At 63.1% G+C, this 230,686-nt stretch carries 201 protein-coding genes and 6 tRNA genes (1 of these 207 cut by a window edge); 60 read left to right on the top strand and 147 right to left on the bottom strand.

Annotated features, from left to right (window positions below):
• From ACRQEG_RS00005 to ACRQEG_RS00020, 4 genes are all read right to left on the bottom strand, one after another.
• Positions 1–1,471 (bottom strand): hypothetical protein (locus tag ACRQEG_RS00005; protein WP_435723349.1); only part of this gene is annotated, 1,471 nt, incomplete at its 3' end.
• 39 nt (positions 1,472–1,510) lie between these two features.
• Positions 1,511–1,930: a hypothetical protein gene (locus tag ACRQEG_RS00010; protein WP_087070575.1), complete on the bottom strand. Its 420-nt coding sequence runs from the start codon at positions 1,928–1,930 to the stop codon at positions 1,511–1,513.
• Positions 1,931–3,631 carry a sodium:solute symporter family protein gene (locus tag ACRQEG_RS00015; protein ID WP_087070574.1) on the bottom strand — a complete coding sequence of 567 codons (1,701 nt, stop codon included), beginning with the start codon at positions 3,629–3,631 and terminating at the stop codon, positions 1,931–1,933.
• Between the two features lie 3 nt (positions 3,632–3,634).
• A complete protein-coding gene (locus ACRQEG_RS00020) occupies positions 3,635–4,654 on the bottom strand; it encodes a Gfo/Idh/MocA family protein (RefSeq protein WP_087070573.1) in 1,020 nt (339 codons plus the stop codon).
• Positions 4,655–4,795: 141 nt separating this feature from the next.
• On the opposite strand from ACRQEG_RS00020, the gene ACRQEG_RS00025 reads away from it, so the two are divergent.
• The 6 genes from ACRQEG_RS00025 (at position 4,796) to ACRQEG_RS00050 (ending at position 10,809) form a co-directional block, all read left to right on the top strand.
• Complete coding sequence (locus ACRQEG_RS00025; protein ID WP_026428239.1) at positions 4,796–5,164, top strand: GntR family transcriptional regulator; 369 nt, start codon at positions 4,796–4,798, stop codon at positions 5,162–5,164.
• Positions 5,161–6,042 carry an ATP-binding cassette domain-containing protein gene (locus ACRQEG_RS00030; protein ID WP_087070571.1) on the top strand — a complete coding sequence of 294 codons (882 nt, stop codon included), beginning with the start codon at positions 5,161–5,163 and terminating at the stop codon, positions 6,040–6,042. Before ACRQEG_RS00025 ends, ACRQEG_RS00030 begins: the two co-directional genes overlap by 4 nt.
• Positions 6,035–6,940 carry a hypothetical protein gene (locus tag ACRQEG_RS00035; protein WP_087070570.1) on the top strand — a complete coding sequence of 302 codons (906 nt, stop codon included), beginning with the start codon at positions 6,035–6,037 and terminating at the stop codon, positions 6,938–6,940. The genes ACRQEG_RS00030 and ACRQEG_RS00035 overlap by 8 nt, the downstream gene beginning before the upstream one ends.
• A 101-nt stretch (positions 6,941–7,041) precedes the next feature.
• Positions 7,042–8,181: an alanine dehydrogenase gene (gene ald / locus ACRQEG_RS00040; RefSeq protein WP_087070569.1), complete on the top strand. Its 1,140-nt coding sequence runs from the start codon at positions 7,042–7,044 to the stop codon at positions 8,179–8,181.
• A 4-nt stretch (positions 8,182–8,185) separates the two neighbouring features.
• A complete protein-coding gene (locus ACRQEG_RS00045) occupies positions 8,186–10,381 on the top strand; it encodes an NAD(+) synthase (RefSeq protein WP_087070568.1) in 2,196 nt (731 codons plus the stop codon).
• On the top strand, positions 10,378–10,809 hold the full coding sequence (locus ACRQEG_RS00050) for a GNAT family N-acetyltransferase (protein WP_087070567.1): 432 nt from the start codon (positions 10,378–10,380) through the stop codon (positions 10,807–10,809). The genes ACRQEG_RS00045 and ACRQEG_RS00050 overlap by 4 nt, the downstream gene beginning before the upstream one ends.
• Positions 10,810–10,870: 61 nt before the next feature.
• Here ACRQEG_RS00050 and ACRQEG_RS00055 read toward each other — a convergent pair whose 3' ends face one another.
• From ACRQEG_RS00055 to ACRQEG_RS00070, 4 genes are all read right to left on the bottom strand, one after another.
• Positions 10,871–11,986: a GuaB3 family IMP dehydrogenase-related protein gene (locus ACRQEG_RS00055; RefSeq protein WP_087070566.1), complete on the bottom strand. Its 1,116-nt coding sequence runs from the start codon at positions 11,984–11,986 to the stop codon at positions 10,871–10,873.
• Positions 11,987–12,133: 147 nt separating this feature from the next.
• Positions 12,134–13,387, bottom strand: a complete 1,254-nt coding sequence (locus ACRQEG_RS00060) for a lipid II:glycine glycyltransferase FemX (protein ID WP_087070565.1) — start codon at positions 13,385–13,387, stop codon at positions 12,134–12,136.
• Positions 13,388–13,510: 123 nt separating this feature from the next.
• Entirely contained in the window at positions 13,511–14,167 is a 657-nt protein-coding gene (locus ACRQEG_RS00065) for a response regulator (protein WP_087070564.1), read from the bottom strand.
• Positions 14,168–14,203: 36 nt separating this feature from the next.
• The gene (locus ACRQEG_RS00070; RefSeq protein WP_159455010.1) at positions 14,204–15,079 is read right to left on the bottom strand and encodes a sensor histidine kinase; all 876 of its coding nucleotides are present in this window, start codon (positions 15,077–15,079) and stop codon (positions 14,204–14,206) included.
• Positions 15,080–15,220: 141 nt separating this feature from the next.
• Here ACRQEG_RS00070 and ACRQEG_RS00075 point away from each other — a divergent pair, with 141 nt between their 5' ends.
• Both ACRQEG_RS00075 and ACRQEG_RS00080 read left to right on the top strand, forming a co-directional pair.
• Positions 15,221–15,970, top strand: coding sequence for an ABC transporter ATP-binding protein (locus tag ACRQEG_RS00075; protein WP_159455009.1), 750 nt, complete (start codon positions 15,221–15,223; stop codon positions 15,968–15,970).
• Between the two features lie 94 nt (positions 15,971–16,064).
• Positions 16,065–16,727: a hypothetical protein gene (locus ACRQEG_RS00080; protein ID WP_143231863.1), complete on the top strand. Its 663-nt coding sequence runs from the start codon at positions 16,065–16,067 to the stop codon at positions 16,725–16,727.
• Between the two features lie 470 nt (positions 16,728–17,197).
• On the opposite strand, the gene ACRQEG_RS00085 is transcribed toward ACRQEG_RS00080, so the two are convergent.
• Positions 17,198–17,494, bottom strand: coding sequence for a hypothetical protein (locus tag ACRQEG_RS00085; protein WP_087070560.1), 297 nt, complete (start codon positions 17,492–17,494; stop codon positions 17,198–17,200).
• Between the two features lie 126 nt (positions 17,495–17,620).
• On the opposite strand from ACRQEG_RS00085, the gene ACRQEG_RS00090 reads away from it, so the two are divergent.
• Positions 17,621–18,307: an exonuclease domain-containing protein gene (locus ACRQEG_RS00090; RefSeq protein WP_087071180.1), complete on the top strand. Its 687-nt coding sequence runs from the start codon at positions 17,621–17,623 to the stop codon at positions 18,305–18,307.
• 221 nt (positions 18,308–18,528) lie between these two features.
• Here ACRQEG_RS00090 and guaB read toward each other — a convergent pair whose 3' ends face one another.
• The 3 genes from guaB to glmS form a co-directional block, all read right to left on the bottom strand.
• The gene (gene guaB / locus ACRQEG_RS00095) at positions 18,529–20,037 is read right to left on the bottom strand and encodes an IMP dehydrogenase (protein WP_026428247.1); all 1,509 of its coding nucleotides are present in this window, start codon (positions 20,035–20,037) and stop codon (positions 18,529–18,531) included.
• A 274-nt stretch (positions 20,038–20,311) separates the two neighbouring features.
• Positions 20,312–22,987, bottom strand: coding sequence for a 5'-nucleotidase C-terminal domain-containing protein (locus tag ACRQEG_RS00100; protein ID WP_087070559.1), 2,676 nt, complete (start codon positions 22,985–22,987; stop codon positions 20,312–20,314).
• A 104-nt stretch (positions 22,988–23,091) separates the two neighbouring features.
• Entirely contained in the window at positions 23,092–25,158 is a 2,067-nt protein-coding gene (glmS, locus tag ACRQEG_RS00105; RefSeq protein ID WP_234984478.1) for a glutamine--fructose-6-phosphate transaminase (isomerizing), read from the bottom strand.
• Between the two features lie 353 nt (positions 25,159–25,511).
• Between glmS and ACRQEG_RS00110 the strand changes: the two genes are divergently transcribed.
• Positions 25,512–28,493, top strand: coding sequence for a LamG-like jellyroll fold domain-containing protein (locus tag ACRQEG_RS00110; RefSeq protein ID WP_159455008.1), 2,982 nt, complete (start codon positions 25,512–25,514; stop codon positions 28,491–28,493).
• A 513-nt stretch (positions 28,494–29,006) separates the two neighbouring features.
• Here the strand turns inward: ACRQEG_RS00110 and ACRQEG_RS00115 are convergent.
• The 4 genes from ACRQEG_RS00115 to ACRQEG_RS00130 all read right to left on the bottom strand — a co-directional run bounded on the left by ACRQEG_RS00115 (position 29,007) and on the right by ACRQEG_RS00130 (position 31,711).
• Complete coding sequence (locus ACRQEG_RS00115) at positions 29,007–29,711, bottom strand: hypothetical protein (RefSeq protein WP_143231862.1); 705 nt, start codon at positions 29,709–29,711, stop codon at positions 29,007–29,009.
• A 10-nt stretch (positions 29,712–29,721) separates the two neighbouring features.
• Positions 29,722–29,856, bottom strand: a complete 135-nt coding sequence (locus tag ACRQEG_RS00120; RefSeq protein WP_257960031.1) for a hypothetical protein — start codon at positions 29,854–29,856, stop codon at positions 29,722–29,724.
• Between the two features lie 463 nt (positions 29,857–30,319).
• Complete coding sequence (gene groES / locus ACRQEG_RS00125; protein WP_016443059.1) at positions 30,320–30,616, bottom strand: co-chaperone GroES; 297 nt, start codon at positions 30,614–30,616, stop codon at positions 30,320–30,322.
• Between the two features lie 264 nt (positions 30,617–30,880).
• Complete coding sequence (locus tag ACRQEG_RS00130) at positions 30,881–31,711, bottom strand: aldo/keto reductase (RefSeq protein ID WP_087070555.1); 831 nt, start codon at positions 31,709–31,711, stop codon at positions 30,881–30,883.
• Between the two features lie 92 nt (positions 31,712–31,803).
• Between ACRQEG_RS00130 and ACRQEG_RS00135 the strand changes: the two genes are divergently transcribed.
• Positions 31,804–33,045, top strand: coding sequence for a class I SAM-dependent methyltransferase (locus ACRQEG_RS00135; RefSeq protein ID WP_087070554.1), 1,242 nt, complete (start codon positions 31,804–31,806; stop codon positions 33,043–33,045).
• A gap of 3 nt (positions 33,046–33,048) precedes the next feature.
• Here the strand turns inward: ACRQEG_RS00135 and tsaD are convergent, their stop codons facing one another.
• Genes tsaD through ACRQEG_RS00150 form a run of 3 tightly spaced genes read right to left on the bottom strand, consistent with a single transcriptional unit; the run spans position 33,049 to position 36,335 of the window.
• Complete coding sequence (gene tsaD, locus ACRQEG_RS00140) at positions 33,049–34,089, bottom strand: tRNA (adenosine(37)-N6)-threonylcarbamoyltransferase complex transferase subunit TsaD (protein WP_087071178.1); 1,041 nt, start codon at positions 34,087–34,089, stop codon at positions 33,049–33,051.
• Between the two features lie 18 nt (positions 34,090–34,107).
• The gene (locus ACRQEG_RS00145; RefSeq protein WP_087070553.1) at positions 34,108–35,334 is read right to left on the bottom strand and encodes an AMP-binding protein; all 1,227 of its coding nucleotides are present in this window, start codon (positions 35,332–35,334) and stop codon (positions 34,108–34,110) included.
• 23 nt (positions 35,335–35,357) lie between these two features.
• Positions 35,358–36,335, bottom strand: coding sequence for a 1,4-dihydroxy-2-naphthoyl-CoA synthase (locus tag ACRQEG_RS00150; RefSeq protein ID WP_087070552.1), 978 nt, complete (start codon positions 36,333–36,335; stop codon positions 35,358–35,360).
• 118 nt (positions 36,336–36,453) lie between these two features.
• On the opposite strand from ACRQEG_RS00150, the gene ACRQEG_RS00155 reads away from it, so the two are divergent.
• Positions 36,454–37,443, top strand: coding sequence for an o-succinylbenzoate synthase (locus ACRQEG_RS00155; RefSeq protein WP_101595421.1), 990 nt, complete (start codon positions 36,454–36,456; stop codon positions 37,441–37,443).
• Positions 37,440–39,227 (top strand): 2-succinyl-5-enolpyruvyl-6-hydroxy-3-cyclohexene-1-carboxylic-acid synthase, encoded by a 1,788-nt coding sequence (gene menD / locus ACRQEG_RS00160; protein WP_244899289.1) that lies wholly within the window; start codon positions 37,440–37,442, stop codon positions 39,225–39,227. The genes ACRQEG_RS00155 and menD overlap by 4 nt, the downstream gene beginning before the upstream one ends.
• A gap of 59 nt (positions 39,228–39,286) precedes the next feature.
• Here the strand turns inward: menD and ACRQEG_RS00165 are convergent, their stop codons facing one another.
• The 7 genes from ACRQEG_RS00165 to ACRQEG_RS00195 form a co-directional block, all read right to left on the bottom strand.
• Positions 39,287–40,645, bottom strand: coding sequence for an isochorismate synthase (locus ACRQEG_RS00165; RefSeq protein WP_087070550.1), 1,359 nt, complete (start codon positions 40,643–40,645; stop codon positions 39,287–39,289).
• 68 nt (positions 40,646–40,713) lie between these two features.
• A complete protein-coding gene (locus ACRQEG_RS00170; RefSeq protein ID WP_087070549.1) occupies positions 40,714–41,331 on the bottom strand; it encodes a GNAT family N-acetyltransferase in 618 nt (205 codons plus the stop codon).
• Positions 41,332–41,350: 19 nt separating this feature from the next.
• A complete protein-coding gene (tsaB, locus tag ACRQEG_RS00175) occupies positions 41,351–42,067 on the bottom strand; it encodes a tRNA (adenosine(37)-N6)-threonylcarbamoyltransferase complex dimerization subunit type 1 TsaB (protein ID WP_087070548.1) in 717 nt (238 codons plus the stop codon).
• The gene (gene tsaE, locus ACRQEG_RS00180; protein ID WP_257960033.1) at positions 42,064–42,591 is read right to left on the bottom strand and encodes a tRNA (adenosine(37)-N6)-threonylcarbamoyltransferase complex ATPase subunit type 1 TsaE; all 528 of its coding nucleotides are present in this window, start codon (positions 42,589–42,591) and stop codon (positions 42,064–42,066) included. Before tsaE ends, tsaB begins: the two co-directional genes overlap by 4 nt.
• Before the next feature lie 50 nt (positions 42,592–42,641).
• The gene (gene alr, locus ACRQEG_RS00185) at positions 42,642–43,691 is read right to left on the bottom strand and encodes an alanine racemase (protein ID WP_435733744.1); all 1,050 of its coding nucleotides are present in this window, start codon (positions 43,689–43,691) and stop codon (positions 42,642–42,644) included.
• Between the two features lie 38 nt (positions 43,692–43,729).
• Positions 43,730–43,891: an alanine racemase gene (locus ACRQEG_RS00190; protein ID WP_435706545.1), complete on the bottom strand. Its 162-nt coding sequence runs from the start codon at positions 43,889–43,891 to the stop codon at positions 43,730–43,732.
• A gap of 130 nt (positions 43,892–44,021) precedes the next feature.
• Entirely contained in the window at positions 44,022–45,692 is a 1,671-nt protein-coding gene (locus ACRQEG_RS00195) for a bifunctional ADP-dependent NAD(P)H-hydrate dehydratase/NAD(P)H-hydrate epimerase (protein WP_101595392.1), read from the bottom strand.
• Positions 45,693–45,823: 131 nt separating this feature from the next.
• Here ACRQEG_RS00195 and coaA point away from each other — a divergent pair, with 131 nt between their 5' ends.
• Positions 45,824–46,864 (top strand): type I pantothenate kinase, encoded by a 1,041-nt coding sequence (gene coaA / locus ACRQEG_RS00200; protein ID WP_101595389.1) that lies wholly within the window; start codon positions 45,824–45,826, stop codon positions 46,862–46,864.
• Between the two features lie 111 nt (positions 46,865–46,975).
• Here coaA and glmM read toward each other — a convergent pair whose 3' ends face one another.
• The 5 genes from glmM to truA all read right to left on the bottom strand — a co-directional run bounded on the left by glmM (position 46,976) and on the right by truA (position 52,617).
• On the bottom strand, positions 46,976–48,322 hold the full coding sequence (gene glmM / locus ACRQEG_RS00205; protein WP_087070546.1) for a phosphoglucosamine mutase: 1,347 nt from the start codon (positions 48,320–48,322) through the stop codon (positions 46,976–46,978).
• Between the two features lie 380 nt (positions 48,323–48,702).
• On the bottom strand, positions 48,703–49,191 hold the full coding sequence (rpsI, locus tag ACRQEG_RS00210; protein WP_016443070.1) for a 30S ribosomal protein S9: 489 nt from the start codon (positions 49,189–49,191) through the stop codon (positions 48,703–48,705).
• Positions 49,192–49,235: 44 nt separating this feature from the next.
• Positions 49,236–49,679, bottom strand: a complete 444-nt coding sequence (gene rplM, locus ACRQEG_RS00215) for a 50S ribosomal protein L13 (RefSeq protein WP_087070545.1) — start codon at positions 49,677–49,679, stop codon at positions 49,236–49,238.
• A gap of 364 nt (positions 49,680–50,043) precedes the next feature.
• Positions 50,044–51,621 carry an LssY C-terminal domain-containing protein gene (locus ACRQEG_RS00220; RefSeq protein ID WP_219619184.1) on the bottom strand — a complete coding sequence of 526 codons (1,578 nt, stop codon included), beginning with the start codon at positions 51,619–51,621 and terminating at the stop codon, positions 50,044–50,046.
• Positions 51,622–51,741: 120 nt separating this feature from the next.
• On the bottom strand, positions 51,742–52,617 hold the full coding sequence (gene truA, locus ACRQEG_RS00225; RefSeq protein WP_101595385.1) for a tRNA pseudouridine(38-40) synthase TruA: 876 nt from the start codon (positions 52,615–52,617) through the stop codon (positions 51,742–51,744).
• A gap of 139 nt (positions 52,618–52,756) precedes the next feature.
• Between truA and ACRQEG_RS00230 the strand changes: the two genes are divergently transcribed.
• A complete protein-coding gene (locus ACRQEG_RS00230; protein WP_180948666.1) occupies positions 52,757–53,608 on the top strand; it encodes an ROK family protein in 852 nt (283 codons plus the stop codon).
• Positions 53,609–53,779: 171 nt separating this feature from the next.
• Here the strand turns inward: ACRQEG_RS00230 and rplQ are convergent, their stop codons facing one another.
• The 30 genes from rplQ to rpsJ all read right to left on the bottom strand — a co-directional run bounded on the left by rplQ (position 53,780) and on the right by rpsJ (position 69,896).
• Entirely contained in the window at positions 53,780–54,367 is a 588-nt protein-coding gene (rplQ, locus tag ACRQEG_RS00235; RefSeq protein ID WP_087070544.1) for a 50S ribosomal protein L17, read from the bottom strand.
• Between the two features lie 29 nt (positions 54,368–54,396).
• Positions 54,397–55,398: a DNA-directed RNA polymerase subunit alpha gene (locus ACRQEG_RS00240; protein WP_087070543.1), complete on the bottom strand. Its 1,002-nt coding sequence runs from the start codon at positions 55,396–55,398 to the stop codon at positions 54,397–54,399.
• A gap of 190 nt (positions 55,399–55,588) precedes the next feature.
• On the bottom strand, positions 55,589–55,999 hold the full coding sequence (gene rpsK, locus ACRQEG_RS00245; protein WP_016443077.1) for a 30S ribosomal protein S11: 411 nt from the start codon (positions 55,997–55,999) through the stop codon (positions 55,589–55,591).
• Between the two features lie 29 nt (positions 56,000–56,028).
• Positions 56,029–56,403 (bottom strand): 30S ribosomal protein S13, encoded by a 375-nt coding sequence (gene rpsM, locus ACRQEG_RS00250; RefSeq protein ID WP_026428270.1) that lies wholly within the window; start codon positions 56,401–56,403, stop codon positions 56,029–56,031.
• A gap of 126 nt (positions 56,404–56,529) precedes the next feature.
• Positions 56,530–56,646 (bottom strand): 50S ribosomal protein L36, encoded by a 117-nt coding sequence (gene rpmJ / locus ACRQEG_RS00255; protein WP_016443079.1) that lies wholly within the window; start codon positions 56,644–56,646, stop codon positions 56,530–56,532.
• Between the two features lie 19 nt (positions 56,647–56,665).
• Positions 56,666–56,887 (bottom strand): translation initiation factor IF-1, encoded by a 222-nt coding sequence (gene infA, locus ACRQEG_RS00260; RefSeq protein ID WP_016443080.1) that lies wholly within the window; start codon positions 56,885–56,887, stop codon positions 56,666–56,668.
• Between the two features lie 270 nt (positions 56,888–57,157).
• Positions 57,158–57,982 carry a type I methionyl aminopeptidase gene (map, locus tag ACRQEG_RS00265; RefSeq protein WP_087070542.1) on the bottom strand — a complete coding sequence of 275 codons (825 nt, stop codon included), beginning with the start codon at positions 57,980–57,982 and terminating at the stop codon, positions 57,158–57,160.
• Positions 57,983–57,990: 8 nt separating this feature from the next.
• Positions 57,991–58,566, bottom strand: a complete 576-nt coding sequence (locus ACRQEG_RS00270; RefSeq protein ID WP_026428272.1) for an adenylate kinase — start codon at positions 58,564–58,566, stop codon at positions 57,991–57,993.
• A 71-nt stretch (positions 58,567–58,637) separates the two neighbouring features.
• A complete protein-coding gene (gene secY / locus ACRQEG_RS00275) occupies positions 58,638–59,933 on the bottom strand; it encodes a preprotein translocase subunit SecY (protein WP_026428273.1) in 1,296 nt (431 codons plus the stop codon).
• 300 nt (positions 59,934–60,233) lie between these two features.
• Positions 60,234–60,710: a 50S ribosomal protein L15 gene (gene rplO, locus ACRQEG_RS00280; RefSeq protein ID WP_087070541.1), complete on the bottom strand. Its 477-nt coding sequence runs from the start codon at positions 60,708–60,710 to the stop codon at positions 60,234–60,236.
• The gene (gene rpmD / locus ACRQEG_RS00285) at positions 60,710–60,892 is read right to left on the bottom strand and encodes a 50S ribosomal protein L30 (protein WP_026428275.1); all 183 of its coding nucleotides are present in this window, start codon (positions 60,890–60,892) and stop codon (positions 60,710–60,712) included. Before rpmD ends, rplO begins: the two co-directional genes overlap by 1 nt.
• On the bottom strand, positions 60,892–61,596 hold the full coding sequence (gene rpsE, locus ACRQEG_RS00290; RefSeq protein ID WP_026428276.1) for a 30S ribosomal protein S5: 705 nt from the start codon (positions 61,594–61,596) through the stop codon (positions 60,892–60,894). The genes rpmD and rpsE overlap by 1 nt, the downstream gene beginning before the upstream one ends.
• A 23-nt stretch (positions 61,597–61,619) precedes the next feature.
• Positions 61,620–61,991, bottom strand: a complete 372-nt coding sequence (rplR, locus tag ACRQEG_RS00295) for a 50S ribosomal protein L18 (protein WP_016443087.1) — start codon at positions 61,989–61,991, stop codon at positions 61,620–61,622.
• Entirely contained in the window at positions 61,991–62,527 is a 537-nt protein-coding gene (gene rplF / locus ACRQEG_RS00300; protein WP_026428277.1) for a 50S ribosomal protein L6, read from the bottom strand. Before rplF ends, rplR begins: the two co-directional genes overlap by 1 nt.
• 18 nt (positions 62,528–62,545) lie before the next feature.
• A complete protein-coding gene (gene rpsH / locus ACRQEG_RS00305) occupies positions 62,546–62,944 on the bottom strand; it encodes a 30S ribosomal protein S8 (protein ID WP_026428278.1) in 399 nt (132 codons plus the stop codon).
• 54 nt (positions 62,945–62,998) lie between these two features.
• Positions 62,999–63,184: a type Z 30S ribosomal protein S14 gene (locus tag ACRQEG_RS00310; protein ID WP_016443090.1), complete on the bottom strand. Its 186-nt coding sequence runs from the start codon at positions 63,182–63,184 to the stop codon at positions 62,999–63,001.
• 2 nt (positions 63,185–63,186) lie between these two features.
• A complete protein-coding gene (gene rplE, locus ACRQEG_RS00315) occupies positions 63,187–63,738 on the bottom strand; it encodes a 50S ribosomal protein L5 (protein ID WP_016443091.1) in 552 nt (183 codons plus the stop codon).
• Complete coding sequence (rplX, locus tag ACRQEG_RS00320; protein ID WP_016443092.1) at positions 63,735–64,076, bottom strand: 50S ribosomal protein L24; 342 nt, start codon at positions 64,074–64,076, stop codon at positions 63,735–63,737. Before rplX ends, rplE begins: the two co-directional genes overlap by 4 nt.
• Positions 64,076–64,444, bottom strand: coding sequence for a 50S ribosomal protein L14 (gene rplN, locus ACRQEG_RS00325; RefSeq protein ID WP_016443093.1), 369 nt, complete (start codon positions 64,442–64,444; stop codon positions 64,076–64,078). The genes rplX and rplN overlap by 1 nt, the downstream gene beginning before the upstream one ends.
• A gap of 157 nt (positions 64,445–64,601) precedes the next feature.
• Positions 64,602–64,877: a 30S ribosomal protein S17 gene (rpsQ, locus tag ACRQEG_RS00330; RefSeq protein ID WP_026428279.1), complete on the bottom strand. Its 276-nt coding sequence runs from the start codon at positions 64,875–64,877 to the stop codon at positions 64,602–64,604.
• A gap of 11 nt (positions 64,878–64,888) precedes the next feature.
• Positions 64,889–65,116 (bottom strand): 50S ribosomal protein L29, encoded by a 228-nt coding sequence (gene rpmC / locus ACRQEG_RS00335; RefSeq protein WP_016443095.1) that lies wholly within the window; start codon positions 65,114–65,116, stop codon positions 64,889–64,891.
• Entirely contained in the window at positions 65,116–65,532 is a 417-nt protein-coding gene (gene rplP, locus ACRQEG_RS00340; RefSeq protein ID WP_016443096.1) for a 50S ribosomal protein L16, read from the bottom strand. Before rplP ends, rpmC begins: the two co-directional genes overlap by 1 nt.
• Before the next feature lie 3 nt (positions 65,533–65,535).
• On the bottom strand, positions 65,536–66,369 hold the full coding sequence (gene rpsC / locus ACRQEG_RS00345) for a 30S ribosomal protein S3 (RefSeq protein WP_026428280.1): 834 nt from the start codon (positions 66,367–66,369) through the stop codon (positions 65,536–65,538).
• Positions 66,369–66,749 (bottom strand): 50S ribosomal protein L22, encoded by a 381-nt coding sequence (rplV, locus tag ACRQEG_RS00350; RefSeq protein ID WP_016443098.1) that lies wholly within the window; start codon positions 66,747–66,749, stop codon positions 66,369–66,371. The genes rpsC and rplV overlap by 1 nt, the downstream gene beginning before the upstream one ends.
• Positions 66,750–66,783: 34 nt before the next feature.
• Positions 66,784–67,065 (bottom strand): 30S ribosomal protein S19, encoded by a 282-nt coding sequence (gene rpsS / locus ACRQEG_RS00355; RefSeq protein ID WP_026428282.1) that lies wholly within the window; start codon positions 67,063–67,065, stop codon positions 66,784–66,786.
• Between the two features lie 14 nt (positions 67,066–67,079).
• A complete protein-coding gene (rplB, locus tag ACRQEG_RS00360; protein WP_026428283.1) occupies positions 67,080–67,916 on the bottom strand; it encodes a 50S ribosomal protein L2 in 837 nt (278 codons plus the stop codon).
• Between the two features lie 33 nt (positions 67,917–67,949).
• Complete coding sequence (gene rplW, locus ACRQEG_RS00365) at positions 67,950–68,261, bottom strand: 50S ribosomal protein L23 (protein WP_016443101.1); 312 nt, start codon at positions 68,259–68,261, stop codon at positions 67,950–67,952.
• On the bottom strand, positions 68,261–68,908 hold the full coding sequence (rplD, locus tag ACRQEG_RS00370; RefSeq protein ID WP_087070539.1) for a 50S ribosomal protein L4: 648 nt from the start codon (positions 68,906–68,908) through the stop codon (positions 68,261–68,263). The genes rplW and rplD overlap by 1 nt, the downstream gene beginning before the upstream one ends.
• A 2-nt stretch (positions 68,909–68,910) precedes the next feature.
• The gene (gene rplC / locus ACRQEG_RS00375) at positions 68,911–69,576 is read right to left on the bottom strand and encodes a 50S ribosomal protein L3 (protein WP_016443103.1); all 666 of its coding nucleotides are present in this window, start codon (positions 69,574–69,576) and stop codon (positions 68,911–68,913) included.
• A gap of 11 nt (positions 69,577–69,587) precedes the next feature.
• Positions 69,588–69,896, bottom strand: a complete 309-nt coding sequence (rpsJ, locus tag ACRQEG_RS00380; protein ID WP_016443104.1) for a 30S ribosomal protein S10 — start codon at positions 69,894–69,896, stop codon at positions 69,588–69,590.
• Between the two features lie 510 nt (positions 69,897–70,406).
• Between rpsJ and ACRQEG_RS00385 the strand changes: the two genes are divergently transcribed.
• The gene (locus tag ACRQEG_RS00385; protein ID WP_087070538.1) at positions 70,407–71,831 is read left to right on the top strand and encodes an aldehyde dehydrogenase family protein; all 1,425 of its coding nucleotides are present in this window, start codon (positions 70,407–70,409) and stop codon (positions 71,829–71,831) included.
• Between the two features lie 2 nt (positions 71,832–71,833).
• A complete protein-coding gene (locus ACRQEG_RS00390; RefSeq protein WP_087070537.1) occupies positions 71,834–72,934 on the top strand; it encodes a zinc-binding dehydrogenase in 1,101 nt (366 codons plus the stop codon).
• 23 nt (positions 72,935–72,957) lie between these two features.
• Here the strand turns inward: ACRQEG_RS00390 and ACRQEG_RS00395 are convergent, their stop codons facing one another.
• The 16 genes from ACRQEG_RS00395 to ACRQEG_RS00470 all read right to left on the bottom strand — a co-directional run bounded on the left by ACRQEG_RS00395 (position 72,958) and on the right by ACRQEG_RS00470 (position 93,689).
• Positions 72,958–73,671: an HAD family hydrolase gene (locus ACRQEG_RS00395; protein ID WP_159455007.1), complete on the bottom strand. Its 714-nt coding sequence runs from the start codon at positions 73,669–73,671 to the stop codon at positions 72,958–72,960.
• Positions 73,672–73,927: 256 nt separating this feature from the next.
• On the bottom strand, positions 73,928–75,118 hold the full coding sequence (tuf, locus tag ACRQEG_RS00400; protein WP_087070535.1) for an elongation factor Tu: 1,191 nt from the start codon (positions 75,116–75,118) through the stop codon (positions 73,928–73,930).
• A gap of 104 nt (positions 75,119–75,222) precedes the next feature.
• Entirely contained in the window at positions 75,223–77,349 is a 2,127-nt protein-coding gene (gene fusA / locus ACRQEG_RS00405; RefSeq protein WP_026428289.1) for an elongation factor G, read from the bottom strand.
• A gap of 42 nt (positions 77,350–77,391) precedes the next feature.
• The gene (gene rpsG, locus ACRQEG_RS00410) at positions 77,392–77,862 is read right to left on the bottom strand and encodes a 30S ribosomal protein S7 (RefSeq protein ID WP_016443110.1); all 471 of its coding nucleotides are present in this window, start codon (positions 77,860–77,862) and stop codon (positions 77,392–77,394) included.
• Complete coding sequence (gene rpsL / locus ACRQEG_RS00415; protein ID WP_016443111.1) at positions 77,862–78,236, bottom strand: 30S ribosomal protein S12; 375 nt, start codon at positions 78,234–78,236, stop codon at positions 77,862–77,864. The genes rpsG and rpsL overlap by 1 nt, the downstream gene beginning before the upstream one ends.
• 302 nt (positions 78,237–78,538) lie before the next feature.
• Complete coding sequence (locus tag ACRQEG_RS00420; RefSeq protein ID WP_087070534.1) at positions 78,539–82,426, bottom strand: DNA-directed RNA polymerase subunit beta'; 3,888 nt, start codon at positions 82,424–82,426, stop codon at positions 78,539–78,541.
• A 45-nt stretch (positions 82,427–82,471) separates the two neighbouring features.
• Positions 82,472–85,969 carry a DNA-directed RNA polymerase subunit beta gene (gene rpoB / locus ACRQEG_RS00425; RefSeq protein WP_026428291.1) on the bottom strand — a complete coding sequence of 1,166 codons (3,498 nt, stop codon included), beginning with the start codon at positions 85,967–85,969 and terminating at the stop codon, positions 82,472–82,474.
• 437 nt (positions 85,970–86,406) lie between these two features.
• Positions 86,407–87,495, bottom strand: a complete 1,089-nt coding sequence (locus ACRQEG_RS00430) for a GNAT family N-acetyltransferase (RefSeq protein WP_159455006.1) — start codon at positions 87,493–87,495, stop codon at positions 86,407–86,409.
• Between the two features lie 428 nt (positions 87,496–87,923).
• Positions 87,924–88,313 carry a 50S ribosomal protein L7/L12 gene (gene rplL, locus ACRQEG_RS00435; protein ID WP_026428293.1) on the bottom strand — a complete coding sequence of 130 codons (390 nt, stop codon included), beginning with the start codon at positions 88,311–88,313 and terminating at the stop codon, positions 87,924–87,926.
• Between the two features lie 182 nt (positions 88,314–88,495).
• Entirely contained in the window at positions 88,496–89,017 is a 522-nt protein-coding gene (gene rplJ / locus ACRQEG_RS00440) for a 50S ribosomal protein L10 (protein WP_026428294.1), read from the bottom strand.
• Positions 89,018–89,372: 355 nt separating this feature from the next.
• Positions 89,373–90,704, bottom strand: coding sequence for a glycosyltransferase family 39 protein (locus tag ACRQEG_RS00445; RefSeq protein ID WP_087070532.1), 1,332 nt, complete (start codon positions 90,702–90,704; stop codon positions 89,373–89,375).
• 174 nt (positions 90,705–90,878) lie between these two features.
• Positions 90,879–91,580: a 50S ribosomal protein L1 gene (gene rplA, locus ACRQEG_RS00450; protein WP_087070531.1), complete on the bottom strand. Its 702-nt coding sequence runs from the start codon at positions 91,578–91,580 to the stop codon at positions 90,879–90,881.
• Between the two features lie 175 nt (positions 91,581–91,755).
• Positions 91,756–92,190 carry a 50S ribosomal protein L11 gene (rplK, locus tag ACRQEG_RS00455; RefSeq protein ID WP_016443119.1) on the bottom strand — a complete coding sequence of 145 codons (435 nt, stop codon included), beginning with the start codon at positions 92,188–92,190 and terminating at the stop codon, positions 91,756–91,758.
• A 237-nt stretch (positions 92,191–92,427) separates the two neighbouring features.
• A complete protein-coding gene (nusG, locus tag ACRQEG_RS00460) occupies positions 92,428–93,279 on the bottom strand; it encodes a transcription termination/antitermination protein NusG (RefSeq protein ID WP_087070530.1) in 852 nt (283 codons plus the stop codon).
• Positions 93,280–93,321: 42 nt separating this feature from the next.
• On the bottom strand, positions 93,322–93,561 hold the full coding sequence (gene secE, locus ACRQEG_RS00465; RefSeq protein WP_016443121.1) for a preprotein translocase subunit SecE: 240 nt from the start codon (positions 93,559–93,561) through the stop codon (positions 93,322–93,324).
• Between the two features lie 55 nt (positions 93,562–93,616).
• A tRNA-Trp gene (locus ACRQEG_RS00470) sits at positions 93,617–93,689 on the bottom strand.
• 195 nt (positions 93,690–93,884) lie between these two features.
• Here ACRQEG_RS00470 and ACRQEG_RS00475 point away from each other — a divergent pair.
• Entirely contained in the window at positions 93,885–95,099 is a 1,215-nt protein-coding gene (locus ACRQEG_RS00475; protein WP_159455005.1) for a pyridoxal phosphate-dependent aminotransferase, read from the top strand.
• Between the two features lie 136 nt (positions 95,100–95,235).
• Here ACRQEG_RS00475 and phoA read toward each other — a convergent pair whose 3' ends face one another.
• Together phoA and ACRQEG_RS00485 are read right to left on the bottom strand one after the other, a co-directional pair.
• Entirely contained in the window at positions 95,236–99,012 is a 3,777-nt protein-coding gene (gene phoA / locus ACRQEG_RS00480; protein WP_087070528.1) for an alkaline phosphatase, read from the bottom strand.
• Between the two features lie 195 nt (positions 99,013–99,207).
• Positions 99,208–100,542, bottom strand: coding sequence for a phosphotransferase (locus ACRQEG_RS00485; RefSeq protein WP_234984476.1), 1,335 nt, complete (start codon positions 100,540–100,542; stop codon positions 99,208–99,210).
• 126 nt (positions 100,543–100,668) lie between these two features.
• Between ACRQEG_RS00485 and ACRQEG_RS00490 the strand changes: the two genes are divergently transcribed.
• Entirely contained in the window at positions 100,669–101,688 is a 1,020-nt protein-coding gene (locus ACRQEG_RS00490) for an adenosine deaminase (protein ID WP_087070527.1), read from the top strand.
• Here ACRQEG_RS00490 and ACRQEG_RS00495 read toward each other — a convergent pair.
• The 13 genes from ACRQEG_RS00495 to ACRQEG_RS00555 form a co-directional block, all read right to left on the bottom strand.
• Entirely contained in the window at positions 101,685–102,851 is a 1,167-nt protein-coding gene (locus ACRQEG_RS00495) for a UDP-N-acetylmuramate dehydrogenase (protein ID WP_087070526.1), read from the bottom strand. The genes ACRQEG_RS00490 and ACRQEG_RS00495 overlap by 4 nt on opposite strands.
• A 176-nt stretch (positions 102,852–103,027) precedes the next feature.
• Positions 103,028–103,198 carry a 50S ribosomal protein L33 gene (gene rpmG, locus ACRQEG_RS00500; protein ID WP_016443127.1) on the bottom strand — a complete coding sequence of 57 codons (171 nt, stop codon included), beginning with the start codon at positions 103,196–103,198 and terminating at the stop codon, positions 103,028–103,030.
• Positions 103,199–103,237: 39 nt separating this feature from the next.
• Positions 103,238–103,311: transfer RNA gene (locus ACRQEG_RS00505), tRNA-Met, on the bottom strand.
• A 27-nt stretch (positions 103,312–103,338) separates the two neighbouring features.
• Positions 103,339–103,411, bottom strand: a tRNA-Thr gene (locus ACRQEG_RS00510).
• Between the two features lie 97 nt (positions 103,412–103,508).
• Positions 103,509–103,590: transfer RNA gene (locus ACRQEG_RS00515), tRNA-Tyr, on the bottom strand.
• A gap of 306 nt (positions 103,591–103,896) precedes the next feature.
• Positions 103,897–104,946 (bottom strand): lipoate-protein ligase small subunit, encoded by a 1,050-nt coding sequence (gene lplB, locus ACRQEG_RS00520; RefSeq protein ID WP_087070525.1) that lies wholly within the window; start codon positions 104,944–104,946, stop codon positions 103,897–103,899.
• Positions 104,947–104,991: 45 nt separating this feature from the next.
• On the bottom strand, positions 104,992–106,413 hold the full coding sequence (locus tag ACRQEG_RS00525) for an FAD-dependent oxidoreductase (RefSeq protein WP_087070524.1): 1,422 nt from the start codon (positions 106,411–106,413) through the stop codon (positions 104,992–104,994).
• 493 nt (positions 106,414–106,906) lie between these two features.
• Entirely contained in the window at positions 106,907–107,560 is a 654-nt protein-coding gene (hpf, locus tag ACRQEG_RS00530) for a ribosome hibernation-promoting factor, HPF/YfiA family (protein WP_087070522.1), read from the bottom strand.
• Between the two features lie 186 nt (positions 107,561–107,746).
• Entirely contained in the window at positions 107,747–108,697 is a 951-nt protein-coding gene (locus ACRQEG_RS00535; protein WP_145989742.1) for a ComF family protein, read from the bottom strand.
• A gap of 169 nt (positions 108,698–108,866) precedes the next feature.
• The gene (locus ACRQEG_RS00540; RefSeq protein WP_101595366.1) at positions 108,867–110,588 is read right to left on the bottom strand and encodes an LpqB family beta-propeller domain-containing protein; all 1,722 of its coding nucleotides are present in this window, start codon (positions 110,586–110,588) and stop codon (positions 108,867–108,869) included.
• Positions 110,585–112,477, bottom strand: coding sequence for an MtrAB system histidine kinase MtrB (gene mtrB, locus ACRQEG_RS00545; RefSeq protein ID WP_257960158.1), 1,893 nt, complete (start codon positions 112,475–112,477; stop codon positions 110,585–110,587). The genes ACRQEG_RS00540 and mtrB overlap by 4 nt, the downstream gene beginning before the upstream one ends.
• A complete protein-coding gene (gene mtrA, locus ACRQEG_RS00550; RefSeq protein ID WP_026428307.1) occupies positions 112,474–113,157 on the bottom strand; it encodes an MtrAB system response regulator MtrA in 684 nt (227 codons plus the stop codon). Before mtrA ends, mtrB begins: the two co-directional genes overlap by 4 nt.
• A gap of 149 nt (positions 113,158–113,306) precedes the next feature.
• Positions 113,307–113,696: a DUF3499 domain-containing protein gene (locus tag ACRQEG_RS00555; protein ID WP_087070520.1), complete on the bottom strand. Its 390-nt coding sequence runs from the start codon at positions 113,694–113,696 to the stop codon at positions 113,307–113,309.
• A 36-nt stretch (positions 113,697–113,732) separates the two neighbouring features.
• Here ACRQEG_RS00555 and ACRQEG_RS00560 point away from each other — a divergent pair, with 36 nt between their 5' ends.
• A complete protein-coding gene (locus tag ACRQEG_RS00560; RefSeq protein WP_244899287.1) occupies positions 113,733–114,170 on the top strand; it encodes a metallopeptidase family protein in 438 nt (145 codons plus the stop codon).
• A gap of 116 nt (positions 114,171–114,286) precedes the next feature.
• Here the strand turns inward: ACRQEG_RS00560 and ACRQEG_RS00565 are convergent, their stop codons facing one another.
• The 3 genes from ACRQEG_RS00565 to ACRQEG_RS00575 are packed head-to-tail and all read right to left on the bottom strand — an operon-like array spanning position 114,287 to position 119,064.
• Positions 114,287–115,666 (bottom strand): DUF5719 family protein, encoded by a 1,380-nt coding sequence (locus tag ACRQEG_RS00565; RefSeq protein WP_435732828.1) that lies wholly within the window; start codon positions 115,664–115,666, stop codon positions 114,287–114,289.
• Entirely contained in the window at positions 115,666–118,677 is a 3,012-nt protein-coding gene (locus tag ACRQEG_RS00570) for a glycosyltransferase (RefSeq protein ID WP_435733745.1), read from the bottom strand. Before ACRQEG_RS00570 ends, ACRQEG_RS00565 begins: the two co-directional genes overlap by 1 nt.
• A 36-nt stretch (positions 118,678–118,713) precedes the next feature.
• Positions 118,714–119,064, bottom strand: a complete 351-nt coding sequence (locus ACRQEG_RS00575; protein ID WP_016443139.1) for a WhiB family transcriptional regulator — start codon at positions 119,062–119,064, stop codon at positions 118,714–118,716.
• 241 nt (positions 119,065–119,305) lie between these two features.
• On the opposite strand from ACRQEG_RS00575, the gene rfbA reads away from it, so the two are divergent.
• Positions 119,306–120,196 carry a glucose-1-phosphate thymidylyltransferase RfbA gene (gene rfbA, locus ACRQEG_RS00580; RefSeq protein WP_016443140.1) on the top strand — a complete coding sequence of 297 codons (891 nt, stop codon included), beginning with the start codon at positions 119,306–119,308 and terminating at the stop codon, positions 120,194–120,196.
• A gap of 173 nt (positions 120,197–120,369) precedes the next feature.
• Here the strand turns inward: rfbA and rfbD are convergent, their stop codons facing one another.
• Complete coding sequence (gene rfbD, locus ACRQEG_RS00585) at positions 120,370–121,227, bottom strand: dTDP-4-dehydrorhamnose reductase (protein WP_320757790.1); 858 nt, start codon at positions 121,225–121,227, stop codon at positions 120,370–120,372.
• Positions 121,228–121,264: 37 nt separating this feature from the next.
• Entirely contained in the window at positions 121,265–122,959 is a 1,695-nt protein-coding gene (locus tag ACRQEG_RS00590; protein ID WP_320757789.1) for a DUF2142 domain-containing protein, read from the bottom strand.
• 166 nt (positions 122,960–123,125) lie between these two features.
• Here ACRQEG_RS00590 and ACRQEG_RS00595 point away from each other — a divergent pair, with 166 nt between their 5' ends.
• From ACRQEG_RS00595 to ACRQEG_RS00610, 4 genes are read left to right on the top strand one after another with little or no spacing between them, the layout of a single operon-like run.
• Complete coding sequence (locus ACRQEG_RS00595; protein WP_016443143.1) at positions 123,126–123,743, top strand: dTDP-4-dehydrorhamnose 3,5-epimerase family protein; 618 nt, start codon at positions 123,126–123,128, stop codon at positions 123,741–123,743.
• Positions 123,744–123,745: 2 nt separating this feature from the next.
• Positions 123,746–124,678 carry a glycosyltransferase family 2 protein gene (locus ACRQEG_RS00600; protein WP_320757788.1) on the top strand — a complete coding sequence of 311 codons (933 nt, stop codon included), beginning with the start codon at positions 123,746–123,748 and terminating at the stop codon, positions 124,676–124,678.
• Entirely contained in the window at positions 124,675–126,177 is a 1,503-nt protein-coding gene (locus ACRQEG_RS00605) for a DUF2142 domain-containing protein (protein ID WP_320757787.1), read from the top strand. The genes ACRQEG_RS00600 and ACRQEG_RS00605 overlap by 4 nt, the downstream gene beginning before the upstream one ends.
• A gap of 57 nt (positions 126,178–126,234) precedes the next feature.
• Complete coding sequence (locus tag ACRQEG_RS00610; protein WP_320757786.1) at positions 126,235–127,869, top strand: glycosyltransferase family protein; 1,635 nt, start codon at positions 126,235–126,237, stop codon at positions 127,867–127,869.
• Here the strand turns inward: ACRQEG_RS00610 and ACRQEG_RS00615 are convergent.
• The 3 genes from ACRQEG_RS00615 to ACRQEG_RS00625 are packed head-to-tail and all read right to left on the bottom strand — an operon-like array spanning position 127,783 to position 130,966.
• On the bottom strand, positions 127,783–128,706 hold the full coding sequence (locus tag ACRQEG_RS00615; RefSeq protein ID WP_435733746.1) for a lysylphosphatidylglycerol synthase domain-containing protein: 924 nt from the start codon (positions 128,704–128,706) through the stop codon (positions 127,783–127,785). The two genes, ACRQEG_RS00610 and ACRQEG_RS00615, sit on opposite strands and share 87 nt — an antisense overlap.
• Positions 128,703–129,905 (bottom strand): glycosyltransferase family 4 protein, encoded by a 1,203-nt coding sequence (locus ACRQEG_RS00620; RefSeq protein WP_320757784.1) that lies wholly within the window; start codon positions 129,903–129,905, stop codon positions 128,703–128,705. The genes ACRQEG_RS00615 and ACRQEG_RS00620 overlap by 4 nt, the downstream gene beginning before the upstream one ends.
• Entirely contained in the window at positions 129,902–130,966 is a 1,065-nt protein-coding gene (locus ACRQEG_RS00625) for a glycosyltransferase family 2 protein (protein WP_435733747.1), read from the bottom strand. Before ACRQEG_RS00625 ends, ACRQEG_RS00620 begins: the two co-directional genes overlap by 4 nt.
• 216 nt (positions 130,967–131,182) lie before the next feature.
• Here ACRQEG_RS00625 and ACRQEG_RS00630 point away from each other — a divergent pair, with 216 nt between their 5' ends.
• Entirely contained in the window at positions 131,183–133,234 is a 2,052-nt protein-coding gene (locus ACRQEG_RS00630) for a glycosyltransferase (protein WP_320757782.1), read from the top strand.
• A gap of 52 nt (positions 133,235–133,286) precedes the next feature.
• Here the strand turns inward: ACRQEG_RS00630 and ACRQEG_RS00635 are convergent, their stop codons facing one another.
• Genes ACRQEG_RS00635 through ACRQEG_RS00645 form a run of 3 tightly spaced genes read right to left on the bottom strand, consistent with a single transcriptional unit; the run spans position 133,287 to position 137,372 of the window.
• The gene (locus ACRQEG_RS00635; RefSeq protein ID WP_320757781.1) at positions 133,287–135,125 is read right to left on the bottom strand and encodes a glycosyltransferase family protein; all 1,839 of its coding nucleotides are present in this window, start codon (positions 135,123–135,125) and stop codon (positions 133,287–133,289) included.
• A 45-nt stretch (positions 135,126–135,170) separates the two neighbouring features.
• Positions 135,171–136,421: an ABC transporter ATP-binding protein gene (locus tag ACRQEG_RS00640; protein WP_320757780.1), complete on the bottom strand. Its 1,251-nt coding sequence runs from the start codon at positions 136,419–136,421 to the stop codon at positions 135,171–135,173.
• Positions 136,422–136,445: 24 nt separating this feature from the next.
• Positions 136,446–137,372, bottom strand: coding sequence for an ABC transporter permease (locus tag ACRQEG_RS00645; protein WP_320757779.1), 927 nt, complete (start codon positions 137,370–137,372; stop codon positions 136,446–136,448).
• Positions 137,373–137,600: 228 nt separating this feature from the next.
• Between ACRQEG_RS00645 and ACRQEG_RS00650 the strand changes: the two genes are divergently transcribed.
• Both ACRQEG_RS00650 and ACRQEG_RS00655 read left to right on the top strand, forming a co-directional pair.
• Positions 137,601–139,124 (top strand): hypothetical protein, encoded by a 1,524-nt coding sequence (locus ACRQEG_RS00650; protein ID WP_320757778.1) that lies wholly within the window; start codon positions 137,601–137,603, stop codon positions 139,122–139,124.
• Complete coding sequence (locus ACRQEG_RS00655; RefSeq protein WP_320757777.1) at positions 139,121–141,568, top strand: glycosyltransferase; 2,448 nt, start codon at positions 139,121–139,123, stop codon at positions 141,566–141,568. Before ACRQEG_RS00650 ends, ACRQEG_RS00655 begins: the two co-directional genes overlap by 4 nt.
• A 124-nt stretch (positions 141,569–141,692) precedes the next feature.
• Here the strand turns inward: ACRQEG_RS00655 and ACRQEG_RS00660 are convergent, their stop codons facing one another.
• On the bottom strand, positions 141,693–143,111 hold the full coding sequence (locus tag ACRQEG_RS00660; protein WP_320757776.1) for a glycosyltransferase family 39 protein: 1,419 nt from the start codon (positions 143,109–143,111) through the stop codon (positions 141,693–141,695).
• Between the two features lie 126 nt (positions 143,112–143,237).
• Between ACRQEG_RS00660 and ACRQEG_RS00665 the strand changes: the two genes are divergently transcribed.
• From ACRQEG_RS00665 to ACRQEG_RS00680, 4 genes are all read left to right on the top strand, one after another.
• On the top strand, positions 143,238–143,993 hold the full coding sequence (locus ACRQEG_RS00665) for a glycosyltransferase family 2 protein (protein WP_320757775.1): 756 nt from the start codon (positions 143,238–143,240) through the stop codon (positions 143,991–143,993).
• Complete coding sequence (locus ACRQEG_RS00670) at positions 143,968–144,342, top strand: DUF2304 domain-containing protein (protein ID WP_231366720.1); 375 nt, start codon at positions 143,968–143,970, stop codon at positions 144,340–144,342. The genes ACRQEG_RS00665 and ACRQEG_RS00670 overlap by 26 nt, the downstream gene beginning before the upstream one ends.
• A 33-nt stretch (positions 144,343–144,375) precedes the next feature.
• The gene (locus ACRQEG_RS00675; RefSeq protein WP_016443159.1) at positions 144,376–145,443 is read left to right on the top strand and encodes an NAD-dependent epimerase/dehydratase family protein; all 1,068 of its coding nucleotides are present in this window, start codon (positions 144,376–144,378) and stop codon (positions 145,441–145,443) included.
• Positions 145,444–145,530: 87 nt separating this feature from the next.
• A complete protein-coding gene (locus tag ACRQEG_RS00680) occupies positions 145,531–146,610 on the top strand; it encodes an acyltransferase family protein (protein ID WP_320757774.1) in 1,080 nt (359 codons plus the stop codon).
• A gap of 61 nt (positions 146,611–146,671) precedes the next feature.
• Here ACRQEG_RS00680 and ACRQEG_RS00685 read toward each other — a convergent pair whose 3' ends face one another.
• Positions 146,672–147,559 (bottom strand): glycosyltransferase family 2 protein, encoded by an 888-nt coding sequence (locus ACRQEG_RS00685; protein WP_320757773.1) that lies wholly within the window; start codon positions 147,557–147,559, stop codon positions 146,672–146,674.
• A gap of 121 nt (positions 147,560–147,680) precedes the next feature.
• Here ACRQEG_RS00685 and ACRQEG_RS00690 point away from each other — a divergent pair, with 121 nt between their 5' ends.
• Together ACRQEG_RS00690 and ACRQEG_RS00695 are read left to right on the top strand one after the other, a co-directional pair.
• Positions 147,681–148,982 carry an MATE family efflux transporter gene (locus ACRQEG_RS00690; RefSeq protein WP_320757772.1) on the top strand — a complete coding sequence of 434 codons (1,302 nt, stop codon included), beginning with the start codon at positions 147,681–147,683 and terminating at the stop codon, positions 148,980–148,982.
• A gap of 116 nt (positions 148,983–149,098) precedes the next feature.
• The gene (locus ACRQEG_RS00695; RefSeq protein WP_320757771.1) at positions 149,099–150,088 is read left to right on the top strand and encodes a glycosyltransferase family 2 protein; all 990 of its coding nucleotides are present in this window, start codon (positions 149,099–149,101) and stop codon (positions 150,086–150,088) included.
• Between the two features lie 41 nt (positions 150,089–150,129).
• Here ACRQEG_RS00695 and ACRQEG_RS00700 read toward each other — a convergent pair whose 3' ends face one another.
• Positions 150,130–150,825 (bottom strand): hypothetical protein, encoded by a 696-nt coding sequence (locus ACRQEG_RS00700; RefSeq protein WP_320757770.1) that lies wholly within the window; start codon positions 150,823–150,825, stop codon positions 150,130–150,132.
• Positions 150,826–150,930: 105 nt separating this feature from the next.
• Complete coding sequence (locus tag ACRQEG_RS00705; RefSeq protein WP_320757769.1) at positions 150,931–152,199, bottom strand: gamma-glutamylcyclotransferase family protein; 1,269 nt, start codon at positions 152,197–152,199, stop codon at positions 150,931–150,933.
• Between the two features lie 217 nt (positions 152,200–152,416).
• On the opposite strand from ACRQEG_RS00705, the gene rfbB reads away from it, so the two are divergent.
• Together rfbB and ACRQEG_RS00715 are read left to right on the top strand one after the other, a co-directional pair.
• Complete coding sequence (rfbB, locus tag ACRQEG_RS00710) at positions 152,417–153,409, top strand: dTDP-glucose 4,6-dehydratase (protein ID WP_016443166.1); 993 nt, start codon at positions 152,417–152,419, stop codon at positions 153,407–153,409.
• 227 nt (positions 153,410–153,636) lie between these two features.
• Positions 153,637–154,803, top strand: a complete 1,167-nt coding sequence (locus tag ACRQEG_RS00715; RefSeq protein WP_320757768.1) for a nucleotide sugar dehydrogenase — start codon at positions 153,637–153,639, stop codon at positions 154,801–154,803.
• Between the two features lie 118 nt (positions 154,804–154,921).
• Here the strand turns inward: ACRQEG_RS00715 and ACRQEG_RS00720 are convergent, their stop codons facing one another.
• Positions 154,922–157,267 (bottom strand): N-acetylmuramoyl-L-alanine amidase, encoded by a 2,346-nt coding sequence (locus tag ACRQEG_RS00720; RefSeq protein WP_435730791.1) that lies wholly within the window; start codon positions 157,265–157,267, stop codon positions 154,922–154,924.
• Positions 157,268–157,483: 216 nt separating this feature from the next.
• Positions 157,484–158,341: a glycosyltransferase family 2 protein gene (locus tag ACRQEG_RS00725; protein ID WP_284891024.1), complete on the bottom strand. Its 858-nt coding sequence runs from the start codon at positions 158,339–158,341 to the stop codon at positions 157,484–157,486.
• Positions 158,342–158,450: 109 nt separating this feature from the next.
• Between ACRQEG_RS00725 and ACRQEG_RS00730 the strand changes: the two genes are divergently transcribed.
• Genes ACRQEG_RS00730 through ACRQEG_RS00740 form a run of 3 tightly spaced genes read left to right on the top strand, consistent with a single transcriptional unit; the run spans position 158,451 to position 161,691 of the window.
• Complete coding sequence (locus ACRQEG_RS00730; protein ID WP_284891025.1) at positions 158,451–159,812, top strand: LCP family protein; 1,362 nt, start codon at positions 158,451–158,453, stop codon at positions 159,810–159,812.
• 2 nt (positions 159,813–159,814) lie between these two features.
• Positions 159,815–161,152, top strand: a complete 1,338-nt coding sequence (locus ACRQEG_RS00735; RefSeq protein ID WP_284891026.1) for an LCP family protein — start codon at positions 159,815–159,817, stop codon at positions 161,150–161,152.
• Positions 161,153–161,172: 20 nt separating this feature from the next.
• Positions 161,173–161,691 (top strand): GtrA family protein, encoded by a 519-nt coding sequence (locus ACRQEG_RS00740; protein WP_016443172.1) that lies wholly within the window; start codon positions 161,173–161,175, stop codon positions 161,689–161,691.
• Positions 161,692–161,748: 57 nt separating this feature from the next.
• Here ACRQEG_RS00740 and ACRQEG_RS00745 read toward each other — a convergent pair whose 3' ends face one another.
• The 3 genes from ACRQEG_RS00745 to ACRQEG_RS00755 all read right to left on the bottom strand — a co-directional run bounded on the left by ACRQEG_RS00745 (position 161,749) and on the right by ACRQEG_RS00755 (position 165,083).
• Positions 161,749–162,822: a sensor histidine kinase gene (locus tag ACRQEG_RS00745; protein WP_016443173.1), complete on the bottom strand. Its 1,074-nt coding sequence runs from the start codon at positions 162,820–162,822 to the stop codon at positions 161,749–161,751.
• Between the two features lie 9 nt (positions 162,823–162,831).
• Positions 162,832–163,503 (bottom strand): response regulator transcription factor, encoded by a 672-nt coding sequence (locus ACRQEG_RS00750; RefSeq protein WP_284891027.1) that lies wholly within the window; start codon positions 163,501–163,503, stop codon positions 162,832–162,834.
• A 113-nt stretch (positions 163,504–163,616) separates the two neighbouring features.
• Positions 163,617–165,083: an adenylate/guanylate cyclase domain-containing protein gene (locus ACRQEG_RS00755; protein ID WP_320757766.1), complete on the bottom strand. Its 1,467-nt coding sequence runs from the start codon at positions 165,081–165,083 to the stop codon at positions 163,617–163,619.
• 198 nt (positions 165,084–165,281) lie between these two features.
• Between ACRQEG_RS00755 and ACRQEG_RS00760 the strand changes: the two genes are divergently transcribed.
• Positions 165,282–166,958 (top strand): DUF885 domain-containing protein, encoded by a 1,677-nt coding sequence (locus tag ACRQEG_RS00760; protein ID WP_320757765.1) that lies wholly within the window; start codon positions 165,282–165,284, stop codon positions 166,956–166,958.
• Between the two features lie 19 nt (positions 166,959–166,977).
• On the top strand, positions 166,978–168,252 hold the full coding sequence (locus ACRQEG_RS00765; RefSeq protein ID WP_435733748.1) for a Maf family nucleotide pyrophosphatase: 1,275 nt from the start codon (positions 166,978–166,980) through the stop codon (positions 168,250–168,252).
• Here ACRQEG_RS00765 and fdxA read toward each other — a convergent pair.
• From fdxA to typA, 4 genes are read right to left on the bottom strand one after another with little or no spacing between them, the layout of a single operon-like run.
• Positions 168,249–168,578: a ferredoxin gene (gene fdxA / locus ACRQEG_RS00770; protein WP_026428348.1), complete on the bottom strand. Its 330-nt coding sequence runs from the start codon at positions 168,576–168,578 to the stop codon at positions 168,249–168,251. The genes ACRQEG_RS00765 and fdxA overlap by 4 nt on opposite strands.
• 51 nt (positions 168,579–168,629) lie before the next feature.
• Positions 168,630–170,492 carry a VanW family protein gene (locus ACRQEG_RS00775; protein WP_284903833.1) on the bottom strand — a complete coding sequence of 621 codons (1,863 nt, stop codon included), beginning with the start codon at positions 170,490–170,492 and terminating at the stop codon, positions 168,630–168,632.
• Positions 170,468–170,965: a hypothetical protein gene (locus tag ACRQEG_RS00780; RefSeq protein ID WP_284903831.1), complete on the bottom strand. Its 498-nt coding sequence runs from the start codon at positions 170,963–170,965 to the stop codon at positions 170,468–170,470. The genes ACRQEG_RS00775 and ACRQEG_RS00780 overlap by 25 nt, the downstream gene beginning before the upstream one ends.
• A gap of 23 nt (positions 170,966–170,988) precedes the next feature.
• Positions 170,989–172,911 carry a translational GTPase TypA gene (gene typA, locus ACRQEG_RS00785; protein ID WP_284903828.1) on the bottom strand — a complete coding sequence of 641 codons (1,923 nt, stop codon included), beginning with the start codon at positions 172,909–172,911 and terminating at the stop codon, positions 170,989–170,991.
• A gap of 171 nt (positions 172,912–173,082) precedes the next feature.
• Here typA and ACRQEG_RS00790 point away from each other — a divergent pair, with 171 nt between their 5' ends.
• Positions 173,083–173,661, top strand: a complete 579-nt coding sequence (locus tag ACRQEG_RS00790) for a PH domain-containing protein (RefSeq protein ID WP_320756867.1) — start codon at positions 173,083–173,085, stop codon at positions 173,659–173,661.
• Complete coding sequence (locus ACRQEG_RS00795) at positions 173,658–174,359, top strand: hypothetical protein (protein WP_435733749.1); 702 nt, start codon at positions 173,658–173,660, stop codon at positions 174,357–174,359. Before ACRQEG_RS00790 ends, ACRQEG_RS00795 begins: the two co-directional genes overlap by 4 nt.
• Before the next feature lie 19 nt (positions 174,360–174,378).
• On the opposite strand, the gene ACRQEG_RS00800 is transcribed toward ACRQEG_RS00795, so the two are convergent.
• From ACRQEG_RS00800 to ACRQEG_RS00830, 7 genes are all read right to left on the bottom strand, one after another.
• Positions 174,379–176,196, bottom strand: a complete 1,818-nt coding sequence (locus ACRQEG_RS00800) for an ABC transporter ATP-binding protein (RefSeq protein ID WP_284903821.1) — start codon at positions 176,194–176,196, stop codon at positions 174,379–174,381.
• Positions 176,197–177,348, bottom strand: coding sequence for an ABC transporter permease (locus ACRQEG_RS00805; RefSeq protein WP_284901476.1), 1,152 nt, complete (start codon positions 177,346–177,348; stop codon positions 176,197–176,199).
• A gap of 51 nt (positions 177,349–177,399) precedes the next feature.
• A complete protein-coding gene (locus ACRQEG_RS00810; RefSeq protein ID WP_284903820.1) occupies positions 177,400–178,926 on the bottom strand; it encodes an ABC transporter permease in 1,527 nt (508 codons plus the stop codon).
• 207 nt (positions 178,927–179,133) lie between these two features.
• Entirely contained in the window at positions 179,134–180,918 is a 1,785-nt protein-coding gene (locus ACRQEG_RS00815; protein WP_284903819.1) for an ABC transporter substrate-binding protein, read from the bottom strand.
• A gap of 490 nt (positions 180,919–181,408) precedes the next feature.
• Positions 181,409–183,103 (bottom strand): class I adenylate-forming enzyme family protein, encoded by a 1,695-nt coding sequence (locus ACRQEG_RS00820; RefSeq protein ID WP_284903818.1) that lies wholly within the window; start codon positions 183,101–183,103, stop codon positions 181,409–181,411.
• Positions 183,096–184,646, bottom strand: a complete 1,551-nt coding sequence (locus ACRQEG_RS00825; protein ID WP_320756868.1) for a M18 family aminopeptidase — start codon at positions 184,644–184,646, stop codon at positions 183,096–183,098. Before ACRQEG_RS00825 ends, ACRQEG_RS00820 begins: the two co-directional genes overlap by 8 nt.
• Before the next feature lie 17 nt (positions 184,647–184,663).
• Positions 184,664–184,906, bottom strand: a complete 243-nt coding sequence (locus ACRQEG_RS00830) for a hypothetical protein (RefSeq protein ID WP_284889342.1) — start codon at positions 184,904–184,906, stop codon at positions 184,664–184,666.
• A gap of 123 nt (positions 184,907–185,029) precedes the next feature.
• On the opposite strand from ACRQEG_RS00830, the gene ACRQEG_RS00835 reads away from it, so the two are divergent.
• The 3 genes from ACRQEG_RS00835 to ACRQEG_RS00845 all read left to right on the top strand — a co-directional run bounded on the left by ACRQEG_RS00835 (position 185,030) and on the right by ACRQEG_RS00845 (position 189,506).
• Complete coding sequence (locus tag ACRQEG_RS00835; RefSeq protein ID WP_435733750.1) at positions 185,030–187,066, top strand: potassium transporter Kup; 2,037 nt, start codon at positions 185,030–185,032, stop codon at positions 187,064–187,066.
• Positions 187,067–187,179: 113 nt separating this feature from the next.
• Positions 187,180–188,433: an alpha/beta fold hydrolase gene (locus ACRQEG_RS00840; protein WP_284903814.1), complete on the top strand. Its 1,254-nt coding sequence runs from the start codon at positions 187,180–187,182 to the stop codon at positions 188,431–188,433.
• A gap of 203 nt (positions 188,434–188,636) precedes the next feature.
• Positions 188,637–189,506, top strand: a complete 870-nt coding sequence (locus ACRQEG_RS00845) for a DNA-methyltransferase (protein WP_284903811.1) — start codon at positions 188,637–188,639, stop codon at positions 189,504–189,506.
• A 61-nt stretch (positions 189,507–189,567) separates the two neighbouring features.
• Here ACRQEG_RS00845 and ACRQEG_RS00850 read toward each other — a convergent pair whose 3' ends face one another.
• Positions 189,568–190,836 carry an amidohydrolase gene (locus ACRQEG_RS00850; RefSeq protein WP_435711025.1) on the bottom strand — a complete coding sequence of 423 codons (1,269 nt, stop codon included), beginning with the start codon at positions 190,834–190,836 and terminating at the stop codon, positions 189,568–189,570.
• A gap of 214 nt (positions 190,837–191,050) precedes the next feature.
• On the opposite strand from ACRQEG_RS00850, the gene ACRQEG_RS00855 reads away from it, so the two are divergent.
• Positions 191,051–191,662: an HAD-IA family hydrolase gene (locus ACRQEG_RS00855; RefSeq protein ID WP_284903807.1), complete on the top strand. Its 612-nt coding sequence runs from the start codon at positions 191,051–191,053 to the stop codon at positions 191,660–191,662.
• A gap of 4 nt (positions 191,663–191,666) precedes the next feature.
• Here ACRQEG_RS00855 and ACRQEG_RS00860 read toward each other — a convergent pair whose 3' ends face one another.
• The 6 genes from ACRQEG_RS00860 to ACRQEG_RS00885 form a co-directional block, all read right to left on the bottom strand.
• The gene (locus ACRQEG_RS00860; RefSeq protein ID WP_284903805.1) at positions 191,667–192,200 is read right to left on the bottom strand and encodes a methylated-DNA--[protein]-cysteine S-methyltransferase; all 534 of its coding nucleotides are present in this window, start codon (positions 192,198–192,200) and stop codon (positions 191,667–191,669) included.
• 30 nt (positions 192,201–192,230) lie between these two features.
• On the bottom strand, positions 192,231–192,782 hold the full coding sequence (locus tag ACRQEG_RS00865) for an NADPH-dependent FMN reductase (RefSeq protein ID WP_284903803.1): 552 nt from the start codon (positions 192,780–192,782) through the stop codon (positions 192,231–192,233).
• 51 nt (positions 192,783–192,833) lie between these two features.
• The gene (locus ACRQEG_RS00870; protein ID WP_284903801.1) at positions 192,834–193,538 is read right to left on the bottom strand and encodes a GNAT family N-acetyltransferase; all 705 of its coding nucleotides are present in this window, start codon (positions 193,536–193,538) and stop codon (positions 192,834–192,836) included.
• A gap of 52 nt (positions 193,539–193,590) precedes the next feature.
• Positions 193,591–194,133: a GNAT family N-acetyltransferase gene (locus tag ACRQEG_RS00875; protein ID WP_284903800.1), complete on the bottom strand. Its 543-nt coding sequence runs from the start codon at positions 194,131–194,133 to the stop codon at positions 193,591–193,593.
• Positions 194,134–194,146: 13 nt separating this feature from the next.
• Positions 194,147–195,226: a redox-regulated ATPase YchF gene (gene ychF, locus ACRQEG_RS00880; RefSeq protein WP_284903799.1), complete on the bottom strand. Its 1,080-nt coding sequence runs from the start codon at positions 195,224–195,226 to the stop codon at positions 194,147–194,149.
• A 132-nt stretch (positions 195,227–195,358) separates the two neighbouring features.
• Positions 195,359–196,168, bottom strand: a complete 810-nt coding sequence (locus tag ACRQEG_RS00885) for an SDR family oxidoreductase (protein WP_087070460.1) — start codon at positions 196,166–196,168, stop codon at positions 195,359–195,361.
• Positions 196,169–196,362: 194 nt separating this feature from the next.
• Between ACRQEG_RS00885 and ACRQEG_RS00890 the strand changes: the two genes are divergently transcribed.
• The 4 genes from ACRQEG_RS00890 to ACRQEG_RS00905 are packed head-to-tail and all read left to right on the top strand — an operon-like array spanning position 196,363 to position 200,811.
• Positions 196,363–197,619, top strand: coding sequence for a DNA recombination protein RmuC (locus tag ACRQEG_RS00890; RefSeq protein WP_284903798.1), 1,257 nt, complete (start codon positions 196,363–196,365; stop codon positions 197,617–197,619).
• Positions 197,620–197,652: 33 nt separating this feature from the next.
• Positions 197,653–198,906 carry an exodeoxyribonuclease VII large subunit gene (xseA, locus tag ACRQEG_RS00895; protein WP_284903796.1) on the top strand — a complete coding sequence of 418 codons (1,254 nt, stop codon included), beginning with the start codon at positions 197,653–197,655 and terminating at the stop codon, positions 198,904–198,906.
• Positions 198,896–199,747, top strand: coding sequence for an exodeoxyribonuclease VII small subunit (locus ACRQEG_RS00900; protein WP_284903793.1), 852 nt, complete (start codon positions 198,896–198,898; stop codon positions 199,745–199,747). Before xseA ends, ACRQEG_RS00900 begins: the two co-directional genes overlap by 11 nt.
• Positions 199,744–200,811 (top strand): carbohydrate kinase family protein, encoded by a 1,068-nt coding sequence (locus ACRQEG_RS00905; RefSeq protein ID WP_284903792.1) that lies wholly within the window; start codon positions 199,744–199,746, stop codon positions 200,809–200,811. The genes ACRQEG_RS00900 and ACRQEG_RS00905 overlap by 4 nt, the downstream gene beginning before the upstream one ends.
• Before the next feature lie 52 nt (positions 200,812–200,863).
• Here ACRQEG_RS00905 and ACRQEG_RS00910 read toward each other — a convergent pair whose 3' ends face one another.
• Entirely contained in the window at positions 200,864–201,619 is a 756-nt protein-coding gene (locus tag ACRQEG_RS00910) for an isoprenyl transferase (RefSeq protein ID WP_284903791.1), read from the bottom strand.
• Between the two features lie 289 nt (positions 201,620–201,908).
• Between ACRQEG_RS00910 and trhA the strand changes: the two genes are divergently transcribed.
• Both trhA and ACRQEG_RS00920 read left to right on the top strand, forming a co-directional pair.
• Positions 201,909–202,718 (top strand): PAQR family membrane homeostasis protein TrhA, encoded by an 810-nt coding sequence (trhA, locus tag ACRQEG_RS00915; RefSeq protein WP_284903790.1) that lies wholly within the window; start codon positions 201,909–201,911, stop codon positions 202,716–202,718.
• A 175-nt stretch (positions 202,719–202,893) separates the two neighbouring features.
• Positions 202,894–203,928: a PPK2 family polyphosphate kinase gene (locus tag ACRQEG_RS00920; protein WP_284903789.1), complete on the top strand. Its 1,035-nt coding sequence runs from the start codon at positions 202,894–202,896 to the stop codon at positions 203,926–203,928.
• A 38-nt stretch (positions 203,929–203,966) separates the two neighbouring features.
• Here the strand turns inward: ACRQEG_RS00920 and mca are convergent, their stop codons facing one another.
• Complete coding sequence (gene mca, locus ACRQEG_RS00925) at positions 203,967–204,872, bottom strand: mycothiol conjugate amidase Mca (protein ID WP_284903788.1); 906 nt, start codon at positions 204,870–204,872, stop codon at positions 203,967–203,969.
• Positions 204,873–205,321: 449 nt separating this feature from the next.
• Between mca and ACRQEG_RS00930 the strand changes: the two genes are divergently transcribed.
• Positions 205,322–205,807 carry a GreA/GreB family elongation factor gene (locus tag ACRQEG_RS00930; RefSeq protein WP_016443212.1) on the top strand — a complete coding sequence of 162 codons (486 nt, stop codon included), beginning with the start codon at positions 205,322–205,324 and terminating at the stop codon, positions 205,805–205,807.
• A gap of 45 nt (positions 205,808–205,852) precedes the next feature.
• Positions 205,853–206,494, top strand: coding sequence for a peptide-methionine (S)-S-oxide reductase MsrA (gene msrA / locus ACRQEG_RS00935; RefSeq protein ID WP_087070453.1), 642 nt, complete (start codon positions 205,853–205,855; stop codon positions 206,492–206,494).
• 224 nt (positions 206,495–206,718) lie between these two features.
• Here msrA and ACRQEG_RS00940 read toward each other — a convergent pair whose 3' ends face one another.
• Both ACRQEG_RS00940 and ACRQEG_RS00945 read right to left on the bottom strand, forming a co-directional pair.
• A complete protein-coding gene (locus ACRQEG_RS00940; RefSeq protein ID WP_234984467.1) occupies positions 206,719–207,666 on the bottom strand; it encodes a Bax inhibitor-1/YccA family protein in 948 nt (315 codons plus the stop codon).
• Positions 207,667–207,867: 201 nt separating this feature from the next.
• A tRNA-Leu gene (locus tag ACRQEG_RS00945) sits at positions 207,868–207,941 on the bottom strand.
• A 181-nt stretch (positions 207,942–208,122) separates the two neighbouring features.
• Between ACRQEG_RS00945 and nhaA the strand changes: the two genes are divergently transcribed.
• On the top strand, positions 208,123–209,487 hold the full coding sequence (nhaA, locus tag ACRQEG_RS00950; RefSeq protein WP_087070451.1) for a Na+/H+ antiporter NhaA: 1,365 nt from the start codon (positions 208,123–208,125) through the stop codon (positions 209,485–209,487).
• Here nhaA and ACRQEG_RS00955 read toward each other — a convergent pair.
• The 9 genes from ACRQEG_RS00955 to ACRQEG_RS00995 form a co-directional block, all read right to left on the bottom strand.
• Positions 209,484–210,506: a Ppx/GppA phosphatase family protein gene (locus ACRQEG_RS00955; protein WP_087070450.1), complete on the bottom strand. Its 1,023-nt coding sequence runs from the start codon at positions 210,504–210,506 to the stop codon at positions 209,484–209,486. The two genes, nhaA and ACRQEG_RS00955, sit on opposite strands and share 4 nt — an antisense overlap.
• Before the next feature lie 19 nt (positions 210,507–210,525).
• Positions 210,526–211,119: a DUF501 domain-containing protein gene (locus tag ACRQEG_RS00960; RefSeq protein WP_101595773.1), complete on the bottom strand. Its 594-nt coding sequence runs from the start codon at positions 211,117–211,119 to the stop codon at positions 210,526–210,528.
• Between the two features lie 2 nt (positions 211,120–211,121).
• Positions 211,122–212,333, bottom strand: coding sequence for an FtsB family cell division protein (locus ACRQEG_RS00965; RefSeq protein WP_284893172.1), 1,212 nt, complete (start codon positions 212,331–212,333; stop codon positions 211,122–211,124).
• A gap of 881 nt (positions 212,334–213,214) precedes the next feature.
• The gene (eno, locus tag ACRQEG_RS00970) at positions 213,215–214,495 is read right to left on the bottom strand and encodes a phosphopyruvate hydratase (protein ID WP_016443220.1); all 1,281 of its coding nucleotides are present in this window, start codon (positions 214,493–214,495) and stop codon (positions 213,215–213,217) included.
• A 219-nt stretch (positions 214,496–214,714) separates the two neighbouring features.
• Positions 214,715–215,059 (bottom strand): hypothetical protein, encoded by a 345-nt coding sequence (locus ACRQEG_RS00975; protein WP_435717751.1) that lies wholly within the window; start codon positions 215,057–215,059, stop codon positions 214,715–214,717.
• 142 nt (positions 215,060–215,201) lie between these two features.
• Positions 215,202–216,806, bottom strand: coding sequence for an LPXTG cell wall anchor domain-containing protein (locus ACRQEG_RS00980; protein WP_284903768.1), 1,605 nt, complete (start codon positions 216,804–216,806; stop codon positions 215,202–215,204).
• Positions 216,807–217,184: 378 nt separating this feature from the next.
• The gene (mfd, locus tag ACRQEG_RS00985) at positions 217,185–220,991 is read right to left on the bottom strand and encodes a transcription-repair coupling factor (protein ID WP_284903767.1); all 3,807 of its coding nucleotides are present in this window, start codon (positions 220,989–220,991) and stop codon (positions 217,185–217,187) included.
• Positions 220,992–221,150: 159 nt separating this feature from the next.
• The gene (pth, locus tag ACRQEG_RS00990; protein ID WP_087070446.1) at positions 221,151–221,738 is read right to left on the bottom strand and encodes an aminoacyl-tRNA hydrolase; all 588 of its coding nucleotides are present in this window, start codon (positions 221,736–221,738) and stop codon (positions 221,151–221,153) included.
• A 162-nt stretch (positions 221,739–221,900) separates the two neighbouring features.
• Positions 221,901–222,542 (bottom strand): 50S ribosomal protein L25/general stress protein Ctc, encoded by a 642-nt coding sequence (locus tag ACRQEG_RS00995; protein ID WP_087070445.1) that lies wholly within the window; start codon positions 222,540–222,542, stop codon positions 221,901–221,903.
• A 992-nt stretch (positions 222,543–223,534) separates the two neighbouring features.
• Between ACRQEG_RS00995 and ACRQEG_RS01000 the strand changes: the two genes are divergently transcribed.
• Positions 223,535–224,275, top strand: a complete 741-nt coding sequence (locus ACRQEG_RS01000; protein WP_284903766.1) for a putative endonuclease domain-containing protein — start codon at positions 223,535–223,537, stop codon at positions 224,273–224,275.
• A gap of 62 nt (positions 224,276–224,337) precedes the next feature.
• Here the strand turns inward: ACRQEG_RS01000 and ACRQEG_RS01005 are convergent, their stop codons facing one another.
• The 4 genes from ACRQEG_RS01005 to ACRQEG_RS01020 form a co-directional block, all read right to left on the bottom strand.
• Positions 224,338–225,099, bottom strand: a complete 762-nt coding sequence (locus ACRQEG_RS01005; RefSeq protein ID WP_284903763.1) for a sulfite exporter TauE/SafE family protein — start codon at positions 225,097–225,099, stop codon at positions 224,338–224,340.
• 11 nt (positions 225,100–225,110) lie between these two features.
• Positions 225,111–226,094 (bottom strand): ribose-phosphate diphosphokinase, encoded by a 984-nt coding sequence (locus tag ACRQEG_RS01010; protein WP_016443229.1) that lies wholly within the window; start codon positions 226,092–226,094, stop codon positions 225,111–225,113.
• A gap of 109 nt (positions 226,095–226,203) precedes the next feature.
• The gene (locus tag ACRQEG_RS01015) at positions 226,204–227,316 is read right to left on the bottom strand and encodes an NTP transferase domain-containing protein (protein ID WP_435733751.1); all 1,113 of its coding nucleotides are present in this window, start codon (positions 227,314–227,316) and stop codon (positions 226,204–226,206) included.
• A 68-nt stretch (positions 227,317–227,384) separates the two neighbouring features.
• A tRNA-Gln gene (locus tag ACRQEG_RS01020) sits at positions 227,385–227,455 on the bottom strand.
• Between the two features lie 70 nt (positions 227,456–227,525).
• On the opposite strand from ACRQEG_RS01020, the gene ACRQEG_RS01025 reads away from it, so the two are divergent.
• The 3 genes from ACRQEG_RS01025 to ACRQEG_RS01035 all read left to right on the top strand — a co-directional run.
• Positions 227,526–228,314: a TetR/AcrR family transcriptional regulator gene (locus ACRQEG_RS01025; RefSeq protein ID WP_284903761.1), complete on the top strand. Its 789-nt coding sequence runs from the start codon at positions 227,526–227,528 to the stop codon at positions 228,312–228,314.
• A gap of 267 nt (positions 228,315–228,581) precedes the next feature.
• A complete protein-coding gene (locus ACRQEG_RS01030) occupies positions 228,582–229,610 on the top strand; it encodes an ABC transporter ATP-binding protein (RefSeq protein WP_284903759.1) in 1,029 nt (342 codons plus the stop codon).
• Positions 229,610–230,686, top strand: the 5' portion of a protein-coding gene (locus ACRQEG_RS01035) for an ABC transporter permease (protein ID WP_435706367.1). The gene runs 114 nt beyond the window's last position; only the first 1,077 of its 1,191 coding nucleotides appear in the window; its start codon is at positions 229,610–229,612; its stop codon lies off the right edge, out of view. Before ACRQEG_RS01030 ends, ACRQEG_RS01035 begins: the two co-directional genes overlap by 1 nt.

The raw sequence follows: 230,686 nt of genomic DNA on the forward strand, positions 1-230,686 counted from the left end.
GCGCTATCGCGCCGGCCGGAGCCGCCACCTCAGCTACCGAGGTGCTGCCAGCACCCGCCGCATCACCAAAGCCCGAGGCAGCTCCAGCACAAGCCGCCGTACCGGGCAGCGAACCGATCACGCCCACGAAGGTTACTCCCGCGCGCGCGTAGGTTTCCAGGGAAATAGCCCCGAAACGCCCGCTGACCACGTGTTCGGCGCTGACTTCGCGCACGTCGGTGAGGATGGGCCAGCCGCGCCGGCCGGCGATCTCCCCGCCCAGCGCGCGTTCGCTTGGCTCATTGGGAACCAGCACAATATCCCCGGGCTGGGCATCCACGAGCTCCGTGAGCGCGGCGCTCAGGGCCTCGGCCGGCGCATCACTCGGGTGCGTGATGACCTGCACGCTGGTGGCATCCGGGAACGCGGGCAGCTGCGCGCTGTCTCCCGCTTCTCCTTCGGGAACGAGGGCGATCACGTGAACCGCGTCGTAGCGACGCAGGGCCGGAAGGAAAGGCGAAATAGTCGCGCCGGCGCTAATAATCCACACCGCGTGTTCCGGAGCCGAACCGGTGGAGGAAGAAGCTTCCGCGCCCGAAGTACCAGCGGCGTGAGGGGCGGCGTCGTCGCCAGAAATAACGGGGGCGCCGGTGCTCGCGTTGCTAGCGATTCCGGTGGCAGCGATTCCGCCGGCAGCGTCGCCAGAAATACCCGTGGAACCGGCGTTCGGCAGCAGGCCGCGCCGATCCAAGATCCCGACGAGTTCAGCCACGGCGCCGGGGCCGTCGAGGATTTGGTGGAGGCGGCGCTGGACGGGCGGAACCGCGCGCGCGATGGGGTCGAGGGTGCGCCCTTCCATATCGCCGAGGTCGGCGGCGGTGAGGAGCTGGGCGGGTTTCTTGGCGGCGTCGAGGATATCTTTCATGGCCGGGACTTTGACGGCCGCGGCGTCGGAGGTGACCGCGATGACCACAGGGCCGGCCACGCGCACCTCGCGGCGCTGCCCGCCGGTGTGCTGGGTAAGGAGGAGTTCCTCCCCTGCGGTGCGAATCGCGGAAACATCCTGGAAAGACGGCCAGCCCAGCGCCCCGGCGATCACACCGGAGACCATTTTCGAGCCTTCGTCGGTGGAACCCGGGCCGGTGATAAGCGCTGTGATGGTGCCGTCGCGCTGCACTACCCGCGCCAGGGCTTCGCCCACCGCGGTGGAATTCCAGCTGGTGGTGGCATCATCACTCACCACGAGCAGGCGGTCCGGGCCTTTGGACAGCGCGTTTTTGCGCAGCGCCGGGGTGCCGATGGAGTCGGGGCCCAGGGTGATACCCACAACCTCGGTGCCCAGGGAGTCGCCGAGTTCCCGCGCTGCCCGCATGGCAACGGCGTCGTCGTCGCTAATGGAGAGGCGCGCGCCGCTCCAATCCACCACACCGGAATCCAGTACGTGCGCTGAACGTGGATCGCCGGCAATTTTGTAGGCAACCGCAATGGTCATAAGTGTCCCCTGACGTAGGCGTTAGGCTTGCACATAATCTTAGCTCTCCCGCGGCGCGGTGGGCTGCGCATCCTCATCGGGCAGGCGCGAGCCGAGCGCTTCGGAGAGCACCTGCGGGGCGGCGGCGCTGCGGCCGGCAAAGAAGAGCGCCACGATCATCATGGCCAGGCCGGTCCACAGGTTGAGGTTGATGCCCGCGGCTTTGGCCAGGTCCTCCTCGGTCACGAAGAAGAGCCCGTAGCCGGCCAGCATCGTTCCGAAAACCCCGAACATGATGGCGATCCAGGTGCGCAGGTCGAAAAGCGAGAGCCGCCCGAGGCGCGCCTCGGGGAGGTGCGGCGCCGGCGCCGAAGCGGACTCGCCGCCCGCTGCACCCGCGTGGCCCGATTGCACGGGCGCCGAAGCTGGCGCGGCGCTCCGCCGAGCTGCGTCGTCGTTCATAGATTCGTATCCCTTCATTTACAGCACCACATTGAGGACCGTGCACACCGCGAGCACCGCGATGCCCAGCGGCACCGGTTCTTCCCACCAGTGCAGTTTTTCGCCGGTGAGGGCGCGTTCGCGGGCTTCGGCCACCCGGGCTTCGTGCAGTTTCGGGGCCGGCTGGGCGCCCTTAATATCCATCTTGACGCGCCCCCACACCAAGCCGTCGAGTTCCTCGATGGGCTTGGGGCGCGTGACCTTCGTGACGAGCACCGACACGATGAAATCGGCAATAAAAGCGACACCGGAAGCCGTGAAGGAAGCCGCCTGGGAAGAATTGAAGTCCAGCAGCCCGTTCGCGTAGCCCAGCTGGATAAACCCGGCTCCGGCCGCGCCGGCCACCAGGCCCCACAGCCCGGCCTGCGGGCTCATGCGCGCCCAGAACATTCCCATAATGAAGGTGGCGAAAAGCGGGGCGTTGAAAATGGACTGCAACATCTGGGTGTAGTCCTGAATATTGGAGAATTCCGCCGCGATAAAGGCCGCCCCGATGGCGATAAGCACCCCGATAATCGTCAGGCGGCGCCCGATTTTAATGTAGTAGGTGTCCTTGCGGCCCGGGCGCACGTACGTTTCCCAAATATCGTAGGTGACCACGGTATTGAAAGAAGAAACATTCGCCGCCATTCCAGCCATAAAGGCCGCGATCAGCCCGGCCAGCGCCATGCCCAGCAGCCCGTGCGGGAGCACCTCCCCCATAAGCGCCGGGAAGGCTTCGTTATGCGTGATCTCGCCGGTGTGCAGCTGCGGGATGAGAACCGCGGCAATCAGCCCGGGCACGATAATAATGAGCGGCAAGAACATTTTCGGGATCGCCGCGAGGATCGGGGTCAGGCGTGCGGAACGCATATCTTTGGCGGACAGCGCGCGCTGCACCTCGGTGAAATTTGTGGTCCAATACCCGAAGGAATTCACGAAGCCCATCCCCAGCAGCAGCGCGATCCAATTCCCGTACGGGTTCGTGGTGTTCCCGAGTCCGGTTCCGCCCCACACATCCAGGCCGTTCGGGCCGAGCACCTGGGTTTCGTTGAGGGCGTTGACCAGCCCGGCCGGTCCGCCCACCCGCGCCAGCCCGGCGATGGTCAGCGGGGTGAGCACCGCAACGATGAGCAGGAATTGCAGCACCTCGTTGTACATGGTGGCGGTGAGCCCGCCCATCACCGTGTAGACCAGCACCACGCCGGCCGCGATAATAATCGAAGCCCACAGCGGCACCCCGATAAGCACATTAATGAGGAGGGCGAGGGCGAAAAGATTGATGCCGGCCACCAGGATGGTCGCCACCGAGAAAATCACCGATTGGTAGAGGTGGGTGGGCCGGTCGAAACGCAAACGCAGGTATTCGGGAACCGAACGGACCCGCGAGCCGTAATAGAAGGGCATCATAATGAGCCCGAGGAAGATCATGGCCGGCACCGCGCCGATCCAGTAGTAATGCACCGTGGGCAGGCCGTATTGGGAGCCGGAGGCCGCCATCCCGATGAGTTCTACCGCCCCGATATTCGCGGAGAGGAAAGCCAGCGCGCAGATCCACGCCGGCAGCGAACGCCCGGAGAGGAAAAAATCCTCCGAGGTAGTGACTTTGCGCCGGGTGACCACGCCGATGACGAGGACCAGCACCAGGTAGAGCACCACGAAGCTGTAGTCGAAAGCGCTCGCGTCGAGCCGCAAATCCATGTTTTAGCCCTCAATTTCGGCCAGGGATACCACGCGGTGCTCGCGTTGCGATAACCGCACGGCTTCCGCGATGCGCAGGGAGGCGACGGCATCGTCCACCGTGGCAGGAATCTCCCCGCGGCCCGCAACCACCTCCAAAAACGCCTCGATTTCGCGTTCGTAGCAGGCGGCGAAACGGGCGATGAAATCCACCCAGGCGGACTCCTCCGGATAGGACACCCCATCCTCGAGGGAGCGCACGGGGAGTTTGCTATCGAAGCCGACCGCGAGGGTCTGCTCGGTGCCGTGCAGCTCCATGCGCACGTCGTAGCCGTGGCCGTTGAAACGCGAGGATTGCGCGGTGGCGAGCACATCGCCTTCCAGGCGCAGCACCGCCGCGGTTTCGCACACATCGCCGAAGTCACGGAAATCGGCCAGGCCCAGATCGGTGCCGAACGCCATGACCTCGGTGACTTCGCGCCCGGTGACCCAGCGCAGCATATCGAAATCGTGGATGAGGCAGTCGATGTAAATTCCGCCCGAGGCCGCCAGGAATTCGCGGGCGGCCGGGGCCTGATCCATGGTTCCCATGCTCAGGCGGCGCAGCTCGCCCAGGCTTTTTTCGCGCACCGCCGCGCGGGCCCGGGTGTAGGCGGTATCGAAGCGGCGCTGGAAGCCGACTTGGATGCGGGCTCCGCGCGCGCGGGCGGCTTCGCGCACTTTCAGGGTCGAGGCCAGCGAGGTGGATACCGGCTTCTCGGTGAACATAGGAATGCCCAGCTCCATGCCGCGCAGCAGCTGTTCGGCATGCACATCCGTGGGGCTGGTGAGGACCAGGGCGTCCAGGGTGACATCCGTGAGGGTAGCCTCCACGCTGGCTTCACTGATGCGGGCGCGAGTTGCAGCCTCACCTTCCAGTTCGGAAACGACGGCGGCACTGCGCTCAGGTTTCGGTTCGGCAATAACAAGTTCATCAACACGGTGGGCGAGAATGCGCGCGTGCATCAACCCGGCGCGGCCCGCTCCCAGTAAACCAATTTTCAACAGGGATTCCTTCCAAACGTGTCATTAGCCTAGATCAATTCCCCCGAGGCGTGCGAGATGTGAGTCATACCTCATAGCACTTGCAGCAGAGTCGGTTCTGTGGTTCATTAGTTATGTAACTAACCAAGGAGGGAGGGCGTGATGGAGTTCAGTTCAGCGGTGCCAATCTATGTGCAGCTGGCCGAAGATCTGCGTCGTCGTATTCTCTCCGGCGAACTCGGGCCCGGAGAAAAGGTCATGTCTACCACCGAATACGCCGCCACCTACCGCATTAATCCCGCCACCGCGAACAAGGCTTTTTCCCTCCTCGTGGAGGAAGGAATCCTGGAAAAGCGCCGCGGGATCGGCATGTTCGTGACCGCGGGCGCCCAGGCAGCCCTGCGCGAGCGCGGGCGCGCCACCTACCTGAGTGACACCCTCGCCCCGGCGCTCGCCGCGGGCCGGGCACTAGGGCTCAGCCCCGCGGAAATATCCGCACTCGTCTCGACCTATTGGGAGGAGAACCAATGATTAGCATCGAGAACCTGAGTTTCAGCTACCGGCGCGGGGCTCGCGCCCTCGATGATCTCAGCGTGGAGATCGGCCACGACACCATCACCGGCCTTTTCGGCCGCAACGGCTCGGGCAAATCCACGCTCGGGATGCTCATCGCCGGGCTCCTCCCGATTCGGCGCACCCGTGGGCGCGCCGCGGGAAGCATTTTTATTGACGGGCATCCGGTGGATGAAAACCCGGAGGTCATGCCGGGGGTGGCCTATATTCCGGCCCGCGTGGAGGTGATTTCCGGTTCCCCGCTCGCCATGACGATGGATCTGTGGCGCATGGCCCGCCCCACCTGGGATGAGGATTTCGCCCGGGAGCTATTCGAGCTTTTCGAGCTGGATCCCACCCGCGTGATTGACGGGCTATCCGTAGGCCAGCGCTCCACATTTTCCGCGATTCTGGGCCTGGCATCCCGCTGCCCCATCACCATTTTCGATGAGGTCCACCTGGGGATGGACGCGGTGATGCGCGAACTGTTCTACCGGGTTTTGCTCAGTGATTTCGCCGAGCACCCCCGCACCATCATCCTCTCCTCCCACCTGCTCGAGGAGGTGGAGAACCTGGTGGATACCGTGGTGTTCCTGCACCGCGGGAAACTGCTCGAGGCCGGGGACGCCGATGAGGTTCGCGCGCGCCACTCCACGGATAGCCTCGCTTCCCTCACCGATGTTTTAGTTACGACGACGCTCTCCCCCGCCCAGCGCGCCCGCCTGGCACAGCCGCTGGGCGCGCAGGCGCCCCGGGCCGGAAGCCTGCTGGCCCCCGCGGCGGCTGCCGGGGAAGGCACCCAGGAAGCCACCGCGGAAGCATCCACCCGCACCCAGATTGGAGTCGATCATGATTAAGCTGTATCGCCGCGCGAACGCTCTTATCTACCTGGCGGCGCGCCGCGCGATTGGGCGGCGCGGACCTTTCTCCTATTTTTATCGCAGCTTCTGGTTGATTGCGGGATGTTTCCTGGTCGTGGCAACACTGTGGCTCCCCTTCACCAATACCGAGACGCATCTACCCATCGGAGGCATCGACAACCCCGTTCTCAACTGGGTTGCGCTGGCATGGTTTGTGCTCAGCGGGAGCCTGATCTTCGGTGGGGTGATATGCACCCTCTCCATGCGGGCGCATCTGCAAGCGGGGAGCACGCGGCGGCAATTCTTTAGCAACCTGACGCGCAGCGCCGCGCGGATGAGCGCCGAATACCTGGCGGTTACCGCCGTGATTATCCTCGTGGTGCTCACCATTGTGCGCCGCCCGGATGGTTCCTGGGCTCTGGATGCCGCGTTTTCCCCTGAAGGTACCGCTATGCGATCGGGCAGTGTGTGGTTCATGTTCCTACCTACCTGGCTCTGCTGTATGGCCGTGTTCTTCGGGGCGGTGCTGGTGACCACCTTCTTGCTGCGCTGGTCGCTGAGCACGGTGGTACTGGCTGTCGCGGTGGTTATCGCTTTCTTCGCCGGGCTCTCCCTGGTGGGCTACCTTGTTGGTATCACCGGGCTGGCCGGATTCATCTACCGGCTCTGGATTCCCCATTGGGAAAGCTTCTACGCCTGGGCCGCCCGCACCGGCACCGATTTCGCGCATTGGGTGGGGCGGGTGAGTGACTCGACCGGCTTCACGGATTTCCTTACCGCCAATCAGGGCTTCATCGGGCTCCTCGCCTTCTCCCTCATCTTCGGCACCTGCGCGGTGATCGCCTGGGCGCTGGCGCGGCGTTCCACCGGCCGCTTGCATCTACTGCGGCTCTAACTGGGAGCGGGACCGTGCTGCGGGGCGCGCGGTGGCGCGGCCCGCAGCGCCGTCGTCGTACTACCTAGGAGCAGCGCGCACGCGCGCCGTAGACTAAGCACATGATTATTGGCGTTCCCACAGAATTGAAGAATAACGAATACCGGGTCGCGCTCACCCCGGCCGGTGCGCGCGAACTGGCCGCGGCCGGGCATACCGTCCTGGTGCAGGCCGGGGCCGGGGCAGCCTCCGGATGCGCCGACGCCGCCTACGCCGCCGCCGGGGCCCGTATCTGCCCGGACGCGGCCGAGGTGTGGGGCGCCGACGCGGTTCTCAAAGTCAAGGAACCCGAAGCCGAAGAATACGGGTATTTACGCGAGGACCTGGTGCTTTTCACCTATTTGCACCTGGCTTCCCAGCCGAAACTGGCCCGCGCGCTCCTGGATGCCGGCACCACCGCCATCGCCTACGAAACCGTGCGGGAACGGAAAGCGCTGCCGCTGCTCGCGCCTATGAGCCGGGTGGCCGGGAAACTCGCCCCCATTGTGGGTTCGCATTACCTCCTCGACGCGCAGGGCGGGGCCGGGATTCTCATCGGCGGAGTGGCCGGAACCCGCAAAGGCAAGGTGACCGTGATCGGCGCGGGTATCGCCGGGGAATCCGCCGCGGTGATGGCCGCCGGTATGGGCGCGAACGTGACGATTCTGGATATTAATATCGAGCGGCTCGCCCAGCTGGAAATGCGCCACGCCGGGATGCTCACCACCCTCGCCTCCACCGCGCAGACCATCGAGGAGCAGGTGACGGATGCCGATTTGGTGATCGGCACGGTGCTGGTGCCGGGTTCCTCCACCCCCAAGCTGGTGACCTCCGCGATGGTGGAGGGTATGCGCCCGGGCAGCGTGCTCGTTGATATTGCTATTGACCAGGGCGGATGCTTCGAGGATTCCCATCCCACCACCCACGATGAGCCCACGTTCACCGTGGACGGCAAGATTTTCTATTGCGTGGCTAATATGCCCGGTGCGGTTCCGCGCACCTCCACGGAAGCTTTGACGACGGCGACACTCCCCTATGTGGTGCGCCTGGCCGCCCAGGGGTGGCGCGCGGCCGCCAGCGCGGATCCGGGTTTCGCTAGCGGCGTGAATATTAGCGGCGGGAAAATCACCCACCGCGGGGTTTTTGATTCGCTGAGCGGGGCGCTGGGACTGCCCGAATCTGAGTTTGACGATTCCTGCGTGTCGAAGGCAATGGCAGACTAGACCCATGAGCGATTTCTCCTCGATTTACAGTCACGGTTACGTGCGCGTGGCCGCCTGCTCCCCGGAAGTGGTGGTGGCCGATCCGCAGCGCAACGCCCAGGCCATTATTGCGGCCGCCCGGGCGGTGAGCGCGCGAGGTGCGGTGCTGGCCGTGTTCCCGGAGCTGAGCCTCACCGGGTATTCCGCGGAGGATCTGTTCCTCCAGGATGCACTGCTGCGTGCCACCCTGGAAGCCCTGGAAACCGTGCGGGCGGCCAGCGCGGAATTCGACGCGGCCCTCATTGTGGGGGCGCCGCTGCACTGGCGCAACCGCCTCTATAATTGCGCGGTTGTGCTCCACCACGGGAATGTGCTGGGCGTGGTTCCCAAGTCCTATATCCCCAACTACCGGGAGTTTTACGAAAAGCGCCATTTCGCTTCCGGGGCGGGACTGCGCAATGCGGATATTGAACTGCCCGGGGTGCGTACGGATGCAGCCTGGAGCACCGGGCTTAGCGAAGAGCAGCGGGCCGAATTCGCCCACACTGAGGAAGCCTGGGCCTATACCCTGGGGCGGAATACTGTTCCCTTCGGGCCGGATCTGATTTTCTCCGCCAGTGATATTCCCGGTTTTGATTTCCACGTGGAGATCTGTGAGGACATGTGGGTGCCGATCCCGCCCTCGGCGCGCGCGGCCCTGGCCGGGGCGCAGGTGCTCGTCAATCTATCCGGCTCCCCGGTCACGGTAGGGCGTGAAGATGACCGCGATCTGCTGATCCGCGGGGCTTCGGCGCGCTGCGCGGCCGCCTATATCTACGCGGCGAATGGCGAATGGGAATCCTCCACGGATCTGGCCTGGGATGGCCAAACCGTCATCTACGAATGCGGGGAGAAAATCGCGGCCGGGCAGCGTTTTTCGGCCGGCCACAGCGCCACCCTGGGTGATATCGACCTGGATCGTATCCGCCAAGAACGCCAGCGCAACGGCTCTTTTAATGACAATGCGCTCACCCAGGGCACCGAGCGCGATGAGTATTCCAACCCGGGCACGGATTCCTTCCGCACTATTAACTTCACCGCCGGCATCCCGGATATGAGCGCGCTTGACGCCGCGGAGCAGCGCCTGCACCGCGAAGTGGTGCGTTTCCCCTTCATGGGCGGCAGCGAACGCAATCCGGATCGCGATTGCTTCGAAGCTTTCTCCATCCAGGTGTACGCGCTCATTACTCGGTTGCGGGCCACCGGCTCCGCCAAGGTGATTATCGGGGTGTCTGGCGGGCTGGATTCCACGCACGCGCTGCTGGTGGCCTGCCGGGCCATGGATCTTCTGGAGCGCCCGCGCACGGATATCCTCGCCTATACCCTGCCCGGTTTCGCCACCTCCCAGCACACCAAGAACAACGCCTATGCGCTATGCGAAGCCCTGGGGGTGCCGCTGGAGGAGATTGATATTCGCCCGGCGGCCCGGCAGATGCTGGCCGATATGGGCCATCCCTTCGCGGCTGGCGAGCCGGTCTATGACCTCACTTTTGAGAATGTGCAGGCCGGGCTGCGCACGGATTATCTGTTCCGGTTGGCCGGTTTCCACGGCGGTATCGTGCTGGGCACCGGGGATCTTTCCGAGCTCGCCCTCGGGTGGTGCACCTTCGGGGTGGGTGACCATATGAGTCACTACAACGTGAATGCCGGGATGCCGAAAACCTTTATGCAGCACGTGCTGCGGTGGATGGCTCGCCAGGACTTCCTAGCCGGCGCGGCGGCGCAATCTCTTATCGATATTCTCAATACGGAGATTTCCCCGGAGCTGGTTCCCGCGGATGCCGGCGGGGCGCTGCAATCCACCCAGGAGAAAATCGGCCCCTACGAACTCCAGGATTTCACCCTTTATTTCGCTTTGCGCTACGGCTTCCTGCCCTCGAAAATTGCTTTCCTGGCTCGGGAAGCCTGGGGGGATGCTTCCCGCGGCTTCTGGCCGGAAGGTATTGAGGGGGATGCCCGCCACGCCTATAGCCTGGCGGAGATCAAGACGTGGATGGAGCTGTTCTACCGCCGTTTCTTCTCCCAGCAATTTAAACGTTCCACTCTCCCCAACGGCCCGAAGATTCTTTCGGGTGGCTCGCTTTCCCCGCGCGGGGATTGGCGCATGCCTTCCGATGCCACCAGCCGGGTGTGGCTGGCCGATCTGGAGAATATCCCCAGCACTCCCACGGAGGACGCATGATTTCCCTGCAAGAAAATGTGACCGAGGATTTCCTGGCTGCCTGCCAGCGCCTCATCCCCCAGCTCTCCTCAAGCAGCGCGCCGCTTTCGCGCGCTGCTGCGGAGGAATTGCTCGCCCAGCCCGGGGTGTACCAATTGGTGTACCGGGTGGAGGAAGGTGCCCCGATCCTCGGGATGCTCACCCTCGTTACTTTCCAGATTCCCACCGGAACGCGGGCCTGGATTGAGGACGTAGTGGTCGACGACGCCGCCCGCGGCCACGGCGCCGGCCAGCAGCTCGTGGAAGCTGCCCTGGCGCACGCTGCCCAGCTCGGCGTGAAATCGGTGGATTTGACTTCGCGGCCCAGCCGGGAAGCCGCCAACCGGCTCTACCGGCGCTGCGGTTTCGAAGCGCGTGATACCAACGTGTATCGGTATCACGCGCAGTAAAGGCGGAGCACAGGAGCGCGCGGCCGCGTGGTGAGTAGCGCCATCGCTGCGAGAAGCGCGCCTAGCGCGGGGTGACCACCAGCTGGGCGCGCTGGAATTCCTTGCAATCGGAGTAGCCGTTAGCGGCCATGGCGTGGCGCAGCGCCCCCATGATATTGGTATGCCCGCGGGCGCTCGAGGTGGGCCCGACCAGAATTTCTTCCAGCGTGCCGGCGGTGCCCACATAAACGCGTTCCCCGCGCGGGAGGCGCGGGTGGCGGGCTTCCGGTCCCCAGTGCCAGCCGCGCCCGGGTGCTTCGCTGGCCCGCGCCAGAATGGTTCCGAGCATCACGCCGTCCGCCCCGCAGGCCAGGGCTTTAATGAGATCCCCGGAGCTGCCCACCGAGCCGTCCGCGATCACATGAACGTAGCGCCCGCCCGATTCATCGAGGTAGTCCCGGCGGGCGGCAGCGATATCGGCTATCGTCGTCGCCATCGGGGCAGCAATCCCCACGGTACGTAACGTCGCAGAAGCGGCCCCTCCCCCGTAACCGGCCAGCACCCCGGCCGCGCCGGTACGCATGAGGTGCAGCGCGCTCTGGTACGTGACCGCGCCGCCCACCAGCACCGGAATATCAAGATCGTAAATAAGGCCGCGCAGGTTGAGCGGTTCGCGGGTGGTGGACACATGCTCGGCGCTCACCGTGGTGCCGCGGATGACCAGGAGGTCCAGGCCGGCATCGGCGGCCGGCGGCACAATTTCTTTGGCGTGGCCCGGCGAACAGGCCCCGGCCACGGTGATCCCGGCGGCCCGCAGTTGCGCTACCCGGTAGCGCACCAGGCCGGTATCGATGGGGCGCTCGGCGTAGATCTGCTGGAGGCGCGCGGTAGCGGATTCGGGCGGCAGCGCGGCAATTTCTTCGTACAGCGGGGTGGGATCCTCGTAGCGAGTCCACAAGCCCTCAAGGTCCGCCACGCCCAATCCCCCGGCCCGCCCCAGGCGGATCATCATATCCGGGGAAGCCACCGAATCCATGGGGGCGCTGAGCACCGGAATATCGAGGTGGTAGGCATCCAGCTGCCAGGCAGTGGAGACTTCGCGAACGTCCCGGGTGCGCCGGGTGGGCACGATGGCGACGTCGTCAAAGGTATAAGCTATCCGCGCGCGTTTGCCGCGCCCAATCTCGATTTCGCTCACGTTCTCCACTTTACCGGCAAAGAAAGGCGCGCGACCGGGCCGCGGCGCACATCCGCGCGGCTAAGGCAGCGAAGCGCGGGGCCGCAACCGTTCTGCGCTGCTCCCGTGTCAAGGTCCTACCGCGTCACGCTCCACCACATCACGCGCTTACCGCGTTTCCGCACCCAGCGCGCGGGCGAGGAAACGCGGCGCGAACGTCTTTTCATAGGTGCCCACAAATTCTTCCACCTGCCCGTTGAGCCAGCGCTTGAAAGCGAGAATATTGGCATCGGCCGCGTCCTCGGAAAAGTCCCCGGAAATGCCGAACGTATTGTAGGTATCCAGGCTCTCATCGCAGGCGTATTTGAACATGGCGCGCTCAACCGGATAATCCCGCGCGTAGGCGGATAGCGTTTTATCCATCCCACCGAGCAGCAAAATCAGTTCGGAACCGACCCGGAATCCGAGCGCCGCGTTGAAGGGAATCTCCGCGTCGCCGCGCTCGGTCAGGGTTTCGCGTGCCATTTCTTCCTGGCCGTCGAGCACTTCCAGGCGCTGGGCGGCCTGCTCAAGTTCGCGCTCCCGCGCTTTCGTTTCTTTACGCCCGCGCAGCACCTCGATCCGCTCGTGTACTTCCGCGCGCTCAATCGCGATCTGATCGAGGTAGCGGCGCGGAGACACATAGGCCACCGCGAGCAGCGCGCGTTCGGGACCCATGTCCGCCATGAGATCGCGGTAGAAACGCACCGCGGAAGCCGAGAGAGCAGGCATGCCGTCGGTACGGTCGCGGGTACTCGCGTAGAGCTGCGCGAATACATCGAAATCTTCCGGCCCGAGGAAACGGGTCTGCACCCCGTAGCGGTTTTCGTTATTGAAACGACGACGCAGCCCCTTGGCGAGAGTTGCTTTGGCTTCTTCGAAGTTCATCCCGGAGATCGTCTTGGTGTAAATCCAGCGCAGTTGAATATCGGAGCGCTCCCCGAATTCATAAGGAAGGTGGCGCCAACCATCGCGTTCCAGAGCTTGGGAGACCGCGCCGGCCACCGGATTGTCCTTGAGCGGCGTAATATCCGTGTACCAGCGCCGTGCCAGAATCGGGTTAATCCGGGCGGTGAGCAAGCGCGGCTGGGAAGCGAAATGCCGGTTGAGCCCGCTGAAGAAAGCGGAAACAACCTCGCTGCGGCTCCAATCCAAGGTGGGCCCGTAGGCGAGGGAAGCCCGTGTGAAGATCTTCTTCCAGGGTTGATACATAACGAGGCCGGCCCCGCAAATATTTCCGGCATTGTTACGCACGCCCACGTATTCCACCCGGTATCCTTCGGCCGCACGCACCCGCCCGTAGCTCACCGTTTGGGAAATGAAACACCGTTGCGTGGTCATGTAGTCGTTGTACTCATTCTCGGATAACACCGCGAACTGCATTGTGTTCCTTCCTGCCGGGCAGCTCAGAGCTGATTCGCCACCTGCCTATTAGAGTAACTTAAGCTGAAACAGCCCTGGAAATGGGGGCGGAAAGCTTCCTCAGTTCGGTGCGAATAATCCGTCTTAGCTAAATGTCACCAATCCGGCTCGGAAGGCCAGGACGATGGCCGCCGAGCGGTCGCGAGCGCCCGTCTTGCGCAGTATTGCGTTGATGTGGCTTTTGAGAGTACCTTCCGAAATATAGAGTTGCCCCCGAATTTCTAGGTTAGTTAAACCGCTACCGATGAGGGTCAAGACTTCTAGTTCCCGTGCGGTCAAATTCTGTAATTCAGGTACCTCACCAGGCGACCGGCCCCTTTCGTGGAGGTAACACTGTACTACGTGGTCTAGGACCTGGCGGTCGAGCACTCTGTTTCCCACCGATACCTGGCGGATTGTCGAGATAATCGTCTCGGATTCGCTATCTTTGAGAAGGTACCCGTCAGCGCCCAGGCTCAAGGCCTTTCGCAGATACAGGTCATCCTGATACATGGTCAGCATGACAATGCGCCCAGGGAAGCCATTCCGTTTCAGCTCCTTGAGTACGTCCAGTCCGTCCATGAGAGGCATGCGAATATCCAGCAGCAGAACGTCAATATCCGTCTCACGCACCATACGGCAGGCTTCCACGCCGTCTCCGGCGCTGCCCACCACGCGAAAGTCCTCCTGCTGCTCGAGGAGAACCGCGAGGCTTTCCCGAAGTAGTCCCTGATCATCTGCAATCGCAATCCGAATCATCATGTGCTACCTCCTCATACATACCGGGTATTACCGTTCTCACTCGGGGTACATGCATAGTTTCCACCCGGCGCCCACTGGCCCGGCGCCCACGACATAGCCGCATTCGGCGGCGCGTTGCCGAAGGTGATCCAAGCCAATCCCGGAGCCGATGATGGGCTGCCAATCCGGTGCCGGCCCCTGATCTACTAGTTCGAGGCTCACGCCCTTGCCTTTTTCTTCAATCTGGAAGGTGACGGTGGTGGGTCCGGCATGGCGGGCGGTATTCGCTAATCCTTCCCGGCAAGTTGCGATGAAGAGCTTACGCAGCTGCGGATTCAGCCTTTGGATAGTTGCGAGCACTTCGGCAGTGCCCCTGAGTTCCATACCGTGCCGTTGCGCTGCCGCAAAAATTTGTTCTAGATCCGGCATCCCGGGAGGACTAATATCACGGCCCTGCAATCGGTCAAGAACGGTACGCATCTGAGCGATAGTTTGCTTATTAGAGTCCCGAATATCACTCAACGCTGCCAATGCTACCGGATCAGTCACTTCTTCGAGAGCCCGGGTGAGTCGCAAATGCTGTAATCCCAAGCCGTCGGAAACTATATCGTGCAACTCCGCGGCGAGAGCTAAGCGATCTCCCGATAGGATTTTTTCAGTTTCCGCCTGTGCTTGTAACTCACTATTGCGTCTTCTTTGCACAAGCCACTGCCAATACCACCACCCCAGCAGCGCCCCGCAGAGCGCAAATATCGCTAGGCGCCACCAGATTTCGTATTTTTCCGGAACTGCCACAAAAACCATAAGTCCCAGAACAAGCAGCGGTAGCACCGCCCTGCCCAGCACTCCCCAGCGGTTTTCCTTCTTCTGCGCCGTGTGACCGGCGGTCACGCGAATGGACGCGGGACGCGATGGAGAGGTGGTAGCGCACATAGCGCATATGCTACCCGTGCAGCGCTCCCATTCCATCGGCCCGCGGGCTGATTTTTCCCTCGGAACCCAGGCTGAGCTAGGGCCGCGAGTATCGAACACGAGGCCGATGTGCTCCGCATGATGAGTCGCCAGCATAGAAGCATGACAACACTTCCCATAGAAACCAAGGATTTATCCAAAATTTATCGTGGTCAAAGTGCGCTCCATAATCTAACGCTGAGTTTCCCTCCCGGCCAGATCGTGGGTTTAGCTGGCCATAACGGTTGCGGAAAATCCACACTCATACGCCTCTTAGTTGGCCTGGAACCACCCACCCATGGACAAGCTCTCATCTTTGGGCATCCCTACCGACAACTGGACTACCCGCTTCGCTACGTGGGAACCCTCCTGGGTGGTTCGGGGGCAACTCGCTCGCGTACTGTGCGCCAGCATCTGGCATGGATCGCAGCGACCCATCACTTCGCGAGCCAGCGCATTGACGAGGTACTGCATACGGTTGGTTTGGATCGCGTGGCCACTCGAAAAGCCGGAAAGCTCTCTCTGGGCATGAATCAGCGTCTCGGTTTAGCGGCCGCGCTTCTCGGCGACCCTCCTGTGCTGCTACTAGACGAACCTTCCAATGGTCTTGACCCGCAAGGAATCGAGTTACTGGCGCAGCTGATTGCAATGTGGCGGCGTGAGGGAAAAACGGTTGTGCTCTCCAGTCATCTGTTGGATTTCCTTGCCGATACCTGTGATCGTCTGGTGGTCCTGGAACAGGGCAGCGTGGTGTACGACGGCGCAGCCACGTTGGCTCACGGCAACCTGGCATCCGGCCGATGGCCGTCCCACCCGAATACAACCGAAAAGGCTACCGGAGCCGCGAAGCACGAAGGAGACACAGATGCTTAGGTCATTTTCGCGGTTAGTGCGCGCACAATGGGTACTCTGGTGGACCTCACGATCTGTCCGAATCGCATTGTTGGCATGTTTCCTGCCTGCGGCATTGTTCTTATTCGTACAGTACAGCGACGGGAAACTCTGGCACGCCGATTATTCTCTATTCTCGCAGGCGCTCCTTATGCTCTCCCTTGCCCCCATTATTTCCGGGGTGGGATCCATCTCCGAAAACTTGGTTCCCCTGGAGCCCCACCACGCTTCCACCCGAACTCTCATCGCGGTAGCGGTGCCACGTCGTTTCGCCTGGGCGGCTGCTCATCTACTGGTAGGTTTCTTCTTTGTCGTCATCTACCTCAGCCTTGCCCTGCTTGTCGGCTTTGGCGTGGGTGCCTTCCAGTGGAGCAGCTTCAATGTACAAGCTTTATGTGGCCTCCTCATCTACTGGAATGTACTGTGCTGGTTAGCCTCCTTCCTCGCCTCAGTATTCCAATCCGGGACGATCCCTCTTCTCTTCCTCCTGCTCAATCAGTCAGTTGTTCCACTGTCGTTCCTTTTATCTCGGGTAACGCCCCTCGCCCGTTGGAGTCCGGACCTGGCTGCTTACGGCCTTATTTTGCAGGGTGATATGCTCGCCAATTCGGCTATGTCACCAGAACTTGCTGCGGATGTAGCCGCTCATTGGAGCACAAATATCTTCGTTCTGCTCGCGTGGATGATTGTCATTGCACTCGGATTTTTCTGGTCCGAACGCCGTAAGGCCGCGGCATGATTAGCTCTTTGCGTGCCCACGATAGGGCGATCTGGCACCTGCGCGGTGCGCTCATTCAGGTGGCTTCACAGGTACGAATCGGTGTCGTTCTCGGGCTGTGTGTAGTTGCCGGGAACATGATGACCGCACTGCAACTACTCCCCCGCGCCGGCGAACTTCCCGCTGGTTGTGCAGGTTTATCTACCGCCATCGCGGTCAGCATTGTTTTTGCGCAGCCCATTGCGGCTGTCCTACCGTGCGTGTTGCTAAATTTCGATGATCAACCGCGTTACCGCGATATCACTACCTTGGTTCTCCCCGCCACACCACTGACCCTGCTCGCCCGAGCCATATGCAGTGGCGTGACTGTGTGTTTGTGGGGATCGGGTCAGGCCATTGGCGCCGTGGTGATGTATAGATTTCTGGCACCGCGCGGTATAGATGCCTCAACTCTAAGTGCCACAGAGTATCGCGAGCTGTTGTTAGCCTCGCTACCTTCGGTAGGCGCGGTACTCGTGTATCTTGCCACCCTGTGCATATTCTGCGTGAGTATCTGCCTTATTTTCCGATCCCGATATTCCAGCGTGGCCGTTCTGCTCACGATTGTGGCGATTATCGCTCCGCTTGTCCAAACCCTTCTTCCCGAGGTAGGAAAGTACCTTCCCGGAATTGCCGGTATCAGTATCCTCAGGGGTGACGATTCCGGGAATATGCTTCCACCCGGAATCGGGCTTCTCGTACTGCTCTTCTCCAGCTTGCTGCTCATCGGTGTCGCCGCGTTGAAACATTGGATACCCTTACGCCGCGGACGTAGCCGCAGATAGGAACCGGTACGTTTTCGTGTCGTAGGGGCGGATTAGACTACGAAGCACCAGCACAGAAGCGCGGCGCGGGCCGCGGAAAGGATGGGAACCGTGTGGACCACGCTGCCGCTTATCGGCTTTGATACAGAAACAACCGGGGTGGATCCCCGGCGCGATCGCCTCGTCACCTGCTCGCTCGTGCGGGTGGATAGTGAGGGAACCTCGCGGCGGTATTGGCTGGCGGATCCCGGGGTGGATATTCCGGAAGCAGCCAGCCAGGTGCATGGCATTACCACGGAGCAAGCCCGCGCGGAGGGCCAGCCCATCGCGGAAGTCCTCGGTGAGATCGCGGATATTTTGGGGGCGCAACTAGCGGCCGGCCAGCCGGTGGTGGCTTTTAATGCCTCCTATGATTTCACCCTGCTCGAAAGTGAGCTGGCCCGCCACGGGCTGCCCACCCTCAACCAGCGCTTGGGCGGTGAGATTTTCCCGGTTATTGATCCCTATCTGCTGGATCGCGGGGTGGATCGCTACCGCAAGGGGAAGCGGCGCTTGGAAAACCTCGTTATGCATTACGGGGTTTTCCAGGATGATTCTTTCCACAATGCGGAAGCTGATGTGGTGGCCACGCTGCGGGTACTCGGGGCCATGTTGGAGAGATTCCCCCAGCTGCGGGAAAAGGAACTGCGGGAAATCGTGGATATTCAGATCGCGGCCGAACGCGAATTCCAAGAGTTTTTGCGCAAAGTAGGCCGCTCGGATGGCCCCAAGGAAGGCTGGCCCGTCCCGCGCAACTAGTACTCGCTAGTTACGTTGCTGGTCCGGCTGGGCGAACCCAAGCGGACAACGCATCATCCAGTATGCGCATAAACCCAGCCACGCGGGAGCCGGGCTGCGGCGTCGTACTTTGCGGTACATAGCGAAAGGCCGGGAACGCGCTCTTACGTTCCCGGCCCTCGTTACCACCCCAGCGCTGCCACGCGTGGCAGCGAGCTAAAGGAGATTATGAGTAGGAATATTTAGGACTTGAGCCCGGAGTAATTCGGGGCTTCCACGGTCATTTCCACGTCGTGGGGATGCGATTCCTTGAGGCCGGCGCCGGTCATGCGGACCATGCGGCCCTTTTCCTTGAGCTCGGCAATGGTGGAGGCACCCGAGTAGAACATGGTCTGGCCCAGGCCGCCCACCAGTTCGTAGAGCACGGAGGCCAGCGGGCCGCGGAAGGGAATCTGGCCTTCGATGCCTTCCGGAATGAGCTTCGCATCGGAGGTGACGTCGGCCTGGAAGTAGCGGTCCTTGGAGTAGGACTTCTTGCCACGCGAGCTCATCGCACCCAGGGAGCCCATGCCGCGGAAGTGCTTGTACTGCTTGCCGTTCACGAAAATGACTTCGCCGGGGGTTTCCACGCAGCCAGCAAGAAGCGAACCGAGCATCACGGTATCAGCACCGGCCACGATGGCCTTGCCGATATCACCGGACCAGTGCAGGCCGCCGTCCGCAATCAGCGGGATACCGGCCGGCTTGCAAGCGCGCGCCGCATCCACAATCGCGGTCACCTGCGGTACGCCCACGCCGGCCACCACGCGGGTGGTGCAGATGGACCCGGGGCCCACCCCGACCTTGACCGCGTCCACCCCGGCGTCGATGAGTGCCTGGGCGCCGGAGCGGGTGGCGATATTGCCACCGATAATCTCCACGCCGTCAAAACCGGAATCGGCACGCAGGCGACGAATCATATCGAGGGCGAGCTTCGCTTCCCCGTTCGCGGAATCAATCACAAGCACGTCCACGCCGGCATCGGCAAGCATCCCGGCCCGCTCCCAGGAGTCGGTCAAGTACCCAACGCCCGCGCCCACGAGAAGGCGGCCCTGGGAATCCTTGGAAGCATTGGGGTACTGCTGGGTTTTGACGAAATCTTTGACGGTGATAAGGCCGGTGAGGCGCCCATCCTCATCAATAAGGGGAAGCTTTTCAATCCGGTGGCTCTTGAGGAGCGCCCGGGCATCCGCGCGGGACACACCCGTGGGTGCGGTCACCAGCGGCATGCGGGTCATCACATCCTCGACCCGGGTGGTGGCGTACTCATCTTCCGGAACGAAACGCAAATCACGGTTGGTAATAATGCCGAGCAGGTGCTTCTGCTCATCCACAACGGGAAGGCCAGAGACCCGATACTGCCCGCACAGGGCATCAAGCTGGGCGATCGTGGCATTCGGGGCTACGGTCACCGGGTCGGTGATCATGCCGGATTCGGAACGTTTGACCTCGCGAACCTGCTGGGCCTGATCTTCCGGGGAGAGATTGCGGTGAATAATCCCAATACCGCCCTGGCGTGCCATCGCAACAGCCATATCGCGCTCCGTGACCGTATCCATAGCCGCGGAAGCCATGGGGGTTTTCAGCACAATATTGCGGGTCAGGTGGGAAGAGGTATCGACTTCGGAAGGAATAACATCAGTTGGTTGCGGAACAAGCAACACATCGTCATAGGTTAGAGCAAGAGGAGCAAAATCGTTCACGAAATCCATTTTCCCATGTTATCGCGCCAAGCTGATAACTCCAATGTGGCCGGCACGCGAAAATCGACACAGCTCGCGCGCGCATACCCAACCGGCAGGCACATATACATAAGCCCAGCTCACAGGCCCGTGACTAGCAAGTCACCCGTGTGCAACTAGCCCGCACGCCGCACGGCTCACTCATGAGCACGGCAGCATGCGGGCTAGCGATGCACAGCACTACCGGCAAATATTGCTCAGCGGCGCTGCGCCGGAATTCCTTAGCGAACCCTCCGCAGAATCCTTAGCGGACCCGGTGGACGGCCGGAGTATCGACGCCGTCGCCATTCCAGTCACCCAGGAGGTGCGTATCGGTGTGCTTCCCGAAGGAGTACACCGCGCTGGCCGGCCCGGAGCTCAAGGAGCCGGCAACGTAGTAGGCGTTACCGCGGACCACCACGATGGTGTCCTTCCCGTCCCCATCGGTATCACCGGCAAGGGCAATATCCGAGGCACGGCCGAAGGAGAAGGCGGCACCGGCAGCCCCGCCCAGGGAGTCCTGGACGAAGAAAGTATTGCCGCGCTGGACCGCTACTTCGTCACGGCCATCGCCGTTGAAATCACCAGCCAGGTAGGTATCCCCGTGGCGTCCGAAGGTGAAGACGTGGTCCGCCGCGCCGCCGCGCAGGGAATCCACCGCATAAATGGTGTTTCCGCGCACCACGGCCACGGTGTCCTTACCGTCCCCGTTCCAGTCGCCGACGAGTACCCGGTCACCGGCCTTCCCGAAAGCGAAGACCTCGGTGGCATTCCCGGCAAAGCCGTTGCTCAGGAGGAACTGGTTACCGCGCACGACGCCGAGGCTATCTACGCCATCGCCATCCCAATCCCCGTAAATGAAGCTTTCGCCAGCGCGCCCGTAGGCGGCATCAATGCTGCCAGCACCCGAGTTCCAGTTATTGGTGGCGATGAAGCGGTTACCCGTCGGAGCGCCCGGCTTCGCGGGTTGTTCCGGGGTGGGGTTCGGGGTTCCGGGCTCCGTGGGTTCCGGTTTGCCCGGTTCCGTAGGTTCCGGCTTACCAGGCTTACCCGGCTCCTCGCCCGCACCCGGATCCGGCGTCACCGCTGCGGGAGCAACGGCCACCTGGAAGGACAGATCGGTGGGCCCGGCCACCACCCGCAGCACGGAATCCGCGGGGGCATCGGCAGGCACCGTGACCTTCACGGTGGCACGGCCGGTGTTATCCAGCGAGGGCGTCACGGTGGTATCCAGCGCGCCGCTGCCCACTTCCACCCCGTTGAGGTACACGGTGACTTTCTCACCCTTGGGCTCGGTGGAGGTGTGAGCCAGCGAGGAGAAGCTCAGCTCCGCGCTTTCCCCAGCCTTGAGAGCCTCTTCCCCGGTGATACCCACCGAGGTCTGGTTATAACGCACCTGATAGCCGGGGTTGGCCTTGAGGAAAGCGTTGAACACATCGTTATCGATCAGCCCGGTATCGGCGTAATTGCTACCCTCGCCGAGCACCGTGAAACCGTCACCACCGGCCAGGATGAACTGGTTGGAGGCCACGGTATAGACCTTCTCCCCCGCCCGATCCAGTTTTTCACCGTTGATGTACACGGCCTTGACGCGCTGGCCCGGGGTGGCATCCGCGGCGGCGTCGAAAACGTAATGCATATTGTAGGAAAGCCCGAGGCGCAGCATGGGCCGGGAGGCGCCTTCCTTGTCATTCCACTGCTGTTCGAGCATGGTGTAGATCTGCGCTTCGGTCAGGTCCACAGTGGCGTAGGAATTCCCGAAAGGCTGCACTGTGTAGGACTCTTCCAGGGTGACGATGCCGTCGCCGTTGGGGTCCAGATCCGCGCGAATACCGCCCGGGTTAATAATCCCGAAATCGGCCTTCTTTTCCATGCCCTGGGAGTACTGGTAGAACGCTTCGGCGATCATATTGCCGGCCGAGGATTCGGTCCCGCGATTCGCCCCGGTATCGGTGCCGTTATTGGTGCCGCGGTTCGCGATTCCCTTAATGGTTCCGATCTGCTGGGCGCCCAATTCCTTCGCTTTCGTTTCGGCAGCCTGGTACATCGCCTCAATATCGGCGGACTTGGGGGCCTGGGCATTCTTGTAGTCAATAGCAACGTTGGCGGCGGTGGCGCTCACGAGCTTCTTAGCTGCGGCGTCGTACACAAAAGTGTAACGGCCGTACGTGCGCCCGTATTCGCCCACTTCCAGAACCGGTGCGCCCGAAGGCGTGGTCACGCTATCCACGGTGAGGTGCGTATGACCTGCGACGACGGCGTCCACATCGCTTCCGAGCGTTGCCGCTACCGCATTATTGGCATGCATGAGGGCGACGACGATATCCGCCTCGCCGTTGCTTTCGTCCCCATCCTTGAGCAGGGCAGCCTGCGCATCCACGGCCTTGACGGGATCCTTAATATCCAGGCCGGTGATCGCGGTGGGAGACACCAGGGTATTGAGCTCATCGGTCACGCCGGATACGAAAGCCACCCGTACCCCGCCCACGGTTTTCAAGGCGTAGGGGGTGATCTTTGCAGTGTCGATCCCGCCCACGCTCGCCAGGGTCCACGGGAATTCAGAGGCCGGGACGATGCGGTTTTCGAAATCCTTGACGCCCTGGTCGAATTCGTGATTGCCCGCCCCGGAGAGGTCAAGCTGCATGGCGTTGAGAATATCGAGGGTGGGCTGGTCGTTCGCGATGGAGGACACGTAGGCCGAGCCGCCCACCAGATCGCCGTTCCCCACGAAAATGGTATTCGGGTTGGCCTTGCGCAGCTCATCGATCTGGTAGTCGAGGGCAGCCGCGTTCTCGATATGGCCGTGGAAATCGGAGATCGCCGCGATATCGATAGTGACGTGGTCGGCTGGCGCGGCCTGGGCCGGCGTGGTGAGCACGCCCGCGCCCAGCACCGCGACCGCACCGAAAGCGGTCATGCGCCGCAGGGAAAATATGGTCATGGTGTTCCTTCATCCGAGGGAAATAGGACACCGTCACCATAGGAAGCGCGGGTAAACACCCGGCTAATTGAACGTGACTGGAAAGTGAGCGCGGGGTGGCGCGATTATTCGACCGTCACGGATTTGGCCAGGTTGCGCGGTTTATCAACGTCGTAGCCGCGCACCGCCGCCATCTCCGAGGCGAAAATCTGCAGGGGGATCACGGTGACGAGCGGCATCATGAGGGTGGGCGTGCCGCGGGGTGCCCAGAATACCGAGGTGGCGAAATCGCGCACGGCGTCGTCGCCCTCCTCCGCAACCACAATGGTGCGTGCCCCGCGCGAACGGACCTCTTGCAGATTCGACAGCGTTTTCGCGTGCAGCTCGGGGCGGCGCGGGGTGGGGACGATCACGAAAATCGGCAGGTTGTCGGTCACGAGCGCGATGGGGCCGTGTTTGAGTTCCCCGGCGGCGAAACCTTCGGCGTGCACGTAGGCGATTTCTTTGAGTTTGAGGGCGCCTTCCAGGGCGATGGGGAAACCGACGTGCCGGCCGAGGAAAAGCACCGAGTTTTCGCCCTTGAGTTCGCGGGCCATGGCGCGGATTTGCGGTTCTTGGGCGAGCATTTTTTCCATGCGCGCCGGCATTTTTTCGAGTTCGTCGAGGTAGCCGGTGATTTCGTCGCGGAATTTATTGCCGCGGATTTGGGCCAGGTAGAGCCCGAGCAGGTAGGACGCGGTGATCTGGGCAACGAAGGCCTTCGTGGAAGCCACCGCGATTTCGGGGCCGGCGTGGGTGTAGAGCACCGCGTCGGATTCGCGTGCGATGGTCGAACCGTAGGTATTGACGATGGCGAGGACTTTCGAGCCCTGTTCGCGCGCGTGGCGCACCGCCATAATCGTGTCCATCGTTTCCCCGGATTGCGAAATGGCGACGACGAGCGTCTTCTCCCCCACCACCGGGTCACGGTAACGGAATTCGGAGGCGAGTTCCACCTCCACCGGGATGCGGCACCAATGCTCGATGGCGTAGCGCGCCACCTGCCCGGCGTAGGACGCGGTTCCGGCGGCGATCACGATGATTTTATCGATGGTGCGCAGCACCGCTTCGCTGATGCGCATTTCGTCGAGTTGGAGGGAATCATTGACCACGCGCCCGCGCAGGGTATCGGCGACGGCGCGCGGCTGCTCGTGGATCTCTTTGTCCATGAAGGTGGTGTATCCGCCTTTGACAGCGGCCGAGGCGTCCCAATCCACCGTGAATTCCTTGCCCGCGCGCGGCGAACCGTCGAAGCCGAGGAGCCGCACGGTATCCGCGCTGATTTCCACCACGGTATCCTGCGGGACTTCCAGGGCGCGCTGGGTTTCGGAGATGAAAGCGGCCACGTCGCTACCCAGGTAGTTCTCCCCCTCGCCCAGGCCGATGACCAGCGGGGAGTTCCGCCGGGCCGCCACCACGGTATCGGGGTGATCGCGGTCGATAGCGACGAGCGTGAAGGAGCCGTCAATGATATTCGCGGTAGCGAGCATGGCGCGGAAGAGGGCGGAGCCTAAGCCGGGCTCCGTGGTGGTGGCGGTGCTGGCCGCAGCACCGGCCGCGGCGTCGTCGGAACCGGACTCCGCAACGCTCGCATCAACCGTGGCGCCATCTTGTTCAACCGCAGCATTCGCATCAACCGCGGCGAGCTGCTGGGCGAGGATATGCGCCGCGATTTCCGAATCGGTATCGGAAACGGGCGTAATGCCCGTGGCCGCGAGGCCCTCCGCGAGTTCGCGGTAGTTTTCGATAATGCCGTTGTGGACGATAGCAACCCGGCCATCAAAAGAAACGTGGGGGTGGGCATTGGTATCCGAGGGCGAACCGTGAGTCGCCCAGCGAGTGTGCCCGATAGCCACCTGCGCGGGCGGCAGCGGGGTGTCCTGCAGGGCCTGGCGCAGGTTATCGAGGCGCCCGGCGCGCTTGACCGCACGCAAGCCCTCCGGCCCGGCCACCGCCACCCCGGCCGAGTCATAGCCGCGGTATTCCAGGCGGGCTAGGCCTTCGAGCACCACCTGCAATCCGCGTTGCGTGGCGCCGGTCGAGGCGCCCGTGGTGGCTTCGTTTGTGGCGCTGGTGCCTGCCGTTTCGGCGCCGTTCGTTCTTCTCTGTTCTGCTCGCGAGCGCGGGCCCGCGTACCCAACAATTCCGCACATGGAAGTTAAAGTACTGCGCCGGCGGCTCCGAGAAAAGAGTCAACACCCGCACAGCGCGCACATTTGCGCAGGTCAGACAAATTTCGCTCACGGCCCCCGGGGTCTTTTCGAACGACGACGCAGCTACATGCCTTCCCCGCCACCACACAACCCGAGTGTATTTCACCTCACAAAAAGTTGTCAGACTTTAGGACCAAAAGGCACTTACTCCCGCCCGGCCACGCTCCTAGTATGTTCAGAACAAGAACCGGTGATCTTGTACACGAGCACGGCAACCCCTGGCCTGGGTTGCAGCGGAAGCAATGTCGCGGAAGCTCCGTGCTCAGAACTGTCAAATTCATCGAAAGCGAATAGTGGTGAAACGTTTATACCAATTTATATCTGTTGCCGGTGCGTTACTCCTTACCTTGCCGGGCGGCGGTACCCTCATCGCCCACGCATCACAGGCAGCTACCCCCATTCATAAGTACACCTTCGATACGGATCTCGCGGATTCCGCGGGGCAGCGCAATCCAGATCAGGCACAGGCGCCGCTGGTGGATGGCGTGTCCGGCACTGCCTTGCGGGTGGAGAATGGCCACGGCCTCAGCTTTTCCCAGCCGATATCGATTTCTGAAAATGACCCGTGGTCGGTGAGCTATTGGGTGCGCTCGGATGCAGCACCCCGGGAGCGCACCTCGGTGCTCATGGATAACAAGAAGGATTTTTCTTTCGATCTAAAATTGGCTGCGAACCGCCAGGCTGGATTCCATGTAGGTAAGGGCCGCGGCGATGTGCTGACCTTCAAATACGATTTTTCCGGTGGTACCTGGTATCACCTTGCGTGGACGCAATCGAAAACCGCTGGGATGACGATGTACGTCAATGGCCAGGCTGTTGATAAGAATTCCTGGACGAAGAACCATCGCGTGCTCATCCCCGCGGATGTTATTGGTGGAACTGGTTTCACCGGTGCCATTGACGAACTGGCCGTCTACAACTCCGCGCTGAGCGCTGCTGAGGTGAAAGCTCTCTACGATAAGGAACGGCCGCAGGATTCCGCGCAAGGCAATCCGGACCAGGGAAAGCCGACTCCCGGCCAGCCCGGTCAGCCCGGTCAGCCCGGTCAAGATACCCCCGGCAAGGGCGAGCCCGGCAAAAACGAACCCGCCCAGCCCCAGCTCCCCCTACGCAATACGATCCCGGAATACAAGCTCGATGATGCCAATATCAGCACGGTGATGCGCCAGCCGGGTGGAAATCGCCAGTATTTGGGGCAACCCGATCTGGTGCAAACAAAAACCGGGCGGCTGATTTCCGCGTTCCCGGCCGGGCACGGCAAGGGCCCGCTGGTCATGATGATCTCGGATGATCAGGGGAAAACGTGGACGGAAAAGACCGATACCCCGAAGTCGTGGACGGGTTCGCAGGAAACTCCTACCCTGTATTCCCTCATCCGGGAGGATGGCGCGGAGCGTCTCATGCTTATCACCGCTAATCCGGGGTGGGGTGTTGATAATGCCGGCCACCGTTACGGGTGGAATACCTCCTATTCGGATGACAATGGCGAGACGTGGAGCGAGTACACCAATTTCCACCCGGTGCGTCAGCATGATGGGAAGGATAATGCCGCGATTGTTGCCATGGCTTCCCTGGTGCAATTGCGCGACGACGCCGGCCAGCCAATCCAAAAATGGATGGGTGTCTATCACGATTACGATTTCGTCAATTACAAGACCTACCTCACTTTCGAGGACGGCGTGGAGAAGTGGTCTGATCCGGTTCCCTACCTGGCCGAACACCGCGATATCGAAAAGTCCCATCAAATGTGTGAGATCGGGATGTTCCGTTCTCCGGATGGCAAGCAGATTGTTGGTTTGGCGCGCAGCCAGTCCCATGCACATCTGCCCACGATGATCGTGTCCAAGGATGAAGGCAAGACCTGGTCGAAGCCGGTGGAGCTTCCCGGTTCCCTTGCCGGCGAGCGGCATAAGCCGGCCTATGATCCCGTCTCTGGCCGGGTGGTGGTTCCCATGCGGGAAATCCGCTATGACCTCAATGGCAATGGCCGCCACGATGGTGCCAGTGATTGGAAGGCCGGGAACTGGGTGGCCTGGGTCGGCACCTTCGATGATTTGATGCACCAGCGCCCGGGCCAGTATCGCATCCTGCTGGAGCGGGACTGGTCGAATAATCGTTACGGCGGGGATACCGGGTATACGGGTATCACCGCACTGCCCGATGGCACGTTCATCATGCACTCGTATGGCCACTGGGATAAGGACTTCTCGCATTCCTGGAAGGGAACGGCCGGGCGCGGGTACGATGTGCGCACCGATCTTGCGTATATCAAGCAAGCGAAATTTACCTTGGCCGGCCTTGAGCAATCGGCAGGTATTGCGCAGCAAGATCCAAAACCCACTCCTTCAGTAACGACGACGCCCACCGAGAAACCGGCCCCTTCGCCACAGCCCGTTCCCACGGCCACGCCCACTCCCCCGGTGAAGCCGACGCCAACGACCGAGCCGACGCCTACGGCCGAGCCGACGCCAACAGTAAAGCCAGCGCCTACTGAAAAACCGGATCCGACAGTGCAGCCAACTCCTACGGTGGCCCCAGATCCGACACCGGCGCCTACCCCGAGCACAACTAACGTTCCGGCGAAGCCGGGTAACACCGGCAATACGTTCTATCTATCCAACGATTGGGACTCCATAGCAACCCAACCCGCTTTTTCCTACGGGCGAGCCGGTGACGAAGTCCTGGCCGGGGACTGGAATGGTGATGGTCAGCAAACCTTGGCTGTCCGCCGCGGTAACCAGATCTTCATTCAGAACAGCCTCACCGGTGGAGTGGCCGATGAAGTGATTTCCTTCGGGCGCGCTGATGACACCATCGTGGTTGGTGACTGGGATGGCGACGGTAGGGATACCTTCGCGGTACGCCGCGGCAACCAGGTATTCGTCCTCAACTCGATCCGTTCGGGGGATGCCGACCAGGTATTCAGCTTCGGGCGCGACGGTGATGTGTTGCTCTCCGGTGATTTCGACGGGGATGGCAAGTCCAGCTTCGCTCTCCAGCGTGGGAATGTGTTCTTCGTGAATAACACCCTCGCGGGCGGCAAGGCTGAAACGTCCTTCTCCTACGGCAAGGCCGGTGACCAGATCTTCGTTGGTGATTGGGATGGCGATGGTAAGGATACCTTCGCGGTCCGCCGTGGTAACCAGGTGTTTGTGGCGAACTCGCTCAAGAGCGGGAACGCTGATATCACCTTGCATTATGGCCGGGCTGGTGACCAGATGCTGGTTGGTGACTGGGACGGGGATGGTGTTGATACCCCCATCGTCCGCCGCTAACACAGCACTGTTTGCAACCCGCTAACAAGTAACGCCCGCGGGATCCTGGCCCACCGGCCAGTATCCCGCCCCGGGCAAGCGAAAGGGGAGGCCCCGGAATTTCCGGGCCCTCCCCTTCCTTCATTTCAGCCGGGAAACAAAGTGTGCGCGACAGACAGTTTTCCTCTGTCGTTCTGCCTTGCCGCCGCGTGCTTGCTAAATATCCCCGTACCAGATTACTTATTCTTACCCAAATGCTCGATTCCCTTAGTGATCACAGATGCGACTGCATAGATCCCTAAACATAACATGGCCAAGTAAATCATGTCGGAGTGCCCCATCAGGCTCATAACCGCGAAAATAACGCTGAGCAAGGCGACGATGAGCTCCAAACCGACTAACGCATATTCAACTAGCTGAAGCACTGTTCTTTCACTTCCTCAATCCCAAGCAATTCAGTCCTCAATTCTACCTGTGAAGCACAAGCGCCACCGAAGAGCTGGGAGCCCAGCTACGCCGCAATTAACTGCCGAGCTAACCTCGGTCCTCTTGAGAATGTGGATCTGAGTGCGCATCAGGCTGCTCCGCGCCGTCGGGCTCGGCGCGCGGCGCAATAAAGTTCACGCGATGCGGCCGGAATTCGAAGCCGCCCGGCTTGACCGTAATAATCGGACTGGTGTCCTCCGGTAAGCCGAGCCGCTTGTGGCGCTCGGCCGCTCTGCGCCGAGCTATCTCCCGCCGCTCTATGCGGGTTTCTATAATGAGTTCTTGAAGCGCTTTCTTGGCTTTCAGGGTGGCTTCTCTCTCCTCTGCTATGGTCAAGCCGGATTTCCACTGCCGTATCCCGATCACCTCAATGATCGCGACCGCGGTAGCCAGGCCACCACAGATGAGTGCCTGCCGGGAGTTCCACGTCAGTGCCAGCGTGACAAGAAAATAGACCCCTGCGAAGAACGCAATCCGGCTCAGCGGAGGAAGCCATCCTCCCGGGTGGGGATGATGATACCTTTGCTGTTGCCACAGGTGAGGGATGGTCGAAAGGAATTCAACAGCCACGGTGCTCAGCACCACGATGAGCAGCAGTGCGAAAAAATTCACCTGATGAGGGAGGAACAACCGGCTCAGCGCCAGCGCAATCACAATACCTATTGCGGTCAGCGTGCCAACGATGAGGTGACCGCTCCACGACTGGCGGAAAGGCACCGGCGTCCAATCCGGATCCGGAGAAACACGAACCATGGTTGTCCTTTTAGCCGAAGCATTCGGCTACAACACCCTCTAAACCGAGAAGCACCTCAAGGAAACTAGCACCCTCTTCTCCGATTTCAACGAACGCGCGCTTGTCGAAAATAGCTTCCCAAATTCCTGAAATCGATCCGTACATTCGCCCTCGTTCATTCCCTGTATTCCTTTCGTTGCACCACCGTCTTTGGTGGCGAATTGCCCAGCCCGGAAACGCGGGCGGAGATCTCCATTCAGATACGCCTCCAGTTAACCAGTTATTTCTAGTACCACAACACCGTCATTTGTCGGTATTTCACACTGACGTTCGTCGGTAGAAAAGCATCGTTTCAAGACAGTAGGTTATTGGTACCGCCCAGTTTTCAGTCTTCCCCTGGGTATGAGACCTGTTCCCGATGGCGATCACGATCTGTGGAAATGCCTGTAACCAGAGGTGGCGCACCGGGTTGTGGCAGAGCCGCCGAACGCAAGGTTATGCAAAAACGTGGTGGGGCCGGCCCAAACGAGCCAGCCCCACCACGTACTACGCTGCCGCCGAATCGCGGCGCTACTAGCTACCGCAAAAACGGCGCTGCCTAGCGCTATCTAGCGCTGCCTAGGTGATGTTACTTTTCCACCACGGCGAGCACGTCACGCGCGGAGAGGATGATGAATTCATCCCCGCCGTACTTGACTTCGGTGCCACCGTAGCGGGAGTACACCACAACATCCCCCACTTTGACATCCATGGGAACGCGGTTGCCCTTGTCATCAATACGGCCCGGGCCCACCGCCAGAACGGTGCCCTCCTGGGGCTTTTCCGAAGCGGTATCGGGAACGATCAGACCGGAAGCGGTGGTCGTTTCTGCTTCAGCTTGACGGATAACAACGCGATCCTCAAGCGGCTTAATGGAGACCGACATGCGGCTCCTCCTTACTTCTCAACTCGTGCACTACAAACGCGCTCAGAACCGGGACCCGCCGTCGCGGGGGCCGGGCCCGCACTAAGCACAAGCCGTAGCATGAACTACGTCCGCTATTAAAGGTAAGCCGCACTTAGCACTCAGTCAAGGTGAGTGCTAAGGATTTGCGAAAAGCGAAGTTTCTCGCACGGCGCGCGCTCGTCCGCAGGGCTCCGGGCACTCACACCTACCGCGCCACACCCACGCTCGCGCCGTTTCGCGCGCCTAGTTCACCTCATCGGGATGGGAGCTCACCCGCCCGGCTTCCCCGGCATCCAGCCCGGCAATCGCCTGCATTTCCGCGGCGCTGAGCTCGAAATCGAAGAGGTCGATATTCTCCTCCATACGCGCCCGGTGCGTGGTTTTCGGGAAAACAATATGCCCGCTTTGCAGATGCCAGCGCAACGTGACCTGCGCGGCGGTTTTCCCGTGCGCGCGGGCCGCGGCCGCAATCGGCTCCAGTTCATCAAGCCCGTACTTAGACTGCCCCAGCGGCCCCCACGCCTCGATCTTGATATCGCGCGCGGCGCAATACTGGGAAACTTCGCGTTGCTGGAAACGCGGGTGCAGCTCAACTTGGTTCACGGCCGGTACGACGCCGCCATCAGCCACGATGCGATTGAGATGCGCAGGTTGGAAATTGGATACACCCACCGAACGGACCAACCCGGCCTCCCGGAAGCTCACCAGGTCCTTCCACGCCTCCCCGTACAGCCCCTGCTGCGGTGCCGGCCAGTGAATGAGATACAGATCCACGTAATCAAGCCCCAGTTTCTCCAGGGATTGCGCCAGCGCGGCCGGGGCATCGGCCTGCCGGTCATTCCACAGTTTCGTGGTGATAAAAAGTTCCTCGCGCGGGATACCGGAGGCCGCAATCGCGCGCCCCACCTCGGCTTCGTTGCCGTAAATGGCTGCGGTGTCAATATGCCGATAGCCGGTGGCCAGCGCCTCGCTCACCACGCGCTCTGCCTCCTGCGGCTCCACCAGGAAAACGCCGAAGCCGAGCTGCGGGATGGTGTGCCCGTCGTTCAATGTCAATGTCGGAATATTAGCCATATCACATAGTGTGCCAGGCGCGGGCAGCTCGCGCCAGGCACTCCCCCAGACGCGTTAGGCCCCGCCCGCCCGGGCACGCTAGGCTTGGAAGCGTGGAACAGCTCGACGTCGCCCACTGGCTCACCTCCCCCGCCGGGCAAGCCCTCCTCGCCACCATGCCGGCCCATAACGTGGCCGATGCTTTCAAACTCTCCACCGAACTGCGCGAACGCGGCCTCACCCCCGAGCAAAGCTCCGCTCTGCTCACCCAGACCCGCCTGCGCGATGCCGCCCGCGCCAAATTCGGCGAGCGCGCCACCCGCATGTTCTTCACCGACGCCGGCCTCCAGCAATCCACCCGCGCCAGCGTGGCCCGCCAGCACGCCTCGGTCTTCCAACGTGCCGGCGTGCGCGAAGTGCTCGATTTCGGCTGCGGGATCGGGGCGGATTCCCAGGCCTTCACCGACGCCGGCCTGACCGCCCTGGGAGTGGAGCGTGACCCGGTTACCGCTCATTTCGCGCAGGCTAATGCCGGTTGCGCCGTCGTACCAACAGACGGATACGCCCTGCTCGGTAGCTATGAGAGCCGCGAGGGGCTGTGGCTCGACCCGGCGCGGCGCGATGCGCGGGGCAAGCGGATTTCGCATCCCGAGCACTGGCAGCCGGCGCTCAGCGATGCCATTGCGCTGGCGCGCGAATTCCGGGTGACCGGGATTAAGCTCGGGCCCGGGATTCGCTGGGCGGATTTGCCCGCCGATGCCTTCGTCGATTGGGTGAGCGTGGACGGGGACCTCGTGGAGGCGGTGGCGTGGTTTGGGACGCGCGATCCGGGGCGCGGCGCCACGATCCTCACCGAAAAGCCCCGGCGCGAGGAGGGCGACGACGCCGCCACTTCCGCCACCGGGAACTTGGTCGGCTACTATCGCACCTGGCGCGGGGATCCGAGCCAGTCCGCCGCTTCCCTGCCGGCCCGGCCCCTGGATGCGTACCTGTACGAACCGGATCCGGCGCTTATGCGCGCGGGCGGCCTCGACCAGGTGTGTAGCGATTTTGATTTGGCTCCGATTTCGCCCGGGCTGGCGTATTTAAGCGGCGACGCCGTCGCCTCCCCGCTCCTCGCCCGTTTCAAAATACTGGATGTGCTCCCGCTGCACGCCAAAACCGTGGCTGCCGAGCTGCGCAAACGCGGCGTCGTGCGGGCCGAAATCAAAAAACGCGGAACCGATATTGACCCGGCGCTCTTCCGCAAACAACTCAAGTTGCACAAGAACGCCGGGGACGGCGCCGCCACCGTGATCCTCACCCGGATCCTCGGCGAGCACCGCGCTATCGTCGCCGAACGCGAAGGGTGGTAGGCGCTAGAACGCTACCAGATCGAGGGGCATATTCGTGTCCACCGTTATATCGAGGGGCGACGGCGCCCGCCCGCTGACCGCCACGCTGTACCCGAGGGCAGCAATCATGGCGCCATTATCGGTGCAGTAGCGCAGCGCTGGGATGCGCACGTTGATCCCGCGTTCGGCTCCGCGCTGGGCGGCCAGTTCCCGCAGCCGGGAATTCGCGGAGAATCCCCCGCCCACCACCAGGGTGTCACAGCCCTTATCTTCGCAGGCCCGCAGGGCTTTATCCGTGAGGGTATCGGTAATAGCTTCGGTGAATCCGGCGGCAATATCGGGAACATTGACTTCTTCGCCGCGTTCTTCCAGGCCCTCAATATAGCGGGCCACAGCGGTTTTCAGGCCGGAGAAGGAGAAATCGTAGCGGTGGCGTGCCTTATTTTTCCCGCCTTCCAGGCCGCGCGGGAAGCGAATGGCATCCCGGTTGCCGGTCCTGGAGAGGCGGTCAATATGCGGGCCGCCCGGGTAGGGCAGGCCGAGGAGGCGCCCCACTTTATCGAAGGCTTCACCGGCGGCATCATCCAGGGTGCCGCCCAGCTCCGTCACATCCCCGGCAATATCGCGCACGTGCAGAATCGAGGAATGACCCCCGGAAACCACCAGTCCGATAAAGCTCTCCGGGAAGGGCCCGCTGGCCAGCTGATCCACCGCCAGGTGCCCAATAATATGATTAACGCCGTAGAGCGGAATACCCAGCGCCAAGGCCAGGGATTTCGCCGCGGAAACCCCAACGGTCAGCGAACCGATGAGCCCCGGGCCTGCGGTTACCGCAATCGCATCCAAATCGCCCAGCCCCACGCCGGCCTTCTCCAGGGCCGCGTTCAGGGTGGGGACCATTTGCTGGAGGTGAGCACGCGAGGCAATCTCCGGGATAATGCCGCCGTAGCGGGCGTATTCATCCATAGACGTGGCGGTTACATCCGCCAGCAGCTCGCCGTCGCGTACGATCCCGATCCCCGTTTCATCACACGAGGTTTCGATTCCCAAAACTGTTGTACTCACGCCCGGCAATCTTACTCCTCACTTTTCCCATGTGGGAGTGCGCAGCATCTCCAGCGCGCGCAGGCGATCCACTTTCCCGGAGGCCAGCATGGGGATAGCTGCTTGCACCACCCGGCGCGGCGCGGCGGCCTTCCCCATCCGCACGCGCACGTACTCACGTACCTCCTCCGCGCGCTGCGCGAAAGGGAACTCTGCTTCCAGAATTACTCCCACGATCTGCCCCCAGCGCTCATCCACCACCGGAAGAACTTCCGCGCGCCGCACCCCCGGGAAACTGCACAGCACCTCGCTGACCTGCCGGGCATGCACCTTCACCCCGCCGGAAATGATCACGTCATCCAGGCGCCCCGCGACCTGCACTCTCCCCTCAATAACGCTCCCGGCATCATTCGTCACGTGCCAGCGCCGGCCGCCACTCGTTATAAAAGCCGCAGATTCTGGTTCGTTCAAATACCCTGCGGCCAGCATCGGCCCGGATAATTGCAGCCGCCCGGAGGGCGCGGCCACCTGCACCCCGGGCAGCGGGATACCGTTATAAACGCAGCCGCCCGCGGTTTCCGTCATGCCGTAGGTGGTCACCACCGGGAGCCCCAATGCTCGGGCACGGGTGATGAGCGACGGCGCAGCCGCCGCCCCGCCCACCAATATGGCACGCAAGTTCCTCAAGGCCGTGGTGCCCGCCTGGCCGGATTCCACAATATCGGAGAGCTGGGTGGGAACCACGGATAGGAAGCCGCCCTCCGGCATATCCACCATATCCACGCCGCCATGATCGCGTAGCGATAGCCCGGGTGGGAGCTCCACCGGATAGCTACCGGCCACGCAGGAGCGTGCCACTACCTGGAACCCGGCCACGTGATGCGCGGGGAGGGCCAGCACCCAGCGGCCCCGGCCCCCGAAGAATTCCGCGGTGGCAGCTTCCGAAGCGAGGAAAGCCCGGGCGGAAAGCCCGACCAGGTGCCCCTTCCCCGTGGTGGAACCGGAGGTTTGCAAAATAAAATCAATATCCGGCCGCCAGCGGATCCGCCCCGCCACCGCCGCCGCATCGGCCGCTGCATCCGCGGCCGTAGTCGCATCAACCGCCGAATCCGCCGCTGCATCGGCCGCCGAAGAAGCCAGCGGCATGAGCGGGCGGTGGCTACCGGGTGCTTCCAGCCGCGCCGCTATCGCATCGTATAGCGCGCGTATACCGCTCCGGGAAGGAACAATGAACTCAATATCCTCCGGGCTCAGAACACTGGACATGCGCGAACCTCAACCCGCCTGTTTTAGAAGTAGCGCGGGTAGGGATCCCAATTGGGGCTGCGATGCTCGAGGAAGGCATCCCGGCCTTCCTGGGCTTCCGGCGTCATATAGGCCAAACGGGTGGCTTCACCAGCGAATACCTGCTGGCCGGCGATACCGTCGTCGACCATATTAAAAGCAAATTTGAGCATACGGATGCTTTGCGGTGATTTCGTGGCAATAATACGCGCGTACTCGAGAGCGGTTTCTTCCACCTGCGCGTGCGCCACCGCTTCGTTAATAACACCCCAGGCCGCGGCCTGGTCCGCGCTGTATTCGCGGGCGAGGAAGAAAATCTCGCGAGCGCGCTTGTCACCGGCCTGGCGGGCCAGCAGGGCGCTGCCGTATCCGGCGTCGAAGGAACCCACATTGGCGTCGATCTGCTTGAAGCGGGCGTGTTCGCGGGAGGCGACCGCCAGATCGCAGACCACCATGAGGGAGTGCCCGCCGCCGGTCACCCACCCGGTGAGCGCCGCGATCACCGGTTTCGGGGTGGTGCGGATAAGGCGCTGGAGTTCGAGCACGTGCATGCGGCTGGCTTGGGCGTGGTCGATTTGGGCGCGGCGCTGAGCCACCCCGGCGCTAGAATCCGCGCCGGCCGTTTCGTACTGGTAGCCGTCTGCCCCGCGCACCCGCTGGTCGCCGCCCGAGCAGAAAGCGTAGCCGCCATCGCGCGGGGAGGGACCGTTCCCGGTGAGGATAATGGCGGCCACATCGGAACTCATGCGCGCGTGGTCGAATGCCCGATAGAGTTCGTCCACGGTGAGCGGGCGGAAAGCGTTACGCACATCGGGGCGGTCAAAGGCGATGCGCACCACCGGGAGGTCCTCGCCCGCGGGTCGGCCATCCACCTCCCCGCGGGAAATACCACGATGGTAGGTAATATCTTCAAACTCGAAACCGGGGACCGTGCGCCAGCGCGCGGGATCGAATGTATCTGAAACCGAAGGAAGCATACTCATGGGGGACAGTTTAGCCGGCAGGCGCTAGTATGGGGTCTGTTTCACACTCTCGGCGGCGCGGAGCCACGGCCTAGCGGCCCGGGCCCGCGTGCCGTACCGCGTACTTGTCAACGAGGCCATGCTTACTGAATTAGTCAATCCTTTCCCCGAACTGTCCCGGGTGCTCGCCTATTCGATTCCGCTCAAGCGCCGCTTCCGGGGGATTACCGTGCGGGAGGGACTGCTCCTGGAGGGCCCGGCCGGTTGGGGTGAGGCAGCTCCGTTTTGGGATTATGACCCGCGGGAATCAGCCCCGTGGCTGCGCGCCGGAATCGAGGCGGCCACCCGGCCCTTTCCGCGTCCGCTGCGCAGCCATATCCCCGTGAATGTGACGATCCCGGTCACCACGCCTGCGGATGCAGCCCGGCTGGTTCGCGACGCGGCCGGCTGCACCACCGCGAAAGTGAAAGTTGCCGATCCGCGCTCGACCCTACGCGAGGATTGCGAGCGGGTGGCCGCGGTGGCGGCGGCGCTCGGGCCGGCCGGGAGGGTACGCGTGGATGCGAACGCGGCCTGGGATACCGATACCGCTATCCGGGCCATCACCGAGCTTGACGCGGCGGCCCGCGCGGGCGGGCTGGCCGGGCTGGAATACGTGGAGCAGCCCTGCAAAAAGATCGCGGAGCTGGCCCGGGTGCGCTCCCGGGTTGCCCCCAAAATTGCCGCGGATGAATCGATTCGCCGCGCCAGCGACCCGCTGGCGGTGGCTCGCGCGGGAGCTGCCGATATTGCGGTTATTAAAGTGGCGCCCCTGGGAGGAATCCCGCGCGCGCTCGATGTTGCCCGCGAGTGCGGATTGGACGTGGTGCTTTCTTCCGCCCTGGAGACCTCGGTGGGGATCGCGGCCGGGCTGGCCGCGGCAGCCGCGGTGGATCGCCTCCCCTACGCCTGCGGTTTGGCAACCGTTCAGCTCCTGAGCGCCGATATTGCGAGCGAAGCGAAGCTGCCCCGCGCGGGCATGATTGAATGCGGGAGGGCCGCCGTGGATACCTCGCAGCTCAGTGCGGCACCGGATTTGGTGGCGCGCTGGCAGCGGCGCCTGAGCGAGATGATGGAGTGGTACTCATGAGCATGATGAACGACGACGCAACCCGCGCCGCGGCCCCGCGCACGCTACCGTCAGCCGCCACCGCACCGGCCGCACCGGACCGGGCCGCGCCCGCGGACCCGACCGCCACGCACGCCCGCGATATTATCGGGGCGCTGATCGGTTGCGGGGTGCGCCATATGGTCATCTGCCCCGGTTCGCGCAATGCGCCCCTCACCTACGCGGCAGCTGCAGCGGCGCGCGCCGGCCTGATCACCACCCACGTGCGAGTCGATGAGCGCAGCGCTGGCTTCTTCGCCCTCGGGCTGGCCCGCGGTGAGGTGCTCGCCGCAGAGCCCCTCCCGGTTGCTGTGATCACCACGTCCGGCACCGCCGTCGCCAATCTTCACCCGGCCCTCGCGGAAGCCGATGCCACCGGAATCCCCCTCCTCGCCGTGACCGCGGACCGCCCCGCCTACCTGCGCGGCACCGGAGCGAATCAAACCACCCAGCAGGCCGGAATGTTCGCCACCGTGGTGCGCGCCCAGCTGGATATTCCGGCCTTCGGGGAGGACGGCGCGGTGGTCGCGAACCAGGTGTGGCGCGCGGTCGCCCGGGCGCTCGGCGAGGGCGGGCGCCCCGGCCCCGCACATCTCAATATTTGTTTGGATGGCAATCTTGCCGCGCTTCCCGCTCCCCCGCGGGTATGGCCCGCGCCCCGCCGGATCGCCGCGCCGGCCCCTATGGGTACGGCGGGCACGCCCTGGCCGGAAGTGCTGGACCGGGAGCTCGGCACCGTTATTGTGGCCGGGGATGCTACCGGCAGCGGGGCGGGAATCGTGGCGCTCGCGGGGGCGCTGGGCTGGCCGCTGCTGGCTGAGCCGAGTAGCCCGGCGGCTTACGGGCCCGCGCTCAGCCACTATGTTTATTACCTCACGCACATGCAGGGTATTGAGCAGGTGCTCCTGTGCGGGCATCCCACCCTCTCGCGCCCCGTCACCCAGCTCCTCAAACGCGCCGATATTAATATTGTGGCGGTGGCTGATCGCAGCGGTTACTATTTCGATCCTTTCGGAACGGTTCGCGCCGTGCTACCGGCACTGCCGCCCGCACCTGAAACTACGGGTACGATTCCACCGTTGTGGCGCGCAGCGGAGGAACGGAGCGCCACGATGATAAGCCGACGGCGCAGCCTAGCCGCCCGCACCCCCGGCGCACCTTTCGATCCCCTGCATATTGCCTGCACTATCTGGGATAGTCACAGCGAGCATCCCGAGAGTGCCCCGCTGCTCTTCGTGGGGGCTTCGGCTTCTATCCGGATCCTCGACCGCGCGGCACGCACCCCGGCCCGCCCGCTCCGCGTTCTCAGTAACCGCGGACTGGCGGGGATTGACGGCACCATCAGTTGCGCGCGCGGTCTGGCCACCGCCACCGGGGAACCGGTGCGGGTGCTGCTGGGCGATCTCACCTTCCTCCACGATATGGGCGGCTTGCTCCGCGGGAGCCACGAGCCGGAGGTGGATCTGCAAGTCATTGTCCTCAACGATGCGGGCGGTTCAATTTTCGCTGGCCTGGAGCACGGCGAGCCGCAGCACGCGCAGGATTTCGGGCGTTATTTTGCGACGCCGCAGCGCTGTGACATCGAGTACCTTGCCTACGGTATGGGAGCTGATTATCTGGAGGTGCGCAGCCTTGACCAGCTCGATGATCTCCTGGCGCGCCCGATCCGCGGGGTGTCGGTGGTTGAGGTGCGTACCGATATTCCGGATCTGCGCGCTCGCGATGCGCAGGTGCAAGCGGAAATTAGTGCTGCCCTAGGTGCATAACTCACGCGATGCACGCGCGAAGCACCGCATGAGCTAAGTGCGCCGGCGTGGTGCGGGGCTTAGCGGCTTTCCGCCACCGCGCTCAGCATAGGGAGCATTTTCGCTTCGGTTTCCGCGAATTCTGCCTCCGGGATAGATTGCGGCATAATCCCGCCTCCCGCGTACAGAGTGATGAAGTTTCCGGTGATGTGGCCCCCGCGCAGCGCGATCCCGAATTCGCCGTTGCCGGCCGCGTCCACCCAGCCGACCGGACCGGCATACCGCCCGCGGTCCATATGTTCCACATCGGTGAGAATATCGCGGGCCAGAGCGGTGGGCTGGCCGCACACCGCCGCGGTGGGATGCAAAGCGTAGGCCAGGCCCAGTGCGGAATGCTCGCTGCGCCCACGCACATCGGTCGCTAAATGGCACACGTTCGGGAGCCGGAGCAGCTCCGGTTGCTCGGGAATATCCAGCGAGCTCGCCACGGGAGTAAGCGCGCTGCGCACCGATTCCACCGCGATCTCATGTTCGCGGCGGTCTTTTTCCGAGGCGAGGAGCACCTCCCCCTCATCCGCTGTGGCTGTTCCCGCGAGCACCCGGCAGGAAAACTCCCCCGCCCGGGTGCCAACCAAAAGTTCGGGGGTGGCGCCCACCAGGCCGCGCACCGCGTATATCCAGCAGCTCGGATAGGAACGCGCCAGGTGAGCGCACAGCAGGCGCGGATCGAAATCCCGTTGCGCCCGCAGTTTTTTATCCCGGGCCAGCACAACTTTGTCCGCTTGGCCCGCGCGGAGCATATCGCGCACCGTGGCCACCGCCGTGCACCATTCACTTTCGCTCAGGCTCCCGCCTTCCGAGTGCGTGGCCCCGCAGCCGGGAATGCTCGCTAATGCGGCGCGGCCCGCCGCGCACACCGCCGCCCCGTCCAGGGAGTCCAGGCGCCGAGCCAGCTCCCCGCAATCCACCCCGATCACCCAACTGGCTTCCTTGGTGATCACCAGGAGAGTTTCCGGGATCAGGAGCATTCCGCCCCGGAGAAACCCGAAAGATCCGAAGGCGAGCGGGAGGGCGCAGGGCAGCTCTGCGTCGTCGTACTTCTGCGTATTCTTGTGCCCGGTTCGCGCGGTTCGCGCGTTGTGCCCGTTTCGCTCGGTTTGCCCGGTTTGCCCACTGCGCCGTGCCGCGGCGCTCAGCTGCGCCCAGCGCGCGGCCGCGCGTTCGAGAGTATCCGGGGCCTCGCTTTCTACCGCTACGTATTCGCCCCAGCCGAGGAGCGCCAGGTGCGGGCCGACCCACGCGCTGATATTCGGGGAGGGGGCGAAGCCGAAAAGTTCCGGGCAGATCGGGAGGGGCTGGCGCAGCCGGTGGACCTCAAAGTTTGCATAATCCACAGCATCCGCGCTACCCGTCATATTCGCGCCGCTGCATTCCGCCATCCCCGTTTCCTTTCCGCTTTCACTACGCTGTGCCGGCGGATTCTCCCGCGAGCCCGCAAAGGGATAGTTTAGGCCGAAGCGGCGGCTAATGAACAGCGCATAATCGTGGCGTCGCGCCCGTGATAGTAGCCAGGGCGCCGCCCCACCGCGGTAAAGCCGCGCGAGGCGTAGAGTCCGGTGGCAATCGGGTCGTCCGAGCGGACCTCCAGGAACATGGTTTCCCCGCCCGCGTCGCGCGCCAGGGTCATGAGGTCGTCAAGAAGCGCACCGCCCAGGCCCTGCCCGCGCACCGCCTGCGCCACCGCGAGAGTGAGGATTTCGGCTTCCACTCCCAGGCTCACCCCGCCGGCCGCCAGGATGGGCGGGTGAAGATCGTCAAGCGCATTAATGGAAGGAGCGTTTGGTGTGGCGGCACCGGGCACGGCCGCAGTGGCGCCGTGCTCTACCGAATTTGCGGCAGTGCCCGGGAACACCGCAGCTTCGCCCCGCTCCATCACTTCCCGCGGAGGTTCCACCGTGTAGAGCAGGTAGGCTTCGCTACTGGCCCGCAGCGCCTGCTCCCAGGCCCCGCGCGGCCAGGCTTCCCGCGCGCCAAATTGGGCGGCGTCGAAACGGGCCAGGTCACGCGCCCAGGACGGATCAGCTACCACGCGCCGCATCGGCACATCGCGCCAGTGCCGCGGCATCTCACTCCCCACCACGCGCCTAGCTGCCGAGGTAACCGCTGCCCGCCGGCTGGGCCACGCCCTGCGCGATATCGGGGCGGCGCAAATATTGCGGCTCGGTATCGAGCGCCTCGCCCGCCGCCAACTTCGCGCCCGCGCGCGCCACCATGAGCTCCGGTTCGCATTCCACCACGCGCGCCCCGCTCAGTTCCGGATACATATCCCCATGGGATACGACGACGCTGGTATGTTCGCCGCGCAGCGCAGGTACCTCGGCCGGGCGGATAATGCGGGGGCCATCCGTGACGGTGAGTTCGCCGCGCGCCGCGCTCTGGGCAGCCGGTGCTACTTCTGCGCTCAGCACATACAGTTCCTTACGCCGGGCATCGATAACCGCGAGCGCGCGGGTAGCTCCCTCGCGCAGCGTGCCCAGGGCCCGCACTTCCAGGGAGGAAACGCCGTAGAGGGGCACATCCCAGGCGAAAGCGAGGGTGCGGGCGGTCACCAAGCCGGCACGCAGCCCGGTAAAGGCCCCGGGCCCGGTTCCCGCCACGATGGCATCGGCGCGTTCCACCCCGGCTGCTTCCAGGACTGCCTTGACCATCGGGGTGAGAGTTTCAGCGTGGTGGCGCGAATCCGGGGACACCTCGCGGGCCAGAGTGGCGATCTGCCCGGCGGCGCCGTCGTTCCCAAAATGTTCCACGCGGACCAGGCCCACCACGGATAGGTCGCTGGTATCAATGGTCAAAATATTCATGAAGCATTCTCCTGGTGGTACGAGGCGAGCAGGTCGGCGGCGAGCTGGCGCGAACGCGGGCCGGAAGCGCGCAGGCTGAGGGTGCGGGGCGAATCGACGTACAGGTCGAGCACATCGCTGCCGGCCGCGGCGCCGACGGGCCGTTCAATATCAATATCGAGGCGGTCATTGGTGAGGACCTCGGTTTTGCCTTCGCCCCATTCCACCACGGTGGCGGATTCTTCCAGGGAGGAATCCAGGTCCAGGGCGTCCAGTTCTTCCAGGGAGGTGAGGCGGTAGGCGTCCACGTGGACGAGGTCGGGGCCGCCGGCCCGCGAGCGGTGCACATTGGCGATCACGAACGTCGGGGAGGTGACGCGCCCGCCCACGTTCATGCCTTCCGCGATTCCGCGGGTCATTGTGGTTTTTCCGGCGCCCAGCGGCCCGTTGAGCATGATGAGGTCGCCGCCGCGCAGGAGCTTTCCGAGGGCGCAGCCAACGGCGTGCATCGCCTCGGCGTCCTCAATAAGGATCTTCTCAGTCACCGTGCTATTCTACGTCGCTTCGCGGGCGCGGGCGTAGGGCGTGCGGGTGCCTACTTCACGTACAAGCGCGGGACCCGGGCGGCCACGCGGGTAATAATCTCATAAGAAATCGTGCCGCTGGCCAGTGCCCATTGCGCGGCGCTCACTTCCCCGCGGGCCGGGTCGCCGAAGAGCACCACGGGGGTGCCGGCCGGCAGCGGCCCATCCAGGCGCACCACAAACTGATCCATGCACACCCGCCCGGTGATGGGCGCGCGCTGAGCGGCCGGCCCCTCCCCGACCGTCACATAGCCCTTATTGGACAGCGCCCGCGGAACCCCATCGGCATATCCGAGCGGTACGACGCCGAGCACGGCCCCGTCCTCAACAACGGCCGTGTGCCCGTAAGAAACGCCGGCGCGGTGGGAAAGCTGGCGGGTGGTGAGAAGCTCGGATTCCAGGCGCATGGCGGGGCGCAGGCCCAGGTCGGAGGCGAGGGTGCGGCGCGGTTCGGGGCTGAGCCCGTAGAGGATAATGCCGGGGCGCACCATATCGTAGCGGGCTCCCGGGTGCCAGAGCACCCCGCTGGAGGCGGAAAGGTGGGCCAGGCGCGGGGTGAGGCTGGCGCGGGTGGCGAGGCGGCGGGCTTCGTCGAAAACGGCGATTTGGCTGGTGGTGGCATCGCTATCCGGGTCATCCGCGCAGGCCAGGTGGCTCCAGATGCCAACGACTTCGAGGCGCCCGGCCTGTTGGTGTGTGGCGAGGAGTTGTGCGGCCGCGGGGATATCTTCCAGGTTGAAGCCCTCGCGGGTCATGCCGCTATCCACGCTCAGGTGAACCCGGGCGGTGTGGCCGGTAGCCTGAGCGGCCCGCGCCACCGCCTCAATCATCCAGGTATCCCCCACCGAGAGTTCAATCCCCGCTTCGAGTGCTGGGGCGAGATCACTATCGGGGGTGTAAATCCAGGAGAACACCGGGGGCAGGGCCGGGTGGCCGGCTAGTGCTTCACCTTCGGTAGGCTGCTCCCCCCATTCCCGGACCAGCGCGAGCGCTTCGGCAACTTGGGCAACCCCCAGGTAGTCCGCTCCCGCGCGTGCGAATGCGCGCGCGGCGGGCGACATATGGCGGGCGTGCGCGCAAACGGCAGCGATCCCACGGCTCAAGCGGCGGGAAGCAACCCGTGGCCGTAGGCATCACCTTTGATAACCGCCATGATTTTCTGGCCCGTGAGATGGGCCCGTACCCGGGTGAGGTTCTGCTCGAGCGCACCCAGGCTGATGGTAGCTCGGGAGGTGAAAACTGCGGGATCAAGGCTAAACATGGTGTTCTTCCTGTTGAGGCGCGGATAGGAGTGCGGGGCGGGACTGGCGAGCTGCGGCGCGCTGGTCACCTGCGGGCGAGCCGCGCTGCGAGCTGCCGGCCGCGGGCCGCGGCGCGGGCGTGCCTGTATTCTACGCGCCGCCCAGAATCTGGCCGATGACCTCCGGGATGCGCGCGGCGATCTGGGCTGCACTGATAGGCCGGCCCGGCGCGGGCGCGGGCTCCCCGAGCGCGCCCCGCGCCGGCGCGGCGAAAGGTGTTCCGGCCGCGAGCGCGGCAGCGCGGGCATGAACGTGCAGGGCAGCGGCCGCAATACGGGCGGCCGCCCCGGGTGCCAGGCAGGCAGTCGCAGCGGGTGCATCGATTGCGGTGGGCCCGCCCGCGCCATCTGCCGGCTCGGTGAGTTCAGTGTGCCCCGCAACCTCCGTGTGCTCGCCAACCACAGCGTGCTGAGCGAGCATGGCTCCGATGAGCCCGGCCAGCACATCGCCAGCCCCGGCCACGGCGCGCCAGCCCGGCGCCCCGCCCTGGGCGTAGCACTGTCCGCTCGGGCTGGCCACCACATCAACGGATCCCTTGAGCACCACCGTCGCCCCCAACCGGGCCGCCAGAGCCCGCGCGGCCGCCACCGGGCAGGACTCAATCACCGCGCGGCTAAAAGGCCTGCCATCCCCGTCGCGGAGATCCAGTTGCGCGGCGAGTAGGGCGGCTTCCCCGGCGTGCGGGGTGAGCACCACGTGCTCGCCGAACCGCACGCCCGCCCGCGCCGCCATATCGGCGATGGTGGGCAGAGCGCCGGCATCCACAACCACCGGGGACCCGTCTTTAAGCGCGGCGTGCAGGAGGGCCGGTGCTCCCGGAGGATCGCCCGAACCAACCGCGAGGGCCTGGATCCGCCCCGGGGCCGCCACCACTTCCGGATGCGCGGTGATAACCAGCTCCGCGACCTCATTCTCACCGAGGTAACGTACCATCCCGGGTCCCGCCGCGAGAGCGGCCGTCGTCGTTAATAAACCCGCACCCGGGTACTGCACCGAACCGGACACGATCCCCACCACGCCGCGGGTGTATTTGTGGTCGTCCGCGCCGGGGACCTGCCACAGGTCCGCCACATCGGAATCACCCAGGCGCAGCACGGATGGTTCGCCCAGGTGAGGGGCGAAGCCGAGCTCCACCACCTCGATGCGCCCCGCGGCCCGGCGGGCCGGGTCGAGCACCAGCCCGGCCTTGGCTGCTCCCATGGTCACGGTGAGGTGGGCGGAGAGGTAGGGGCCGGGCAGGGCGCCGTCGTCCACCCCGATCCCGGAGGGAGTATCCACCGCGACCACGAGCGGTTCCACCGGGCTGGCCAGACGCTCGGATTCCAGCGCGGCAAGCCACGAAGCCAGCGGTTCGCGCGCCGGCCCACGCGCCCCGATGCCGAGCAGCCCGTCCACCCAGACGGCGCTGCGGCGCGCGAGCTCAACCGCCTGCGCCGCGCTGGCCTCGCGGATGAGGGTGCCGCCGGCGCGCTCCAAAGCCTGCGCCCCCGCGCGGTGATAAGCAGGCAGCGGAAGCGCCGCCACCACGGTGGCCCCGCGCCGCGCCAGATATGCACCGGCGTAGAGGGCGTCCCCGCCGTTATTACCCGCCCCGGCAAAAATCGCGATGCGGGTCCCGCTCACGCGGATGGAGCGACGGCGCAGCTCCCAAATAATCGCATTCGCGAGCGCCCGAGCGGCCCGGGCCATGAGCGGCTCGCCGGCCGCCAACAGGGGTTCTTCCGCGGCTCGCACGGTCGCGGCATCATAGGTACGCAACATACTGGTATGGTAACGCGCGCCCGCGCACCCGGAGCTGGGCCGGCGCGGTCACGAACCGCAAGCGGAGCCGCGCACCTGCGCCGCGATACCCGCGCCCGCGCACCCCGCCGCCCAGCTAGTAGGCTGGCCCCATGGAGTCCAACCGTCACCTCGTCACCTTCACGCACGACGAATGGAGCGCCCTCGCCAAGAACGCGCCCCTCCCCCTCACGCACACGGATGTGCGGCACCTGAAAGCCCTGGGCGACCCGATTGACCTGGCCGAAGCGGATGCTATTTACCGCCCGCTCTCCGCGCTGCTGCAAATGTACGCCCAGGAAATCGGCGATCTGCACCGCAAAACTTCGGATTTTTTGGGTTTGCGCGAACAGCGCACGCCTTTTGTGATCGGTATTGCCGGTTCGGTTGCGGTAGGAAAATCGACGACGGCGCGACTTCTCCAAGAGTTGCTTCGGCGCTGGCCCTACACACCCCGCGTGGACCTGGTGACCACGGATGGCTTCCTCTACCCCAATGCGGTGCTGGAAGAGCGCAGCCTCATGGACCGCAAGGGTTTCCCGGAATCCTATGATCACGCCGCGCTTCTTGATTTTCTGCGGCGGGTCAAATCCGGGGAGGACCGCGTGGAGGTGCCCCGCTACGATCACGTTATTTACGATATTGTGCCCGGTCAGCACCAGGTGGTGGCCCACCCGGATATTCTCATCCTGGAAGGGCTCAATGTGCTCCAGCCGCCACTGCTGGCAGCCGGCTGGCCGAACAGGAATGCCGGGGACGGCACCGCGGCCGGCAAGCGAGCTGATTCGCGGCCCGGCGCCCCCGCGCGCGTGACTCCCACGGATGCCGCTTTCTACACCGGGAACCTCACCGCCGTTTCCGATTTCTTCGACGTCTCGATTTACGTGGACGCTTCCCCGGAAGATCTGGAAACCTGGTATCTCTCGCGTATTTTCAAATTGCGCGACGTCGCTTTTAATCTGCCCGGCGCCTATTTCCACCAATTTGCGGATATGCCGGACGCCGAGCTGCGGGCCCGCTCCCTTGACATCTGGAACGCCATCAACCTGCCCAATTTGCTGGAGAATATTCAGCCCACCCGCGAGCGCGCCGATATTATGCTCTGCAAGGGCGCCGACCACCGGGTCCAGCGCATTCACCTGCGTAAGTTGTAGCCGCCCGGCCCATAGCTAGGCTGCGCCCCGGCCAGCAGCGTAGGCGGGCCGGGGCGCAAGCTACCTGGCGGCGGCGTCGTAAAAAATACTGCGCGGCGCGCACCGCAAAAGTTATAGCGCGAGGTTCGTGGCGACCACGTCCGCGAGTTCGTGCGCCACGGCGTCTGCCTCCTCCTGGGTGGCGGCTTCGACCATGACGCGCACCAGCGGCTCGGTGCCCGAGGGGCGCAGCAGCACCCGGCCGGTCTCCCCTAGGCGCTCCTCGGCCTCGCGGACCGCGCGCTGGACCTGCTCGTTTGTGGAAGCCGCGGCTTTATCCACATTTGGCACGTTGACGAGGATTTGCGGGAGGCGGGTGACCACGCTGGCCAGCTCTTTCAGGCTGCGCCCGGATGCCGCGACCTGCTGGGCGAGGAGCAGGCTGGTGAGGGAGCCGTCACCGGTGGTGGCTTTTTCGAGGGAGATGACGTGGCCGGATTGTTCGCCGCCCAGGCTGTAGCCCCCGCGGCGCATTTCTTCGAGGACGTAGCGGTCCCCGACCCCGGTTTGGATCGTGCGCACGCCGTGCTCCTTCATGGCCAGGAGCAGGCCGAGGTTGGACATGACCGTGACGACGAGGGTGTCTTTCGCGAGTTTGCCGGCGTCTTTGAGGGCGAGGGCGAGGATCGCCATGATTTGATCGCCGTCCACAAGCTCGCCTTCGTGATCGACCGCGAGGCAGCGGTCCGCGTCGCCGTCGAAAGCCACCCCGAAATCGGCGTCGTTATCCACGACCGCGCGCTGGAGGGCTTCCGGGTGGGTGGAGCCGCAGCCGTCGTTAATGTTGTATCCGGAAGGATCGGCGTTAATAACAATAACCTTCGCTCCGGCGCGGCGCAGCGCCTCGGGTGCGATAGCGGAGGTGGCACCGTTCGCGCAATCGGTGACGATGGTCAGGCCGTCCAGCCGGGTGGTGATCGCGGTGGTGAGGTGGTCGAGGTAGAGGCGATCCCCGAATTCCGCGGTATCGCTAATGCGGCCGATGCCGGCGCCGGTGGGGCGGCCCCAGTCCGTGCCGAGGAGTTCTTCGATTTCGTCTTCGAGGCTGTCTTCGAGTTTGAAGCCGCCTTTGGCGAAGAATTTAATGCCGTTGTCCTGCATGGGGTTGTGGGAAGCGGAGATCATGACGCCCAGGTCATAGCCGCCTTCCGCGGTGAGGAAGGCGATGCCGGGGGTGGGAATAACGTCCACGTGTTCCACGTCCACCCCGGCGCCGGCGAGCCCGGCCGCCACCGCCTGGGACAGCATCCCGCCCGAGACGCGCGAATCCTGGCCGATGACCGCGCGCGGGCGGCCTTCCCCGTCGAATTCGCGGGTGAGGACCCGGGCCGCGGCTTCACCCAATTTCACGGCGAGGTCCGCCGTGAGTGCGCGGTTTGCGAGTCCGCGGACGCCGTCTGTTCCAAAAAGTCGTGGCATTACTCAGCCTTTCGCCGGGGCGCGGCCGGTGCCGCACCTATGTGCTTCCCTCTGTTCTACTTCGCCCGCGGGGCCCGGAACCGGGGCGGCTGTGGAGCTTGTTGAAGCTGGCCGGCCTGGTTGGCACCGCGGGTGCGCTGTGTTCTACTGTAACGCGCGCGGCCGGCCGGCGGAAAAAGGAACGCGGGGTGGACGCGGGGTGGCCAAACGGCGCGCGGAGCACAGCGAACCGCGCACCGCGAACAGCAAACAGCGAACGGAGCACAAGCACCCCTCACACAAGCACCTCGAGCACGCCATATACAACAAGGGAGGCCCCGAAGTAGGACCTCCCTTGTAAAAACTGAGCGCTGCGCCGAAGTGGCGCATAACGCCGAAGCTTAACGCTTGGAGAACTGCGAAGCCTTGCGGGCCTTCTTCAGGCCGGCCTTCTTGCGTTCCACCGCGCGAGCATCGCGGGTGAGGTAACCGGCCTTCTTGAGGGCCGGGCGATTCGCTTCGCGGTCAATTTCGTTGAGGGCGCGGGCGATGCCAAGACGCAGCGCACCGGCCTGGCCGGAAATGCCACCGCCGTTGATACGGGCGATAACATCGAAACGGCCTTCGAGATCGAGCAGGGTGAAGGGGGACTTCACGAGCTGCTGATGGATTTTGTTGGGGAAGTAATCGGCCAGGTCGCGGCCGTTCACCTTCCATTCCCCGGAGCCGGGGACGAGCCGGACGCGGGCAACGGCTTCCTTGCGGCGGCCGAGTGCCTGACCCGGGACAGCGGCGGATACACCCTGACCGACCTTGGGGGTTTCGGTCTCTGTGGTGTAGGAGCCGCTGAACTCCTCCTCCACCTGGGTGTCAATTTGAGTTTCTGACATTGATGTAAATCCTGTTCCGAAAAAAGCGGCCGAACGCGACTCGCTTATTGGGCGATCTTCTTCAGCTCGTAAGGTTCGGGCTTCTGAGCTCCGTGCGGATGCTCAGCGCCGGCGAAAACCTTCAGCTTCTTCAGCTGCTGACGGCCGAGAGATGTGTGCGGAAGCATGCCGCGCACCGCCTTAATAACGGCCTGCTCGGGATTCGAGGCAAGGAGTTCGGCGTACGAGGTGGCCTTGAGGCCCCCCGGGTAACCGGAATGCCGGTAAGCCATCTTCTGCGTTGCCTTGCTTCCCGTGAGGGTCACCTTGCTCGCATTCGTGATAATAACGAAATCGCCGGTATCCATGTGAGGAGCAAAATTCGGTTTGTGCTTCCCACGGAGCAGGGCGGCAACCTGAGCTGCCAAACGCCCGAGGACAACATCGGTGGCGTCAATGATGTACCACTTCTTCTCAATGTCGCCGGGCTTAGGAGTGTACGTGCGCACGTGCGTAGCCTTCGTTTCTGATATTGGTTCCGAACATCCGCCGTGGTGGCGGGCGAAACCGTAACGGTCAAAAGTTAGATGTGCCCTTCACAGCGCGCGACGAGTGGGAATAAGCATCGCGCCGATGGTATGGACAACAACGCTCTATCATACCCGTAGCTCCTATGTCGGTCAAAGCTTTGCCGGCGCTGTGAGGTACTCCACCGGCGCTTTAGCGCGGGAAAGTACGACGACGCCGCACCGGCCCGCCGCCTCGCTTTCTTGCGCGCCGCGGCAGTGCGGGTGGGCGCTAGAGAAGCGGGCATGACAGAAACGGGCATGACAGGATCTGGCATGACAGGATCTGGCATTACAGGATCTGGCATTACAGAATCGGGGTGGGCAGGTCCACCACGGGTTCGGCCCGGCCTTCTGTGACCCACAGGCGCACATGCGGCGCGGTGATTGCCAGCACCACCAGCACCGAGATCCCGGCCGGGTACATGGCCGCGGTTTCCCCCGTGGTTGCAAGCAATAGGTAGAGCAGGGCGATACCCGCTTCGCAGGCAAGGAAGAGTACCCAGGCCACTCGGGAATGGTTGGCCACCCCGAACAGGAGCAGCAGCATAACCAGGTAGAGCACCACATCCACCGCGGAAGCCGGAAGCATATCGGTGACCAGCGCGGCGCCCAGCAGCACCGTGATCGCGACAGCGGAAAAGAGCAGGGCCCCGGGCGGGACGCGGTGTTCAGCCGCGATGCGCGCCAGCTCGGTGGCTTTTTCCGCCATGGCACTGGAATTGCGCCACCCGGGTTTGCCAGCCGGGCCGGTTTGCCGGCGCCGGCCCTGGTATCCCGAACCCTGCCGACCCGCGCGCGGATGGCTAGAGCGCCCGCGGCCCGGCTGCGCCGTCGTACCATTACCGGAACCGCGCTCACCGCACGTTCCCTCACCGCATGCTTCCTCACCGCACGTTCCCTCGGCATCGGGGAGGGCCAACTCTAGCTCCTCTTCCAGTTCCAGCCCCTCCTCCAGGCGCGCGGCCGCGCCGGTGACATCGAGGATGGGAAGATCGCCGTCGGTTTGAATCTCATCCCCGCCGCCGTTACGCGAGCTATAGGCGTTGAAATACTGCTCGATCACGCTCACGTGACTATCGGGATCCGCGTAGCGCACCGTATTGATAATGAAATCCCGCTCCGCATCAATATTCGGATCGATTTTGTGGGTGAATTGCCCGGTGAAAATAGACAGACCCACGCTGCGATCAAAGGTTCCGGCGGCGAGCCAGGTGATGCGTTCCCCACCCGGAAGCGTCCAATCCGGCGGGCAGCGCCAGAAGCGCACATGGTGGCGCCGGGCCGCATTGCCATCCACTTCCTGCTGGTAGGCGAATTCTTGTTTCCGGGAAAACAAATACAGATCGGAGACCGGTGCGGAAGGATAGGAGCGGCGCAGTACCGCGGCCACAATTATCCGCCAAGAGGTGCGGAAAGTAATGGGTTCGGCTTCGATCCAGCCGGCGGCCCGCATGGCCGCGTGAATATCCGCCTCGCTGCCCTCCCAGCCGATATTGACCGGGTCCCCGAGGATGCCGTCCGCCGTTTTGGTGCGCCCGAAGAAATAATCCGGCACGTACATGAGCGAAAACAGCTGGTGGAGGCGCGGGAAAGCGAAATACGCCGCGAGCGCCCAAAATACCAGCAGGTGCAGCCACCACAGCGGTTGCCCGGGGAGCCCGCGCAGCAAAAGCAGCACGGCCAGCCAGAAACTATAAATCAGGGCGACGACGACGAACAGCCCCGCCAAGACCGCATACAAAGGGAAGCCGCGCCGCAGCCGCTGCCGGGGCAGGCGGGTATAGGCGGGCGGGCGCGCGGGGACTGGCCAGCGCTGGTCAGCGCTGTGCCGCACCGAGAGCACCGGCGTTGTTTGCCCGACATCGCTTTGTTCCTGAGTCACGCCTCGATTTTACTCGGCGCCTACGACACATTAAATCGGCCTGAATTGACGATGCTCGTCACGTGCGGAGCAGCGGCGGCACGTTTCGCCGCGCCGAGCTTGGGCAATAGTAGCGCCCGGCTAATCCTCGAGCAGGGTGCGGATAGCCCGGGATGCCGCTGCACGCGCGGCCCACTGACTCGGTTCAGGATAATTCACTTTTTCCAGGGTGAGGGGATGGGGCGGGGCCACCACCACCTCGCCGTCGCGGCTCGCTTCGTGCAGGCGCCGGAGTGGCCAGGCGGCGTCGCGCTGCCCCTCGCCCACCCGGAGCAGCGAGCCGACCAGGGTCCGCACCATCGAATGGCAAAAAGCATCGGCCACCGCGTGGATGGTTACCAGCTCGCCTGCTTCAGCCACGTCCAGGGCCAGGAGCTCGCGAACCGTCGTCGCCCCCGGGCGCGGTTTGCAATAGGAGAGGAAATCGTGTTCGCCCAGGAGGGAGGCCGCGGCCTCCCGCATCGCGTTGAGGTCGAGCGGGCCGGCCAGCCAGAGGACGTCGCGTCGTCGTAAGGGATCAAAGTGACCCACCGCAATGCGGTACGTGTATTCGCGCGAAACCGCGGAAAAACGGGCCTCGAAATCGGGGGAGACTTCGCGGGCGCTGTGGAGCACAATATCGGCACTCCCCCGGGGGCCGCCCGCATCGCGCGCGAGCAGGCCCTGCACGCGCCGCACCAGTACCCGGGTCGGGTCATCTTGAGAGCGCCCCGCCGCCGCGGCGAGCGCCCCGCGCGGCACATCCATATGGGCGACCTGCCCGCGGGCATGCACCCCGGCGTCGGTCCGCCCGGCAACGGTGAGGGTGACCGGCACGCGCAACACCGTGGCGAGGGCTTCGGTGAGGGTGCCTTCCACGGTGCGCAGGCCGGGCTGCGCCGCCCAACCGTGAAATTCAGTACCGTCGTAGGAAAGATCAAGCCGAAGCCGAAGGTTTTGCGCTAGCGTGTCACTCATGGATCCAGTTTCCCATGCCGAGCCCTCCGCCCGCATACCCGCGAGCCGCGCGCCAGAAGGCCGCGGGCTCGAGGGGCACGTAGCCGAGGGCCGTGTACTCGAAAATGAGGAGCCGGCGCTCCCACTCGGCACCGCACCGATGTACGCGAGTGCGCCCAGCCCGGAGGACGCCGCGAACGCCACCACCGCGGCCGCTGTTTCCGGACCGCGCACATTCGCGGTTGATTGCGGCGGGGGCGGTATCAAAACGGCGCTGCTGGACGCGGCCGGCACCCAGATCGGACCGGCCCGGCGCACCCCGGTCCGCTACCCCTTCTCCCCCGCGGCCCTGGAACATATCATTGCTGCGGATGCCGCCGCACTGCGCGCCGAGGGCTGCGATTTCGAGCGCCTCACGGTGGGAATGCCGGGGATGCTCCGCCACGGCGTGGTGGTTTATACCCCGCATTACATTCGCCGCGCCGGCCCGCATACCCGCCTCGACCCGGAGATGGAGGTCGCCTGGAACGGCCTGGATATTCGCGCTGCCCTCGCCGCGCGTTTTTCCCGGCCCACCCTGGTGCTCAACGACGCTGAGGTAGCCGCTGCCGCAACCGTGACCGGCCAGGGTCTGGAAGTGGTCCTCACTTTCGGAACCGGACTGGGCAATGCCATTGTTGATAACGGGGTGCTGGCCCCGCACCTGGAGTTTTCACATGCCCCGCTGCGCTGGGGCCTCACCTACGATGATGTGATCGGCGAAATTGAGCGCATCCGCCTGGGCGATGCCGCGTGGAGCCGGCAGGTGGCCCGCGCTATTGAGTCCCTCTACCCGGTAATTCGCTGGGACACCCTCTACCTCGGAGGCGGTAACGCGGCGCGTATCACCGAGAGCGTGCGTGAACGCCTGAGCGGCTCGGTAGTCTTTATTCCGAATGCCGCCGGGATGAGTGGCGGGGTGCGCGCTTGGGATCTGGTGGCCGCCTCCGAGCGGGCTCGTGCGGAACAGTAGCCCCGCTCCCGCAGGCAATAGTAGATCCGCTTCCTGCGGGCAACAGTAGCCCCGCGTCCTGCGGGCAGCGAAAAGGGCTCCGGAAACTCACGTTTCCGAAGCCCTTCTCTCAAGCTTCCCGGCGGTTCGGTTTACTCACGTGACCGAACCAACCGCGGGCGCTTATCTAGCTTACTTAGCTTCTTCGGCCTTCTCGGCTTCCGCAGCTTCGTCCGCGCTGGGAGCCGATTCAGCAGATTCGGCACTTTCCGCCGAAGCGGCGCTTTCAGCAGATTCAGCAGATTCCGCGCTTTCGGCCGACTCAGCGGATTCCGCCGACTCAGCCGACTCGGCTTCTTCCGCGGCAGCGGCACGCTCAGCGGCCTTTTCCGCTTCCTTGACAACCGCCTGCTTCGGGGAAACCTTCTCGGTCACCAGCGAAATAACGGCCATCGGGGTGTTATCACCGCGGCGGTTGCCCACTTTGGTGATGCGGGTGTAGCCACCCTCGCGTTCCGCGAACAGCGGGGCGAGTTCCTCGAAGAGGATGTAGGCGGTTTCACGATCGCCCAGCACCTTGAGGGCCAGGCGGCGATTGTGGGTATCCCCCTTCTTCGCCTTCGTGATGAGCTTTTCGATGTGGGGACGCACCGCGCGAGCCTTCGCTTCGGTGGTCTTGATCGACGTGTGATGAATAAGTTCCTTGCACAGGTTGGCAAGAATCTTGCGCTGGTGGGCGGGGCTACCGCCGAGGCGCGGACCCTTGGTGGGCTTAGGCATTGTCTACTCCTAGTAAATTATGTGGCTGCTCAGGCCTGAGAATCGTCGCTGAACTGCATCCCGAAATCATCGAATCCGCCACCGAGGAAGCTCGATCCGGAATCCTTGAGGCTCAGGTCCATCTTCGCCAGTTCATCCTTGACATCATCGATGGACTTCGCCCCGAAGTTGCGAATATCGAGCAGGTCGGCTTCCGAACGCTGCACCAGTTCCCCAATGGTGTGGATACCTTCGCGCTGCAGGCAGTTCTGGGAACGTGCGGGCAGGTTGAGGATGGTGATCGGACGCTGCAGATCCGAGGAGCGCTGCTCGGTCACCGGTGCCGGACCAATTTCGATGCCTTCGGCTTCGTCATTGAGATCCACGGCCAGGCCGAAGAGCTCCACGAGGGTCTTGCCGGCAGAGGCGAGAGCGTCCCGCGGGGTCGTCGATTCCTTGGTTTCCACATCCACCACGAGGCGATCAAAGTCGGTGCGCTGTTCCACACGGGTGGCTTCCACCTTGTAGGAAACCTTGAGCACCGGCGAGTAGATCGAGTCAATCGGAATGCGGCCGATCTCATCGTTATCGCCCTTGTTGAGAGCCGCGGAAACGTAGCCGCGCCCGCGTTCAACCGTGAGGTCGATTTCGAGCTTGCCCTTGTCATTGAGGGTGGCGATATGCAGATCCTGGTTGAGGATCTCCACGCCCGCCGGCGGGGTGATATCCGCGGCGGTTACTTCGCCCGGGCCGGTCTTCCGCAGGTACATGAGGACCGGTTCGTCGTTATCCGAGGAGACAACAAGTTCCTTGAGGTTGAGGATGATTTCCGCAACATCTTCCTTCACACCGGGAATGGTGGAGAACTCATGGAGCACCCCATCGATGCGAATCGAGGTGACCGCAGCACCGGGAATGGAGGACAGCAGGGTACGGCGCAGGGAATTGCCCAGCGTGTACCCGAATCCGGGTTCGAGCGGTTCGAGGACGAACCGGGACCGGAATTCGGAGATCTTATCTTCACTCAGAACGGGACGTTGTGCAATAAGCACGATTCTTTCCTTTCCGCAAACAACCGCTATATGAGGTTTGCGTAGCCTCGCGAAACTCCGTCTGTCCGCGAGGTTCGGGCGCGGTTTTTCCTGTCAAAGCCCGCGCCCTGGGAGGGGTGCCGCAGCGGCCGGGGCCGCTGCGCGCGGCGTCGTCGTTAAGAACGACGACGCAGTTGCGGCCAAACGCGTATTAGACGCGACGGCGCTTGGGCGGGCGGCACCCGTTGAAGGCCTGCGGAGTCACATCGGAAATGGAGGTGACTTCCAGCCCGGAGGCGGTCAGGGAACGGATCGCGGTTTCGCGCCCGGAACCCGGACCCTTGACGAATACATCAACCTTCTTCATGCCCTGTTCCATGGCCTGGCGCGCGGCGTTTTCCGCGGCGAGCTGCGCGGCGTAGGGAGTCGACTTACGCGAGCCCTTGAAGCCAACCATCCCGGAGGACGCGGAAGCGATCACCGCGCCGGTGGGGTCGGTGATGGACACGATGGTGTTATTGAAGGTGGACTTAATGTGGGCCTGACCCACGGTGACATTACGACGCTGATTGCGACGCGGACGGCGCGCACCGGCGTTAGCAGAACGAGTCTGACGAGCCATAATCTATTTCTCCTGAACTACGACGAAGCCTACTTGGCCTTCTTCTTACCGGCCACGGTGCGCTTGGGGCCCTTGCGGGTGCGCGCGTTGGTCTTGGTGCGCTGCCCGTGCACGGGCAGGCCGCGACGGTGACGCAGGCCCTGGTACGAACCGATTTCGATCTTGCGGCGAATATCGGCCTGGACTTCGCGGCGCAGGTCGCCTTCAACCTTGTAGTTCTCGTCGATATGGTTCTTGAGTTTCACCAGATCGTCTTCAGTGAGATCACGCACGCGGGTATCCGGGTTCACCCCGGTAGCGGCGAGGGTCTCGTGGGCGCGGGTGCGTCCAATGCCAAAAATGTAAGTGAGCGCGATCTCAATCCGCTTTTCGCGGGGGAGATCAACGCCGGAGAGACGTGCCAATTTCTTAGCTCCCTTAGTTATGCCGGAGGTGTCGGGCACTGCTGTTCCCACGGGTCTCTAATCCGTGAGCCCCGGCCTCCGGACCGGGGGTTGCCTTGCGGCTAACAGTGCTGGTGCAACGGGGCTTTAGCCCTGACGCTGCTTATGGCGCGGATTCGAGCTGCAGATCACCATGACGCGACCGTGGCGCCGAATGACCTTGCAGTTATCGCAAATGCGCTTAACGCTCGGCTTGACCTTCATGAATAACTTTCCTTGTTGATCACTTGTAGCGGTAGACAATCCGCCCGCGGTTCAGGTCATAGGGCGTGAGCTCTACAACCACCCGATCCTCGGGCAGGATACGAATGTAGTGCTGACGCATTTTGCCGGAAATATGGGCCAGAACTTCGTGCCCGTTTTCCAGCTCGACCTTGAACATCGCGTTGGGCAGCGCTTCGATCACGCTACCTTCAACTTCGATGACGCCGTCTTTCTTCGCCATGTTCCTCGCTAACAGTGTTGCCCGCACCGGATTGTGCGGGACATCAAAATCGGTGCGCAAGCGTGCGCCATACGGGCACACGGCACCGACGTTCAATACTACTGCACGAAGCCGCCCCTACGTAAGGGGCGGCAGCGATGTTATGGGTCACGTGTAGTGCGAGAATTGCGCGGGGAACGGTTGTGCGCGGTGCACTTTTAGTACGACGGCGCAGCTGCGGCGCGCAGGCCCTTAGCCCAGAACCGCACACCTTCAGTACGACGGCGCGGCTTAGTCCCCGAGGGGTACCGGCACCACGCCGTACTTAGCGAGGCGGGCCGCTCCCCCATCGGGCTCGTTGAGCACCCAGATACCTCCGGCGTGCTTGGCGATTTGGCTTTCCCAATGGCAGGCATCCTGGCCGTCCGCGGTTTTAACCGTCCAGCCATCGGCCAGGGTGATATTCTCCTGGGAGCCTGCGGTAAGAATCGGTTCGATGCACAGCACCATGCCGGCCTTGAGCCGGGGCCCGCGCCCGCGGGTGCGGTAGTTGAAGACCGTGGGGTCTTCGTGCATGGCCCGCCCGATGCCGTGCCCGGTGAATTCTTCCACGATGCCCGGTTCGGGATCTTGGGCTACCACGAAATCGTCGATAGCCGCCCCGATATCGGATACAAATTTTCCGGTGGCCATCGCGGCGATACCCACCCACATGGATTCTTCCGTAATATCGGAGAGCCGCTGGCGGGCGGCCATCTGCTTCTCATCCCCACCCGGAAGAACAATGGAGAAACAGGAATCCCCATTCCAGCCGTTGAGGAGCGCCCCGCAGTCGAAGGAGACCAAGTCTCCCGGCTCCAGGATTTCCTCTTCGCTGGGGATACCGTGCACCACGGTGTTATTCACCGAGATGCAGGTCTGGGCCGGGTAATCGTAATACCCGTAAAAATTCGAGACGGCCCCGTGTGCCTCCAAGACGGCCTTGGCGCGCTGGTCGAGCTGCGCCGTCGACATTCCGGCTTTCACGTGGGCGCGCAAGTCATCGTGAATCGCGCGCACCACGAGCGCGGCCTGGCGCATGCCCAGGATATCCGCCTCGCTGCGAAGATTAATCATCGGTGCGCCTACCGGCCCAGGAAATCGCGCAGCGCGCTATCAATCGCGGCCGCGACTTCCTCCACGGTACCCAGGCCATTGACGGAGACCACGAGCCCGCGGCTGGCGTAGGCGTCGATAATCGGCTTGGTGGTGGCGTGGTACACCTCGATGCGGTGGCGGATAACATCCTCGGTATCATCGGCACGGCCCTGCTCGAGGGCGCGCCCGAGGAGGCGCTGGACCACCACGTCGTCGTCGGCCTGCAATTCCACCACGGCGTCCACGTTCTTCTCACCGAGCATGGCATCCAGGGCGCTCACCTGGTCGAGGTTGCGAGGGTAGCCATCCAGGAGGAAACCGGCGGCCGCATCGGCTTCGCCCAGGCGCTCCTCCACCATCTGGTTGGTGACGGAATCAGGAACCAGCTCGCCCTTTTCCGAATAGGAGGCCGCCAGGCGCCCGAGTTCATCCTGGGCCTTGGCGTGCGCGCGGAACAGGTCACCGGTGGAAATCGCCGGGATACCGTAGCGCTGCGCGATACCGGCCGCCTGGGTGCCTTTGCCCGCGCCCGGGGGGCCAACCAAAATCAAACGTACTGACATGAGTGGCACCTTTCTGTGTTATCGATGCGGAGCGCCCGCGCGCCCCGCCTGAAAGAAGGGGCGAGGCCGCGTTAGCGGATACCGCCGAGGAAGCCTTCGTAGTGGCGCTGCTGGAGCTGGGCGTTGATGTCCTTGACGGTCTGGAGGCCCACACCCACCAGAATCATGATGGAGGTACCGCCGAAACCGGACTGTACGATGCCGAGCGCGCTGAAGAGCAGCAGCGGGATGAGGGCCACGATGGTGAGGTAGGTGGCGCCCACCCAGGTGAGGCGATTCGAAACAAAGTGGAGGTAATCCGCGGTGGGTTTGCCGGCGCGCACATTCGGAATGAAGCCGCCGTACTTCTTCATATTGTCCGCCACTTCGTCTGTATCGAAGGCGATGGAGGTGTAGAAGAAGGTGAAGGCGAAGGTGAGAAGCGCGTAGGTGAGGATATAGGCCCAGCCATTGTGCTGGAAATTGCGCTGGATCCAGATCACCCACGAAGAGTTCTGATTCCCGAAGGTGGAAATCATGGTGGGGAGCATGAGGATCGAGGAAGCGAAGATCACCGGGATAACGTTCGCCATATTGATCTTGATGGGCAGGTAGGTGGTGGACCCGCCGTAGGTGCGCCGGCCGATCACACGCTTGGCGTACTGGACCGGAATGCGGCGCTGGGACTGCTCCACGAAGGTAACAACCAGGGTGATGAGCGCGAAGACCACGATCACGATGAGGAGGGTACCGATGCCGTGCCCGGCGTAGATCTGACCCATCATCGAGGGGAAGCCGGCGCAAATACCCGTGAAGATGAGGATGGACATACCGTTACCCACCCCGCGTTCGGTGATGAGTTCGGCCATCCACATGATGAGGCCGGTGCCGGCCGTCATGGCGAGGATGGTCATGGTGTAGGTCCACCAGGTGGCATTCGGGATCACCGGTTCTTTGCAGCCGGCGAAAAGCGTGAAGTTCGCGGTGGCCACCACAACCGAGGACTGGAGCAGGCCCAGCCCGATGGTGAGGTAGCGGGTGTATTCCGTCAGCTTCGCGGTACCCGACTGCCCCTGCTTATGCAGTTCCTGGAAGCGCGGGATCACCACGCGCAGCAGCTGCACAATAATCGAGGCCGTAATATAGGGCATGATTCCGAGGGCGAAAACGGAGAGCTGCATCATCGCGCCACCTGAGAACAGGTTGAGCATATCGATGAGATCCTGCGCGCCCGACTGCTGCGTGGTGCACTCCCGAATATTACTCAGGCTCACGAACGGAGCCGGGATGAAGCTGCCCAAGCGGTAAATCACCATAATCATCATGGTGAAAAGCAACTTGCGGCGCAGATCCGGGGTGCGGAAAGCAGCTGCGAAAGCCTTAATCAAGATTCCTCCTGATGGTGACGGATCGCGCGGGGCAGTCCGTTATCGTCGAGAACCGTCGGGTGACGGAAATGGGGACAAGCGTATTTTCTGGGAAAGTACGTACGACGGCGCACCGGCCACGCTGCTTATTCGCCACTGAAAGCAATCTTTCCGCAGCAAAGCAATACTTCAGCAGGGCTGCCTGCGCCCAGAAAAAAGCTCGCCCCCGCCATAATAGCGGGGACGAGCAAATTTCGCACTGTTCATCCACAGAGTGTGGGTGAGTGCTCAGTCAAACGGTGGCCGTGCGGCCAGCGCGTATTACTTGGATTCGACCTGCGGCGCGGAGATAGAACCCCCGGCAGCCTCGATCTTTTCCTTAGCCGAATTCGACCACGCTTCCACTTCGACGTCGAGCTTGACGGAAATCTCACCGGTTCCGAGAACCTTGACCGGGGAGTTCTTGCGAACCGCGCCCTTGGCGACGAGATCCGCCGAGGTCACCTTCCCACCTTCGGGGAAGAGCTCGCCGAGCGCCGAAACGTTAATGACCTGGTATTCGACCCGGAACGGGTTCTTGAAACCGCGCAGCTTCGGAAGGCGCATATGCAGCGGCATCTGGCCACCTTCGAAGCCGGGACGCACGGTATTACGTGCCCGGGTACCCTTGGTACCGCGACCGGACGTCTTACCCTTGGATCCTTCACCGCGACCAACGCGAATCTTCGCCTTGTTCGAACCGGGAGCCGGACGCAGGTCGTGCAGCTTAATGATGGAATCCTTTTCTGCTTCCGCCATTAGTCAACCTCCTCCACCGTAACGAGGTGAGCCACGGCGCGAACCATGCCCTTCACCTCGGGGGTATCCTCGCGCACAACGGACTGACCGATCTTGCGCAGACCGAGCGTGCGCAGGGTGTCCTTCTGGCGCTGGATCGCACCAACAACACCCTTCACCTGGGTGATCTTAAGATTTGCCATTACGCACCAACTCCCGCGGCCGCGGCCTCATTTTCCGCCTTGGCGGCTTCGGCCTCTTCGATCTCGCGTTCCTTGGCTTCCGCTTCGGCGCGGGCCCGCAGCATAGCTTCGGGAACGACGCGCTCGATGGGGAGCCCACGCCGGGCGGCAACCGCTTCGGGCTGCTCAAGCTGCTTGAGGGCAGCCACGGTGGCGTGCACGATATTGATCGCGTTCGAGGAACCGAGCGACTTGGAGAGCACATCGTGAATACCCGCGCACTCCATAATGGCGCGCACCGGGCCGCCGGCGATAACGCCGGTACCGGGAGCGGCCGGGCGCAGCAGCACAACGCCGGCGGCGTCTTCGCCCTGCACCACGTGCGGGATGGTCCGCGCGATACGCGGGATGCGGAAGAAGTTCTTCTTCGCTTCCTCGGTACCCTTGGCGATAGCGGCGGGAACTTCGCGGGCCTTGCCGTAGCCGACACCCACGAGGCCGTTGCCGTCGCCCACCACCACGAGGGCGGTGAAGGACATCCGGCGGCCACCCTTGACCGTCTTCGCAACGCGGTTAATGGTCACCACGCGCTCGATATAAGCGTTCTTTTCTTCACCGCGACGGTTGTCACGGCGGTTCTCACGACGGTTGTCGCGGCGGCCGCGACGACCTTCGTTGCGATTTTCCCGGCCGTTCTGGGCCGGATCCTGCTGCTCTGCAGCCATTTTCCTCTGCCTTTCCTCAGCCGTTAGAAATCGAGTCCTGCTTCGCGCGCACCTTCGGCGACAGCTGCAACGCGACCGTGGTACTGGTTGCCACCGCGGTCGAAGACCACGGCGCTGATCCCAGCGTCCTTGGCGCGCTGACCGACGCGTTCGCCGACCTTCCGCGCGATTTCTGTCTTGGTACCCTCCGCTTCGCGCAGGTCAGCCTCGTAGGACGAGGCGGCCGCGAGAGTGCGGCCCACGACGTCGTCGATAACCTGGGCGTAAATATGGCGGTTGGAACGCGAAACCACGAGACGCGGCCGCGCGGCGGTACCGGAAATACGCTTGCGCAACCGGAAGTGGCGGCGCGCACGAGCGATGTACTTGCCCTTGCCCTTGATGGTAACAGCCATCACTTACCAGCCTTTCCAGCCTTGCGACGAATAACTTCGTCCGCGTACTTGACACCCTTGCCCTTGTAGGGTTCGGGCTTACGAAGCTTGCGAATCTTCGCTGCGGTTTCACCCACGAGCTGCTTATCGATACCCGAGACCGTGAACTTGGTCGGGGTCGTCACCGTAAAGGTGATACCCTCGGGAGCTTCGAAAAGAATCGTGTGGGAGTAGCCCAGCGAGAATTCGAGATCAGAACCCTTGGCGACCACGCGGTAACCGGTTCCGACGATTTCCATCGCCTTGGTGTACCCGTTGGTGACGCCCTCGATCATATTCGCGACGAGGGTGCGGGTCAGGCCGTGCAGCGAACGCGATTCGCGCTCGTCATTGGGCCGGGTCACCAGAACCGTATTGTCATCAACATTCACCGCGATCGGCTCGGCCACGGAGAGCGCGAGCTGACCTTTGGGGCCCTTGACGGTGACGTCCTGGCCGGAAACCGACACGTCGACGCCGCCGGGGATAGCGATGGGAAGCCTACCAATTCGAGACATTATTGCACCTACTTCCCATTACCAGACGTAAGCGAGGACTTCCCCGCCAACGCCCTTATCCTTGGCCTCGCGGTCCGTCATGAGGCCGGAGGAGGTGGACAAAATAGCCACACCCAGGCCGTCAAGAACGCGCGGCAGGTTCGTGGACTTCGCGTAAACGCGCAGGCCCGGCTTGGAGATGCGCCGGACGCCAGCAAGGGCGCGCTCACGGTTCGATCCGTACTTCAACGTGAGGGTGAGAGTCTTGCCCACCTGGGCACTCTCCACCTCGTAGGAGTCGATGTAGCCTTCGCGCTTCAAGATGTCCGCAATATGGGACTTAATCTTGGAGTACGGCATAGACACCGACTCATGGAACGCCGAATTGGCGTTACGCAGACGCGTCAGCATGTCTGCGATTGGGTCAGTCATTGTCATTTTGGGCTGTGGCCCTTCCTCGTCGCGGTTTCCGATGGACCTGCGACGTAGTCTTTACCAGCTGGACTTCTTAACACCGGGGAGTTCGCCGCGCAGGGCCAACTCACGCAGGCAAATACGGCACAGGCCGAACTTGCGGTAAACGGAATGCGGACGGCCGCACCGGTTGCAACGGGTGTACGCACGAACGGCGAACTTCTGCTTACCGGCGGCCTTTTGCTTCAGAGCGGTCTTTGCCATATTTAGGCCTCCTTGAAGGGGAATCCGAGATGCTTGAGAAGAGCGCGCCCTTCGTCGTCGCTCCCGGCAGAGGTCACCACGGTGATGTCCATACCGCGCACGCGATCAATCTTGTCCTGGTCGATCTCGTGGAACACGGTCTGTTCGGTCAGACCGAAGGTGTAGTTCCCGTTGCCGTCAAACTGCTTGGGCGAAAGGCCGCGGAAGTCGCGGATACGCGGCAGCGCGGTGGAAATAAGCCGGTCGAGGAATTCCCACATGCGGTCACCGCGGATGGTGACGAAGCACCCGATGGCCTGGCCTTCACGCAGCTTAAACTGCGCGATGGACTTCTTGGCCTTGGTGATCATCGGCTTCTGGCCGGTAATCGCCGTCATATCGGCGACGGCGCCGTCGAGTACCTTGGAGTCACGCGCAGCATCACCCACGCCCATATTCACCACGACCTTGACGATCTTGGGAACCTGGTTGACATTGACGTACTTAAATTCTTCCTGGAGTTCCGGGATGATGTGTTCCCGGTACTTCACCTTGAGACGGGGGGTATCGCTCACAGTTCGATTTCCTTCCCGCCGCGGCGTCCGATGCGCTCACGGACAATCTTCTTCTTGCCGTCGCGCTCCACCTCTACCTCGCGGTAGCCCACGCGAATCGGCTTGCCATCGTGAACGAGGGCAACGTTCGAAATGTGAATCGGTGCTTCAACGGTTTCAATACCGCCGGTGGTGCCGCCCCGCGAGGTCTGCCCCACACGCACGTGCTTCTTCACGCGCTGGACGCCTTCCACGATGACGCGATCACGCTTGGTATCAACGGAAAGCACGCGCCCCTGCATACCCTTATCGCGCCCGGCGATAACTTGGACGAGATCATCCTTCTTAATCTTCGCCATTAGATCACCTCCGGAGCCAGCGAAATGATGCGCATGAACTTCGCGTCGCGAAGCTCACGCCCAACGGGCCCGAAGATACGGGTGCCGCGGGGTTCGCCGTCGTTCTTCAACAGCACGGCTGCGTTTTCGTCGAACTTGATGTAGGACCCGTCCTTGCGGCGCGTTTCCTTAACTGCACGGACGACGACCGCCTTGACGACGTCGCCCTTCTTTACGTTTCCGCCCGGAATAGCATCCTTGACGGTGGCGACGATGGTGTCACCAATTCCGGCGTAGCGCCGGCCGGAGCCGCCGAGCACGCGGATGCACAAAAGTTCCTTGGCACCGGTGTTATCGGCGACGCTAAGCCGCGTCTCCTGCTGGATCATGTGTTTCTATCTCCTATTGTCGTGCCGGTTCTCGGATTCGAGCCTTGCCGAACGAATGGGTTCGCGCGAACTGCGCCGGCCCAAACGCCTTTGGCCCACATGCGAGGGCCGCCTGCGTTCAGGCCGGTCACATTCGCTCAAGCTAGGAAAGCCCTAACTACTTCGCCTTCTCGATGATCGTAACGACCCGGAAGTGCTTGGTCGCGGAGAGCGGGCGGGTTTCCATAATGGAAACCAAATCGCCTACGCGAACTTCGTTATTTTCGTCGTGCGCCTTCACTCGCTTGGTGCGGGTAATAACTTTACCGTATAGCGGGTGCTTTACGCGATCTTCAACTTCAACAACAACGGTCTTGTCCATTTTGTCGGAGACCACGTAGCCGCGCAGCGACTTGCGATGATTACGTGTTTCGGTGCTTGCGTTCTCGCTCATCTCATCCTCACTTACTGAGCGGCCGGAGCGGTTCGAATGTTCTTCTCCCGCTCGCTCTTAATGGTGTAAATGCGAGCAATCTCGCGACGAACTTCCCGCAGGCGGCCACTGTCCTCCAGGCGGTGAGTCACCGCCGAGAAGCGGAGGTTGAACAGTTCCTTCTTCGACTCGGCAAGCTTCTCGAGAAGCTCCGCGTCGGTCATCGCGTCGAGTTCCGCGGTGGTCAGTCCCTTAGCCATTACTCAACCTCCTCACGGGTGATAAAGCGGGTCTTGATGGGCAGCTTGTGCTGGGCGCGGCTCATGGCCTCACGGGCGAGAGCCTCATCCACGCCGGCCATTTCGAACATGACCCGGCCGGGCTTGATATTGGCAACCCAGGTTTCCACCGGGCCCTTACCCGAACCCATACGCACGCCGAGCGGCTTCTTGGTGAGCGGGCGATCCGGGAAGATATTGATCCAGATCTTACCGCCACGCTTGACGTGACGCGTCATGGCAATACGGGCTGCTTCAATTTGACGATTGGTGATGTAGGCCGGCTCGAGCGCCTGGATGCCGTATTCACCGAAAGCCAGCTGAGTTCCGCCCTTGGCCATACCCTTACGGTGCGGACGGTGCTGCTTGCGCCATTTAGTACGACGAGGAATCAGCATGAGTTATGCCTCCGTTCCGGTTGATTCCGGCGCGGCCACCGGAGCTTCGGCTCCGGCCGCCGGGCTCTGAGCCTGTTCGCTGCGGGCTTCCCCACGCTGGCCACCGCGACCGCGACCGGCGCCGCGGCGACCGCGACGATCCGAACGGCCCCCGCGCCCACCGCGCGGAGCTTCCGCGAGGCTGCGGTAGTACTCAGCGTCGGTCAGATCACCGCGGTAGATCCACACCTTCACGCCGATGCGGCCGAAGGTGGTACGCGCTTCGTAGAAACCGTAGTTGATATTCGCGCGCAGGGTGTGCAGCGGCACGCGCCCTTCGCGGTAGAACTCGCTGCGCGACATTTCGGCGCCACCCAGACGGCCCGAGCACTGCACGCGGATGCCCTTGGCACCGGCGCGCTCGGCGGACTGGATACCCTTGCGCATGGCGCGGCGGAAGGACACGCGCGAGGCGAGCTGTTCCGCGATACCCTGCGCCACGAGCTGGGCGTCAGCTTCCGGGTTCTTCACTTCGAGAATATTGAGCTGCACGGCCTTACCGGTCAGCTTCTCCAGATCAGCGCGGAGGCGATCAGCTTCCGCACCGCGCCGGCCAATGACGATGCCGGGGCGAGCGGTGTGGATATCCACAACCACGCGCTCGGCGCGGCGCTCGATGTGCACGCTGGAAATCCCGGCGCGCTCGAGCGTCTTTTCGATCATGTCACGGATTTTGACATCTTCGAGGACGTAGTCCGAGTAGCGCTGCCCCTTCTTGGTGGAATCAGCGAACCACTTGGAGCGGTGGTCGGTCGTGATGCCGAGACGGAACCCAATAGGGTTGACTTTCTGTCCCACTAGCGGGCCCTCCTCTGGTTCTTGGTCTTGGGCTTCTCGTCGGTAACGATAACGGTGATGTGACTCGTCCGCTTGTTGATGCGGTTCGCCCGGCCCTGGGCACGCGGCTGGATACGCTTCATCGTCGGGCCTTCATCGGCGTAAATTTCGCCAATGAACAGCTCGGACTCATCGAAGCGCTCCCCCGCCTGCTCGGCGGCGTAGCGCGCGTTGGCGATGGCCGACTCCACGATCTTACGAACCGGAGTGGCGGCCGCAAACGGTGCGAACTGCAGTACGTCAATAGCGTCCAGGGCGCGCCGGCCGCGGATGGTGTCCACGACACGACGGGCCTTCATGGGCGACACGCGCACGAAGCGCGCCTGCGCCTTTGCTTCCATAGTTCTGCCTTACTCTCTCGCTCGAGGCCCCGGCTTAGCGCCGGCGGCCCTTTCGGTCGTCCTTGTCGTGCCCGCGGAAGGTGCGGGTCGGGGCGAACTCCCCGAGCTTGTGGCCAACCATGGATTCGGTAATGAATACCGGCACATGCTTGCGTCCATCGTGCACTGCAAAGGTGTGACCCAGGAAATCGGGGGTGATAACCGACCGACGCGACCAGGTCTTGATTACGTTCTTGGTGTTCTTCTCGTTCTGCTCGTCGACCTTCTTGTAGAGGTGCTCGTCGACGAACGGACCCTTCTTCAAACTGCGGGGCATCAGCTAATCCTTCCTCAGCGCTTCTTGCCGGTCTTGCGACGGCGCACGATGAGCTTGTCGCTGGCCTTGTTCGGACGGCGGGTACGGCCTTCCTTCTTGCCCCACGGGCTAACGGGATGGCGCCCACCGGACGTCTTACCTTCACCACCACCGTGCGGGTGGTCCACCGGGTTCATCACAACACCGCGGACGGTCGGGCGCACGCCCTTCCAGCGCATACGGCCGGCCTTACCCCAGTTGATATTCGCCTGCTCGGCATTGCCGACTTCACCGACGGTGGCGCGGCAACGCACGTCCACGTTACGGATTTCACCGGAGGGCATACGCAGCTGCGCGTACTTGCCTTCGCGGGCAACCAACTGCACGGAAGCGCCGGCGCTGCGGGCGATCTTGGCCCCGCCCAGCGGCTTGAGTTCCACATTGTGCACCGTGGTACCGAGCGGGATATTGCGCAGCGGCAGGTTGTTGCCGGGCTTGATATCCGCATTCGGACCGGTTTCGATGAGATCGCCCTGCTTCACGCCGCGGGGAGCAACGATGTAACGCTTCTCGCCATCAACGAAGTGAAGCAGCGCAATGCGCGCGGTGCGGTTCGGATCGTATTCAATGTGCGCAACCTTGGCCGGCACGCCGTCCTTATCCCAGCGACGGAAGTCGATGAGACGGTACTGGCGCTTGTGCCCACCGCCCTTGTGACGGGTGGTGATGCGTCCCTGGTTGTTACGCCCACCGGTCTTCTTCAGGGGACGAACGAGGGACTTCTCCGGGGTCGAACGAGTGATCTCGGCGAAGTCGGCAACGCTCGCACCGCGACGACCCGGGGTCGTCGGCTTGTACTTACGAATTCCCATGAGTTCTTATTCCTCAGTTCCTCGAATCGCCTATTAGACGATTTCGCCGTAGATGTCGATGGAGCCTTCACGCAAGGTGACGATGGCCCGCTTGGTATTCTTGCGCCGCCCGATGCCGTTGCGCGTACGCCGGGTCTTGCCCTGGCGGTTCTGCGTATTGACGGAGGCAACCTTGACGCCAAAAATCGCTTCGACGGCCTGCTTGATTTCGGTCTTATTCGAACGCGGATCAACGAAGAAGGTGTACTTACCCTGTTCTTCGAGCAGCGCGCTCTTCTCCGACATCACCGGGGCGAGGATGACATCGTGCGGGTTCTTATTCCAGAAGTTACCGTTCTCAGTCATTACTTCTCATCCTTCTTGGTGTTCTTCTCCACGAACGCGCCGAGCGCGGCTTCGGTGAAGATAACGTCGTCAGCAGCAAGAACGTCGTAGCTATTGAGCTGATCAACGTAGAGGACGTGGATCTGCGGGAGGTTGCGCACGGAGAGCACCGAGGCGTCATCTTCACGCTGGACCACGACGAGCGCCTTGCGCCCCTCGTTCATCTTCTCGATGAGCGTACGCGCCGCCTTGGTGGACGGGGTCTCATCGGCAACAAAAGCGGTCACGGCGTGAATACGCTCGTGGCGAGCCCGGTCCGAAAGGGACTGCAGCAGCGCGGCCGCGATCATCTTCTTGGGGGTGCGCTGCGAGTAGTCACGCGGCTGCGGGCCGTGGACAACGCCGCCACCGACCCACTGCGGAGCGCGGATCGAACCCTGGCGGGCCCGGCCGGTCCCCTTCTGGCGCCACGGCTTCTTGCCGCCGCCGGACACCTGACCGCGGGTCTTCGTGGCGTGGGTACCGAGGCGAGCGGCAGCTTGCTGCGCGTTAACGACCTGGTGGACCAGCGCCATATTGAAGTCGAGATCAAAGAGCTGAGCCGGGAGGGTGGCCTGCGAGGTCACCTTGCCGGTTTCATCGAGAACGTCAATCTTGAAGTCTGCCATTGTTAGGCTCCCTTCACGGACGTGCGGACCACAACCGAGCCACCCTTTGCACCGGGGATGGCGCCAACCACGAGCAACAGGCCGTTCTCGAGGTCAACGGAGTGGATGGACAGATTCTGCACCGTGACACGGTCCTGACCCATGCGACCAGCCATGCGCAGACCCTTGAAGACGCGCGAGGGGGTGGCGCAGGCGCCGATGGAACCGGGCTTGCGGTGGTTGCGGTGCGCACCGTGGGAGGCCGACACACCGGCGAAGCCGTGACGCTTCATCACACCGGCGAAGCCCTTACCGCGGGAGGTACCGATAACGTCAACGGACTGACCGGCTTCGAAGATATCCGCGGTCAGTTCCTGCCCGAGCGTGTATTCACTGGCATCGGGGGTGCGGATTTCCGCCAGCTTCTTGCGCGGCGTAACACCGGCCTTAGCGAAGTGGCCCTGGAGCGGCTTGGTGACGTTCTTCGTCTTTTCATCGCCCGAGGCGAGCTGCACGGCGGAATAGCCGTCAACCTCGGGGGTGCGAACCTGGGTCACCACATTGGTGCCCACGCGCACAACGGTAATGGGAAGGAGGCGCCCGTCCTCATCCCAGAGCTGGGTCATCCCCAGCTTCGTGCCCAGCAACGCCTTCACGGGCTTGCTGGCAACAGCTTGCTTGGAGTTCATTGCGTATTACCTCAGAGCTTGATTTCCACGTTGACGTCAGCCGGAAGATCGAGACGGCGCAGGCTGTCAATCGTCTTCAGGGTGGGATCCACGATGTCAATAAGGCGCTTGTGTGTGCGCATCTCAAAGTGATCGCGGGAGTCCTTGTACTTGTGGGGCGAGCGGATAACGCAAAAAACGTTTTTTTCCGTCGGCAGCGGGACGGGTCCCACCACGGTCGCGCCGGTACGCGCAACTTCATCGACGAGCTTCTTGGCCGCGCTATCAATGACCTCGTGGTCATATGACTTCAGCCGAATGCGGATCTTCTGTCCCGCCATGGCGCGTCTACCTCTCTTTAGCTTCGGTGCCCGGTACCCGCACTCGGGCGTGTCGTACCGGAGGTAAATCTAGTAGCCATGCCCTATGTGAGGTTACGGAGAACCCTTTATACGATAATCGGCGTTGGGTAACCGATTAAGTTCCTTCGCTCGTAATCCGAGCAACTTGTTAAGTATGCCAAAAACTTCGGCGTACTTTCAAGACTTTCACGGCGAACGTGCGCCGTTTCTCATTCCCAGCGAGCCCGAAGGCCTGCCGGCACGGGTAAAAATTTTACCGAAAGGCCGCGTTTCGTGCAAGAAACGGTTGCGGTGAAGCGCTTCACGTCGCGGTACGACGACGCCGCAGCCTCCCGGACTCTCGGCCACGCGGGCCGCCAGCGGCGCCGTCGCCCCACCCTTGCCCCGGATGCCGCCACCACCTAGCATGGCCTTAAGTGATCTACATCGCTTAGCAGCGCGGATGCTGCGGGCGGGTGATCATCCACCATACCGAGGAGGTAGACAAAGATGTCCTATCGATCAACAAATCCCTATACCGGTGAGGTGCTCGCCGAGTTCCCCTATGCCACCGATGCCGAGGTGGATAAGGCCCTCGAGCTGGCCCACGAAACATTCCAGACGTGGAGCCGCACCTCCATCGCCGAACGCGCCGCTATTTTGCGCCGCGCCGCGGATATCGCGGAAGAACGCGCGAGCGAACTCGGGGCGCTGGCCACCCTGGAAATGGGCAAACTCATTGGGGAAGCCACCGGGGAAGCCGGCGGCACCGTTCCAACAATGCTGCGTTGGCTCGCTGATGAAGCGGAAAATATTTTAGCTCCGCGCCCTGTCAGCTCCACCGCCGCACCTTTTGAAGGCTATATTGACTATCGCCCGGAGGGCGTCGTCGTCGAAATTGAACCGTGGAACTTCCCGTACTACCAGGCCATTCGCGGTTTCGCGCCCGCAATGCTCTGCGGCAACACGGTTATCCTCAAGCACGCGTCGATTTTGCCGCAATGCGCCGCAGCGATTGTCCAGGTGCTCTACGATGCCGGGCTGCCGCGCGGGGTATGGCAAAATCTCTACGCCACCCACGCGCAGGTGGAGCGGCTCATCAGCGACGACCGGGTACGCATTGTTACGCTCACCGGCTCAGAAGCTGCGGGAGCGAAAATCGCGCAGCTCGCGTCCCGGCACCTGAAGAAATCCGTGATGGAACTGGGTGGTTCCGATCCCTTTATTGTTTTGGACGACGCCGATATTGAGGCCACCATCCAGCTGGCAATTATGGGACGCTGCTTCAATGCCGGCCAGGTATGCGCCTCCCCCAAACGCATGATCGTTCCCGATGCGCTCTATGACCGTTTCGTTACCGGCCTCAAGGAGAGCACCGCGCAGCTGCGGCCCGGGGACCCGGCAGCAGAAGACACCACCGTGCCGCCCATGTCGTCCCGCGAGCAGGCCGCCACGGTCAATGATCAGATTCGGCGGGCTATCGAAGGCGGGGCGAGCGCCACTCCCCTGGGCCATATCGTTCCCGAGGGAGATACCTGGGTGCAGCCCACCCTGCTCGAAAACGTGGAGCGGGATAACCCCCTCTTCTACGAGGAGATTTTCGGGCCGGTCTGGAGCGTGTACCGGGTATCCTCGGAAGAAGAAGCAATCCGACTGGCTAATGATTCGTGCTACGGGCTGGGCGGAACGGTTCATTCGGTAGACGTTGCGCATGCCGCGCGCGTTGCCGCCCGGGTAGATACCGGCACCGTTGCTATTAACTCCCCGGTTCCCGCTGTTCCCGCCGGCATGCCTTTCGGCGGTGTCAAGCGCTCCGGTTTCGGGCGCGAGATGGGCTACGAAGGGGTACGCGAATTCGCCAATATCCAGTCGATTCTTCTCCCGGAGGGAATCTCCGCGGCGGAGTTCCTCTCCTCGCTTTCAGGAAAGGAGTAAGCATGAAAGCAGCAGTAGTCAATTCTGTGGGCGGTGGGTTCACCATCGAAGATATCGAAATTGCCGAACCCATCGGGCGCGAGGTACTTTTCGACGTCAAGGCTTCCGGCCTGTGCCGCTCGGATCTCACGCTCTCCACCACCAATTTCGGTTTCCCCTTCCCGCAGGTGCTCGGGCACGAAGCCGCCGGCGTGGTTACTGCCGTAGGCCCGGACGTGAAGGAAATCAAGGTGGGTGACCACGTGGTTGCCTCCCTCATCCAGTATTGCGGACACTGCCGGGCCTGCCGCGAATCACGCATGTACGAATGCGAATTCCCGGAGGAAACACTACGCGGCCCAGACGAAGCCCCGCGGCTGAGCCGGAAAGGCGAACCGATTTTCCAAACCTACGGCATTGCCGGCTTTGCGGAGCAGGCGCTCGTGCACGAACACCAGATCGCGAAGATCAACCCGGACATGCCTTTCCCGCAGGCCTGCGTGATCGGCTGCGCGGTCATTACTGGCGCGGGCGCGGCTCTCAATACCGCGCGGGTACGCCCCGGTGACACCGTGGCGGTGGTGGGCTTGGGCGGAGTGGGCCTGAGCATCGTCAACGGCGCCCGCATTGCCGGGGCCAGCCGGATTATCGGGGTGGATACCAACCCGGAGAAGGAAGAATTCGGAAAGAAATTCGGGATGACCCACTTCGTGAACGCGGGCGACCGGGATGTTATCGAGCAGATCTTCGCCGCGACCGAGGGGCGCGGGGTGGATAAGTCCTTCGAGGCTCTCGGCATCGTGCCCACGATGGAGACGGCCATCGCCGCCACCCGCCAGGGTGGGGACGTGTACGTAGCCGGGGTCTTCAAGCCGGAGATGGAGTGGACCATTAATCCGCTCAACGAATTCTTCGTGCACCGGCGCCATATCCACGCGGTGTACATGGGGAATACCGATATTAAGACCGATATTCCCCAGTACGTGGAGTTCTACCAGCAGGGCCGCCTCCACCTGGATGACCTTGTCGCCACGGAAATTGCCCTTGATGATATCGACGCCACCTATAAGGCGATGGTGGATCATCACGCCGGGATTGGGCGCGTGGTTATCACGTCCTTCTAGCGGGTGGGCCGCGCGGCGGCGTGCTAGAGCAAAGCCGCGAGTTCAGCCAGGGGGAACTCCCCCACATCCACGGTGAAAGCGCCGGCATTGCGGGCCGCGGCCAGCCCCGGCCCGGAATCCTCGAAAGCGAGGCAGCTCTCAATAGGAACGCCAAGGCGCTGCGCACCCAGGAGGTACGGGGCGGGATTCGGTTTACCGGGGACGTCATCATCCCCGGTAACCGCCGCCTCCAGCCTGCTTCCCGGCCCGGCCAGGAAGATTTCCACCGGGCGGCCCGGGGTGGCCGTAACAAGTGCCTGCGGGATGCCGGCCGCGGAGAAAGCATCGAGGAGCTCAGCCGCCCCGTCAATAAGTTCCGCATCGGCCATATGATCGGCCATGGCCCTTAGCACCTCAGCAAACATTTTCCAGGGGTCCACTTCTCCCCCGCCGCGGCGTACCGCGGCCATCATGCGCCGCCCGTGCGCAATCGTATCCGCACCGCGGATCGCCAGCACATCCTCATCGGTCCAGATTCCACCGTGGGAACGCACCACATTTCCAGATACCCGGGCCCATTCCTCTTCAGAATCCACCAGGGTGCCGTCCATATCCCAGAGTACCGCGGCCGGAGCGACAGATCCCGCCGAGCCTGCAGCACCCACCGCTGCCGGGGCTGCGTTTCCTGCTGCCGGGGCAACGCTGCCCGCCATATCACCGGGAAACCCGATTTTCTTATACACGTCCTCAAGAGCCATAGCGCCACTCTGCCAAGTTCTGCGTCGTCGTGCAAATATACGACGGCGCGCAAGCATCCCCGCGCGGTTGCGCATCGCGCAGCGGCGCACCTGTACGGCACGCAAGCATCAAGCGTAACGGCGCACCGCACAGCGCCCCTAACACCCACGCATAACAAAGGGACCCTAGCGCAGTGCTAGGGTCCCTTCCCGCCTCGCGGCGGACGTTTTGCTCAGTTACCCGGTGACCGGGTAGCTGCGCCCAGATGCATCAAAGTTACTTGATGATCTTGGTGACGCGCCCTGAACCAACGGTGTGGCCGCCCTCGCGAATAGCGAAGCCGAGGCCTTCTTCCATGGCGATGGGCTGGATGAGCTCAACCGACATCTCGGTGTTGTCGCCGGGCATAACCATCTCGGTGCCTTCAGGCAGCGTGATGACGCCGGTGACGTCCGTGGTGCGGAAGTAGAACTGCGGGCGGTAGTTGGAGAAGAACGGGTTGTGACGGCCGCCTTCTTCCTTCTTCAGCACGTAGACCTGAGCTTCGAACTGGGTGTGCGGGGTGATGGTGCCGGGCTTGGCCACAACCTGGCCGCGCTCAACATCTTCACGCTTGGTACCGCGGAGCAGCAGACCGCAGTTTTCGCCGGCTTCGGCGTAGTCCATCTGCTTGTGGAACATTTCGATACCGGTGACGGTGGTCTTCTGGGTATCGCGGATACCGAGAATTTCCACTTCCTCGTTGAGGTTGAGGATACCGCGCTCCACACGGCCGGTGACCACGGTGCCACGACCGGTAATGGTGAAGACGTCCTCAATCGGCATGAGGAACGGCTTATCGGTGTCACGCACCGGATCCTCGAAGTAGTTGTCCACCTGGTCCATGAGCTCTTCGATGGAAGCAACCCACTTCGGATCGCCTTCCAGCGCCTTGAGAGCGGAGATCTTCACGACCGGGAGGTCATCGCCCGGGTACTCCTGGGAGGACAGAAGTTCACGAACTTCCATTTCCACGAGTTCGAGCAGCTCTTCGTCGTCAACCATATCGGACTTGTTGAGAGCAACGATGATCTGGGGCACGCCAACCTGACGGGCGAGCAGCACGTGCTCGCGGGTCTGGGCCATCGGGCCGTCGGTCGCCGCAACCACGAGGATCGCGCCGTCCATCTGGGCCGCACCGGTGATCATGTTCTTGATGTAGTCCGCGTGGCCGGGGGCGTCAACGTGTGCGTAGTGACGCTTCTCGGTCTGGTATTCCACGTGGGACACGTTGATGGTAATACCGCGCTGGCGCTCTTCGGGAGCGTTGTCAACCTGATCGAACGGGGTGTACTCGTTCAGATCCGGGTACTTATCCGACAGAACCTTGGTGATAGCAGCGGTCGTGGTCGTCTTTCCGTGATCGACGTGACCGATGGTGCCAATGTTCATATGCGGCTTGGACTTATCGTACTTGGCCTTCGCCACTGGGCCCTCCTGGGACTCTAGAAATTACTTACAGCTATGTGGATGATGCTCGCGCATAATCCGGTCTGTTCCGAACAGTTACCTATTGTAAACGAAACCGGCGACTATTCACCACGAGATTCCGCGATGATCTGTTCCGCAACGGCCTTCGGGACTTCGGCGTAGGAATCCATCTGCATGGAATACACCGCGCGCCCCTGGGTCTTCGACCGCAGGTCACCAACGTAGCCGAACATTTCGCTCAGCGGCACGTTGGCGCGCACGATCTTGACGCCCGTCGCATCCTCCATGGACTTGATCATACCGCGCCGGGAGTTCAGGTCGCCGATAACGTCGCCCATGTACTCTTCCGGGGTGCGGACTTCCACGTCCATGATGGGCTCCAGGAGCACCGGGTTGGCGCGGCGTGCGCCTTCCTTGAACACCTGGTTACCCGCGATCTTGAACGCCAGCTCCGAGGAGTCGACGTCGTGATAAGCGCCGTCTTCCAGGGTGGCCTTGACGCCCACCACCGGGAACCCGGCGAGGACACCATTCTGCATGGCTTCCTGGATACCCTGATCAACAGACGGGATGTATTCACGCGGAACGCGACCACCGGTCACGGCGTTGACAAATTCGTAAGTATCGCCGTCTTCGTTGGAGTCAAGCGGCTCAAACGTGACGATGACACGCGCGAACTGGCCCGAACCACCCGTCTGCTTCTTATGGGTGTATTCGACGCTATCGACCTTCTTGCGGATCGTCTCGCGGTAGGCAACCATCGGAGCACCGACGTTCGCATCAACCTTGAACTCACGCTTCATACGGTCGACGAGGATATCGAGGTGGAGTTCGCCCATACCGCCGATAACGGTCTGGCCGGTTTCCTCATCCTGACGAACCGTGAAGGTCGGATCCTCTTCCGCGAGCTTCTGAATAGCCACGGAAAGCTTTTCTTGGTCACCCTTCGACTTCGGCTCAATCGCCACGTGAATCACGGGCTCCGGGAAGGACATGGACTCAAGAATAATCGGGGCGTCCTGGGCGCAGAGGGTATCACCGGTGGTGGTATCCTTCAGCCCAATGAACGCGTAAATATGCCCGGCATGCGCTTCTTCAACAGGGTTTTCCTTATTGGAGTGCATCTGGAACATCTTGCCCACGCGCTCCTTGCGGCCCTTGACCGAGTTGAGCACCTGGGTGCCGGCCGAAACCTTACCGGAGTACACGCGGATGTAGGTGAGCTTGCCGTAGAAGGGGTGCACCGCAATCTTGAAGGCCAGCGCGGAGAACGGTTCGTTCTCGCTCGGGTGGCGTTCTTCGGTTTCGCCGTCTTCTTCGTGACCCGGCTTGAAGCCCTTGATAGCGGGAACGTCAATCGGGGCGGGCAGGAAGTTCACCACGCCGTCCAGCGCGGGCTGAATACCCTTGTTCTTGTAAGCCGAACCGGCGTACACGGGGTAGATTTCCGAGGCGATGGTGCGGATACGCAGACCCTTGATCATATCCTCGGTGCTCAGCTCGCCGTCCTCGAGGTACTTCTCCATGAGTTCATCGGAGGCTTCGGCGGCATCTTCCATGGCGGCCATACGCAGTTCTTCGGCCTTGGCCTGCAGTTCCGCGGGGATATCCTCTTCCACCACCACGGCGCCCCAGGTGTCATTACCCTGGGCGTCCTTTTCGGGGAAGCGGATGGCCTTCATCTTGAGGACATCCACCACGCCGGAGAAGTCATTCTCCGCGCCGATCGGGAAGGTGATGACAGTCGGGTGGGCGCCGAGGCGGTCCCGAATGGTCTGGACGGAGAAGTCGAAGTTAGCCCCCAACTTATCCATCTTGTTGATGAGGCAAATACGCGGCACATGGTACTTATCAGCCTGACGCCACACGGTTTCCGACTGCGGCTCCACGCCTTCCTTACCGTCGAACACCGCGATGGCGCCGTCCAGCACGCGCAGGGACCGCTCCACTTCCACGGTGAAATCAACGTGGCCGGGGGTGTCGATGATATTGAACTGCGTACCCTTCCAGAACGCGGTCACAGCGGCAGACGTAATCGTAATGCCGCGTTCCTTTTCCTGTTCCATCCAGTCGGTCGTCGAGGCGCCGTCATGGGTTTCACCCAGCTTGTGGTTGATGCCGGTGTAGAGCAGGATGCGTTCGGTGGTCGTTGTTTTGCCGGCATCGATGTGCGCCATGATGCCGATATTGCGAACCTTGGAAAGGTCCGTAAGCACTTCTTGTGCCACTTTTCGCTCTCTTCTATATCGCGGGTCAGATAACCCTGGTGATTACCAGCGGTAGTGGGCGAAGGCCTTATTGGCTTCCGCCATGCGGTGGGTATCCTCGCGGCGCTTCACAGCACCACCAAGGCCGTTGGAGGCATCGAGGATTTCGTTGAGGAGACGTTCCGTCATGGTGTTTTCGCGGCGCTGGCGCGCGAATTCCACCAGCCAGCGCAGGCCGAGGGCCGTGGAACGGCCAGCCTTGACTTCCACCGGCACCTGGTAGGTGGCGCCACCAACACGGCGGGAACGCACTTCCAGCTGCGGACGAATGTTATCCATAGCGCGCTTGAGAACCGCCAGGGCATCCTGCCCGGACTTTTCCGCCACGCCTTCCATCGCACCGTAGACGATGGACTGCGCCAGGGACTTCTTGCCATCCACGAGCACGCGGTTGACCAGCTGGGTCACCAGCTGGGAATTGTAAACCGGATCGCTAACCAGCGGACGCTTCTTAACCGGACCCTTACGAGGCATTACTTCTTCTCCTTCTTGGCGCCGTAACGGGAACGAGCCTGGTTGCGGCTCTTCACGCCCTGGGTGTCAAGGGCGCCGCGGACGATCTTGTACCGCACACCGGGGAGGTCCTTCACGCCACCGCCGCGAACGAGGACAATGGAGTGTTCCTGCAGGTTGTGACCTTCACCGGGAATGTACGCCGTCACTTCGATGCCGGAGGACAAGCGAACACGGGCAACCTTACGGAGCGCAGAGTTCGGTTTCTTGGGGGTGGTGGTGAACACGCGGGTGCACACCCCACGACGCTGGGGGCTCCCCTTAAGCGCCGGGCGCTTAGGAGCGCGCTTCTTCTTCGCGCGGCCCTCGCGGACCAGCTGCTGAATTGTAGGCACTACTTCTCCTGATAGACAGATGAATATTATAACGTTTGCCAAATCTGCCCGAACGCACACCGCTCATTACGGGACGGCCGAGGGCCGCCACAACAGACCCGCAAACAGGCAACCTAAACAAGAATAGCGGTTAATGCGAGGAGCCGTCAAAGCTTCGCGGGCTGAGGTGTTAGGAAACACACGGGCTGCGGGCCCACCCGGGCCGTTTTTCTGCGCCGCGTTTCTTTTTACGACGACGCCGCAGCGGGGCGGCCACACCGTGGCCGCCCCGCTGGGAACTCCCCCGCTACCGGGGAACTTATTTAGGAGAACATTCCGTAGCCGGCTCCGAGATCGAACTCTTGGAAGTCGGTATACGGGAAGGTGTCATCGAACATGTCGAAATCGGTGGCGGCAAAGCCATTGTTCTTTTCGAACTCCACCCGAGCTTCGGCAGTCGGTTCGATCTTGGCCGAGCGCATCGTCTCCAGGCCGGTACCGGCCGGGATGAGCTTACCAAGGATAACGTTTTCCTTCAGGCCCTCGAGCGGATCGGACTTGGAATTGAGTGCAGCCTCGGTGAGGACGCGGGTGGTCTCCTGGAAGGAGGCCGCCGAGAGCCAGGAATCCGTGGCCAGGGAGGCCTTGGTAATACCCATGAGCTCGGGGCGCCCGGAGGCGGGCTTGCCACCTTCGGCCATCGCCGCGCGGTTCTCATCTTCAAAGCGCGCCACATCCACGAGTTCGCCCGGGAGCAGCTTCGTGGTTCCCGCTTCCAGCACGGTAATGCGGCGCAGCATCTGGCGCACGATGACCTCGATGTGCTTGTCGTGGATTTCCACGCCCTGGGAGCGGTACACCGCCTGCACTTCGGAAACGATATGTTCCTGAGCCACCCGGCGCCCGGAAATACGCAGCACCTTCTTGGGGTCCACGCTACCTTCCACGAGCTGCTGACCAACATTGACGTGGCCGCCTTCGGGAACGAAGAGCTTGGCTCGCTTGGAGACCTGGTAGACAAGGTCCTCTTCGGCGTCGTCGCGCTGAATAATGAGGCGACGTACGCGCTCCCCATCCTCGATCTGGAGGATGCCGGCCGCTTCCGCGATCGGGGCCTCGCCCTTCGGGGTACGGGCTTCGAAGAGTTCCTGCACACGGGGAAGACCCTGGGTGATGTCGTCCGCGGAGGCCGAACCACCGGTGTGGAAGGTACGCATCGTCAGCTGGGTACCCGGTTCACCAATGGACTGGGCGGCCACGATACCCACCGCTTCGCCGATATCCACGAGCTTGCCGGTGGCCATGGAGCGGCCGTAGCACTTGGCGCAGGTACCGGTGCGCGACTGGCAGGTCAGCACGGAACGCACCGAAACCTGGGTCACGCCATTCTCAATGAGATGCTCGATAATCGCATCGCCCAGATCGGTTCCGGCAGCCGCCAGCACTTCGCCATCCTCGGATACAACGTCCTTCGCGAGGGTGCGAGCGTACACGGAAGTATCCAGCTGCGGATCGGGAATGAGGGTGCCGTCGGCGCCCTTCTCCGCGATGGTCTTGGTCAGGCCGCGGCTGGTCCCGCAATCGGATTCGCGCACGATAACATCCTGCGCCACGTCCACGAGGCGGCGGGTAAGGTACCCGGAATCGGCGGTACGCAAGGCGGTATCCGCCAGGCCCTTGCGGGCGCCGTGGGTCGCCACGAAGTATTCCAAAACCGAGAGGCCCTCGCGGTAATTCGAGGTAATCGGGCGGGGAATAATCGCGCCCTTCGGGTCGGCCACCAGGCCGCGCATACCCGCGATCTGGCGGACCTGTTCCCAGTTACCGCGCGCCCCGGAGGACACCATTCGGTTCACGGTGTTATCCGCGGTGAAGTTTTCGCGCATCTCCACGGCAATCGCGTCCGTCACTTCCGACCAGAGGTCCACGAGGTCGCGGCGGCGATCCTCGTCCTCGATACGGCCGGTGAGGAACTGGTTTTCGATAACCGCGGCCTTCTTTTCGGCTTCCGCCAGAATTTCCGGCTTCGATTCGGGTACGACGACGTCCGATACCGCAATGGTGGCGCCGCTGCGCCCGGCCCAGTAGAAACCAGCTGATTTCAGGGCGTCCAGCGAGGCGGCCACGTAGACCTTCTCGTAGCGTTCGGCCAGGCGATTGACGATCCCGCCGAGCACCTTCTTATCGACGGTCTCATTGACGTAGGGGAAGTCCACCGGGAGCGAATCATTAAAGATCGCGCGGCCCAGGGTGGTTTCCAGCAGCAGCCGGTCGCCTTCTTCGAAGTTCTCCGGGGCCTTCCAGCCGCGCGGGGGAACAACGTCCGCTTCGAAACGAATCTTCACCTTCGCATTGAGGTCAAGACTGCCCATGTCATAGGCCATCTGCGCTTCATCAATGGAGGTGAAGTAGCGGCCTTCCCCGGTGGCGCCGTCGACCTGAGATGTCAGGTAGAACAGCCCGATCACCATGTCCTGCGAAGGCATGGTCACGGGGCGCCCGTCGGAGGGCTTGAGGATGTTATTCGAGGAGAGCATGAGGATGCGCGCCTCGGCCTGGGCTTCCACGGAAAGCGGGAGGTGCACGGCCATCTGGTCGCCGTCGAAGTCCGCGTTGAAGGCGGAGCACACCAGCGGGTGCAGGCGGATCGCCTTGCCTTCAATCATGAGCGGCTCGAAAGCCTGAATGCCCAGGCGGTGCAGGGTAGGTGCGCGGTTGAGGAGCACCGGGTGCTCGCGCATAACCTCTTCGAGAACGTCCCATACTTCGGGGCGCTGGCGGTCGATGAAACGCTTGGACGCCTTGATATTCTTGGCGATTTCCAGGTCCACCAGGCGCTTTTGCACGAAGGGCTTGAACAGTTCGAGGGCCATCACACGCGGCAGCCCGCACTGGTGCAGCTTCATGGTCGGGCCCACCACGATCACGGAGCGGCCCGAGTAGTCCACGCGCTTACCCAGGAGGTTCTGGCGGAAGCGGCCCTGCTTGCCCTTGAGCATATCGGAGAGCGACTTGAGGGGGCGGTTGCCCGCGCCCTGCACCGGGCGCCCGCGCCGGCCGTTATCGAAGAGCGCGTCCACGGATTCCTGGAGCATGCGCTTTTCGTTATTGACCATGATCTCCGGGGCGCCCAGGTCCAGCATGCGCTTGAGGCGGTTATTCCGGTTGATCACGCGGCGGTAGAGGTCGTTGAGATCGGAGGTCGCGAAGCGGCCACCGTCCAGCTGCACCATGGGGCGCAGGTCCGGCGGGATCACCGGGAGGGCATCAAGCACCATCGATTCGGGCTTGGTATCCGAGTGCAGGAAGGCGTTGACCACCTTGATGCGCTTGAGGGCGCGAGCCTTGCGCTGGGCGGTACCCGATTCGATGACCTCCACGAGGCGGTCATGTTCGGCCTGCAGATCGAAGGAACGCAGCCGGGCCTGGATCGCTTCCGCACCGCGGGCGGCCTTGAAGTAGTCGCCGTAGTGCGCGTCCATTTCGCGGTAGAGGTCTTCATCGCCTTCCAGATCCCCCACCTTGAGCTTGGTGAAGCGATCCCACATGGTTTCCAGGCGCTCGAGTTCGCGATCCGTATTCTTGCGGATCTTGGCGAGGTCGTTATCGGCCGCGCGCTTGATCTTCTGCTTCTGGGAATCGGTCGCGCCATCTTCTTCGGCCTGCGCGAGCTCCTTTTCGAGCTCCTGCTGGCGGCTTTCGAGGGCAACATCCCGGTTCTTTTCCAGGGCGCGGCGCTCCAGTTCGTATTCGGACTGGAGGGTGGGCATATCTGCGCGGCGGGCTTCTTCATCAACTTCGGTCACCATATAGGCGGCGAAGTAGATGACCTTTTCGAGGTCCTTGGGGGCTACGTCCAGGAGGTAGCCCAGGCGCGAGGGCACGCCCTTGAAGTACCAAATATGGGTGACGGGAGCGGCGAGCTCAATATGGCCCATCCGTTCGCGCCGCACCTTCGAGCGGGTGACTTCCACGCCGCAGCGTTCGCAGACGATGCCCTTGAACCGCGGCCGCTTGTACTTACCGCAGGCACATTCCCAATCGCGGGTGGGCCCGAAGATCTGTTCGCCGAACAGGCCGTCCTTTTCCGGCTTGAGGGTGCGGTAGTTGATAGTTTCCGGCTTCTTCACCTCACCGTGCGACCAGGCACGGATATCATCCGAGGTTGCCAGACCAATGTGGAGCTGGTCAAAACGATTAACGTCGAGCAAGATTCCTACTTCCGATGTTGTGCGCCACTAAGAAGATTTGAGATTTTAGAAGTCGGCTCCGGTGGACAGATCCTCCAGACCGGTCTGCAGCACGGGCTCCTCCGGGCCGGCCGCAGCGCGCATGCGATCTTCTTCTGCATCCTGGAGGTCAATGACCTGACCGGATGCATCGAGAGCTGCCACATTCAGGCACAGCGACCGCATTTCCTGCATAAGAACCTTGAAGGATTCCGGAATACCAGCTTCGGGGACGTTATCGCCCTTGACGATGGCTTCGTACACCTTGACGCGGCCCACGGTGTCGTCGGACTTGATCGTGAGCATTTCCTGCAGGGTGTGTGCGGCACCGTAAGCTTCCAGGGCCCACACTTCCATTTCACCGAAGCGCTGGCCGCCGAATTGTGCCTTACCGCCCAGGGGCTGCTGGGTCACCATCGAGTACGGACCGGTGGACCGGGCGTGGATCTTATCATCCACGAGGTGGTGCAGCTTGAGCATGTACATGTAGCCAACCGAGACCGGATCCGGGAAGGGATCGCCGGTGCGCCCGTCGAAGAGCCGGGCCTTGCCGAAGCGATTGACCAGGGTGTGGCCTTCCGCATCCGGGAGGGTGGACTGGAGCAGTCCGTCCAGCTCATCGGCCTGGAGGCCGTCGAATACCGGGGTGGCAACCCGGGTACCCGGGGCGGCCTTGACGGTATCTTCGGGCAGGCGCAGGGCCCATTCTTCACCCGCTTCCCGGGCGGCGCTGGCATCCCACCCGCGGGAAGCCACCCAACCCAGGTGCAGTTCGTACACCTGGCCGAGGTTCATGCGGCCGGGAACGCCCAGCGGGTTGAGGATGATATCAACCGGGGTGCCGTCTTCCATGAAGGGCATATCTTCCACCGGAAGAATGCGGGAGATAACGCCCTTATTTCCGTGGCGGCCGGCCATCTTATCGCCCACCGTGATCTTGCGGCGCTGGGCGATGTACACGCGAACGGTCTCATTAACATCCGAGGGCAGTTCGTCGTTATTTTCCTTATCGAACTGGCGGATATCGATGACGATGCCGGATTCGCCGTGCGGGACGCGCAGCGAGGTATCGCGAACTTCCTTGGCCTTCTCCCCGAAGATGGCGCGCAGCAGGCGCTCTTCGCTGGTGAGTTCGGTTTCCCCCTTGGGGGTAATCTTGCCCACGATGATATCGCCGGCGCGCACTTCCGCACCGATGCGAATAATCCCGTGATCATCGAGATGCGAAAGCATTTCCTCAGACACATTGGGGATATCGCGGGTGATTTCCTCCGGGCCGAGCTTGGTATCACGCGCATCGACCTCGTGTTCCTCGATGTGGATCGAGGTGAGGAGGTCATCGCGCACGCAGCGCTCGGAGAGGATGATGGCGTCTTCGTAGTTGTAGCCATTCCAGGACATGAAGGCCACGAGCAAGTTCTGCCCCAGCGCGAGTTCGCCACCTTCGGTAGCTGCGCCGTCGGCAATAAGAGTTCCCGCTTCCAGGCGGTCCCCAGCGGAAACGACCACGCGCTGGTTAATGCAGTTGCCGGGGTTGGAACGTTCGAACTTGGACATCTTGTAGATGACGTGGCGGCCGTCGTCCTGTTCCACGTGCACGGCGTCGGCATCCACTTCGGTGACCACGCCGGGGGCCGCGGCCACCGTCACGTCACCGGAGTCAACCGCGCAACGCATCTCCCAGCCGGTTCCCACGTACGGGGAAACCGGGCGGATGAGCGGCACGGCCTGGCGCTGCATATTCGCACCCATGAGGGCGCGGTTGGCATCGTCGTGCTCGAGGAAGGGAATCATGCCGGTACCGATGGAAACCATCTGGCGCGCGGACACGTCCATGTAATCGATTTCGTCCACCGGAACGAGGGCCGGTTCGCCGCCCGGAACGCGCACGAGCGCTTCTTCTTCCAGGAAGTGGCCGTCCGCGTCGATGGGCGCTTCGGCCTGGGCGATATTGTGGTTATCTTCGTCCCCGGCCTGGAGGTAATCGATCTCGTTCGTGACCCGGCCATCGACCACGCGCCGGTAGGGCGTTTCGATGAAGCCGAAGGAATTGATCTGCGCGAAGGAGGCCAGCGAACCGATGAGGCCGATGTTCGGACCTTCCGGAGTTTCGATGGGGCACATGCGCCCGTAATGCGAGGGGTGCACGTCGCGCACTTCCATGCCCGCGCGATCACGGGACAGACCGCCCGGGCCGAGGGCCGAGAGGCGGCGCTTGTGGGTCAGGCCCGCCAGCGGGTTGTTCTGATCCATGAACTGCGAAAGCTGGGACGTTCCGAAGAACTCCTTAATCGCGGCGACAATCGGGCGGATATTGATGAGCGAGGAGGGCGTAATCGCTTCCACTTCCTGAGTGGTCATGCGTTCGCGCACCATCCGGTCCAGGCGCGCCAAACCGGTGCGGACCTGGTTCTGGATGAGCTCACCGACCGCGCGCACGCGCCGGTTGGAGAAGTTGTCAATATCATCGGTGCTCACGCGCACCGGGGTGGCACCTTCGGCGCACAGGATGGTCGGGAATTCGCCGTCCTCCCCCATGCGATCCATGCCCTGGTGGAGGGCAAGCAGGTAGCGCAGCGCCGCGGTGATATCCGTGAGCGTGAGCTGGCGAGCGGTGTTATCCTCCGGCAGGCCCAGCTTCTTGTTGATCTTGTAGCGCCCCACCTTCGCGGTGTCGTACCGCTTGGGGTTGAAGTAGAAGTTATTGAGCAGGGTACGGCCCGCTTCCGCTGTGGGCGGTTCACCCGGGCGCAGCTTGCGGTAGAGATCCTGCAGGGCTTCTTCCTGGTTGTGGACGGTGTCCTTTTCCAGGGTGTCAATGAGGATGGGGAATTCGGAGAAGGTTTCGCGAATTTCCGATTCCGTCATGCCCAGGGCCTTGAGGAATACGGTCACGGACTGCTTACGCTTGCGGTCCACGCGCACGCCCACCGCATCGCGCTTATCGATTTCGAATTCCAGCCAGGCGCCGCGGGAGGGAATCACCTTGGTGTTGTAAATATCCTTATCGGAGGTCTTATCCGCGGTGCGCTCGAAGTACACGCCCGGGGAACGCACCAGCTGGGACACCACTACACGCTCGGTACCGTTCACGATGAAGGTACCGCGGTCCGTCATGAGCGGGAAGTCGCCAATGAAGGTGGTCTGCGACTTGATTTCGCCCGTTTCGTAGTTCTGGAATTCCGCGGTGACGTACAGGGGGGCCGAGTAGGTGAGATCGCGTTCGCGGCATTCGAGGATGGAGTACTTCGGTTCCTCGAGATGCGGGGCGGAGAGCACCAGGCCCATGGTTTGCGCGGCATTTTCGATCGGGGAAATTTCTTCGAAGATTTCTTCGAGCCCGGACTGAACGCCGGGGTTTTCCGCGACCCATTTATCCGAGCCGATCAGCCAACCGAAACTATCGGTTTGGAGGCCGAGCAAATTCGGCACTTGCAGTGGTTCATGGATTTTCGCGAAAGATACGCGGTCAACAACCGGCTTGCCGTTATGTGCAGCGAGCGAGTATGTGCGCGAAGCAGCCAAAGTGGATCCTTCCCTGACGAATCTGGCAGAAGGACAATCCAGTCACCCTCACCGAAAACCGCGATATCACGCCGAAAAGCGCTGCGGAGGTGATCAAGGGCATAGGAGTGTCAACGCAAGTTTCTACACTACACGTTTTAACGGCAAGAACCAAGACCCCAGGCCTATGCGAGGGGTCACACATAGGGATACCAGCGCTTGGCGGTGCCGGTATCTCATCTGAACTTCATCGTCCGAAAGTACTTTCGCACAAGAACGGCGTACATGCAAGTGCGGGCGCGCCGGGGCGCCGGGGCGCGGGGCGTTCGCGCAGGTCTGCGGGTGCGTGCGTATGTGGCGCGGCCCGGGCCGGGTGGCGAGCTTGCGTGCGCCGGGGCGCCGTTGCTCGGGGCGTTCCGGTAGCACGACGACGCCGCAGTCCCGCGTGGTCACCTCCTCTAGCGCAAGCGTTTTTCGAGGGTCACCTCGGCGCAGTAGCCTTCAAACCCGTGGGCGGTGTACAGCCGGCCGGCCCCGGTGGAACTATGGGTATCCACGTCCAGCCCTACGGTGGCATACCCGGCCCGTGCCGCATTGGTGATGACCCGGTCCACAAGCTGGCCGCCCACCCCGCGCCCGCGCACGGCCCGCAGCGAGCCGAGATATTCGATATAGAGCTCGGTGCCGTAGTCATTGGCGAGCGCGTAGCCCACTACCGCGCCGGTTTCTTCGCTGAGCGCCACGACGGAGCAGTCCAGGCGCATGCGCCACCCGGTGAGGAAGGAGTGCCAGGATGCGGCCTCGTAATCGTAACGCCCGTAGTGGTCACGGAAAGCTTCGGCGTGGGCGAGGCGCAGCGGTTCTTCGTCGGCGAGGGTGGGGGCGCGGAAGGTCACGCCGTCGATGTGGACGGTAGGGATTTGCGCGGCCGGGCGGCGCATCACTTCGTATTTGCGGGTGAGGCGGTAGCCGAGCTCTCCCAGCGCCGCGTTGGTTTCTTCTGCGTCATCATCGCGCGCTACCTGCACCGACAGCCCGGAATAGCGGGTTTCGGAGCGTTCGGCGAGTCCGATGGCGAGCTGCTCGCAGCGGCTGAGGAGTTCGGGGAGGTACGTGAGGTCCGGGCAGGCATAGCCGATATAAATATCGAGGTCATCATCTTGGTCGACGTCGCCCATCGTGGATACGGTGGCTCCGGCGAGGAGGTGATCGCCGCGGTACAGCGCGAGGGTTTCAGTGGCCGGATCGACCTCAGGATTGGCGAGGAAATCGCGCAGATCGCGCTCCGTGGCGGAGTGGAGCAGAGAAGGATCCGCGGCGCCCAGCGCGGCCCACGCAGGAATATCGCTCGGGGTGAGGGGGCGCCAACTCAGGGCTTCGCTTGAGCGCTGGTTCGGGCTTTGCTCCGGGGTCTGACTCGGGCTCTTCTTTGAGCCCGGGTTCAGGGTTTGCTCCTGGGGCGATTCGGAGCTCTGGTTTAAGCACGATTCGGGGCTGTGATTCGTCGTTGTTTCCTGCGTCATCTTCACGTTCGTCTTCGTTATCATCGTTGAGTTTGTATCCGGGCTCGTTTCCGGGGCGTTTCCGGGCTCGTCCCGGCTCGTTTCCGGGGCGAGCTGGTATCCGTTTCCGGCCCTGCCTCGGGCCTCGCATCCGCCTGTGCGCCGATGCTCACCCGTGCCAGTGTAGCCGGGAACAACCTTCGTGCGTACCATCGCGACAAAGTGGTACTGGAGAACATCGGGACTGACAAAGTGGTACTCCACGACAGAAAATCGTGGTTTGACTGTAGCTCCAGTACCACTTTGCGATCCAGCACGGCGCCGGACGGCCAATAGCACGGGGTCTCACATCACGGAAACCAAACAAGCGGATACGCCGGGGCGTATCCGCTTGTGGAGTGGAGCGCGGGCGTGAAGCCCGCGCGCCGATGGCTGATTTTTCAGCCGATTAGCCGAGTTTTCGGCGTGCCGTGTTACTTGAGGGTAACGGTGGCGCCGGCGCCCTCGAGGGCTTCCTTGGCCTTTTCGGCGGTGTCCTTGTCCACACCTTCGAGGACGGCCTTGGGAGCCGAGTCCACGAGGTCCTTGGCTTCCTTGAGGCCGAGGGAGGTGAGGGCGCGGACTTCCTTGATGACCGCAACCTTCTTGTCGCCAGCGGCTTCGATAACAACATCGAAGTCGGACTTCTCTTCGGCGGCAGCACCGGCGTCGCCACCGGCAGCGGCCGGAGCGGCAACGGCGGCAACGGGAGCCGCGGCTTCAACGTCGAATTCCTCTTCGAACGCCTTGACGAAATCGTTGAGCTCAACGAGGGTGAGCTCCTTGAAAGCTGCAATGAGCTCTTCGGTCGAGAGCTTAGCCATGATGGCCTTCCTTTCCGCTCTAGCGAGCAGACTCTATCTGATGGGCAGAAATACCTGCCGTGCAGATCTAACTGGGTGCGCGGCTGGGGGCCGCTCCGCGACGCGTATGCCGAGCCGCGAAAACTCCGAAATATCCGTGATAGTCGCTATTCGATACCCGTGATATTCCGAGGTGGAAGTGGCTACGCAGCCGCTTCCTGCTTGGCGCGCAAGGCGTCGATGGTGCGAACGGCCTTGGTGGCCGGCGCGTTGAGTACGTACGCTGCCTGGTACATGAGCGCCTTGAGAACACCGGCGGACTTGGCCAGCAGGACTTCGCGGGATTCGAGTTCCGCGAGCTGCTTGACGTCGTCTGCGGACAGCTGGGCGCCGTCCATCACGCCGCCCTTGAGGATAAGGGCTTCGTTCTCCTTGGCGAAGGTCTTGAGGGCCTTCGCGGCTTCCGGAGCTTCACCGGTGACGAAAGCAACGGCGGTCGGACCCTGGAAGGTCCCCTCCGCTACCTCGACTCCGGCCTGCTTCGCGGCGATATCAAGAAGGGTGTTCTTGGCGACCTTGTAGACAGCTCCACCCTGGAACGACCGGCGCAGATCTTTCATCTGGCCGACCGTCAGGCCACGGTACTCAGTAAACAGCACAGCGGTGGAGTTCTCGAAGAGCTCCTTGAGTTCCGCAATCGCTGCAGACTTATCGGTCCGTGCCATGGGGCCTCCTTCCGGTCTTACCCGCAGGATCGGCAACGAAAAAGCCCCGCGCGGTAAGGCACGGGGCTTGGATGACCTGCCGTGAGCACGGCAACATTTAGCTCTGTTCTTACCTGCGCTGGCCTCGCGGTGCGAGTTTGATCCCGTTGGAACCTGCGGTCTTTGGCATCGGTTAGTCTATCGTTTTCGCGCGGCCACGCCAAGGCCGATCCGCGTGGCTTGCCTCACGGGCGCGGATAGGTGGCCCTCCGCGAAGATCCACTTCCGGCCCGTGCACCGCCGGCGGTCCGGCACACGCACTGAAGGCGTACATATAGCGTGCGCTGGCCCGGTCCATATAGGTACGACGGCGCAGCTACGCCCACACCGGCCCGGCGAGCAAACACAGGTACCCCAGCGCCCCGGCCCCCATGAGCACACCGCGCCAGATGGGCCGGTCTGCCAGGTGGGCGATAGCGGCCAGTGCCCCTGCCACATTGGCGATCCCGTAGCGGCGCGGAATGGAACGGAAGTAAAGACCGCCGTTGATAATTTCCCGCGCCTGGACCACCACGCCCACAATAAGTGGCCCGGTAGCGCCCGATAGACCGAGCACCCGCCCGCGCACCGAGCGCAGCCCCGCCACCAGCGCGAGGAGCGGTCCGACCAGCAGAACAACATAGGCCACCGTGCCCCAGATCTGGGTGGGAGCGGAGATGAGCTCCGGGGAAAAGTGGTATTTCGCCGCGGGATTGGTTAGGCCGTAGGGATTGAGAAGGCTGAGAAGGAGCCGCCCAGTACTGGCCTCGCTTACCGGCGAGGTAGAGATCGCGTTGATGGCGGGCACGTAGCCTTCTGGGGTACGGGCGCCCTGGATAGCATCCCAGCCCAGGTAGCAGGCGGCCACCGTGAGTACCTGAGTACCGAGCAGCACCGCGAGGTGGCGCCGCTGCGCCCGCCCGAAGCCCACCAGGCCCGGCCAACAAATCGCCAAGGTAACCGGCACCAGAATCGCCAAAATTCCGGTGATGGAAATGACCCGGGAGAGGCAGATAGCCGCGGTTATCAGCGCGGGCAGCACCCAGCCGGTTTTCTTACCTACCACGATGCGCGCGCTCAGCCATGCCGCGGCCGCGCCGGCCAGCGGGCCCACGGCATCGTTATGCACCATGGTGGCACTGGCCGCCACCGAGGGCACCGCCAGGAAGAACAGCGCCGCCGCGAAGGACACCACCGGGCTCAAGCGCCAGGCGCGCAGCGCGGCGTAGAAAAGCCCCACTCCGGCGGCTACCAGCACCGCCGACCCCAGGCGGGCGCCCGTGAGGAAGCTCAATCCTGCCAGGCCGGCCAGGCGCGCGATGGCGCCGTCGACCAAAAAATACAGGGGCGGGTGGAAAGCATTGTAGTTTTCCGCGCGATAGGGCCAATCCGCCGGGGCCACCTGATCCCAGGCATCGCAGGGTGGTGGGGTGATGGCAGTACCGGCCGGGGCATGGCAGGCCCAGGCCTGGCGGGCCTGCGGGGCCATCACATCCCCGGGGGCGGGGACGGTGCCACTGGATGCCTTGAGGGAATAGTCCAGGTAGGTCCACTCCCCCACCGGGTTGATGGACGGGTTGTGCGCGAAGGCCCACGCCGCCCACCCCAGGCAGAGCAGCATGAGGAGGCAGGCGAGCAAAGCGTCACGTACGCGCGGATGGAAAGTCACGGCTCTAGCCTAAAGCACGGTTACGACAAGAAAAAACGGCGGAACGCGCGCGCCCGCCACAGCGATGTATGCGCGCAGATACGCGAACCGCCGTACGTATAACAAAGGGCGGAGACCCCTGAGGATCCCCGCCCTTCGCGTTACGCGTATATCCGCTTAATCGCCAACCGGCCCTTAGGCTTCGGCGCGAGTCTTGGTGGCATCAATCGGGATGCCGGGGCCCATCGTGGTGGACACGGTAGCCTTGAGGATGTAGCGACCCTTCGAGGAGGAAGGCTTGAGACGCATGATCTCCTCGTAGGCGGCAGCGTAGTTCTCCAGGAGCTGCTGCTCGGTGAAGGAGGTGTTGCCGATAATGAAGGGCAGGTTGGAGTTCTTATCCACGCGGAATTCGATACGTCCGCCCTTGATATCACTGACGGCCTTCGCCACGTCCATGGTGACGGTGCCCGTCTTGGGGTTCGGCATGAGGCCGCGGGGGCCGAGCACGCGGCCGAGGCGGCCGACCTTGCCCATCATATCCGGGGTGGCCACCGCCGAATCGAAATCAGTCCAGCCACCGGCAACGCGTTCAATGAGTTCGTCGCTGCCAACTTCGTCCGCGCCGGCGTCAATAGCCTGCTGGGCGCGCTCGCCCTGGGCGAAGACGATCACCCGGGCGGTCTTGCCGGTGCCATTGGGCAGGCTCACGGTACCGCGAACCATCTGATCCGCCTTACGCGGATCCACGCCGAGACGGAACACAACTTCCACGGTTGCGTCAAACTTCGTCACGGACGTTTCCTTCGCGAGGCGCATTGCCTCCACGGGGGTGTAGAGCACACCGGGCGCAATCTTTTCTGCTGCGGCGCGGTATGCCTTCGAGCGCTTTGCCATTTCTGCTTCTCCTTTAGTGCAGGTGTGGTCAGCGAGCCTGCGTGGCCCTTCCACGGTTCCACTCGGGAACCTGCGGAGTCTAAGAGCGCGGTTGCTCGATGCTCTTAGCTCCGGTTACGTTGTGGTCTCGGATTGCGGTGGAACGACGGCGCTGCCGCCTTCCAGCACGCGCTATTTAGATAGCGTCCGAGGTGATGCCCATGGAGCGGGCGGTGCCGGCGATAATGCGGGCGGCGTTGTCAATGTCGTTCGCATTGAGGTCCGGCTCCTTGATCTTCGCGATTTCGCGAAGCTGATCGGCCGTGAGGTGCCCAACCTTCTGGGTGTGCGGAGTGGGCGAACCCTTCTGCACCCCGGCAGCCTTCTTGATGAGCTGCGCCGCCGGCGGGGTCTTGAGAACAAAATCAAATGTGCGGTCTTCGTAGACGGTGATTTCCACCGGGACGATGTTTCCGCGCTGGGATTCGGTCGCGGCGTTGTACGCCTTCGTGAACTCAACAATGTTCACGCCGTGCTGACCGAGAGCCGGACCAACCGGCGGGGCCGGGGTGGCCTGGCCGGCAGGAATCTGTAGCTTAATGAAGCCTGCAACCTTCTTCTTCGGTGCCATATCTGGTCCTTTTCTCATTGAACAGCCGTCGCAATGGCTAGCGACGGCACGCCTATCTATATTACGGGAAAGTAAGCGATGCACAAAGCCCCGCCTGTGTGAGACACACCGCGGAGCTTGTGTTACATTGCGCGAGATACGAGCCTGCGTTGCCGGCGTACTCGCGTTTCTACACCCTTACGTCTATGCGTGCGCAGGTTACGGAAGTACGACGCCGCCGCAGCGGCCACGTGGAACTTAGTCTTCCTTGCGCACCTGGGCGAAGGAGAGCTCCACCGGGGTTTCCTGACCGACGAGCGTCATCATCACGGTGAGGCGCTGGTTTTCCGCGTCGATTTCCGAGACGGTGGCCGGCATTCCGGCCCACGGTTCGGCGGTGAGGGTAACCGGATCGCCCACTTCGAAGGGAGCGATGGTTTCCGGAGTGGCGCCGGTGGGCAGGCCCGCGGCGCGTGCTTCGTCTGCCGCGGCGGCTTCCACCACCGGGGTCAGCATGGTGACAACCTCATCGAAGGTGAGGGCCACCGGGGTACGGCCATTGCCCACGAAACCGGTCACGCCATTGGTGGATTGCACCACGCGCCAGGAATCATCGGTGAGGTTCATGCGAATGAGCACGTATCCGGGCATGCGCACCCGCGATACCAGCTTGCGCTGCCCGCGGCGTACTTCGAAGACTTCTTCCATGGGGACTTCGATCTGGAAGATGTAGTCCTCCATATTCATGGAGACAAGGCGGACTTCCAAGTCCTGCTTGACGCGCTTTTCGTAACCGGAGTACGTGTGGAGAACGTACCAGCGGCCTTCCAGGCCCTTGAGCTTGGCCCGCACCTCTTCTTCGGTGACGATGCCGTCCTTCTTCTTGCCCTTCTTGGAGGAAGCCGGAGCGGGTTCCTCAGCGGGCTCGCCAGTTTCAGCAGCGGCTTCGGGCGCTTCTTCGGAAGCAGGGCCGGCGGTTTCTTCCGCGGCTACGCTTTCCGGGGTGGTGGTATCGGTGAGGGAATCCGCGCTGGGAGCAGCCTCCTCAGCGGGCGCGCTTACACCCGGTTCCATAAAAAGATCGTCGTGCGCGGTATTGTTCTCAGACACGCTGTTCCCTCACTGTTCTTGGGGCCGGCCCTGGTTCTGGACCTACCCGAAGATCCAGACGGTGGCGCGACCGAAAATAAGATCGAAGATTCCGATAAAGACCATCACGGCGAGGATGAAGAGCACCACCGTGGTGAACAGCTGCCCCAGTTCCTCCCGGGAGGGGCGCTGGACGCGCTTCAATTCACCGAAGATTTCGTGGAAGAACTGCGCGAGCCGGGCAAAGAAGCCCTTCTTCTCCGCAGCGCCCTTGGAGGACTTGGATGCTGCAACTTCCTTCACAGTGCGTCCTTTTCCTCGTCGTAACAATGCCCCGTCAGTATTGGCGGGGCAGGAGCAGGGTAGGAGGGACTCGAACCCCCAACCGCCGGTTTTGGAGACCGATGCGCTACCAATTGCGCCACTACCCTAGGTTGGCAACTCCACCATTATGCCTGAAACCGGGGTGCTCCGCGAGCTCCGGCCGCCAGGTGGACGTTGGAGTATCACGACCGCAAGGCCGTCATACCCGGAATAGCATAGTCGATAACGCCCCGGCCGTCCACTTCCGCACCTTCCCTTGGAGAAAGGTCACAGCCGCGGCCGGGACAGTGTTTAATGGGAGGGTGAGTACTACACCGAGCCCCCATACCCCGCGCCGCGTTTCCGCGCGCCTGGAAGCCCTTGCTCCCTCCGCCACCCTCGCGGTGGATGCCCGCCAGCGTGAGCTGCGGGCCGCCGGCCGCCCCATTATTTCCTTCGGGGCCGGGGAACCGGATTTCCCCACCCCGGATCATATTGTTGCCGCCGCGGCTGCCGCCACCGGCGATATCCGTAATCACAAATACTCCGACCCCAATGGCTTGCCGGAGCTGCGCGAGGCGATTTGCGCCAAAGTCGCTTTCGATGCCGGGGTGCGGATTGACCCGAGCTGCGTCGTCGTTACTAATGGCGCGAAACAGGCTAATTTCGAAGCGTGGGCGGCGCTCATCGACCCGGGCGATAACGTGCTCCTCCCCTCCCCCTACTGGGTGACCTACCCGGAAGTTATTAAGCTCTTCGGCGGTACCGTCACCGAGGTGTACGCGCCCCCGGCGCAGGGCTTCAAGGTGAGCGTGGAGCAGCTCGAGGCCGCCCGTACCGAGAAAACGAAGGCGCTGCTGCTGTGCTCGCCCACCAATCCGACCGGCGCGGTCTACAGCGCCGCGGAAGTGCGCGCTATCGGCGCTTGGGCCCTTGAGCACGGGATTTGGCTGGTGGTCGATGAAATTTACGAACACCTCACCTACGACGGAGTGCGCACCGCCTACCCGCTGGCCGAAGTGCCCGAGCTGGCCCAGCAAGCCCTGGTGATCGGCGGGGTTTCCAAGTCCTTCGCGATGACGGGTTGGCGGGTTGGGTGGCTCTACGGTCCGGCGGATGTGATGGCCGCGGTCAAACGAGTGCATTCGCATCTGACCGGGAATGTCAATAACGTGGCGCAGCGGGCCACCATCGCCGCGCTCACCGGCCCGCGCGACCGCATCGAGGAAATGCGCGAGGGCTTCGCGCGCCGCCGCGGCCGCATCGTGAGCGAACTGGCCAGTATTGACGGGGTGGAGGTCGCGCCCCCGGATGGCGCCTTCTATGTTTTTGCCGACGTCGCAGGCCTGCTGGGCGGGGCGGGCCCCCGCCGCGCCACGAGCTCCCTGGAGCTGGCCGATCAGCTCCTGAGCGATATTAATGTTGCCGCGGTGCCCGGGGAAGCCTTCGGGGTTGGCGGCTTCCTGCGCTTCTCCTACGCGCTCTCCGATGCGGAGCTAGCCGAGGGCATGGCGCGGCTGCGCGATTACTTCGCCTAGCAGCCGGAGAGCTGCCTAGCCGGCCGGCTGTGCTCCGCATGGTTAATCCGGCACGTTCCCAACACATGTGGGCCGCGACGTTTCCGCCGCGGCCCACAGTGCTTGACCCGTTATTCAGGCAGCTGAGCGTCGGTATTTAGCGCCGCACCGCCGGGGTATCGGTGCCGTTACCGTCCCAGTCACCAACGAAGAGTTCGTCGGCCACGCGTCCGTAGTGGAGCGTGAGATCGGCCGGGCCGGCATTGAGGGAGTTCTTCACGAGCAGCGCGTTGCCGCGGCGCACCGCGAAGGTATCGGTTCCGTTACCGTCGAAATCTCCGGTGAAAACTTCGTCCGCGGCCTTGCCGTAGGAGAACTCGGTATCGGCGTTACCCGAAACAATGGCGTTCTTGACGAAGATGACATTGCCGCGGCGTACCGCGAAGGTGTCCTTGCCATCGCCATCCCAGTCACCGACCAGCGGGGTATCCCCGTAGCGGCCGTAGCTGATGACTTCATCCGCGTTACCGCTCTTGAGGGAGTTCGCCACGTAGAAGGTGTTGCCGCGCTGGACCGCGAAGGTGTCCTTACCGTCGCCATCCCAGTCACCCACGAGCACGGTGTCCCCGGCCTTACCGTAGGAGAATTCGATGGGTGCCTTGCCGCCCGCGAGGGTATCGGAGACGTAGAAGGTGTTCCCGCGGCGCACCGCGAAGCTATCCTTGCCATCCCCGTTCCAGTCGCCCACGAGCACGTCGTCGCCGGCGCGCCCGAAGCTGAAGACAGCCTGGGCCACGGTGGCGGTCCAGTTATTGGATACGTAGAAGGTGTTGCCGTTATCGGAAGGCTCGGCCGGGACGGTGGGATCACCGCTCGGATCCGTACCCGGTTCCGGCGTCGGATTCACGCTCGGGTCAGCGCTGGGATCAACACTCGGATCCGGCTTGGCACCTTCCTTCACGAACTGATTGACCACCGGCTGCGATTCCTTATCCAGGCCGAGCGCATTCGCCACGGTGTAGTGCAGGTCGGTCTGATCGGTACGCCCGATCACGTTTTCCGCACCCGGGCCGGAGGCCGCGATACGCAGCTGGGCACCGGTGTGGCCCTGGCCGCCGCGCGCCACCTCATTGGAGGCCGCGGTGTTATAGGACATCTGCATGTAGTCGCCATCAACCGTCTTGAGGATGGTGTTCACGCCGGAGGTCGTGCTTCCCGCACCCACGATCTGCGAGGTGTGGGCATGATCGGCGGTCACGAGGATAAGAGTGGGTTCACCATTCTCCTTGGCCCAGCGCTGCGCCACCGCAACTGCCTGATCCAAATCGTCCAGTTCGCCAATCTGACCGCAGGCATCCGCCCCGTGATCAGCCTTATCAATCGAGGCGGCTTCCACCTGGAGGAAGAATCCGGCGTCGTTCTTGAGCAGATCCATGGACTTCTGGGTCATGGCCGCCAGGGTGGGAACATCGGCGGTCCGGGCTTCGTTAATCGTGCAGGTCTCGTAGGTTGTCGGCTTGCCTGGGGTGGGCACCGACTCGTTGAACATGCGCGGCATATTGCCCGGGGTGAAGAGACCGAGGACCGGCTTATCCTGGTTGGCTTCGGTCAGGGCAGCCATCTGCTCCGCCGTCGTCACAATCTGGAAGTCATTATCGCGCGCGTTTTCCAGCACGGACTTACCGGCCGTCCACCGCGTCGTCTCACCCCAGGTACCGGACACCTGAACCTCGGCGTCGAAGTACTTCGCGCCGCCGCCCATCGTCACGTCCGCACGGGTATCCACGAGCTGTTCGGAAATCGAACCCATCCCGCCGTTTTCACGCAGATCGGAACCCTTGGCGGGCTTTGCGTTCCCGGAGGGAGCGTAATGCGAGCGGCTGGTCACGTGAGCACCCATGACCGCCGGGGTGGCATCCTGCACTTCCGAGGTGGTGATATTACCGGTCTTGAGCCCGGCCCGCTTCGCCTTCTCCAGGAGGTTCTCCCGGGGCTTCTGGGCCAGGTCCACGCCGATAGCGCCGTTGTAGGTCTTGGTGCCGGTGGCCCAGGCGGTACCCGAAGCGGCCGAATCGGTCACGTAGTTGATGGCGCCGTCGCGATCAATGGAGAAGTGGGTGTAGGACCCGGTGTAGTCGAGGTTATCGATACCGGGCAGGCGCCCGTTCGCCCCGTAAAGGTAGTTACGGGCGGAGGTGATCTCCGAATCGCCCATCCCGTCACCGATGAAGAGCACCACGTTCTTGGCCTTGGCGTCCGAGCGCTGCTCGCCGTCCTTGCCGTACTGGGCGAAATCACCGGGGGCCGGCACGGTCACCTTGCCGTTTTCGTCCACGGCGATGGCCATCTTGGCCCCACCGGCTACCGGCTTGGCCAGATTGGCATCGCTGGCGGCGGTGGAGGCTTCGGCGTTGAGGGAAAGTGCGTTACCGATGGTGTAGAAAAGATCGGTCTGGTCGGTTTGGCCCAGCACATTTTCTTCACCGGGGCCGTAGGCGGCCACGCGCAGCTGCGCGCCGGTGTGCTGCTGGGAACCGGCATTCGTGCCATCTTCAGCGACCTTCGTGGTGCCGTAAAGGATGGACATGGGCGAACCATCGGCGGTGGTCAGGCGGGTCACGGGGCCCACGTGGTCGTCGCCGTCGGACACAATCTGCGCGGTATGCGAGTGGTCCGCGGTCACGATAACGAGGGTCTGCCCGTCCTTCTTCGCGAAGTCCAGGGCAACCTTGGTGGCCTGGTCGAGGCGATCAGTTTCCCCGATCTGCCCGCAGGCATCCGAGGCGTGATCGCGCTTGTCGATAGAGGCGGATTCAACCTGGAGGAAGAAGCCCTTCTCCGCGCTCGGGTCATCGAGAAGTTCAATGGCCTTGCGGGTCATATCCACAAGTTCAGGCTCGGTGCCAATATCCTGCTTTTCGCAGGTGAGCGGATCGGCCTTTGCCCCGCCGACCTTCGCCTGGGAGGACTTGTAGGCCGTGGTCATATTCGAGGGCGCAAATAGCCCGAGAACCGGAGAATCCTGGTTCGCCTTGGTGATTCCCGCGAGTTCATCAGCGGTGGTCACCACCTGGAAATCATTCGCGCGAGCGTTGTCCAGAACCGACTTATTGGCTTCCCACTGGGTGTTGTACTTGGCCGCCCCCTCGAGGAAGGGGTTGGTGTTCCCGGAGGCGGTGGTCACCATGGCGTCGAAGTACTTCGCGCCGCCGCCCAGGGTCACGTCCGCGCGGGTGTCCACAATCTGCTCCGAGATGGAGCCGAGCCCGCCGTTTTCACGCAGGTCCGCGCCCTTGGCCGGCTTCGAGTTACCGGAGGGAGCGTAGTAGCTGCGGCTGGTGGAATGCGCACCCATCACGGCCGGGGTGGCATCCTGAATATCGGAGGTGGTCACGTTGCCGGTACGCATCCCGGCGTTCTTGGCCTGCTCAATGAGGTTCTGCACCGGCTTGCCGGCCAGATCCACGCCGATGGCTCCGTTGTACGTCTTCGTACCGGTGGCCCAGGCGGTTCCCGAGGCGGCCGAATCAGTCACGTAATTGAAAGCACCATCCTTGTAGAGGGAATGGTGCGTGTACATACCTTCGGAGGTGAGTTCGTCAATACCTTCGAAACGCCCCGAGGCGCCCTTGAGGTAGTTGCGGGCCGCGGTGATTTCCGACTGGCCCATGCCATCACCAATAATGAGGATGACGTTGCGGGCCTTGGCGTTGGAACGCCCCTGACCCGCCTTACCGAATTGCGCGCAATCGCCGGGTTTGGGCGGAATAACGTTGCCTTGCGAATCAAAAATAACGCAGTTTTCCGGCCCGTTCGCGGTGCGGTAGGTGGTATTTTCCGCCGAAGCGGCACCTCCCGCGAGCGCCGAGAAGCCGACGGCGGCCACAGCTGCTGCTGCCACCGCGCGCCGGGCAGTGAAATGTGAGGATCCCATTGTCCTTTTATCCCTTCTAACAGAACGTGGGCCCTCTAAGGTTCACTTAACTCATTTACCGGAAAGCAAGCACAATGTAACGAGCGGGTGAACAGTATTGTTTGTGCGTGGTGGGTGCGGCACTGTCAGGTGACGAAAAATCCGGGTTTTAACGACGACGCCGCTCGCCGGGCAGCGGGTGTATCGGGAGCGCAGCTAGCCCCGCGGGTAGGCATTTCCTCCGTATCCGGCCAGGTAGCGCGCTCGGGAGAGCCAGTATTCGGCTTCGCGCAGCCGCCCGAGGGCATCGTGTTCCCAGCGGGTGCCGTCGGTGCGGGCGGCCCCGGCAACGAGGGAGAGCGTGACCCCGGCTGCCCGCGCGTACACGGGCGCGGCAGGTAAACGCTGTTCCAGCAAGGCGCACCACTGCCCCAGGATGGAACGCAGGTGCGGGTAGGCGGCCGGGGCCAGGTGGGGTAGCACGCTCATATGCCCGAGCAGGCAGGCCCAGTCATCAGCGCGGTAGCCCGGCCCGAGGGAATCCACATCAATAACGCCGGCCATCCAGCCGGTAGCGCTGGGCGCGGCGGGCCCCGTTGGCGCGGGCGCGCCTACCGCAGTCCCCATTGGCGCGGGCACGCCTACCGCGGGCCCGCGCTGCACGAAAATATTGGCTTCGTAAAAATCGCCGTGCACGGGCACGATAGGCCCGGGATCGAGGCTGGCCATCATCTCCGTGACTCCGCTGGCTACCGCGTGGGCGCGAGCCGCGATTCCGGGGAGCGCTACCGCGGCGGCGTGCGCGTAGTGGCCCACCCGATCCGCCCAGGCCGGCCGGTGGGTGAGGTGGATGGCCGCGGCCGGCAGGCTTTCTTGCAGATTCCACAGGGTATCGAAAAGCGCGACGCTCTGGTCCCCCAGCCCGCGGGCCAGCCAATTGGCTAGCGGCTCGCCCGGGAGGGTGGAAATAAGAACGAGGCCGCTCGGATCTTCACGCACCACCCGCGGCGCGAGCACCCCGGCCTGGCCGAGCATGCGATGGCGTTTGGCCAGGGACTGCGCGGCCGGTGGGCGCAGCACCTTCGCGAAAGCACTTCCGCCACCCGCGGTGGTGACTTTGACGACGGCGCGCCTGGTGGGCCGGTAGCTTTTGAGCTCCACCGCTACTTTTTCTCCCAGGAATGCCGACATTCGGCTCGGGGTGACGGCCAGCGGAAGCGCGGGAAGCTCGGGATCATGGGGATATTCCCAGACCCACACGGCAGTATCGCGGTGGGTGAGGCGCACGAGGGTGGGGGTGAAAGTTTGGGAGAGCTGCGCGGTGGATGCACATACGTATTTTTCGCGCGCTTGGCCGGTGGGGCGCCCGCCTTCTCCGCGGGCGCGCGCCGTCACGGTGTAGCTCACGGTCACGCCGGCCCCGGGGCGGTGATTGACGCGGTGGACCGCCCAGGAGAGGAGCTGCCAAGCGGGAAGCGCGGTGGCGAGCATCGACCCGGCGTCCGGGCCGGTCAGCAGCGCTAAATCAGCGCTTTCCGAAGATGCAGCCATAGAACAATAGTGCCGCATCCACCCCGGTGGCACAATGCGGGCGCGCGCCACGCGTGCGGATGCTCGGCCGGCACACGCGCGGATACCCGCGCGCCACGCTCGCCGCCGGCGTGGGAAGATGGAGGGGTGCGTGACCTTGCTGCCCTCCCCAAAGCCCATGTGCATCTGCACTTCACCGGTTCGCTGAGCGTGCCCAGTCTCGTCGACATGGCCCGCCACGCCGGGGTGCGCCTGCCCGAGAACCTCACCGATAATGTGGCGATGCAGGTGCCCGCGGACCAGCGCGGCTGGTTCCGATTCCAACGTGCCTACGATGCCGCGCGCGCCGTCGTTCAATCTGAAGAAGCAATGCGGCGGATCGTACGCGAAGCAGCCCGGGCCGACCGGGCGGAAGGATCGCGGCGCCTGGAAATTCAAATCGACCCGACCTCCTACGCCCCCTACGTTGGCGGTATCACCCCGGCCCTCGAAATTGTTTTAGACGAGGCGAAAGCGGCCACCCGGGATACCGGGGTGGAGGTGGGTGTTATTGTGGCGGCCTCGCGCACCCGCCACCCGCTCGATGCGCGCACCCTGGCCCGTCTGGCCGCCCGCTACGCCGGGGATGCTCCCGGTGAGGTTGTGGGTTTTGGGCTTTCCAATGATGAGCGGCGCGGGCGCACCGCGGAATTCGAGGCAGCTTTCCGCATCGCCAGGCGGGCCGGCCTGCGTTCGGTTCCCCACGGCGGGGAGCTGCTCGGCCCCGAGCATTTGCGCGAGGTCATCACGCACCTGAATCCGGACCGGCTCGGCCACGGGGTGCGGGCCGCCGAGGATCGCGCCCTCATCGGTGAGATTGTGGAGCGCGGAATCGCGCTGGAGGTATGCCCTGCCTCGAATGTGTCGCTCGGGGTATTCCGCGAAAATGACGATGTTCCCCTGCGTACCCTGTTCGACGCCGGGGCAATCATCGCCCTGGGTGCCGATGACCCGCTGCTCTTCCTGGCCCGCCTCAATGCCCAGTATGAGATCGCGCGCCGGCAGGGCTTCTCCGATGCGGAGTTGGCCGAGTTGGCTCGCCGTTCCATCCGCGCGTCCTTCGCCTCCGCTTCCTCGAAGCGAGCCTGGCTCGCGGAGGTTGATGCCTGGCTGGCAGAAGAGGACTAGGCTTCCAGGCCGCCGAGCACCACCGGCTCGGGATGGAGCACCACCCCGAAGGCATCTTTCACACCGGCCTGGATTTCCCGGGCGAGGGCACGCAGCTGCGCACCGGTGGCTCCCCCGGCATTGGTGAGCGCCAGGGTGTGCTTGGAAGAGAGCCGCGCCGGGCCGTGCCCGTAGCCCCGGGTGAACCCGGCATGCTCAATCAGCCAGGCGGCTGAGGTCTTGACCAGCCCGTCTACCACGGGAACACCGCCGCTCAGAGTTGCGTGCGCGGCGTCGTGCACCTCGTAACGCGGGGCGTCTTCCGGGAGCCGCTGCGCCTGCGCGGTGGTGAGCACCGGGTTGGTGAAGAAAGAACCGCACGAATACGTATCGCGGTCGGCATTATTGAGGACCATGCCTTTGCTACCGCGCAGCTCCAGCACCGCCTCCCTCACCGTTTCCGAAGGCACCCGCGCCCCGAGCTCCACCCCGAGGTGGCGGGCCAGCTGCGCGTAGCCGATGGGATCGGACACATTGGAGAGCTTCGTTTGGAAGGTCACCTCAAGGACGATATACCGCGGGCTCGGCCCGTATTCCCCGATGGTTTCCTTGAGAATTGAGGTGCGGTAGCCCAGGCGCATATCCGCGAGGAACAGCGTGCGGATGCGTTCTTCGCGCCGGTCATAAACCTTGAGACGCGCGAGGGTCGCAGCGACTTCCTGCCCGTAGGCCCCGATATTTTGCACCGGCGCCGCGCCAACGGTTCCCGGAATCCCGGAGAGCGCTTCAAAACCGCCCCAATCCTGGGAAATCGCGTGGACCACGAGGTCATCCCACGGGGTTCCCGGCAGCGCGGAAAAATTCGCGCCTTCGCAGCTGCCCAGCGAATCCAACACGATCCCGGAGCGCATATCGCGCAGCACAATCCCGTCAAAATGGCTATCCGCGGGCAGGATATTCGAGCCGCCCCCAATAACGAGGAGCGGGGTGCCGGCCGCGTCCGCCCGGCGTACGGTATCCACCACCTCGGTTTCGGTGGTGGCTTCCACGAGTTCGGTGAAGGTTCCGCCCACGCCGATGGTGGTGAGTTCGGCGAGGGTGGTAGCTCCGCTGCGGGCCCGGGTGGAGAGCACCGGCGCGCTCACGTGATGCGGTTCGGGTGGTTCGGGAAGAGTACAGCTCATTGTTCTAGCCTACGGCTTTCGCGGCGACGGCGCAGCTTCAGCCCGCGCGCTAGTGGGACGACGGCGCAGCCGGGGCCATCAGATACGCAAAAAGGGAAGCCCGTTCAGGCTTCCCTTGAGCTGTGCATCCCGGCCGGGGTTCATCCCGGGTGGGATACCGTCACGCTACCGCGCTATTAGCGGGTTTCGCGATGGTTCGTGGAGGCATTGCACCGCGAGCAGTACTTCTTCAGCTGCAGACGATCCGGATCGTTGCGGCGGTTCTTCTTCGTGATGTAATTACGTTCCTTGCACACCTCGCAGGCGAGGGTGATCTTGGGACGCACGTCAGCAGACTTGCTAGCCATTCCTTTTTCTCCTCAAGGTTGTGCCCTACTGGTAGTCAGTAGCGGGGGCGGGGATTGAACCCGCGACCTCACGATTATGAGTCGTGCGCTCTGACCATCTGAGCTACCCCGCCTCATGTCACCGCATGAGGCGGCAACGGAGCCCCGAAAGAGAATCGAACTCTTGACCTTCTCCTTACCATGGAGACGCTCTGCCGACTGAGCTATCGGGGCGATGCCGATTTCGCAACGAGTACCAAGCTTACTCGATTCACGCTGAAAAACCAACAGTGCGAGAAATGTGAAACAGATCAACCATTTCGACATTTCGTGGCGGGTGTAGGATTCGAACCTACGAAGCGTAACGCATCTGATTTACAGTCAGGTCCCTTTGGCCGCTCGGGAAACCCGCCAATATAACTTCCGAAGAAGTGTTTTTCACCCCGCGGAAGAAAGGCTTCGTGGCCGCCCTTCCGTAAGGCACCAGATGAGATTACCCAGGGAGGAAAGTTACTGTCAACTTTTGAGGCGGGAACGTGGCCACCACCACTCCCCCGGCTGCCCGGCGAGCGCGCCGACCGCTAGCTGCGCCGTCGTACCTACGCGTGCAAGGGTGCGTACGCACGTGCCGCAGGGCCCATATACACGCTTACGCGCACGCACGCGCACTACCGCGCACGTACGCAATGCAATAGCGCGCCCATGCGCCGCAACCGAACTTAGGGCAGGCGGTGAATCCATTCGGGCGTGGAGAATTTCGCCTCGTAGCGTTCCTGGGCCACGCGCAGGTCCTCCGCGGTGATCTGCCCCTGGCTCGCGCCGTATTTCTGGGTGAAAACGTCTTTGAATACTTCGATAATGGCGTCGCGTTCCATCCCGGTCTGGCTCTTCATGGGGTCCACGCGCTTGTTCGCGGAGCGGTGCCCGCGGTTCTTTTTGCCCGCGCTGCCCATATTGAGCACGTCCATCATTTTGTCCGCGTCGATGTCATAGGCGAGGGTGACGTGATGAACCATATAGCCGGTCGCGAAATGCTTCTGGGCGGCGCCGCCGATTTTGCCGCGGTCGGAGGCGATGTCATTGAGGGGGACGTAGTGGGCTTTAACCCCCACCCGCGCGAGGGCTTCGATCACCCAGGCATCCAGGAAGGGATAGGACTCCAGGAAGGACATCCCGTCCACGAGCGCGGTGGGCACCACCAGCGAATACGTGATGCAATTGCCCGGCTCCATGAACATGGTGCCCCCGCCGGTAATGCGCCGGCCCACGGTAATCCCGTGGCGGTCCACCCCGTCCTGGTTGATCTCATTGGAATAGGACTGGTAGGAGCCCATGACCACGAGCGGGCGGTCCCATTCCCAGATACGCAAGAAGGGCTTGTGTTCCCCGCGGGCCACCGCTTCGGGGAGGGTTTCATCCATGGTCATATTGAGAACCGGGTGGATAACCGGGGTGTGAAGGACCTCGAAATCGATATCTTCCCAGGCCAGGGCGTGGCCGACGGCGCGGCGCACCGCCACCGCGACCCCGCGTGGGCTCAGCCCGAAGAGGTTATCGGTGGGGAGCACCGCCGCTTCCACCACCTGGGCAATATCCTCCGCGGAAGCATCCGCGCTCAGCCCCTCGATGGCATCGGTGATACGCCACAGCGCGCTATCCGGTTCGATGAAGAAATCACCAGAGAGGCGAACATTCGCGAGTTTGTTATCGACCACGTCCAGGTCAACAATGGCCATTTTCTGGCCGAGTTCCTTGTATTCGCCGTGCATAAGCGTTCTTCTTTCTGTCGCGGAAGGTGAGGGATGAGCGGATGGTTAGAGAAGTGCGCCGTCGTGCGACTCCCCGCGGGAAATCGCGGTCATCGTGTCACGATTGACCACCTTGACGCGGGCGCGGCCCTGCTGGGCGCCGAGGTTTTCCTCGAAAGCTTCCAGGAGCTCCCACCCTTCCCAAGTGGTCCATTTCACGCCGCGTTCGGTGAGGAGGTCGAGGAGCCCGCGCCCGCCCGAGCCGTCCCCGGTGGCGCGCGCGATGCCGGCTTGGGCGTCGGCAACGAGGTGGCGGATGGTTTGGCGCGCATCGGATTTCGTGGAGCCGATCAGGCCCACGGGGCCGCGTTTGATCCACCCGGTCACGTAGTAGCCGGGGATGGTCTCCCCCGTATCGGTGACGATACGACCTTCCTCATTCGGGATGACCCGGTGGATGGGATCCCAGGGCAGCCCGTCCAGCGGTTCGGAGGCGTAGCCGATAGCGCTATAGACGGCTTCCACCGGGTAATCCACGGTTTCGCCGGTGCCGGTCACGGTGCCATCCCCCTGGAGCTGGGTGCGTTCCATGCGGATGCCGGTCACGTGATCCGTGCCGAGGATTTCCACCGGCGCCTGCATGAGGTGGATGTGGATTCGGCGCGGGGCGGTCATTTCTTCCGGATCGTTGAAGACCCAATCCGTGAGAAGGTCGACTACCTGGCGGGTCATCTTCGAGGAATCCAGGGCTTCTTGGGAGCCGGCATCGTATTGGAAATCTTCGGGGTAGACCTGGATATCCACCCCGGCCACTTCACTCAATTCGCGCAGCTCAAGTGGGGTGAACTTTACCTGGGCCGGGCCGCGCCGCCCGAAGATATGCACGTGTTCGACGGGGTTAGCGCGCAGCCCGCGCTCCACATTCTCCGGAATATCGGTGTGGGCGCGCAGATCGTCCGCGGAACGCACGAGGATGCGGGAAATATCGAGGGCCACATTCCCCACCCCGATAACCGCGACGTTGCGGGCATTCAGGGGCCAGGTGCGCGGCACATCCGGGTGGCCGTCATACCAGGAAACAAAATCCGCGGCCCCGTAGACTTCCGGAAGATCGGCGCCCGGGACGTCCAGGGGTACGGATTGATCGGCGCCGGTGGCGACGACGACGGCATCGTAAAACTCGTGAATTTCGGACATGTGAACGTCTTCCCCGATTTTCACATTTCCGAGGAAGCGAATATCGCCGCGTTTGAGGATGGCGTGGAGGGCTTTGATAATCGAGCCGATGCGCGGGTGGTCAGGCGCGACCCCGTAACGGACCAGGCCGTAGGGAGTGGGCAGCTTATCGAAAAGGTCAATGCTGACCGGGATATCGGATTTGCTGAGGATATCCGAGGCGTAAATCCCGGCCGGTCCCGCGCCGATCACCGCTACCCGATAGGGGCGTTCCGGGGTGGCTTGCTCGGGGGCGGGGGATGCATGTGTCACGGCTAACTCTCCTTCTGCGTTCACCTCCCCTATCTTAGCGAGCCGCGCGCACGGCGGGCAGGGTGGTACTGGGGAACATCGAGCCACACAGAGTGGTACTGCACGACAGAAAATCGGGGATTGGCTGTAGCTCCAGTACCACTTTGTTATCCGACCCGGTCTCTCTCCTCCTCAGAGTGCGCATTTCGAACCGTCAACCCCGTCAAGTGCGCGTAAGGAACATGAAACCGGGTGAAAACGGTGCTCTTATGCGCACTTTGTTTTCGGAGGCGGCTGCGCATGGTCAGTTACGATCTGGGAAATAGGGCGAGGGGCCGAGCATAGGGCGCGGGGCCGAGCACAGGGCGCGGGGCCGAGCACAGGGCGAGGGACCGGGCATAATGCTCGGTCCCTCGCCTTGGTGTGTATTCGTGGCTTTGGCCCGCTTGTATTCCGCTGCTATCCCGCTACTCAGTGCGGCAGGTGCGGCGCGGGCCACACCGGGGTGCAGTCTTTAGTGCACCGTGGTGTCGAGACGAATAATCCCGTAGGTCCAGCCGTGGCGCAGGTAGACCGCGCACGGCTGCTTCGTTTCTTCGTCGATGAAGAGGTAGAAGGGGTGGCCTACCATTTCCATTTCGTAGAGAGCCTGGTCCACGGACATGGGATTGGCTTCGTAGAGCTTATCGCGCACCACAACCGGGGAATCCCCCAGCTGGGTTTCTACCGCTTCCCCGGTAGTTTCGGGGCGGGTGGGATGCGTTGCTTCCACCTCGGCTTCGGGCGCGGGCTCCACCTGCGCTTCTGCCGCGAGCTCCTCCGCGGTGAGCGTGAGCGGTTCGCCCACCTTCTCAACCACACGCCGATGGGACTTGCGACGATCACGCGAGCGGCGCAGCCGCTCAAAAAGCTTTCCGGATGCTAGATCGAGGGCGCTGTACTGATCAGCAGCTGAGGCCTCAGCCCGGATAACCGGGCCCTTATCAATAACCGTGATTTCGATAACTTTCGAGTTATCCGCTTGGGCGGGGTTCTTTTCCTTCGACACCTCTACCTCAACGCGCTGAGCGCGCGGAGCGAACTGTTCCACCTTCGCGATTTTTTCTTCAATGTGATTGCGGAAACGGTCCGAAACTTCAGTGTTCCTACCCTTGACGATAATCTCCACGGTGTCCTCCTTGGGATGTAGTGGCGGGCGCGCGGCCCGCTGAAAAAATGCCCGCTTCTCACGCGGATAAGAGAGGCACCACCCCCTATCCTGGGTCACCCGGCACGCATGCGGCTCAACGTTCACCATTGCTCGTTTCGCCCGCTAGCGCGGCCGGCACCGTTATTTCGTAGCATTAAGTGTAGTTCAGTTCACAACATTCTGAAAGGGCTGGAGCAGCGATAACGCTGTGCGCGAGTTCGCTGGACGCGGATCCGGAGCGAGGGCTAGGACCAATGCCGCAACCACGTGCCCACCCGCCTGCGCGATGGCTCGGGCGCAACCGGCCAGGGTAGATCCGGTGGTGAGAACATCGTCAATAAGAATGACCCGCCCGGGAATGGTGATGCCCGGGCTCAGCCGGATCCCGCGGCCTTTTGCGGCCCGCTCCCGCTGACCGGCAAGGTGGCGCTGCCCGGCCCGGGCCCGCTTTTCTTGCGCCGCGTGTTTTGCGCGGGTCAGGAGCCGCGCCGGAAGCGCGCCGAGTGCCCCGCCGCCAGGTGCTTCACCGCGCAGGATGCCGCCGAGTAGCCCACTACCCGCGCTTTCCCCGCTGATGAGCACCGGTGCGGCCCGCGCATCTACTCCCCCGGCAACCAGCCCCCGCGCGGCGGCCTGCGCCAGGTGCCCGGCAATGAAACGCCCGGCCCGATGGCGAGCCGCGCCCGAGGGCGCGGGAATAACGCTGAGCGCCGTGCCCTCCCAGAGCGGAGCGAGCTGCCGGCAGCGCTGCGCAAAAAGAGTGGCGAAGCGGGCGGTGAGTGCGGCGTCGTTCCCGTGTTTCCAGGTGAGGAGTGCTTGCCGGCGTACCCCGACGTATTCCCCCAGGGCGAAAACCGGGAAGAGGGCTTCTTCATCGCCGTTGGGGAGGATCTGCATGAGCGCGGGTGCGCGGCCTTCCCCGCCGCGCCAGCTGCCGGCTACCGCGCGGGTGCAGGCCGGGCACAGGGTGGCATCCCAGGCCCCGCATCCGGCACACCAGCGCGGGAAGACGAGGTCGCCTAGAGCACCGGCCCAGGAGCGCAGCACACCAGTAACACCACCGTTACGTGCCAATGGGGCGCGGGGCGGCGGGAGCGGCGTCGTACCAATAAACATGGCTCCAGCGTGCCGCACGTGCCCCGAAAACGCAGCTACCCGCAAACGGCCTGTGGATACGCGCGACGTTTGGGAACTTGTGGACAGCGCCTCGAAAACCCAGCTCCCGGAAAGCCCGGCGCCGCGAAAAGCGCAGCTCCCCGAACACCCGGCGCCTCGAGAAACCCAGCTACCCCGGCAGCACAATATCCGTGACGCCGGTGGCGACCGGGCGCCACGCCCCGCCGTCGCGAGTGGCAACCACCTGCTGGTCGGTGAGGACCACGATGGATTGCTCCCCGCGCCCGGCGGTCAGCCGCACCGAACCGGGGTAGGGCGTGACGTTGAGGCGTTCCATGGGCCCGCCCACCCGAACCGCGAAAATCAGCGGGTCGGTGCCGGCGGTAGCGCGCCCGAGCACCGCGATATCCGTGCTGGAAATCCACGCCACCGAGCTCACATCCGCCAGGCGTTGCCCCACTTCCAGGGGGTCGCCGAGCGCCGTCGGCTCGTGGCGGGCATCGCGCTGGATGGGAGCAATGAGCATCTGCACGGTATCCCCCACCTGCGCCACGATGAGCAGCCGCGCGCCCTCACGCGAAGCCCGCACCTCGCGAATCCGCGCCCCCTTGAGGAACGGCGCGGTCAGCTCGCGCACCCGGCCGTCATCGGCCGCGGCGAGCACCACGCCCTTATTATCGGTTTCGGAAGTCCACACCCAACCCCAGTAGTCATAGGAGGGCTCCACCAGGCGTTCTCCACGCACCATCGTGAAAGGCTGGAAACCATCGCTTCCCACCCGCACCAGGGCATCGCGCTGGGCGGTGAGCAGGGCGTAGGAGGCCACCGAATCGGAATAGTTCCCGGCCATGCGCGCCACCTGGATATCGTCGAACACCCCGCTGCTGAAGACCGGGCGGGTCTTGCCTTCTTCCACCTTGTAGGGCCGGTTATTCTCCAGCACCGTGAGGTCATAAGCCCCGTAAGGATACGTGGGCAGGTCAGCGATGGCGATGGTATCGAGCGGCTCACCGGACACCGTAATATTCACCGAATGCACCGGCACCACGCTCTGGCCGGTGAAGGAACGCTGGATTTGCTGCACGGCACGCGCCTGGGATTCCCGGCTCAAGGTGGAGATTTCCGCGGTGACATCCAAGGTCAGCACCCCGCTTTCCAGTTTCGGACTGGAGGCCATACGCAAACTGGTAGGAATTTCCGAGTGCACCGCATCGGCAAGCCAGGGCGAGGGCCCGGCTAGCAGCCCGGCAATCGTGGAGGAAATAAAGGTCATCCGCGGGTAGAAACGCAGGTCGGGCACCATGGTATCCGAGCCGGGACCGATGAAATACAGCGGGGTGCGCACGTACATGGAGGCGAAGAGGCTATCGGTCATCATGATGCCGTCTTCCAGTTCCGCGATGCGCCATTCGCCGCTGGCATTGCGGTCCAGTTTGAAGGTGGTGGAGTGGATGGCGTCCGTGGAGGCTTCGGTGTAGCGCCCGCCGGTATCCACGGTTCCCTGCGCAGTCACCGAAATAACGTAGGTGCCGTCCTCGCGTTGGGTGGGGGAAATATTTTGAGAATTCGGGTAGACGCGCACCTGGGAGCGCGGGTTCCAGGTGCGGCCGGCTTCTTTGGTGAGGAATTGGCGGGCGGTGGCGTAATCGTCGCCCGCCCCGCTGCTTCCGGCCAGCAGGAAACCGCGGATCACTTCTTCGGGTGAGGCACCGGTGGCCGGGCCGGCCGGGGTGAGTCCGAAAACAGCTTCTTCGGTGGGAGGCACGCTCGCCTCATTGACCGGCCCGGAGCGCGGCAGCCGCCCGCAGCCGGCCAGCGCCAGGATCACCACGCTGAGCAGCACCGCGAGGGCCCGCCCCCGCCCCGCTTTCTTCAGCACCTGCGTGTTCATGCGTCCTCCTTCCCCGCCGGCCCGGTGGGCGCCGCCGTACCGGTGGGCGCTATTGTTCCGGTGGGCGCGCTTTGGGTGTGCGTCGTCGTACCGGAAACGCCCGTGCCCGGTACCGCATTTTTCGGCGACGACGCCGCAGCGGCCCCGCCGCTTGCGTCCACCGGCGCTACCGCAGTTGCGCGGATAGCTGGAATCGTGCCGGTGGTACCCACCGCGGGCAGGGACCCGGTGGTATCCGCCCGCGCGATCTCAATGGGAATATCCCCGCTGTCCTGCCAGTCTTCGGCAGCCGCCACCCGCAGGGGCAGCGGCGGGGTGAAGGCCGCTTTTTGGGTGCGGGGCACGGTGAGGAGGAAGGTGGATCCCACACCCAATTCGCCGGTGGCTTGCAGTCGCCCTTCGTGGAGCAGGGCGTCCTCGCGGGCGATGGTCAGGCCCAGGCCGGTTCCCCCGGATTTGCGGACCCGGGAGGTATCCGCGCGCCAGAAACGGTCGAAAACGTGGGAGGCCTGCTCGGGGCTCAGGCCGATACCGCGGTCGGATACTTCCACCGCCACCGCGGTATCCGAACCGACCACCCGCACTTTGACGGGCCCGCCTTCGGCATGCTCCACCGCGTTCACCACGAGGTTGCGCACGATGCGTTCGATGCGGCGCGAGTCCACGCTCGCCACGGTTTCCCCGCGCGCGGAGAGCGTGACGGGCACCCCGTTCGCTTCGATGAGGGGAGCCTGGGAGATGATCACGCGCCGCACAATTTCTACGACGTCGATTTTGCTGGTTTCCAGCACCATCGAACCCGCATCGAAACGGGAAATCTCCAGCAGATCGGAAAGCATGGTGTCCAGGGAAATAAGTTGGGAATGCTGGAGTTCAGCCGAACGGCGCAGGCTGGAGGGCAGTTCGGAACGCTTATCGTAAATGAGCTGGCCGGCCATCCGGATCGTGGTGACCGGGGTGCGTAATTCGTGCGAGACCGCGGATACGAAATTCTGCTGCACCTGGGAGAGCCGCTCGAGGCGGGTGAATTGGTCCTGGAGCGATTCGGCCATCTGGTTGAAGGCGGAACCGAGCTGGGCTAATTCATCTTCCCCGCGGTCATCCATACGCACATCAAAAGCGCCTCCGGCCAGCTGACGGGCATTTTCCGCCGCCGCCCGCACCGGCTTCAAGACCACATTGACGAGCACCCCGGTGGCCACCGCCACGATGGTGAGCAGGGCGATGGTGGCGAGCATCAGCACCCGGGAAACCTGGGCCACCGTCACTTCTTCGTTTTCCAGGGAATAGAGCGTGTAGAACTCATACATGCCGGCATTGGGCAGGCGTACGGTTGCGCCGATAAGAATCCCGGGGAGGGTGTATTCCTCCCCTTTAGCAATCGCCACCGCCTGCCATTGCGGGCTGGAAGATTCCTGCACGGCTTCGCGTAATTCGGGGGTGAGCACATCCATGACGGTTGCCGGGGTGGGTGCCCCCACATCGGCTACCAGGTAATTACCGGTATTCTGCCCCGGGGAGCGGATGAGGGCCGTGCCCACCACCCCGCGGATCGGCTCAAATTGGGAGCGCACCTGCGCGTTGGCGATTTCCTGAACCGCCCCGGACGTTTGGGCGTTCGCGGAGTCAAAAACGTACTGGGCTTGGGAGCGGGCGCCGTAGAACTGTTCGGTGGCGGCGCTCACCGCGCGCTCATAAAGTTGCGAACGCGTTTGATTGGCAACAATCACCGCGGTGACGATACTGGTGAGCACCCCGATCGCCACAATTGCGGAAACCACCCGCGCGTTGAGGGAAGTGCGCCACGATTGTGAAAATGAGGTGAGGGCGCCACGCCCCATGCTCCCGAGGCTGCGATGAATATAGCCGCGCCGCGAAAATTGACTCACTCCTGGGTTGCCCCCGCCCGGTAGCCCACCCCGCGCACCGTAATAACCACCTCGGGATTATCCGGGTCCTTTTCCACCTTGGAGCGCAGGCGCTGGATATGCACATTGACGAGGCGGGTATCGGTGGAATCGTGGCGGTAGCCCCACACCTGCTCCAGGAGTTCTTCGCGGGAAAACACCTGGTAGGGCTTGCGCGCCAGGGTGGTGAGCAGCTCGAATTCGAGGGGTGTCAGGTGCAGATCTTCCCCGTTGCGGGTGACCTGGTGGGCGCGCGGATCGATAACCAGATCGGCAACCCGCAGGGTTTCCGCTTCCGGTTCGGTACGCCGCAGCCGCGCCTTAATGCGGGCCAGCAGCACCGAGTTCTCAAAAGGCTTGGTGACGTAATCATCCGCCCCGGCCTCCAGGCCGGCCACCACGTCCACCGAATCGGTGAGCGCGCTCATCATAATGATGGGCACATCGCTTTCTTCGCGCAGCTGGCGGGCCACTTCCACCCCGCTCATCCCGGGAAGCATGACGTCCAGCAGCACAATATCCGGTGTTTCCGCCCGGAAAATAGGCAGAGCATTGGTGCCGGTGGCACACACCGTCACGGCGTATCCTTCCGATTCCAGCAGGATCGCCACCATTTCAGAGATACCGGGATCGTCATCGACCACAAGAACGCGCATAGTCATAGCGCCATTTTCTCACGTTCGTGCCAATCGTGCAGAAAAACGCGCGAATAGCGTGCGCGGTGAGCGCGGCGGCCACGAAGCGCAAGGCGCACGGGGCGGGCATAACGTGTGCGGACTGGGCGCGGAGCCGAAGAGGCGTCGTCGTACCTCTAGTTGTCTTTCGGCGTTTCCGGCTCTTCACTGCGCACCACGCTCAGGCGCGGGCGCACCTCCACATCGGAGGGGCGGCTCACCCGCCGGGTAGCGCGGGTGGGTTCGGGTGGCTGGCGGGTGGCGGTTTCGCGGATGGCGTCCGCGAGCGCCATGAGGTCGGTATCCGAGGGCGGGGCCGGTTCAAATTCGGTGCGCAGGCGGATCATCTGCCAGCCGCGCGGGACGGTCACCGATTCGGCGTGGGCTTCGCACAGGTCGAAGGTGCCCGGGGAGGCCACCGGTGAGAGCGGCCCGATCACGGCGGTTGCTTCCGCGTACTGGTACGTCAGCGTGGCAACGGCCGGCTGCTGGCACGTGGTGCGGGAACACTTTCTCAACGGACTCACGCCTTAGACGTTAGCACGCCCGTGTAACCTTGGGGTATGGACACTTTTCCTTCCCAGCCTCGCCCCCGCCGCCGTGATCGGCACGGACGGGGCATTCGAGGACCGGTGATCCCCTATACCCTGCCCGCCTGGCGCACCCGCGCCGATAAATTCGACGATATTATCGCCGCCGAACTCGCCACCTACCGCGCCCATTTCGGTGATGACATGCGCGATCTTGATTTCGCGGTGATGGACGTGCCGGCCTCCGATCCTTCGCCGTGGGAGGACGGCGTGCCGCTCGCGCGCCTGCTGCCTTTCGAACGCGGCGGCGCGGTGCGGGCGCGGCTGCTGTTTTACCGGATGCCGATGATGCGCACCGCGATGGCCAGCCCCTTCCCGCGTATCGTCATCCACGATATCGTCACCGAGCAGCTCGCCGCGGCGATTTCCCGCCACCCCGAAGACATCGATTTTTTGCGGCGCGGTTTTTAGTTTTTTGGTACGACGCCGCAGCTGCGGCCCGCGTGCCTGCGTTCCTGCGCGCCGCGGCGGCCGCGGTGGTGCGTTTTTGTTGATCGTGCACGCCTAGGTGGCTCGCACCGCGGTTTCTAGTTCTGGCGCACCGCGACACGGGCAGAGAGCGCCTCGCGCTGGTCGGCAACCGCGCCCACCCAGTCAATTCCGCTCGCTCCGCCAGCTTCCCCGTTCGGGGCACGAACAAGCGCGGCGGCACTCACCGGGTTTTCCGCCTCGATGCGGTATCCGCGAGCAGCTTCGGGTAGGTCCACCGTGGTATATCCCGAAACTTGGGCGTTCACGGGGTCAAGATCCACACCGTCGGCTCCCACCGGGGTAATCTCAGCGTGGCCGCGCCCGGCCAGCGCCAGGCGGGCCGGTCCGGGCCCGAAGCTTCCCGCGGTGCGGGCGGCCGGGGCAACCGGACTGGCCCAGGCGGTATCTCCCCCGCCGCCCAGTGACGCACCCGCGGCGAGGGGCTGCGGCCCACGCACCTGCACCGCGTAGGTACCCGGGTCGATACCGGCCAGAGTGAGATCCATAACGGAATTTGCGGCGATGGCCACGTCCTCCCCGCCGGGAAGGGTGCGGGTGGTGCCGTCTTCTGCGGTGAGCTGCACCGTGAAGGTGGTAGCCTCCCCCGGATTGGCGATGCGCAGGGTGGAGCCCTCCGGGATCCCCGGGATAGTGAGATCCGTGGCGGCCGGGGCACCGGTGGTGAAATCAACCCCGGCGCCGCTGGTACCGGAAATATGCTGATTTTGCAGGGTCGCTCCGAAAGTGCCGGCCGGGGTGCTCAGGTGGAGGGCGAGGCGGGAGTCTTCGGCGAGCAGCCCGTCCAGGGTGTGACGTACGGTGGAACGCCCGGGAACGGCCACCCGTACCGTGCCGAGCGGCCCGGCACCGCCCAGGGCATCGACCCGGACGGTAATGGGCGCGGCTCCCGGATTGGTGAGAAGAAGCTGGTTGGAGTACCCCACGGTGGTGGCCGAGGCGGTGATCCACAGCTCCCCCGCCCCGCTCACGCAAGGATTCGTGGCCAGGCCGCGCCCGTTACCGCCCTGGGCACTGTAGGACACCGCACCGGAGAGAACCTCCCCAGGATCGGCGCTCAGTATGGTTCCGGCGGGTAGCGCAGCGCGCGCCTCCTTATCCGCGGTACCGAAGAGTAGCACCTGGGTAGCGATATTATCCGCGTTTCCCCCGGGGGTGCCCTCCACGGTCATACCCGCGGAAATGGTTTGTTCGAATCCGCCGCCGCACAGCAGCTGGGTGGGGGCTTCTCCCGCGCTCGCCACCTCGGCTTCTACCGCGCGGGGAGCCCCGGTGGGAAGAACGACGGCGGCCGCCGCTGCCGCGGCGGCGATTCCCAGCACCGCGAGCGCGCTCCCGGCCCGCACCGTGAGGCGGCGCCAACGCGCCCCGCGCCCGCTGGCGCGCCCCACTTCGGTTTCCTCGCGAACCTGCTCCATTACTCGACCACCTTCCGGCGCACCGGGATGGCGACCACGAGCGCCGCGGCCACGGCGAGGATCCGCGCGCCGGCCACCAGAGCATCCCCGGTGCGGTTATAGGAAATTGTCAGGCGCCCGGAGCTCCCGGCCGAAATCTCAAAAGCTTGGGCCCATCCCGCGCTATAGGTGGGAAGAAGCTGGCCGTCCAGGCGGGCCTCCCAGAGCGGGTCCTGGCGTTCGGCCAGTCGCACAATCCCGCCGTTACGTCCCGCCCGTGCGGGTAGCTCGGTGTCCACACCGTAGCGCCCGGCGGGCAGTGCGCTGCCGTCCAGGGTGAGGCGCGCGGCATCCACGGCGCTCGCCTCGCTGCGGGTGAGTCGCCAAGAAAGCATCTGCTCATTGGCGCTGATCATATCGAAACGGCCGGTTGCGCCCAGGGCGCGGGCCAGTTCCCCGGCGCGCGGAGCTTGCGCGGGAATAACCACGTAGGAGATAGCGTGTTCGGCTAAGGTTTCCGCGGCGCGCGGGTTTCCGGCGTTCATATCGGCGACGGCGCTAGCCACGTCCGCCGCGGCGGCATCATCCGCGGAGGTTCCTTCCAGGGCCGCGAGCGCACCGACCATGGTGCTATCGGTGAGTTGGCGGCCCGGCCCGCGCCAGATTTCGGCTCGAATACCGTTCTCGGCCGGATAGAGGGCGAGGACCCGCACCCGGTCCGGGGAGGATGCTTCGAGGGTGGCAGCGGCCGGCACCGAACGGCCGGTTTCTGGGTGCAGCTCGGTGGTGCCGGTGAGGGCGCGGCTGAGGTAGAGACCCGATCCGGCTAGGGCACTGAGGATCAGGACCGCGACCGATCCGAGACCCAGGAGCTGGAAAAACCCGAAGGAGCGTCCGCTCATATCGGTACGCAGGCCATCCCCGGCGCTCACCAGCGCGATCCACAGCCCGCCGAGTGCCACGCTCAAGCCGATGCCGCTCCAGGCAGGCGCGCTGAGTGCGGTAGCGCCGTCGTACACCTGGGCCACCGAAACATGAGTGGAGGCGACCGCCCAGGCGAAACCAGCCGCGGCAATCAGCCAGCCGGCGCGGATGCGCTGCCAATTGCGGGCGCGCCCCAGGGCCAGTACCGCGATGACCACGAGGCACACCGCGCAGATCATGGCAATCTCCCCGAGCCACGGGAGGGACTCCGGCTGGGTGAGCGGGAAGAAGGAAAGGAGATCGAGCGGGCCCGGGCGGGCCGCGAAAGGCTCTCCCGGGGTGGCGAAAAGCAAGCGCCAGGATGCTTCAAGCCCGGGAATGACCACCGCGGCTGCGGGGATCGCGACCCACAGCCAGCGCAGGCGCCGCCAGCGCAGTGCCCCCACCAGGGCAACGAGAAGAAGAACGGCGAGCATCACCGGGGCAGCCGCCGCCAGGTAGATACCAGCTAGGGCCGCGGTGCCCAGACCCGCGGTGGATTCGATACGGTCGCGGGTGCGGGGCAGGCGCCATACGGAGAGCACCGAGGCGGCCAGCACCGGTAGGAGAATATGGACAAGAGCTCCGGCCACGTGACCCGCGCTCAGCGCCCCCACCAGGGGCCCGGCCCCGGCCCAGACCAGGCCGGCCACCGCGCGTACGTGCGGGGAGAAGGTAAGGGTGCGGGCCGCCCAGAAAGCCGTCATACCGGCCAGCACGGGCGCGCTGAGGAGTAAGAGCACCGCGGCGTCCCCCAGGGTGCCCCCGAAGGGTTGCAGTACCAGCGCCACCGGGGAGAGTAAGGTCCACAGCGCGTCGATGCGCCCGGGGCTGCCATCGCCCACCGCGAGCCAGCCGGGCAGGCTAGCGCGCAGCAGTTCCGTGCCGGTCAGGGCATCGGGGCGCAGTGCCCCGCCGCTCAGGTACCCGCCGCGCAGCAGCGGGAAAGCAGCCACACCCGCCACGAGCGTGGTCAGCAGGAGGACGGTGCGCCGGGCACGTGCGGTGGACCGATGCCAGCGCCGTCGTTCTGCTTCTTCGAGCGGATTCGGGCGCGCCACCAAACGGATTTTCTCCCGTTCGCTGCGTGTCATTTCGCGCCGCGCCGCACGCACATCACGCCCGCGCGCTTCGAGGGCCGCGAGTCCGGCGCGGCTTTTTTCGGTGCGCCGGCGCCGCCGCCGGGCCCGCATCAGTGCTGGAAGGCTCCCCAGCAGCCGAGCGGCCCCGCGTATTTCACCGTCCGCAAGCCGTGCCTCTTTGCCCAGCAGCCGCACCAGCGCCCGCACCGGGGCGAGCAGCACGTACCCGAGGAACAGGAAGGGCGCGAGCAGCGCGGGGGCGGCGAGCACCGCGTTGTAGAGTTGCGCGCCGCGGCGCGCCGCGAAGGAATCACGGCCGTCGTTGCCGAGGGAGACGCGCGCGTGGCGCACGGTAGCAGTAGGTTCAACGACGACGCGCCAGCCCGCTCCGCGCAAGCGCCGCGAGAGTTCAAGCCCGTCCCCGAAAGGCCCCAGCCAGGTATCGAAACCGCCGACTTCACGCAGGGCGCTAGCGCGCACGAGTATGCCGGCGCTTCCCACCGCGAGGACATCGGAGCGCCCGTCCAGCTGCCCACCGTCGCGGTCATCGATGGCGACTTCCGGAACCCGCCGCGCGCTGCGGGTGGCCCGGATTCCAACTTCCAGAAGCGCACCAGGATCGGACCAATCCACCTGTTTGCAACCGACCGCACCAATATTGGCGGCGTTTTCCAGGGTGCGGGCGAGGTTCGCGAGGGCTTCCGGAGCGGGGGCGCTATCGTCGTGCAGGATCCAGTAGGCGTCGTAGCCGGTGGTGGATTGTGCGGCAGTCGATTCAGCGGTGGTGGACTCGCCGGTGCCGTGTGGTTCACCGCTTGATTCACGGGAGTCCGCGGCAACCGCGTTATTGACAGCTACCCCGAGTTTTCCGGTGAGCACGCTGATGGCATCGGGTTTCCGGGTGGAGTATTCCAGCGCGGCGAGGGTCTCCTCCAGATAGGCGGAGCCCGGCCGGGTGATAACGAGAGCGCGAATTCTGAACTGCATTGCTGTTGATGCTACGCCAGCGCGGGCGCTGGGCGGTTATGCCTCGCCGACGCGGCGGCGTTGCCGACTCAGGCGCCGGCGGTCATTATCCGACATGCCACCCCAGATACCGTGACGAATATCATGCTGGAGGGCGTATTCGAGGCATTCCTCCCGCACCGGGCATTCGTGGCAGATCGAGGTGGCGGGGGCGGTGGAGCCGCCTTTTTCAGGAAAGAAAATATCGGGATCGGTTTGGGCACACAGCGCGGATTCACGCCAGTGCAGGGATGCCGAATCAGCTTTCTCATAACCGAGGTCGAAGATGTCGAGCATGGCGTCCTGGGCGTCCTGCGGCGTCAATCCGCCGTTCCCCGCGACGCGCAAGCCGGGGTTAATCCTCCGCACATGTCCTCCTCTAACCAAGGTGTCTTTATAAATTACAAGCGTGTCATACCCCAAAAGTCAAGCGAAAGCGGTATATTGCCCACCCGAACTTCCGTTCGAGTTCGGCGTGTTGCCGCGGCCGGGTGCGCCTTGTGCCGCGTGGGCGATTTGCTCACAATCACCGCGGGCGTAACCGGCCCGCCAGGACCCGAAACCTGCCTGGCCGGTGGCGCCCGGCCTGCAAATAGGCAAAAATGACCCTATGCGTGGAATCATTCTGGCCGGAGGCTCCGGCACTCGACTTCATCCCGTTACGCTGGGCACCTCCAAGCAGCTGGTACCCGTGTATGACAAACCGATGATCTACTATCCCCTGAGCACGCTGATGCTCGCCGGAATCCGTGACGTCATGGTTATTACCACACCCGAAGATGCCCCGGCTTTCCACCGGCTCCTCGGGGACGGCAGCCAATTCGGCATCAGTATTTCCTTCGCGGTGCAGGAAGTGCCCAATGGGCTGGCTACCGCTTTCACCATCGCCGCCGATTTCATTGGTAACGAACCGGCCGGGCTGGTGCTCGGCGATAATATTTTCTACGGCCCCACGATGGGACGCCGCTTGGAACGTAATACCAATCCGGATGGTGGCGCTATCTTTGCGTACCATGTTTCGGATGCGCGCGCCTACGGCGTCGTCGAATTTGACGAAAACTTCAAGGCGATCTCCATTGAGGAAAAGCCTGCCCACCCGAAGTCCAATTTCGCGGTGCCGGGCCTGTACTTCTACGACAATGACGTTATTGAAATCGCCCGCAACCTCGAGCCTTCCGCGCGCGGGGAATACGAAATCACGGATGTCAACCGCAAGTACCTGGAGGCGGGCAAACTCAAGGTTGAGGTGCTCGACCGCGGTACCGCGTGGCTGGATACCGGCACCTTCGATTCCCTCGCGGATGCCACCAGCTTCGTGCGCACCATCCAGGCACGCCAGGGCCTCTCGGTGGGCTGCCCTGAGGAAGTGGCGTGGCGGCGCGGCTTCCTCAGCGATGAAGAATTGCGGGAACGCGGGGAAAAGCTGCGCAAGTCCGGCTACGGGGACTACCTGCTCGGGATCTTGGAAGCCCAGCACGATATTCCTTCGGCAAGCTACTAAAACGAGCTTGGCGGGCGCGTAACTCTAGTCCGTAACACGTGATTCGGGCCCGCCATTCGGGCCCACTCACATAAAGCGGGGCGGCTGACATGGTGTCGGCCGCCCCGTTCGTGTGCCGTGCTAGTCCACTGCTATTCCGCTAGCCCCGGCACCCAGCTAACCCAGGTACTCGGCTAGCCCAGGTACTCCGCGAGCACGCTCGGGGCAGCGGCTTCCCAGCGTTCCTTCCAATCCCCGATAGGCTCGATACCGGCCCGGCGCAGGGCGCCGTGCGAGAGCACCGAGAAATGCGGGCGCGGTGCGGGCCGGTTGAAGGCAGCCGCCGTCGTCTCCCCCACCATCGCCGGGTCTTTACCCAGCGTCGATACAATCTCACGGGTGAAATTCCACCAATTCGTCCTCCCCGAGGACGTGCCGTGGTAGGTCCCGGAGGGAATATTCGCTTCGACCATGCGGTAGATAAGATCGGCGAGGTCCACCGTCCAGGTGGGTTGGCCCACCTCATCGGTCACCACGGAGAGCGCATCGCGTTCACAGGCCAGGCGCGCCATGGTTTTCGGGAAGCAATTGCCCTGAGCGCCGTACAGCCACGCGGTCCGCACGATATAGTAGTCGTCCGTTTCGGCGCGTACCGCCCACTCCCCGGCCGCTTTGGTGCGCCCGTAGGCGCCCTTGGGGTTCATGACGTCATTTTCTTCGTACGGGTCCACGGCGTCGCCGGAAAATACGTAATCGGTGGAGACCTGCACCAGTTTCGCGCCGATCTGCGCGGTGCGCCGGGCTAGGATTTGCGGGCCGGTTGCGTTAATGGTGAAAGCTGCCGCCTCCTCACTTTCGGCTTTATCCACGGCCGTATGCGCAGCAACATTAACGACGACGTCGACCTTATCGACCAGGTGCGCTACCGCGGCCGGATCGGTAATATCCAGCTCGCTCTTATCCACGGCGAGCACGTTCTGCCCCCGCTGTGCGAGCAAAGCAACGAGATCCTGGCCGAGCATTCCCCGACTTCCGGTAACCATCCAGCGCATGGGTGTCCTTTCCTTGTCTATACCCGCGTTATTGTACTCATTGGACCAAAGCTGCGGCAGCGTGGGATGAGCCCGCGGTGCGGTGTGCCGGCCTCACGGGGCGAAACTGGGGCAGCAGCTGGGCGCGAACAAGCCGGTAGTACACCACACTCCCACCGAGGAACGCGACGTATCCGAGCGTGACTGCCGCCCCGAGTACCGGTGCCGGCAGCCCCGCCGCGAGCGCCCAGCGCTCTATGCCTCTTCCAAAGAAAGCTCCCGGGTAGCATGAGCGCAACCACAGTAGCATCGCGTACGCGGAGAGCAGCATGCTTGCGGCCACCACTGCGGGCAGGAGGAAACTGCGCCACCCGGCTTCTTCGCGGTAACGGGGGCGGCTCGTGGTTCCGGGCAGCGGCGGATCCCAATGGTGCCCGGCTGCCCCCATCGTAATAACCACGAGCAAGCCAACGGCACCGGCGAAAAGATAGCGGCCCTGCACCCCGCCGATAATTCCCAATCCGCGGTACTGGTTATAGGCCTGCACGATGAGCATGCCGAGGACCAGCACAATATTCGAGGCGAAGATGAGGAAACGCCACCGCTTAGCCGGGTGGGTGCGAAGGGCACGAGCAAGAAAAATAGCCACGAGAAGAGTAAGGAGAATGAGAAGCGGCGGCGCAAAAGTGACATCGAGCCACCCGAAGTCCGACCAGAAAGAGTCTACAAAGGACGTGGTCACCCGCTCGGCGAAGAAACCGATATTTGTGCCCGGCTCCGTGGCTTGGGCCTGGAAACCATCGGGTTGGATCACCCCGTAGCGCACGATATTACGCAGCCACCAGTAGCCGCCGGCGAGAACACCGATGAGTCCCGCGCTCAGGCCCTGGGCGAGGCGCCGCCCCCACGTTCCCACGTGCGGATTGGCAAGGAAGGAAAGAAAGACCACCAACCCCATGGGAATGAAAATCCCCTTACTCCACAAGCCGAGTCCTAAGGCAAGCCCAGCCCCCAGTACGGTGCGCCACCGCCCAACTCCGAACATGGCTGCGCTCACCGCTGCCATGTTGAGGGCACCAGCACCGATGAAGAGCGCGTCATTGGTAACCGAAGCGGAGATAAATGCGAGCATGGGAATCGCGTACACGGTACCGGAGGCCAGGAGTGCACCGCGTCGGCTCAATCCGGCGCGGCGAGCCGCGAAAATAAGGCAGGGCACCAGAGGTGAGGTCAGCACAATGGAGTAGAGCCGCAGGATAAGAATCTGGCGGTCCCAGGGGGCATCCGTCATTCCGGTAGCTCGCAACACCAGTGCCCCGCCGGCGTAATAGAGCGGGGGATGCTGAGTCATCTGATCCAAAATAGGAACTGTCTCCTCGGCCCGTGGGGAACGGCGCTGCTCGTGCGGGAGAATTCTCTGGCTGGCATAGGAATCCGGATCCGCACCGATCCAGGCATCTCGTCCGAGGCGAGTACGGTAATGCAGGGAGTAGCTGGGGGCGTCCTCCACCAGCAGGCCGCTGGCCTGTGACGCCTCAAAAACATCACGGTAAAGCCGACTTGTTCCCGGATCGGGCCACTGCCCCGTCTGCTCGAGTCGAATAATGGAATTGAGGTGATGGGGCTCATCCGGGGTGCGCAGTGGCGGGCTGGCAAGTGCCCAGAGCATCTGCCAGATAAGGAAAAGAACCGTGAGGAGCCCCGCGCACGTATAGAAACGGCGTGAGCTCATGGTGGTATCACTGGTTCGCATACGGTCCTTCGGGGAATTCACGGGGCACCCGGCGATCCCCTCCGCACCGGATGGTATAGGTAGGGCCGCGGGAAGCGCGTTGGTTATTCCAGTCTAGCTTCCGCATCACCGGCGCGGAGAAGGTATCGTAGTTCCCATACATCGAGTAGCCGAGTGAGGGAACATTATGGAGATTCGGGAATTAGCGATTTCGGGCGCATGGGAAATCACCACCAAGCATTTCCCCGATGAACGCGGTATTTTCTTGGAAGCCTACAAATCCTCCGTTTTTGAAGAAACAATCGGTCACCGCTTGGATGTGCGCCAGGTGAACACCTCGGTATCGAAAGCCGGCACCGTCCGCGGCATCCATTTTGCCGATGTGCCGCCCAGCCAGGCGAAATACGTTATGTGCCCGCGCGGTGCAGTTCTCGATTTCGTTATTGATATTCGGGTGGGCTCCCCCACCTACGGCAAGTGGGATTCCGTTCTTCTCGATGATGACACCCGGAAAGCCATTTATATTTCCGAGGGCCTGGGCCACTGCTTCGTAGCACTGGAAGATGATTCCACCGTTGTCTACCTGTGCTCCGCGCAATACGCACCCGGCCGCGAACACGGGGTTAATCCGCTGTGCTCGCAGGTGGGCTTGGTATTCCCGGAAACTGATCGCCAGGGTAAGAAGCTTGAGCTGCTGCTCTCCCCCAAGGATACCGATGCCCCCGGCCTGGATGAGGCCGAACGCAGCGGGCTCCTCCCTCGTTATGAGGATGTCCAGGCTTTCCTCGCCACCTTGCGGAGTTAAATATGAAGCGGGCTGAACTGTCCGCCCTCGCTAACCAGGTCACCGCGGTCGTTATCACCTATAACCCAGACGGGAATTGCACCACCCGTCTCACCGCGCTAGCCTTGCAGGTCGGGCACGTGGTGGTTATTGATAACGATTCGGAAGAATCGCGCCGGGCAGCCATAGCGGAAAGTGCGCGCGCGGTGGGTGCCCAGTTCATTCCGCTGAACCAGAATCTCGGTATTGCGGCGGCCACGAATATCGGGATTGAGCAAGCCCGCGCCCGCGGCGCTCGTTTCGTGCTGCTCATGGATCAGGATTCCCTGGTGGGTTCGGATATGGTGGCCCATCTACTTGAGGTGTTGGCCGGTGATCCACAGATTGGTGCTGCCGGCCCCCTCCCCAGCGAAGAGCGTGAAGGGGAGGATCAGCTGGTCTACGTCGCTCGCGAGTGGGCCCCCAAGCGTGCCACCGCGGCCGAACTGGAGCGCCCGGTCCTTGACGTTGCTTTCCTCATTGCCTCCGGGTGCCTTATCCGGATGGAAACGCTCGATGACGTGGGCGGAATGGGCACCGCCCTCTTTATTGACCACGTGGACCTGGAGTGGGGCGTGCGCGCCCGGAGCCAAGGGTGGCGCCTGGTGTGCGTCACGGCCGCCCGGCTCTACCATTCTTTGGGGGACGCCGTCGTTCTTCTTCCCGGACGTACGCAACCGGTGCACGTACACGCGCCGATCCGCAACTACTATCTGGTACGCAATACTGCCCGGGTTATCGGCAGTTCACTATTCCCGGGCAAGTGGCGGATGCGTTACGCCTGGTGGCTGGCCAAATATCTCGCTTTTAACGGACTGCTCCTCGACCGCGGGGCCGAGCGGCGCCAGCTCATGCGCCAGGGCTTACGCGACGCGCGGCGGCGGCGTGGCGGACGCATCGGTGACGCGAAAATATGACATCACACGCGCCTCTTCCAGCTGAACCGCACGTTCCCCCCGCGCGCGGCCTGTGGTCCCCCCGAGTCTTCCTTTTTTCTTTCCTCGCTTTTCTTTGCTACACCACAGGCCTGAGTCTACTCACCCCGCTGCAGGGGTCCCCGGATGAACCCGTGCATGAAATCTACGGATACCAGGTGGTCACGGGTAATATTCCGCTCGAATCGGAACGGGTACTCGCCCCGCGCTACCTGCGCTCGGGTGCCCCCGATTGCTGGCGCACCACTCGCGCCCAAACGGCGTGGTGTTCACCCCCGCTCAGTTCCGATGCCACCCTGCGGGAAATGGGCACAAGCGCGGTTAATTACCCACCGCTCTACTACGCCCTCACCCACCAGCCCCTGCGGTTCCTCAGCGGTGCGGCGGCGTTGTGGGCCGTGCGGATATGTTCGGCGCTGCTCTTTTCGCTGCTGGCAGCTTTCGGGGTTTCCGCTTTCGCGACCGGTCTGCCCCACCGTCTTGAATCTTTTATTGCCCTTACCGTTCTCACCCCGGCTTTCTTCATTTTCGCGGGTTTTTCCAATCCGCAAAGTCTGGAAATCGGGGCGGCCCTCGCCATGGCCGGGTGTCTCATCCCGCTCATCCGCACTCTCCCCCCACGGGAAACGGCACAACGGTGGGTCGCGGGGGGCTGCGCGGCACTGCTGCTCATCCTGGCGCGCCCGGTGGGCCCGTACTGGGCTATTGCCATGTGTCTGCTTCTCGCCGGGGTATTTGGACGCGAACGGGTACGCACCTACCTGCGCACCCGCGCTTTCGGGGTATTCCTGGCGCTGTGCGCCGCCGGATGCGTGGGCTGGCTGGCGTGGACCCGTATCTCAACAATCTACGGCCCCGCACCGACCGAAGTCACCAATGACGGCTGGACTGCTCTCACGCTGCGCCTGCTCGGGAACTTCCGCTACTACATGCACGAAACCATCGGAACTGCCGGCTGGCGCTCCGTCACCACTTCGGTTCCGGTCACGGTACTCTACTGGGTGGTTATCTTCGCCGTGGTGGCGGCCGCGTGGCGGTGGGGACAGCTGCGGCACCGGGTATCCATCGCGCTGGCTTTTATTTCCCTCCCACTTAGCGCCGTCCTCATGAACACCCTGGTGTTGAGCCGTACCACCTTCCCTATCTGGCAGGGCCGCTACGCTTTCCCCTTCCTCTTCCCGCTCTTCTGGGTGTGCGTGGCGGTCATAGCAACCTCCGGGCGCCGTCGTTCCGCAGTGAGCAGGGCACTTGCTCGAGCGACCTCCGCTCTTTTCTTCCTGGCGACCGTTGATATTACGGTGCGGATGGCCTGGCGTTTTTACGCGGGTATCACCACGGCACCGCTGTGGCGGGTCCTCACCGATACCCCGCCGCACGCCCTCATCGGAGCCCTGCTTGCCATCGCGGTGGCGGGCACGTACCTGGTGTTGACGTGGCGCTACGCAAGGAGATGTGCCGATTCGCCCGTGCCCGTCATATAATTCCATGGGCTTACTTGTTATGAAATGTATGTAAATCAATGACTAATCGAGGTGATCATGGGCGGCGATGCTGCTGAGGCGCGTTCCATCGATTTTTCGCGGGACCACCGGCGGGTAGTGCACGGGAAAATGTTCCTCCTCGCCTTCGTGGGTTTCTTTATCTATGCGATGGGACTCAGTTTGCTCACCCCGCTCAACGGCGGCCCGGATGAAACCCAGCATGAGATTTACGGTTATGCCGTGGTCACCGGGCAAATCCCTCAGAAGAGTATTCGCGTGGATGCCCCCGCGTTTTTGCGTCGCGGTGCCCCCGATTGCTGGCGCCACGACCCGGCTGCCACCGCTTTCTGTTCCCGTATTTTCACCACGAACGACGAACTCATCTCCCAGGGCACCTCGGCGGTTAACTACCCGCCGCTCTACTACTACCTCACCCATTGGCCCCTTCTGCTGGCCTCCGGGAAATATGTGCTCTGGGGTATCAGGGTGCTCTCCGCCGGGCTTTTCGCCGGATTGGCCGCGCTCGGCTTTTCTTCTCTGTACGCGGGGTTACGCAGCGCCGCACTTCCCTATCTCACTATCGGCCTGCTGGCCCCGGGTTTCTATTCCCTCAGCGGTTTTTCCAATCCGCAGTCGATGGAAATTGGGGCGGCCCTGGCCCTCACCGGTTTTCTTCTTCCCCTTCTCAACCGGGTTCCCGCCCGCGAGGAGCTATGGCGTTGGATTGGCGGGGGGCTGGCCGCTATCCCCCTCATTTGCGCGCGCCCGGTGGGTCCCTACTGGGCAATACTGCTCTGTTTACTTTTCGCAATTATTTTTGGGCGCACGGCGGTGCGACGTTACCTGCGCACTCCCGGATTCTGGATTTTCCTCGCGCTATGCGCCCTGGGCTGCCTGGCCTGGTTCGGATGGAATTACCTGGCCTCCACCTACGGGAAGGCTCCCGATCCGGTGGCCAATAAGGGCGCTTTCCGCATGGGCCTGCAAATTCTAGGAACCATGCCCTATTACATCCACGAAACCATCGGCACCGCGGGCTGGCGTAACGTGGAGCCGAGCAGCCCGGTTTCCCTGTGCTACGTGATTTTCTTCGCCTGCCTACTCATCGCGATCTACCGGGCCGGCGCACGCCACCACCGCCGCGCGGTTATTTTCGGGGTGGCGGTGCTGCCTTTCAGTGCCCTGCTCCTCAATACCGCGGTGGCGGATCGCATCCCGCTGGTAATGTGGCAGGGACGCTACTGGTTCCCCTTCGTTTTCCCTTTCTTGGTGACCTGCGCCGCGGCTCTCCTCCAACATCACGACCTGCGGAAACATACGGATTTCGCGCGCGGCTCCCGCCTCATCCCGGTTCTTTCCCTGGCCGGGGCGCTGCTTTTCGCCGTGACGACCATTGATTTCACGGTGCGAATGGCCTGGCGTTTTTATGTGGGCTTGCGAACCCCGGTCTTCGCGGTAGCGTGGACCACGCCGCCCCGCGCGCTCCTGGGTCTCCTTTTGTGCGTGGGACTTTCCTGCGCGGTTGCGTATCTTGTGGTGCGCCGCTACCGCCCGCACCTGAGTGCGCTGCGCCGCGCGTGGCGCGAGTATCTGCATCCGCAGACTTTAGCGGCGGGCCTCACGGCGCGTAGCGAAACCGGCGAGGAGTCCGAGGCTCACGTCCGCGAGGGTCGTGAAAACACGCGAAAGTAGTACGACGACGACAACCGGCCCGCTCCCTACCGCGGTCGACAGGACTGCGGCAAGAGCCAGTTCCCGCACCCCCATCCCGGCCGGGACGAAGAAAACGAGGAAGCCGACGGTCCAGCCCAGCGCGTAACCGCCGGTGGCGAGGAGGAAAGTCGGCAGCGAAGCGGCCATGCCCTGGTAGATGAGCATGAGCCAGAGCTGGGCACCCATGAGAAGCCATCCGGCCGCCGCCCACAATGCTGCCAGGCCGGTACCGCGCCAGCTGAGCTGTGCCTCCAGTTGCCCGCGCCCCAGAATTTTTAGCCCTAAACTGATGATCTTATTGAGGACGGGTGGGATAAGAGCCACCACCCCCACGGGAATGGCCAGGGCTAGCCAGCCGTAATCCGCCATGAGGCCGGACGGGCCGAGGAGCAGCGCGAGAACCGCCAGCACCAGGCCGGTAACAATGGAGACCACCATGGAGAGAAGCAGCGCCACGAAGGAGCGCCGCCGCGCAATGGAATGCGCCGCGCCCATTTCCGCGGCCGCTACAAAATTCCACACTCCGCCGGGCAGGTATTTCGCCACCTGGGAGGTATAAAAAATACGCCGAGCCACCCGGGCGGGGACGGGCTGGCCCACGTCATTGAGAAGGTAGCGCCAGGAGACCATCGTGCAGACCACGTAGAGCAAAGAAAGTGCGATTCCGGCCAGGCTCACCCACCAGGGCAGCACCGCGAGCGCCTCCCCCACCGACTCTCGGTTCGCCACGATAGCCCAGATCGCGGCAATAACCGCGAGGATCATGAAGCCGGCCCGCACGGGGGGTGCTTGCAGGATGCTGAGGATTTTTTTCACCGAGGGCTCTTTTCACCGGTGCGGTCGGAGGCCCCGCTGGGATTGAGTGCGGCACCGGGTGCCGCACCTTGTCTCGTGCCGCACCGACCCGGCACTCGGTCAAGGGCGACGAGGAGGGGACGTACCACGTAAGCGGGGCGGAAAGCTACATCAGCCCGCTCACCGCAACGGTTGCGGGCCGCGGCGATGGCTTCGGGATCCGAGGCGAGGCGCTCAAGCATATCGGCAAGGGCGCTCGCATCCCCGACCGGAACATAGCGGGCGGCATCCCCAAGGATCTCGCGCTGCGGGGCGGTATCCGAGGTGATGAGGGCCAGGCCGGCGGCCATGCCCTGGTAGGCCTTATTGGGAACCACGCGTTGGGCCTTATCCGACGTCCCGAAGATGCCCAGGCAGAGGTCATGGGAGGCGACTTCGCGCGGTAGCGCGACGGCGTCGACCCAATCGCGCCACATTACCCGCACGTGGGTTCCCTCGCCCGCGAGAATCGCGCGCACATCGGCGTAATCTTGACCGGTGCCGATGAGGGTAACCTCAAGATCCACGCCGCGCTCCTCGAGGAGGAGCAGGGCGCGCGCAATCGTGACGGCACCCTGCAAGGGTGTGAAAAGTCCGTAAAAGACCACGCGGGGCGGGGTGTGGACCGGATGCGTGCTGCGGGCGGCGAAGAAACTTTCGGGCGAGCCCACGGGCACGACGACGCCACGAGCACGCAGGGAGTCGGGCATGTGCGCCAGGTGCGCGGGGGTATCCAGGACCGTGATGGTGGAGGCGCGGATGGCGGCGCTATCCAGGGTGCGCAGCAGGCGGTCTTTGATGCCGTTGTTCAGGCCGCGGTCGGTGGCGGTAGTGGAGGCGAAAATGAGGTGGTCGAGCACAATGGGTGTGCGAGGGAAGAGCAGGCGGGCAAGGAGAACATCGAAATGGCCCAGGTATCCCACCACAATAACGTCCGGGGCGTGCGGGCCGCGGAAACGCCGGGCCCCGCGCACCAGCCGCCACCAGTGCCGGGCAATATCCGCCCCGAAAGAAAGCGCCCCGCGGGCACTGGCGAGGGCTGCTACCCGCCCGGCGGTGCCGGTATCGAGGGGAATATTGAGTTCGCGGACCGTGTGGCCGTGTTCGGCCAGCCCGCGTAGCAGCACCCCTACCCGGGGGTGGTTCGCGGTGTTGTAGGTGCCAAAGCCGAGGATTTTCACCGGGCGGCTCCCCCGTTCGCGGCGGCAGCCGGACCATGTGGGTGATCTGGGTCATCCATTTCGGGAGCGTCGAGGGCATTGGGGGCTTGGTCGGTGCTCGCCGCGGCTCCGAGCGGGCGCGGCGGACCGGAACGCAGGGCTTTGATGCCTTCTAGCTGTTGTTCGAGGAGGACGCGGTTGGTTTTGAGGAGGTCGGCGATAATGAGGATGGTGATGGAGATAATCGAGGCCACGATCATGGCCGAACCGAAAATAAGGGATTGGATATGGCCGGCGCCCTGCCCCATGAAGTAGAAGATGAGGAAGCGAATAAAGGGGATGGCACCCAGGATCCCGGTGATCGCGGCCGTCCAGCCCAGGGGCACATGGGGCTTGAACATGAGGTAGGAGCGCACAATCGCGGTCCCAGATTTGAACATGTGCTGGAAAATATTGGAGAACAGGCGCGATTCGCGGGTTTTCGGGTTGGTGGTGATGGGCACGGAGTCGATACGCAGCCGCTTATTTCCGGCTTGGATAATGGTCTCCATGCAGTAGGAGAATTGGGTGACCACATTGAGGCGGTAGAGCGCGCCCTTGGAGTAGGCTCGGAAGCCGGAGGCGGCGTCTGGAAGTTTGGTGCCGGCCGCCCTGTTGACCACCCGGGAACCCACATTCTGCATAAGCTTCTTGAAGCGGGAGAAGTGCGCAATTTTTGAGGTTTGGCGGTCAGCAATAACGATATCGGCACGCCCGGCCACGATAGGAGCCACCAGTTCCGGGATGGCTTCCTGGGGGTACTGGTTATCACCGTCGGTATTCACCACGATATCCGCGCCGTTCGCGAGCGCGTATTCCACTCCGTCCCGGAAGGAGCGGGCCAGGCCCTGGTTGCGGGCGTGGCGCACGAAGTGTTTCACCCCGTAGGATTTGGCGACTTCAACGGTGGCGTCGGTAGAGCCGTCGTCGATAATAAGGATCTCTACGCTATCGATGCCCGGAATTTCCTTAGGGATCGATTCCAGTACCAGGGGCAAGGTCTTTTCCTCGTTCAAACACGGAACCTGCACAAATAGCTTCATATCCCTCTCCGCCGCACTCGCGATTATCCAGCACCTAGCCTAACAAGCTCCGCGGGCTCTCATGGGGAGATACGCTGTTGCACACTAGAAGTACGGCGGCACCGCAACAATATTTCCCGCGCCGCGGGGTCGGCGCTTCCCGCGCCACGGCACGCCGCTACAGTACAATTCAAGAACAGAAAGCCGATGCCGCCTCTTCAACCAAAGGATTTCGCCGTGACGAATATTTCTTCTTCCTCGGCCAAGGCCGCCCTCCGTTCCGTGCTCCGCCACGTTCCGGGAGCGGAAGCTGCCGGTCGCAAGGTACTTCAGAAGGTGCTCTACCGGGTGCCTTGCTCGGAGCGGCCGCTGGTATCCATCATTATTCCGGTCTACGGGCACTGGAAGGAAACCTTTGCCTGCTTGAAAGCGCTGGCGGCAACGGCCGGGAATATTCCTTATGAAATCATCGCGGTAGATGATTGCTCCCCAGATTCCACCGGCAAGAAACTGGATCGTATTATCGGCTTGCGCGTTGTTCATATGCCAAAAAACGGCGGCTTTATTCGGGCTTGTAATACCGGGCTCCAGCATGCCCGCGGTGAGATCATTGTCTATCTCAATAACGACACCGAAGTGCATCCCGGTTGGCTCCTACCTATCGTGGAACGCATGGACGATCCTTCCATCGGGCTGGTGGGAGCGCGCTTGGTATACGCGGACGGGACCTTACAGGAAGCCGGTGGCGTCGTTTTTGCCGACGGCGTCACGGAAAACTATGGGAACGGCAATAATCCGGAAAATCACTCCTATACGTATTTCCGAGATGTCGACTACTGTTCCGGAGCATGCTTGGCGGTACGCAAGTCCATTCTTGATGAGCTAGGCGGCTTCGATGAGCGATATATCCCCGCCTATTACGAGGATACCGATCTGGCTTTTGAAGTACGGCGCCTGGGCTACCGCACCGTTTATGAACCGCGCTCCCTTGTTGTTCACCACGAGGGCGTCTCGAATGGGACAGATACCTCGCAAGGTACGAAGCGCTATCAGGTCGTTAATAAGGCGAAATTCGCTCAGAAATGGGCAAAAGAATTAGCATCACAGCCGCTGAGCCGCTACCAGGACCCGGACTTTGAAATGGAGCGTGCTGTTCATACGAAAAATGTCGTTATTGTATGCGACGGCGCAGTCATCACCCCTGATTTGGACTCTGGCTCAGTACGAATGGAACAGATCCTGCTGGAGCTGCTTCGGCTCGGATATCAACCGATCTTCATTCCGCAAAATAAGGAGCGTCCCGAGCCCTATGTTGGAAACCTGACGAAACGTGGAATCCAAGTAGTTTACGACTCTTTCAGTGAACACGGCCAAACTAATATCAGCGCCTACGCTCTCACTATTTTGCTTCGCGGAAATGTACGCGGAGTGATCCTGTCCCGGGTCGGGGTGGCGGCAGCTGGCCTCTTCCCGGTGACCCACGCCCTTCCGGGCGTCCCCGTTATTTTTGACACGGTAGACCTGCACGGCACCCGAGAACTACGCGAAGCGAAACTTGCCGGTGATGATGCTCTTATCACCGCTGCGCATCAAACCAAGGAATTGGAGCTCGGAGTTATGAGGGCCAGCACCGCTACTCTGGTTGTTTCCTCCGAAGAAGCGAAGATGCTGCATGCGGACCATCCCGAACTTCCGGTCTTTGTGGTGGGGAATGTGCACGTCCCGGTGCAGCACCCCGCGGGATTGACGGGCCGGCGCAGCATTAGTTTTATCGGTTCCTTCGCCCATCCTCCGAACGCGGATGGCCTGCACTGGTATTTCACCGAGGTACACCCGTTGGTGCGTGACGAGCTCGGAGATGTTGAGGTGAATGTGTATGGGAAAAACCCGCCGGAATCCCTGCGGGTTTTCGAGGGCAACGGTGTGAAGCTATGCGGCTACGCCGCTGATTTAGCTGATGTTTATAATCCGGCTCGGCTCTCCATCGCGCCGCTACGCTACGGTGCCGGAGTGAAGGGCAAGGTTGGGGAATCTCTCTCCTGGGGCGTTCCTATCGTGACCACCGATATCGGAGCTGAAGGCATGGGTTTGGAAGACCGCCACACCGCGCTGATCGCCAATAGCCCGGAGGAATTTGCCCGGGCTATCGTGGACGGTATGCGTGATGATGAGCTGTGGGAGCGTCTCTCTACCGCGGGTGAGCGCCATATCCAGGAGATTATGGGCGTGCCTCGCCTCCACCAGGACCTCGCGGCTGCCTTTGATTTCGCGGGGATCACGCGCGCCTGATCGTGCCGCTGGTTCAACTGGCACACCGGCCTGCTGCTGGTGCGCCAGTGAGCTATTCCGCCAGCGTGACGATGGTGAAGTCCGCGTGAGGCTCTATCCGCAGGCGCGGGTCGGAAGCAATCTGCTCACGCAGCGCCTGCGCTTCCGCGGCGAAAGCATCCGTGGATCCCTGTTCGATTCCCCAGCGGAAATCAAAATTCGGGATGACCACCGCTTGCACCTGCCCGGTATAGAGCACCTGCCACACCGAATGCCCAAAGTTCGCGTGTGAGCCGATCACGTCCTGCATTTCCGGGGTCCAGTTTTCCCGAGCCCGGGCCACGTCTTTATCACCGAAAGTGTTGTAGAGGACCAAGTCAGATTCGCTCGCGATCACCCCGGCCAGAAAATCATTACCGCCCGAGACCGGGGAACTGAAAGCCACCACGGCATCGTCCGGCAAGGCAGCATCAAGTTTTTCTGGAATCTCACCGATAAGTGCCTCAAGATGGGCGGCCCGGTCGCTGGAGCCTACCGCCAAGCCCGCGAGGTTCGGGGCGGAAGCCAGCACCGCCAGCGCAGCCACGATTCCGCAGGCCACCCGCCGCCAGCTGCCTCGCGCTTCCCGGCGCACCAGCGCGCTGATGCCGCTCGCGAGCGCCGCGAGCAGGGCCAGGCGAACCACCAGCATCCAGCGGTAGATAGCCCGCATAAGATCAAGGCCGGGAAGCTCCTCGTAGAGCGATGCCCACGGGAAGGTCCACAAGGCCTCCGAGCGGGGCATAAGATAATCAGTCACCTGAATCGGCGGCGTCAAGGGACCGCGGATTTCCCACCATTTCAGCGAGGGCCCCAAGGCAATAACAAAGGCCACCAGTGCCACAAAGGTCCAGAGCAGCACGTAGCGGCGTGACCCGCGCGCCCATACCAGCACGCAAACGAGCAGCACCAAAGCCGTAATACCGATGTAATTCCAGCGTACATTCGTGCCGTCTCCCCATAGCAGATCGGCATCCAGCCCGACTCCGAGGAGATCGGCCCACCACACGCTCGAGGTGGGGATAATCGTGGTAGCTACATCCACGCCCATGGAACGGAAGAAATCTTCGCCGGTGCCCATACCGGCCAGCGCACCGCCCGCACTGCGGTAATAAAGCAGCAAAGCCACAACACTCGCCACCGCCATATAAGCAAAGCCCAAACCGGCATCCCGCAGGCCGCTGCGCCCCCGCAGCAGCGGTAACACAATAACCACCACCCCGGCGGTGAAACCGAGCATGACGAAAGAATAACCATCAAGGAAAACAGCCCAGGTGAGAACCCCGCACCAGCCAGCCAAAGCGAGAAGCCGGCGCCACCAGGGTGGCCGCAGCCAGAACCGCAGCAGCACCACGCCCACGTAGATAGTGGCGGGTAGGAGTAGCGCACCCCAGAAAGTCGTACCAAAATTACCCATGCCAATAACGGAAGGGTTGATCATCCACACCGCAGCCGCAATCCCGGCAATCAGGCGGTGCGAGGTGAGCCAGTAGAACAGTCCGTACGCGCCCACAAGTGCCAGGACGATCCAGATGAAATACCACGCAGAGAGCGCTGCTGCGGCGTCGCCAGGAAATATTAATGCAAAGAAAGTAGCCGCGCGGCTAAAAACACCGCCGTTGACCGTGGCGGTCCCCTCCGGGAAACCGATGATCGGACAGCGGCCTTCTTGCAGGTACAGGCGCGGAAACTCAGTTCCGCATTGCAGCCGCCCGAGGTCGGCCACCCAGGCATGCACCGGACCGATGGCCCACGCGTTCACGCCGTAAATAAAGGACAGTGCGATGGAGTAGAGGAGGGAGCCCAGGGCCGCTAAGCCGCGGGTACGCCACCGGAGCGGAGCTCTGCGTGGGTGGGCATCGATAACTGGCACGTGGTTCCCCTCTATCCGCGGGAGCGGTGGTGGCCGCGAACGGTATTATTGCTGGGTTCCGCTCCCCGCCTCGATCTTAACATTATGAACATAGACTTCGGGGAAGGTCTTGACGAATCCCGTGGTCATCCCATCGGATTTGGTGGTAAAGAGCGCGACGCTATTACGCCGCTCAATTTCAATATCCGCGCTGTTGAGAATCGCGAGATTGACGATGTAGTCTCCCTCGCCAATATGCAGGTCGGGGAGAACCACCATGATCGTGGCGTGGCCGCTATCCACCGCGGGGAGGGGAAGTTGGAGGCGACGGCTGGACATCCCGAAAACCGGGGTACCCTCATTCATGGTGGTGATTTCCACCACCACGCCGTAATCGCGCATGGGCTCGTGGGCCACCAGATCGAAGGCAATACGCATGGTATCCCCGGAAATATGCACGAAAAGCCCGTCGTCCGAGGTACGCACCCCGTCCACAATCGCGGCGTTGTCAATACTGCACGGGTGGCTATCCACCGCGGTGAGGACCCCACCGTTCTTTTCCGCGAGTTCGGCGAGCATTTGTTCCTGGTAGCCCTGGTGGAGGCGGGACATCGCATCGCGCACATCCCCCACCATGACCATGGCACCTTTATCCAGAACGACGGCGCGATCACACACCTCGATCACCTGCGCCGCGGAATGCGACACCAGAATAATAGAGCGCCCTTCGCGCTGGAATTGGCGAATTTTCTCCATGCATTTCTTTTGGAAAGGTTCGTCACCCACCGCGAGGACTTCGTCCACGAGGAGGATATCCGGGTCGGAATGCACCGCCACCGCGAAAGCCAAACGTACGTACATCCCGGAGGAATAGAACTTCACCTGGGTGTGGATGAAATCCCGGATGCCGGAAAACTCAATAATGGAATCGAGTTGAGCGTCGATTTCCGCTTCGGATAGGCCCAGGATAGAAGCGTTGAGATAAATATTTTCCATACCGGTGAGGTCCGGGTGGAAACCGGCCCCCAATTCGAGGAGAGCCGCCATGCGCCCGCGGGTGCGGACCTGCCCGGCATCGGGGGTAAGGATCCCACCGATCACCTTGAGGAGGGTGGATTTACCCGAACCGTTCGCACCCACCAGACCCACTGATTCCCCAGCGGCCACACTGAAGGAAACATTCTTGAGCGCCCAGTATTCTTCCGCGTGGGTACGCGAACGCGCCGCATTGACCAGGCGTTCCTTGAGGGATTTATCTTTGTGGACGATGAATTTCTTCGAAACTCCGTCAACTTGAATGACGTCGGGACGCGACATGAGAATCCTTGACCCGCCTTTCCTTTAGAGTTCCTGCGCGAAATTGCGTTGCATGCGGGCGAAGTAGCGCTGTGCGAGCCAGAGCAACACCAGCCCAATGATAAGGAAAATTCCTAGGCGGGTGAGGAGATGGGAGGGCAACAGGGCATCCTGCCCGGCCGCCCAGAAGGAATGCTGGAAGCCCATAACCGCCACCGAGGTGGGGTTGAGGAGATAAAGGTTAATCATCCAGCTGGGGGCGGCTCCGGCAATCATCGCGAAAGAATAGACAGAGGGGGTGAGCCAGAAACCGATGAGGAGAATAACTTCCACGAGGTATTGCACATCCCGCAGGTACACATTCGCTGCGGAGAGAAACAGCCCGAAGGCCACCGCCCACACCACCACCACGGCCAGGGAGAGCGGGAAGTAGATGATGGCACTCCCCCACGGCACCCCGCGAATAATGAGGGCTCCGCATACCAAAATGGCCAGCTGGGAGAGGAAGTCCACAAAGGCAGCGCCAGCCGCAGAGAGTGGGAAGATTTCGCGCGGCAGATACACCTTTTTGACAATCCCGGAATTACTTACGATCGCGCCGGTGGAAGCCGCCACGATCTGGGAAAAAAGCCCCCAGGCGGTCAGGCCCGCGAAAACGTAAATAGCAAAATCAGGAATGGCACGTTCCGCTCCGAGAACCTTGCCGATAGCGAAGTAGTAGATGAGCAGATTAATTAGGGGCCGGACCAGGGTCCAGACGTACCCGAGCACCGAATCCTTGTAGCGTGCCTTGAGTTCACGCCGGGTGAGCAGGCCCAAGAGGTGGCGATGGTCGAAAATATCGCGGACGGACGCCCGCCATCCGCTGAAGAACCCGGTGTCAATAGCCACGCGCGTGAGATCCTGGCCGACGAGTTTCTCGAAGCGTGCTTCTGCTTCGGGGCTCACCTCGCGTTCGCGCTCTGCTGCCATACCCGACCTTTCCTGCCGGCATTCGCGCCCTTCACTACCCACCCGGGTGAGCCGCGCGTATGCACCTATCTGTCTCATATTACCCAGCTGCGGGCCGAGCCGCGCGCAGCCCCGTGATGTCAGCGCCACCTCGCGTCGCCTTGTACGATAGAGAAAGTAAGTTTCACCCGGGAGCCGCCGCGGCTACGCGAGCCGCGCTTGCCGCCCCGCGGAGGATGATAGGCAGTCATGAGTGTTTGTGTTCTTGTTCCCGCCGGAGCCGGGCCGGCTTTAGCGCGCGCCCTCCCCTACCGTGTTGCGGAGCTCATTGCGGGCCAGCCCGCCCCGCGCGCGGATCTCACCGCGGGAGAAACGGTGACTGCAGTGGTCACCACTCCCGGTGCTGTTACAAAAACAGCTCTCGCTCAGCTCCTTGCCACCCCGGGGCGCAATACCGCGTGGTGTGCCTCGCTTGCTGACAAACCGAACACATCCGAATCTCGCGGTGTCCTCGCCGCCCCCGCCCCGGTCTACACTTTTGATTCGCGGGCGCTCCACCTGTGCGGCGGCCTCGATACCGCCTTCTCGCTTCCGGCCCTGGCCGTCGATGCCCAGTGGCGCCTGAGTGCCGCCGGAGTACCCGGTGAGCTGCGCACTACCGCGCTCCTCGAAGCCGGAACCCCCGATCTCGATACCGTGGAGTACCTGCGTATCCTCACGAAGAATCTTTCCCCGGCCTACCAGCTGGAATTCCTCACCCCGCTTGTCACCGCCCTTATCGATCACCCGCTCCGCAGCTCCGGGGTGGATACCGCCGCCCTGGATCTTGCCCGCCGCCCCGGGAACGATGCCGAGCCCTTACTTCACGTCCCCTCCACCACCTTCAGCGGCGCCCAGGTAGTACGCGACTGGAGCGCCTCCCTGGCCGGCTTAGAAAGCCGGAATGAAGCGGCTCTTGCCGCTGCCCGTATCCCGGATCGCCGCCTGCCCCATATGGCCGAGTTCCTTGACCGGGTCTGGGCTAGCGCCGGGATCCCCACCTCCGAACGGGATTTCCTGGAAACGGCTTTCGCGGATATCCGCCGCGATCATGAGCCGAGTATCGCTTTCGCGGTGGCCGGTTCCGATACCGCGGCCCGTGCCCGTTTCTCCCGGATCGCCGCTGACATTCCCGAACCGCTCTACCTGTGGGATCCGGAAAGCAAAGAGCTGAGCGAGCGCAGCGCCGATCCCACCGCGCCCTTCCAAGCGGCCCGTCGCACTCTTGCCAGCGCCGTCGAAACAATCGCGGTGACCTATATTCTCAATCTTCCGGCCCGTGCCGTTCCGTGGAGCGGGAACCACGGGGTGGTCATTGCCGATGTCGCCACCGCGAATCTCACCGCGATGGTCCGCACCGATTGGGTGGGGGTCACCGGTACGGAAAGCGTGGGCGCGAACGCTAGCGTCCTCAACGAAACGCTCAGTGTTGCGGACCGCGTTATTACCGCGGATACCGCCCAGCGTGATTTTGTGCTCGGGGCTCTGTCCGGGAACTATCGCTTGGATCAGAATACGTACGACGACGATCACTCTCTCACCAGCCTCGTCGCTCAGGAAAACGGCGGTATTGCAGCGGCTCTCGCCGCGCTGCGCTCCCCCATCCACGCCTATGAACGGGTGGAAACCACCCAATTGTACGAGGAGCCCGGCAAGCCCGGTGCCCGCAAGCATCCCCACCTACGCCGCGCGTTGCGCGGCCTGGCCAGCACTCTCAAGGGAGAACGCAAGTGACCTCTGTTTCCGTTATTCTTGTCAATTTCCGCGGGGCGGAGGATACGATTGCCGCCGCGCACTACCTGCGTGAATGTGATTGGCCGGCGCAGGATCTGGAGATCGTCGTCGTCGATAATAATTCCGGGGATGGTTCTTTCGAGCGCCTGCGCGCCGAGCTGCCTGACTGCCAGGTCCTGCAATCGGGTGCCAACCTGGGCTTCACCGGGGGCTGTAATTTTGGGGTGGAGCATTCCCGCGGGGATATCGTAGCTTTCCTCAATAATGATGCCCGGCCCGGTAAGAAGTGGATTCGTGCCGCGGTGGAGGCGATTGCGGCGGACCCGAAGGTGGGCTGCGTGGCCTCCAAGGTGCTCACCTGGGAGGGCGACAGAATCGATTTCGTCGATTCCTCGATGACGTGGTTCGGGATGGGCTACAAGCGCGAGGCAGAGCGTGAAGATACCGGCGCCTGGGATACCCCGAAGAATGTGCTCTTCCCCACCGGGGCCGCGATGTTTGTGCCGCGCCGCGTTTTTGAGGAACTGGGCGGTTTCGATGACCGCTACTTCATGTTCTACGAGGATGCCGATTTCGGCTGGCGCGCCAACCTCGCCGGATACGATGTGCGCTACGTGCCCGAGTCGGTGGCCTACCACCGCCACCACGTCACCATGAAGAAGTTCGGGAATTTCCGGGAAACGTACTTCCTGGAACGCAATGCGCTGGCTTGCCTGTACAAGAATCTCGGCGATGATCTGCTCCGCACTGTTTTCGCTCCCGCCCTTGCTTTCGCCCTGGAGCGCAGCGCGGAACGCAGCGAGGTGGAGGAGCGCCGCGGCCCCGATTCTTACCGCGCAGCTGAGGGCACCATTACGAAAATGGCGGCCACCGCGCCCTACGCGGTCTCGTATTTCCGCGATATTTTGCCTTCCCTCGTGGAATCGCGCCGGGAAATCCAGGCCGGGCGCCAGAAGTCCGATGCGGAGATTATTACCCTCATGCGTAATGCCATGGAGCCGGCCTATCCGCTGCCGCGTTACCTGGACCTCCACGAGGTGCTGGCGCGTTTCTTCGGGATCGCGAAGCGTTTTTCCGGGCAGGCGAAGGTGCTGGTGGTAACCGGTGAACCCATCGGGGAGAAAATGGCCGGGCCGGCCATCCGCGCCTGGGAAATGTGCACTCGCCTGGCACTCGAGCACCCGGTGCGGTTGTGTTCCACGGCCGGCGTGGGAAAGGTCGCACCCCAAGCTTTCGAGATCCACAATGGCGATACCGATACCCTGCGCGCCTGCACCGACTGGGCGGATGTCATTATCTTCCAGGGTTTCCTACTGGAAAGCGCCCCGTGGCTCATGAGCTCGGAAAAGATCATCGTGGCCGATATCTACGATCCCATGCACCTCGAGCAGCTCGAACAGGCCCGCGACCAGGGCCCGGAGGGCCGCGAACGCTCCATTACCGGGGTAACCGGCGTACTCAACCGGCAGCTGGCCCGCGCCGATAAATTCCTGTGTGCCTCGGATAAACAGCGCAACTTCTGGCTCGGGCAACTGGCGAGCATGGGCCGCATCAACCGTAATGTTTTGCCCGACGACGCGGATGTGCGCAGTCTCGTCGATATTGCGCCTTTCGGTCTGGGTGAAGAAGCACCCCGGCAAACCGAACACGCCATCCGCGGGAAGGTTCCCGGTATCGGCATGGATGACAAGGTCATCCTGTGGGGCGGCGGGGTCTACAACTGGTTCGACCCGCTCTCCCTCATCCGCGCGGTCGCCCAGCTTTCCCGCACCCACCCGGATGTGCGGCTCTATTTCTTAGGTATGAAACACCCCAATCCCGGGGTGCCGGCCATGCGAGTGGCCTCCGAAGCGGTGGCGTTGGCCGATGAGCTAGGCCTGATGAATACCCACGTTTTCTTCAACCACGACTGGGTTCCCTACCACGAACGCCAGAACTACCTGCTGGACGCAAACGTGGGGGTCTCCACCCATTTCGAGCACGTGGAAACCCAATTCTCTTTCCGCACCCGTATCCTCGATTACCTATGGGCGGGACTGCCGATCGTGGCGACCAGCGGGGATTCTTTCGGGAATGCCCTCGATAGCGAAGGTATCGGCATTGCGGTGCCCCCGCGCGATGTGGAGGCCCTGGCCGCAGCGCTTGAAACACTGCTATACGACGACGCCGCAGCGGCCCGCGCGCGTGCGAATATTGCCGGTTTCGCCCAGCAATTCCACTGGGATCGGGCGCTCGCCCCGCTGCTGGAGTTCTGCCGGCAGCCGCGCCGGGCCGCTGATCTGGCTTTCCGCACCGGCGACGATGTACCCGGAACGATGCTTGGCTTTATCGACCCGGGTTTCAACCCGGTGCGTGATCTCAAACTCGTGGTGGATTACCTGCGCACCGGCGGCCCGAAGGTGCTGGCCTCCAAGGTGAAGTCCCGGCTGCGCAAGTACATCTAGTACACCGCCCACCTGCGGCAGGTGCACGGATGCCCGCGGACGCTCTTGGCGTTCCGCGGGCATCACCGTACCGGCAGCATTGTGAGCAAGCTGCTACGTTTCCACGACGCGCTGCGGCGCCGCACTACGTTGCCGAGGGAATAATGAGGGCGTAGCCGTACATGCACGCGGTCAGCAGCGCCAGGCCCCAGGCCACGGAGTGGCGCAGCTTGATCCAGGCCGCCGCCGCGCAGAAGAGCGGGATAAGGACCATCCCGTAGCGGTGCTGCATAAGGGTGAGGGAGCCAGAAAGGATATTGAAACCGAGCACCACCCCCGGAGCGATACCAAGGAAGGAAACCGCGGCTGCCTGGCTAAAACGCTGTTCCAGGGTGGAGTGACGTTCCAGGATCCACGCCACGCACACGATGGCGGTAATTCCCAGCCAGAGCGCCAGGCTCGCGAAAGGAGATTTCGGGTATTGCTGGGCCGTCCCACCAATACCAGCGAAAATAATTTGAAGCGCATCATCGGTCATATAGGGAAGCTGACGCACATCGAGCACCCCGGTAGGATCCACCACAATATCCGGGCGCGCCACCGTAATGAAAGGGCGAATAACTAGCCAGGCCCCACCGGCCACCGCGGAAACCGACCCGAGAGCACCAATTTCCCACCAGCGTGGCAAGCTAGCAGGATCAGCAGCAGCCTTCTTCCCCCAACCGTGCCCGGGCCGTATCCGGTACCACACCAGGAAGATCAGGACAGCCACCACCGCGAAAATATTTTGCATTTTCACCACGCAGGCCACCGCGGCAATAAGGAGCAGCCAACCGAGAGACCATTGCCGGCGCGCGTAGAAAATACTTCCGAAAATAATGAGGGTGCCCACCAGGAGATTGAGCGCATCCGGGGTGATATAGCAATTCGTGGTTCGGAAAGTCGGCATCGAGGTGATGAGGAGCGGTACCGTAAGTGCCATCGCCCAGGTGGCACCAATACGGCGCATCCCCCAGGCAAGGACCGTCATCCCCAGCACCAACCAGAGCACGCTGGTGAGGCGAGCGCTGCCCAGCAAGCCCATCCCGAGCATCATAAACGGCTTAGCCAGCCACGCGGTCAGGAAGTAGTAGACCGGGGAATGCACCCCGGCGGTGGTGTAGCCGGCGAAGGGGAGCTTATCCTCGGGGAAATCTCCCCCGCACACCCCGATGGTTGCCGAGCTGACCGGGTTGGAACCGAAACCGAGGCAGGCCAGCACCTCACGGGCATAGGAATCCGTGGTCATCCCATCGCGTACTACAATCCCGCGCCCGGCTTTATCCACCGCGTCGAGGTAGACGTATTCATCGAAAGGAGAAAGGTGTGGATTGGTGGTGATGAAATGAAGATTGAGTGCCCCTCCCAGAATCCCGAAGAACACCAGGACGGCTAACCACACCACCCAGGGGCGCCCGGCGCTGATTCTGCGCAGCCGCGATACCAGAGCCGCCCGATGCTTAGAGTGCTGAGAAGACGAATCGGCCTGGGGCGTCCGAACATCTACGTGCGTGGCTGCAACCATGAATTTCCTTGAGATGGACAACGTTTCACTTGCCGCGTTATCTTATCGCGAAGTACCACCCCTCATATAGGGCACACAGCACGAGCGCTCGTTCAAGCCCGGGCTTAAATGGCCTAAAATCAAAGAATGACTTCTGAGCAAGACAGGCCCCCACGTCTCGTCGTCCTCATTCCGGCGTGGAATGAAGAAGAGGCGCTGCCGGCGGTTCTCACCGAATTACGCCAGGCAGCTCCGCACGCATCCCTCGTGGTCATCAACGATTGTTCCCGGGATGCTACCGCGCAGGTGGCCGCGGCCGGTGGCGCAACTGTCCTCAATTTGCCCATTAACCTCGGGGTGGGCGGGGCCATGCGCACTGGCTACCTGTATGCCTGGCGCCACGGTTTTGACCGTGCCGTGCAGGTAGATGCCGATGGCCAGCACCGCCCCGAAGATATCGCCCGCCTCCTCGAACAGATGGATACCACCGGTGCCGATATCGTTATCGGGGCGCGTTTTGCAGAACGTGGCTCCTATCGGGTGCGCGGACCACGCGCCTGGGCCATGCGATTCCTCTCCAAGGTGCTCTCCCGCGTGCACCACACCCGGCTTACAGATACCACCTCCGGCTTCAAGCTCACGAACCGGAAAGCCATCGGGGTACTCGCCGACGAACTCCCGGCCGAATACCTGGGCGATACCATCGAAGCGCTTATTATCGCCAGCAAAGCTGGGCTGCGTGTCACCCAGGTGGGAGTGGAGATGCGCGAGCGGCAGGGCGGCACTCCCTCCCATAACCCACTCAAGGCCGCACGCCTGCTGCTGCGCGGTATTATCGCCATGGCGGTAGCCTCTACCCGCCCCGCCCAAAAAGATCTTGACGGAACCGAAGGAAGGCAATAACGTGCTCTACCGCCTCTTGCCGATCGCCGCGAGCATCATCTTCCTCGTCTACCTGTTTATCTTGCTGCGTTCCCGGCGGATGAAACAAACCTACGTGTATATCTGGTTCCTTATTGGCATCGGCCTGCTCGTGATTTCGATCTGGCCCCAGGTTGTTTTCCTCGTTTCCCAAGCCCTCGGTTTCAAACGCGCCTCCAATATGATTCTGGTGATCGCGTGCGTCGTGCTGCTCATGGTGACGATCCAGCTCTCTACCGCCGTCTCCCGGTTAGAAGAAGACCGGCGGCGTTTGGCTGAAGAAATAGCTTTGCTACGCGCGGAACGCGCGGCGCCCCCAGCCGAGGCGTAAACTTCATGTGCATCAAATAAAGGAAGGACTTCCATGCGCATTCTTGTCACCGGTGGTGCCGGTTTTATTGGGGCGGCGATGTCAACGTACCTCGCCGACCATCACGAGCAGGTTATCGCTTTCGATAATCTGCATCCGCAGATCCACCCGGATCATCAGCCCACGGCCGGCTTCGATAAGCGCGTGGAGCTCTACGAGGCCGATGTGACCGATCCGGCCGCCTGGGATGCCCTGCTGGAGCGCTTCACCCCGGATGTTGTTGTCCATCTGGCGGCAGAAACCGGGACCGGGCAGTCCCTGACCGAATCCACCCGGCACGCCTCCGTGAACGTGGTGGGCACCACCACGATGCTTGATGCGTTCGCGCGCCACCAGGTTATCCCGCAGCGCATTGTTCTTGCCTCCTCGCGCGCGGTCTACGGCGAAGGTGCCTGGCGGCACACGTCCGGGGAGCACGCCGGTGAGCTGTTCTACCCCGGTTCACGTACCGTGGCCATGTTTGAACAAGAAGAATGGGATTTCCCGGAGGCCGAGCCGGTGGCCATGAATGCCGCCCTGGTGGAGCCCCATCCTTCCTCGGTGTATGCGGTTACCAAGATTGCCCAGGAACAGCTCCTGCGCATGTGGGGCGATGCTTTCGGCTGTGAGATCGGGATTGTGCGCCTGCAAAACGTGTACGGCCCGGGCCAAACGCCCTCCAATCCCTACACCGGAATCATGTCCCTCTTCTGCCGGGTTGCCTACAATAAACAGCAAATTTCCGTGTATGAAGACGGCCTTATCCGCCGCGATTTCATCATTATTGATGATGTGGCCCGCGCCCTCATTAAGATGATTGAAATTGAGAAATGCCCGGGTGTTTCCGTAGATATCGGAGCGGGCCACTACACCACTATCCTCGAAGCCGCCCAGATTATCGCGAAGATTTACGGGGCTCCCGAACCGAAGATCACCGGCCAGTGGCGCCACGGCGACGTACGCCACGCCTGGGCAGATCCGGAGCCAGCCCGCGAGCTCCTCGGATTCGAGGCCGAAGTGGACGTGGAGGAAGGCTTCACGCGCCTTGCTTCCTGGATTAACACCCAGACCCAGTATCTCTAAACCCGATAACCGCAGCGCGGCGTGCGGCGACGACCCGGCAACTGCGGCGTCGTCGCTCCGCCGCGATGGGACCACGCGAAGGAACGTATGCGCACATGGCTTGACCCCCGCAATAACTCGCTGAATCTGATTCGGCTGGTCTTTGCGCTGATGGTACTTTTCCACCACGTGGGGCCGGTAACCCAGCTCGTCGGGGAGTTCGAGATCACACCCGGTGAATCTGTGGGCGCCTGGGCTGTTTTCGGTTTCTTTATGATTTCCGGGTATCTCATTACCGCTGCGCGCCTGCGTTCGGATGTGGGGCGCTACCTCAAGAACCGCGTGGTCCGGATTTTCCCGGCTTTTCTGTTTATCAATGTGGTGACAGCTTTCCTCCTCGCGCCGTTTGTCTATCTGCTCGATCATGGCACCCTGGACGGCTACCTCACCACCGGCCCCACTCCCATCAGCTATATCCTGGGCAATTTCTTCCTCTACATGAACCAGTGGGGCATCGCGGATACCCTCCACAATGTTCCCTATCCCATCGCCTGGAACGGCTCGCTGTGGTCGCTCTACTACGAGTTCGTGTGCTACCTCATCGTGGGCGCGCTGCTCACCATCCCCTTCTTCAAGCGGCATATCTGGCCCACGGCCGTGATTTTCCTGGGCACCTGCGCACTGCGGGTCTTCCTCCCCACTGCCACCGTGTACCTGGGCACGATGAACGGCACCCTCGACCAGCTCTCGCGCTTGCTACCGTTCTTCTTCGGTGGCTCCCTGCTCTTCCTGGCCAAAGACCGCCTCAGCCTCACCACCTGGGGTGCGCTGGGTGCAACGGTTGCGGCCGTGGCGATCATGGTGGTGGCCCCGCATTCCGGGCCGCAGATTTCCGCGCCGCTGCTCACCTACCTGCTGCTGTGGATCGGGCAGACACTCCCCTCCCCGCGGCTCTTCCAAGTCCACGATTTCAGCTACGGCATCTACATTTGGGGATTCCCACTCACCCAGCTACTCACCCGCCTCGGGCTGGCAGCCGCAGCCCCCTACCTCGTTTTCTGCGCGGTTCTTTTCGTGCTCACCGCCCTGGGCGCGGCATTCTCCTGGTTCCTGGTGGAACGGCCGGCCATGCGGGCTTCGCGCGGCAAAAAGAATCCCTTCGGGGAGTTGCGCGCGCCGGCGCGCTAGTGGGCGCGAATACGCGCGCTGCGGGGCGTGCGTCGTCGTACCAAGAACGACGACGCCGGGCCTACTTGCCTACCAGGTGCCGCAGCAGGGTACGTACCCCGGTAGCGCTGCGTTCCTTGAGGGCCCGCGGCAGCAAAGTGGCGGCGTAAAGGCGCGAGGTGGCGTGCAGCTGGGCCGCCCGCTGGGCCTTCGTCCAGCCGCGCTTTTTCATGTCCGCGGCCGCGAGCGCAAAATAGCGCCGTTCCCCGGCGAAGCGGGTACCGTCCAGAAGCTTGGAGGCGGAGGCGGAAGAATCGTGGCGGCGGTATCGGAAGCACACCGTCGGCTCTACCAGCAGGGAGGCGCCGGCAGCCAGCATATCGACAACGATGGCGAGATCCTGGATGAGGGGGAAGCCGGGGCGGAAGGGAGTGGCGCGAATAGTCTCGGTACGGAAAACGAGCGAGGGCCAATAGAGCCAGTCCCCGGTGAGGAGTACCGCGGCCGCACCTTCCCCGGAAATAACGTTACCCATACGTGTGGAGCGCTTGCGCAGGGAGGTTTTGATACGGTCCCCGAGGGGCGAAATAACGGTGCCCTGCGCGTCAATGGGGCGCACCCCGGGCTGAATAATATCGATGGTGGGATGGGCGGCAATAGCGGCCTGGATGGTGGACACAAAATTCGGTTCCATCATGTCATCGCAGCCCATGAACATCATGTATTCCGCGGTGGCGAGCTTCAGGCAGGTCTCGTAGTTTTCGGTAATGCCCCGGTTCGTTTCGTTACGAATATAGGTGACGCGCTCATCATGTAGCTTGGCAAAATACTCCGGCACGCTCTCATCGGGATAGCAATCATCCACCACGGTGAGCTTCCACTCATCACTATCCTGGGCCAGGACCGATTCCACTGTTTGGAAGAGGTAGTCCGGGTTCCCCCAGAAGGGCAGCATGATATCGAGGCGCATCGGGCATGATCCTTTCTATGGCGAAGCCGCTTTCTGTTTCGCCGCCATCTGTACTAGCGCCTATTATGGCACGGGCGCACCCTATACTTAAGAAATCCTGCGAAGAGAAAGGCCATCCGTGATGTCCACCGCCGCTGGCCAGAACTCAGAAACTGCCGGGGCTGCCCTGCCGGTTGCCCTCGGCGGTGCTTCCGGAGCACTCTCCGGTTTCTTTATTACGGTGGTGAGTGCGCGTTCGCTCTCCCCTACCGATAACACCCTATTTTTGACGTTCTGGGCTGCCCTGTTCGCCATTATTGCGATTGTGGCGGGTCTCCAAAATGAGGTGACACGGGCGGTGCGCCGGGACCGGGTTGAGAGCTGTGAACGTGCCGAAAATCGTGACCGCGTAGAAAGCCGCACGGGCGTGGATTCCACGGCCGCAGCTTCGTGCTACCGCACCTCGCCGGTTCTTATCTGCGCGGGGGTAGGTGTATGTGCCGCACTCCTGGTGCTCGTCGTGACTCCGCTGTGGCTGCGGGTATTTCACGGGTTTTCCGGGCGCGCGCTCCTTATCGCTTTTATTGCACTAGGGGTAGTCCTCAATAGCGTGCATTTAGGGCTCCTCGGAGTTTTCGCGGGGCGCGGGAAGTGGAAAATTTTCGGTACTCTCACCTCGCTGGAGCCGGCCCTGCGTTTCCTCTTTATTGCGGTAGCCGGATATCTCAGTCTCACCCTCCACTTCTACGCCCTCGCCTGCGTGCTGGCCTGCGGTACCTGGTTGCTGCTCAGCGCTGCGCCGGGCGTGCGAGCTTTGGCACGCACCCGCATTAATATCGCGCCGCGGGGCTTGGTGCGCCGCCTCCTACTGGCCATGATCGCCACCGGGGCAAGCGCGCTCCTCATTAACGGTTTTCCGCTCCTTATGAGCCTGACCACCGAACCTGCGGTGTTCTCTCAGGCCGCTCCGCTGATCCAAGCGGTCTCCGTGACCCGCGCGCCCCTCATGCTTCCCCTCGTAGCTTTCCAGTCCATGGTGATCACGGTTTTCGTCCAGCACCCCGAGCGCACTCGCGGCTATTTACTGCGCCTGGCCTTTATTGTGGGAGGAATTGGCGGGATTGGTGCCCTGGCCGCTGCCGCGTGCGGCCCATGGCTCATGGCGGTTATCTTCGGGCCGGCTTATGCAAATACTCCCCTTACTTTGGGATTACTGGTTCTTGCCGCAGCCTGCCTGGCTCTTCTTACCTTGACCGGAGCGGTGGCACTAGCCGCCGATCACCACCGCCTCAATATTCTGGGATGGTGCGCGGCCCTGCTGGTCTCCGTCGCCCTGATGCTCCTCCCGCTCTCCCTGGAAACACGCACAGTTGCCTCCCTGGTGGTGGGCCCGCTGCTAGGGAGCATCTGCCATATCCTCGGCCTGGTACATCACACTCGATAACACCGTATCGCACCCGATAGCGCCCGAGATACGTGGGGACCTTCGGGGCCGTGGGGGATGCACCGGGACTGCGCGCGGGTACCATGGAGACTACGTGAGCTGACCTAGGAGGAATCATGGCACGGGTATCCGTTATCACTCCCGCCTACCGCGGTGAGGACACTATTCGGCGCGCGGTTGTATCGGTCCTGGGCCAAACCATGCCCGATGTGGAGCTCATCGTTGTGGATGATCACTCCCCCGATAACACTGCCGGCGTGCTGCGCGACCTGGAAAAAGAACTTGCCGATGCCCGTCTCACCGTGATCTACCACGAGAACAATACCGGGGTATCCGGGGCCCGGAATTCCGCCCTTGAGCGCGCGTCCGGGGACTATATCGCTTTCCTTGACGGGGACGATTACTGGGAACCCACCTATCTGGAACGGATGCTGCATGAAGTGGAGAACGCGCCCGGTACCGATGTGGTGTGCTGCGGACGCACCATCCACCTCTCCAATGGCCAGACGCGCACCGAACACTCCCGTTTCCTCGGCACCCTGGCAGGCCCGGATGCGGTACGTGCCTTCCTCACCGATAACCTCACCCCGTTCCTCTGGGATAAACTTTTCGCCGCCGCCACGTTCCAGAACTTGCGTTTCCCGGAGCATATTCACCGCGGGGAGGATCAGGTTGTTGCCGCGATAGCGCTTTCCCGGGCCCGGCAGGTCACCTCGATTCCCGATGCCCTGGCCAATTACGTGGTGGGCACCCAATCCCTCACCTGGGGTCGCGTTCCCGATCCGCAGGAATATGAGGATGCCGCACGTTTCCTTGCCGAACAGCTCGGGCCGGAATGGATGGCAGAACCGGAGAATCTTTCCGCTTTTTTGGTGTACCGCACCCTCGCCATGATGATTTTGGCGCAATCGGCCATGCGTTCGGAGAAGGACACCGCGGATATTGTGCGCGCGGCACGGCATGCTATTAGCTTGCCCATGCTGCGCGCTACCGCGCAGGCCCGCCCGCAGCTGGCAGCCGGAGCCGCCCTGCTGCGCACCTGCCCGGCGCTCTACCGCAAGATCTACCTGCGCTACGTGCGCAGCACCTACGCCATCGCGGATTAGGAACGGATGAAAAGCGGTTTGCAACGGACTAGCAGCGGCGCTTAGAAAGCCCAGCGCCACCCCGATCCCGGCACTCCCCAGGGGTTGTAGACCAGGTAGCCGTGCTCCAAGGAGGTTTCCAGGACCACCTTACCGGCCGCGCTTTCCCCCGGGTTGATAAAGGGGGTGACCCGCTCCGCGGTGGAATAACACCCGTAAGATGGCACCGTGTGGCTATCTTCCTGGATATTTCCCTCCAAGTCCGTGAGATAAAAAGCATCCCGATCCAGGGTGAGGAAGGGAGCATCCGGGTCGTAGGCGTCATAATCAGCTGCCATCTGCGCGCTGAGATCAACCACGAGGAACGTGCCGTTCTTGGGAGTGAAAACAGCTGGCTCCGCGATGCGCGAGGGGCACTCCTGTGCCCGGGTAATATCCGTGACTGTCAGAGTGAATGCCGCCCGAGTGGCGCCGTCGACCGAAAGACCTACCGGCACTCCAAGCTCAGCTTCCACATCCCCGCTGGGCGCAACCGTAACCGGGCGGCCGCCTTCCGAACCGGCCGTGACCGCGGCACGTTCCTGCATGGTCCCGGTGCCGTTCCCGCTGGCTGCTCCGCCGCCGGGAGCCGCGCTCGCCACCGGAATCGGGGTGACCGGATCTGGATCACCCACCGCGGTGCTCGCGCAGCCACCTAGTGCCATAATCCCGGCTAGGCTCAGCCCCGCGAGTACGCTTCCCACGGTCCACCGACTCACGCGGGTTCCCCGCCCGAACGAGGGCGCGGGTTGTGAGAGTGCAGCCTGTGTGGTGTGACTACTGTGCATCATCTCGTTATTTTTCCTTTTTCTCGCCACGCGTTCTTAGAAGCGGTGGAAATCACCGTGGGGTACCACGTAGCCCCAGCGCCGCGCGAAATCCTGCCGCCATTTTGTTGCCACGTACATCCACGCCGGCCCGTCCACCGTGGTGACGAGGTCACGCGTGTAATTCATATAGGCAGGGTTCTTACCCGGAACATAACCTTCCCAATCATCCATTTGCGCCACTTTGGCGTCATAATTCCACGGCCCATACTGCAGGAGGTCACCGCGTAGCCCGCGCGGGCCGGGAAGAGCCCAGGGCCACGGGTTCCACCGCGGGCCGGTGATCCACAGTTCATAATCCGGCACGGAGCTTTCTTTGATACCGGAATAATCATTAACAACGTAGGCAGCTTCTTCCCCCTGGCGTAGCGTTCCATAGACCAGAATGGGGTAACCGCCGGAATTGGGACCAAGGTTGGGCGGGCGTTGGCTATTGGGAGCCTGCGGTACGTAATCGCGGCGTACCGCCAGAGTATCCACCCCGTCCCGATCCCAATCGCCCACCAGAACGGTATCCCCGTGCCGCCCGTACGAGAATTCCGTGGAAGCATCCCCACCGGAAACAGTGGAATTATTGACGTAGTACATATTGCCGCGGCGCACCGCGAAACTATCGATACCATCGCCATCCCAGTCACCGACCAGAACGGTATCCCCGTGGCGCCCGAAGGAGAAAACCGTGAAATTCTCATCATCGTCGAGCACATTGCTGACGTAGAACATATTGCCGCGCCGAATAGCGAGGGTATCGGTGCCGTCGCCATTCCAATCCCCCGCGATCACTTCATCATCGGGCTGACCGAAGGTAAAAGTATGTTCCCCGCCTCCGGTGGTGAGCTCATTGCGCACGAAATACGTATTACCGCGACGAATAAGAACCGTATCGCCCACGACCGCATCCCAATTGCCGATAAGGAATTGATCGGTGGGCAGCCCGAATTTAAAGTGGATATCCGCGTCCCCGGACACGAAGCTGTTTTTCATATAGAAATCGGAGCCGCGGTTCACGCCGAGGGTGTCTCGGCCATCGCCATTCCAATCCCCGGAAAACACCACATCCGTATGCCTCCCGTACGACATCTCCACATCGGCCGGACCCGAGGTGAGAGAGTTTTTGAAGAAATAGTAGTTCCCGGCACCCTCGTCCAGAGCGGGCGCACCCTGCGCTGCCGGCATGAGCCCCAGCAAGGTAGCAATCAGTGACAGCACTGCGGTGACACCAATGAACCCGGTGGCGCGGGTACGCGTGCGCGAATACCTCTCCAAAAGAACCTCCTCGGGTTGTTCGCGCCCCGGAGTGGTGCAGGATCCAGGCCGCGGTGCGTGGACGGATAGCTCCAGCTTAAACCCTTCGCGCGTCACAATAGTAGTGCTTGCCGGTGTCGCACCCCCGTTGAAAATGTGGGCACGGCGCGATGAGCTGACTCTTCACCCCGCAGTTCCGGGTAGAATTAGCCAGGAACTGACCCACGAAAGGAATAATATGCGTGTCCTGGTTACCGGCGGTGCCGGATTTATTGGCGCGAATTTCGTTCACCAAACTGTCGAGGATTATCCTGATGCCGAAGTTGTCGTCCTGGATAAACTCACGTACGCGGGTAATCCCAAGTCCATTGAGGGCCTGGACCGCGTCACCCTGGTCCAGGGCGATATTGCGGATATGGATACCGTTGATCCCCTGGTCAAAGACTGCGATCTGGTGGTGAATTTCGCGGCGGAATCCCATAACGATAACTCGCTCGTTGATCCCTCCCCCTTCATCCGCTCCAACCTGGTGGGTACCTACACAATTCTGGAAGCGGTACGGCGCCACGGGGTACGCCTCCACCATATTTCCACCGACGAAGTATACGGGGACCTGGAGATTGACGAACCGCGCCGCTTCCAGGATGGCGATCCCTATATCGCGTCCTCCCCGTATTCGGCTTCCAAGGCCGGCTCGGACCTGCTGGTACGCGCCTGGGTGCGTTCTTTCGGGGTGGAAGCCACCATCTCCAATTGCTCGAATAATTACGGCCCCTATCAGCACGTGGAGAAGTTCATTCCGCGTACCGTTACCAACCTTCTGGATGGCATCCGCCCGCGGATCTACGGCACCGGTCTCCAGGTGCGCGATTGGATTCACGTACGCGATCACAACGTGGCGGTATGGGAGATCATCAATAAGGGCCGGATCGGGGAAACCTACCTCATCGGCGCGGATGGCGAAAAGAATAACCTTGAGGTCGTCAAGATGATTCTCCAGGAGTTCGGCCGCGAACCCGATGACTTCGATCATGTGAATGACCGCCCGGGCCACGATCAGCGCTACGCCATTGATAATTCCAAGCTGGTGGAGGAAACCGGCTGGCAGCCCAAGTTCAAGGACTTCGCGGCGGGTCTGCATGACACCGTGGAATGGTACAAGGCCAATGAAGAGTGGTGGCGCCCGCAGAAGGAAGCCGTGGAGGCCAAGTACGCCAAGACCGGCCACTAAAGCGCCGCGTTTCGGTCCATCGGGCACTGCCCTGGCGTACCCGCAACGCATCGCCCTTATCGCTGCCCCGCTCGCACTTCTCCGGCAGGCACCTTGAGTGCCACCGGGATCGCGAGCGGGGTAGCGCTGTTCGTGGAAGCCTGTCCTCGGTCTTCTTCTCCGTGTCCCACCGGCCCGCCGCGCAGCGGGCCGGCTATACTGAACGCAACCCAAGAGCTAGGAGCATCATGCAGATTGCTGTGATCGGGCTGGGCTACGTGGGCTTGGCCAACGCCGTCCTTCTTGCCCAACACCACGATGTTGTCGGATCGGATGTTAATCCCGCGAAAGTGGATGCGATTAACGCGTGCACCTCCCCGATCCAGGATGCGAAAATCGAAGAGTTCCTCGCCACCAAGCCTCTTTCGCTGCGTGCTACCACCTCGAATATTGAGGCCCTCGCGGGTGCTGACTACGCCGTCATTGCCACGCCCACCGATTACGATACGGAGACCAATGCCTTCGATACGGCCTCTGTTGAAAGTGCAATTGCGCAGGTAGCTGAGGCGAATCCCGGTGCCGTCGTCGTCATTAAATCCACGATCCCCATCGGTTTTACCGCGCGGATGCAAGAAACGTTCCCGCAGCTGCGCATCGTCTTTTCCCCGGAGTTTTTGCGCGAGGGCAAGGCACTGCAAGATAATCTCAACCCTTCACGCATTGTTGTTTCGGGCGACGACGCCGCAGCCGCCCACTTCGCCCAGTTGCTGAGTGAGGGTGCTGAAGCCCGCGACGTCCCGATTATCCAGGTGGGAACCCGGGAAGCCGAAGCGATTAAGCTCTTCTCCAATACCTATCTGGCTATGCGTGTCGCTTATTTCAACGAGCTGGACTCTTTCGCGATGGCGCGCTCCCTCAACGCCGCGGAGATTATTCGCGGGGTGGGCCTCGATCCCCGCATCGGGGATCATTACAATAATCCTTCTTTCGGCTACGGTGGCTACTGCCTGCCCAAGGACACCAAAGAATTACGCGCGGATTTCGAAGGCGTGCCCGAAAATCTCATGTCCGCGATTGTGGAATCCAATGAAACCCGGATTGGATTCCTGGCTAACCGCCTAGCCGGGGCTGGCTACGCCACGGTGGGGATCTACAAGGTAGCCATGAAATCGGGCTCGGATAATCACCGGGCTTCGGCCGCCCTCAGCCTCGCGGCGCAGTTACACGCGCGAGGTGTGGAGGTGCTCGTTTACGATCCGGCGTTGAAGCCGGGCGCCCTCGGGGATATCTCGGTGCTGGACTCCTGGGAGGAATTCCAGGATCGCGCGGATGTGATTATCACGAACCGTCTGGATGGCACCATGCCGGAAACGTCCACGCCGGTGCTCACCCGCGATATTTTTGGGCGGGACTAGCGCGCACGGGCATCATGGCGCGCACGGTATCTACGTAATATACGTACGGGCCGGGGATATTTGCTTCACACCGAAGCTTCCCCGGCCCGTATCTTGAATAGGGCATGACGCTCTCGCTTTAGCGCGAGCGCACCACCCCGAGCGTCTGGCCACCCTGGCCATCCCAATCACCGAAGATGACCATATCGCTGTGGCGCCCGTACGTCACATCTTCTACTACTTCCGGGCCGCTAAGCGGACCGCGCACCACGTACACATTCCCGCGGCGCACCACGAGGGTGGAACGCTGGGGTTCAATTTTCGCGGCGAGCACCTCGTCACCCGGGTTTCCATATGCCATTTCTGCGGAAACCGCGCTGGTGGCCAGGTTATCGGTGAAGATAAAGACGTTTCCACGCCGCACCGCCAGGGTATCCACGCCGTCCCCATTCCAGTCACCTACCAGCCAGGTATCCCCCGGGTTACCGAAGCAATAAACCGCATCGGCCGGACCGGACGTAAGGGAATTACGCACGAGGAGCAGGTTCCCACGCCGCACCGCGAAGGTATCCACACCGTCGCCATCCCAGTCGCCTACGAACACTTCGTCACCGGCGCGCCCGAAGCTGAAGACCCGGGTGGCAACCCCGGAGGTGAGGTTATCGCGCACGTGGAAAATATTGGAGCGGCGAATCGCTAGGGTATCCCGCCCATCGCCGTTCCAATCACCGGTGAGGATTTCATCCCCGCGCAGCCCGTAATCCATCACAATATCGGCGGTGCGCCCCCAGCCGTTAGCGAGGAAGAAACGCGGCGGGAAAGGCGCCACGGTGGAGGACGGGCGCGGATTGCTCGGCGCGGGAGCTGGCGGAGCGGGCGGGCGCGGTGCCGGTGGTTGGGTGGGGCGCGGCGCGGGTTGCGGCGTCGTACCACCACCGGAACGCAATTGCGTATAGATACGGTACGCGTTCTCGCGAATGGAGCCGATGGAATCGTAGATCGTGCCCGGGCACGAAGTATTGCCCACATCGCGATGCCCCACGATACGCGGCATCGCCTCGCCGGAACGGTAGCGCGCCGAATTATTGCGCTGCGGAATGGTCAGCGAGGTGGTGCCACGCGGATCCAGGCCCGCTAGCGCGAATTTCCAGCCGGCCACATCCGCGAGGGTGTTAAGAATGGTTTGGGAGGGGCGGTGATCCGCGGTGAAGGTGCCAAGCACGGACACGCCCATGGTGCCAGTATTGCGCCCGGCGGCATGCGCGCCGATGGCCATGGTTCCGTCCTGGGATTGCAGGGTGCCGTAGCGCCCTTCCCATTTCCCGCCGTACTTATCGACAATCACGTTGTAGCCAATATCGCCCCAATCGCGGGTGACAGCGTGGAAAGCGTAAATTCCGCGGATAACCCGCGGTACCCCGGCCTGAGTGTAATTATTCGAGCCGGCGGTGTGATGGATGACCATACCCTGGAAGGTGGCATATTCGACCGGCCATGTCATGAGGGAACGGTCCGCGCCCCAATCGGCCCGGGTATGGATCCCGCGGGTACCGATGCGGTTGGTCCAATCGCGGGCGGTGGGCAGCAGGCCGCTCGCAACCACGCTGCCCTGCTCGAGGGTGCCCCCGCCGCGCGCGGCGGAAAGTGAGGCGCCCAGGGCTGGAATTTCTTCTTCGCCCTCTTCGGGATTGACCACCGGATCGGTCTCGGTGCCGCGTTCAGGTAGAATCGGCGCGGTTTCGGCCTCCTCCACCTCCACGGTGTCACCCTCAGCGGTATAGGCAATATCGATGCGCAGGCCGGCCGGCAGCGGGCCCTCGCCCTGGGTGATACGCACCTGAATCCCGGTGGACTCCCCTGAAACGTTGTATTCCGTTCCGGGCCGTTCGCGCTCGGTTTGGGATTCCTCACCCACTTCGTACCAGTCTGACCACTGTTCTCCGTCCAGGGTGCGCATTTCGATGGAGGCACCCTCGGGGAGGCTCTCCCCGCGGTTCCAGGTCAGCCCCGCTACCGCGAAGGGTTCGTCCACCCGCACCGGGCTGGTGAAGACGGCGTAGTTATCGGCCAGTTCACCACCGGTTACGGTGTTTCCCGCCTCCGTGCCCGCCGTGGCTCCCTTTTCTGCGTCCGCGTTTTCTGCATCTCTATTTTCTGCGCGCAGCACGTTGGTGCGTACCGCATGCGATACGACGCCGCCCGCGCGCGCGGCACTCGCTTCCGGGGTAGCTTCGGCTTCCTCGGTGGGTTGCGCCGCTTCGCGCGGCTCGGCTTCCTTGCCAGAACCGAGTGCGCTCTCCACGGTTTCCTCCAGCTGCGCGGTGGCGGTAGTGGTCAAGGCTCCCGCTTCCGTGGTGAGCGGAATAACAATACTACCCTGTGCATCATCGTTCTCAGCGAAAGCGTAGCCCACAATCGGGACGGCAAGGCCCGCACTCGCGAGCGCCAGCACGGTTCCTAGAACAAGACCGCGACGTTTGGTCATTTTTCCCTCCGGTTCACGCTGTCCGCCACGATGGGGACTCATACGGGCAGCTTCCAGACTTACCTTACGGCAAAAGTCCCAACTTTCACACCCTTAACTCCGATTTACTTTAACCTCATAAAAATACATCGGTGTAATTCACTTGAGGCCACCGGGCACGGTGCGGAGCCGCCTCGCGGACACTCGTAGCTCCGGCTTGATTTTAATACGTTTTAGTTAGTGAGAGCGACGACGCGCCGCGCGCGCTGCCCGCACGTGCAGCTGCGCCCGCAGCGCGAGCCCACCCCGGATTGCCCAGCGCAGCGGCGCCTGCCAGGGGCGCGCGTAGACGCTATCAATATAGTGCGCTGCGCTGCGGTGATGTTCGCGCAGCATGGCGGCCGGCTGGTCTTTCCAGGAGGCCCCCTGGGAGTGGATAACTTCCGCTTCGGGCAGGAAAATCGATTGCCAGCTCGCCCGGGCCAGGGCCTCCCCCAGGGCCACATCCTCGAAGAACATGAAATAGGAATCATCGAAACCACCCACGGCTTCGAAGGCCTCCCGCCGCAGCAGCAGGCAGGCGCCGGAAAGCCAGTCCACCGGGTGAGCCCGGGTGACGTCCGCATTGGAGCGGTAGGAACGGGAGAAGGGATTATTCGGCCACATATTCCCGAGTAGCGCGTGCCCCACCCCGGAAACGATCCGCGGAAATTGACGGGCCGAGGGGTAAATCTCCCCTTCGGGAGTACGGATAAGCGGGCCGAGCGCGCCGGCCCGCGGGAAGCTTTCCGCCCCGCGCACCAGCGCATCGAGGGAGCCGGGGGTGAAGACCACATCGGGATTGGCCACCGCCAGCCATTCGCCGGTGAAACCCTGGGCTCCGCGGTTGGCGGCCCGCCCGTAACCGATATTTTCCCCGGTGCGCACCACCCGGGCCCCGTGGGCGCGGGCCACCCGATCCACTTCGGCGTGCTCCGAACCGTTATCCACAATGACGCATTCGTAGGCCTCATGCAGGGCCGCCGGGAGGGAGGCGAGAAAAGCTTCCAGTTCCGCCCCGGGATTGAAAGCCACGGTGATGACACGAATGCGCATGGTCCTAGCCTAGCCGAGCCACGCGCCTCCCGCCCGCGCCACCGTGCTTAACACCGCAGTGCGGCGCTTCTTCCAGCGGGCGACGCACCCGAACCCCTATGATGAGGTAGTGGCAAAAAACTCACGCGCCGCGGCGCATCTGATCGGGGGCCGCCGCACCTCTTCGTGGTGGCGGGTCGTGCTGCTTGTGCTGCTCGCGCTCCTCCTGACTTTCGGGACGGCACTGTGGTCCGCGTGGGCGCGCTACCAGGGGAATATCACCCGGGCCGATATTGATGATCTGGTTCCCTCCGCCGCCGCGGCGGAGCCGGTGGATCCTTCCGCGGGCCGCCCGCTCAATATCCTCATTCTTGGTTCGGATGTACGCAGCGGGGATTCCGATATTGATAACGCCGGAGAGTCTGGCGAAGTCGGGGGGATGCGCGCGGATACCACCATGATCATGCATATCAGCGCGGATCGCAGCCGCGTGGATATTGTGTCCGTGCCCCGCGACACCCTCGTGGATATTCCTTCCTGCACGATCCGCACTTCTTCCGGTGGTTCGGAAACGGTTACCACCCGCCCCGCTCCCGAAACCATGTTCAACTCCGCTTTCGCCATTGGCGGCCAGTACGGGGACGTGGCCAGCGCGGCGGCCTGCACCATGACCACTCTCCACAAGATGACCGGCATTACTTTCAACGGTTATATCGTGGTGGATTTTGCTTCCTTTATTTCCACCGTGGATGCCCTGGGCGGGGTTCCCATGTACTTCGCGGATGATCTGTACGACGAGCGCGCCGGCCTCGATATTACTTCCGGCTGCCGCCTCCTCAACGGCACGCAGGCCCTGGCCCTGGCTCGGGCCCGCTACAGCGTGGGAGACGGCTCGGATATTTCCCGTATCGGCCGCCAGCACGAATTGGTGAGCGCGGTGGCAGCCGAGGCCCTGCGCTCCAATCTCCTCACCGATTTCGGCCGCCTCATGCGCCTGCTCGACGCCGCGACCCAGTCCCTGCAAACCTCCCAGGAGATCGGCTCCATCAGCAATATTGTGGGCCTGGCAAATTCGCTGCGCTCCCTCGATCCGGCCAATATCCGCTTCTGGACCATGCCTTTCGCCTGGGCTGGTAACCGCGTGGTCGCCACCGATTCCGCCGATTACGTGTGGGAGGCACTACGCCGCGACGTTCCAGTACGTGCGGAGAAGAATGCCGACGGCGTTTTCGTTGGCTTGCCACCGGAAGGCAGCCCGGATGCTCTTCCCAGTACCGCCGCTAGCGGCATACCCAGCACCGGCAGTGACGCTGAGGGAGCTTCGAGCGCCGCGGAATCCACCACCACTGGTGATACCGAAGCCGCCACCTCATCCGAAAGCACACCCGCAGCACCGGAGCCGGATAGCGACACGCCGGCCTCTCAGGCTCCCACAACCGCCCGAACCGCCGAATCAGCGCCCGTATGCACCCGAGAGAATGCGATTCCCTGAGTATGAACCGTTTCCATGGGGCTACCCCACCACCGTCGTTCCCACCCAAGCGCAGGCTTCCGCGCCCCTCCTCGCAGGGCGCGCAGCCGGTGGGACGGGGCCGCGCTACGCCACCCGAAGCGCGCGAACAATTCGCTGATATTCCCGGCTCTACCCGCGCCGCCGGGGCTCCGCGCCGGCCCGCACCCGTGCAGCCCCCGAGCTTTGCTCCGCAACGCCAGGTGGCATCCGCTCCTCCGGCAAAATCCTTCGAGCAGGCACCTTCCTACCCGCCCGCAGCGTCCTACCCGGCCGTCCGCCCCGCCGCGCAGGCCGCGCCGGCTGCCCCCTACCCGCATAGCGGGGCTGATCGTCATCCGGTACCGGATATGCCCGGGATGGGTGCACCTGCCGGGCGCACCCGGCGCCGCCATCCGTGGCGCTGGGTTGCTGGCGTCGTCGTTCTTCTTCTTATTCTTGCGGTGGCCTGGCCCACCTATCTGTTCTTTTACGGCAATTCCAAGCTGACCCGAATGGATGCGCTGAGCGGGGCCGCGGCAACAAGCGGCACCACGTACCTGATTGTGGGTTCGGATGTGCGCGAAGCGGACGGGATTGATGACCCGACCGAGGGTGAGCGCGCGGATACCATTATGTTGCTCCACGTTCCCGAATCCGGGGCACCCGCGCTGGTCTCCCTCCCGCGTGATTCCTACGTGAATGTTCCAGGGGAGGGCGAACAGAAGCTCAATTCTTCCTTCGCTTTGGGCGGGCCGCGGCTCCTGGTAGAAACGGTGGAGGAACTTTCCGGGATGACCGTGGATCACTATATCCAGATTTCCATGGCCGGGGTGCAGCAGATTGTGGACGCGGCCGGCGGGGTGCGCCTGTGTTACGACGACGACGTAGACGACGCGGACTCGGGCATGGTCTGGGAAGCTGGCTGCCACGAAACGAATGGCGCTCAGGCCCTCGCTTTCGCGCGAATGCGCAAATCTGATCCGCTGGGTGATCTCGGGCGTACCAACCGGCAGCGCCAGGTGGTGTCGTCCCTGATCGGCAAGCTCAAGACCCCGGCAACGCTGGTGGATTTCCCGCTGCAGCGGCGCATGGTCGGCACCGCCGGCTCCATCCTCACGGTAGATCGCGATACGTCGCTGTACAACGTGGGACGGGCCGGGCTGGCGCTCGGGAGCGTGCTGGGCGAAGGAGGTCTGGCCGGAGTTCCCCCCATCGCCGATCTTGATTACCGTGCCAATGGGCAGTCTAATGTGCTCCTCGATCCGCAGCGTACCCCGGAATTCTTCCGGAAAATGCGCGAGGGGAACCTGACTCCGGCTGATATGCTTCCCAGTTTCTAAAGCGTGATAGTCTCAGCGCGATGACTGCCCCAGTACCAGAACCAACACCAGAACCTCGTTCCTCCAGCCGCGCCCGGGTGGAGAAATTGCTGCGCCGTTTACTCAAAGGGCAGAGCTTCCGGCAGTGGCTCGTGGAATTCCTGCAGTTCTGCACGGTGGGGCTGGGTGCCTATATCGTCAATGTGGGTATTTTTAATCTGCTGGCTCACACCGGACTGGTGCGGCTGCCGGGGGACCAATCCATGACGGCGAAAGTCATATCCGTCACGCTGTCCGTGATTTTCTCCTGGGTGGCTAACCGCTTGTGGACGTTCCGCAGCCAACGCTCCGCGGAGAAAATGCGAGAGTTTCTGCAATTCGTGGCGGTGAATCTGTGTGGCATGGCGATTGAGCTGGGCTGCTTGTGGTTCTCCCGCTACGTGCTGGATATGCGTTCCCAGCTGGCCGATAATATTTCTTCCAATGTGGTGGGGTTGATTTTGGGCACCGCCTGCCGCTACGTGCTCTACCGCTACGTGGTGTTCCGGGTGCGCGAATAGCGCCGTTATCCGGCGGCCGAGGAGCCCGGTGGCGTTTTCCTCCGCAGCACGCCTTTGTTAGAAGCGCCGTCTGCGGGCACCCACCGAAATTTCGCCACCCGCGGGGAAAACCTTCGCCGGGTCAAGAGCAGCCGGGAGCGCGGCAAGGACCACCGAAAAAACAGGAGGCCGCGCCTGGGATAATTCCAGCCGCCCGCCATTGCGTTCGGCTAGTTGGCGGGCGAGCGGCAGGCCGAATCCGGTGGACCCGCCCAGGGAAAATCCCTGGGTGAAAATAGCTTCCACGAATTCGGGAGCGACTCCCTCTCCCTCGTCACTAATATCGATAATGACGCCCCGGCCGGCTGGGCGCGAGGTAACCGCCGTCGTCCCTGCCCCGTATTTCAGCGAGTTTTCCACGCACGTGGCAATGATTTGGGAGAGCGCCCCGGGATCAGAGAGCACCGGGCCGTGCTCGCCCACCGTGAAGACCACTTTCCGGCCTGCCGCCGCGAAAGCCCGCTCCCACTCCACACCCTGCTGGGCAAAAATGGGTTGCAACGCCACCGCCTCCGTGGCACTTTCCTGAGCACGCGAGGCGTGAAGCAGATCGGTCACCACCCCGGTCAGGCGTTCCACCTGTTCCAGGCAACGCGTAGCTTCTTCTTTAACGTCCGGATCCTTGCTGAGGTACTGGATTTCCTCCAGACGCATGGATAGCGAGGTGAGCGGAGTGCGTAGCTGGTGGGAGGCATCGGCCGCGAATTGTCGTTCAGCGGAAAGCCTGCCGGCCATACGATCCGCGGCGCGCGCGATCTCCTCAAAAACCAGGTCAATTTCTTCAATTCCCGAGGGCGCCATTTGCGGGCGGGTGGTTCCCGCTCCCAGCTGTTCGGCAGCGGCAGCCAGGTAGATAAGCGGCGCGGAAATGCGGCGCGAGACCCGCATGGCGATCCCCACCGCCACCAAAATAGCTACGATAATCGCCAGGATTTCCGCCCCTAAGAAGAGCACCATATCCCGCCGGGCCCGCCCCTCATCAAGGGCATTGCGCGGGATCGTCACCCCGCCCATCACCAGCGCGGGAATCCCGACCAGTAAAATAGCCGCCAGCGCGGTGCGGATCGTCATCCGCAAAGAACGTGCGCGCATCGGTTCTTCTTAGTGAGTCTCGAAACGGAAGCCCAGTCCCCGCACCGTGGAGATATAGCGAGGACTGTCAACGTCGTCGCCCAATTTACGGCGCAACCACGAAATATGCATATCAAGTTTCTTCGAGGAGGAACCGTTTTCATCCCCCCACACTTCACTGAGCAGCAGCTCACGTGACACGGCATCCCCCGCCCTGCGAATCAGCGCGGTAAGCAAATCAAATTCTTTAGCGGTGAGTGGCAGCTCCACTCCCTCGCGTAGCGCCCGGCGCGCCCCGGTATCCACCGAAATATCTTGGGCATTGAGATGGTCATTGCCCTGCTCGGTACGCCGCAGCAACGCCCGCACCCGAGCCAGCAGCTCCGCGAGCCGGAAAGGCTTCGTGACGTAATCATCCGCCCCGCTATCCAAGCCCACCACCATATCCACTTCTTCGGTGCGTGCGGTAAGAATGAGAATGGGGAAAGTATAGCCCTCCCCGCGAGCCTGCCGCGCTACCTCGAGGCCATCCATATCCGGCAGACCGAGGTCCAGGACCATAATATCGACCCCGTTGGTGAGCTGGTCCAGCGCATCCCGCCCGGTAGCAACCAGGTTCACGGTGTACCCTTCCCGCCCGAGCGCGCGGGCCAGCGGTCCGGAAATAGCGGCATCATCCTCAACAAGAAGCAAAGTAGTCACACTGAAAGTCTAAGCTATTTTCTTTTTTCACTCAGGGCCTGTGCCCCGGGGCGTGAAACGGGCGTAAGCCAGCCTGGGAGCGGCTTTCTCGATACACGCGAAAGCACCCGTTCTTAATGCGCACGGAGGCGGCGCAGCTCCAGCACCTCGGTGGCACCTAGTCCCTGGAGGGTAGGGGTTCCCACTGAGATCGTGGTGAAGCGATTCTCCCCTACCGCTTTGAGCGCGGTCGCCACCGGACGCGAGGTAAGAACCGTACCCGGGGAGGCCACATCTGCCAGCCGGGAGGCCATATTCACCGACGGCCCGAAAACATCACCGAAACGCCCCAGTACCGGCCCCCAGGTGAGGGAGGCCCGCACCGCCGGAATCTCCGGGGTATCGCGCAGGGCTTGGGTCACATCGCACACAATATCCGCACCCGTAACGATATCGTCCGCAATAAAGAGGAAAGCATCGCCCATGGATTTAACCACGCGCCCACCCCCACCGGTAATGACGGCCCGGCAGGTGTAATCAAAACGCTCAATAAATTCCATGAACTGACGCGAGGTCATCCGCTCGGTCCGGTTCGTGAAGGACACAATATCGATAAAACCCACCGCGCGCGGAATCTGCGGGATGGCGTCATCCTCATTAATATGGGCGATTTCCGCCTCGGTATGGCGCAGCAGCGCGGCGGCCTGCCGCGACCAGGTATACGCTGCGGTACGCCGCAAGAATTCTTCAATATCCGCGAAATGATCAAGCACCCAGCGCCGCGCATCCACCGGCCCGAGCCCACCCGTAGTTTCGGCCAGTTCAAGCAAGGTTTCCACATGCCATTGCAGCATGCGATCCACATTGTGGGCACTGGCGCGCAGCAGCGATGTAAGGGCCGATTCCGTCAGCGGGGATTCCCCGAGCGATTCCGCCATCGCCCGCATCGCGGTAATATCCCCGTCCGTAAAAACGCGTTCATTATCTTCATCCACGATGGTGGGGAAACCGAGCGCCAGCCAAAAACGCCGCACGCCTTCCGTGTCCATATTGGTAAGCTCCGCGGCCTGGCGCAAGGTATAGCGCGGTAGCCCGCCCTCGAGGTGTTCCATATAGGCGGAGAACGTGGTGGCTTCCGTATCCGCCGTGGCCTGCGGCTGACGCGGGGGTGCGTAGTGGTACGACGCCGGTACCGCTGGCGCGGCAGATTCTGGCGCCTGAGCGCTGCCCGGCCGCGGGCCATCAGGCGCGGGGCTGCAGGCCCGCGAGCGCTGCGAGGTGCGGGCCGCTGTTTCCCGGCTAGGCACGAAATTACGATCTACCGGGGCTTCCATACGTGCGGCATGCCCGGGGCGGGGCACTCCGGATTCCGGGCCAAGAGGCAAATCCGCAGCGGTGTTACGCCGCAACTGGGCCATATCATCCGCGCTGAGCTCCGCGCTTTCAGCGGGCTGGACGCCACCCCCGAGGAGGTAAGCGATGAGGTCCGGGCTCATGGCCGGGCCGATACCGGAATGTTTGCGCGCACCACCATCGCCTACTCCGCGCAATTTTTCGGGATAGGGTGAGGGGCGCGGCGCGCTAGCGAATTGCTCAGCCACACTAGCCCCTTCCCTTAGCTGTTCACCACCGGCGCGGCGCCGCCTCAGGTGAGGAGAACAGGGAGCGCCAACCGCCGGCCATAAATAAAGTGCCTTCCATCACAGTATACTAGTCATCCTTGACACTCACGTCCATGTTTTCATCCAGGGATTTTGCTGGGAGTGGAGTGCGCGGTAGCCGCGGGCTATTCTGGAGCAGTGGAGAATAAACGAGAACACACAGATATTGATGCCCTCGCGGACCGCTATTTCCAGCGCGTCCTGGATAGCTCACCCGAAACGGTGACGTTCACCGGCCTGCCCGGTGCCCCAGAAACCAAGCTTGATGATTACTCCCCCGCCGGGATTGCCGCGCATATGGATAACGTGCGGGAAACCTTGGCCGCCCTGGATCACCTTGAAGAGCAGGACGTCACGGATCGGGTGACCGCCGCAGGCCTGCGCGATCGCCTCGGCCTGGAAATTGAGCTGTATGAGGCGGGTGAAGAAGTCGGCAAGCTCAATGTTATTGAATCCCCGCTCCAGGGGATTCGCGATGTTTTTGACGTGATGCCCCAGGACAGTACTTCCGATTGGGAAACCATCGCGGCGCGCCTGAACGATGTGCCGCGGGCCCTGGCCGGCTATCGGGAATCCCTGGCGCAGCGGGCCGCGTCCGGCCCTGTTTTCGCGGCCCGGCAGGTGGAGCGCTGCCTGGAGCAGGCCCTCGGTGCCGCCTCCGATTCGGGGAGCTTCGCGGGGCTAGCCCAGCGCGGGGCGGCCACAGCCCCGGGACTTGCCGACGCTTTGGAGAAAGGTGCTGCCCGGGCCCGCGCGGCCTACGGAGAACTGGCCGAAACCCTGCGGGGTCTCCTCCCGGGGGCTACCGAAAATGATGCGGTGGGCCGGGATCGTTACGCGCTGCATTCGCGCGAATTCCTGGGCGCCGTCGTCGATCTGGATGAAACATACGAGTGGGGTATCCACGAACTGGAGCGAATCGACGCGGAACAGCAAGCCATTGCGCGCGAGCTGTACGGGGAGGGCGTGAGCGTCAACGAGGCCCTCACCCGCCTCGATCAGGAAGAACGCTACACCCTGCACGGCGTGGAGGAATTGCGCTCCTGGATGCAGCACACCGCCGATGATGCCATGGCCGCTGCCACGCACTACTTCGATATTCCCGAGGCGATGCGCACCATCGAATGCATGATCGCGCCCTCGAATTCGGGCGGTATCTACTACACCGGCCCGTCCGATGATTTTTCCCGGCCGGGCCGCATGTGGTGGTCCGTGCCGGAAGGCGTCACGGAATTCCACACCTGGCAGGAAAAGACCACGGTCTACCACGAAGGCGTACCGGGTCACCACCTCCAGCTGGGCTTGGCCGTCTACCTCAAGGATCAGCTCAATGCGTGGCGCCGTCAGGCCTATTGGGTCTCCGGGCACGGGGAAGGCTGGGCGCTCTACGCCGAAGCCCTCATGGCCGAGCTCGGTTTCCACGAGGATCCGGGTGACCGCATGGGCGTGCTTGATTCCGAGCGGCTGCGCGCGGCCCGCATCGTGGTGGATATGGGCGTGCATCTGGGTAAGGATGCCGGGAAGGTGGCCGGCGGGCAGTTCGGCACCGGCGTCTGGGATCACGACGCCGCCTGGCGTTTCCTGCGCGCGAATGTGGCTATGGAACAGTCCTTCCTTTCCTACGAGCTGGACCGCTACCTCGGCTGGCCCGGGCAGGCCAGCGCCTACAAGGTGGGGGCGCGGATCTGGAAGGAGCTGCGTGAAGAAGCCCGGTCCCGCGCGGGTGCCGGCTTTGACCTCAAAGCGTGGCATATGAAGGCTCTGCGCCTGGGCGGGGTGGGCCTGGACGTGCTGCGCAGCGAGCTTTCGCGCTAGGCCGGTCCTTCCTATGCCGATGACTCATAACGGGGGCGGCGCGGCGCACACGCCCGCGGCTGGGCGCACGCCCGCGGGGCACACCTCCGCCGGGCACACACCTGCAACGCATATGCCCGCGCTGCCCTCCCTGACCCTGGCTCTTGCCAGCCAGTCTCCGGCCCGCCTGGCCACCTTGCGGGCCGCGGGCGTGGAGCCGCTGGTGCAGGTATCGCACGTGGATGAAGATGCGCTGCTCGCGCGAGTGCACGGGGGTCCTTCCCAGGGGGTGCTCGCGTTGGCCGCGGCCAAAGCCCGCGATGTGGCCGCTACCCCCGGACCGGCTCAGGGCGCCGATTTTGTGGTGGGCTGCGATTCCATGTTCGAATTCGAGGGTGAGGTCTACGGGAAACCGCATTCCCCGGAGGTCGCCCGCGAACGCCTGGCCCGCATGTCCGGGCATTCCGGAATTCTCCACACCGGGCACTGCCTGGTCCATGTTCCTTCCGGGCGTTCCCTGGCCGGGATTTCCCGCGCGAAGGTGACTTTCGCGCACCTGAGCGCGGCGGAGATCGAGGCGTATATCGCCACCGGGGAGCCCCTGGAAGTGGCCGGTTCTTTTACCGCGGACGGCCTGGGTGGCCCCTTTATTGACCGCCTCGAGGGTGATTACCACGGGGTGGTGGGGATTTCCCTACCGCTGCTGCGCTCCCTGGTGGAGCACCTGGGCCTGTCCTTCACCCAATTCTGGGCGAAGCCGGCCCGCCCGGCCCTCGGGGTGCTCCCGGAGGCCGCGCAGCGTTTCTTAGCCGATAGCCACCACGGCACGGTTCATCACGGCGCGGACGGTTTCCTGCTGTGCGGTTGCGGCAAACGCCATTGGGGTATGAACGGGGCAGCCGGGATCGCGGCTTTCCGGCGCCACGCCGGGCATATCCAGATCCTGCTTCAACACCGCTCCCCCTGGAGCCACGGCGGTGCCACCTGGGCTTTCCCGGGTGGAGCACGTGAATGGGACGAGGAACCCTGGGAGGGTGCACTGCGCGAATTCACCGAGGAAACCGCCCTGGCCCCCACGGATCTACGCCGCGGCGGGGAGCTCACCACCGCGCACGTGGATTGGTCCTATACCAGCTTCGTGGCACGCTGCCGCGATGGGCTCGAAGCGGTGGCCGACGGAGAGTCCATGGAGTTGCGCTGGGTGAACGTGGAGGATGTTACCTCCTACCCGCTGCTTCCTTCCTTCGCGACCACCTGGCCGCAGGTGCGCGAGTTGGCCCGCACCACCCTCGATTGGAGCGACGGCGCGCGCTAGGAATCCTCATTAACGTTCGCCGGCAGGCCGGCCACATAGGGGTGGTCGGTGCCGGTGGGCCCCAAGCTTTGTGCCCCGCCCGGGGAGCCCAATTCGGAGAAGAATTCCGCATTGACGGCGGTAAACACTGACCATTCTTCGGGAACATCATCTTCGTAATAGATAGCTTCCACCGGGCAGGCCGGTTCGCAAGCCCCGCAATCCACACATTCGTCCGGATTAATGTAGAGGGTACGGTCCCCTTCGTAAATGCAATCCACCGGGCATTCGTCCACGCACGCCCGATCTTTGGTATCGACGCACGGCAAGGTAATGACATAAGCCAACGGTGTCACCTCCTCCTCTACCGTAATCCGAGCTCACGCCCAGCACCAAATCTAGTGACCGGGCGCGGGGGCTGGAGCTGGTGCGGGAGCACCTTCGGGTTGCGGCGCGGGTGCGGGCGGAGTGGCCGGCTCCGGCTTCGGGCAGGTGCGGCCGTGATCGGGCTGGTAGGTCCAGTCATAGGACGAATCCTCAACGACCTTATCCCCCAATTTCACGGTTCGGGATACCGTCACGGTAAATCCGGGATCACCCAAGCCCTGGGGTTCACAATCCGGGCCCTTACCTTCCGTCATAACCGGCTGGCGGTAATTGCGCGGTTCCGAGGTCCAGGTTTCGACGTCGTAATACTTCGTCGACCACAGCTTCGTGACCACGTAGCCGCCCTCCAGGTAGGTGTCGATCACCGCGCCGTAGGGGGTGGTATTCTTCCATTTCACGTCAATGGAACCGGACCACAGCGTCGATTCGCGGCCCATGGGGTAGCGGGAAAAATGCTTGGTGTGGGGGCGGTGCTCCACATCCTCGTAACCGGCCAGGTAGCCAATATTGAACACATTTGTGGCCAGCTGGGAAAGCCCGCCACCCAGGGCCTCGTTATTAAATCCGTTCATGACCACCCCGGAGGACACGAAGCCTTCCGAATATTCGATGGGGCCCAGCGCTGCTTCCAGGGAGAACGTCTCATCGGGTTTGACCAGGGTATCGGTAATCTTCTGGGTTCCCACCCGCAGGTTGGTGGTGCGCACCGAGTCACTGGTGAGCGGGGTCGAAATCTCAGAAACCACTTCCTTCACCCCGAGCTTTTCCGCATCCGCAGTGCTGAAGGCCGCCGGAATCGGGGCGGGGCTCAGTTCCACGAGGCGCTCGGCGGCAGCGGTGCGCAGCGCGGCCACCTGCGCGCCGGAGGCGAGGGCGGCGTCGTCAATACCCACGCCATCCTGGGAGGGAATAATCGTGGGCGTGGTGTGGTCCACGATCTCAATGCGAGCATCCACACCCGGTTTGAGCAGGTCCGGGGCGGCGGCCCGCACCGCATCGCCCAGCACTTTACCGTCCAGCTTGAGCTGGAGCGCCGCGCCTTCCGGCACGAAAGACGCCGCCTGCGCCAGAGTTGCCGGGCTGAGGTTCACGGCCCGATCCCCCACCTTCGCGGTGAGATCACCGGAGACCAGCGGCCCGGCCAGCTCCGCGCGCGCCTTTTCGGCAGCTTCGGTACTAATAGCCGGTTCTGCTGGCACCGCTTCCAGTTCGATGCGTTCTTGGCCGCGCAATGGTTGCTCAATCAGAGCGGCGCGGGTGGCCTCCGGGTCGACGGCGCGCCCGGCTTGCGCCGGGCTGAGCTGCGCCGTAGTACCTTCCATCACGAGGGTAGCATTACGCGCCTCCACCCCGGTGCTGTTACGAATGGTATCCACCTGGGCGGATAATGCGGCGTCGTCCACGGTGACCTTCGGGGCCACCTCACCCTTGCCCGTGAGTTGGTGGAAAATCTCCACGGGGTTGAGGGTGAAACCGGTCAGGCTCTCCACCGTGGCCGCCGCGTCCACGCCCAGGGAGTAATCGCCCGGGTTCACGCTCACGCTGGTGCCCTCCACAACCACCTCGACCGGGCGAGCCACCCGCGCGGCAACCTCACCACCGAGGTGTTCGGTGGCGGTGGCGGTATTCATCCCGCCGATCTCAATGCCGGCCACCGTGGTACCCCGCGCCACGCGGTCGGCGCTGTACCAGGCATAACCCACGTAGGCGAGCAGCAAAATCGCAATAACCGCGGAAACAATCCAGGGCCAGCGCAGCTTACGGGTAGCTTCCACCTGCCGGAATTCCCCGGTGTCGAAAGGCGTGTCAGAACCCGCGGGGCGCACCGCGGTATCTTCGAGACCTACACTCAGCGGCGTGTGCTCAGGTCGCATGCGTCCTCCTGTGGTTGATCCTGGTTGGCCAGCGGGTGTGGGCCCGGAGGCGTGGAATGCCGGCGGCGCACCAGAGCGCCGATCAGCGGGAATGCCCCGGCGAGCGGAGCCAGAACAAGCCAGAGATTCGCGGCCACCCCGTGGAAGGCCACGATGTCACCGTAGCCGGGTGCGGCAAAAGCCCAGAAGGTGAGGGCCACTTCACCCAGCCAGAATCCAGCCCAGCACCACGATCCTAGCCAATCGCGGGCGAAAGATGCGCCACTGGCAATGAGTAGCGTGGCGAGGAGCGGACCGATCCACACAATATCGGTGGCCAGGCCGGGAATTCCCGCGAGCCCCGCGTGAGTGACCGCGGCCAGCGCCCCGGCGAAGGCCCCGAGCAGCAGGCCGGTGGCGAGCTTCGCGCACGTCCGCAGCGCGGTTCCAAACGCGGCCGAAGGCGCGCCTGAGCGCGGGGTGCGGTTCCTCATCTCACTCCTTGTCTGGGCGGGCGCTACTTCTTCGCGCGCTTCTTCCGCCCGGCGATCTTGCCCCGTTCCACCGCGCTGAGCACGACTTTGCGCACCCGCACGGATTCCGGGGTTACTTCCAGGCATTCGTCATCAGCAGCGAATTCCATAGCTTCTTCTAGGGTAAGCCGTCGGGGCGCTTGCAGGGTCTCAAACACGTCGGCGGTGGCCGAGCGCATATTTGTCATTTCCTTGGCGCGCACCACATTGACGTCCATATCCTCGTCGCGCGGGTTTTCGCCCACCACTTGGCCCTCGTACACTTCCTGGCCCGGGGTCACGAAGAACGTGCCGCGGTCTTCCAGGCGCTGGAGGGCGTAGGCGGTGACCTGCCCGGCCCGATCAGAGACCAGGGAGCCGGTGGCCCGCGAGGAAATCTCACCCATCCAGGGCGCGTAGCCTTCCGAGATGGAGGCGGCGATGCCGGTGCCGCGGGTCTGGGTGAGGAACGCGGAGCGGAAACCAATCATGCCGCGGGCCGGCACCACAAATTCCATGCGCACCCAGCCGGTGCCGTGATTCGCCATCGTTTCCATGAGTCCCTTGCGGGCCGCCATGAGCTGGGTAACCGCGCCGAGGTATTCTTCGGGCACGTCAATGGTGGTGCGCTGCATCGGCTCGCATACAGTCCCGTCAATGGTGCGGGTGACGACCTGGGGCTTGCCCACCGTCAGCTCGAAACCTTCGCGGCGCATCTGCTCCACCAGAATCGCCAGAGCCAATTCTCCGCGATCCTGCACTTCCCAGGCATCAGGGCGGCCGGTGGGGAGCACCCGGATGGACACATTACCCACGAGTTCCTGATCGAGGCGGTCCTTGACCTGCCGCGCGGTGAGCTTATGGCCCTTGCCTTCGGTCCCGGCCAACGGCGAAGTATTAATCCCGATGGTCATAGAAATAGCCGGGTCATCCACGTGGATGGGCGGCAGCGGGCGCGGATCGTCCGGATCCACCAGGGAATCACCAATCGTAATATCCGGAATACCCGCGATCGCCACAATATCGCCGGCCCGGGCAGAGGTGGCCGGCTTACGTTCCAGACCTTCGGTGAGAAGCAGTTCCGAGATATGGGCCGACGACGTCGTACCATCAGCGCGTACCCACGCAACCGTCGCGCCCTTCTTAATGGTGCCCGAATAAATCCGCAGCAGGGCGATACGGCCAAGGAAAGGCGAAGCATCCAGATTGGTGACCTGGGCGGCCAGCGGGGCGTCCGCCTCGAAATGCGGGGCGGGAATATAGTTCACAATCGCCTCAAACAGCGGCTCCAGATCGGCGCTTTCGGGCAGCTGGCCGTCCGCCGGGCGGGTCAGGCTCGCGCGCCCGGCCTTCGCGGAAGCGTAAATCACCGGGGTTTCCAGGAGGGAATCGAGCATATCCGGATCGGGATGATCCAGGTCGGAGGCGAGGGAAAGGAGGAGATCCTGGGTTTCGGATTCCACCTCGGCGATGCGCGCGTCCGGGCGATCCACCTTATTAATAACAATAATGACGGGCAACGAGGCTTCCAGGGCCTTGCGCAGCACGAAACGAGTTTGCGGAAGCGGGCCCTCGGAGGCGTCCACGAGCAAAATAACGCCGTCCACCATGGACAGCCCGCGTTCGACTTCCCCGCCGAAATCGGCGTGGCCGGGGGTATCGATCACGTTAATGGTGATGCCCTCAGGTGCGCCGGCTGCGGCCGCGGCCGGCCCGCGGTAATGGATCGCGGTGTTCTTCGCGAGGATGGTGATGCCTTTTTCGCGTTCCAGTTCTCCCGAATCCATGACGCGCTCCCCGGTTTTCTCCACGGTGGCGCGCTCTCCGAAAGCCCCGGCCTGCCACATGAGCGCGTCCACGAGAGTGGTTTTCCCGTGATCAACGTGCGCCACAATGGCAACGTTGCGAAGATCGTTGCGACTATCCATAACCTACTTCCCTGCCGACCCGCGCCGGCGTTGTGACATACGGGCTGCGCGAGCGCAAACCCCTGGCAATGTTACTCGCCTGGCCGCCGCCGTATACGCCACCATGTCAAGAATCACCACCGCCGGCTGCGGGAATCGGCAATCGGGGCGCGAACGTGGGAAAATATGCTTATGTCTGCACGTTATCGTCTTCGCGGCGCCTCGGCCGCCCCCGCCGCCGGGCTGTGCGGCGCTATCGGAATCATCGCGCTGGTCATGCAGGTGTGGCAGGGCGGATGGGGTTATTTGCCGCCCGCGGCTGTGTTCGCCGCCGGCATGTGCCTGGCCGGGTATGCGCTCTTCTATTTGCCCAGCGTGGACGTAGACGATTCCGGGGTGACGATACGCAATACCTTCCGCGACCTGCGGGTTCCGTTCCCTCGTTTGCGCGGGGTCGAATCCGGGTACGGTCTTGTTATCACGACGACGGACGGAGCAGCCATCCACGCCCGCGCCTTCGGCTCCGTCGGGCGCCCCACCCCGGATACCCGCCGCGCCGTCCCGGTCCACGATTCCGGGGATCATACGGTCACCACGGCAACGCTGCCGGTGCGGAAGTTCATTGAGTCGGTGGCCTCCCGTTATGTTCCCGCGGGTGCCCCGAGCGAGCATCCGCGGGTGGAGCGGCACTGGGCCTGGGATCGGCTCGCCTTCGCGGTGGCCGGGGTACTCGGGGTGCTCGGCGGTATTGCCTGGTCGGTGGCGCTGTGAGTGCGGAAGGTACGCACGCGGGCGCGGCCGGGCACGGGAACGAAACGGCCGGGCACGGCAGAGTGAAACGTCAAGCCGGCGAGATGACCCTGCGTTCGCGCGGCCAGATCGTCAAAGGCGGCCTTCTCAGTGCCCTTGGCTTCGCACCCCTGATTCTCATCGCGGCCGGGGTTCCTATGCCGCTCTCCGCTCTTGCCGCCGCTTTCCTGGGGGCCGGGGTGGCCGGCGCCGCCTATTCTTTTTTCTTCCTCCCCGAACTGCGCTATAGCGCGGTGGGCCTAACGATTATTAACCCGCTGCGTACCATCTACCTGCCCTGGGGCACGGTGGCGCGTTTCACTACCCGTTTCTATCTCACCACGCACGCCCGGGGCGGGCAGCATTGGGATGCGGCGGCGTTCCCGGCTGGCGGCGCGCTGGCGGCCGGGCGTCGGCTTCTTCCCGCCCGACATCCGGCTGCGGCTCGCCACGCTGATCTTCCCGCGCTGCCCGGGCGTGGCGCTACTACCCGCACCCGCTGGGTCACCCTCGCCCGGGCCGCGCAGCAGCTGCGGGCCGCCCACTCACGTGCCCTTGAGACTGCGGACCACCCAAATAGCACAAACCGCCCGGTACGATCCGTGGATCGCAACCGAGCGGTTCTGTGTGTGGCGTGGGTGGCCTGCCTAGCCGCGGCCTGCGGCCTGGCATTCACCTGAGCGCCGGAGTAACTCTCGCCTAGTTGGCGGCGTCGTCGTTCTCATTCAAACGCAAACGCGAGACTTCACGGCCCTGCTTGCGCAGCAGCGCGTGGCGTTCTTCGCGGCGGCGGCGCTGCTCAATCGGTTCGGGAACCGGGGCGGCGGCCAGGAGGCGCTGAGTGTAGGCTTCCTGCGGGTTGTGGAGAACGTCCTCGCGCTGGCCCGCTTCCACGACCTTGCCGTTTTGCAACACCACCACGCGGTGCGAAAGCATATCGACCACCGCGAGATCGTGCGAAATGAAGAGGCAGGCGAAGCCCATGTCGTCCTGGAGTTCAGAGAGCATGGTGAGGACCTGGGCCTGGACGGACACGTCCAGCGCGGAGGTCGGTTCGTCCGCGATGAGGAGCTTGGGGCGCAGGGCCAGGGCGCGGGCGATGCACACGCGCTGGCGCTGCCCGCCGGAAAGCTCATGCGGGTAGCGGTTGAAGGAGGAACGCGGCAGGCGTACCGCATCGAGCAGGTCGTACACCCGCTGGCGGCGTTCCGCCTTCGTGCCGACCTTATGAACATCGAGCGGTTCCATAATGCAATCGCCCACCGGGAAACGCGGGTCGAGAGACGCGGCCGGATCCTGGAAGACCACACCCACGTGCTGGCGCAGTTCCTGAGCGTGCTTACGCGAAGCACCCACGAGGTCCTCGCCGAAGATCTTCACCTCACCGGAAGCCGCCGGGATGAGCCCGAGCACGCATTTACCGATGGTGGATTTACCCGAACCGGATTCACCCACGAGGCCCACGATCTCACGCTCGGCAACATCCAAGGACACATGGTCAACCGCGCGGAAGGGCTCCTTGCCGGGAATCTCGTATTCGATAACGAGGTCCTTAGCTTCTAGCACCTTCTTATTGAGGTCGATAGAAGCTTCCTTTTCCAGGGAGAAACCGAATTGCTCGCGGCCCTGGCCCAGATGCGGCACGGCTTCCAGCAGTCGGCGCGTATACGGGTGCTTGGGGTGGTTCAGAACCTGAACGACGTCGCCCGATTCCACAATCTCACCCTTGAACATCACATGGACCCGGTCGGCCATATCCGCAATAACACCCATGGAGTGGGTGATAAGCAGAATGCCGGTATTGAGCTGGTCCTTGAGGGAGCGCAGCAGGTCGAGGATATCGGCCTGGACAGTGACATCCAGGGCGGTGGTCGGTTCGTCCGCAATAATGACGGAGGGGTTGGCGATGAGCGCGATCGCGATGACCACGCGCTGGCGCTGCCCGCCGGAAAGCTGGTGCGGGTACTGGTTCATGCGCTCTTCGGCATCGGGCAACCCCACAGCCTTGAGCATGGCAACCGCGCGATTGCGGGCATCTTCCCCGAAGGCGAGCCCGTGGGTTTCCAGGCCTTCCGTCATCTGACGGCCAATGGTGAGCACCGGGTTGAGGGCGGTCATGGGTTCCTGGAACACCATGCCCACTTCGGCACCGCGCAGGGCGCGCATGCCCCGCGAGGTCATCCCGCGCACTTCCCGCCCGGCCACCTGCACGCTTCCGCTAATAACAGCATTGGAAGGGAGCAGGCCGAGGGCCGTGGTGGAGGTGACGGACTTGCCGGAACCGGATTCGCCTACCAGGCCCACCACTTCACCCGGGCGTACATCGATACTCACGCCGCGCACGGCGTGAACCGCACCGAATTCGGTGGCGAATTTGACGTCCAGTTCACCGAAGCCGAGCACCGGCTTATCGGTTTTCGGGTGCGGGGTGACGACGGGCTGGTCGGCCTTCAGCGTGGCCGTGGCCGAGGAGGCAGCTTTATCGTGCGTTGTTGCAGCGCGTTTTCCGAGACGCATTTATTCGCCCTTCCTTTCGGTGGCGTCGGATGCGGGAGCGGCGTGCTCGCCACCCGTCGCGGTGGTGGCCGCGGTGGTCACCGGCATGAGATCAGCTTCGACGTCGTTCTCAATATGTCCTTCCGCAAGGGCCTTCATCTTGCGGCGCGAGACCGCAGAACGCTGGCGCGGATCGAAGGCATCACGCAGGCCGTCACCGATGAAGTTAATGGACAGCGCGATGATGAGGATCAGACCGGCCGGGGCAAAGAAGAGCCAGGGGCGGGTCGAGAACGTGGTCTGGTAGGTAGAAATAAGCAGGCCGAGCGAAGTTGCCGGCGGGCGCACCCCGAAACCGAGGAAGGACAGCGACGTTTCCAGCAGAATGGCCGAAGAAATCGACAGGGTTGCCGAAACAATAATCGTGCCCAGGCAGTTCGGGAGGATGTGGCGGAAAATAATACGCCACGGGGAGGCTCCCAGCGCGCGGGCCGAGGCCACGAATTCGCGTTCCCGCAAGGAGAGCACTTCGCCGCGCACCAGGCGCGCCAGGCCCGTCCAGGAGAGCACACCCAGCATAACCGCGAGGAACAAAATGCCCTGGCTTCCCACCATCTTGCCGATAACCGCGGCGAGGATGAGCAGCGGGATCACGATGAAGAGGTCGGTAATGCGCATGAGGATCGCTTCGGTCCAGCCGCGGAAGTAACCGGCGGCCGCGCCGATAACCGTGCCGATAATGGTGGACACCAGCCCGACGACGAAGGCGATAATAATAGAAATCTGGGTGCCCTTCATGGTCAGGGCGAAGTAGTCCTTGCCGATATTGTCCTGCCCGAAGGGGTGTTCGCCCAGCGAGGTCCAGGTCAAGGTCGGTTTGCCGTTATTGACGACATCCAGAACATCCGTGTAATTGTGGCGCCACAAACCGGAGAAATGCCAGTGCAGCCCAAAGAAGCTCATATTCCAGCCAATGGACAGGAAGGCCACCAGCGTCACAAGAATAAGAACGACGGCGGATACCATCGCGGGCTTATGCCGCAGGAAGCGGCGCAGTACCAGGCGCCCCTGGGAATAGGAGGGGCTGGAGGAAGCGAGCTGAGCGTCGTCGACCTCAACAACGTGTTCCGGGTCGAGCGACGCGACGGTTGTTTTCGAGCGATTCTCACTCATCGGATTCTCCTCGGGCTTGGTGACGATTCATGGGGGTAGTCAGGCTCATGCTTACCGCCTAATCCGAGGATCGACGTAGGCGTACATGATGTCCGCGACCATATTCATGAGCACCGCGGCTCCGCCGGTGACCAAGAAGAAGGCCATAACGGGGGCCGGGTCTACCTGGGCCAGGCCCGTTCGGAAGAGTTCACCCATGCCCTTCCAGCCGAAGACCGTTTCGGTAATAACCGCACCGCCAATGAGGCCTGCGAAATCGAAAGCGATAATGGTGAGCAGCGGCAGCATGGCGTTACGGAACGCGTGCCGGGTGATAACCGTATGTTCGGGCAGGCCCTTGGCGCGCGCGGTACGGATGTAATCCTGACCGAGCACTTCCAGCATGGACGAGCGCGTATAGCGCGTATAGGACGCGATGGACATGAGCGTCAGCGAGATCGTCGGCAGTAGGAGGTGGGTGAAGGAATCCAGGAAGCTGAGCCAGAAAACGTGGCTGCCCTGGAAATTCGGGGTCATCGAACCGATGGTGGAAATCGGGCGGTTCTGGGTGAGCGGCAGGTAGGTGGACCAGTACCGGGCGGCAAAATCGAAGATAATCGCGATCCACACCGAGAACACGGCCCAAATCGAGGCCCAGGTGACCGAACGACGGGCGTAGCCACCGAAGAAGTAGGACACGCCCACGGAGGCGGCGATACCGAGAGCCAGGATCAGGAAGAGGAAGCCCCACGTGGGCTCCCAGAGCATATTCGAGCAGGCCGCCACGATGACGAACATAATCGCGGCATTGGCGCCCACCACAGCAAAGCCGCGCTTATTGGAGAAGCCGAGGAAGAGGCCGGTGAAGAGCACCGTGCCGGCTAGACCCATGAGGGCTTCGATCCACAGCCCGCCTGTGGGTTCCAGGAAGGCACGGGTTACGGAAATGTATTCCATGACGCCGAAGGCGATGGCGAAGCTGATGGCCGCGGCCATGGCGCGCCGCTTCGGGCCTCCGGCCACGAGGGCCTGCACAAAGAGTGCGAAGATACCGGCAAATATGACAATAGTAACCAGTGAGATTGTTGGATCTGCCAGCCAGTCATTAAAGCGAATAGCGCCGTATTCCTTCAGGAGCACCGCGAAGACGAAAGCGGGCAGTGAGTAGAAGGTGAAGGCGAGGAAGGTCACGACGTAATCGAAACCGGTGTAGCGGCGGATAGCACTCATCACACCGAAGAAGATTCCGAAGAAGATCGCGAGGAAGGTGGCCGCCAGCACGAGGCGCAAGGTGGCGGAAGCGGCCTGACCGAGCATGTCATTGACAGACTGTCCGGAACGATTGACGCCCAGGTCGCACTGGCCGATGAAGCATTTTGCGGCTCCGGTCAGCCAAGTCCAATAGCGCTCGTACCAGGGCAGGTCGAGGCCCATGAAGGAGGAGCGCTGCTGCATGAGGTTTTCGCGATTCGGGTTATTGGATTCGCGAAGGTCCTCGAGGGGGTCGCCCGAATTAATCGTAAGAACGAAGATAAGGAGCGACGCGGCCCAGAGGATAAGTACTGAGATGCCAATTCGTTTGGCGATGAATTTATACACCGCGAGACTTCTTTCCGTTCTGTGTGCCGATGGGCGCCGGTTCGGACAATTTTACTCGGTGACTATAGTACATAAGCATTTCCAGACGAAATGGGACGTGGGATGTGACACAGGAAGGGTGATAAAACTGCACGCCCGGAGGGGCCGCAAGCGCGGCCCCTCCGGTGCAGCTAGAAAATAACTATTACTTCCTATGCATAAGGCTAATTACTCAGCCTTGGCGGGTGCGGAGCCCCAGCTCCACTTTTCGGCATTCCAGGCGATACCGGACTGGGTGACGTTGCGCTCAACGTTCTCCATACCGGTGGTGTACGCCGCGATGCCCGGGTGGGTGAAGAGCGGGATACCGAAGAGGTCATTCCACAGTTCCTTCTCAATCACCTTCTTGGCTTCCTTCTGGACCTTCGGATCCAGGCTGGAGGAAACCTTGTCCCATTCGGTGTCAACAGTGGCGTTGGCGTAACCGGTCTGGTTCTGGCCACCGTTGGACTTGTAGATATTCGCGCCGGAAACGATCTGGCCGGAGCCGGACCAGGCGAAGAGCACCATATCGAAGTCGCCGCTCTCATAGCCGCCACCCGGGGCCATGAAGCCCTGGGCCCCGACGTCCTGGACGGTGATGCCGGCCTGGGCGCAGGAGGAGGTCACGAGGGCAACCTCATCGGAACGGCGCTGGTTGGGCTGGTTGTAACCAATGCGGACCACCGGGTTGGCGATACCGGATTCAGCAACCTTGGCCTTGGCCTTTTCGATGTCGACCTTGTCATATTCGCCGTTGTAGGAGGCGGCCACAACTTCCTTGTACTCGGGGTTATCCGGGAAGTATTCACGGGAGTTGAGGACTTCAGCGTTAGCGTTGAGCGGCTTGATAAGCGAATCAACGATCTGCTGGCGCGGGATGCAGTAGGCCATGGCCTGGCGCAGAGCGAGGCCGCCCTTGTCATTGGCGAAGATGGAGCCCGGCTTGAAGTTGAAGTCGAAGTGCTCCCAAATCATGGTGTTACCTTCGAGGACGGTCACGCCCTGGGTGCCGTTGAGGGCATCAAGGGTGTCCTTGGTGGCCTGCGGCTCAATGACGTTCACGTTCTGGTTGGCGAGGGCCTGAACCTGGCCTTCCGGCGGGATGAAGCGGATCACGAGCTCATCGAGGCCGGGCTTCTCACCCCACCAATCCGGGTTGGGAACCATGGTGATGTACTGACCGGCTTCCCAGCCACCTTCCTTGAGGGTGTAGGGGCCGAAGGACGGAGCATCTTCCGCGGAGGGCAGCTGGCCCGGGGTGGGCGAATTCCAGTTGTTCCAGAATTCAGCGGCCTTCTTAGCGGTCTCAAAGTCCTTGTTCTTCAGAGCTTCGAAAAGCTCCTTCTTGGACATGCCGATCTTCTTGGCTACCACGTGCGAGGGAAGCTGACCGGAAACAACGAGCTGCCAATCCGGGTTCGGTTCGGCGTAGGTGATGGTGAAGGAACGGTCGCCAGCATTGCACTGGGGGCCTTCCGGAACGCCGTCCGCATAGGTATCCGGGCTGGACACGTGGTTGAACAGCGGCTCATCGGAGCCGGCCGCAGCCTGGCCATCCATGATCCACTTCGGGTTCTGGGAAACCCAGTCCAGGTAGGCATCTTCACAGGTAATAAGTTCGCCACCCTGGTACTTGGCCTCATCGTTGTAGGTGTACTTCACGGTGAGGGGATTCTCGGAAACCAGTTCGTAGTCACCGAGAGCGGTGCCGTGCTTCCACTCGCCATTGGCGGAGTAGTAGCCGAAGCCGGGCATCATGCGGTCAACAACAAGGGAGTTGGCCGAGCTGTAGGTAGTGGGCGTCAAGCCGTTGTAGCCCAGGAATTCATCGGCACCGACGGTGACCGAAGCGGTCCGGTTGACATTTCCTTCGACCTGGGTGGGGCCACCCTTGCCGTTGGAGGAACAACCAGTCATGACCAGAGCAAGCGCGGCTGCTCCGGCCACCAAGGGATAAGCGGTCTTCTTCACGAAGGAACCTCCTCATTGACTGTTTCCGTACCGCGGGGGCAGTCCCCCGGTACGGAGTGATCATGTTCGCGCTGTGGGCGCGTGGAATATGCAAAAGCGGTGCCGGATTCTCAAGAATCCGGTGCGTTGACGATCTCCACAGGATGGAACACGCATTGGCATCCTGTGCGGATAGCCAGCGCCACCGCTCTAACCATGGAAAAAGCCTACACGAGTCTTGACGATTTCTTTACGTTTAGGCTCAGGCTTTTTTCATGTGCGAATGTTCACGCCCGCAAAAATTGGAGAAATCCGCAGCATAGAGCCATTTTTCGAAGTTGCGAGAGTCTGGACACTTTCAGGAAGGAGTCACGTCTCACGCCGTGGATATCTCATATGCTGAGATAGTTTTTCTCAAAATCATTCCAGAATCGAGATACGGGGCTGTTGCAGGGCGCGGCAGAGGCGTCCACAGGCACCGCGGCCGCGGCTGAAAGCGTGCGGGGCTGTTTTAGAGAGCTACCGGCGCCGCAGGAGCCGGCGCTGCGGTACCGTGCCCGAAGAGCTCCCGCAACCGCGCCCGAGATACTTTCCCGTCGTCATCCACCGGAAGCTCATCGAGAACCACGAGCAGGCGCGGGAGCTTGAAGGAAGCGAGCGCTTGGGCGGCAAAAGCCCGAAGTTGATCGAGGCTGGGCACAGGCAGGCTTTGGGGCACCACCGCGAAACCGCCGGTGGCCGGATCCGGGGTGGCGAAATTTTCGGGGCTGGACTCGTGGGAATCCATGACGATGGCGGCACCCACCACCTGGCCCCACACCGGATCGGGTACGCCCGTGACGAGGGCGGCCCGCACTCCCGGGTACTGGTGGAGCACCCGCTCAATTTCTTCGGGGTGTACGGTATCTCCCCCGGTTTTGATGGTATCGGTGACCCGGGCGACCAGGGTGATATACCCGTCCGCATCCACCCGCGCGTGATCCTGAGAGCAGAACCATTCCCCCGCGAAGGAGGAACGCTGGTAATTATCCCCGTGCCAGTATCCGGCCGAAATGCTCGGCCCGCGCAGTTGCATTTCTCCGATCTCCCCGGGCGCCACCGGGCTATCGGTACCCGGCTCTACCAGGCGAATCTCCACGTGGGGCATGGCGCGCCCCACCGTTTCAGCTTTGTGCGCTACCCGAGCGGTGGGAAGATAGGGGCCGACGCCGCCCGTTTCCACAGACCCCCACATATTAAGAGGATGGAGACCCGCCGCATCCAGGCGCCCCATGAGAGCCGGCGGGACCGCCGCCCCGCCCACGAAGGCGTACCGGAGGCTGGAAAGGTCCCGGGTGAGGAAGGTGTCGTCGTCGAGCATAAAAGAATAGGTGGTGGGGGTGCCGAACATGGTGGTGACCCGGTGTTCTTCAATGAGGTGCAGCAGCCCGGCCGGGGAGGGAGTGCGCGCAATAACAATGCGGCCCCCGCGCGCGAAGTGGAAGAGGGTGCCGCCGTTGAAGCCGGCAATAGAGGAACATCGCGCGCTGTGTAAGAAAATGTCATCACGCCCGTAGCCCAGTGCATCGTGGAAAATACGGTCCGCCCACCACAAATTATCGTGGGTGAGTTCGAGGGCGCGGGGTGCTTCCGGGGGCGCGGGCCGGAACATCATGACGGCCACTCCGCTCGGGTAGCCTTCGGTATTAAAGGCGGGATTTCCGGCTGGGCCATCGGCTACGAAATCAGCGGTGAAACTCCCGGTTGCCGCGCTCAAAGCAATATAGCCGTTGGTGAGGGCGGGAGTGAAGGGTGGCGCGAGGACGTCGTCGTCGATAACAAAATGAATAAGAGTGCCGGTGGAGGTGAAGGCGCCGGCGGTGCCTATTTCCGCGCACGCGATGAGGACGCGCGGAGCCGCGAAATCGACGAGGCGTTGAATTTCTACCGGGTGGAGGCGGGCGTCCACCGGAACGAAAACCGCACCGATGCGGGCGCAGGCAACCGCAACTAGGTAGTGGTAGGGAGAATTATGGGCCACGATCATGACGCGGTCCCCGTGGGAGACGCCGGCCTGGACGAACAGCTGGGCGAGGCGGGAGGTGGTATCGCGCGCTTCGCCGACCGTCAGGGTGGTGGCGTCGTAGTAGAAGCAGGTGCGATCCGGGTTGGCGAAAGCGGTGCGATCAAGCAGATAGGCAACGTTCGTGACGGGGACGCTACTCATTACGCTCACTTTCTACGCCCGGGCCCGCTCCCCCGCCGTTATCCGTGAGATCGGCGAGATCCGCAAGATCCACGTCCGGAAGAATGGCCGCGCCCTGACCGAAGAGGAAACCGCGGATGAGGCGGCGCAGCTGGTAGAGGTCTTCCACGTGGGAGAGTTCGCGCGCGGAGTGCATGGACAGGAGGGGCACGCCCACATCCACCGTGGTGATACCCAGGCGGGTGGCGGTGAGCGGGCCGATGGTGGTTCCGCAAGGGATGGAATTGCGGGAAATGAAGAATTGGTAGGCGGCGCCGGCATCGCTGGCCGCGCGCAGGGCGAGGGTCACCGATTCCGCGTCGGAGGCGTAGCGCTGCTGGGCGTTCATTTTGATGAGCGGGCCGGCACCGGCGCGCGGGGCGGAATCCGGATCGTAAAACTCGGCGTAATTAGGGTTGAGAGCGTGACCGGCATCGGCGGACATGCAGGCCGAGCGAGCCAGCAACCGGTACCAGCTATCCCCGCGCACCCCGAAGCTTTCTGCGATGCGGGCGAGCACGGTTTCCAGGAAGGGCCCGCTGGCTCCGCTGGTGGTTTCCGAGCCAACTTCTTCGTGATCGAAGGCGGCGAAAACGGGGAAGTACGGGAGCTCGGCATCGGCCGCCACTCCGTCGAGGAGCGCCCGCAGCCCGGCGTATACGGAGGACAAATTATCCTGGCGCCCGGCCGATAGGTACATCCCATTGCGCCGCGGCGGCTCAACGTCATAAGCGTAAATATCATGCCAGCCGATCCATTCGGCGCCGGGCGCTTCCCGCCCCTCCGACCCCGGCTTCGCGTAGCGCGCCAGGGTCTCAAAAAGATCGCTATCGGTATCGGCTTCCGCGTGCGCGGCGTTATCGGCGCAATCCGCGCCCGCGGCGCAGCAGGCTTCCCCGCGCGCCCCGGTGAATATCGGGTGGAGATGCTGCTGGCGATCCAAGCTCAGGCTATCCCGATTGCCGGAAATAAGATGCGGGGCGAGCTGCGGGATCACCATGCACGCCGGGGTGCGCACCAGGTATTCCCGGCCCTCCATATCCGTGATGCGCCCGGCCAGGCCGAGGTCACGGTTGAGCCACGAATTGAGCAGCGGCCCGCCGTACACCTCCATATCCACCTGGGTGTAGCCCCCGTGGCGGGAAGTTCCGGCCGGCTTGAGTTTGAGAGTGGGCGAATCCGTATGGGCACCGAGGATGCGGAACGGGGCCAGTTCGCCGTTCCCCGCACCCCGCGGGCTCACCCAGGCGATGAGCGCCCCGCCGCGCCGCACATAGCGCGCCCCGCGCGCCTCCCAGGCTTCCGTTTCCCGCTGCTCGGTGAAACCGTGGGCTTCCAGAATCTGAGCCAGCTGCGCCGCCGCGTGGTACGAGGACGGGGATGCCGCGATGAATTGCGCGTATCCGCGGGCGTGGAGATCAGCGGGGGTGCTCCCCTGCGCCTGCGCCGGATCCGCTGGCGCGGTACCCTCCAGCGCGGTATCCGCCTGCGCGGCATCGGGCGTGGACTCAGCAAACTCAGACATGCTCATGGCCTCCCAGTCTAGTGATTGCCAGGTTCGCCGGCGGCCTCAGCTGCGCCGTCGTTCCCCATCCCATCATTTTCCGAAACTGCACCGGCCGCGACTTCCGCGGGCGTGACCTCCATGGTGCCGCGCGCGGCGTGGCGGCGCGCCAAGAACAGCAGCAGAATCCCGAGGGCCAGCACCAAAACACTAATAACCACCCAGGCGAGGACCTGCGCCCCGCTATTGGCGAGCTGGGCGCCACCGTGCATTGCCATCATTGTTATTGAACTCCTCACCGCAACGATTAGCTTCCTGGGACGATGGTACACCGGGTGACTAGAACATCACACCGGACCTTTTCGATGCTTTTTCGTCAGCGAAGGTGGCTAGGATTCCCGCTCATGACAAGAATTTTTCGCGCTGCGTCGCTGCGGCGTGACGGTGGGGAACACAGTGCCCACCGTGGCGGGACCCTAGCCCGCGCCGGTCTTGGTTTGGCCGCTCTTGGGGTGGTTTTCGGCGATATCGGGACCAGTCCGCTCTATGTTGTGCGCGCGGTTTTCACCGTGCACGGCGGGGCTGTTCCGCTCACGGACGCCTCGATCTACGGAGTGATTTCCCTGGTGGTGTGGATGCTCCTTCTTATCGTGTCCTTCAAATACGTCATCCTTGTGCTGCGCGCGGATAACGACGGCGAAGGCGGCATCATTGCCCTCGCCACCCTGCTACGCACCCTCAGCGGTGGGCGGCCGCGCGCCGCGGCGCTTTTCACGGTGGCGGGCATGTTCGGGGCGGCGCTCTTTTTCGGCGACGCCGTCATCACCCCGGCCATTTCAGTGCTCTCCGCTATCGAAGGTATCCGGGTGGCCTTGCCAACCTTCCCCTCCACCCTCATCGTGCCCATCGCGCTGGTGATTCTTCTCACCCTGGGCTGGATGCAGCGCTACGGCACCGGGCGAGTGGGCGCGATTTTCGGCCCCTTCATGCTGCTGTGGTTCACGGGGCTAGCGCTAATCGCGCTCCCGCATATTGCCGCGCATCCGGAAATTATCGCGGCACTTTCCCCGCACCAGGCGCTGATATTTGTGGGCGGGCACCCGGCTATCGGTTTCCTCGCCATGGGCGCGGTAGTACTCGCGGTGACCGGCGCCGAGGCGCTCTACGCCGATATCGCCCATTTCGGGCGGCGCCCCATTTCCGCGGTGTGGTTCGCGGTGGTGCTGCCCGCGCTGGTGTGTAACTACCTGGGGCAGGGCGCGCTGCTGCTCGAGCACCCGGAGGCTATTGCCGATCCGTTCTTCCACCTGGTTTCTTCCCAGTGGGCCCTGGTGCTCATGCTGCTGGCGACCGGCGCCACGGTCATCGCCTCGCAATCGGTGATCGCGGGGACCTATTCCATTGCCCGCCAGGCTTCCCGGCTCGGATACCTCCCCCACCTGCGGATTCGTTATACCTCCGCGAGCGGGGCTGGGCAGATTTACCTGCCGGATATTACCGGGCTGCTGGTGGCGGCGGTGGCGGCCGTGGTGGTGATTTTCCGTGATTCGGCGCGGCTGTCCTCCGCTTACGGGCTGGCGGTCTCCACCGATTTCCTTCTCACCACCGCGATGCTGCTAGCTCTCACGGTGATCGGCTGGCACTGGCGCTGGTGGCAGAGCGCGGCGCTGGCGGTGGTGTTGGGAGTGGTAGAAGTGCCGCTTTTCGCCGCTAATGCCGCGAAATTGGTGACGGGTGGCTGGCTGCCTCTGCTTATCGCCCTCATTCTCATGGTGGTGATGCTCACGTGGCGGCGCGGGGAGGCAGTGGTGGCGGCCACCCGGGCGCGCACCGAAGGCACCCTCGCGGAGTTCGCGGCGCACTTGCAGAAAAACCCGCTGCGGCGAGTTCCGGGTACGGTTATTTATCCGCATTCCTTGGCCACCACGGTCCCGGCTGCGTTGCGGGCCACCACCGAGCTGCATCGCAGTATGCGCGACCACGTTATTATTCTCTCCATCAAAACAGCCCCGCAAGCCCATATTGAGCGCGCCGAGCGCATTACCCGCACGCAGGTGAGCCCGCGCGTGGAGGGCGTTGTTCACCTCACAATGCGGTACGGCTTCATGGATATCCGCAATATTCCGGCCGACTTGGAATGGGCGCAGCGCGAATACGGGTGGGGTTCCTGGAAGCTGAGCGAGGCCCAGTGGGTGCTCAGTCACTTGGGGGTACGCGCACGCGGGAAGAACGACGACGCAGCTAGCGGCGGTGCGGACTCTGGCAAGAGCGCGGGCTCTGGTAACGGTGCGGGCTCTGGTAGTGCCGGTGATATCCCGCAGCTGCCCCGCTGGCAAGCCTGGCTTTTCGCTCGCATCGCGCGGCATTCCGCTTCGCCGGCCTGGGTGAAGAGCCTCCCGGCGGATCGCACTGTAGAGATTTCCCGCGAGGTCATTGTGTAGATGACAGCTCGGGCGGGAAGGTCACGGGTTTGGTGGGAGGCTCACGGCGCGAAGTGACGCTCGTGGGCCTCCCGCCCGCTGAGAATGTCGAAGCGCCTGGTAGCGTTCCTAGTATGACGACAACAACGCACTATCTCGAGCAGCTTCGCCTCGATGAACTCACCCTCACCGTCCCGCTCACCGCGGATCGGGAAGATACCCGCACCATTGAGGTATTCGCTCGTATCGCCACTCGCCCGGGCGGGGAATCCCTCCCCTATCTCTTCTATCTGCAGGGTGGGCCGGGCTATGAAGCCTGGCGGCCCAGCCTGTCCCCGCTGGAGCCCTCCTGGCTGAACGTGGCCCTGGAACGCTACCGGGTTGTGTTCGTGGATGAACGCGGCACGGGCCGCTCCACACCCGTCGGGGAGGATATTCTCAGCACCGGAAGCACCGCGGAGGTCGCCGAATACCTCAGCCATATGCGTGCCGATGGCATCGTGCGCGATTGCGAGGCGCTGCGCCAAGAACTCGGGGTGGAGAAAATCAACCTCCTCGGGCAGTCCTTCGGTGGTTTCACCACCGTGCATTATCTTTCGGTAGCGCCCGAACATATCGACCAGGCATTCCTCACCGGCGGGCTTACCGCCGTGCGCCGCAGCGCTGATGATGTCTATTCCCTCACGTGGGAAAAGATGCGCGAGCACAGTGAAGAGTACTATCGGCGTTTCCCCGCGCACCGCGACCAGGTGCGGGAGCTGGTGGAGCTGGCGGGTAGCGGTTCCATCGAATTACCCACCGGGGAAATTGTTTCGCCCTCGCGGCTGCGTTCCCTCGGGCACCTCCTTGGTTCGGATAACGGATGGCGGGAACTGTATTACCTGCTGGAAAAGGATCCGGCCTCCACAGCTTTCCGTTATGACCTGGCCGCGGCCATGCCTTTTGATGGGCGTAACCCGCTCTACTACGTGCTGCACGAATCTTCCTACGCGGATGGTGTGGTCACCAACTGGAGTGCGGAGCGCACCCAACCGGAAGCTTTCCGCACCGATACCTCGCTCCTCTACGGCGAGCACGTGTGGGCGGAATGGGCAGATACCGTCCCGGCTTTCCAACCGTGGAAAGATGTAGTTGAAAAACTGGCCACCTGGGAGTGGCCGCAGCTCTACTTCCCGGAAGCTTTGCGGGAATCGGGGGCGCGCGGCGCGGCCGCGGTTTACGTGAATGACGCCTATGTGCCCCTGGAGTTCTCCCTTGAAACAGGAGCGCTACTTTCCGGGATTCACCGGTACGTGACCTCCACCCACGAGCACAGCGGTTTGCGTTCCAGTAACGGGGCGGTGCTGCGCACGCTCTTCGAATTGGCGGATGGCACGCGGCTGCGCTAATCACGCGTAGTGGGCGCGCCACTGCTGGGCTAGCCGGCGCGTTGGACTGCACTAGCCGGGCGCGCTGGGCTGTGTTAGTCGGGTGCCCGGCGCGGCTCCCCAGTTGTCCGGAAATTCCGGACAACTGGGTGCGGGGCGTGCACTCCAGGAATAGTGGCCGGCCCGCACGCGGGAGGGCCGGCGGTAAGAAAGTGAGGATATATATGTGGAATGATGCGGGTACGGACGCTGTGGTGTTCGGGGATAACCTACCGGTACTCCGGGCCCTACCGGCCGAATCATTCCAGCTTATTTACCTCGATCCTCCTTTTAATACCGGCCGGCCCCAGCGCCGCTCCACGGTGGTCACCCGGCGTTCCACCACCGGGGATCGGATCGGTTTCAAAGGCCAACGCTACGAAACTATCGTGGAGCGGGTGCTCGGCTACGACGATAGTTTCGCCGAATATTGGGGTTTCCTGGAGCCGCGCCTCGAAGAAGCCTGGCGGCTCCTGACCGATTCCGGAACCCTCTACCTGCATCTGGACTACCGGGAGGCGCATTACGCGAAGGTGCTTCTCGATGCGCTTTTCGGGCGGGAGTGTTTCCTCAACGAAATTATTTGGGCCTACGATTACGGCGCCCGCACGAAAAAACGCTGGCCCGCCAAACATGACACGATTTTGGTGTACGTGAAGAATCCGGCCAGCTACTACTTCAATTCGGAAGATGTGGACCGCGAACCGTATATGGCTCCCGGCCTGGTTACCAAGGAAAAGGCAGCGCGCGGCAAACTTCCCACGGACGTGTGGTGGCATACCATCGTCTCCCCCACCGGAAAAGAAAAAACCGGCTACCCCACCCAAAAACCACTCGGGATTCTGCGCCGGATTATCACCGCGTCCTCGCGCCCCGGGGACCGCGTCCTTGATTTCTTTGCCGGCTCGGGCACCACCGGGGCCGCGGCGCGCGAACTGGACCGTCACTTCCTGCTTATTGACGCCAATCCGGAAGCCATCGCGGTTATGCGCACCCGCTTCCCCGATCAGGTGCGTTTCGGGGAATGGGATGGCACGGCGGTGAGCTGGGAGTAGCGCGCCAGCGGCACGCGCCCGGCAACTCTCCGGCTCCCCGGCTCAGTTATTCCGCCCCGGCTTAGTTATCCGCCCGCACCTGGGAATACAGGGCGCAGGCCCCCACCCGGTAGGCCGGCTCCAGGGAAAGCTCCGGATCGGCATAGAAATCCGGGGAATGATTCGAGGCTGGCTCCCCGCTGGCTGGGTTCAGCTGCTCGGGTGAAAAACCACCGAACAGCCAGAATACCGATTGTGCGCCAGCGGCCTGGCCGAGCACCGCGAAATCCTCACTGAAACCGAAAGTTTCGCTGGCCAGGTTTTCCTCCCCGAATTCCGCGCCGATCACGTCACGCAAGGCTGCAACAGCGGCGTCGTCGTTCACGGTGGCATCCACCTGGCGGATCTGGCGGATCAGCGGTTCGGGGGCGCCGGCCGCGAGCGCCTCAGCCCGCACGATCCGCTCGATACCGGTGTTGATAATCGCGCGGGTTTCCTCGTCTCGGAACCGGGTATTAATGCACAGGCGCGCGGTGTCCGGAATGATATTGTCCTGGCTGCCGGCCTGGAACACGCCAACGCTCACCACCGCGTTGCGGTCCGGATCCGTCATGCGGGAACGGATTGTTTGCAGGCGGGTGACGATGGCCGAACCGATAACAATAGGGTCGACGGCGCGGTGGGGCTGCGAGCCGTGCCCGCCCACCCCGTGCACAATAATTTCGAAACCGTCCGAGCCGGGCAGCACCCCACCCGGATAGAGATTGACCCAGCCGGCCGGGCGCGGCACCACGTGGCCGCCGTACATGATCTGCGGGCGCGGAGCTTTCTCCCACAGGCCGGCCTCCACCATGGCGCGTGCCCCCAGGCCGTTTTCTTCCGAGGGCTGGAAAACAAAAACAATGGTGCCGCGCCACAGTTGCGGGTGCGCCGCGAAAGCCCGGGCGAGGGCGAGCGCAATCGTCATATGGGAATCGTGCCCGCAAGCGTGCATGACCGGCACATTTTTCCCGGAGGCATCAATTCCGGTGGCCCGCGAGGCATAGGCGAGGCCGGTGCGTTCAGCGACGGGTAGGCCGTCCATATCCGCGCGGTAGCCAACCACCGGGCCGGGGCCGTTGCGCAGCACGCACGCAAAACCGGTATCGGTCACGGGGATGATCTGGCGGGTAATCTCACCGGAAAGTTCGATGGCTTCCAGGCGTTCCCGGAGCGCGCGCGAAGTCTCCACTTCCTGGAAAGACAGCTCGGGATTGGCGTGGAAATACTGGAAATCCGCGGTCATAGTGGCCCGGTCCGAGGCGGTGAGGTGAAATTCCTCGGGAAGATACTGCACGGCGGTCCCTCTCATCCGATGCTAGCGGCGCGAGCGGCCCGGGCACGGGTGCGCACAGGGTCGCTCACCTGGTTTATTTTAGCGCCGGGATCGGTAGCCGCGCCGAACGTCCGTGGCAGGCCGGGGCAGTGACTAGCTAGGCTGGAGGGAGTGCGCGGCCGAGGCGTGCCGGTAAGTGCCGCCGAGGGGCGCCGATACCCGCGGCGGCAGCGCCCAGGCGAGGAGGATTATGTTCCACAACATTATTTGGGATATGGGCGGGACCATGGTGGATACCTACCCGCATGTGGATGCCACCTTGCAGGCGGTGGTTCTTGATTCCGGCCAGGAGGTTTCCCTCCTGGAGGTTGCGCGCCTGACCCGCCGCTCCACCAATCTGGCCATCACCGAGTTATCGCGCCGTTTCGGGATTCCGGAAGCGGAGTTTCGGAAGTGCGAACAGGAGTTGAAAGACTCGTGGAAAATCACGCCACCGCCCGCGATGGCGCATGTGCATGAGGTGCTGGCCGCGGTTCCGGGGATTAATGTGGTGGTCACGCACCGGGATCGCGCGAGTGCCCGCACTCTCCTGGATGGTTTGAATCTCCGGGTTGCCGATATGGTCTGCCCCGAGGACGGCTTCCCGCGTAAACCCGACCCGGCAATGTTCACCCATATGCTCAACAAGCATAGCTTGGATCGGGCCCGCACCCTCGCTATTGGGGATCGGCCTATCGATATCACGACGGCGCATAAAGTTGGCGTGGCCGGTGCCCTCCTGGAAACTCCCGGTATTGAGCTGGAAGCCGATGCCGATTATCGCATCACTGATCTTGCGGAGGTTCTCCCGCTTCTCGGCTGATGAGCTAGCGGAGCGGGCACGCGCCCACGCGGGAGCTTTCCAAGCGCAACAGCTCCTTTTTCATATCCAGCCCGCCCGCGTATCCGCCCAGCCCACCGCGCGCGGCAAGCACCCGGTGGCACGGCAGCACGATAGGTATTGGGTTACGCGCGCACGCCGATCCCACCGCCCGCACGGCCCTCGGGTTGCCCAACATGGCGGCAAGCTCGCCATAGGAGCGGGTCTGCCCGTAGGGAATCTCCGCCAGGGCGCGCTGCACCCGGGCCGCAAAAGGCCCGCGGGTAAGAACCAGATCGGTGGGGAGCGTAAAGCAGGTGCGTTCCCCCGCGAAATATTCGCTGAGCTGGGCGCAGGCCCGCGCGGCGAGCCCCTCCGCCCGGCGCCGATCTTCACCATCTTCTAGTTCGGTTACTGCCTGCGGGCGCGGCCGCCCGGGAAGTACTACCGCGATGAGAGCATGCGCCTGCGCCGCAACGGCGAACTGTCCCAGTGGGGAATCGCACGTCCGCCATATTGCTGCGGCGCAGGCACGTGTCATCGTGGGTCCTCTGATCGCTCCTCTTGCTTTTTACTTCGCTAGCTGAGCGGTGAGCTTTTCGAGGCCGCTCAGCACGGCTTCCACTTCACCCGCGCGGCGTTCCAGCGGGGTGAATGCGCCGTCCGTCCAATCCTCAAACATCATGAAATTCACTTCGGAGCGGATGGCGGGCATATTGAAATTAGCCGTGATCTGGCGCCATTGCTCGATAGCGCGCACGCCTCCGATGGAGCCGTGCCCCACGAAAGCAACCGGCTTATTCATCCACTCCACACCCAGCGCATCCACCGCGTTCTTGAAGGCCCCGGGCACCCCGTGGTTGTATTCCGGGGTCACGAAAATAAAGGCGTCGAATTCGCTGATTGTATCGGCCCAGCGCTGGATGGCCGGATGATCGTACTGGCCGTTCGCCGCGGCTGGAACCACCGGGCTGGTGAGCAGCGGAATATCAAAATCCTTGATATTCACGAGTTCGTACGTAGCCTCCCCCGCCCGCTGGGCTGCGAGCTGAGCGACGTAACCGGCCACACCCTCGGTAGCCTGACCCTCGCGAATTGATCCGGAAATAATGGCGATCTTCATATAAGTGTCCTTTCGTTGAGGTGAGCGACACCCAGATTACCAATCACTCATTTACCTTTCAATCGGATATGTGGCGCTCCCGTTTAGCTCGGTGCGAACATCGCCCGCCTCAGCATCGGCTCCAACATCGCCATTGGCTTCAGCACATAGATCAGTACTGCCCTCCGCAGCGCTGCCGTTTCCAGCCACCCCACCGGCACCCTCGTCCAGATCACTGGCGAGCACGGCGTAGACGATGGTGTCCGTCCACTCCCCTTTGAGCCAGAAATCCTGGCGCATATGCGCTTCCTTATACATTCCCGCGTGCTGGAGCATGAGCTCACAGACCCGATCCCGCGCATCCATTTGCGCGGCAACGCGATGCACCCCACACTCCAGGCAGGCGTAGCGAATCATGGCTCGCATGGCCTCCGAAGCATAGCCGTGCCCGCGAAAATCCGGGTGGAGCACGGTGGCAATTTCCGCGACGCCGTGCTGCGGATCGGTCATCCACAGGCGCACGTCCCCGATGGGTTGCGCATCAAGTTCGATAACGACGGCGAGCGCGGCCTGCGGGCCGCGCAAATCCCGCGCCTGGGCGCGCTGGGCAGCTTCGTTGACCGCCCGTTCGGGATTCCAGGCATCGGTCATGAGGTATCTGGTGACATCTTCGCGGCTGTAAATGCTATGCAGCCACGGCGCATCATCGGGCCGGTGCAGCCGAAGCCGCAACCGCGCAGTTGTCACCGAAAATTCTTCAGGTGTCGTGGTATTCATAACTCCTTAAGTGTAACGAAAAACACTTTTGAGGGAAGAGGTTCTGAGCTGGTTATCCGCGAAACGGGACGGGGCGGTAGTGCGGCAGCGGATCGCTTGCCAGCCTCCCGTACAGATCAACGTCAATCCGCTGCCCGTTGATCAGGAATTTCCCGCGTTCGGTGCCTTCCTTAAGGAATCCAGCCGCGCGGGCCACCCCGCCGGAGGCGGGGTTATTCACCCGGTGCCCAAGTTCCAGGCGCTCCAAGCCGCACTCACGCAGAGCCCAATCCGCCACCGCTGCCGCGGCCCGGGACATCATCCCACGCCCCCAGTAGTCGTGGTGCAGCCAATAGGAAAACCACCCGTTTTTCTCATCCCAATCCGCATCGATACGGACCATGCCGATGAGTTCATCGCTATCGTCCCGGGCAATTACCCAGGCCAGCTGCGAGTCCGGGGCCTCCAAAATACGCGCGATATAGCGGCGGGCACCGGCCAGATCCGTAATATTGCCCTGCCGGATCATATCCGGGTGGGAAGCGAAGGCCGCCGCGATAGCTGCGGCGTCGCCCTCACGTACCGGACGCAACGCAATATCAACATTCATGGCCATTCCCGCGCGCTACCTACACATTAAAGCGGAATTCGACCACGTCGCCGTCCTGCATCACGTAGTCCTTGCCTTCTTGGCGCAGTTTTCCGTGTTCGCGAGCGGCGGCTACCGAGCCGTATTCCACCAGGTCATCGAAGGAGACCACCTCCGCTTTAATGAAGCCGCGCTGGAAATCGGTGTGGATCACACCGGCGGCCTGCGGGGCGGTATCGCCCTTGTGGATGGTCCAGGCGCGGGCTTCTTTGGGGCCGGCCGTGAGGTAGGTTTGCAGGCCGAGGGTATCGAAACCCACCCGGGCCAGCTGGTCCAGGCCGGATTCTTCCTGACCGGTGGCCTCCAGCATTTCCCGGGCTTCTTCTTCGCTGAGTTCCACCAGTTCCGCTTCGAATTTAGCGTCGAGGAAAATGGCTTGGGCAGGTTTCACAAAGTCACGTAGTTCCTGCTGCATGGCAGTGTCAGCGAGGCCGTCGTCGTCGGTATTAAAAACGTAGATGAAGGGCTTCGAGGTCATGAGTTGGAAGGAACGCAGGGTGTCGGCGTCGAATTCGGCGGCATGGTTGGAGAGCACCTCCCCCGCCTCGAGGAGCGCGTAGGCTCGCTGCGCGGCATCGAGCGTTTCCTTCGGGGTTTTCTTCCCCGTCACTTCCTTGGTCAGGCGCGGGATCGCCTTTTCCAGGGTTTGCATATCGGCGAGGATGAGTTCGGTGGTGACCGTTTCGATATCATCCTTCGGATCCACGCGGCCTTCCACGTGAACCACGTCCGGATCCGCAAAAGCGCGGGTGACCAGGCAAATCGCATCCGCTTCGCGAATATTGGCGAGGAATTGGTTGCCCAGGCCCTCCCCCTTGGAGGCCCCGCGCACAATCCCGGCGATATCCACAAAATCAACCGTCGCCGGCAGAATTTTCTGCGACCCGAAAATTTCGGCGAGCTTGGTCAGCCGCGCATCAGGGAGGGGCACCACGCCCACATTCGGCTCAATCGTCGCGAAGGGGTAGTTCGCCGCGAGCACCGTTGCGCGCGTGAGCGCATTAAATAGGGTCGATTTTCCGACGTTGGGAAGTCCTGCAATACCAATTGTTAAAGCCACGCCCTCCATTCTAGCTAAGAGAAAGGAGGGCGGGCTGCTATTCCCCGGACTCGCAATCCGGGCGCGGCACTACCGGGCTGCGGCGTTGCGCTACCGCGTTACCGGGGCGTTCACGCTACCGGGCCGTTGAGGCTACCGCGCGGGCGCGTCCATGGACTTCGGGGCGTGCCAAATATCTTCGCCGCGCAAAATCGCATCCGCGCCGCCGTCGATATAGAGAATCTGCCCGGTGATGGTCCGCGAGAGGCCGGTCACGAAGAAAACGAGTGCGTCGGCAATATCGCGAGCTTCCGAGGCGCCGTGGTACGGGGCGGGTAGCGCACCGAATGCCTGCTTGCGCCCTTCCTCGGTGGAGAGAAGTTCCTTCGTCATCGGGGTGGCAACCACGCCCGGCCCCACCGCATTGAGCCCCACGCCCCGACCGGCAAATTCCTCACTCACGGCCGCGCGGCGCACCCACGTGGCAATAGCGCGCTTGGAGGAGGCGTAATTGGCGTAGCCCTGCATCGGACCCTGATCAGCCAGCTCCTTGCCGTAAGCGAGGGCTTCTTCGCGCTGATCATCGAGGAGCAGCTGCACGAGCTTGGGATCGCTGGGCTGCAAACTTGCGCAGGAGGCGGTAATGACCGCGCGCCCGTTTTCCGCCTTTTCCAGGTAGGGAAGGAAAGCGCGCACGGTATCGCGCGCGCCGAAGTAATTCACCTTGAGATCGAGAGGCGAATTGCTCTGGGTGCCCGCATTCGCGATCACCCCGTCAATCTGCGGGTACTTTTCCACCACCCGAGCGACGGCATCCGCAATCCCCTCCGGGGTGGACAGATCCGCTTCAAATTCTGCCCCGCGCAAATCAACACCGACGGGCGTATGCCCGCGTTCTTCCAGAATCTGCCCGCAAGCAGCGCCAATACCCGAGCCCATTCCGGTCACGACGATAGTAGACATGGTGTTCCTTTCTCCCCGGCGCCGCTTCCTCGCGGCACCGCCCGCGGAGCCGTACGTCCTAACTCTGATGTGAGCTGCGTTATACCCCGCTTTTTGAAAGCTATCAGAGTTTTTTGCGGGGAACAAGGGGCGACGACGCCGCCAGCCCGCTTCCCTCCCATTTTTCTGTCGTAGGTGGATGTTTGAATACCGCTATGGATATTTCGATTGTTCTAGGTGCTCTTATCGCGGTGGGATGCGCGTGTTTCGCCCTGGGGTTCTTGAGCGCGCGGGTGCGCTCGGGCGGGGCGGTTTCGGGCCGGGAGCTGGCACTGGTACGCCAGCAACTGGAGGAAGCCCAGCGCGATGCCGGAGCGGCGCGGGCGCAGCTGGCGGCCGCCCAGGCTCGTTCGGATCGTTTAGAGGAGGAAAATAACGGGCTCATCGCCCGGGCTAAAACCGATAACGATATTTTGCGTTCCCTGGCTCCTATTACCCAGCAGCTTGAGGTGATGGAACAGCGGGTTCGGGATGTGCAGGTTCTCCAAGGTGAGCAGCGCACCGAAATCCGCACCCAGCTCAGCGCGGCGGCGCGCACCCAGGAAGATCTGGCGCGAGCCACCCAGGCGCTGCGCGGGGCGCTCAGTTCTACCTCCGCGCGCGGCATGTGGGGTGAAGTGGAATTGCGCCGGGTGGTGGAAGCCGCCGGGATGCTCCCCCACGTTGATTTTTCGGAGCAGGTTTCCGCGCCCGCGGGCGGTGGGCGCGCGGCGGGATCGCGCCCGGATATGATTATCCACCTGCCCGGCGGCGCTCATCTCCCCCTCGATGCCAAGGTTCCCCTCACCGCGATGCTCCAGGCTCAGGCCGCCCCGGCCACCACGGCGGAGGAAATCGCGCGGCGCCAGGATCTTCTCAAACAGCACGCCAAGGCGGTGCGTGCTCACGTGAACGCGCTAGCCAAACGAGATTACCCCGCGCTTTTCCCGGGTTCACCCCGGATCACCATCATGTTCCTCCCGGGGGAATCCCTCCTCGCGGAAGCGCTGCGGGAAGATCCTCCCCTCCTCGAGGATGCCCTGAACCTCGGGGTGGTCCCTGCTTCTCCTGCCTCGTTGCTAGCGCTGCTACGCACCGTGGCAACGCTGTGGGCCTCCAGCAAAGTGAGCGAAGAAGCCGGGCATATTATTGCGCTGGGCCGGGAAATGACGGACCGGCTGCGGGTGGTGGCTGGCCACCTGGAAAAGCTCGGGAATTCCCTTACCTCAGCGGTGAAGAACTACAACTCGGCGCTCTCTTCTTTCGATACGCGCGTGCTGGTCACCGCGCGGCGCCTAGAAAGCCTCGATGCTGATTTTGCTACCCCGCCGGCCATTGCCGCAGAAGAAGGCCAGGTCAAACGTTTCCACGATGCTGCTTTGCGGGAAGCACTGGACGGCGAAGAAGATCATGAAACTCGGATTGTCCCGTAGCAGTGCGGGGCAAAACATGGCACGATAACTGATATGGCTTCAACAACTCCGGTACCCGCCAACCTGCCGCAACGGGCTGCGCAGACAACACCGGATCACCCGTGGCCGCTGCGCCTCCTCTCGGTAAAAATCCGGGAATACGTGGCGAAAATGTCACGCCTCTGGGTGGAAGGTGAAGTCATTACCCTCCAGCGCCGCCCCGGAGCCAAAGTCCAGTTCCTCACCTTGCGGGATCTGGAAGAAAACGTCTCCATGACGGTGAAAATACTCAGCCATTTGCTTCCCGCAACCGTCACCTCCGGAAGCCGGGTGGTGGTGTGGGCGGTCCCGGATTTTTATACCGGTAATGGCTCGCTCTCCCTGTGGGCACAGGAAATCCGCCCGGTGGGCGTGGGCGATATTCTGGCCCGTTTGGAAGCCCTGAAAGCCAAACTCGCCGCCGAAGGCCTGTTCGCACCCGAACGGAAAAAGCCGCTCCCCTTCTTACCGCGCGCGGTGGGTCTTATTGTGGGGCGCAATACCAAAGCCAAAGAGGATGTCATTATTAACGCCTCGCTGCGCTGGCCCGGAGTTCGTTTCGAGGTACGCGAAGTAGCGGTCCAGGGCCGGGATGCCGTGGCCCAGATGATTCCCGCATTGCGTGAACTCGATGCCCATCCCGGGGTGGATGTTATTGTGCTGGCGCGCGGGGGCGGTTCCGTGGAAGATCTCCTTCCCTTCTCCGATGAGCACCTTGTGCGTGCGATTGCGGCCACCCGCACTCCGGTGGTCTCCGCTATCGGGCACGAGGGAGATAATCCCATCAGCGATTATGTGGCGGATCTGCGGGCCTCCACCCCCACGGATGCCGCCAAGCGCATCGTCCCGGATCGGGAAGCTGAACGTGAAGGCGTGCAGGCGGCGGTACGCCGCTTGCGCCAGGGCATGCGCCACCGGGTGGAACGCGCCACTAAGGAACTCGAAGCATTACGCGCCCGGCCGGTACTGGCCCGCCCCCGCACCATGGTGGAGGTACGCGAACAGGATATTCATTCGCTGCGCTCCTGGCTGCGGGCCCATATTCGGCGCGATATGGCCTCCAATTCCCAAGATATTTCCTCGCTGCTTTCCCAGCTGCGGGCCCTCTCCCCCCAGGCCACACTGCAGCGCGGGTATTCGGTTATCCTAAGCGAGGATGACAGAGTAGTCTCACAAGAAAACGATGTCCGAATCGGAGAACACCTGCGTGCCATTTTGGCCGCGGGAAGCCTCCATCTCGAAGTGAAAGGGAGCGCGCATGGCAGCTAAGGGAACCACTCCTGAGGGATTCACACCCCCGGCGCCAGCGCCGGGCTCCTCCCAGCCCCACGCAGCGGGCGCCTCCGCGTCCCAGGTACCCGGATCACCCGGCCCTCAGATACCCGGCGCCTCCGCACCCCACCCGCGCGAAGATATTGAGGCGCGCGTGGCCACCCTCAGCTACGAAGATGCCCGGGCCCGGCTGGTTGATATCGTCTCCCGCTTAGAACAGGGCTCCATTCCCCTCGAAGAATCCCTGCGCTTGTGGGAAGTTGGCGAATCCCTAGCTCGCCACTGCCAAAGCTGGCTTGATGGCGCTGCGGCCCGGATCGATGCTGCCGAACGCGGGGAAAGCCTCGCGGCTGCTCCGATGGCAGCCCCGCAACCGGCAGCCGCCGCTGCTCCTGCCACAGGGACCCCGCCCGTGAACCAGGGCGCGCCTGTGAACCAGGCCGCGCCGGCCGCAACGCACACGGGTGGCTATCAAGCACCCGCACCCGCGATCTCGCCGCAGGCCTCCAAGGAGGATCGAGTGGCAGCCCTGCGGGAAGCGGTGCGCGAAGTACGCGCTGAAGATGTACCGGCTATTCAGCCAGCTCCGGAAGCCGTGGCTGAAACGGCACCCGCACCCGCCACCCCGCGCGGCGCCTCCGTTCCCGCGGGTGGTCCTGCCGGTACACCCGCTGGTGGCCCCGTCGGCGCTCCCGCTGGTGCCCCCGCCGCCGCACCACCCTCCACTGCGGAACCCGCGGCCGGCGAAGATGACGATGATTTCGATCCGGAAGAATTCGCGGACGGAACAGGCCTGGATACCACCCCGCTCACTCGCCACCCCGAGGATTTCGCATGACGATTCTCGTAATTGGCGATGCCATCGCCAACCAGCGTGAAGCGGAGACCCCATTTCGCGCCGGCACCATGTTTAAGGTGGCTGTCAATCTAGCCCACCTGGCTCGCGAAGTTCGGATGGTCACCAATATTTCCGAGGCTTCCGACCCGCAAGTCGTACGCGATTACGCCGCTGCCCACGGTGTCGAGCTCCTCTTGCGCCCCGCCACAAGCCCGGTCAGCGCTGCCTCAAATCCGCTCAGCGCGGCTTCATCCCCGGTCAGCGCTGCCTCAAACTCGGTCAGCGCAGCTCTCACCTCTGGCCTGCCCACCCCGCACCCGGCGGCTTTCACCGATGCTCATTACGGGGACTCACACGCAGACCCGGAAGAAAGCTGGGATATTTTGCCAGCTCCAGAACGCGGCGCCCGCAAACTCGATTTTGATCTCTTCAGCCCCTCCGCCACCATTTTCGGTGGAGACGCCTGCCATGCCATGCCCGCGGCCCACACCGTGCGCGAATGGCTGCGAGTATGCCGCTCCACCTCCACGATCATTTACTCGCCGGCGCTGCGCCACCCCCGGGCCCGCAACCTGGACCGAGTCCGTATTCAAGCCGAAAGTTTCTTGCAGCTAAGTGACGTCGTCGTCGCAACCTCAAAAGACATCCGGCTGCTTTACGGTATTAGCGGCCCCGAAAACGAATTCGCCGCGGTGGCCGAACACTGGTTTAGTTTCGGGCCGCGGCTCGTCGCCATTCTTCTTGAGGACGGTGCCGCGCTCATGATCACCGCTTCGGGTGACCGCCTCCACGTGGCATCCCTCCCGCGCCCCTTCGTGGACGTGGCCGGGGCTCGCAGCGCTTTTATAGCAACCACCATCGACACTCTGGACCGGGTGAGTCTGCTCGGACGGGAAGCAAGCCCCGGCCTGGCCACCATGTCCATGTCACACCTGTATACCGTGGGTGCTTTCGCCACCACCGCGCGCAGCCTCATGACCGCGCATGCCGGCTGGGAGCCACTGACCCGCAACGAACTGAGCGAAGGATTCTTCGAATACCAAAGCCGCGAAGGGCTTATTTAGCGCACCTTTCGGTGTGAACGCCCCACTCCGGCCGCGGCCACGTGCTCGCAGCTTAGCGGCCGCGGCGCCGGTCACGTTGCGTATAGTCACGCAGCGCGCGCAAAAAATCCACGCGCCGGAAATCCGGCCAGTAGGTTTCACAGAAATACAGCTCGGTGTGGACGGACTGCCAGAGCATGAAGCCGCTCATGCGCTGCTCCCCGCTCGTGCGGATAACCAAATCCGGATCGGGCTGGCCGCGGGTGTAGAGATGATCGGTAATATCCGCGAGGGAAAAATCTTCCGCGACCTCCGCGAGGCTGCGCCCGGCTGCCGCCTCATCGCGCAGGTAGGAACGCACCGCGTCGGTAATTTCCTGGCGCCCGCCGTAGCCCACCGCGATATTCACGTGTAAACCGCGGCAAGATTCAGTACTCGCCGCGGCGGCACGCAGGCGCTGGGCGTACTCCTCAGGAAGAAGATCAAGATTACCCACCGCGACCAACCGGAAACGACCCGAGCGCGCCAGATTTTCAACAGTTTCACAAATGATGGTGAGCAGCGGGCCTACTTCTTCAGCCGCCCGGGAGAGATTATCAGTGGAGAGCAGCCACAGAGTAACCACCTCAATGCCGGCATCTTCGCACCAGCCGAGCACCTCGGCAATGCGCTCGGCCCCGGCCCGATGCCCGAACGTGGCAGATTCACCCAGCTCACGCGCCCAACGCCGATTGCCATCCAACATAATGGCCACGTGCTGCGGCATGCGTTTGCCGGCCAGCTCCCGCACCAAGCGGCGTTCGTATGCGGCGTAGAGCCATGATGACATCCCCACGCTGTCTCCCTCCCTCGTTCTAGCCAGGGCAACCTAAGCCGCGCCGGCCCGAGCCGCGCCGATCACGCGCCACGACTAGCTGCCTAACCGTTTAACTGTAGCCCGCCCATCCTGAGCGAACAGGAAAAGATACCCGGAAAATACTCAGGCAAGCAGCGTACACTTGCGCCAGCGGCTCAGACCGGTGTGGGGAACCGGAGCCACACGTCCCGCTTCACCCACCGCCGCGTTGTGCCGGCCTGCGGACACCCCGGAGGCATACACCGATTACGTGGGGAGCACCATGACCCGTCTTTGTCACGCCACTAGCGAACGCCACCGCGGTAGTGATTCCCCCGCGCCTCGCGGTGCGACTCGTGGTGAGAAGAAAACCGGCGCATCGAAGGCCGGGGCGGCACAGCCCGCGGTAGCGCGGTCCAGCGCACGCAGCGCCCGGCGGCGCCTGCCCGCATCGGCGCTACCGAAGCCAGTATTGCGCGGCTGGCAGCACGCCATTATTGCCCCGCTCGCGCTGGCGAATATGATCGTCCAGATTGTTTTTGCACCCACCGCCGCACTCACCATCGGAGTCATTGTGTTCGGGCTGAGCGCCGTGGTGCTCTTCGGGCATTCCGCGGTGTATCACCTGGGATCCTGGGGGCCGAAAGTCCACGCGATTCTGCGCCGCCTGGATCACTCGAATATTTTCCTGCTCATTGCTGGAACCTACACTCCGCTCTCCCTCGCCCTGCTGCCGGGCAGTACCGCCGCCCTAGTGCTCGCCATTGTGTGGGGCGGGGCGTTCGGCGGGATCGCGCTCTCCAATTTCTGGCCGGCCGCCCCGCGCTGGCTGTATGTTCCCCTCTATATTGCTCTCGGCTGGGTGGCCATCTGGTTCCTCCCGGATATGTGGGAGGCCGGTGGCCCGGGCATCGTTTGGCTCATTATTGCCGGCGGCATCTGCTACACGGTAGGCGCGCTCGCCTACGCTTTCCGCTGGCCCAATCCCTGGCCGCGCACCTGGGGATTCCACGAATTCTTCCATTCGGGAACAGTCGCCGGCTACGCCTGCCATGCGGTGGCGGTCTGGCTCACTCTCTTCGCCGTCGCCTAGTGAGCGCGCGCCGCACACGGTCAGCTCAGAGCTCAACGCGCTGAGCGCTCCTCAACCTGCGTGCCTAGCGAGCCCGCTTGGCCGATCCCGCGGCCCGGAGGGCCGCGGCGGCGTCGTACCCCTCCTTTAGACTGGTACCCAGCACCACACGAAACAACAACGCACAGGAGCACGGATGAGTAAAAAGAAGAACCCGGAGGCGCGCGAGCACGCCGGCACCTGGAGCACGGCGCCCGGGATTGCGCTGCGAGTTCGGGAGGGTTTTCAGATAGCGTCGGTTGATACCGGTTCCACGCCGGGCTGGCACGGGGATAAAAAGGCCGGGAAAGCCGCCATGAAAGAGCGCGGGAAGCTGCTGGCTGAGCTGCAAGAACGTCTCTATGCTGAAGCGCGTCAGGGAGGCGAGCGGCGGGTGCTGCTCGTAGTGCAGGGCATGGATACGGCCGGGAAGGGCGGGATTTGCCGGCACGTGCTCGGCATGGTCGATCCGCAGGGCGTACATCTGCGCTCTTTCGGGGTGCCCACCGCGGAGGAACTCTCCCACGATTTTCTGTGGCGGATCCGGCGCGCGCTACCGCCGGCCGGCATGATCGGGGTTTTTGACCGCTCGCATTATGAGGATGTGCTGGTCGGGAAGGTTGATGAGCTCGCCACGCCCGCGGAAATTGAAGCGCGCTACGAAAAAATCAATGAATTCGAGCGGGAGCTGGTGGATGCGGGCTATACGCTCGTCAAGGTCGCCCTGCTTATCGGCTACGAGGAGCAGGGGCTGCGGCTGCTGCGCCGGCTGGCGCGCCGCGATAAGCACTGGAAGTATTCGCCCTCCGATGTGGAGGCGCGTGCCCAGTGGCCTGCCTATATGGATGCCTACCAGGCTATGTTCGAGCGCACTTCCACGGAGTACGCGCCGTGGTATGCGGTGCCGGCGGATCGCAAATGGTTCGCGCGCCTCGCGGTGACCGAGCTCCTTGCCCAGGCGCTCGCCCGGCTGGCCCCGCGCTGGCCTGAGGTCTGTTGGGATCCGCGCGCCCAGGCCGAGCAGGTGCTCGCCACCATGCCGCGGCACACCGCGCAGCTCTCCGCGGAGGAACTGCGCAAGGAAGCGGAGGAAGTTGCCGCCGAATCCGAAGATTATCGGAATGGCGTAGAAATGCTTATCACCCGGGATTCCCGCAAGGATGCCGGGGAGCGGGTCGGGAACGGGCAGTAAATAGCGGTTGCGGGCTCAGGCCTGGTTGCGCGGGGTGGTTAACGGTACCGCGCCGCCGCTTGCTCTTCGCTCTCCAGCCCGGGCACCCGCGCGAACAGATCCGTCTCCCCCTCCGCGGGCGCCGGGCCCACGGTGGAAGCCGCCAGGTAGAAGTCCTCATGCGGCCACACCTGCGCCTCCAGGTCCCGCGGCGCCGCGAAGAACAGCCCGTTCGGGTCAATTTGGGAGGCGTGCGCGCGCATGGCCGCGTCGCGCTGCGGGAAATATGCGACGACGCCGACCCGCGTGCTTGCGGCATGCCGCGGGCGCGGGAATTGCGCGGCCTCTTTCAGCCACTCGGTAAAAGGGCTGGTGCGGCCGGCCGCAAGAATTGCTTCGTGCAAGGTGGTGAGCCGGGTGAAAGAAAGATTGGCGTCGTAATACAGCTTGGAAACCTGCCAGGGCTCGCCCAGCTCCGGCCAGCACGGCTCCCCCGCCAGCCGCACCGCCGCGAGGGTGGCGGTATGGGTGCGCAGGTGGTCGGGATGCGGGTAGCCACCGTTTTCGTCATAGGTGGTCACCACCTGGGGGCGGAACTCGCGGATCTGCGCCACGAGGGCGCGGTGCACATCCGCGTCCGCGGCCCGGGCGAAACTATCGGCGGGGAGCTCCGCATCCGGGTAGCCCTCGGGCAGCCCGGAATCCACAAAGCCGAGGAAAACGTGCTCAATGCCGATGATGCGGGCAGCGGCAGCCATTTCTTCCCGGCGTAGCTGCGCCATGGTGCGCCCGGCCAGAGCTGCGTCGTCGAATAAAGGATTGAGGATATCCCCGCGTTCGCCGCCCGTGCAGGTGACCACCCGTACCCGGCCGAGGCGGGCGTATTTCGCCATGGTTGCCGCGCCTTTCGATGATTCGTCATCCGGGTGGGCGTGGACGCAGAGGAGGCGGCGTTCGTCCATCATCCTTCTCCTTCCGCAGCTGGTGCTCTTCCGCAGCTGGTGCTGGCGCTGGCGCTTATCGCGCGGGCTTTCTGGCAATCGATGCGGGCTCGCGGCCGCGTTTTCGCGGCGCGGCGGCACCAGCCCGATTCACCGCGCTACTCTACCAAGGAGGCCCGCGCACTGCCCCGCGGTGGTAGCGGAGTGGAACGCGGCCCCCGCCAGCAGAAAATCCAGGGTCATGTTGCATCGCCCGGAAGGCTGGTATGCTTAGCCGGAGAAACATGCCTGTCAGGGCATGAATTTTTTTATCCGAGTGGGGCGTCCCACCCGCGCCCAGCGCTCGGGCCCCCGCAACCGCATCGCCGCACGAAGGCGTGCCGAGCTGCGCCGCGCGAGCGCGGGCTCATAACAGAATGACCAACCGGGCAGGTGCGCGGAGCACCCGCCCGCCGTGACGAGAAAGAGAAGAGATGTCTGAAAACACCAAGGGGGCTTGGCTCTCCCCCGAAACGTACGAGCACCTCAAGGCCGAACTCAATGACATGATTACCGTGCAGCGCGCGGAGATCGCCAAGAAGATCGAAGCGGCGCGCTCGGAGGGCGACCTGCGTGAGAACGGCGGCTACCAGGCGGCTCGCGAAGAGCAGTCGAAGCTGGAGGGGCGGATCGTGGAGCTGACCGCGCTGCTGGAAAACGCCCACGTATCCGAGCCACCCTCGGGTGATGAGGTGGCTTCCGGCACGGTTGTGACGGCCACGATTGGCGGGATGGAAGAAACCTTCCTCCTCGGTTCGCGCGAAGCCGCGGATATTGTGGGAATGGAAGTGTATCCGGAGAGCGCGCCGCTCGGGCAGGCGATCCTGGGCCTGAAGAAGGGGGAGAAAACCACCTTCAAGAACCGCCTGGGCCGCCCCGTCAAGGTCGAAATTCTCGATATCAAGCCCTACGAAGGCTAGAAGGCCAGAACGCTAGGGCGCGACCAGAGAGCTAAGGAGCTGATCGTGAATCTATCTGCTACCCCCGCACTGCCGGGCCGGCCCGACCCGATTAATCCGAATCCGGCGCCGCATGTTGTTCTGGGCACGCCCGTCCTTGCCGAACCCGGCCCGGGCGAGGAGCTCATCTACCTGGCTTCCGGGTGTTTTTGGGGCGCGGAAAAGCTGGCCTGGGAGGCGGGCGCGCTGAGCACCGCGGTTGGCTATATGGGCGGCACCACACCGAATCCCACCTACGCGGAGGTGTGCACGGGCCGCACCGGGCACGCGGAAACGGTGCGGGTGGTTTTTGATCCGCGCGAGCTTCCGCTGGAGAAGTTGCTTCAGCTTTTCTTCGAGTCCCATGACCCCACCTCGCTGAACCGCCAGGGAAACGACGTGGGCACCCAGTATCGCAGCGCTATTTTTACGACGACGGACACCCAGGAGCGCACCGCCCGGGCCATGATTGCCGGCTATGAAGATGTGCTTCGCCAGGCCGGGCGCGGCGCTATTGTGACGGAGGTGGTGCCGGCGCTGGCCGCCGGGCCTTTCTACCTGGCCGAAGAGGAACACCAGGGGTATCTCCATAAGGTGCCCCACGGCTACCAATGCCATGCGCGCACCGGGATCGCCTGCCCGCTCCCGGGCGCGGGCCCGCTCGGCTAGCAGCCCTGCGCCTGTAGCTCGGCTAGCGCCGGCCTACATGCCCCGGCGGGCCATAGCGCTACCGGGTCGGGCCATCCCCCGAATAACGCCACACGGAACCACGAAGGCCGGGACGGAGAAACATCCGTCCCGGCCTTCGTTATCGCTATCAGCCTTAGTTCCGCAGTACTGCCAGTTCCCCGGCGCTAATCCTGCCCGCGGTACTGGCTAGTTCCGCGATTCTCTTAGTTCCTCGAGGAGGCGGCCAGGTAGGCCACGATGCGCAGCACTTCGAGGTAGATCCACAGCACCGTCATGACGATGCCGAAAGCTGCCGTCCACGCGAATTCCTTCGGGGCGTGGCGTTCCACCGCGAGCTTGGCGGTTTCCAAATCGGAGATGAGCACGTAACCGGCCACCGCGATCATGACCAGCCCGAGGATGATCCCCAGGTGGAAGCCACCCACCGTAATATTGCGCAGCGAGTTGGTCACGCCGGTCAGCATCAGGATGAGATTGACGAAGCCGAAGATAATGTAGGCGATCATAATGGTGAGGACCACCCGCCGGCCCTTGGCCGTGGTGCGGACCTTCCCGGACATGTGGAGGAATACCGCCACACCCACCACAATCGCGGTACCCAGAATCGCCTGGAAGGCCACCCCCGGGTAGAGAGTGTCAAAAGCATTGGTGATCGCGCCGAGGGCCACGCCCTGGAACAGGGAATAGGCAATGGAGATACCCGGGCCGACCATCGGGCGCCAGGCCCCGAACATGCCCACCGCGAAAGCGATGAGGGAAGCCGGAATCGCGAGCATCATCGCCGAATCCAGCGGTACGAAGAGCATGGTAGCCGCGCCGGCAACAATGGAGACCGCCAGCAGAATCGCGGTTTTCACCATGGCATCGTCGTAGGTCATGGTGGCAGTTGCCGGAGCCCCGAAAGTACCGGGCTGGCCGGAGCCGCCCGCGTACTGGTCATAGCCCTGCTGCGGATACGCCTGGCCAGAGCCCTGCTGATCGAAGCCGTACTGGTTGTACCAGCCGGGCTGCTCCGTACCGTAGCCGCTCGGCTGTTCATAAACACCCGGGCCGGCCTGGTAACCCTGGCGCGGTTCCGTTGCAATATTGCCACCGCGGAACTGCTGGTTCGGTGTGGCAGCACCCTTGCGGAAATACGGGTTGTTACTCATCACGGGATTCGACAAAATACCCTCCTGTATTGTGGTGGACCGCCGGATAGGCGGCCCGCCTACTGTCAGACGCGACCATCGTCCGGTTAGCATCCAGGTCATGTACAAACTTGGTTATAACTCGTCCAATATCGTCTCCAGGGTTATTCTCAAGCCCCTGCCTGAATTTTTCCTGAAAGACTTCTCGGTTTCCTCCATCAGTACCCCCGGACGGACTCGAACCGACACTGAACCGATTTTAAGTCGGGTGCCTCTGCCAATTGGGCTACGGGGGCTGAACATGCGAGCCCAACGGGCGCGTATGAACATCCCTAGAATACTACCTTGTTGCGCCACCCTGTAGAGTAGGAGGGATCCTAAGCGCGTCGCTTCACCGGCTTTACCTGCGTCGAGGGCCGCCCGCCGGTAGCTGCGCCGTCGTACCACCAAAACCTGGGCAGACAGAATCGAGAGGGAATGACACAGCGCGAGAACCGCGACACCACCGCGCACGAATCCGCCACCGCCGAAAGCGCCGAAACTCCGGAAACCACCGCGCAAACCGGGCAGCGCAAGCTCCGCACGGGGCTGCGCCGGGTGGGGAAACTCGCCGCACCGGTCACGCGTTACAGCCAGGCGCTGCGCAATGAATCTTTTGCCGGGCTGGTGCTGGTGATTTCCGCGCTCGTGGCGCTCATCTGGGCAAATTCCCCGGGCCGCGATACCTATTTCGCGCTGGCAGCCACAAAAATCGGGCCGGAAAGCTTGGGGCTCCACCTGGATCTGGCGCACTGGGCCGCGGATTTCGTGCTCGCGCTTTTCTTCTTCGTGGTGGGTATGGAACTCAAGCAGGAATTCACCATCGGCTCCCTCAACGACCCGCGCAAAGCGGCCCTGCCGGTGCTGGCCGCGCTCACCGGCATGCTCGGCCCCATCGGGGTGTATTGCGCCACCCAGGCGATTTCCGGCGCACATATTTATGATGGCTGGGCCATTCCGGTGGCCACCGATATTGCTTTCGCGCTCGGGGTGCTGGCGCTGGTGGGTAAAGGGCTGCCGAAAGCCGCCGGAATTTTCCTTATGACGCTCGCGGTGGCCGACGATCTGGGCGGAATTATCGTCATCGCGATTTTCTTCTCCGACGGCGTCAATTTCCTCTTCCTGGGCGGCGGTCTGCTGGTGGCGGCGCTTTTCGGCCTACTGTGCTGGAAAGGTTGGAACCGCTGGTGGCTGCTGTGGCCGCTGGCGTTGGTGTGCTGGTACTGCTTCTTCCGCGCCGGCGTGCACGCCACGATTTCTGCGGTGGTCCTCGGTTTCATGATCCCCACCTCCACCACCGACGCGGACGACACCCCGCTCACGGAACGCTATAGCGAACGGCTGATTTTCTGGTCGGCCGGGATTGCGCTGCCGATTTTCGCGTTCTTCGCCGCGGGCGTGAATATTACCGAGGCCGGCGGGATCACCGCGCTGCTCGCCGACCCGGTCGCTATCGGCATCTACCTGGGCCTCCCGCTGGGCAAATGCATCGGCATTTTCTGCGGCACCTGGCTTTTCGTGAAAGTCTTCCGCCTCAAATTGGGTGAGGGCCTGCACCTGGGCGATATTTTCCCCATGTCGATCCTGGCCGGCATCGGCTTCACGGTCTCGCTGCTTATCGCGCAGCTCTCCTTCGCGCCCACCGACCCGCACGAAGCCCACGCGCGCGTGGGCGTACTCCTCGGCACGTTACTTTCTGTAATTCTCGGGGCGCTCGCTACTCGGATACGGGTGCGGCATCACCGCGCTTCCGGTACCTTGCACGACGACGCCGCCCGCGGCAGCGCGGACCCGGCCGCCTAAACGACCGGCCGGGCGGGAGGCTGGGGTTCCCGAGCTGCCCAGAGGGCCAGGCCGTCAAGGATGTCGTGTTCCGAGGTGGTGATGGTGGAGAGCGGGCGGCCGGCGGCGCTGCGGCGCTGGGCGATGCGGCGCACCACTTCTTGCCAGACCAGCGCCCCGGCTCCGATCACGGGGGCACGCCCCGGGTGCATAAAGCCGAGCGCGGCGCGTTCCTCCAGGGGCGCGTGAATAAACCAGTCGGTGACCTTCTCAATATCGGCGAGTGGCATCGCGGTGCCGTGCACGGCCGCCGAATCGTAGGTATCGAGCCCGAGCCAGGTGGCGGTTACCGAGGTGACGGTACCGGCCACCCCGACCACCTCTTCGGCCTGCCCGAGGGGAACATGCTTTTCTGCTTCGTCCAAGGCCGCGCGAATATCGGCGCGGGCGCTTTCTAGTTCGGCCGGGGTGGGCGGATCGTGGCGCAGGTGGCGTTCGCGCATCCGCACCGAGCCAATATCCATGGAGTGGCTGGCGATCACGCTGCCGTCCGCGCGCCCGAGTACGAGTTCGGTGGAGCCACCGCCCAGGTCAATGAGGAGCACCGGGGAGGTCGGCGAGCTCAACGCCGAAATTGCGCCGGAGAAAGAGGTCTGGGCTTCTTGGGTACCGGTGAGCACCTGGGGGCGCACCCCGATCCGGGCCACGACCCCATCGAGGAAATCCGCCCGGTTGGAGGCATCGCGGGTGGCGGAGGTGGCGGCGAAACGAATGGAGGTCACTCCCGCTTCCCGGCACAGGCGCGCGTATATATCAACCTGGTTGAGGGTACGCTCAAGGGCTTCGGGGGCGAAGTGCCCGGTGGCATCCACGCCCTGGCCCAGGTACACAATTTCCATCTGGCGGGTTATATCGCTCAGGGAACTGCCGTCTTTTCCAGGAACGTCGGCGATGAGGAGGCGGATGGAATTGGTGCCGCAATCGATGCCGGCAACCCGCTGCGCAGGCGTGGTAGGCGTGGAGGTAACTGAAACCGCCATGGTCGGTTCTATGTCCTTTCTAGTGTGCTGCCGCGCTAGTTTCATCATCGCGGGAATTAGGCACGTCCTCGCAGTGGCAGGTGGTGCCATCCCAACCGACGAGGTCAAGGGCGCGATCCCCCAGCGGGCATACTCCCCGCCCCGCGCTCAGCGCGTAGCCGGCCAGCGCGTGCAAGCATTTTACCCGCTCGGGCATACCCCCGGCGGATACCCCGGCAATTTCCGGGACCTCACCGAGCAGGGAGCGGCGCGCTATATAGGATTCGTGGGCTGCCTGGTGGGCGGCCCGCAGTGCGGCGTCGTCGGATAGAGCAGCGGTCATGGTGGCCATTTCCCCGCGCGCTTCCAAGCGAGAAATTTCTTTGACCAGGTAGGGCAGGCACAGGTAGAAGAGGGTCGGGAAAGGTTCGCCGTGGCCGAGGCGCGGCAGGGTGATGGTGACCGCGGGGCGGCCGCAGGCGCAGCGTGCCCCGATGCCGACGAGGCCGCGCGGGACGCGCCCGAGCTGGGCGGCTACCTCGGCGCGGTCGGTGGGGCGCAGCGGGGTGGCGTTCGCGGCGATGCGGGTGAGAAGCTCGGGGGTGACGTCGCGCTCGGTGAGGACATCGGTCATGCTTATTCTCCTTCGGGGGCGGGCGCGGTATCTTGGGCAGGCGCGGTATTAGGGTCCTGGTTTGCGGCGTCTTCCGGCGCGGGTTCTTCTGCGGGCAGTTCTGCGGGTTGTTCTGCCGGGGCGGGAGCCGAGCTGTCCGCCGGTGTTTCACCTGCCGGCTGCGTGGCGTTATCCGGTTGCGGCGTGGGCGGCGTGTACATCGGGGCTTCGTCCGGGTTATCAATCTGCCCGTCCACAGAATTACCCGCGATGGTGATGGAATCCCAGCCGGTAATGTACCACGGGGTATTCGCGCGGCGTTCCCGATTGACGGTGGCCACGCGTTCTTCCAGCTGCTCCTGGGCGGTGCCCTCATTCGGATCCGCGCCCACGAAGAGCCGCTGGCCGGGAACAACGTAACCGAGCCGCACCCGAGCCTGGGCCCGCACGTAATCCGGGTCGTTCCACAGGGCTTTTTCCACTTCGAGCTCCCGGGTGTGCTGCTGCACATTTTCCAGCTCCGCGCGCACCGCCCGCAATTCGTGCTGCTGTTCTGAGAAACGCGAAACCGTGGGGGTCACAATAATAATGGCGAGGATCGCGAAAAGCGCGATGGCCACCGCACGCAGGCTCACGGTGTGCTGGCGCTGACCGGATTCCACTTTTATGGCGCGGCGCTGGCCTTTTTGCCCGGCTTTCTTCCCCCGCGAACCGCCCGGCCCGGAATGGCTGGTTTTATCCGAGCGGTTAATGGTGGCTTGGCGCTGATTGCCGCCCTGCCACGGCTTCCCTCCGGTGCGGGGCTTGGTTCCGGGCCGCGGGGCAGCCCCCGGGCGTGATGACGTTTCACTGCGGTAAGCGGCCCCGGCCCGCGCCGGGGAGCTGGCTGAACGAGCAGCTGAGTGAGGTGATCGAGCTGTGCGGGCTGAGCGTGCCTGCGCATCGCCGCCCGCTCCCCTACCGGGTCGCTTCGGTTTCCGACTACCTGCTTTACCGCGCGGCATGAGGTCGGATGCTTTTCGCGGGGTACCACTTGAGTGGGGGTTCGCCCCGGCTTCCCGGGGATTCAGCGCCGCATCTCGGGGGCGCAGCGCAGCATCCCTGCGTTTCAGCGCCGCGCCGCGGCGCTTCGCCTGATTTCCTTGGTTCGCTTCAGATCCTTGATTCCCCTGAACTCCGCGCGCGGAGATGCGGCGGTTGCGCTCAGGGCGCGAGGGTGGACGGCGAACACTCATGACTACCAGTCTAGGCGCCTGGCATCACCGCCCGCGAATAGGGCGCGCCCCCGCCAAGCTCACACAATGCATCCGGGTGATCAAGTCCCTCACAGGATGCAACCTCACGGCAGCGAGCCCCACAGGATTCAACCTGGCGACATCAAAACAATTTCTTAACGTAGCTGCCGTTGCACTTTGATTTCGACAAGCCTCAGCGACCAGCCCGCGCGAATCTCACGAGCCTCACGAAACCTCAATAGTCACACCAGCACCTGGGGAGGGGGCATGTGTTGTCCGCGCTGTAGTGCATATGTCGTACATGCGAAGTACACCTCGGAAAAACACCCCCGCCTCCCGCCGGGGCGGTGAACCGGCGGGAGCCAAAGTGCGCATTTCGAACCGTGCCCCCGTCAAGTGCGCATTTCGAACCATGCCCCCCGTCAAGTGCGCGTTAGAGACAGGAAATCGCCCCAAAACGGTGCTCTTAAGCGCACTTCACTTCGGGACCGCCGGGGCTAACCCGCTGACACCCGCCGCTACCCAACAAAGTGGTACTCCACGACAGCGGAACGAACAGAGTGGTACTGCACGACAGAAAATCGGGTGTTGGCTGTAGCTCCAGTACCACTTTGTGAACCGCCCCAATGATAGGCGGTCAGTTCTGCCGAGGGTTCACAAAAAGCAACTGGCCGCACACCCGCCCCATAACAAAGCGCCGCCCCTTCCCCGAAGAGAAGGAGCGGCACTCAGCGCTATATATGCAAGCCAGCAGCGCTACGGGCAGGCCAGCAGCCCTATCAGCAAGCAGCGCGCTATAAGCGAACCGGAAAACCGACCACCCGGCTACTCGCCACCGGCTACCTGATTACCCAGCTAGCCAGCCCGGAGCTTCCAGAGCCTTAGGCCTTGAAGCGCGGGAAAGCAGCGCGGCCGGCGTAGACTGCGTCTTCACCGAGTTCGTCTTCGATGCGCAGCAGCTGGTTGTACTTGTTGATGCGCTCGCCACGGGCCGGAGCACCGGTCTTGAGCTGGCCGGAGTTGGTGGCCACCGCGAGATCCGCAATCGTGGTGTCCTCGGTTTCGCCGGAGCGGTGCGAGGTCATCGTGCGGAAGCCGTTGCGGTGCGCGAGCTCCACGGCTTCGAGGGTTTCGGTCAGCGAACCGATCTGGTTCACCTTCACCAGGAGCGCGTTCGCGGCCTTGGTTTCGATGCCCTTCTGGAGGCGGGTGGGGTTGGTGACGAAGAGGTCGTCGCCAACGATCTGGACGCGATCACCGATTTCGGAGGTGAGCTTCTTCCAGGCATCCCATTCGTCTTCCGAGAGCGGATCCTCGATGGACACGAGCGGGTACTTCTCCACGAGCTCTTCGTAGTAGGCGATCATTTCGTCCGAGGACTTGGTGCCGCCCTCAAACTTGTAAACACCGTTCTCGAAGAATTCGGTGGCGGCAACGTCCAGGGCGAGACCGAAGTCCTTGCCCGGGGTGTAGCCGGCACGCTCAATAGCCTCGACGATGAGGTCCAGAGCTTCGGCGTTGGAATCCAGGTTGGGGGCGAAGCCGCCTTCATCGCCCAGGCCGGTGGCCAGGCCGCGTTCCTTGAGAACGCTCTTGAGGGTGTGGTACACCTCAGCACCCCAGCGCAGCGCTTCCTTGAAGGTTTCGGCGCCGATCGGAGCGATCATGAATTCCTGGATATCAACGTTGGAATCGGCGTGCGAGCCACCGTTGAGGATGTTCATCATGGGAACGGGCAGGATGTGGGCGTTCGGGCCGCCAATGTAGTGGTAGAGCGGCAGGCCGGCCGATTCGGCGGCGGCGTGCGCCACGGCGAGGGACACACCCAGGATGGCGTTCGCGCCGAGCTTGCCCTTGTTATCCGTGCCGTCCAGGTCAATGAGCAGCGCGTCAAGAGCGCGCTGATCGTTGGCGTCCATGCCAATGATTTCCGGAGCGATGATTTCGTTCACCGCTTCCACTGCCTGCTCGACACCCTTACCGAGGTAACGACCCTTATCACCGTCACGCTTTTCCACGGCTTCAAAGGCGCCGGTGGACGCGCCGGAGGGAACCGATGCGCGCTTGTAGGTGCCATCATCCAGGACAACTTCAACCTCAACGGTGGGGTTGCCACGGGAGTCGAGAATTTCGCGGGCGTTAACTGCCTCAATGAATGCCACAGGTACTCCTTCATATAGACCGTGCCACATAGTTGTGGCTACCTGCGCGGAATATCCGCTGTTTCTATTGTCTCTCAAAACACCCGCGCGCGTCATGTTCAGGCCGTGATTAACTCGGCGTTTTCGCCCTGAGCCGCGAAGATTTTCGCCCACTCGGGACTTTGGCACCGCGCGCGAACCACCCGGGTGCTAACTAGCTCACGAACACGTGGGGAGAGTTTAGTGCGCCGCGGTTTCTTCCGCTGCGCCGTTAGGTACGACGACGCCGCCCGCCCCGCTTTCTTCCTCTTTCACCACCGAGGTCAGCACGGGGTGAGCCAAGAAGGCGATGAGCGCGGCAACGCCGGCCAACTGCAGGGTAAAGATATCCATGAGCACCTTGACCACATATGCCAAGCCAACCTTCACCGGATCCGCGGTGCCAGCGGGAAGCTCATTGAGCTCCAGCATGGCGAAGGGCCCCGCAATCTGGAGGAAAATCGCGATGACCAGCAGCGCCCCCGCGACGCCGTACGTGCGCCGCGCAAAATTCTTGAGAAGATTCGGACTCACGTTCATCGTCATAACAACTCCTTTGTTGTGCTTTCCATCATTCTAAAGCAAGAAAATGTAACGTCACTAGTTTTTCAAAAAAGCGGGCCCGGCACGCGCTTGTATATCGCACGTGCCGGGCCCGCCCGAGCATCAGCTCATTTAATGGTCGCGTTTAGGCAGCACGACGCCGCCGCACCGCGAGCGCCCCACCGGCGAGCAGGGCACCGGAGAGGAGCGCCAAGGAAGCGGCTTCCGCACCGGTATTCGGGAGCTTCTTCGCCGACTTCTTCACCACGGTCTTGCCGGGCTTAGCAGGAGTGGCCGGTTTGGCGGATCCTGCCGGGGCCGGGTCCGCAGGAGCCGGCGCAGTGGGCTGCGCAGGCTGCGTCGGTTCCGCAGGCTGGGCCGGCTGAGTCGGTTCGGCCGGCTGGGTCGGGGCCGGGTCGGCCGGCGTGCATTCCTTGAGGGCGGAAACCTTCTGCACGATGCCGCGCACGGTTGCCTCGTGCTCGGCACGAATCGAGGTCAGCACGCCTTCGTCCACAACCGGCTTGAGCTTCTCGAGCGCCGCAGCGGTGGCTGCCTGAATATCGGCTTCGGCCTGGGTACGCGCGGCTTGCGGAGCGCAATCCAGCGCGGCCAGGGCCTTGAGCTGGGCGGCCTGTTCGGCTTCAATAGCGGCTTTCGCTTCACTCAGCTTGGTAGCCCAGGCATCAAGGAGCGGAAGCACATGAGAGAAGGTATCGGCAGCATAGTTATCCGGGGAAGCATCGAAAAGCTGCTGGGCCGCATTGCGTACCACCGGGTTCTGCAAGCCCGCGATGAGAGCAGCGGTATCCGCCTTGGCCTTGAGGGAGCCGGCCTTGCGGACCAGGTCACGCACCCGGTCCGAGCTCTGCCCGTAAGTGGTTTTCACGCCGTTGAATTCTTTTTCACCGGAGATAATCCAGCGCAGCTGTTCCAGGCGAGCATAATCGGCATCCCCAAGCGGGGTAATGGTGGCGGGATCAATATCCTTCCACCACGTCTTACCGGTCAGCTTCTCAGCTTCGGGGCGGTACGCGGTAGCTTCACGCAGGTAAGCAACATCCTTCTTGAGCTGGGCGAGGGTCTCCGCATCAATATAGGAAACATCCCCGTTGAGCACCGCGTCACCGGCGATGATCATCTTCTCGTAAGCTTCGAGGTTCTGCAGCACAATAATGCCGTTGAGGCACTGGTTGAATTCCTTGCTCTTACCCTGCTTAGCGAGGTCGATGCAGGAACGAATCTTCTGAACGACTTCGCTCTTATTTCCGGCCGCGGACTTCTGGAATTCTTCGTTGACCCGGCGATCCATTTCCGCAACAGTCTTGGCCGTCTTGGTCACTTCAACAATGGCCTTGTCCAGGTCAGATACCCCGTTGGAGTAAGCATTTACATAGGCTTGCGCGGCCGCAACGAAGCGCTGATCCACATAGGCCTTGGAGTAATGAGAGGCCTGATTCTGCAGCGCACTGACCATCCAGGCATCGGCCTGATCGGCCGGGGTAGCCCCCAGGGCTTCGTTAATCTTGCCCGCGGCGTAGTCGGCGGTGCTGGTATCAGCAGCGGCGGCATCTGCCGGCGCGCCCGCACCGCCAGCGCCCGCAGCTCCGGCACCCGAAGAGGCATCTGAAGCAACCGGCGCGGTGGCTCCGTTCGGGCTCGTCGAATCCGCGAAAGCCGCGCCCGCGCCGCCCAGCATCACCGTGCAGGCGGTCGCGGCAGCCACGACACCTCTGAGTACTTTCTTCATATTCTTCCTTACGCTAAGAGCAGCCACTCCACAGGGCCACCACCATCGGTGCCGTTGCGTCATCCTATGTCTTGGATTTAGGCGCCCTTAACGAACATAAACACACGAGCACGCCAGCTTTCCACGCGGGTACCCGCAGCTCATCCCATCTATTCCACCGCCACAACGTACAATTTAATTTATCAAATCACGACAGGATTGATAAAGGTACTTCAAAATCACAATCGTCACACAGGTAAGCATGCGGGCAGGCCAGCGAGCCAGAAACACCGGCTACACCGTGTGACGAAGCCCGCTGGGGCATCCCGAAACGGGCCCTATAGTACAAACCCCGGAACCTCGGCCACACGTCCGGAATAACCCGCGGCGGCCCCGCCGCTACCCCACCGAGGAAATAAATACCGCGGTAATGAGATGGGACACCCAGTCAAGCAGGTCATCACCTTCCATGGGCGCACCGCTCCCGAGGCGCGCGGAGGTCTGCGCCACCCCGAGCGTTCCGGGGCGAAGGCCGCCCGCTCCAGCGCGCGTGCTTCCCCCGGCAGCGCCCCCGCCGCTCCCCGCGGCGGGCGCGGGCGGGACAGGCACCATGAGGACTCGAACCGCGGGCTTGAGCATCGCCCCCGGATACAGGCGCTTGAGGCGCGCCTGCCGGGAATCGGGCAGCGCCACCGGCGTGAAACGCACATTGCGCCCCATCTGGGTAATTTCCTCCAGCCCGGCACTGCGCGCCAGGTCACGCAGCTGCGCGATCCGGAAGAGCCGCGCTGCCACGTCGGGAATCTCCCCGTAGCGGTCGCGCAATTCCGCCCGAATTTCCTCGCGCTGGTCCTCCCCGCGCGATGCCGCCAACTTGGTGTAAATCTCCAGGCGCAACCGTTCGGAAGGCACGTAATCCTCGGGTAGGTAGGCTTCCACCGGCAGCTCAATGCGCACATCGCTGCTGGCGTCGTCGTCGCCCGGAATCTCCCCGCGCATTTTCGCAACCGCTTCGGAGACCATGCGCACGTACAAATCGAAACCAACGCCCTCGATGTGACCGGATTGTTCGCCGCCGAGCATATTGCCGGCCCCGCGGATTTCGAGGTCCTTCATGGCGACCTGGGTGCCGGCCCCGAGGTCGGTATTCGCGGCGATGGTGCGCAGGCGTTCCAGGGACGTTTCCGTGAGCGCGCGGTCCGGGTCGTACAGGAAATACGCGTAGGCGCGCTCGCGCCCGCGGCCCACGCGCCCGCGCAGCTGGTGGAGCTGAGAAAGCCCGAGCTTATCGGCATTATCCACAATGAGCGTATTCGCATTGGAAATATCGAGGCCCGTTTCCACGATGGTGGTGCAGATAAGGACGTCGATCTCGTGATTCCAGAAATTCTGAATAACATTTTCCAGATCGCGTTCGCTCATTTTTCCGTGGGCGACGGCGATGCGCGCCTCGGGCACCAGCTCGCCGAGCTGCGCGGCCACCCGGCCCATATCCCCCACCCGGTTATGCACGTAAAAAACCTGGCCGTCGCGCAGCAACTCGCGGCGAATCGCAGCACTGATCTGGCGATTTTCCCGCGCGCCCACGTAGGTGAGAATCGGGTGGCGCTCCTCGGGCGGGGTGGCCAGGGTGGACATTTCCCGCACCCCCGTGACCGCCATTTCCAGCGTGCGCGGAATCGGGGTGGCCGACATCGAGAGCACATCGATATTCGGGTACATCTGCTTGAGGGTCTCTTTATGTTCGACGCCGAAACGCTGCTCCTCGTCAATCACCACCAGGCCGAGGGCTTTGAAACGCACATTTCCCGTGAGTAGGCGGTGGGTACCGATGACCACATCGATACTGCCGTCGGCGAGCCCGGAGATGACCTCCTCCGATTCGCGCGCGCTCTGGAAACGCGAAAGCGCCGCCACCCGCACCGGGAAGCCGGCGTAGCGTTCCTCGAAAGTCTCGCGATGCTGCTCCACCAGCAGGGTGGTCGGCACCAGAACCGCCACCTGGCGGCCATCCTGCACCGCCTTGAAAGCCGCCCGCACCGCAATCTCGGTTTTGCCGTAGCCCACATCCCCGGAAATAAGGCGATCCATGGGAACCGGCTTTTCCATATCGGCTTTCACTTCGTCGATAGTGTGCAGCTGATCGGGGGTTTCCACGTAGGCGAAGGCGTCTTCGAGCTCGCGCTGCCAGGGCGTATCCGGCGAAAATGCGATACCCGGGGTGGCCATGCGCTGCGCGTAGAGGCGAATAAGCTCCGAAGCAATTTTGCGGGTGGCAGCGCGGGCCTTCGACTTGGTTTTCTCCCAATCGGCCCCGCCCATTTTATTGAGGCTCGGGGATTCCCCGCCCGAATACTTCGACACCTGGTCAAGCTGATCGGTGGGCACCCAGAGCTGATCGGGTGGCCCGCCGCGCCGCGACGGCGCATACTCGAGAACAATATATTCGCGCTGCCCGCCTTTACCGCCAATCGTGCGTTTTTCCATCCGCACGAAACGGCCCACCCCGTGGCGGTCATGCACCACAAAATCCCCGGGAGTTAGCGAGAGCGGATCAACGGCATTCTTGCGGCGCCGCTTGGGCAGCGTGCGCATATCCCGAGTGGAGGAACCGCCCCGCCCGGTCAGATCCGCACCCGCGTACACCCCGAGCTGCTGGCCTTCCATAACGAAGCCCTCGGCGATGGGCGCGGCCACCACGTAAACCACCCCGGGTTCGAAGTGAGCGGGGAGCTCCGCTACCGCGCTGGCCGGAACACCCAGCTCACCGAGCTGTTCCGCGTAGCGGCGCGCCAAGCCCGGCCCGTCCACCACGAGCACCTGCCGCACCCCGCGCCGTGCCTGCTCCCCGATAGCGGCGAGAGCCTCATCAACTTTCCCGAGGAATTTGCGCGGTTCGCGCGCCGCGACAGCGGCGCCGGCGTCGTCGTTCTTGGTGGTGCTCCCGGTGGAAGCGAGGCGACCCGAAGTAGTCCCGGCGGACGCGCTGTGTCCGGCGACGGCACTGCCGGACAGCGCGTTGCCGGACAGCGCGTTGCCGGAAAAGCCGCCGAGCGTCCACCAGGCCTGGCCGCGTTTCAGCGCTTCCGCCCGGGTGGCCGCGACACTCGCGAAACTCGCCGCATTGGCCTGCACCGGAGGCGTGCCGCCGGCCGCCGCCGCACTCCAGGCCGCCGCTAGGAATTCCTCCGTGGTGGCGATCAGCGATTCGGCGCGCTGGTCCACGCGCTCCGGCTCGATAATGAGGAGGCGGGCGGTGGCGGGAAGCACGTCCACCACGGCGTCCATGCCGTCCACGAGCACCGGCGTGAGGGATTCCATGCCCTCCGGGGCGATGCCGGCGGCGATTTTGTCGAGCATATCGGTGGCGCCGGGCAGCTCGCTGATGAGCGAGCGGGCGCGGGTACGCACCGATTCAGTGAGGAGAATTTCGCGGCAGGGCGGGGCGTAAAGTTCTTCGCGTTCCTCCATGGAACGCTGGTCGCCCACGGAGAAGGTGCGGATTTCGTCCACGGTATCGCCGAAGAATTCCACGCGGATGGGGTGGCGTTCCGTGGGCGGGAAAACGTCCAGAATGCCGCCGCGCACCGCGAATTGGCCGCGGCGTTCCACCATATCAACCCGGGTGTAAGCAGCGTTCACCAGCGCATTTTCCACCTCCTCCATGGGGGCGTCCTCGTTGAGGCGGATACGCACCGGCGCCAGGTCGCCCAGACCGCGGGTAATGGGCTGAAGCAGCGCGCGCACCGGCATAATGAGGAGGCGCAGCGGCTCGAATTCCTCCGGATGGGCCAGGCGACGCAGAGTGAGCAGGCGGCGAGCCACCGTATCCGAACGCGGAGACAGGCGCTCGTGCGGGAGCGTTTCCCAGGAGGGGAACACCGCGATCTGCTCCGCCGGAAGGTAGGCGCGCATCGCGCCCTCAAGGATTTCAGCCTCCCGCCCCGACGCGGTGATGGCCACGTGGAGGGGTGCGGGGGTGGCGGTTTCTGCGGTGGGGTTTTTCGGGGCAGCGGTTTCTGGTACGGCGGCCGTGCCGGTTTGCCGAGCCGCGCTTTCCGAGGCATTCGCGCGCGCGAGGTACGCCAGGGCCGGCGGCACCACCCCGCGCGGCATCGGAATATCCAGGCGGGTGGCGGTCGAGGCGGCAGCGCTGCTCAGGGCGGGATCGGCGCCGATGAGCGGCAGCAAGGATTCTAATTGCACGGGACGCTCGTTTCCTTCCTCGTCCTTCTGGGGTTTCGGTTCTCGCTCGGCGCAGCGCGGGCGCGGTGCCGGCGATTTAGCGCGCAGCGCGGGCGGTTCGGCGCCGTATTTGCGCGGATCCGCGCCGTATGCCGCGGCGCCGCCGCTCCACGCCGCCGGCTAATGCTTCGTATGCAAACGCATCGTGGCGCTTTCCAGCCCGTTGCGCAGCACATCCTCCACGGCGTCCGCGGCCTGCGCGATAAGCACATCAAGCTCCTTGCGCTCCGTCGAGCTAAAGGGCCGCAGCACAAAATCGGAAGGGTCCTGGCGCCCGGGCGGCCGGCCGATACCGAAACGCAGCCGAATATAATCCTTCGAGCCCGTGGACTGCGAAATCGACTTGAGCCCGTTATGCCCGCCTTCGCCCCCGCCGCGCTTGAGGCGCAGAGTCCCGAAGGGGAGATCAAGCTCATCGTGAACCACAATAAGATTCTCCACCGGGCAGTCGTAATAGCGCAGCAGCGCGCTGACCGGCCCGCCCGAGGTATTCATGTAACACTGGCACGTGGCAAGAATGACCTGCTCACCGGCCTGCCCGGGCGCCACCCCCACCCGCGCGGAAAGCTGGTTCGTCTGGGTGGCGCCGTGCGAGCGCAACTGCCCCCCGCAACGCGCGGCGAGCTCCGCCACCACCATATGCCCACAATTGTGGCGAGTTCCGGCATAGGTAGCACCGGGATTGCCTAATCCAACAACAGCGTACATGCGTTCCTCCTGTGCATATTCAACCGTACCCGCTTGCCCGGGATTGTTCCGCCTCTGCGTACTTCATATTTTTTACGACGACGCCGACACGGCACGCGGCCGCGGACATTGCGTCCGCGGCCGCGTAAGAGTCACTCGTGGCGAGTGAGGTGCATCGCCGAATTACTCGCCGGCACCTTCGGAAGCTGCCGCTTCTTCGGCTGCTTCTTCTGCCTGAGCTTCGGCCATGGCGGCGTCGGCTTCTTCCAGAGCCTTATCAACCTGGGGCTCCATGACCAGGGACACGATTTCTTCGCCATCGACCAGGGCTTCCACATCCTCGGGAAGCTTGAGGTCGGCCACGGTCACGCGAGCGCCATCTTCGAGACCTTCCACATTGACCTCGATGGATTCCGGAATATCGATCGCCGGGGCGGAGACCAGGATATTGAGGAGTTCCAGGGTGTTGATAAGGCCGGGAGCCGGTTCGCCCACAACGACCACCGGAATTTCAACCTCGACCTTTTCGTCGCGCTTGACGCGCAGGAAGTCCACATGCTCGATGGAGCGGGAGAGCGGGTTACGCTGAATGTCCTTGACCAGCGCGAGGGTCAGTTCACCGTCGATGGTGAGGCTGACCAGAGCATTCGGATTGCCCTTGACCGCGAGGAACAGATCGTGAGCATCCAGGTGCACGTGCACCGGCTCGATTCCGTGCCCGTAAAGCACGGCGGGAACGCGCCCATCGCGGCGCAGGCGGCGAGCCGCGCCCTTGCCAAATTCATCACGGGTTTCGGCAGTCAGCTTCGCAGCATCAATAGCCATGATTCTCCTTCGTCAGATTAGCGGTCACCCGAGTGGCGGGCTGACCTCGATATTGTCGATATGAACACCCGCGCCGCACACGCCGCGCCGGGTGGTGGCCTCGTTAAAGCAGGCCACCCGAAGGAGCGCCTGCCGCGTCGATAACGGAAGAGTCCGCGAGCGCGAATCCCGATTCCCAGCTCCCCTGCCCCGCAGGCTTACCAGAATCGCCATCCCGTAGACCGGGCGATTCCCCAATTCAACGACCGGGTGATTCCGCGCTTCGAGCTCCCTCCCTCGCCGAAGCAACGCCGTCAATTTTAGGGCGACGGCGGCAAAAAACAAAGTTTTTTGCCGCTCCTCACACACACGCGCCCTTCCTGCCCCACCAGCCCCCTCACGTTCCGAGGAGCTCCACCGCCCGAACCCGGAACACCCCCGCTGCCCCACCACCAACTCCGCCAGAATCCGCCCCGCCAGCTGGCGCCGTCGTCGTACCACCCCTACCCCACACACAAAGTGCGCATTTCAAACCACCACCCCCGTCAAGTGCGCGTAAGAGACACAAAACCAGCCGAAAACGGTGCTCTTACTCGCACTACGTTTTGGCCCCCACCCCGGAGATCCCTGTGGAGCTTACTGGCGGCTTTCCGCGCGATTTCTACCTGTGGATAACAGCACCTTCCTGTGGATAGCCGCTTGCCCGAACCACCACTTGCCTGAATACTCACCTCATGGTCAATAAACCCCGTGAATCGGTACCAATCCCACCCATCTTCAGCCTCGCACAGCTGGACGCTCTGGGGTTGCCCCGAACTCTCGCCCGGCGCAATTGTTTCCAACTATTGACACGGGGGATCTACCGGGACACCCGCCGCGATTTTACGGAAGTCGATGTCCTCATCGCTATGCAACATAGATTCCCACGAAGCGTAGTGACAGGAATGTCCGCAATGCGCCTCTGGGGTTTACCGCTCCCACCCCGCTTCTCGACATGGGACGACTCTAAGCCCGTGGATCTATCTACACACGCTAAACAGGACAAACATCCCCACCCCCTCATCCGCTGGGATCGCACGCAACTGCTGGACAGCGACATCGAAACGATCTGCACGCCCGGCGGGGACCTGCGCATCGCCTCCCGGCCCCGCGCCGTGCTAGCGAGCGTGCCGGATCTATCGTTTTACCAGCTCATCGCGGCAATCGACGCGCTCCTGCGCATTCCTCGCCAGCGCTTCGAGGGGAGGTCGGCGCCCTACGCCACCCGCGAGGGACTGGAGGCTTTCCTGGCAGAACACCCGAGCTGGAATTTTGTGGCGCACTTCCGCGCGGCGCTGGCCTGGGCGCGGGTGGGCGCGGATTCGCCGATGGAAACCCTGCTGCGACTCCTTATCGCCATGGCGGGATTCCCGGAACCGCGCCTCAACCAGCGGCTTCTCGCCCCGGACGGCTGCCCGCTCGGCCAACCCGATATGCTTTTCGAGGAGCAGCGCATCATTGTGGAGTACGACGGCGCACCTCACCGAGACGCCTCCCAGCAGGTCAAAGATCGCCAGCGGCGCGAACTCCGCACCAGCTACGGCTGGATCGAACTTCAGTTTTTCCACCCGGATCTCCACCTCCCTCGGCGGCTCGTCCGCATGATGTTCAACCCGGGCAGACCCGCGCTCCCACGCATCGCGAGCGGCGAAGTTCCCGCAACCGCTCACCTCGCCGAGGCATTCCGCCAGCGCGGGTGGCGGATGAAGAACTGAGCCGGTGGCGGATGAGGAACTGAGCCGGTGGCGGATGAGGAACTAAGGGCAGCCGCGCCGCCCTACCCCAACGCCCGCAGCATCAGCCAGATCGCGAGCGCTGTCCCGAAGATGCCGACCAGCCAGCGCACCACACCACCGGGGAGGAAACGCTGGAGGTGCGGGCCAACCATCCCGCCCAGCAGCCCGCCGAGCATCATGGTCAGCGCCGCCGCGTAATCCACTTCCCCGGACCAGATGAAGAACAGTAGCGCGGTGAGATTTGCGCAGCCGAGCACCGGAGATTTGAGCAGCAGTGCCTCGTGGGTGGTCATCGGGGTGAGGATCGCGGCGATGCCAAGATACACAACCGCCGAGGCCGCCCCGAAATAACCTCCGTACACGCCCAGCACACCCACTAGCACCAGGAAGGTAGGAACCGGAATATTCGCGTGGATGCCGCGTCGTTCCAGGTAGGGGCCAACCAGCGTGGAAAGGGTGGCGATGAGAACCAGCCAGGGCACCACGAACTCGAAAACTTTCGGGTCGAAAGCCAGCAGCAGCACCGCGCCGATAGCTCCGCCCACCGCGCTGATAAACATCTGCGGCCACAACGGATAGGCCTGCACCGCCCGCATGGAGCGCCAGCCGGTCAGCACCGAGCCCAGGCTGCTCCCGAAATTATTGATCGCATTCGTCACATTGGCGGTAATCGGCGGGAATCCGAGGGCCAGGAGAGCCGGGTAGGTGACCAGCGAAGCCACCCCGGTCAGGTATCCCACAATGCCGCCCACCAACCCGGTAGCGAAGACAAGTACGGACAGCGCCCAGCTCGATGTGACCACCACGTGCGTTTTTAGTACGCGCCGTCAAATAGCGAGGTCACCGAGCCATCCTCGAAGACTTCGTCGATGGCGCGCGCCAGGGTGGGGGCAATGGAAAGCACCGTCAAGCCCTTGAAACGCTTCTCATCGGGAATCGGCACGGTGTCGGTCACCACGAGTTCACGAATCGGCGCATTGGAGAGCCGCTCGACCGCTTCCCCGGAAAGCAACGCGTGGGTGGCCGCCACGATAACGTCCTTGGCGCCGGCATCCTTAACCACGCGAATCGCGCCGACCAGCGTGCCGGCGGTATCGATCATGTCGTCAACAATAATGGCGGTCTTACCGGCCACATCGCCGACAACCCGGTTAGCCTTCGCGGTATTGGCCTTCTCAATATTGCGGGTCTTATGCACAAAAGCCAGCGGAATTCCGCCCAGGCGCGAGGACCACTGCTCGGCCACCTTAATACGGCCGGCATCGGGTGAGACCATAACGGCGTCGTCGCCGGTAATAATGGAGCGGACATATTCGACCAGCGTGGGCATCGCCCACAGGTGGTCCACCGGCCCGTCGAAGAAACCCTGGCTCTGCGCGGCGTGCAGATCCACGCTCATAATGCGGTTCGCGCCGGCCGTCTTGAGCAGATCGGCCACCAGCCGCGCCGAAATCGGTTCGCGGCCCTTGTGCTTCTTGTCCTGACGAGCGTAGGGGTAGTACGGCGCCACCACGGTGATGCGCTTGGCGGAGGCACGCTTGGCGGCATCCACCATGAGCAGCGTCTCCATCAGCCATTTATTAATGGGGCTGCTGAAGGCCTGCATAATAAAAACATCCGCCCCGCGGATCGACTCCTCATAGCGGATGTAAATTTCTGAATTTGCGAAATCGTAGATGGTGGTGGGCAGCATGCTGATATGCAGGCAGCGCGCAACCTCCTCCGCCAACTCCGGATAGGCGCGGCCCGTGGCTAGGACCAGCCGCTTATCGTTCGATACCCGCATTCCCGTGCTCATTGTGCTCCCCCGATGTGTTTCGCCTGCTTGGGTTTTTCGACGTTGTCAGCTTATGCGATCGCGGCGCTACCCGCTACCCGGTAAACGGTGTTTACCGCCGGAACAGTGTTTACCCGCCGCAGCGGTGCTGGGCGGCTTCCCCGAGCGCAATCGCGTGCCGGGCACATTTACCGGCCGGAATGAGGCAATCGCGCAGGTGCACATGCCGCGCCCGCGCGCCTTCCTCCACGATGACATTGCTCAGTTCCCCGGGCCCCACGTGCCCAAACCGCGCTACCCGCGTGGTTCCGCGCAAAATTGTATTAGGTTCGACGACGCAATCCGGCTCCAGTTCCACCTGGACATCAATCCACGCTGTGGCCGGATCAATAATGCTCACCCCGCTGCGCATCCACTTTTCCCCGATGCGTCGATTCATTTCCCGGCGCAGGGCCGCCAGCTGGACCAGGTCATTCGCACCCTCCACAGCCAGGTAATCACTGCTTACATAAGAACCGACCCCGGCGCCGAGCTGGTACGCCCGCGCCACCACATCGGTCAGGTACATTTCCCCCTGCGCGTTATCGGTGCCCAGGGTCGCCAGCGCCTCGCGCAAAAACGCGGCATCGAAAATATAGGTAGAAGTATTGATTTCGTTGATGGCACGCTGCTGCGCACTTGCGTCTTTATCTTCTACGACGGCGCAGATGGTGCCCTGGCTATCACGCACAATCCGCCCGTAGCCAGCCGGATCAGGCACCCGGGCGCTCAGCACGGTGACAGCGGGGTTGGCGGGGGTAGCCGGAGCGGTAGCGGCGTCGTCGTTCATGTAAACAGTGTTCCCGCACGAACTGCTGCCGTGAACACTGTTCCCGTGGGCGCGCGCGAGCTCCCCGAGAATCTCCCCACCCAAAAGCGGGGTATCCCCGGCCATCACAAGAACCGGGCCACTCACCCCCGCACCCAGGGCTTCCATCCCGCACCACACCGCGCGGCCGGTGCCCTTGATCTCATCTTGATCGGCGATCATGACCGAATCGTCCAGCTCAAGCGCGTGGGCAGCCACCCGATCCCGTTCGTGGCGCACCACCACAACAATATGGCGGGGATTGAGGCTGCGCGCGGCGGTGATGGCGTGCCCGAGCAGCGTGCGGCCGCACACCTCATGCAAAAGTTTCGGGGTGGCTGATTTCATGCGAGTTCCCTGGCCAGCAGCCAGGATGACGACAGCGGAGAGATCCATGCCTTCCCTTTTCTGGCGGCAATGCGCCCTATATTTCGCCACGGGCGCTGACGCTGCGCCCGAAAACGTTCCGCCACTAGGATTCGAACCTAGAATAACGGTTCCAAAGACCGCTGTGTTGCCGTTACACCATGGCGGAAAACTGCCGACGCGCGGGCCGGCACCGATATAGTCTAACCGACCGAAGCGCTCCTGGCATAATACTAAGTATGAAACAGACCTCGCCTGAGGGCACGAACGGCATTGATGCCGCCCGCGCCGCCGATAATACGCTCGCTCACACCGATCAGAACATCGAACAGAACACCGCTGCCACCACCGCGGATGCCTCCACTCCGACCACGACACAGACCCCCGCACCTGCCCCCGCCCCGGAAAAGAAGCGGGTGCGCATGTCGCGAGCGGACCGGCGTAAACAATTGGTGGGCGTGGCCCGCGAACTTTTCGCGGCCCAGGGTTTCGACGGGGTCTCCATCGAAGAAATCGCCGCGGCCGCCCAGGTCTCCAAGCCGGTTGTGTACGAACATTTCGGCTCCAAAGAAGGCATTTACAACGTGGTAGTGGATCGCGAGCTCGTCACGCTCACGGAATTACTTTCCGCGCGCATGAACATTGGCCTGCCCGAGCGCGAGGTGCTCGAGTCCATCGTCGTCGCCGTGCTGGATTATATTGAGCATAACGACGACGGTTTTCGCCTCCTCGTGCAGCGTTCGCCGGCCACGCTGGGCGGGGATTCCTTCTCAACCGTGATCGCGGATGTGGCTGATTATGCCTCGGATTTGCTGGCGCCCATGCTCGGGCGCAATGGTATTTCTCCGCAATACGCCCGCATTTACGGGCAGACGCTGGCCGGGGCGCTCGGCCAGGTGGGCCAGTGGTGGGTGGATGTGCGTCAACCCGATAAAGAAACGGTAGCCGAGCACGTGGTCAATTTTATGTGGAACGGCTTGCGCGGGCTGGAATCGCAGCCGCGCCTGCTCACCCGCGGCGGGCACTGAGCGCGCGTTGAGCGTGCGTGGGAACGCGCTGAGCCGGCACTAAGCGGGCACTGAGCCGGCGCGCATCCGGCATAATCCGGCCCGTCCCCCTTTCTTAATCTAGGTTTCACCGGGACTCTGGCATAGGATAGACGGCGACACGCAAATAGAACGATGGCGCTCTAGGTGACGTCACCGGTCTTGCGCGCGGCGGTTGCCCGTGTCTGGGCGGGCGGCGCGCTACCCTAGAATATTCATCAATCGCACAATAGCAAGGACGTACCCTTTATGCTCTCCGTTGAGAACATCTCCAAGAGTTTCGGGTCGCGCAAAGTGTTGCAGGATCTTAGCTTCGCGGTTCGCCCCGGTGAAATCTTCGGTTTCGTCGGCTCGAACGGGGCCGGGAAAACCACTGCGATGCGCATTATGCTCGGCCTCCTGAGTAAAGATTCCGGGCAGGTGACCTGGAATGGCCAGCCCATTGATTTCGCGGCACGCCAGCGCATCGGCTATATGCCAGAAGAACGCGGCCTCTACCCGAAGATGCAGGTCGATAAGCAGCTGATGTATTTCGCGCGCCTGCACGGGATGAGCCCGGATGCGGCACAGGCCGCTATGGAACGCTGGACGGATCGCCTCGGGGTGGGCTCGCGCCGGGAGGATGCCGTCCAGAAGCTTTCCCTCGGTAACCAGCAGCGCGTGCAGCTGGCCGCCGCTCTCATTCACGATCCCGAACTCCTCATCCTTGACGAACCTTTCTCCGGTTTGGACCCGGTGGCGGTGCGCACCATGAGCGATACGCTGCGCCAGAAGGCCGATGAGGGCGTTCCGGTTATTTTCTCCTCCCACCAGCTTGACCTGGTCGAACGCCTCTGCGATAGCGTGGGAATCCTCGCGGGTGGAAATATCGTGGCCCGCGGCACCGTAGATGAGCTGCGTAATTCCGGTAACCCGCCCTACGCACTGGCGGTGCGCGCGGAGGAAACCGCGCTGCGCACGGCCCTCAGCCAAGCCGGATTCACCGTCCACCCCGATCCGCTGGCCGGCACCTCGGAGGCGCCGCTGAGCGCGGGAATTGCGCGGGTGCTCGTGGAGACCGCGCCCGCTAACCCCACCCCCACCGCAGACCCCACCGCCGCGCTTCTCGCCGCTGCCCAGCAGGCCGGCACCGTGGTGGAATTCGCCCAGCGCCGCCCCCACCTCACGGAATTGTTCCGCGACGTTGTTCAGGTGCCCTCCACAAACGAAGATGACGCGGCCGCACCCAAGAAAAAGCGCGGCCTGCTCGGCTCGCTGTTCGGAAAGAAGGCTAAGTAATGGTACGCATTGTTTTCGCACGCGAGTTCAAGAACGTTTTCGCTTCCCGCGCCACCATGATTTCCCTCGCGGTTATGTGGGTCATCGCTATTGTGGCCGGCTTCGCGGGCCGCGTCTTCCTGGGCGGAGACGATGAAGCTAACGGCGCCGCCCCGGCCGCGCAAGCCCAGGGCATTTACCTGGAGGCCAGCGCCGCGCAGCTCCAGCCCTACCTGGAGAGTGCCGGTTTCGCCGCCCTCCCCACCTCCAATATCGCCGCCGAGCTGGCCACCGAAGAACCGGAAGCGGAAATCGGCATTTCCGGCACGGCCCTCGATCCGCAGATCGTGGCCACTTCCCCGGATCCGAAGGAGCTGCCCGCTCTCAAGAAGGTGCTCAGCACCTATGTGCTGGAGGAATCCGGGGTGGATGCCACGGTCCTCGCCCACCTGGATACTATTAATAATCTCCGGGTTCAGACGGTGAATTACACTCCCTCCGGTTTCGATGCGAATCCCATTGGTTTCCTTATCGGCTCGGTGAGTGCCATGCTGATTTTCTTCATGGTGATGGGCGGCATTGGCGCGGTAGGCGCCGGCGTCGTCGAAGAAAAATCCTCCCGCGTGGTGGAAATTATTTTGACCACGGTCCGCCCGCGCGTCCTGCTGCTCGGCAAAGTGCTGGGCCTGGGCGCCGGCTGGGTGGTCATCCTCTTCGGTTATATCGGCGCGATTATTACGGGCGTGGCCATTTCCGGGCTGGTTCCCGATCTCAGTTTCCTCCAGGAATTCGGGCTGGCCGGCATGGTGGCGCGCACGGTCGTGTGGATGGTGCTCGGCTACTTCACCGCCACCGCGCTGGTGGGCGGGCTGGCGGCCACGGTGTCCCGCCAGGAAGACCTGGCCGGCATCAACACCCCGGTCATGTTCCTCCAGTTCATCCCGTTCTACACCGCGCTCTACCTTATTCCGGCGCTGCCCGAGGCCGCGGTCACGAAGATTCTCTCCGTGCTGCCGTTCTTCGGCCCGTTCATGATGCCCATGCGCGCGGCCATCGGCGAGGTCCCGCTCGTGGAAGAACTGGCGGCGGTCGGCATC

This window comes from Actinotignum stranguriae, assembly GCF_051265215.1.
In the GTDB taxonomy this organism is placed as follows: Bacteria; Actinomycetota; Actinomycetes; order Actinomycetales; family Actinomycetaceae; genus Actinotignum; species Actinotignum schaalii_C.

Excerpts from the sequence above, each read along its gene's own strand:
- ACRQEG_RS00010 (WP_087070575.1), bottom strand. The coding sequence starts at position 1,930 with ATGAAGGGATACGAATCTATGAACGACGACGCAGCTCGGCGGAGCGCC.
- ACRQEG_RS00015 (WP_087070574.1), bottom strand. The coding sequence starts at position 3,631 with ATGGATTTGCGGCTCGACGCGAGCGCTTTCGACTACAGCTTCGTGGTG.
- ACRQEG_RS00025 (WP_026428239.1), top strand. The coding sequence starts at position 4,796 with ATGGAGTTCAGTTCAGCGGTGCCAATCTATGTGCAGCTGGCCGAAGAT.
- ACRQEG_RS00030 (WP_087070571.1), top strand. The coding sequence starts at position 5,161 with ATGATTAGCATCGAGAACCTGAGTTTCAGCTACCGGCGCGGGGCTCGC.
- ACRQEG_RS00035 (WP_087070570.1), top strand. The coding sequence starts at position 6,035 with ATGATTAAGCTGTATCGCCGCGCGAACGCTCTTATCTACCTGGCGGCG.
- ald (WP_087070569.1), top strand. The coding sequence starts at position 7,042 with ATGATTATTGGCGTTCCCACAGAATTGAAGAATAACGAATACCGGGTC.
- ACRQEG_RS00045 (WP_087070568.1), top strand. The coding sequence starts at position 8,186 with ATGAGCGATTTCTCCTCGATTTACAGTCACGGTTACGTGCGCGTGGCC.
- ACRQEG_RS00050 (WP_087070567.1), top strand. The coding sequence starts at position 10,378 with ATGATTTCCCTGCAAGAAAATGTGACCGAGGATTTCCTGGCTGCCTGC.
- ACRQEG_RS00060 (WP_087070565.1), bottom strand. The coding sequence starts at position 13,387 with ATGCAGTTCGCGGTGTTATCCGAGAATGAGTACAACGACTACATGACC.
- ACRQEG_RS00065 (WP_087070564.1), bottom strand. The coding sequence starts at position 14,167 with ATGATGATTCGGATTGCGATTGCAGATGATCAGGGACTACTTCGGGAA.
- ACRQEG_RS00070 (WP_159455010.1), bottom strand. The coding sequence starts at position 15,079 with ATGTGCGCTACCACCTCTCCATCGCGTCCCGCGTCCATTCGCGTGACC.
- ACRQEG_RS00075 (WP_159455009.1), top strand. The coding sequence starts at position 15,221 with ATGACAACACTTCCCATAGAAACCAAGGATTTATCCAAAATTTATCGT.
- ACRQEG_RS00085 (WP_087070560.1), bottom strand. The coding sequence starts at position 17,494 with ATGTTTCAACGCGGCGACACCGATGAGCAGCAAGCTGGAGAAGAGCAG.
- guaB (WP_026428247.1), bottom strand. The coding sequence starts at position 20,037 with ATGGATTTCGTGAACGATTTTGCTCCTCTTGCTCTAACCTATGACGAT.
- ACRQEG_RS00100 (WP_087070559.1), bottom strand. The coding sequence starts at position 22,987 with ATGACCATATTTTCCCTGCGGCGCATGACCGCTTTCGGTGCGGTCGCG.
- glmS (WP_234984478.1), bottom strand. The coding sequence starts at position 25,158 with ATGTGCGGAATTGTTGGGTACGCGGGCCCGCGCTCGCGAGCAGAACAG.
- ACRQEG_RS00115 (WP_143231862.1), bottom strand. The coding sequence starts at position 29,711 with ATGGTTCGTGTTTCTCCGGATCCGGATTGGACGCCGGTGCCTTTCCGC.
- ACRQEG_RS00120 (WP_257960031.1), bottom strand. The coding sequence starts at position 29,856 with ATGTACGGATCGATTTCAGGAATTTGGGAAGCTATTTTCGACAAGCGC.
- groES (WP_016443059.1), bottom strand. The coding sequence starts at position 30,616 with ATGTCGGTCTCCATTAAGCCGCTTGAGGATCGCGTTGTTATCCGTCAA.
- ACRQEG_RS00130 (WP_087070555.1), bottom strand. The coding sequence starts at position 31,711 with ATGGCTAATATTCCGACATTGACATTGAACGACGGGCACACCATCCCG.
- ACRQEG_RS00145 (WP_087070553.1), bottom strand. The coding sequence starts at position 35,334 with ATGTCCAGTGTTCTGAGCCCGGAGGATATTGAGTTCATTGTTCCTTCC.
- ACRQEG_RS00150 (WP_087070552.1), bottom strand. The coding sequence starts at position 36,335 with ATGAGTATGCTTCCTTCGGTTTCAGATACATTCGATCCCGCGCGCTGG.
- ACRQEG_RS00155 (WP_101595421.1), top strand. The coding sequence starts at position 36,454 with ATGCTTACTGAATTAGTCAATCCTTTCCCCGAACTGTCCCGGGTGCTC.
- menD (WP_244899289.1), top strand. The coding sequence starts at position 37,440 with ATGAGCATGATGAACGACGACGCAACCCGCGCCGCGGCCCCGCGCACG.
- ACRQEG_RS00165 (WP_087070550.1), bottom strand. The coding sequence starts at position 40,645 with ATGGCGGAATGCAGCGGCGCGAATATGACGGGTAGCGCGGATGCTGTG.
- ACRQEG_RS00170 (WP_087070549.1), bottom strand. The coding sequence starts at position 41,331 with ATGCCGCGGCACTGGCGCGATGTGCCGATGCGGCGCGTGGTAGCTGAT.
- tsaB (WP_087070548.1), bottom strand. The coding sequence starts at position 42,067 with ATGAATATTTTGACCATTGATACCAGCGACCTATCCGTGGTGGGCCTG.
- alr (WP_435733744.1), bottom strand. The coding sequence starts at position 43,691 with ATGTCGCCCGCCGCGCGCGCATTCGCACGCGCGGGAGCGGACTACCTG.
- ACRQEG_RS00190 (WP_435706545.1), bottom strand. The coding sequence starts at position 43,891 with ATGTTTAGCCTTGATCCCGCAGTTTTCACCTCCCGAGCTACCATCAGC.
- ACRQEG_RS00195 (WP_101595392.1), bottom strand. The coding sequence starts at position 45,692 with ATGTTGCGTACCTATGATGCCGCGACCGTGCGAGCCGCGGAAGAACCC.
- coaA (WP_101595389.1), top strand. The coding sequence starts at position 45,824 with ATGGAGTCCAACCGTCACCTCGTCACCTTCACGCACGACGAATGGAGC.
- glmM (WP_087070546.1), bottom strand. The coding sequence starts at position 48,322 with ATGCCACGACTTTTTGGAACAGACGGCGTCCGCGGACTCGCAAACCGC.
- rpsI (WP_016443070.1), bottom strand. The coding sequence starts at position 49,191 with ATGTCAGAAACTCAAATTGACACCCAGGTGGAGGAGGAGTTCAGCGGC.
- truA (WP_101595385.1), bottom strand. The coding sequence starts at position 52,617 with ATGAGTGACACGCTAGCGCAAAACCTTCGGCTTCGGCTTGATCTTTCC.
- ACRQEG_RS00230 (WP_180948666.1), top strand. The coding sequence starts at position 52,757 with ATGTACGCGAGTGCGCCCAGCCCGGAGGACGCCGCGAACGCCACCACC.
- rplQ (WP_087070544.1), bottom strand. The coding sequence starts at position 54,367 with ATGCCTAAGCCCACCAAGGGTCCGCGCCTCGGCGGTAGCCCCGCCCAC.
- rpsK (WP_016443077.1), bottom strand. The coding sequence starts at position 55,999 with ATGGCTCGTCAGACTCGTTCTGCTAACGCCGGTGCGCGCCGTCCGCGT.
- rpmJ (WP_016443079.1), bottom strand. The coding sequence starts at position 56,646 with ATGAAGGTCAAGCCGAGCGTTAAGCGCATTTGCGATAACTGCAAGGTC.
- infA (WP_016443080.1), bottom strand. The coding sequence starts at position 56,887 with ATGGCGAAGAAAGACGGCGTCATCGAAGTTGAAGGTAGCGTGATCGAA.
- map (WP_087070542.1), bottom strand. The coding sequence starts at position 57,982 with ATGATTAATCTTCGCAGCGAGGCGGATATCCTGGGCATGCGCCAGGCC.
- ACRQEG_RS00270 (WP_026428272.1), bottom strand. The coding sequence starts at position 58,566 with ATGTCAGTACGTTTGATTTTGGTTGGCCCCCCGGGCGCGGGCAAAGGC.
- rplO (WP_087070541.1), bottom strand. The coding sequence starts at position 60,710 with ATGGCGGAAGCAGAAAAGGATTCCATCATTAAGCTGCACGACCTGCGT.
- rpmD (WP_026428275.1), bottom strand. The coding sequence starts at position 60,892 with ATGGCAAATCTTAAGATCACCCAGGTGAAGGGTGTTGTTGGTGCGATC.
- rpsE (WP_026428276.1), bottom strand. The coding sequence starts at position 61,596 with ATGGCTGCAGAGCAGCAGGATCCGGCCCAGAACGGCCGGGAAAATCGC.
- rplR (WP_016443087.1), bottom strand. The coding sequence starts at position 61,991 with ATGGCTGTTACCATCAAGGGCAAGGGCAAGTACATCGCTCGTGCGCGC.
- rplF (WP_026428277.1), bottom strand. The coding sequence starts at position 62,527 with ATGTCTCGAATTGGTAGGCTTCCCATCGCTATCCCCGGCGGCGTCGAC.
- rpsH (WP_026428278.1), bottom strand. The coding sequence starts at position 62,944 with ATGACAATGACTGACCCAATCGCAGACATGCTGACGCGTCTGCGTAAC.
- ACRQEG_RS00310 (WP_016443090.1), bottom strand. The coding sequence starts at position 63,184 with ATGGCAAAGACCGCTCTGAAGCAAAAGGCCGCCGGTAAGCAGAAGTTC.
- rplX (WP_016443092.1), bottom strand. The coding sequence starts at position 64,076 with ATGGCGAAGATTAAGAAGGATGATCTCGTCCAAGTTATCGCCGGGCGC.
- rplN (WP_016443093.1), bottom strand. The coding sequence starts at position 64,444 with ATGATCCAGCAGGAGACGCGGCTTAGCGTCGCCGATAACACCGGTGCC.
- rpsQ (WP_026428279.1), bottom strand. The coding sequence starts at position 64,877 with ATGAGCGAGAACGCAAGCACCGAAACACGTAATCATCGCAAGTCGCTG.
- rpmC (WP_016443095.1), bottom strand. The coding sequence starts at position 65,116 with ATGGCTAAGGGACTGACCACCGCGGAACTCGACGCGATGACCGACGCG.
- rplP (WP_016443096.1), bottom strand. The coding sequence starts at position 65,532 with ATGCTGATTCCTCGTCGTACTAAATGGCGCAAGCAGCACCGTCCGCAC.
- rplV (WP_016443098.1), bottom strand. The coding sequence starts at position 66,749 with ATGGAAGCAAAGGCGCAGGCGCGCTTCGTGCGCGTGTCGCCCATGAAG.
- rpsS (WP_026428282.1), bottom strand. The coding sequence starts at position 67,065 with ATGCCCCGCAGTTTGAAGAAGGGTCCGTTCGTCGACGAGCACCTCTAC.
- rplB (WP_026428283.1), bottom strand. The coding sequence starts at position 67,916 with ATGGGAATTCGTAAGTACAAGCCGACGACCCCGGGTCGTCGCGGTGCG.
- rplW (WP_016443101.1), bottom strand. The coding sequence starts at position 68,261 with ATGACTGAGAACGGTAACTTCTGGAATAAGAACCCGCACGATGTCATC.
- rplD (WP_087070539.1), bottom strand. The coding sequence starts at position 68,908 with ATGGCAGACTTCAAGATTGACGTTCTCGATGAAACCGGCAAGGTGACC.
- rplC (WP_016443103.1), bottom strand. The coding sequence starts at position 69,576 with ATGAACTCCAAGCAAGCTGTTGCCAGCAAGCCCGTGAAGGCGTTGCTG.
- rpsJ (WP_016443104.1), bottom strand. The coding sequence starts at position 69,896 with ATGGCGGGACAGAAGATCCGCATTCGGCTGAAGTCATATGACCACGAG.
- ACRQEG_RS00385 (WP_087070538.1), top strand. The coding sequence starts at position 70,407 with ATGTCCTATCGATCAACAAATCCCTATACCGGTGAGGTGCTCGCCGAG.
- ACRQEG_RS00390 (WP_087070537.1), top strand. The coding sequence starts at position 71,834 with ATGAAAGCAGCAGTAGTCAATTCTGTGGGCGGTGGGTTCACCATCGAA.
- ACRQEG_RS00395 (WP_159455007.1), bottom strand. The coding sequence starts at position 73,671 with ATGGCTCTTGAGGACGTGTATAAGAAAATCGGGTTTCCCGGTGATATG.
- rpsG (WP_016443110.1), bottom strand. The coding sequence starts at position 77,862 with ATGCCTCGTAAGGGTCCGGTTAAGAAGCGTCCGCTGGTTAGCGATCCG.
- ACRQEG_RS00430 (WP_159455006.1), bottom strand. The coding sequence starts at position 87,495 with ATGATAACGAAGACGAACGTGAAGATGACGCAGGAAACAACGACGAAT.
- rplL (WP_026428293.1), bottom strand. The coding sequence starts at position 88,313 with ATGGCTAAGCTCTCGACCGAAGAGCTCATTGCAGCTTTCAAGGAGCTC.
- rplJ (WP_026428294.1), bottom strand. The coding sequence starts at position 89,017 with ATGGCACGGACCGATAAGTCTGCAGCGATTGCGGAACTCAAGGAGCTC.
- rplA (WP_087070531.1), bottom strand. The coding sequence starts at position 91,580 with ATGGCAAAGCGCTCGAAGGCATACCGCGCCGCAGCAGAAAAGATTGCG.
- rplK (WP_016443119.1), bottom strand. The coding sequence starts at position 92,190 with ATGGCACCGAAGAAGAAGGTTGCAGGCTTCATTAAGCTACAGATTCCT.
- phoA (WP_087070528.1), bottom strand. The coding sequence starts at position 99,012 with ATGGGATCCTCACATTTCACTGCCCGGCGCGCGGTGGCAGCAGCAGCT.
- ACRQEG_RS00485 (WP_234984476.1), bottom strand. The coding sequence starts at position 100,542 with ATGGCTGCATCTTCGGAAAGCGCTGATTTAGCGCTGCTGACCGGCCCG.
- ACRQEG_RS00495 (WP_087070526.1), bottom strand. The coding sequence starts at position 102,851 with ATGAGCTGTACTCTTCCCGAACCACCCGAACCGCATCACGTGAGCGCG.
- rpmG (WP_016443127.1), bottom strand. The coding sequence starts at position 103,198 with ATGGCTAGCAAGTCTGCTGACGTGCGTCCCAAGATCACCCTCGCCTGC.
- lplB (WP_087070525.1), bottom strand. The coding sequence starts at position 104,946 with ATGCACGGCGAATACAAGGAACTCGGCCAGAAAATGGCCATTGTTGAC.
- ACRQEG_RS00535 (WP_145989742.1), bottom strand. The coding sequence starts at position 108,697 with ATGTTTATTGGTACGACGCCGCTCCCGCCGCCCCGCGCCCCATTGGCA.
- ACRQEG_RS00540 (WP_101595366.1), bottom strand. The coding sequence starts at position 110,588 with ATGAACACGCAGGTGCTGAAGAAAGCGGGGCGGGGGCGGGCCCTCGCG.
- mtrA (WP_026428307.1), bottom strand. The coding sequence starts at position 113,157 with ATGACTATGCGCGTTCTTGTGGTCGATGACGATCCCGGTATCTCTGAA.
- ACRQEG_RS00560 (WP_244899287.1), top strand. The coding sequence starts at position 113,733 with ATGGACACTTTTCCTTCCCAGCCTCGCCCCCGCCGCCGTGATCGGCAC.
- ACRQEG_RS00565 (WP_435732828.1), bottom strand. The coding sequence starts at position 115,666 with ATGGAGCAGGTTCGCGAGGAAACCGAAGTGGGGCGCGCCAGCGGGCGC.
- ACRQEG_RS00570 (WP_435733745.1), bottom strand. The coding sequence starts at position 118,677 with ATGCAGTTCAGAATTCGCGCTCTCGTTATCACCCGGCCGGGCTCCGCC.
- rfbA (WP_016443140.1), top strand. The coding sequence starts at position 119,306 with ATGCGTGGAATCATTCTGGCCGGAGGCTCCGGCACTCGACTTCATCCC.
- rfbD (WP_320757790.1), bottom strand. The coding sequence starts at position 121,227 with ATGCGCTGGATGGTTACCGGAAGTCGGGGAATGCTCGGCCAGGATCTC.
- ACRQEG_RS00590 (WP_320757789.1), bottom strand. The coding sequence starts at position 122,959 with ATGCGAACCAGTGATACCACCATGAGCTCACGCCGTTTCTATACGTGC.
- ACRQEG_RS00595 (WP_016443143.1), top strand. The coding sequence starts at position 123,126 with ATGGAGATTCGGGAATTAGCGATTTCGGGCGCATGGGAAATCACCACC.
- ACRQEG_RS00600 (WP_320757788.1), top strand. The coding sequence starts at position 123,746 with ATGAAGCGGGCTGAACTGTCCGCCCTCGCTAACCAGGTCACCGCGGTC.
- ACRQEG_RS00605 (WP_320757787.1), top strand. The coding sequence starts at position 124,675 with ATGACATCACACGCGCCTCTTCCAGCTGAACCGCACGTTCCCCCCGCG.
- ACRQEG_RS00610 (WP_320757786.1), top strand. The coding sequence starts at position 126,235 with ATGGGCGGCGATGCTGCTGAGGCGCGTTCCATCGATTTTTCGCGGGAC.
- ACRQEG_RS00625 (WP_435733747.1), bottom strand. The coding sequence starts at position 130,966 with ATGAAGCTATTTGTGCAGGTTCCGTGTTTGAACGAGGAAAAGACCTTG.
- ACRQEG_RS00640 (WP_320757780.1), bottom strand. The coding sequence starts at position 136,421 with ATGTCGCGTCCCGACGTCATTCAAGTTGACGGAGTTTCGAAGAAATTC.
- ACRQEG_RS00645 (WP_320757779.1), bottom strand. The coding sequence starts at position 137,372 with ATGGCAGCAGAGCGCGAACGCGAGGTGAGCCCCGAAGCAGAAGCACGC.
- ACRQEG_RS00650 (WP_320757778.1), top strand. The coding sequence starts at position 137,601 with ATGAGTGTTTGTGTTCTTGTTCCCGCCGGAGCCGGGCCGGCTTTAGCG.
- ACRQEG_RS00660 (WP_320757776.1), bottom strand. The coding sequence starts at position 143,111 with ATGGTTGCAGCCACGCACGTAGATGTTCGGACGCCCCAGGCCGATTCG.
- ACRQEG_RS00665 (WP_320757775.1), top strand. The coding sequence starts at position 143,238 with ATGACTTCTGAGCAAGACAGGCCCCCACGTCTCGTCGTCCTCATTCCG.
- ACRQEG_RS00675 (WP_016443159.1), top strand. The coding sequence starts at position 144,376 with ATGCGCATTCTTGTCACCGGTGGTGCCGGTTTTATTGGGGCGGCGATG.
- ACRQEG_RS00680 (WP_320757774.1), top strand. The coding sequence starts at position 145,531 with ATGCGCACATGGCTTGACCCCCGCAATAACTCGCTGAATCTGATTCGG.
- ACRQEG_RS00685 (WP_320757773.1), bottom strand. The coding sequence starts at position 147,559 with ATGCGCCTCGATATCATGCTGCCCTTCTGGGGGAACCCGGACTACCTC.
- ACRQEG_RS00690 (WP_320757772.1), top strand. The coding sequence starts at position 147,681 with ATGTCCACCGCCGCTGGCCAGAACTCAGAAACTGCCGGGGCTGCCCTG.
- ACRQEG_RS00695 (WP_320757771.1), top strand. The coding sequence starts at position 149,099 with ATGGCACGGGTATCCGTTATCACTCCCGCCTACCGCGGTGAGGACACT.
- rfbB (WP_016443166.1), top strand. The coding sequence starts at position 152,417 with ATGCGTGTCCTGGTTACCGGCGGTGCCGGATTTATTGGCGCGAATTTC.
- ACRQEG_RS00715 (WP_320757768.1), top strand. The coding sequence starts at position 153,637 with ATGCAGATTGCTGTGATCGGGCTGGGCTACGTGGGCTTGGCCAACGCC.
- ACRQEG_RS00720 (WP_435730791.1), bottom strand. The coding sequence starts at position 157,267 with ATGACCAAACGTCGCGGTCTTGTTCTAGGAACCGTGCTGGCGCTCGCG.
- ACRQEG_RS00725 (WP_284891024.1), bottom strand. The coding sequence starts at position 158,341 with ATGCGCATTCGTGTCATCACCGTGGCTTTCAATCCCGGGGCGGAACTG.
- ACRQEG_RS00735 (WP_284891026.1), top strand. The coding sequence starts at position 159,815 with ATGAACCGTTTCCATGGGGCTACCCCACCACCGTCGTTCCCACCCAAG.
- ACRQEG_RS00740 (WP_016443172.1), top strand. The coding sequence starts at position 161,173 with ATGACTGCCCCAGTACCAGAACCAACACCAGAACCTCGTTCCTCCAGC.
- ACRQEG_RS00745 (WP_016443173.1), bottom strand. The coding sequence starts at position 162,822 with ATGCGCGCACGTTCTTTGCGGATGACGATCCGCACCGCGCTGGCGGCT.
- ACRQEG_RS00765 (WP_435733748.1), top strand. The coding sequence starts at position 166,978 with ATGACTCATAACGGGGGCGGCGCGGCGCACACGCCCGCGGCTGGGCGC.
- ACRQEG_RS00775 (WP_284903833.1), bottom strand. The coding sequence starts at position 170,492 with ATGCGACCTGAGCACACGCCGCTGAGTGTAGGTCTCGAAGATACCGCG.
- ACRQEG_RS00780 (WP_284903831.1), bottom strand. The coding sequence starts at position 170,965 with ATGAGGAACCGCACCCCGCGCTCAGGCGCGCCTTCGGCCGCGTTTGGA.
- typA (WP_284903828.1), bottom strand. The coding sequence starts at position 172,911 with ATGGATAGTCGCAACGATCTTCGCAACGTTGCCATTGTGGCGCACGTT.
- ACRQEG_RS00790 (WP_320756867.1), top strand. The coding sequence starts at position 173,083 with ATGTCTGCACGTTATCGTCTTCGCGGCGCCTCGGCCGCCCCCGCCGCC.
- ACRQEG_RS00800 (WP_284903821.1), bottom strand. The coding sequence starts at position 176,196 with ATGCGTCTCGGAAAACGCGCTGCAACAACGCACGATAAAGCTGCCTCC.
- ACRQEG_RS00805 (WP_284901476.1), bottom strand. The coding sequence starts at position 177,348 with ATGAGTGAGAATCGCTCGAAAACAACCGTCGCGTCGCTCGACCCGGAA.
- ACRQEG_RS00820 (WP_284903818.1), bottom strand. The coding sequence starts at position 183,103 with ATGAGTAGCGTCCCCGTCACGAACGTTGCCTATCTGCTTGATCGCACC.
- ACRQEG_RS00825 (WP_320756868.1), bottom strand. The coding sequence starts at position 184,646 with ATGTCTGAGTTTGCTGAGTCCACGCCCGATGCCGCGCAGGCGGATACC.
- ACRQEG_RS00830 (WP_284889342.1), bottom strand. The coding sequence starts at position 184,906 with ATGATGGCAATGCACGGTGGCGCCCAGCTCGCCAATAGCGGGGCGCAG.
- ACRQEG_RS00835 (WP_435733750.1), top strand. The coding sequence starts at position 185,030 with ATGACAAGAATTTTTCGCGCTGCGTCGCTGCGGCGTGACGGTGGGGAA.
- ACRQEG_RS00840 (WP_284903814.1), top strand. The coding sequence starts at position 187,180 with ATGACGACAACAACGCACTATCTCGAGCAGCTTCGCCTCGATGAACTC.
- ACRQEG_RS00845 (WP_284903811.1), top strand. The coding sequence starts at position 188,637 with ATGTGGAATGATGCGGGTACGGACGCTGTGGTGTTCGGGGATAACCTA.
- ACRQEG_RS00850 (WP_435711025.1), bottom strand. The coding sequence starts at position 190,836 with ATGAGAGGGACCGCCGTGCAGTATCTTCCCGAGGAATTTCACCTCACC.
- ACRQEG_RS00855 (WP_284903807.1), top strand. The coding sequence starts at position 191,051 with ATGTTCCACAACATTATTTGGGATATGGGCGGGACCATGGTGGATACC.
- ACRQEG_RS00860 (WP_284903805.1), bottom strand. The coding sequence starts at position 192,200 with ATGACACGTGCCTGCGCCGCAGCAATATGGCGGACGTGCGATTCCCCA.
- ACRQEG_RS00865 (WP_284903803.1), bottom strand. The coding sequence starts at position 192,782 with ATGAAGATCGCCATTATTTCCGGATCAATTCGCGAGGGTCAGGCTACC.
- ACRQEG_RS00870 (WP_284903801.1), bottom strand. The coding sequence starts at position 193,538 with ATGAATACCACGACACCTGAAGAATTTTCGGTGACAACTGCGCGGTTG.
- ACRQEG_RS00875 (WP_284903800.1), bottom strand. The coding sequence starts at position 194,133 with ATGGCCATGAATGTTGATATTGCGTTGCGTCCGGTACGTGAGGGCGAC.
- ACRQEG_RS00885 (WP_087070460.1), bottom strand. The coding sequence starts at position 196,168 with ATGTCTACTATCGTCGTGACCGGAATGGGCTCGGGTATTGGCGCTGCT.
- ACRQEG_RS00890 (WP_284903798.1), top strand. The coding sequence starts at position 196,363 with ATGGATATTTCGATTGTTCTAGGTGCTCTTATCGCGGTGGGATGCGCG.
- xseA (WP_284903796.1), top strand. The coding sequence starts at position 197,653 with ATGGCTTCAACAACTCCGGTACCCGCCAACCTGCCGCAACGGGCTGCG.
- ACRQEG_RS00900 (WP_284903793.1), top strand. The coding sequence starts at position 198,896 with ATGGCAGCTAAGGGAACCACTCCTGAGGGATTCACACCCCCGGCGCCA.
- ACRQEG_RS00905 (WP_284903792.1), top strand. The coding sequence starts at position 199,744 with ATGACGATTCTCGTAATTGGCGATGCCATCGCCAACCAGCGTGAAGCG.
- ACRQEG_RS00910 (WP_284903791.1), bottom strand. The coding sequence starts at position 201,619 with ATGTCATCATGGCTCTACGCCGCATACGAACGCCGCTTGGTGCGGGAG.
- trhA (WP_284903790.1), top strand. The coding sequence starts at position 201,909 with ATGACCCGTCTTTGTCACGCCACTAGCGAACGCCACCGCGGTAGTGAT.
- ACRQEG_RS00920 (WP_284903789.1), top strand. The coding sequence starts at position 202,894 with ATGAGTAAAAAGAAGAACCCGGAGGCGCGCGAGCACGCCGGCACCTGG.
- mca (WP_284903788.1), bottom strand. The coding sequence starts at position 204,872 with ATGATGGACGAACGCCGCCTCCTCTGCGTCCACGCCCACCCGGATGAC.
- ACRQEG_RS00930 (WP_016443212.1), top strand. The coding sequence starts at position 205,322 with ATGTCTGAAAACACCAAGGGGGCTTGGCTCTCCCCCGAAACGTACGAG.
- ACRQEG_RS00940 (WP_234984467.1), bottom strand. The coding sequence starts at position 207,666 with ATGAGTAACAACCCGTATTTCCGCAAGGGTGCTGCCACACCGAACCAG.
- nhaA (WP_087070451.1), top strand. The coding sequence starts at position 208,123 with ATGACACAGCGCGAGAACCGCGACACCACCGCGCACGAATCCGCCACC.
- ACRQEG_RS00955 (WP_087070450.1), bottom strand. The coding sequence starts at position 210,506 with ATGGCGGTTTCAGTTACCTCCACGCCTACCACGCCTGCGCAGCGGGTT.
- ACRQEG_RS00960 (WP_101595773.1), bottom strand. The coding sequence starts at position 211,119 with ATGACCGATGTCCTCACCGAGCGCGACGTCACCCCCGAGCTTCTCACC.
- ACRQEG_RS00965 (WP_284893172.1), bottom strand. The coding sequence starts at position 212,333 with ATGAGTGTTCGCCGTCCACCCTCGCGCCCTGAGCGCAACCGCCGCATC.
- ACRQEG_RS00975 (WP_435717751.1), bottom strand. The coding sequence starts at position 215,059 with ATGACGATGAACGTGAGTCCGAATCTTCTCAAGAATTTTGCGCGGCGC.
- ACRQEG_RS00980 (WP_284903768.1), bottom strand. The coding sequence starts at position 216,806 with ATGAAGAAAGTACTCAGAGGTGTCGTGGCTGCCGCGACCGCCTGCACG.
- pth (WP_087070446.1), bottom strand. The coding sequence starts at position 221,738 with ATGTACGCTGTTGTTGGATTAGGCAATCCCGGTGCTACCTATGCCGGA.
- ACRQEG_RS00995 (WP_087070445.1), bottom strand. The coding sequence starts at position 222,542 with ATGGCTATTGATGCTGCGAAGCTGACTGCCGAAACCCGTGATGAATTT.
- ACRQEG_RS01010 (WP_016443229.1), bottom strand. The coding sequence starts at position 226,094 with ATGAGCACGGGAATGCGGGTATCGAACGATAAGCGGCTGGTCCTAGCC.
- ACRQEG_RS01015 (WP_435733751.1), bottom strand. The coding sequence starts at position 227,316 with ATGGATCTCTCCGCTGTCGTCATCCTGGCTGCTGGCCAGGGAACTCGC.
- ACRQEG_RS01025 (WP_284903761.1), top strand. The coding sequence starts at position 227,526 with ATGAAACAGACCTCGCCTGAGGGCACGAACGGCATTGATGCCGCCCGC.
- ACRQEG_RS01030 (WP_284903759.1), top strand. The coding sequence starts at position 228,582 with ATGCTCTCCGTTGAGAACATCTCCAAGAGTTTCGGGTCGCGCAAAGTG.